The 227273-nt window shown below is 72.2% G+C and carries 198 protein-coding genes, 6 tRNA genes and 1 pseudogene (2 of these 205 only partly in view); 90 read left to right on the forward strand and 115 right to left on the reverse strand.

Translation table 11 applies throughout. The features are described from left to right. From ACFO0B_RS30040 to lepA, 3 genes are all read right to left on the reverse strand, one after another. Positions 1-333, reverse strand: the 5' end (the start) of a protein-coding gene (locus ACFO0B_RS30040) for a dynamin family protein (protein WP_378616793.1). 1473 nt of this gene lie to the left of the window's left edge; only the first 333 of its 1806 coding nucleotides appear in the window; it begins with the start codon at positions 331-333; its stop codon lies off the left edge, out of view. 118 nt (positions 334-451) lie between these two features. Continuing rightward, a complete protein-coding gene (locus ACFO0B_RS30045) occupies positions 452-2680 on the reverse strand; it encodes a hypothetical protein (RefSeq protein WP_378616795.1) in 2229 nt (742 codons plus the stop codon). A gap of 201 nt (positions 2681-2881) precedes the next feature. Next, on the reverse strand, positions 2882-4732 hold the full coding sequence (lepA, locus tag ACFO0B_RS30050) for a translation elongation factor 4 (RefSeq protein ID WP_378616797.1): 1851 nt from the start codon (positions 4730-4732) through the stop codon (positions 2882-2884). A gap of 92 nt (positions 4733-4824) precedes the next feature. Here lepA and ACFO0B_RS30055 point away from each other — a divergent pair, with 92 nt between their 5' ends. After that, positions 4825-5376 (forward strand): type II toxin-antitoxin system PemK/MazF family toxin, encoded by a 552-nt coding sequence (locus tag ACFO0B_RS30055; RefSeq protein WP_378616799.1) that lies wholly within the window; start codon positions 4825-4827, stop codon positions 5374-5376. 10 nt (positions 5377-5386) lie between these two features. Here the strand turns inward: ACFO0B_RS30055 and ACFO0B_RS30060 are convergent, their stop codons facing one another. The 4 genes from ACFO0B_RS30060 to ACFO0B_RS30075 form a co-directional block, all read right to left on the reverse strand. After that, positions 5387-6175 carry an aquaporin gene (locus tag ACFO0B_RS30060; protein WP_378616801.1) on the reverse strand — a complete coding sequence of 263 codons (789 nt, stop codon included), beginning with the start codon at positions 6173-6175 and terminating at the stop codon, positions 5387-5389. 65 nt (positions 6176-6240) lie between these two features. Then, positions 6241-7083, reverse strand: coding sequence for a transglutaminase family protein (locus ACFO0B_RS30065; protein WP_378616803.1), 843 nt, complete (start codon positions 7081-7083; stop codon positions 6241-6243). Next, a complete protein-coding gene (locus tag ACFO0B_RS30070; RefSeq protein WP_378616805.1) occupies positions 7080-8054 on the reverse strand; it encodes an alpha-E domain-containing protein in 975 nt (324 codons plus the stop codon). Before ACFO0B_RS30070 ends, ACFO0B_RS30065 begins: the two co-directional genes overlap by 4 nt. Beyond that, the gene (locus ACFO0B_RS30075; RefSeq protein WP_378616807.1) at positions 8054-9688 is read right to left on the reverse strand and encodes a circularly permuted type 2 ATP-grasp protein; all 1635 of its coding nucleotides are present in this window, start codon (positions 9686-9688) and stop codon (positions 8054-8056) included. Before ACFO0B_RS30075 ends, ACFO0B_RS30070 begins: the two co-directional genes overlap by 1 nt. Positions 9689-9905: 217 nt before the next feature. Between ACFO0B_RS30075 and rpsT the strand changes: the two genes are divergently transcribed. After that, positions 9906-10166: a 30S ribosomal protein S20 gene (gene rpsT, locus ACFO0B_RS30080; RefSeq protein WP_233016540.1), complete on the forward strand. Its 261-nt coding sequence runs from the start codon at positions 9906-9908 to the stop codon at positions 10164-10166. 165 nt (positions 10167-10331) lie between these two features. Next, entirely contained in the window at positions 10332-10580 is a 249-nt protein-coding gene (locus ACFO0B_RS30085) for a hypothetical protein (protein ID WP_233016539.1), read from the forward strand. Positions 10581-10647: 67 nt separating this feature from the next. Here ACFO0B_RS30085 and ACFO0B_RS30090 read toward each other — a convergent pair whose 3' ends face one another. After that, positions 10648-11478: a helix-turn-helix domain-containing protein gene (locus ACFO0B_RS30090; RefSeq protein ID WP_378616810.1), complete on the reverse strand. Its 831-nt coding sequence runs from the start codon at positions 11476-11478 to the stop codon at positions 10648-10650. 118 nt (positions 11479-11596) lie between these two features. Here ACFO0B_RS30090 and ACFO0B_RS30095 point away from each other — a divergent pair, with 118 nt between their 5' ends. Beyond that, positions 11597-12676 (forward strand): aldo/keto reductase, encoded by a 1080-nt coding sequence (locus ACFO0B_RS30095; protein WP_378616812.1) that lies wholly within the window; start codon positions 11597-11599, stop codon positions 12674-12676. Positions 12677-12691: 15 nt separating this feature from the next. On the opposite strand, the gene holA is transcribed toward ACFO0B_RS30095, so the two are convergent. The 3 genes from holA to ACFO0B_RS31585 are packed head-to-tail and all read right to left on the reverse strand — an operon-like array spanning position 12692 to position 16054. After that, complete coding sequence (gene holA / locus ACFO0B_RS30100; RefSeq protein WP_378616814.1) at positions 12692-13660, reverse strand: DNA polymerase III subunit delta; 969 nt, start codon at positions 13658-13660, stop codon at positions 12692-12694. A 34-nt stretch (positions 13661-13694) separates the two neighbouring features. Then, positions 13695-15308, reverse strand: a complete 1614-nt coding sequence (locus tag ACFO0B_RS30105) for a ComEC/Rec2 family competence protein (protein ID WP_378616816.1) — start codon at positions 15306-15308, stop codon at positions 13695-13697. Beyond that, the gene (locus tag ACFO0B_RS31585; RefSeq protein WP_449289811.1) at positions 15305-16054 is read right to left on the reverse strand and encodes a ComEA family DNA-binding protein; all 750 of its coding nucleotides are present in this window, start codon (positions 16052-16054) and stop codon (positions 15305-15307) included. The genes ACFO0B_RS30105 and ACFO0B_RS31585 overlap by 4 nt, the downstream gene beginning before the upstream one ends. A gap of 546 nt (positions 16055-16600) precedes the next feature. Between ACFO0B_RS31585 and ligD (ACFO0B_RS30115) the strand changes: the two genes are divergently transcribed. The 3 genes from ligD (ACFO0B_RS30115) to ACFO0B_RS30125 all read left to right on the forward strand — a co-directional run bounded on the left by ligD (ACFO0B_RS30115) (position 16601) and on the right by ACFO0B_RS30125 (position 19290). Next, positions 16601-17563 carry a non-homologous end-joining DNA ligase gene (gene ligD, locus ACFO0B_RS30115; RefSeq protein WP_378616820.1) on the forward strand — a complete coding sequence of 321 codons (963 nt, stop codon included), beginning with the start codon at positions 16601-16603 and terminating at the stop codon, positions 17561-17563. A 136-nt stretch (positions 17564-17699) separates the two neighbouring features. Next, on the forward strand, positions 17700-18782 hold the full coding sequence (locus ACFO0B_RS30120; protein ID WP_378616822.1) for an alpha/beta fold hydrolase: 1083 nt from the start codon (positions 17700-17702) through the stop codon (positions 18780-18782). Between the two features lie 13 nt (positions 18783-18795). Then, positions 18796-19290 carry a GNAT family N-acetyltransferase gene (locus ACFO0B_RS30125; RefSeq protein WP_378616824.1) on the forward strand — a complete coding sequence of 165 codons (495 nt, stop codon included), beginning with the start codon at positions 18796-18798 and terminating at the stop codon, positions 19288-19290. 117 nt (positions 19291-19407) lie between these two features. Here the strand turns inward: ACFO0B_RS30125 and ACFO0B_RS30130 are convergent, their stop codons facing one another. Next, on the reverse strand, positions 19408-19887 hold the full coding sequence (locus tag ACFO0B_RS30130) for a hypothetical protein (RefSeq protein ID WP_378616826.1): 480 nt from the start codon (positions 19885-19887) through the stop codon (positions 19408-19410). Between the two features lie 163 nt (positions 19888-20050). Between ACFO0B_RS30130 and ACFO0B_RS30135 the strand changes: the two genes are divergently transcribed. Then, complete coding sequence (locus ACFO0B_RS30135; RefSeq protein WP_378616828.1) at positions 20051-20608, forward strand: TetR/AcrR family transcriptional regulator; 558 nt, start codon at positions 20051-20053, stop codon at positions 20606-20608. Between the two features lie 136 nt (positions 20609-20744). Here the strand turns inward: ACFO0B_RS30135 and ACFO0B_RS30140 are convergent, their stop codons facing one another. The 8 genes from ACFO0B_RS30140 to ACFO0B_RS30175 are packed head-to-tail and all read right to left on the reverse strand — an operon-like array spanning position 20745 to position 27660. After that, positions 20745-21587, reverse strand: coding sequence for a DegV family protein (locus ACFO0B_RS30140; RefSeq protein WP_378616830.1), 843 nt, complete (start codon positions 21585-21587; stop codon positions 20745-20747). Positions 21588-21590: 3 nt separating this feature from the next. After that, a complete protein-coding gene (gene octT, locus ACFO0B_RS30145; protein ID WP_378616832.1) occupies positions 21591-22364 on the reverse strand; it encodes a diglucosylglycerate octanoyltransferase in 774 nt (257 codons plus the stop codon). After that, entirely contained in the window at positions 22354-23013 is a 660-nt protein-coding gene (locus ACFO0B_RS30150) for a histidine phosphatase family protein (RefSeq protein ID WP_378616834.1), read from the reverse strand. The genes octT and ACFO0B_RS30150 overlap by 11 nt, the downstream gene beginning before the upstream one ends. Further along, positions 23010-23414 (reverse strand): ribosome silencing factor, encoded by a 405-nt coding sequence (rsfS, locus tag ACFO0B_RS30155; RefSeq protein ID WP_378616836.1) that lies wholly within the window; start codon positions 23412-23414, stop codon positions 23010-23012. The genes ACFO0B_RS30150 and rsfS overlap by 4 nt, the downstream gene beginning before the upstream one ends. After that, complete coding sequence (nadD, locus tag ACFO0B_RS30160) at positions 23411-24055, reverse strand: nicotinate-nucleotide adenylyltransferase (RefSeq protein ID WP_378616838.1); 645 nt, start codon at positions 24053-24055, stop codon at positions 23411-23413. The genes rsfS and nadD overlap by 4 nt, the downstream gene beginning before the upstream one ends. Before the next feature lie 19 nt (positions 24056-24074). Beyond that, positions 24075-25484, reverse strand: a complete 1410-nt coding sequence (locus ACFO0B_RS30165) for a vWA domain-containing protein (RefSeq protein ID WP_378616840.1) — start codon at positions 25482-25484, stop codon at positions 24075-24077. Between the two features lie 2 nt (positions 25485-25486). Next, on the reverse strand, positions 25487-26365 hold the full coding sequence (locus ACFO0B_RS30170; RefSeq protein WP_378616842.1) for an AAA family ATPase: 879 nt from the start codon (positions 26363-26365) through the stop codon (positions 25487-25489). Positions 26366-26388: 23 nt separating this feature from the next. Further along, positions 26389-27660: a glutamate-5-semialdehyde dehydrogenase gene (locus ACFO0B_RS30175; RefSeq protein WP_378616844.1), complete on the reverse strand. Its 1272-nt coding sequence runs from the start codon at positions 27658-27660 to the stop codon at positions 26389-26391. 63 nt (positions 27661-27723) lie between these two features. On the opposite strand from ACFO0B_RS30175, the gene ACFO0B_RS30180 reads away from it, so the two are divergent. The 8 genes from ACFO0B_RS30180 to ACFO0B_RS30215 all read left to right on the forward strand — a co-directional run bounded on the left by ACFO0B_RS30180 (position 27724) and on the right by ACFO0B_RS30215 (position 36753). Beyond that, entirely contained in the window at positions 27724-28614 is an 891-nt protein-coding gene (locus tag ACFO0B_RS30180; protein ID WP_378616846.1) for a ribokinase, read from the forward strand. A 94-nt stretch (positions 28615-28708) separates the two neighbouring features. Continuing rightward, positions 28709-29932 (forward strand): RtcB family protein, encoded by a 1224-nt coding sequence (locus tag ACFO0B_RS30185; RefSeq protein ID WP_378616848.1) that lies wholly within the window; start codon positions 28709-28711, stop codon positions 29930-29932. A gap of 170 nt (positions 29933-30102) precedes the next feature. Then, positions 30103-32241: a RecQ family ATP-dependent DNA helicase gene (locus tag ACFO0B_RS30190; protein ID WP_378616850.1), complete on the forward strand. Its 2139-nt coding sequence runs from the start codon at positions 30103-30105 to the stop codon at positions 32239-32241. 64 nt (positions 32242-32305) lie between these two features. Next, the gene (gene ligD, locus ACFO0B_RS30195; RefSeq protein ID WP_378616852.1) at positions 32306-33274 is read left to right on the forward strand and encodes a non-homologous end-joining DNA ligase; all 969 of its coding nucleotides are present in this window, start codon (positions 32306-32308) and stop codon (positions 33272-33274) included. Positions 33275-33277: 3 nt separating this feature from the next. Then, on the forward strand, positions 33278-34213 hold the full coding sequence (locus tag ACFO0B_RS30200; RefSeq protein WP_378616854.1) for a D-isomer specific 2-hydroxyacid dehydrogenase family protein: 936 nt from the start codon (positions 33278-33280) through the stop codon (positions 34211-34213). Between the two features lie 98 nt (positions 34214-34311). Further along, positions 34312-35013 carry an ESX secretion-associated protein EspG gene (locus ACFO0B_RS30205; protein WP_378616856.1) on the forward strand — a complete coding sequence of 234 codons (702 nt, stop codon included), beginning with the start codon at positions 34312-34314 and terminating at the stop codon, positions 35011-35013. A 67-nt stretch (positions 35014-35080) separates the two neighbouring features. Further along, entirely contained in the window at positions 35081-35455 is a 375-nt protein-coding gene (locus ACFO0B_RS30210; RefSeq protein WP_378616858.1) for a hypothetical protein, read from the forward strand. Continuing rightward, complete coding sequence (locus ACFO0B_RS30215; protein ID WP_378616860.1) at positions 35452-36753, forward strand: hypothetical protein; 1302 nt, start codon at positions 35452-35454, stop codon at positions 36751-36753. The genes ACFO0B_RS30210 and ACFO0B_RS30215 overlap by 4 nt, the downstream gene beginning before the upstream one ends. A gap of 1 nt (position 36754) precedes the next feature. Here ACFO0B_RS30215 and proB read toward each other — a convergent pair whose 3' ends face one another. The 6 genes from proB to ndk all read right to left on the reverse strand — a co-directional run bounded on the left by proB (position 36755) and on the right by ndk (position 45120). Beyond that, complete coding sequence (gene proB / locus ACFO0B_RS30220) at positions 36755-37888, reverse strand: glutamate 5-kinase (protein ID WP_378616862.1); 1134 nt, start codon at positions 37886-37888, stop codon at positions 36755-36757. Next, complete coding sequence (gene obgE / locus ACFO0B_RS30225; RefSeq protein WP_378616864.1) at positions 37888-39342, reverse strand: GTPase ObgE; 1455 nt, start codon at positions 39340-39342, stop codon at positions 37888-37890. The genes proB and obgE overlap by 1 nt, the downstream gene beginning before the upstream one ends. Positions 39343-39459: 117 nt before the next feature. Further along, entirely contained in the window at positions 39460-39726 is a 267-nt protein-coding gene (gene rpmA / locus ACFO0B_RS30230) for a 50S ribosomal protein L27 (RefSeq protein ID WP_378616866.1), read from the reverse strand. A 19-nt stretch (positions 39727-39745) separates the two neighbouring features. Further along, complete coding sequence (gene rplU / locus ACFO0B_RS30235) at positions 39746-40057, reverse strand: 50S ribosomal protein L21 (protein ID WP_067654543.1); 312 nt, start codon at positions 40055-40057, stop codon at positions 39746-39748. 275 nt (positions 40058-40332) lie between these two features. Continuing rightward, positions 40333-44229: a translation initiation factor IF-2 N-terminal domain-containing protein gene (locus ACFO0B_RS30240; protein WP_378616869.1), complete on the reverse strand. Its 3897-nt coding sequence runs from the start codon at positions 44227-44229 to the stop codon at positions 40333-40335. A 474-nt stretch (positions 44230-44703) separates the two neighbouring features. Continuing rightward, positions 44704-45120: a nucleoside-diphosphate kinase gene (gene ndk / locus ACFO0B_RS30245; protein ID WP_378616871.1), complete on the reverse strand. Its 417-nt coding sequence runs from the start codon at positions 45118-45120 to the stop codon at positions 44704-44706. Positions 45121-45225: 105 nt separating this feature from the next. Between ndk and ACFO0B_RS30250 the strand changes: the two genes are divergently transcribed. After that, entirely contained in the window at positions 45226-45690 is a 465-nt protein-coding gene (locus ACFO0B_RS30250; protein WP_378616873.1) for a hypothetical protein, read from the forward strand. Here ACFO0B_RS30250 and ACFO0B_RS30255 read toward each other — a convergent pair. The 3 genes from ACFO0B_RS30255 to ACFO0B_RS30265 all read right to left on the reverse strand — a co-directional run bounded on the left by ACFO0B_RS30255 (position 45679) and on the right by ACFO0B_RS30265 (position 50272). Then, the gene (locus tag ACFO0B_RS30255) at positions 45679-46047 is read right to left on the reverse strand and encodes a DUF4233 domain-containing protein (protein ID WP_378617296.1); all 369 of its coding nucleotides are present in this window, start codon (positions 46045-46047) and stop codon (positions 45679-45681) included. The two genes, ACFO0B_RS30250 and ACFO0B_RS30255, sit on opposite strands and share 12 nt — an antisense overlap. A gap of 89 nt (positions 46048-46136) precedes the next feature. Beyond that, positions 46137-47600 (reverse strand): bifunctional tetrahydrofolate synthase/dihydrofolate synthase, encoded by a 1464-nt coding sequence (gene folC, locus ACFO0B_RS30260; protein WP_378616874.1) that lies wholly within the window; start codon positions 47598-47600, stop codon positions 46137-46139. Further along, positions 47597-50272, reverse strand: coding sequence for a valine--tRNA ligase (locus ACFO0B_RS30265; RefSeq protein WP_378616876.1), 2676 nt, complete (start codon positions 50270-50272; stop codon positions 47597-47599). Before ACFO0B_RS30265 ends, folC begins: the two co-directional genes overlap by 4 nt. 399 nt (positions 50273-50671) lie before the next feature. On the opposite strand from ACFO0B_RS30265, the gene ACFO0B_RS30270 reads away from it, so the two are divergent. Further along, positions 50672-51319 carry an AAA family ATPase gene (locus ACFO0B_RS30270; protein ID WP_378616878.1) on the forward strand — a complete coding sequence of 216 codons (648 nt, stop codon included), beginning with the start codon at positions 50672-50674 and terminating at the stop codon, positions 51317-51319. Between the two features lie 33 nt (positions 51320-51352). Here ACFO0B_RS30270 and ACFO0B_RS30275 read toward each other — a convergent pair whose 3' ends face one another. Next, a complete protein-coding gene (locus ACFO0B_RS30275; RefSeq protein WP_378616880.1) occupies positions 51353-52297 on the reverse strand; it encodes a YegS/Rv2252/BmrU family lipid kinase in 945 nt (314 codons plus the stop codon). Continuing rightward, positions 52294-53928: an FAD-binding oxidoreductase gene (locus ACFO0B_RS30280; protein WP_378616882.1), complete on the reverse strand. Its 1635-nt coding sequence runs from the start codon at positions 53926-53928 to the stop codon at positions 52294-52296. The genes ACFO0B_RS30275 and ACFO0B_RS30280 overlap by 4 nt, the downstream gene beginning before the upstream one ends. A gap of 47 nt (positions 53929-53975) precedes the next feature. On the opposite strand from ACFO0B_RS30280, the gene ACFO0B_RS30285 reads away from it, so the two are divergent. Together ACFO0B_RS30285 and ACFO0B_RS30290 are read left to right on the forward strand one after the other, a co-directional pair. Continuing rightward, positions 53976-54563, forward strand: coding sequence for a TetR/AcrR family transcriptional regulator (locus ACFO0B_RS30285; RefSeq protein WP_378616884.1), 588 nt, complete (start codon positions 53976-53978; stop codon positions 54561-54563). Beyond that, a complete protein-coding gene (locus tag ACFO0B_RS30290; RefSeq protein ID WP_378616886.1) occupies positions 54560-56059 on the forward strand; it encodes a glycerol-3-phosphate dehydrogenase/oxidase in 1500 nt (499 codons plus the stop codon). The genes ACFO0B_RS30285 and ACFO0B_RS30290 overlap by 4 nt, the downstream gene beginning before the upstream one ends. Before the next feature lie 53 nt (positions 56060-56112). On the opposite strand, the gene ACFO0B_RS30295 is transcribed toward ACFO0B_RS30290, so the two are convergent. After that, positions 56113-56634: a GNAT family N-acetyltransferase gene (locus ACFO0B_RS30295; protein ID WP_378616888.1), complete on the reverse strand. Its 522-nt coding sequence runs from the start codon at positions 56632-56634 to the stop codon at positions 56113-56115. 153 nt (positions 56635-56787) lie between these two features. Between ACFO0B_RS30295 and ACFO0B_RS30300 the strand changes: the two genes are divergently transcribed. The 3 genes from ACFO0B_RS30300 to fdhD are packed head-to-tail and all read left to right on the forward strand — an operon-like array spanning position 56788 to position 61555. After that, positions 56788-58350 (forward strand): FHA domain-containing protein, encoded by a 1563-nt coding sequence (locus ACFO0B_RS30300; RefSeq protein WP_378616890.1) that lies wholly within the window; start codon positions 56788-56790, stop codon positions 58348-58350. 32 nt (positions 58351-58382) lie between these two features. Then, positions 58383-60692, forward strand: coding sequence for an FdhF/YdeP family oxidoreductase (locus tag ACFO0B_RS30305; protein WP_378616892.1), 2310 nt, complete (start codon positions 58383-58385; stop codon positions 60690-60692). Next, positions 60689-61555 (forward strand): formate dehydrogenase accessory sulfurtransferase FdhD, encoded by an 867-nt coding sequence (gene fdhD / locus ACFO0B_RS30310; RefSeq protein WP_378616894.1) that lies wholly within the window; start codon positions 60689-60691, stop codon positions 61553-61555. The genes ACFO0B_RS30305 and fdhD overlap by 4 nt, the downstream gene beginning before the upstream one ends. Here the strand turns inward: fdhD and ACFO0B_RS30315 are convergent. Both ACFO0B_RS30315 and mihF read right to left on the reverse strand, forming a co-directional pair. After that, positions 61524-61934, reverse strand: coding sequence for an NUDIX hydrolase (locus tag ACFO0B_RS30315; RefSeq protein WP_378616896.1), 411 nt, complete (start codon positions 61932-61934; stop codon positions 61524-61526). The genes fdhD and ACFO0B_RS30315 overlap by 32 nt on opposite strands. Before the next feature lie 18 nt (positions 61935-61952). Continuing rightward, the gene (gene mihF / locus ACFO0B_RS30320; protein ID WP_067654521.1) at positions 61953-62267 is read right to left on the reverse strand and encodes an integration host factor, actinobacterial type; all 315 of its coding nucleotides are present in this window, start codon (positions 62265-62267) and stop codon (positions 61953-61955) included. Between the two features lie 328 nt (positions 62268-62595). Here mihF and ACFO0B_RS30325 point away from each other — a divergent pair, with 328 nt between their 5' ends. Continuing rightward, positions 62596-62970, forward strand: coding sequence for a nuclear transport factor 2 family protein (locus ACFO0B_RS30325; protein ID WP_378616898.1), 375 nt, complete (start codon positions 62596-62598; stop codon positions 62968-62970). 57 nt (positions 62971-63027) lie between these two features. On the opposite strand, the gene ACFO0B_RS30330 is transcribed toward ACFO0B_RS30325, so the two are convergent. From ACFO0B_RS30330 to ACFO0B_RS30355, 6 genes are all read right to left on the reverse strand, one after another. Beyond that, positions 63028-63453, reverse strand: coding sequence for an STAS domain-containing protein (locus tag ACFO0B_RS30330; protein WP_378616900.1), 426 nt, complete (start codon positions 63451-63453; stop codon positions 63028-63030). Between the two features lie 199 nt (positions 63454-63652). Continuing rightward, a complete protein-coding gene (clpX, locus tag ACFO0B_RS30335) occupies positions 63653-64933 on the reverse strand; it encodes an ATP-dependent Clp protease ATP-binding subunit ClpX (protein WP_357021039.1) in 1281 nt (426 codons plus the stop codon). 387 nt (positions 64934-65320) lie between these two features. Beyond that, positions 65321-65989, reverse strand: coding sequence for an ATP-dependent Clp protease proteolytic subunit (locus tag ACFO0B_RS30340; protein ID WP_378616902.1), 669 nt, complete (start codon positions 65987-65989; stop codon positions 65321-65323). A gap of 68 nt (positions 65990-66057) precedes the next feature. Further along, positions 66058-66645 carry an ATP-dependent Clp protease proteolytic subunit gene (locus ACFO0B_RS30345; RefSeq protein ID WP_233016497.1) on the reverse strand — a complete coding sequence of 196 codons (588 nt, stop codon included), beginning with the start codon at positions 66643-66645 and terminating at the stop codon, positions 66058-66060. 196 nt (positions 66646-66841) lie between these two features. After that, complete coding sequence (gene tig / locus ACFO0B_RS30350) at positions 66842-68245, reverse strand: trigger factor (RefSeq protein WP_378616904.1); 1404 nt, start codon at positions 68243-68245, stop codon at positions 66842-66844. A gap of 223 nt (positions 68246-68468) precedes the next feature. Continuing rightward, positions 68469-69035: an FKBP-type peptidyl-prolyl cis-trans isomerase gene (locus ACFO0B_RS30355; RefSeq protein ID WP_378616906.1), complete on the reverse strand. Its 567-nt coding sequence runs from the start codon at positions 69033-69035 to the stop codon at positions 68469-68471. 198 nt (positions 69036-69233) lie between these two features. On the opposite strand from ACFO0B_RS30355, the gene ACFO0B_RS30360 reads away from it, so the two are divergent. Both ACFO0B_RS30360 and ACFO0B_RS30365 read left to right on the forward strand, forming a co-directional pair. Then, positions 69234-71699: a phosphoketolase family protein gene (locus ACFO0B_RS30360; RefSeq protein ID WP_378616908.1), complete on the forward strand. Its 2466-nt coding sequence runs from the start codon at positions 69234-69236 to the stop codon at positions 71697-71699. A 78-nt stretch (positions 71700-71777) separates the two neighbouring features. Continuing rightward, a complete protein-coding gene (locus tag ACFO0B_RS30365; RefSeq protein ID WP_378616910.1) occupies positions 71778-72776 on the forward strand; it encodes a cyclase family protein in 999 nt (332 codons plus the stop codon). Positions 72777-72842: 66 nt separating this feature from the next. Here the strand turns inward: ACFO0B_RS30365 and ACFO0B_RS30370 are convergent, their stop codons facing one another. From ACFO0B_RS30370 to ACFO0B_RS30380, 3 genes are all read right to left on the reverse strand, one after another. After that, on the reverse strand, positions 72843-74426 hold the full coding sequence (locus ACFO0B_RS30370; protein ID WP_378616912.1) for an FAD-binding oxidoreductase: 1584 nt from the start codon (positions 74424-74426) through the stop codon (positions 72843-72845). A gap of 78 nt (positions 74427-74504) precedes the next feature. Then, positions 74505-75365, reverse strand: coding sequence for an anti-sigma factor domain-containing protein (locus ACFO0B_RS30375; RefSeq protein WP_378616914.1), 861 nt, complete (start codon positions 75363-75365; stop codon positions 74505-74507). A gap of 79 nt (positions 75366-75444) precedes the next feature. Further along, entirely contained in the window at positions 75445-76044 is a 600-nt protein-coding gene (locus ACFO0B_RS30380; RefSeq protein WP_378617298.1) for a fasciclin domain-containing protein, read from the reverse strand. Here ACFO0B_RS30380 and ACFO0B_RS30385 point away from each other — a divergent pair. The 3 genes from ACFO0B_RS30385 (at position 75959) to ACFO0B_RS31590 (ending at position 77836) form a co-directional block, all read left to right on the forward strand. Continuing rightward, positions 75959-76159: a hypothetical protein gene (locus ACFO0B_RS30385; RefSeq protein WP_378617318.1), complete on the forward strand. Its 201-nt coding sequence runs from the start codon at positions 75959-75961 to the stop codon at positions 76157-76159. The two genes, ACFO0B_RS30380 and ACFO0B_RS30385, sit on opposite strands and share 86 nt — an antisense overlap. Before the next feature lie 240 nt (positions 76160-76399). Beyond that, complete coding sequence (locus ACFO0B_RS30390; RefSeq protein ID WP_378616916.1) at positions 76400-77161, forward strand: hypothetical protein; 762 nt, start codon at positions 76400-76402, stop codon at positions 77159-77161. Between the two features lie 150 nt (positions 77162-77311). Next, positions 77312-77836, forward strand: a complete 525-nt coding sequence (locus ACFO0B_RS31590) for a YunG family protein (RefSeq protein ID WP_449289812.1) — start codon at positions 77312-77314, stop codon at positions 77834-77836. 387 nt (positions 77837-78223) lie between these two features. Here the strand turns inward: ACFO0B_RS31590 and ACFO0B_RS30395 are convergent. Further along, positions 78224-78300 (reverse strand) — tRNA-Pro (locus ACFO0B_RS30395). A 31-nt stretch (positions 78301-78331) separates the two neighbouring features. Continuing rightward, a tRNA-Gly gene (locus ACFO0B_RS30400) sits at positions 78332-78405 on the reverse strand. 700 nt (positions 78406-79105) lie between these two features. Here ACFO0B_RS30400 and ACFO0B_RS30405 point away from each other — a divergent pair. Beyond that, positions 79106-80059 carry a diguanylate cyclase domain-containing protein gene (locus ACFO0B_RS30405; protein WP_378616918.1) on the forward strand — a complete coding sequence of 318 codons (954 nt, stop codon included), beginning with the start codon at positions 79106-79108 and terminating at the stop codon, positions 80057-80059. On the opposite strand, the gene ACFO0B_RS30410 is transcribed toward ACFO0B_RS30405, so the two are convergent. Together ACFO0B_RS30410 and ACFO0B_RS30415 are read right to left on the reverse strand one after the other, a co-directional pair. Further along, positions 80056-80856: an Fpg/Nei family DNA glycosylase gene (locus ACFO0B_RS30410; RefSeq protein WP_378616920.1), complete on the reverse strand. Its 801-nt coding sequence runs from the start codon at positions 80854-80856 to the stop codon at positions 80056-80058. The two genes, ACFO0B_RS30405 and ACFO0B_RS30410, sit on opposite strands and share 4 nt — an antisense overlap. Positions 80857-80860: 4 nt before the next feature. Then, positions 80861-81334 (reverse strand): ribose-5-phosphate isomerase, encoded by a 474-nt coding sequence (locus tag ACFO0B_RS30415; protein WP_378616922.1) that lies wholly within the window; start codon positions 81332-81334, stop codon positions 80861-80863. Between the two features lie 75 nt (positions 81335-81409). On the opposite strand from ACFO0B_RS30415, the pseudogene ACFO0B_RS30420 reads away from it, so the two are divergent. Beyond that, positions 81410-82369 (forward strand): annotated as a pseudogene (locus tag ACFO0B_RS30420) (M48 family metallopeptidase); the annotation flags it as partial. Between the two features lie 294 nt (positions 82370-82663). On the opposite strand, the gene ACFO0B_RS30425 reads toward ACFO0B_RS30420, so the two are convergent. Next, entirely contained in the window at positions 82664-83293 is a 630-nt protein-coding gene (locus ACFO0B_RS30425) for a mycothiol-dependent nitroreductase Rv2466c family protein (RefSeq protein WP_378616924.1), read from the reverse strand. A 175-nt stretch (positions 83294-83468) separates the two neighbouring features. Between ACFO0B_RS30425 and ACFO0B_RS30430 the strand changes: the two genes are divergently transcribed. The 4 genes from ACFO0B_RS30430 to ACFO0B_RS30445 all read left to right on the forward strand — a co-directional run bounded on the left by ACFO0B_RS30430 (position 83469) and on the right by ACFO0B_RS30445 (position 86899). Next, entirely contained in the window at positions 83469-84704 is a 1236-nt protein-coding gene (locus ACFO0B_RS30430) for an NAD(P)/FAD-dependent oxidoreductase (RefSeq protein WP_378616926.1), read from the forward strand. A gap of 82 nt (positions 84705-84786) precedes the next feature. Continuing rightward, positions 84787-85179 carry a YciI family protein gene (locus ACFO0B_RS30435; RefSeq protein WP_378616928.1) on the forward strand — a complete coding sequence of 131 codons (393 nt, stop codon included), beginning with the start codon at positions 84787-84789 and terminating at the stop codon, positions 85177-85179. Next, positions 85176-86414: an RNA polymerase sigma factor gene (locus tag ACFO0B_RS30440; RefSeq protein WP_378616930.1), complete on the forward strand. Its 1239-nt coding sequence runs from the start codon at positions 85176-85178 to the stop codon at positions 86412-86414. The genes ACFO0B_RS30435 and ACFO0B_RS30440 overlap by 4 nt, the downstream gene beginning before the upstream one ends. Beyond that, on the forward strand, positions 86411-86899 hold the full coding sequence (locus ACFO0B_RS30445) for an NUDIX domain-containing protein (protein WP_378616932.1): 489 nt from the start codon (positions 86411-86413) through the stop codon (positions 86897-86899). Before ACFO0B_RS30440 ends, ACFO0B_RS30445 begins: the two co-directional genes overlap by 4 nt. Before the next feature lie 69 nt (positions 86900-86968). On the opposite strand, the gene ACFO0B_RS30450 is transcribed toward ACFO0B_RS30445, so the two are convergent. Beyond that, positions 86969-87808: a phosphoribosylaminoimidazolesuccinocarboxamide synthase gene (locus ACFO0B_RS30450; RefSeq protein WP_378616934.1), complete on the reverse strand. Its 840-nt coding sequence runs from the start codon at positions 87806-87808 to the stop codon at positions 86969-86971. 99 nt (positions 87809-87907) lie between these two features. Between ACFO0B_RS30450 and pepN the strand changes: the two genes are divergently transcribed. Further along, positions 87908-90478, forward strand: a complete 2571-nt coding sequence (gene pepN, locus ACFO0B_RS30455; protein WP_378616936.1) for an aminopeptidase N — start codon at positions 87908-87910, stop codon at positions 90476-90478. A 156-nt stretch (positions 90479-90634) separates the two neighbouring features. On the opposite strand, the gene ACFO0B_RS30460 is transcribed toward pepN, so the two are convergent. From ACFO0B_RS30460 to ACFO0B_RS30475, 4 genes are read right to left on the reverse strand one after another with little or no spacing between them, the layout of a single operon-like run. Then, positions 90635-91075: a DUF5130 family protein gene (locus tag ACFO0B_RS30460; protein WP_378616938.1), complete on the reverse strand. Its 441-nt coding sequence runs from the start codon at positions 91073-91075 to the stop codon at positions 90635-90637. 10 nt (positions 91076-91085) lie between these two features. Next, positions 91086-91334, reverse strand: coding sequence for an aa3-type cytochrome oxidase subunit CtaJ (ctaJ, locus tag ACFO0B_RS30465; protein ID WP_378616940.1), 249 nt, complete (start codon positions 91332-91334; stop codon positions 91086-91088). A 49-nt stretch (positions 91335-91383) separates the two neighbouring features. After that, the gene (locus ACFO0B_RS30470) at positions 91384-92967 is read right to left on the reverse strand and encodes a glycoside hydrolase family 13 protein (RefSeq protein ID WP_378616942.1); all 1584 of its coding nucleotides are present in this window, start codon (positions 92965-92967) and stop codon (positions 91384-91386) included. A 54-nt stretch (positions 92968-93021) separates the two neighbouring features. Continuing rightward, positions 93022-93423 (reverse strand): globin, encoded by a 402-nt coding sequence (locus ACFO0B_RS30475; protein ID WP_378616944.1) that lies wholly within the window; start codon positions 93421-93423, stop codon positions 93022-93024. A 242-nt stretch (positions 93424-93665) separates the two neighbouring features. Between ACFO0B_RS30475 and ACFO0B_RS30480 the strand changes: the two genes are divergently transcribed. Next, positions 93666-94370, forward strand: coding sequence for an HNH endonuclease (locus tag ACFO0B_RS30480; protein WP_378617300.1), 705 nt, complete (start codon positions 93666-93668; stop codon positions 94368-94370). Between the two features lies 1 nt (position 94371). On the opposite strand, the gene ACFO0B_RS30485 is transcribed toward ACFO0B_RS30480, so the two are convergent. Continuing rightward, entirely contained in the window at positions 94372-94935 is a 564-nt protein-coding gene (locus ACFO0B_RS30485) for a helix-turn-helix domain-containing protein (protein WP_378616946.1), read from the reverse strand. A 68-nt stretch (positions 94936-95003) separates the two neighbouring features. Here ACFO0B_RS30485 and ACFO0B_RS30490 point away from each other — a divergent pair, with 68 nt between their 5' ends. Together ACFO0B_RS30490 and ACFO0B_RS30495 are read left to right on the forward strand one after the other, a co-directional pair. Continuing rightward, complete coding sequence (locus tag ACFO0B_RS30490) at positions 95004-95708, forward strand: AzlC family ABC transporter permease (protein WP_378616948.1); 705 nt, start codon at positions 95004-95006, stop codon at positions 95706-95708. Between the two features lie 8 nt (positions 95709-95716). After that, complete coding sequence (locus ACFO0B_RS30495; RefSeq protein ID WP_378617302.1) at positions 95717-96007, forward strand: AzlD domain-containing protein; 291 nt, start codon at positions 95717-95719, stop codon at positions 96005-96007. A gap of 3 nt (positions 96008-96010) precedes the next feature. Here ACFO0B_RS30495 and ACFO0B_RS30500 read toward each other — a convergent pair whose 3' ends face one another. The 7 genes from ACFO0B_RS30500 to ACFO0B_RS30530 form a co-directional block, all read right to left on the reverse strand. Next, positions 96011-96679 carry a hypothetical protein gene (locus ACFO0B_RS30500; protein WP_378617304.1) on the reverse strand — a complete coding sequence of 223 codons (669 nt, stop codon included), beginning with the start codon at positions 96677-96679 and terminating at the stop codon, positions 96011-96013. A 4-nt stretch (positions 96680-96683) separates the two neighbouring features. Next, positions 96684-97055, reverse strand: a complete 372-nt coding sequence (locus tag ACFO0B_RS30505) for an acyl-CoA thioesterase (RefSeq protein ID WP_378617306.1) — start codon at positions 97053-97055, stop codon at positions 96684-96686. Positions 97056-97159: 104 nt separating this feature from the next. After that, on the reverse strand, positions 97160-102019 hold the full coding sequence (locus ACFO0B_RS30510; protein WP_378616950.1) for an NAD-glutamate dehydrogenase: 4860 nt from the start codon (positions 102017-102019) through the stop codon (positions 97160-97162). Positions 102020-102377: 358 nt separating this feature from the next. After that, entirely contained in the window at positions 102378-104054 is a 1677-nt protein-coding gene (gene ettA / locus ACFO0B_RS30515) for an energy-dependent translational throttle protein EttA (protein WP_378616952.1), read from the reverse strand. Between the two features lie 75 nt (positions 104055-104129). Then, complete coding sequence (locus ACFO0B_RS30520) at positions 104130-104669, reverse strand: single-stranded DNA-binding protein (protein ID WP_378616954.1); 540 nt, start codon at positions 104667-104669, stop codon at positions 104130-104132. 124 nt (positions 104670-104793) lie between these two features. Continuing rightward, positions 104794-105726, reverse strand: a complete 933-nt coding sequence (locus tag ACFO0B_RS30525) for a serine/threonine dehydratase (RefSeq protein WP_378616956.1) — start codon at positions 105724-105726, stop codon at positions 104794-104796. Continuing rightward, positions 105719-107770: a cytochrome c oxidase assembly protein gene (locus tag ACFO0B_RS30530; RefSeq protein WP_378616958.1), complete on the reverse strand. Its 2052-nt coding sequence runs from the start codon at positions 107768-107770 to the stop codon at positions 105719-105721. Before ACFO0B_RS30530 ends, ACFO0B_RS30525 begins: the two co-directional genes overlap by 8 nt. Before the next feature lie 125 nt (positions 107771-107895). On the opposite strand from ACFO0B_RS30530, the gene ACFO0B_RS30535 reads away from it, so the two are divergent. After that, positions 107896-107969, forward strand: a tRNA-Arg gene (locus ACFO0B_RS30535). 78 nt (positions 107970-108047) lie between these two features. Here the strand turns inward: ACFO0B_RS30535 and ectB are convergent. The 5 genes from ectB to ACFO0B_RS30560 all read right to left on the reverse strand — a co-directional run bounded on the left by ectB (position 108048) and on the right by ACFO0B_RS30560 (position 112361). Further along, complete coding sequence (ectB, locus tag ACFO0B_RS30540) at positions 108048-109295, reverse strand: diaminobutyrate--2-oxoglutarate transaminase (protein WP_378616960.1); 1248 nt, start codon at positions 109293-109295, stop codon at positions 108048-108050. A gap of 107 nt (positions 109296-109402) precedes the next feature. Continuing rightward, positions 109403-109708 (reverse strand): hypothetical protein, encoded by a 306-nt coding sequence (locus ACFO0B_RS30545; protein ID WP_378616962.1) that lies wholly within the window; start codon positions 109706-109708, stop codon positions 109403-109405. 115 nt (positions 109709-109823) lie between these two features. After that, positions 109824-110138 (reverse strand): hypothetical protein, encoded by a 315-nt coding sequence (locus ACFO0B_RS30550; RefSeq protein ID WP_378616964.1) that lies wholly within the window; start codon positions 110136-110138, stop codon positions 109824-109826. Then, a complete protein-coding gene (locus tag ACFO0B_RS30555; RefSeq protein WP_378616966.1) occupies positions 110138-111286 on the reverse strand; it encodes a fatty acid desaturase family protein in 1149 nt (382 codons plus the stop codon). The genes ACFO0B_RS30550 and ACFO0B_RS30555 overlap by 1 nt, the downstream gene beginning before the upstream one ends. A 10-nt stretch (positions 111287-111296) precedes the next feature. Beyond that, positions 111297-112361, reverse strand: coding sequence for a ferredoxin reductase (locus tag ACFO0B_RS30560; protein WP_378616968.1), 1065 nt, complete (start codon positions 112359-112361; stop codon positions 111297-111299). 179 nt (positions 112362-112540) lie between these two features. On the opposite strand from ACFO0B_RS30560, the gene ACFO0B_RS30565 reads away from it, so the two are divergent. Continuing rightward, complete coding sequence (locus ACFO0B_RS30565; RefSeq protein ID WP_332909205.1) at positions 112541-113158, forward strand: TetR family transcriptional regulator; 618 nt, start codon at positions 112541-112543, stop codon at positions 113156-113158. A 4-nt stretch (positions 113159-113162) separates the two neighbouring features. Here the strand turns inward: ACFO0B_RS30565 and ACFO0B_RS30570 are convergent, their stop codons facing one another. Beyond that, on the reverse strand, positions 113163-114518 hold the full coding sequence (locus ACFO0B_RS30570; protein WP_378616970.1) for an MFS transporter: 1356 nt from the start codon (positions 114516-114518) through the stop codon (positions 113163-113165). Positions 114519-114613: 95 nt separating this feature from the next. On the opposite strand from ACFO0B_RS30570, the gene ACFO0B_RS30575 reads away from it, so the two are divergent. The 3 genes from ACFO0B_RS30575 (at position 114614) to cmrA (ending at position 118146) form a co-directional block, all read left to right on the forward strand. Continuing rightward, entirely contained in the window at positions 114614-115165 is a 552-nt protein-coding gene (locus ACFO0B_RS30575) for a PadR family transcriptional regulator (protein WP_378616972.1), read from the forward strand. After that, positions 115162-117189 carry an NADPH-dependent 2,4-dienoyl-CoA reductase gene (locus ACFO0B_RS30580; protein WP_378616974.1) on the forward strand — a complete coding sequence of 676 codons (2028 nt, stop codon included), beginning with the start codon at positions 115162-115164 and terminating at the stop codon, positions 117187-117189. Before ACFO0B_RS30575 ends, ACFO0B_RS30580 begins: the two co-directional genes overlap by 4 nt. A gap of 153 nt (positions 117190-117342) precedes the next feature. Beyond that, positions 117343-118146: a mycolate reductase gene (gene cmrA, locus ACFO0B_RS30585; protein WP_378616976.1), complete on the forward strand. Its 804-nt coding sequence runs from the start codon at positions 117343-117345 to the stop codon at positions 118144-118146. An 11-nt stretch (positions 118147-118157) separates the two neighbouring features. On the opposite strand, the gene ACFO0B_RS30590 is transcribed toward cmrA, so the two are convergent. Beyond that, the gene (locus ACFO0B_RS30590; protein WP_378616978.1) at positions 118158-119867 is read right to left on the reverse strand and encodes a helicase HerA-like domain-containing protein; all 1710 of its coding nucleotides are present in this window, start codon (positions 119865-119867) and stop codon (positions 118158-118160) included. Between the two features lie 120 nt (positions 119868-119987). Here ACFO0B_RS30590 and orn point away from each other — a divergent pair, with 120 nt between their 5' ends. The 3 genes from orn (at position 119988) to ACFO0B_RS30605 (ending at position 121217) form a co-directional block, all read left to right on the forward strand. Beyond that, the gene (gene orn, locus ACFO0B_RS30595; protein ID WP_378616980.1) at positions 119988-120614 is read left to right on the forward strand and encodes an oligoribonuclease; all 627 of its coding nucleotides are present in this window, start codon (positions 119988-119990) and stop codon (positions 120612-120614) included. Positions 120615-120666: 52 nt separating this feature from the next. Next, positions 120667-120739 (forward strand) — tRNA-His (locus tag ACFO0B_RS30600). Between the two features lie 157 nt (positions 120740-120896). Further along, the gene (locus ACFO0B_RS30605) at positions 120897-121217 is read left to right on the forward strand and encodes a hypothetical protein (protein ID WP_378616982.1); all 321 of its coding nucleotides are present in this window, start codon (positions 120897-120899) and stop codon (positions 121215-121217) included. 61 nt (positions 121218-121278) lie between these two features. On the opposite strand, the gene ACFO0B_RS30610 is transcribed toward ACFO0B_RS30605, so the two are convergent. Beyond that, positions 121279-122493 (reverse strand): L,D-transpeptidase, encoded by a 1215-nt coding sequence (locus ACFO0B_RS30610; protein ID WP_378616984.1) that lies wholly within the window; start codon positions 122491-122493, stop codon positions 121279-121281. A 226-nt stretch (positions 122494-122719) separates the two neighbouring features. Here ACFO0B_RS30610 and ACFO0B_RS30615 point away from each other — a divergent pair. Further along, positions 122720-122792: transfer RNA gene (locus ACFO0B_RS30615), tRNA-Lys, on the forward strand. Between the two features lie 476 nt (positions 122793-123268). Here ACFO0B_RS30615 and ACFO0B_RS30620 read toward each other — a convergent pair. Both ACFO0B_RS30620 and ACFO0B_RS30625 read right to left on the reverse strand, forming a co-directional pair. Beyond that, on the reverse strand, positions 123269-123616 hold the full coding sequence (locus tag ACFO0B_RS30620) for a DUF3024 domain-containing protein (RefSeq protein WP_378616986.1): 348 nt from the start codon (positions 123614-123616) through the stop codon (positions 123269-123271). After that, positions 123613-123858, reverse strand: a complete 246-nt coding sequence (locus tag ACFO0B_RS30625; protein WP_378616988.1) for a helix-turn-helix domain-containing protein — start codon at positions 123856-123858, stop codon at positions 123613-123615. The genes ACFO0B_RS30620 and ACFO0B_RS30625 overlap by 4 nt, the downstream gene beginning before the upstream one ends. 144 nt (positions 123859-124002) lie before the next feature. On the opposite strand from ACFO0B_RS30625, the gene ACFO0B_RS30630 reads away from it, so the two are divergent. The 3 genes from ACFO0B_RS30630 to ACFO0B_RS30640 all read left to right on the forward strand — a co-directional run bounded on the left by ACFO0B_RS30630 (position 124003) and on the right by ACFO0B_RS30640 (position 126094). Continuing rightward, positions 124003-124563 (forward strand): TetR/AcrR family transcriptional regulator, encoded by a 561-nt coding sequence (locus tag ACFO0B_RS30630; protein ID WP_378616990.1) that lies wholly within the window; start codon positions 124003-124005, stop codon positions 124561-124563. A 56-nt stretch (positions 124564-124619) separates the two neighbouring features. Then, a complete protein-coding gene (locus tag ACFO0B_RS30635; protein ID WP_378616991.1) occupies positions 124620-125474 on the forward strand; it encodes a metal-dependent hydrolase in 855 nt (284 codons plus the stop codon). 302 nt (positions 125475-125776) lie between these two features. Then, positions 125777-126094: a helix-turn-helix domain-containing protein gene (locus ACFO0B_RS30640; protein WP_378616993.1), complete on the forward strand. Its 318-nt coding sequence runs from the start codon at positions 125777-125779 to the stop codon at positions 126092-126094. Between the two features lie 241 nt (positions 126095-126335). Here the strand turns inward: ACFO0B_RS30640 and ACFO0B_RS30645 are convergent, their stop codons facing one another. The 5 genes from ACFO0B_RS30645 to ACFO0B_RS30665 form a co-directional block, all read right to left on the reverse strand. Next, a complete protein-coding gene (locus ACFO0B_RS30645; RefSeq protein ID WP_378616995.1) occupies positions 126336-126530 on the reverse strand; it encodes a hypothetical protein in 195 nt (64 codons plus the stop codon). Positions 126531-126576: 46 nt separating this feature from the next. Continuing rightward, on the reverse strand, positions 126577-126903 hold the full coding sequence (locus ACFO0B_RS30650) for a hypothetical protein (RefSeq protein ID WP_378616997.1): 327 nt from the start codon (positions 126901-126903) through the stop codon (positions 126577-126579). 114 nt (positions 126904-127017) lie between these two features. Continuing rightward, complete coding sequence (locus ACFO0B_RS30655; protein WP_378616999.1) at positions 127018-127362, reverse strand: hypothetical protein; 345 nt, start codon at positions 127360-127362, stop codon at positions 127018-127020. Between the two features lie 198 nt (positions 127363-127560). Then, entirely contained in the window at positions 127561-127890 is a 330-nt protein-coding gene (locus ACFO0B_RS30660) for a hypothetical protein (RefSeq protein ID WP_378617001.1), read from the reverse strand. An 828-nt stretch (positions 127891-128718) separates the two neighbouring features. Then, a complete protein-coding gene (locus tag ACFO0B_RS30665; RefSeq protein WP_378617003.1) occupies positions 128719-128997 on the reverse strand; it encodes a hypothetical protein in 279 nt (92 codons plus the stop codon). Positions 128998-129485: 488 nt separating this feature from the next. Here ACFO0B_RS30665 and ACFO0B_RS30670 point away from each other — a divergent pair, with 488 nt between their 5' ends. From ACFO0B_RS30670 to ACFO0B_RS30690, 5 genes are all read left to right on the forward strand, one after another. Continuing rightward, positions 129486-129692, forward strand: a complete 207-nt coding sequence (locus ACFO0B_RS30670) for a DUF6011 domain-containing protein (RefSeq protein ID WP_378617005.1) — start codon at positions 129486-129488, stop codon at positions 129690-129692. A gap of 361 nt (positions 129693-130053) precedes the next feature. Next, positions 130054-130671: a metallophosphoesterase gene (locus tag ACFO0B_RS30675; protein ID WP_378617007.1), complete on the forward strand. Its 618-nt coding sequence runs from the start codon at positions 130054-130056 to the stop codon at positions 130669-130671. 74 nt (positions 130672-130745) lie between these two features. Continuing rightward, a complete protein-coding gene (locus ACFO0B_RS30680) occupies positions 130746-131045 on the forward strand; it encodes a hypothetical protein (protein ID WP_378617009.1) in 300 nt (99 codons plus the stop codon). A 408-nt stretch (positions 131046-131453) separates the two neighbouring features. Beyond that, positions 131454-132071: a transglycosylase SLT domain-containing protein gene (locus ACFO0B_RS30685; RefSeq protein WP_378617011.1), complete on the forward strand. Its 618-nt coding sequence runs from the start codon at positions 131454-131456 to the stop codon at positions 132069-132071. Between the two features lie 28 nt (positions 132072-132099). Next, entirely contained in the window at positions 132100-132414 is a 315-nt protein-coding gene (locus tag ACFO0B_RS30690; RefSeq protein WP_378617013.1) for a hypothetical protein, read from the forward strand. A gap of 3 nt (positions 132415-132417) precedes the next feature. On the opposite strand, the gene ACFO0B_RS30695 is transcribed toward ACFO0B_RS30690, so the two are convergent. Next, positions 132418-132873 carry a MarR family winged helix-turn-helix transcriptional regulator gene (locus tag ACFO0B_RS30695; protein WP_378617015.1) on the reverse strand — a complete coding sequence of 152 codons (456 nt, stop codon included), beginning with the start codon at positions 132871-132873 and terminating at the stop codon, positions 132418-132420. Positions 132874-132891: 18 nt separating this feature from the next. Further along, complete coding sequence (locus ACFO0B_RS30700) at positions 132892-134949, reverse strand: acyltransferase family protein (RefSeq protein ID WP_378617017.1); 2058 nt, start codon at positions 134947-134949, stop codon at positions 132892-132894. A 163-nt stretch (positions 134950-135112) separates the two neighbouring features. Here ACFO0B_RS30700 and ACFO0B_RS30705 point away from each other — a divergent pair, with 163 nt between their 5' ends. Continuing rightward, positions 135113-135406 carry an excalibur calcium-binding domain-containing protein gene (locus tag ACFO0B_RS30705; RefSeq protein WP_378617019.1) on the forward strand — a complete coding sequence of 98 codons (294 nt, stop codon included), beginning with the start codon at positions 135113-135115 and terminating at the stop codon, positions 135404-135406. Positions 135407-135467: 61 nt separating this feature from the next. Here the strand turns inward: ACFO0B_RS30705 and ACFO0B_RS30710 are convergent, their stop codons facing one another. After that, positions 135468-135689: a DUF3618 domain-containing protein gene (locus tag ACFO0B_RS30710; RefSeq protein WP_067654418.1), complete on the reverse strand. Its 222-nt coding sequence runs from the start codon at positions 135687-135689 to the stop codon at positions 135468-135470. Between the two features lie 118 nt (positions 135690-135807). Between ACFO0B_RS30710 and bcp the strand changes: the two genes are divergently transcribed. Beyond that, positions 135808-136278: a thioredoxin-dependent thiol peroxidase gene (gene bcp, locus ACFO0B_RS30715; protein ID WP_378617021.1), complete on the forward strand. Its 471-nt coding sequence runs from the start codon at positions 135808-135810 to the stop codon at positions 136276-136278. A 9-nt stretch (positions 136279-136287) separates the two neighbouring features. Here bcp and ACFO0B_RS30720 read toward each other — a convergent pair whose 3' ends face one another. After that, positions 136288-137007: a TetR/AcrR family transcriptional regulator C-terminal domain-containing protein gene (locus ACFO0B_RS30720; protein WP_378617023.1), complete on the reverse strand. Its 720-nt coding sequence runs from the start codon at positions 137005-137007 to the stop codon at positions 136288-136290. 92 nt (positions 137008-137099) lie between these two features. Between ACFO0B_RS30720 and ACFO0B_RS30725 the strand changes: the two genes are divergently transcribed. Together ACFO0B_RS30725 and ACFO0B_RS30730 are read left to right on the forward strand one after the other, a co-directional pair. Then, complete coding sequence (locus ACFO0B_RS30725; RefSeq protein ID WP_378617025.1) at positions 137100-138047, forward strand: ATP-binding cassette domain-containing protein; 948 nt, start codon at positions 137100-137102, stop codon at positions 138045-138047. A 23-nt stretch (positions 138048-138070) separates the two neighbouring features. Continuing rightward, positions 138071-138838 (forward strand): ABC transporter permease, encoded by a 768-nt coding sequence (locus ACFO0B_RS30730; RefSeq protein WP_378617027.1) that lies wholly within the window; start codon positions 138071-138073, stop codon positions 138836-138838. 4 nt (positions 138839-138842) lie between these two features. On the opposite strand, the gene ACFO0B_RS30735 is transcribed toward ACFO0B_RS30730, so the two are convergent. Beyond that, positions 138843-140132: a hypothetical protein gene (locus ACFO0B_RS30735; protein WP_378617029.1), complete on the reverse strand. Its 1290-nt coding sequence runs from the start codon at positions 140130-140132 to the stop codon at positions 138843-138845. Positions 140133-140472: 340 nt separating this feature from the next. Between ACFO0B_RS30735 and ACFO0B_RS30740 the strand changes: the two genes are divergently transcribed. Next, positions 140473-141105: a TetR family transcriptional regulator gene (locus ACFO0B_RS30740; protein WP_378617031.1), complete on the forward strand. Its 633-nt coding sequence runs from the start codon at positions 140473-140475 to the stop codon at positions 141103-141105. Between the two features lie 51 nt (positions 141106-141156). Here the strand turns inward: ACFO0B_RS30740 and acpS are convergent, their stop codons facing one another. Together acpS and ACFO0B_RS30750 are read right to left on the reverse strand one after the other, a co-directional pair. Beyond that, the gene (acpS, locus tag ACFO0B_RS30745; RefSeq protein WP_233016419.1) at positions 141157-141594 is read right to left on the reverse strand and encodes a holo-ACP synthase AcpS; all 438 of its coding nucleotides are present in this window, start codon (positions 141592-141594) and stop codon (positions 141157-141159) included. An 11-nt stretch (positions 141595-141605) separates the two neighbouring features. Further along, the gene (locus ACFO0B_RS30750) at positions 141606-150956 is read right to left on the reverse strand and encodes a fatty acid synthase subunit beta domain-containing protein (protein ID WP_378617033.1); all 9351 of its coding nucleotides are present in this window, start codon (positions 150954-150956) and stop codon (positions 141606-141608) included. Positions 150957-151337: 381 nt separating this feature from the next. Here ACFO0B_RS30750 and ACFO0B_RS30755 point away from each other — a divergent pair. Beyond that, a tRNA-Leu gene (locus ACFO0B_RS30755) sits at positions 151338-151419 on the forward strand. 102 nt (positions 151420-151521) lie between these two features. On the opposite strand, the gene ACFO0B_RS30760 is transcribed toward ACFO0B_RS30755, so the two are convergent. Both ACFO0B_RS30760 and ACFO0B_RS30765 read right to left on the reverse strand, forming a co-directional pair. Further along, entirely contained in the window at positions 151522-155181 is a 3660-nt protein-coding gene (locus ACFO0B_RS30760; RefSeq protein ID WP_378617035.1) for a tetratricopeptide repeat protein, read from the reverse strand. Positions 155182-155201: 20 nt separating this feature from the next. Further along, entirely contained in the window at positions 155202-155534 is a 333-nt protein-coding gene (locus ACFO0B_RS30765; RefSeq protein WP_378617037.1) for a trypco2 family protein, read from the reverse strand. Positions 155535-155969: 435 nt separating this feature from the next. On the opposite strand from ACFO0B_RS30765, the gene ACFO0B_RS30770 reads away from it, so the two are divergent. Beyond that, positions 155970-156287: a DUF222 domain-containing protein gene (locus ACFO0B_RS30770; RefSeq protein ID WP_378617039.1), complete on the forward strand. Its 318-nt coding sequence runs from the start codon at positions 155970-155972 to the stop codon at positions 156285-156287. Between the two features lie 11 nt (positions 156288-156298). Here ACFO0B_RS30770 and ACFO0B_RS30775 read toward each other — a convergent pair whose 3' ends face one another. Then, positions 156299-156634 carry a YnfA family protein gene (locus ACFO0B_RS30775; RefSeq protein WP_378617041.1) on the reverse strand — a complete coding sequence of 112 codons (336 nt, stop codon included), beginning with the start codon at positions 156632-156634 and terminating at the stop codon, positions 156299-156301. Positions 156635-156828: 194 nt separating this feature from the next. Here ACFO0B_RS30775 and ACFO0B_RS30780 point away from each other — a divergent pair, with 194 nt between their 5' ends. Together ACFO0B_RS30780 and ACFO0B_RS30785 are read left to right on the forward strand one after the other, a co-directional pair. After that, the gene (locus ACFO0B_RS30780) at positions 156829-157812 is read left to right on the forward strand and encodes an ABC transporter substrate-binding protein (RefSeq protein WP_378617043.1); all 984 of its coding nucleotides are present in this window, start codon (positions 156829-156831) and stop codon (positions 157810-157812) included. Positions 157813-157822: 10 nt separating this feature from the next. Beyond that, complete coding sequence (locus ACFO0B_RS30785) at positions 157823-159169, forward strand: SagB family peptide dehydrogenase (protein WP_378617045.1); 1347 nt, start codon at positions 157823-157825, stop codon at positions 159167-159169. Between the two features lie 36 nt (positions 159170-159205). On the opposite strand, the gene ACFO0B_RS30790 is transcribed toward ACFO0B_RS30785, so the two are convergent. Genes ACFO0B_RS30790 through ACFO0B_RS30815 form a run of 6 tightly spaced genes read right to left on the reverse strand, consistent with a single transcriptional unit; the run spans position 159206 to position 178655 of the window. Beyond that, on the reverse strand, positions 159206-162643 hold the full coding sequence (locus tag ACFO0B_RS30790) for an amino acid adenylation domain-containing protein (RefSeq protein ID WP_378617047.1): 3438 nt from the start codon (positions 162641-162643) through the stop codon (positions 159206-159208). A gap of 5 nt (positions 162644-162648) precedes the next feature. Continuing rightward, positions 162649-167073 (reverse strand): nocobactin polyketide synthase NbtC, encoded by a 4425-nt coding sequence (gene nbtC, locus ACFO0B_RS30795; RefSeq protein WP_378617049.1) that lies wholly within the window; start codon positions 167071-167073, stop codon positions 162649-162651. After that, a complete protein-coding gene (locus tag ACFO0B_RS30800; protein WP_378617051.1) occupies positions 167066-168373 on the reverse strand; it encodes a beta-ketoacyl [acyl carrier protein] synthase domain-containing protein in 1308 nt (435 codons plus the stop codon). The genes nbtC and ACFO0B_RS30800 overlap by 8 nt, the downstream gene beginning before the upstream one ends. Continuing rightward, positions 168370-169110 carry a thioesterase II family protein gene (locus ACFO0B_RS30805; RefSeq protein ID WP_378617053.1) on the reverse strand — a complete coding sequence of 247 codons (741 nt, stop codon included), beginning with the start codon at positions 169108-169110 and terminating at the stop codon, positions 168370-168372. Before ACFO0B_RS30805 ends, ACFO0B_RS30800 begins: the two co-directional genes overlap by 4 nt. 1 nt (position 169111) lies before the next feature. Next, on the reverse strand, positions 169112-173605 hold the full coding sequence (locus tag ACFO0B_RS30810; protein ID WP_378617055.1) for a non-ribosomal peptide synthetase: 4494 nt from the start codon (positions 173603-173605) through the stop codon (positions 169112-169114). Between the two features lie 25 nt (positions 173606-173630). Then, positions 173631-178655 carry an amino acid adenylation domain-containing protein gene (locus ACFO0B_RS30815; RefSeq protein ID WP_378617057.1) on the reverse strand — a complete coding sequence of 1675 codons (5025 nt, stop codon included), beginning with the start codon at positions 178653-178655 and terminating at the stop codon, positions 173631-173633. 382 nt (positions 178656-179037) lie between these two features. On the opposite strand from ACFO0B_RS30815, the gene ACFO0B_RS30820 reads away from it, so the two are divergent. Then, positions 179038-179367 carry a DUF732 domain-containing protein gene (locus ACFO0B_RS30820; protein WP_378617059.1) on the forward strand — a complete coding sequence of 110 codons (330 nt, stop codon included), beginning with the start codon at positions 179038-179040 and terminating at the stop codon, positions 179365-179367. A 1-nt stretch (position 179368) separates the two neighbouring features. On the opposite strand, the gene ACFO0B_RS30825 is transcribed toward ACFO0B_RS30820, so the two are convergent. Further along, positions 179369-179905: a hypothetical protein gene (locus tag ACFO0B_RS30825; RefSeq protein WP_378617061.1), complete on the reverse strand. Its 537-nt coding sequence runs from the start codon at positions 179903-179905 to the stop codon at positions 179369-179371. Positions 179906-180022: 117 nt separating this feature from the next. Next, positions 180023-181540 carry an MDR family MFS transporter gene (locus tag ACFO0B_RS30830; protein WP_378617063.1) on the reverse strand — a complete coding sequence of 506 codons (1518 nt, stop codon included), beginning with the start codon at positions 181538-181540 and terminating at the stop codon, positions 180023-180025. 301 nt (positions 181541-181841) lie between these two features. Here ACFO0B_RS30830 and ACFO0B_RS30835 point away from each other — a divergent pair, with 301 nt between their 5' ends. Further along, positions 181842-182666, forward strand: coding sequence for a SigB/SigF/SigG family RNA polymerase sigma factor (locus ACFO0B_RS30835; RefSeq protein ID WP_378617065.1), 825 nt, complete (start codon positions 181842-181844; stop codon positions 182664-182666). Between the two features lie 58 nt (positions 182667-182724). Here ACFO0B_RS30835 and ACFO0B_RS30840 read toward each other — a convergent pair whose 3' ends face one another. Beyond that, positions 182725-183882 carry an esterase/lipase family protein gene (locus tag ACFO0B_RS30840; RefSeq protein WP_378617308.1) on the reverse strand — a complete coding sequence of 386 codons (1158 nt, stop codon included), beginning with the start codon at positions 183880-183882 and terminating at the stop codon, positions 182725-182727. Between the two features lie 448 nt (positions 183883-184330). On the opposite strand from ACFO0B_RS30840, the gene ACFO0B_RS30845 reads away from it, so the two are divergent. Further along, positions 184331-185545 carry a PucR family transcriptional regulator gene (locus tag ACFO0B_RS30845; RefSeq protein WP_378617067.1) on the forward strand — a complete coding sequence of 405 codons (1215 nt, stop codon included), beginning with the start codon at positions 184331-184333 and terminating at the stop codon, positions 185543-185545. Between the two features lie 4 nt (positions 185546-185549). Here the strand turns inward: ACFO0B_RS30845 and ACFO0B_RS30850 are convergent, their stop codons facing one another. Beyond that, complete coding sequence (locus ACFO0B_RS30850; RefSeq protein WP_378617069.1) at positions 185550-185939, reverse strand: hypothetical protein; 390 nt, start codon at positions 185937-185939, stop codon at positions 185550-185552. Positions 185940-186142: 203 nt separating this feature from the next. On the opposite strand from ACFO0B_RS30850, the gene ACFO0B_RS30855 reads away from it, so the two are divergent. Both ACFO0B_RS30855 and ACFO0B_RS30860 read left to right on the forward strand, forming a co-directional pair. Beyond that, entirely contained in the window at positions 186143-187291 is a 1149-nt protein-coding gene (locus ACFO0B_RS30855) for an alkane 1-monooxygenase (RefSeq protein WP_378617071.1), read from the forward strand. A 38-nt stretch (positions 187292-187329) separates the two neighbouring features. After that, positions 187330-187905 carry a hypothetical protein gene (locus ACFO0B_RS30860; protein WP_378617073.1) on the forward strand — a complete coding sequence of 192 codons (576 nt, stop codon included), beginning with the start codon at positions 187330-187332 and terminating at the stop codon, positions 187903-187905. A gap of 18 nt (positions 187906-187923) precedes the next feature. Here ACFO0B_RS30860 and ACFO0B_RS30865 read toward each other — a convergent pair whose 3' ends face one another. From ACFO0B_RS30865 to ACFO0B_RS30875, 3 genes are all read right to left on the reverse strand, one after another. Then, positions 187924-189237, reverse strand: coding sequence for a lipase family protein (locus ACFO0B_RS30865; RefSeq protein ID WP_378617074.1), 1314 nt, complete (start codon positions 189235-189237; stop codon positions 187924-187926). A gap of 97 nt (positions 189238-189334) precedes the next feature. Continuing rightward, positions 189335-189733, reverse strand: coding sequence for a DUF3052 family protein (locus tag ACFO0B_RS30870; RefSeq protein WP_378617076.1), 399 nt, complete (start codon positions 189731-189733; stop codon positions 189335-189337). Between the two features lie 95 nt (positions 189734-189828). Beyond that, positions 189829-190362 (reverse strand): hypothetical protein, encoded by a 534-nt coding sequence (locus ACFO0B_RS30875; protein WP_378617078.1) that lies wholly within the window; start codon positions 190360-190362, stop codon positions 189829-189831. 90 nt (positions 190363-190452) lie between these two features. Here ACFO0B_RS30875 and ACFO0B_RS30880 point away from each other — a divergent pair, with 90 nt between their 5' ends. After that, the gene (locus ACFO0B_RS30880) at positions 190453-191511 is read left to right on the forward strand and encodes a threonine aldolase family protein (RefSeq protein ID WP_378617080.1); all 1059 of its coding nucleotides are present in this window, start codon (positions 190453-190455) and stop codon (positions 191509-191511) included. Here ACFO0B_RS30880 and ACFO0B_RS30885 read toward each other — a convergent pair. Further along, the gene (locus ACFO0B_RS30885; protein WP_378617082.1) at positions 191499-192569 is read right to left on the reverse strand and encodes a spore photoproduct lyase family protein; all 1071 of its coding nucleotides are present in this window, start codon (positions 192567-192569) and stop codon (positions 191499-191501) included. The genes ACFO0B_RS30880 and ACFO0B_RS30885 overlap by 13 nt on opposite strands. Positions 192570-192601: 32 nt before the next feature. Next, entirely contained in the window at positions 192602-193261 is a 660-nt protein-coding gene (locus ACFO0B_RS30890; protein ID WP_378617083.1) for a GTP pyrophosphokinase, read from the reverse strand. 340 nt (positions 193262-193601) lie between these two features. Between ACFO0B_RS30890 and ACFO0B_RS30895 the strand changes: the two genes are divergently transcribed. Continuing rightward, a complete protein-coding gene (locus tag ACFO0B_RS30895; RefSeq protein WP_378617085.1) occupies positions 193602-194873 on the forward strand; it encodes a cytochrome P450 in 1272 nt (423 codons plus the stop codon). Between the two features lie 16 nt (positions 194874-194889). Beyond that, a complete protein-coding gene (locus ACFO0B_RS30900; RefSeq protein ID WP_378617087.1) occupies positions 194890-196101 on the forward strand; it encodes a cytochrome P450 family protein in 1212 nt (403 codons plus the stop codon). On the opposite strand, the gene ACFO0B_RS30905 is transcribed toward ACFO0B_RS30900, so the two are convergent. After that, on the reverse strand, positions 196089-197567 hold the full coding sequence (locus ACFO0B_RS30905; protein WP_378617089.1) for an MFS transporter: 1479 nt from the start codon (positions 197565-197567) through the stop codon (positions 196089-196091). The genes ACFO0B_RS30900 and ACFO0B_RS30905 overlap by 13 nt on opposite strands. Before the next feature lie 9 nt (positions 197568-197576). Next, positions 197577-198422, reverse strand: a complete 846-nt coding sequence (locus tag ACFO0B_RS30910) for a helix-turn-helix transcriptional regulator (protein WP_378617091.1) — start codon at positions 198420-198422, stop codon at positions 197577-197579. Between the two features lie 104 nt (positions 198423-198526). Here ACFO0B_RS30910 and ACFO0B_RS30915 point away from each other — a divergent pair, with 104 nt between their 5' ends. The 5 genes from ACFO0B_RS30915 (at position 198527) to ACFO0B_RS30935 (ending at position 204785) form a co-directional block, all read left to right on the forward strand. Next, positions 198527-199405: an SDR family NAD(P)-dependent oxidoreductase gene (locus ACFO0B_RS30915; RefSeq protein ID WP_378617093.1), complete on the forward strand. Its 879-nt coding sequence runs from the start codon at positions 198527-198529 to the stop codon at positions 199403-199405. Between the two features lie 78 nt (positions 199406-199483). Further along, complete coding sequence (locus ACFO0B_RS30920) at positions 199484-200020, forward strand: DUF4365 domain-containing protein (protein WP_378617095.1); 537 nt, start codon at positions 199484-199486, stop codon at positions 200018-200020. A gap of 3 nt (positions 200021-200023) precedes the next feature. Continuing rightward, complete coding sequence (locus ACFO0B_RS30925) at positions 200024-201016, forward strand: hypothetical protein (RefSeq protein WP_378617097.1); 993 nt, start codon at positions 200024-200026, stop codon at positions 201014-201016. Between the two features lie 23 nt (positions 201017-201039). Further along, positions 201040-201645, forward strand: coding sequence for a hypothetical protein (locus ACFO0B_RS30930; RefSeq protein ID WP_378617099.1), 606 nt, complete (start codon positions 201040-201042; stop codon positions 201643-201645). Beyond that, a complete protein-coding gene (locus ACFO0B_RS30935; protein WP_378617101.1) occupies positions 201642-204785 on the forward strand; it encodes an ATP-binding protein in 3144 nt (1047 codons plus the stop codon). The genes ACFO0B_RS30930 and ACFO0B_RS30935 overlap by 4 nt, the downstream gene beginning before the upstream one ends. A 3-nt stretch (positions 204786-204788) precedes the next feature. On the opposite strand, the gene ACFO0B_RS30940 is transcribed toward ACFO0B_RS30935, so the two are convergent. Next, positions 204789-205418: a hypothetical protein gene (locus ACFO0B_RS30940; RefSeq protein ID WP_378617103.1), complete on the reverse strand. Its 630-nt coding sequence runs from the start codon at positions 205416-205418 to the stop codon at positions 204789-204791. A gap of 35 nt (positions 205419-205453) precedes the next feature. Here ACFO0B_RS30940 and ACFO0B_RS30945 point away from each other — a divergent pair, with 35 nt between their 5' ends. Continuing rightward, positions 205454-206611 carry a serpin family protein gene (locus tag ACFO0B_RS30945; protein ID WP_378617104.1) on the forward strand — a complete coding sequence of 386 codons (1158 nt, stop codon included), beginning with the start codon at positions 205454-205456 and terminating at the stop codon, positions 206609-206611. Between the two features lie 47 nt (positions 206612-206658). Beyond that, positions 206659-207528, forward strand: a complete 870-nt coding sequence (locus ACFO0B_RS30950; RefSeq protein ID WP_378617106.1) for an LLM class F420-dependent oxidoreductase — start codon at positions 206659-206661, stop codon at positions 207526-207528. 112 nt (positions 207529-207640) lie between these two features. Here the strand turns inward: ACFO0B_RS30950 and ACFO0B_RS30955 are convergent, their stop codons facing one another. After that, positions 207641-208777, reverse strand: coding sequence for a mechanosensitive ion channel family protein (locus tag ACFO0B_RS30955; protein WP_378617108.1), 1137 nt, complete (start codon positions 208775-208777; stop codon positions 207641-207643). Positions 208778-208891: 114 nt separating this feature from the next. Between ACFO0B_RS30955 and ACFO0B_RS30960 the strand changes: the two genes are divergently transcribed. The 3 genes from ACFO0B_RS30960 to ACFO0B_RS30970 all read left to right on the forward strand — a co-directional run bounded on the left by ACFO0B_RS30960 (position 208892) and on the right by ACFO0B_RS30970 (position 210583). Beyond that, a complete protein-coding gene (locus tag ACFO0B_RS30960) occupies positions 208892-209698 on the forward strand; it encodes an SDR family NAD(P)-dependent oxidoreductase (protein WP_378617110.1) in 807 nt (268 codons plus the stop codon). 131 nt (positions 209699-209829) lie between these two features. Next, positions 209830-210309: a hypothetical protein gene (locus ACFO0B_RS30965; RefSeq protein ID WP_378617112.1), complete on the forward strand. Its 480-nt coding sequence runs from the start codon at positions 209830-209832 to the stop codon at positions 210307-210309. A 58-nt stretch (positions 210310-210367) separates the two neighbouring features. Continuing rightward, positions 210368-210583: a DUF4287 domain-containing protein gene (locus tag ACFO0B_RS30970; RefSeq protein ID WP_378617113.1), complete on the forward strand. Its 216-nt coding sequence runs from the start codon at positions 210368-210370 to the stop codon at positions 210581-210583. A gap of 209 nt (positions 210584-210792) precedes the next feature. Here the strand turns inward: ACFO0B_RS30970 and ACFO0B_RS30975 are convergent, their stop codons facing one another. The 3 genes from ACFO0B_RS30975 to ACFO0B_RS30985 all read right to left on the reverse strand — a co-directional run bounded on the left by ACFO0B_RS30975 (position 210793) and on the right by ACFO0B_RS30985 (position 215885). Next, a complete protein-coding gene (locus tag ACFO0B_RS30975) occupies positions 210793-212001 on the reverse strand; it encodes an alcohol dehydrogenase catalytic domain-containing protein (RefSeq protein WP_378617115.1) in 1209 nt (402 codons plus the stop codon). A 116-nt stretch (positions 212002-212117) separates the two neighbouring features. Continuing rightward, complete coding sequence (locus ACFO0B_RS30980; protein ID WP_378617117.1) at positions 212118-214259, reverse strand: hypothetical protein; 2142 nt, start codon at positions 214257-214259, stop codon at positions 212118-212120. 315 nt (positions 214260-214574) lie between these two features. Beyond that, positions 214575-215885, reverse strand: coding sequence for a LuxR C-terminal-related transcriptional regulator (locus ACFO0B_RS30985; protein ID WP_378617119.1), 1311 nt, complete (start codon positions 215883-215885; stop codon positions 214575-214577). A gap of 147 nt (positions 215886-216032) precedes the next feature. Between ACFO0B_RS30985 and ACFO0B_RS30990 the strand changes: the two genes are divergently transcribed. Further along, positions 216033-217118, forward strand: coding sequence for an S-(hydroxymethyl)mycothiol dehydrogenase (locus ACFO0B_RS30990; protein ID WP_378617121.1), 1086 nt, complete (start codon positions 216033-216035; stop codon positions 217116-217118). Continuing rightward, positions 217115-217747, forward strand: coding sequence for an MBL fold metallo-hydrolase (locus tag ACFO0B_RS30995; RefSeq protein WP_378617123.1), 633 nt, complete (start codon positions 217115-217117; stop codon positions 217745-217747). Before ACFO0B_RS30990 ends, ACFO0B_RS30995 begins: the two co-directional genes overlap by 4 nt. A gap of 59 nt (positions 217748-217806) precedes the next feature. Here the strand turns inward: ACFO0B_RS30995 and ACFO0B_RS31000 are convergent, their stop codons facing one another. From ACFO0B_RS31000 to ACFO0B_RS31010, 3 genes are all read right to left on the reverse strand, one after another. After that, positions 217807-218475 (reverse strand): MspA family porin, encoded by a 669-nt coding sequence (locus ACFO0B_RS31000; protein WP_378617125.1) that lies wholly within the window; start codon positions 218473-218475, stop codon positions 217807-217809. A gap of 62 nt (positions 218476-218537) precedes the next feature. Continuing rightward, the gene (locus ACFO0B_RS31005; RefSeq protein WP_378617310.1) at positions 218538-219230 is read right to left on the reverse strand and encodes an MspA family porin; all 693 of its coding nucleotides are present in this window, start codon (positions 219228-219230) and stop codon (positions 218538-218540) included. A 114-nt stretch (positions 219231-219344) separates the two neighbouring features. Continuing rightward, a complete protein-coding gene (locus ACFO0B_RS31010) occupies positions 219345-219569 on the reverse strand; it encodes a hypothetical protein (RefSeq protein WP_378617127.1) in 225 nt (74 codons plus the stop codon). Between the two features lie 207 nt (positions 219570-219776). Between ACFO0B_RS31010 and ACFO0B_RS31015 the strand changes: the two genes are divergently transcribed. Genes ACFO0B_RS31015 through ACFO0B_RS31025 form a run of 3 tightly spaced genes read left to right on the forward strand, consistent with a single transcriptional unit; the run spans position 219777 to position 222708 of the window. Continuing rightward, positions 219777-220283: a MarR family winged helix-turn-helix transcriptional regulator gene (locus ACFO0B_RS31015; RefSeq protein WP_378617128.1), complete on the forward strand. Its 507-nt coding sequence runs from the start codon at positions 219777-219779 to the stop codon at positions 220281-220283. Beyond that, positions 220280-221839: an MDR family MFS transporter gene (locus ACFO0B_RS31020; protein ID WP_378617130.1), complete on the forward strand. Its 1560-nt coding sequence runs from the start codon at positions 220280-220282 to the stop codon at positions 221837-221839. Before ACFO0B_RS31015 ends, ACFO0B_RS31020 begins: the two co-directional genes overlap by 4 nt. A gap of 44 nt (positions 221840-221883) precedes the next feature. Continuing rightward, on the forward strand, positions 221884-222708 hold the full coding sequence (locus ACFO0B_RS31025) for an NAD-dependent protein deacetylase (protein ID WP_378617312.1): 825 nt from the start codon (positions 221884-221886) through the stop codon (positions 222706-222708). A gap of 1 nt (position 222709) precedes the next feature. Here the strand turns inward: ACFO0B_RS31025 and ACFO0B_RS31030 are convergent, their stop codons facing one another. From ACFO0B_RS31030 to ACFO0B_RS31040, 3 genes are all read right to left on the reverse strand, one after another. Next, entirely contained in the window at positions 222710-223159 is a 450-nt protein-coding gene (locus ACFO0B_RS31030) for a deaminase (RefSeq protein ID WP_378617132.1), read from the reverse strand. Between the two features lie 68 nt (positions 223160-223227). Continuing rightward, the gene (locus tag ACFO0B_RS31035) at positions 223228-224067 is read right to left on the reverse strand and encodes a DUF72 domain-containing protein (RefSeq protein WP_378617134.1); all 840 of its coding nucleotides are present in this window, start codon (positions 224065-224067) and stop codon (positions 223228-223230) included. A gap of 30 nt (positions 224068-224097) precedes the next feature. Further along, positions 224098-224379, reverse strand: a complete 282-nt coding sequence (locus tag ACFO0B_RS31040) for a hypothetical protein (protein ID WP_357020581.1) — start codon at positions 224377-224379, stop codon at positions 224098-224100. 216 nt (positions 224380-224595) lie between these two features. Here ACFO0B_RS31040 and ACFO0B_RS31045 point away from each other — a divergent pair, with 216 nt between their 5' ends. Then, positions 224596-226017 carry a WGR domain-containing protein gene (locus ACFO0B_RS31045; RefSeq protein WP_378617136.1) on the forward strand — a complete coding sequence of 474 codons (1422 nt, stop codon included), beginning with the start codon at positions 224596-224598 and terminating at the stop codon, positions 226015-226017. 111 nt (positions 226018-226128) lie between these two features. Beyond that, positions 226129-226950: an SAM-dependent methyltransferase gene (locus ACFO0B_RS31050; RefSeq protein ID WP_378617139.1), complete on the forward strand. Its 822-nt coding sequence runs from the start codon at positions 226129-226131 to the stop codon at positions 226948-226950. Positions 226951-226953: 3 nt separating this feature from the next. Here ACFO0B_RS31050 and ACFO0B_RS31055 read toward each other — a convergent pair whose 3' ends face one another. After that, positions 226954-227273, reverse strand: the final stretch of a protein-coding gene (locus tag ACFO0B_RS31055; RefSeq protein ID WP_378617141.1) for an SDR family oxidoreductase. The gene runs 484 nt beyond the window's last position; the window shows 320 of its 804 coding nt (coding positions 485-804); its start codon lies off the right edge, out of view — the gene reads right to left on this strand; the stop codon is at positions 226954-226956.

Raw genomic sequence — 227273 nt, forward strand, 5'->3', positions numbered from 1 at the left:
GGTGCGCCCCGGCGCGGTCGACTTGACCAGCACCGCAGCCGATTCCGGCCCGTACTCGACGATCACCGGGACGCCGTTGCCGTCGGTGACGCTCACCGGGGCCCCGATCAGACTGTTCACCACGGTGCTCATCCCGGACCGCGGCCGGCCGACCACGACCAGCCGCACCCGCGGATCGCTGAGCTTGGCCAGCGCCATGCCGATGCGGCCGTTCAGATCCTCGCGCCCGGCGAACCGGGCCGTCTCCCTGAGATCCTCGAGGATCCGGATGAGCGGCGCCATGACCTCCGGATTCTTCGCCGTCGCGGCCTCAAGCCCGGCTACGGCAGACAAGCCGGTCTCCTCACTCTCGATCGTCGCGATGCCGACCGGCGCCGCGATGTTTCCAGCCATAGTGGTGCATCGGACCGCCGTTCGCAGCGGCGCGGTACGAAACCGCTCGGTCCGGCTCCTACAGCAGCGCGCCGTTGTGGTCGTCGGGCAGCGGATGCAGCGGGTCACCGTAGCCGAACCCGGCCGTGGCGCCGAACTCGCTCGCCGCCAGTGTGTGCGGGGCGTGATCGGTCAGCGCGGGCAGCTGCCACCAGTGCGAGTGCGCGTGCCCGTCGTCCGCGATGCCCTGCGCGCTCGGCTTCGGCTGGGTGGCCGGATTCGGCGGCGTCGGGATGGACGGATTGTCCACGGTCGGAAGGGTACCGGGCTGATCCGCGGCCGGCGGCGGCTTGACCCCGGTGGGTGCCGGATCGGTCGGCAGGTCGACCGTGGGCGCCGAACCGGTGCCCGGTCCGCCGGTGTCGCCGCCCGCGGTGGGGCGGCCGGTGCCGGGCGAGCCGGTTTCGCCGCCCGTGCCGGGGCGGCCGGGCTCCGGCTGCTGGTCCGGGGTGCTCGGCCGGGTCGGGGCCTCGGGGCGGGTGGTCGGCGCGGTCGGCGCGGTGCTGCCCGCGCCGCCGCCGGGGGTGGTGGCGTCGGCGCCCGGGGCGGTGCTGCCCTGGCTCGGGCGGGTGGGGTCGCTGTCACCGGTCGGCGGGGTTCGGGTGACGGTGACGTCCGGGAGGGTGGACGGCGCCGGCTTGGTGGTCACGCCGGTCTCGGTGCCCGGCCTGGGGGCCGGGGTGCTCGGCTCGGCCGAGGGCACCTGCACCGTGGTCCGGGTGACCGTGGTCGGCAGCCCGGTACCGGGGGTGGCCGGATCCGTGTGCGGCGCAGTGTGATCGGTGCCGGCGGGCGTGCTCGGCTCGGGGCGCAGCGGCGGCTGCACCACGGCGGGGAAGAGCAGCGGCAGGTCGGCGGCGGGCGCGGTGAGTGGCGACGGCCCCGGCGGCGGCGCCAGCACGTTGGCGATCGGGGTGCTCGCGGCATCCGGCTGGATGGTGGTCTGCAGCGGGGTCGCGGCCACCACCGGCGGCGCGACGACGGCGGGGGCGACGGCGATCGGCACCGCGGCGGGCGCGACCGGTGCGGGCTGCGGTGCGGGCGCGGTGGCGGCCTGGACCGGCGGCGGCACGAAGCCGGGGCTCGCCGGGGCGCCGGCACCGGAGCCGCCGAGCCCGGAGTTCAGCCCGGAGCCGCTCGCACCGGGCAGCGCGCCCTCGGTGCCGGTGCGCCCGGTACCGGGCGTGGAGCCGAGCCACTCGCCGAAGCGGTCGAGCTGGTCACCGATGCCGGTGCCCGCCGCGGTCTGCACCGTGACCCCGGCGGATGCCTCCACCCGCAGATCGGTGTAGAGGTAGGCGCCCTGCGGCCCGAGGCCGAAGTCGACGGTGAAGTGGGTGTCGATCTCCGCCCCCGCCTCGATGCCGACGTAGAGCCCGAACGGGTCGCTGCCGATCCCGTCGAAGAGCCCGCCGCCGAAACCTGTTCCCGGCGTGCCGGAGTCGTGGTGCCCGTGCTGGCCGTCCTCGGTGCGCACCGGGTCGGCATCCGACATCCGGGTCAAGCCGAGCGGATCGGCGCCGGGTGCGGTGAAAGTGATGTCGCCCGTGCCGAATCCGTGCCCGGCCTGGCCGAGGCCGTGCGCCGGGAGGCCGAAGCCGTCGGCCTGGTCGTCGTCATCGGGCCCGCCACCGATCCCCTCCCACCAGCTCGGCATCTCGGGAGCCTGGAAGAGCGGCATCCCGGTGCCCGGCAGCTCGAACTCGTGCCCGGACCAGCCGGGGGTCGGGCCGGCCGCGGCGGAATCCCAGCCGGGGGTCAGCGGGATCTGGCCGGCGCCGGTCGGGTGGCCGAAGTCCAGCGCCGGCGTCGTCGTGCCCTCCCAGCCCGGGCCGGTGGGAACACCGGTGACCATGCTGTCGGTCCCGGGCGGCGTGCCGAAGCGGAGCCCGGGCACGGGCAGCGTGGCCTCGGTGACCGGGAGCGGGGCCGGCGCGTTCGGGCCCGGGTGCGCGACCGGCTGCGGCGCGGTGCCGGCCGGACCCGGGTCCGGAAAGGTCAGTACCGGGCTCGGAACGTCGGGATCGGGATCACTGCTCCTGGCCCAGCCCGCGTTCCAGCTGTCCAGGTGCTGCTCCGACCCCGGCTGGGCCGGAACGCCACCGCCATTGGCGGCGACCAGTGCGCCGCCGGTGACGTAGGCGCCCGCGCGCGCGGTGCGCGCGACGCCGTTGGCCACACGGTATGCGGTGTCCCCGCCCCCGCGCTCGCCCGTCTCGTCGTCGTCGAAGGGCAGATCACGCGTCATTGAAGCTCCAGCTCTCGATTTCCTGCGGCACACCACACCGGGCGCCCGCGGAGTCGGCCCCACCCTATTTCGCGGGCCGGGAGCTGTCATATTCTCCGCCGCTCGCAGCGCTCGGTTGTGGTGAGCACCCCTACCTTGCCAAAGGCGCGAGCCGAACGAAAGCCCCGTTTCGAGCGGGCTTACCGGACCAGTGGTCCGGTGCTACTTCTTGTCCTTCGGTTTGTCGGCGGCGGCGTCCGAGGAGAGCGCCGCGACGAAGGCCTCCTGCGGCACCTCGACCCGGCCGATCGTCTTCATCCGCTTCTTGCCTTCCTTCTGCTTCTCCAGCAGCTTGCGCTTGCGGCTGATGTCACCGCCGTAGCACTTGGCCAGCACGTCCTTGCGGATGGCCCTGATGTTCTCGCGCGCAATGATCTTCGCGCCGATGGCAGCCTGGATCGGCACCTCGAACTGCTGCCGCGGGATGAGCTCGCGCAGCTTGGTCGTCATCTTGTGGCCGTACGCCTGCGCGGCGTCCCGGTGCACGATGGCGCTGAACGCGTCCACCGCCTCGCCCTGCAGCAGGATGTCCACCTTGACCAACTGCGAGACCTGCTCGCCCGACTCCTCGTAGTCGAGGCTGGCGTAGCCGCGGGTGCGCGACTTCAGCGAGTCGAAGAAGTCGAAGATGATCTCCGCCATGGGCAGCGTGTAGCGCAGCTCCACCCTGGTCTCGGAGAGGTAGTCCATTCCGCCCAGCTCGCCGCGGCGGGCCTGGCACAGCTCCATGATCGAGCCGATGAACTCGCTCGGCGAGATGATGGTGCACTTCACCACCGGCTCGTACACCGAGCGCACCTTGCCCTCCGGCCAGAAGGACGGGTTGGTCACCACCTGCTCGGCGCCGTCCTCCATCTCCACCCGGTACACCACGTTCGGCGCGGTGGAGATCAACTCCAGGTCGAACTCGCGCTGCAGCCGCTCGCGGGTGATCTCCATGTGCAGCAGTCCGAGGAAGCCGCAGCGGAAGCCGAACCCGAGCGCCACCGATGTCTCCGGGGCGAAGGTCAGCGCGGCATCGTTGAGCTGCAGCTTCTCCAGCGCGTCGCGCAGGTTGGGGTAGTCCGAGCCGTCCACCGGGTAGAGCCCGGAGTAGACCATCGGGCGCGGCTCGCGGTAGCCGGTGAGCGGCTCGCTGGCGCCGTTGCGGGCCGCGGTCACGGTGTCGCCGACCTTGGATTGCCGCACGTCCTTCACGCCGGTGATCAGATACCCGACCTCGCCGACGCCGAGCCCGGCGGTCGGCTTCGGCTCCGGCGAGACGATGCCGATCTCCAGCAGCTCGTGGGTGGCGCCGGTGGACATCATCTTGATTTTCTCGCGCGGGGTCAGCTTGCCGTCCACCACGCGCACGTAGGTGACGACGCCGCGGTAGGTGTCGTAGACCGAGTCGAAGATCATGGCGCGTGCCGGGGCATCCGCCTGCCCCTGCGGCGCGGGGATCGTCCTGACCACCTCGTCCAGCAGCTCCGACACCCCGGCCCCGGTCTTGCCGGACACCCGCAGCACGTCGTCCGGCTCGCAGCCGATGATGTGCGCGATCTCGGCGGCATAGCGGTCCGGGTCGGCGGCGGGCAGGTCGATCTTGTTCAGCACCGGGATGACCGTGAGGTCCTTGTCCAGCGCCAGGTACAGGTTCGCCAGCGTCTGCGCCTCGATGCCCTGCGCCGCGTCGACCAGCAGCACCGCGCCCTCGCAGGCCTCCAGGGCGCGCGACACCTCGTAGGTGAAGTCGACGTGGCCTGGGGTGTCGATCAGGTGCATGACGTAGTCGGTGCCGTCCAGCTGCCACGGCAGCCGGACGTTCTGCGCCTTGATGGTGATCCCGCGCTCGCGCTCGATGTCCATCCGGTCGAGGTACTGCGCGCGCATCGCCCGCTCCTCGACCACTCCGGTGAGCTGCAGCATCCGATCGGCCAGCGTCGACTTGCCGTGGTCGATGTGGGCGATGATGCAGAAGTTCCGGATCCGGGACGGATCGGTGAATGTGGTGTCGGCGAAGCTGGCGGGCACTCCACTCCTCGGCTGTGGTCGGCGGGGGCAGCGCCCATCGTCCCATGACCACTGTGCGGGCGACCTCGGCGGTTGGCCGTTATCCTTCCGGGATGGCCCGAAGTTGGAACACGATCGGCAAGCAGCTCGGCACCATCGCCAGGCAGCAGGGCCCGAAGATCGTCAGGCAGCAGGGACCGAAAATCGTGGAGCGGCTGCTCGGTTCGCTCTCCGGTGCTCGGCGCAGGAACGTCTCGGTGCGGCCGACCGCCTCGGTGCCGGTGCCGACGGCGGAGCGGGCAAGGCAGGTCGTCTACGCCCCGCAGCTGGACGGCCGCGCCGATCCCGGTGAGATCGTCTGGACCTGGGTGCCGTTCGAGGAGGACCCGAGCAACGGCAAGGACCGCCCGGTGCTCGTGGTCGGCCGGGACCGGCGCACCCTGCTCGGGCTGATGCTCTCCTCGAACGCCGAGCGCGCGCACGATTCGGACTGGATCGGCATCGGCAGCGGGAACTGGGACCACGACGGCAGGCCGAGCTGGGTCCGGCTGGACCGGGTGCTCGACGTCCCGGAGGCCGGGATCAGGCGCGAGGGCGCGGTGCTGGCGCGCAAGACCTTCGACCTGGTCGCGCACCGGCTGGTTGCCGAGTACGGCTGGCACTGAGCCCGTTCGCTCAGGAGATCATGTCCCGCGAGCGGCCGAAGAGCAGCCCGTACAGCAGCGCGCCGAGCACCCCGCCGAGCAGCGGGAACACGATGAACGCCCAGAGCTGCCCCATCGCGCCGTCCTGGTACGGCGCGACCGCGATGCTGCGCGCCGGGTTCACCGAGGTGTTGTCCACCGGGATCGAGATCAGGTGGATCACCGCGAGGGTGAAGCCGATCGAGATGCCTGCCAGGGGCAGGTCGGAGAGCTGGTCGGTGGAGGCCAGCACCACGAAGACCAGCAGCGCGGTGAGCATGACCTCGACGATGATCATCGCGGCCAGGCCGTAGCCGTCCTCGATCACCACCATGCCGAGCGGACCGGTGGTGGCCGAGGGGCTGTGCGCGCCCCAGCCGTTGGCGCCGAGGCCGTCGACGGCGCGGTCGTAGCTCGGCAGGTTCTTCGCCAGCGCGAAGAGCACCAGCCCGGCCAGCAGCCCGCCGATCACCTGGGCGATCCAGTACCCGATCGCGCTGACCACGCCGAGCCGGCCGAGCAGCAGTTGCCCGAGGGTCACCGCAGGGTTCACGTGGCAGCCGGAGATCGGCCCGATCGCATAGACCAGGAAGAGCAGGGTGAGCCCGAAGGCGAGCGCGACCCCCAGCGCGCCGACCCGCTGACCGGCGATGACGGCGGTGCCGACACCGCCGATCACCAGGACGAAGGTGCCGAACGCCTCGGCACCCCACTTCTTCGCATCGGGAATCGGCCGCTGCTCGACGGCTTCTTCGACGATTTCCTGTGCCGTGGGAGACATACCGCCACCTCGCGCTTCCAGAGGAAACTGCATATTTGCTGAGAGGTCGAGCGGTAGTGAAATTACTACGCGAGCCGGGTGATCTCCACCACCACGCGCATATCGGTCGAGCCGCCGCCGGAGAAGATGCCCTTGAGCGGCGGCACATCGGAGTAGTCCCGGCCGACGCCGACCGCGACGTGCTGCTCGTTGATGGCGATGTCGTTGGTCGGGTCGTACCCCCACCACTGCCCGGTCCAGGCCTCGATCCAGGCGTGCGACTGCCCCTCGACGGTCGCCCCGATCTCCGCCGACGGCTGCGGGTGCAGATACCCGGAGACGTACCGGCTCGGGATCCGCATGGCGCGCAGCAGCAGCAGGGTCAGGTGCGCGTAGTCCTGGCAGACGCCGCGGCGCTCGGCGAAGGCCTGCACCGCCGAGGTGTGCACCGAGGTGCTCGCCGGGGTGTAGTCCATCTCCCGGTACACCCACTCCGCCGCGCGCACCACCGCCTCGGCAGGCGAGTCGGTCCGCGCGAGCTGGGCGGCGACCGCGCGCAGGTCGTCGTCGAGCGGGACGTAGGGCGTCGGCGCGAGCAGCTCGTCGAAGCGGTCGGCCACCGCGTCGGTGCGCAACTCGTCCCAGCTCAGCTCCTCGGCCGGGCCGGGGAAGGGGTCGGTCTCCACCACCGAGGAGCCGATCACCTGCAGCTCGGTGTGCGGCGCGTGCAGGTCGAAGGCGGTCACCGCGGTGCCCCAGTAGTCGGTGTACCGGTAGGAGCGGGTGGCGGGCACCGTCTCCACCCGGTTCAGCACCACGTTCTGCCTGTGGTCGCCGCGCGGGGTCAGCCTCGCCTCGTTGAACGACCGGGTGACCGGCGCCTCGTACACGTAGTCGGTGGTGTGCACCACCCTGGTCCGCCAGCTCACAGCTCCCCCTCCGCGCCGACCAGCTGATCGTGGCTGACCTGCAGGTCGGTCCAGGCCACCCAGGGCGCCGCGTGGAAGTACTGCAGCGCCACCGCCTCGCTCACCTCGCGGCAGGTGCGCTGCAGCGAGAGCAGCCGGGCCTGCAGGTTCTCCAGGAGCACCCCCGGCGCCAGGAACTCCAGCTCGCTGCGGGCCCGGCCGAGCAGCCGCTGCGCCTCGTGCCGCGCCCCGACCCGGCTGCTCGGCCGCTGGTCCAGCTCGGCCAGGCAGGCCTCGGCCACCTGCACCGAGTGGAACACCGAGCGCGGGAAGAGCCGGTCCAGCAGGATGAACTCGGCCACCAGGTTGGCGTCCAGCGCGCCGCGGTGCGTGCGCAGGTAGGTGTCGTGCGCGCCCGCCGAGCGCAGCACCGTCACCCAGGCGGGCGAGGAGGTGCGGTCACCGGCGCGGGAGAGCAGCAGCCGCACCGTCATGTCGACCCGCTCGATGGCCCGGCCGAGCAGCAGGAAGCGGTAGCCGTCGTCGCGGCTCAGGGTGGAGTCGGAGAGCCCGGCGAACATGGCCGCGCGGCCCTTCACGAAGTGGAAGAACTCGTGCGGGCCGAGGCCGCGGGCCGCGGACTCGGCGGCGGCCAGCCCGTTGTAGGTGGCGTTCAGGCACTCCCACATCTCCCCCGAGGTCACCTCCCGCGCGCCGCGCGCGTTCTCCCTCGCCTTCGCGACCGAGTCCACGATCGAGCCGCCGTGCGCGTGGCTGAACGCCACCAGCTCGGTCACCGACCAGACGTCGAGCACCCCGGCGGGCGGCTCGATCCCGAGCACCCGGAGCAGCAGCCGCGAGGTGCGGTCCGGGTCGACGGTGGCGTCCTCCAGCAGCTGGTGCACGGCGACGTCGAGGATCCGGGCGGTGTCGTCGGCGCGCTCCACGTAGCGGCCGATCCAGTAGAGCGATTCCGCGTTCCTGGCCAGCATCAGGTGCTCCCTCCGGTCACCGGCCCGCCCGCACGGGCCGCCTGCTGTTGCTGCTGCTGTTGCTGCCCGGCCTGCGCGGGGGTCGGCTGCCGGTCGGACTCGAAGGCGTCGGCCTGCGGTGGCTCGGCGACCAGCTCACCGCCGCCGAGTTCGCGGTCGGCCGGGGCGGACTGCGCGGAGAGCACCCAGGTGTCCTTGCTGCCGCCGCCCTGGCTGGAGTTCACCACCAGCGAGCCCGCGGGCAGCGCCACCCGGGTCAGCCCGCCGGGCAGCACCCAGATCTGCTCGCCGTCGTTGACCGCGAACGGCCGCAGGTCGACGTGGCGCGGCACGAGCGCGTCGTCGACCTTCGTCGGCACCGTCGAGAGCTGCACGACGGGCTGCGCGATCCAGCCGCGCGGGTTCGCCCTGATGTTCTGCCCGACCGCGGCCAGCTCGGCGCGCGAGGCGTCCGGGCCGATCACGATGCCGTACCCGCCGGAGCCCTCGACCGGCTTGACCACCAGCTCGTCCAGCCGGTCGAGCACCTCCGCGCACTCGGAGTCCAGCCAGCAGCGGAAGGTGTCGACATTGCGCAGGACGGGCTCTTCCCGCAGGTAGTACTCGATGATGGTGGGCAGGTAGGCGTAGACGAGCTTGTCGTCGCCGACCCCGTTGCCCACCGCGTTGGCGATCACCACCGTGCCCGCGCGCGCCGCGTTCAGCACCCCGGGGATGCCGAGCACCGAGTCCGGGCGGAAGTGCATCGGGTCCAGGTAGCTGTCGTCGATCCGCCGGTAGATCACGTCCACCTGCCGCTCGCCCGCGGTGGTGCGCATGTAGACCACGTTGTCCCGGCAGAAGAGATCGCGCCCCTCGACCAGCTCCACCCCCATCTGCCTGGCCAGCAGCGAGTGCTCGAAGTAGGCCGCGTTGTGCACGCCGGGCGTCAGCACCACCACCGTCGGGTCGGCCTCGTTCGGCGCGGCCGCTGCCCGCAGCGCGCGCAGCAGGTGCGTCGGGTAGTCGCCGACCGCGCGCACCCGGTGCGAGCCGAAGAGGTCGGGGAAGACCCTGGCCATCGTCTGCCGGTTCTCCATCACGTAGGAGACGCCGGACGGCGAGCGCAGGTTGTCCTCCAGCACCCGGAAGCCGCCCCGCTCGTCCCTGATCACGTCGATCCCCGCCACGTGGATCCGCACGCCGTTCGGCGGCGCCACCCCGACCGCCGCGCGGTGGAAGTGCGCGCAGGAGGTCACCAGCCGCTTCGGGATCACCCCCTCGCGCAGGATCTGCCGCTCGCCGTAGACGTCGGCGAGGAAGAGCTCCAGCGCCCGCACCCGCTGCCTGATCCCGGCCTCCAGCTCCGACCACTCCGCGGCCGCGAGCACCCGGGGCACCAGGTCCAGCGGGAACGGCCGCTCCTGGCCGGAGTGCGAGAAGGTGATGCCCTGGTCGACGAAGGCGCGTCCGAGCGCGTCGAAGCGCGCGGCCAGCTCGTCGGCGTGGATCGGGGCGAGCGCGGCGAACAGCCCCGCGTAGGGTTGCCGCACCGCGCCGTCCGGGGTGAACATCTCGTCGAAGGCCTCGCGGAACCGGCCGGGGCCGTAGCCGTCGAAGACGCCGGTCGTCGTGGTCGGATGCAGCGCGGTCATCTTCCGAGACTGCAATGCCCGTGTCCGGTTCTCGTGAGACGCAGGTTAATTTCGCGCTACGAAGGACGGGGCCGCGATTTCGTCCGCGCGCGGGCTGCTGGTAACCTCGACCTTCGGCGCAGCGTTACCTGCTGGTCCGCACCGCTTCCGGTACGACCACCGCATGCGCAAGAGCTTCCGAAGCACACCTAACCGACAGGAACCAGAGGATACCGGCGTGGCCAATATCAAGTCCCAGCTGAAGCGGATTCGCACCAACGAGGCGGCGCGGCTGCGCAACCAGTCGGTGAAGTCGGCGCTGCGCACCGCGATCCGCAGCTTCCGGGAGGCCGCCGACTCCGGCGAGAAGGATGTGGCGGCCGAGCGTCTGCGCTTCGCCAGCCGCAAGCTGGACAAGGCTGCCTCCAAGGGCGTCATCCACGCCAACCAGGCGGCCAACAAGAAGTCCGCGCTGGCGCTGGCCTTCAACAAGATCTGATCGTCCGGGCGCTGTCGTAGCGCCCGCGGTACGCCGCCGCCGTGGCCTCGATGACCACGGCGGCTTTTGTCGTGTCCACCGGCGGTTCGGCGGCGGTGGTGGTGCCGGTGGATCGCCCGCGCGCGGTTCCGCGCGGTGTCCGTCGCGCTGGCTACGATTCCGCACATGGTGACCGTGTACGCGAATCAGACCGTGGTCCGAGCCGAGGATCTGCCGGAGGTGATCCGGGCCGCCGAGGTGCTCGGTATCGGCATCAAGATCGAGAATGTGATGGTGCCCGACGACGAGGGTGGCTACGCACTGGAGTGGATCGTCACCCGGGACGAGGACGTGCCGTCGTACGAGGAGTGGGACGGGCGCTTCGAGGAGTCGGACGTGGAGGAAGAGGGGTTGGTACTCACGTCCGGGGAGTGAGTTCTTCCTCCGGTGCGGCCGGGCGATCGCCCGGCCGTTCCGGTGTCGGGGAAGCCGGATGCCGCGGCTACGAACCGAGGCGGGCGAGCGCGGCCTCCGAGGCGGCGTCGGCGGCGTGGTAGACGATTATCCGCTGGTCCGGGTCCTGCTGCGAGAGCAGCACTTCGAACTCGACCATCAGATCGCCGACCACCGGGTGGCGCAGCGGCTTCCGCCCGCGTCCACGGACCAGGACGTCGCGCCGGTCCCAGTTGCGGGCGAACTCCGGGCTGGTCGCGGTGAGCTCCGCGATCATCGCCGCCAGCGCGGGGTCGTCCGGGTGCGCGGCCCACGCGGCCCGCAGGTCGGCGATGCCGTCCTGGATGATCCGCTCCCGATCGCCGTAGCGATCCCGCAGCTCCGGGTGCATGAGGCAGAGCCACAGCGCGTTCCGCCGCCGCTCCGGCACCGCGGCGAAGTCGAGCAGCAGCGCGGCCATCTCGGGATTCCAGGCCAGGATGTCGCAGCGGTGATTCACCAGCATGGCGGGCAGCGGCGAGAACACCCGGATGAGCTTGGTCAGCGCGGGAGCGGGCACCTCGTGCTCCGGCTGCGCACTGCTCGGCGGGCGCTGCTGCGCCAGATCGAACAGGTAGATCCGCTCGGAGTCGGTGAGCCGCAGCGCCCGGGCGAGCGCCTCGAGCACCTCGACCGACGGCCGCAGCCCACGTCCCTGCTCCAGCCGCACCACGTAGTCGGTGCTCACCCCGGCGAGCTCGGCGACCTCTTCGCGCCGCAGCCCCGGCGTCCGCCGCTGCTGCTCGCGCACCGGCAGCCCCGCCGCACCGGGCGTGAGGCGCTCGCGCCGGGTGCGCAGGAAAGCGGCGAGTTCCCGCGTGGTGTCCACCGTGCTCGTCATCACCCCGATGGTACGGAGCGTAGGACCGGCCTTCCCAGGAAGAAGTCTCCCTGACCCGCCCGCTCCCGGCTCGGCAGACTCGGTGGCGCAACGACATTCGACCGGCAAGGAGTTCGACATGACCGACCTGCGCGCCCTCGACGACTACCGGCTGCTCGGCCGCTCGGGGCTGCGGGTGTCGCCGCTGTCGCTGGGCACCATGACCTTCGGCTCGGACTGGGGCTGGGGCGCCGACGCCGCCGAGGCCCGCACGATCTTCGACACCTACGTCGACCGCGGCGGCAATTTCATCGATACTGCCAGCGCCTACACCGACGGCACCTCGGAGCGTTTCCTCGGCGAGTTCGCCGCCGACCGGCGGGACAGCCTGGTGATCGCCACCAAGTACACGATGCTGCGCCGCCCCGGCGACCCCAATTCCGGCGGCAACCAGCGCAAGAGCATGGTGACCTCGGTGGAGGCCAGCCTGCGCAACCTGAACACCGACTACCTCGACCTGCTCTACCTGCACGCCTGGGACTACCGCACCCCGGTGGAGGAGATCCTGCGCGGCATGGACGACCTTGTTCGCTCCGGCAAGGTCCTCTACGTCGGCATCTCGGACGCGCCCGCCTGGCAGGTGTCCCGCATGCAGGCCATCGCCGACCTGCGCGGCTGGGCGCCGCTGATCGCACTGCAGATCGAGTACAACCTGGTCGAGCGGACCGTCGAGCGCGAGCTGGTGCCCATGGCGCGCGAACTCGGCCTCGGCGTCATCCCGTGGTCGCCGCTGGCCAGCGGTGTGCTGACCGGCAAGTACAGCCGCGCCGACCTGAATGTCGAGGTCTCCGCGGACGCGGCGGGCACCAGGCGCAATGTGGCCGCGTCGGCGGGCTCGCTCACCGAGCGCGCACTCGGCATCGCCGAGGTGGTGCGTGAGATCGCCCGCGAGGCCGGATACTCGCCGGCCCGAGTGGCGCTGGCCTGGGTGCTGCGCCGGCCCGGGGTGACCTCGCCGATCGTCGGCGCCCGCACACTTGACCAGCTCACCGACAATCTCGGCGCCCTCGAGGTGGAGCTCTCCGCCGAGCAGTGGGCCCGCCTGGAGCGGGCCAGTGCGGTCGAGCTCGGTTTCCCGCACGACTTCCTGCTCCGGCCGATGACGCAGTCGGTGACCTTCGGCGACCTGAAGGTGGAGCAGCGGCTGCCGGTCGGCTGACGACCGGCTGCCGAGTCAGCTACCGCCGTGCAGGTCGCAGATGCGGCCCAGCGCCTGTTCCAGGGCGTAGCCGGAGTCGGCGGCGCCGCCTTTGACATCGGCGTTCAGGGTGGCGACGACCCGCATGGCACTGCCGATCTTCTCCGGACTCCAGCCCCTGGCCTGCGCCTTGGCCTTCTTCACCTTCCAGGGCGGCATGCCGAGCTGCTGCGCGAGCTGCATCGGGTCACCGCGGCCGGCCGAACCGACCCTGGCGATGGTGTGCACCGAGTCGGCGAGCGCGTCGGCGAGCAGCACGTGCGGCACGCCGCGATCGTCGGCCCAGCGCAGCGCCTCCATGGCGGCGGCCCGGTTGCCGACCACGGCGAGCTCGGCCACATCGAAGCCGCTGACCTCGGCACGGCCGGAGTAGTAGCGGCGGACCGCGGCCACATCCACCTTGCCGCCGGTGTCGGCGGCGAGCTGGGAGCAGGCGGCGGCCAGCTCGCGCAGATCGGAGCCGACGGCGTCGAGGAGCTCCTGCACCACCTCGCCGCCCGCCTTGACCCCCGCCGCCCGGAGCTCGCCCCGCACGAAGTCGACCCGCTCGGCCTGCTTGGTGAGCTTGGCGCAGTGGTGCACCCGCGCCCCGCCCTTCTGCAGGGTGGTGGCGAGCGCCTTGGCACGTCCACCGCCGGAGTGCAGGATCACGAGCACCACACCGTCGGGCGGGTCGGCGGCGGCCTCACCGATGAGCGTGACCGCCTCCTTGCCTGCGTCGGCGGCGGATTCCAGGATGATCAGCCGGTCCTCGGCGAACAGCGAGGGGCTCAGCATCTCCGCGAGCTCGGCGGTGGTGGCCTCGCCGGCCCGGCGGCGCTCCACCGGCACCGCCTCCGGATCCGGCGCGGTCGCCCTGACCTCGGTTGTCACCGTCGCCACCGCGCGCTCGATCAACAGCTCCTCGTCGCCGAGCACCAGATGCACCGCTGCCGTCTCGCTCACCCGGTCGATCCTACGGTTCGGCGGTGACCAGGGGTCACGGCCCCGTTTCGGCCCGGATTCTCCGGCGCGCAGCGCGAACACGGAGCCCGAGCGCGGATCCGAGAAGCGCCGCGGCCGCGAGGGTTCCGGTGAGAGCGCCGCCGGGGACGGTGACGGTGGCGCCGGGTAGCCGGGCGGTGTGCTCGGCGACCTCGAGCAGCCACCAGAGTGGGACGGCGGCGGGGCGGAGCAGCAGCTCGGCCGGGAGTGCCCAGGCCCAGGCGATGGTGGCGGCGAGCGCGCCGAGCACGGTGATGGCGGCGATCACCGGCGCTACGAGCACGTTGGCAAGTACCGCGACCAGGCTCAGCTTGCCGGTGACCGCAATGACCAGCGGCGTAGTGACCGCGAAGGCGGCGGCCGAGACGGCAACGATCTCAGCGGGTGCCCGCCGCCAGCCGTGGCCGCGAAGTGCGGCGGCCCAGCCGGGGGCGATGAGGATCAGGGCGGCGGTGGCGAGGACGGAGAGCGCGAAGCCGATGCTGACCGCCAGTGCGGGCCATACCGCCAGCAGCAGGATCACCGCACCGCACAGGGCGGGCAGTGCCTGTCTGCGCCGCCCGGTCAGCAGTGCGAGCACTGTCACCGCGCCCATGGCGGCGGCGCGCAGGACGCTCGGGTCGGGCCGGGCGATCACCACGAAGAGCAGTAGCGCCAGTGCGGCGGTGCCGGCGCAGGCGGTGGGCGGGAGGGTCAGGGTTCGGCAGAGTGCGAGCACCGCGGTCAGCACGATGGTGACGTTGGCGCCGCTCACCACGCACAGGTGTTGCAGCCCGGCGGTGGCGAAATCGTCCCGCACCCCATCGGTGAGCCCGGAGGTGTCGCCGAGCACCAGCGCGGGTAGCACGCCCGCGGCATCGCGGCCGAGCACTCGCCGTGCGGCTTCGGTGAGCGAGCCGCGGACCGGCATCGCCGCGCGCTGCCACCAGGGTGGCTGTTCCAGCTGCACGGGTGGGGCGTTCGCGCGGAGGACCGCGACCGTGAGGTCGCTCGTCTGCGGCAGCATCGGCCGGGCTCGGAAGCGGAGTAGCCCGCCCGGTGTGATCCGAGCCCATTCGTCGCCGCCGGCCAGGATGGTGACGACCCCGCCCGCCCGCACCCGCTTTCCGGCGTGCCGGTACTCGACCAGGTCGGCGCGCACCACCCAGCGCCGCTGATCGCCGAAGGATCTGCCGCGCACCGGTTTCGGGTCGTTCGTCGGCACCGCGTACACCTGCACCGACGCCCGGTCCGGCAGAGCACGCAGCGGATGTGCGGCCACCCGCTGCTCCCGCCAGGCAGCGGCGGTCGCGAAGCCGGTGCCGAGCAGCAGCGCGGCCACCATTCCCCACACCGGGACCCCCCACCGGCCGGAGCGCCGCACACCGCCGCGCAGCAGCCAGATCCAGAGCCCGCAGGCGGTGCCGACGAGCAGTACCGCGAGGACGAGACCGGTGATCCAGCCCGCGGTGATGGCCACGATGGTCGCCAGCCAGCAGAGCACGGCCGCCGGGACCAGGCGGGCGTCCAGTGCGCGCGGCTCCGGCGCGGGCGGTTCCTCCGGGCGGACGATCGGCCAGTAGCCGGAGAGGGTGGTGACCGGGTTCCCCGGCGGCCGCTGCCCGCTCACAGCGTCACCAGGTCGCGGAGTTTGGCCAGGCGCGCCGGGCCGATGCCCTCGACATCGCCGAGTTGCTCGAGATCGCTGAACCTGCCGTTACCGGCCCGCCAGGCCACGATGGCGCGGGCGGTGACCGGGCCGACACCGGGCAGTGCGTCGAGTTCGGCTTCGGTGGCGGTGTTGAGATTCACCTTCCCCCTGGCTGTGGGGCCGGAGCCGGGGGCACCCGCCGCGCTACCGGTGCTCGCGGTGCCGCTGGCACGTGGCGGGGCGGTGGGATCCGCGGCGCCGACCAGGATCTGGTCGCCGTCCGAAACCTTCTGAGCGAGGTTGAGCCCCTGCAGGTCGGCGCCGGGGAGTGCGCCGCCCGCCGCGTCGAGCGCGTCGGCGATCCTGGCGCCGGGTGCGAGCCGCAGCAGGCCGCCGCGGCGCACCAGACCGACGACGCTCACCACCAGCTCGCCCTGGCTCTCGTGGGTGGGGGCGACTTCGTTGCGCGCTGGCTCCGGGCCCTGGCTGCTCGGGGCCGCCGCGGCCATGCGCACGGCCGGTACCGGTGCCGCCTGGCTGATCACCGGGCGGTCGCGCCAGACGGCGTAGCCGGAGATCACGACGGCCACCAGGCCGATCAGGGCGAGTGCCGCCGCCGCGCGGCGGGTGACACCGACGCGCGCCGCGGCGAAGCGGGCGGGCAGCAGGCGTTCGTACCAGCGCAGCGGGGCAGCCTGGCCGTGCAGCCAGTCGGGCTCGCCGATGGCGTCGGAATCGTCGGGGTCGGTGCTGCGAGGGCGGGGCTCACCCCAGCGGAGGCGGGCTTCGCCCTCGCCCGGCCGGGGCTCGCCCGCGCGGGGCCTGGGTTCGTCCCCGCGGGCGCGGCGGCTGCCGCGCGGCTGTTCCGGCTCCTCGTCCTCGGGTTCGGTGTCCCGGTCGGCGGGCCACGGCGCGGTCTCACGCCAGCGGCCGAGCCTGCGCCTGGCGTCGAGTTGCTCGGTCTTGTCGGACCAGCGGGGATCGGCGACAGCGGGCCGCTTCCCCGCCCGATCGAGTGCGTTCATCGGCAGCGGAACCCGGACGGGGCCGTCGGCGGACGCCCCGGCGTCGGGGGCGGTGAGGACGCTGAGGCGTCTGCGGATGCGGTCGTGCTCCTCGTGTCGTGACATGGGGCCGACGCTAGGTCGGGGCGCCGCCTGCCCATCGGCATCGAACTGGGCTTTCTCCTGCCCTGTGGATGGCGGCGGGGTTGGGGACAATTCGGGGAACGAGTCCTCCATCCGGCCGTTTGCCAGAAGTATGCTGAATCCATGGTGGCGAACCCGGCGCCGATGTTGGCCGTCTCCGGACGGCCACCGGACGACGCCGCGCGCTGGGCGGTCGAGATGAAGTGGGACGGGGTCCGCGCCATCGTCCGGATCGAGGCCGGAAATTGCCGGTTCACCAGCAGAAATGCCAGAGATATCTCGCGCTCGTACCCCGAGCTCGGGGAGGCGCTCGCCGCCCTGGCTCCGGACGTTCCGCTGGTGCTGGACGGGGAGATCGTCGCGCCCGATCCGGCGACCGGGGCACCGTCGTTCGGGCGGTTGCAGCATCGGATGCACGTGGTCACGCCGACGCCGGGGCTGCTCGCCGCCTACCCCGTCGAGTTCATCGTCTTCGACGTGCTCGAACTCGACGGGGAATCGCTGCTCGGCAGGCCGTACACCCAGCGCAGGGACGATCTGACCACACTCGGGCTGGCCGGGGAGCTGGTGCCGGTGCCACCGTTCTGGACCGGGGTGCGGCCGGCGGCGCTGCTCGAGGTGGCGGCACAGCACCACCTCGAGGGCATCGTGTGCAAGCGGCTCGACTCGACGTATCAGCCGGGGCGGCGCTCGCCCGCCTGGATCAAGACGCCGCTGCGGCGCAGTACCGAGGCGATCGTCGCCGGATGGTTGCCGGGGAGCGGCCGGTTCACCGGGACCTTCGGTTCCCTGGTGTTGGCGGCGCACGACGACAGTGGGCGGCTGGTGCACATCGGCAATGTGGGAACCGGGTTCACCGCCGCGGTGCGGCGAACCCTGCAGGGGCGGCTCGACGACTTGGCCCGCGATTCGGTCCCGCTCGACCGAATTCCGGCCCCCGCGGCGGTCCCCGGCGTGCACTGGGTCGAGCCCGTCCTCGTGGGCGACATCGAGTTCCGCGAAGCGAGTTCCTCCGGGCTCCGGCACCCGAGCTGGCGGGGGCTCCGTTCGGATAAGGCGGCGAACGAGGTGCAGATCCCCTTCTGATCCAGCTTGATCAGCGCCCGCGCGAGCTCTAGCGTCGAATGCGGGGAGAGGGGTTGTCATGGCGGACTCCATGGAGCAGATGCTCGTCCGGCCCGGCGGGGTGCTGCGCGGAGAGGCGGCCGGAGACGGCCCCACCGTGCTGCTCCTGCACGCCGGCGGCGAACGCAGACAGGTGTGGCGGCCGGTGACAGCGGTACTGACCGATGCCGGGTTCCGATGCGTGGCGTTCGATCAACGCGGGCACGGCGAGAGCGGTGGAACCGCGCGGACACTCGCGGAGTGCGCGGACGATGTCGCCGCCTTGATCGCGACCGAACCCGGATGCGTGGTGGTAGGCGCCTCACTCGGCGGGCTCGCGGCCATCGCCGCACTCGCCGATCCCGCGGTGCGCAAACACGTTTCGGGGCTTGTGCTGGTGGATGTGGTGCCGAATCTCGAGCCGGATCGGATCAGGCGATTTCTCGCGAGCCGTCTCGGACCGCATGCCGAACTCGTCGAGGACATCCTCGCCCATCTCCCCGTACTCGGGAAGATCGACACCCCGATTCTGCTGGTCCGCGGCGGCGACGGCTCGGTGCTCACCGACGCCGATGTCGAAGGTTTGCGCCGGGCCGGGCCGCAGGTGACCGTGCTCCGCGTACCTACGGCCGGGCACCTGATAGCCCGCGACCAGCCGGTGCGCCTGGCCGAGGCGATCGAACCGGCCGTCGATTGGCCCGCGTCGCATCTTCTTCGTGAACTGGGCGCCGACGCGATCGCTCATCCCGGCGGCACCGTGCTCGACCACCTCCGCCGCGTGCACACGCTGGTCAGCGAGTGGGGGGCGAGCCCACGGCTCCGGCTCGCAGCTCTGTGCCACGCCGCCTACGGCACCGACGGCCGGCCACACCGGCTGTTGCCGCCGCACCGGCGGGACCGGCTGCGCCGGGCGATCGGCACGGACGCGGAAAATCTTGTCTACCGATACTGCTCCTGCGAACGCCGGTCGACGTACGCGCGCCTCGGCGCCCGACCGCTGCCGCTCACCGACCGCTTCACCGGCGAGGTCATCGAGCTGGACGGCAGCGATCTCGCCGATTTCGCGATACTCACCATTGCCAACGAATGGGATGTGGCGCGGCACGCCGCCCGCACCGAGGAAGTTCCAGGCGGCATTCACGAGCTGATCGAGGCGTTCGCGGTGTACGCGCCGGAGGCCGCCGCACGGGTGCTGGCGTGAGCAGGGCGCGCACATGTCCGAGCTGATCGCGCCCATCGCCTCCCTGCACGCTGCCTGGCTGGTGGCGCACCGGGAGTGGGGGCCGGGGGTGCACGAGGACGGGTTCGGGTTGCGGGCCGACGACGAGGTCGAGTCGGCGGCCGGGTTCGCGGAGTGGGTGCGGCGGTTGCAGGCGGAGTCCGGGCGGTGCGCGCATCGCTGGATCGTCGAGGACGGGGAGGTGCTCGGGGGGATCGCGCTGCGGTACGGGATGAGCGATGCGGTGCTGCGGGCGGGGCACATCGGTTATGGGGTGCGGCCGTCGGCGCGGCGGCGCGGGGTCGCCGGTTGGGCACTCGCGCACATGCTCGACGTCGCGCGGGAGCGTGGGATGGGGCAGGTGCTGTTGCTCTGCGCGGACGGGAACGTGGCGTCGGCGCGGACCATCGAGAAGGCGGGTGGGGTGCTAGAGTCGGTACGGGACACCGAGCTCGGTCCGGCCCGCCGGTACTGGATAGCGCTCGGTTAGCGCGGTGGGCACCGGACTGACAGGCGCGCTCCCAGCGCGCCCGTGGTCGGCGCGCGTCACCCGGCTGCTGCTGAACTGATGCCGGGCCCCCGCAAGCCCGTTGCAGCAGAGGCCCTGCTACCAGCCTTGCTGCGGCGGAGGGGCAGAAGGCCGGCCTTGCTGAGGCGCGACCTGCTGAGTGGGCGCTGACTGCTGCCAGGCTTGCTGGGACGGAGCCGCCTGCTGCCAGTTCTGCTGCGCCGGTACAGGCTGCTGCCAGTTCTGCTGCGCCGGTGCGGCCTGCGGCCAGCCCTGCTGGGGCGCCATCGGCTGCTGAACGCCGGGCGGCACGGTGTGGATGAGCTGCCCGGGCACGGGCGGCTGATTCGCCTGGGCGACCAGGTTCGGGACGTCGGCGGATGGCACCGGCGACTGCACCCCGCAGACCGGGCACTCCAGGTAGGTGCGGCTGCTGATCGGGAAGAGCGGGACGAAGAACAGGGTGAACTTCGTGACCAGTCTGCGCAGACCGTGCGGGCCCGCATTGCGGCAGGCGCCGCAGAAGGCCGCGAGTACGGCCAGCGTCAGTACCTGGCGTTGCCAGCCCCAGATGAGCACGTGCTTCCTCCCCGCCGATCAACGAACGCCCGCAGCCTACGTGGCGATGGTGACGGCCGACGGCAGGTCTATCGATGTCCGGATCAGGGCATTCACCGAACGGGACGAATCAGACCGGGCCCGCCGACCGGACTGCGCTGTCCGGGCTCGCTAGAGTGAGCGGATGACTTCACCCGGGCGGGTCAACAGGGGCCCGCGCGCCGCCGCGGACAATCGTGCCGCGCTCATCGCCGCGGCCCGGAAAGTGTTCGCCAGCAGTGGATTCGACGCGCCGCTGAGCTCGATCGCGCGGACCGCCGGGGTCGGGCAGGGGGTACTCTACCGGCACTTCCCGAGCCGGGACGCGATCGCGCTCGCGGTCTTCGACGAGAACATCGCGGAGGTGGAGGCGCTGGCGGCCGATCCGGAGACGCGGGTCGACACGGTGCTGGAGGTGATCGTCGAGCAGATCACCGCGTCGGCGGCGTTCGTGGCGATGCTGCGGCCGACCGGGAGTGAGCCGCGGCTGCTGGCGGTGGCGGAGCGCTTCGACGCGTTGATCGCGAAGAAACTGGCTGATCCGGCGCAGCGGGGGGATCTCGACTCGGCGCTGGATGCCGCCGATGTCGTGCTCGCGGTCGCCATGCTGGCGAATGTGCTCTCGGAGTCGGATCCGTCGGCACGGGGCGAGATCGCGCAGCGGGCCTGGCACCTGCTGCGCCACGGGCTCGCTCCGCGCTGACGCGGGTTCCCCTCGGCATGCGGGTCCTGCCGCACGGAGGCCCCCTTCGGCGCGGGAATCCGCGCTGGGCACAGCACGTGCACGGGCCGACGAGCCCCGCGCGGAAACCACCGGCCCTGCGCGGAAGGCGCGTTCCTCAGCCGCCGCAACCACCGGGAAGGACGACGATCCCCACCGCTCCGAGCCCGAGATGCACAGCCAGGGCGGGCCCGAACTCGGCTTGCACGAGTTCGTTCAAGTCCGGCAACCTCTCGCGCAGCTGAGCTGTGACCGTCGCCGCGGCATCGGCCGCACCCAAATGCTGCACCCCGACCGCCGCGGGCTCGTCCCCGACCGCATCGACGGCAGCGGCGACCAGCCGGCTGTACGCCTTGGACTTGGTCCGCACCTTCTCGCGCAGCTCCAACCGCCCCTCGACGATCTGCAGCAGCGGCTTCGTGACCAGCTCACTGCCGAAGAACGAGGCCGCGGTGCTGAGCCGGCCACCCCGGCGCAACTGCTCCGTGCGGTTCACCAGGAAGAAGGTGCGCGACCGGCTCGCGGCGGCGACGGCGGCCCCGTGCACCGCGTCCAGCCCGTCCCCCGCGACGGCCCGGCGGGCGGCGGCCAGCACCGGGAGCCCGGTGGCCAGCCCCGCGCCGAGCGAGTCGACGAGCCGGATGCGCGCCGTTCCGAGCTCGGCGATGGCCTGCCTGCCCGCCTCCCAGGTGGCGGAGAGCTGCTGGGAGAGGTGCACGGCGACCACCCCGGCGCCCGCGCTGCGCTCCAGCGCGCGCTCGTAGACCGCGCGCAGCTCGCCGGGCGAGGCGGCGGAGGTGCTGACGTCGTCGGAGCCGTAGTCGAGGTCGATCGGGTCGATGCCCTCCCTGATGGTGCGGTCACCGGAGAGGACGTGCAGCGGGACGACGACGATCCCGAGTTCGGCGACCAGGTCGGCGGGCAGGGAGGCGGACGAATCGGTGACGACCACGACGGCCACGGTCTACCGGCCCTCCCGCAGGCTCTCCGCGGCGAGCCCGGGCTGCGCCGCCAGCACCTTCAGCATGGATTCCGCGACCGCGGCGTGCCCGGCCCAGCCCCAGTGGATGCCGTCCGGGTTGCCCGCGCCGGAGAACACGTTCTCCCGCACCGCCGCCCCGAGGTCGACCAGTGGGACGTTGCTGCGCGCGGACCACTCGGTGAGCGCGCGCACCATGGGCTCGCGCCCGGTGTGCACCTTGCCGTACGCCTCGCAGACGTGCACCGAGGGCAGCACGCCGATCATCGGCAGCTCGGGGCGCAGCCCGGCGAGCGCCTCCCTTGCCTGCTCCAGGTAGTCCACGCTCACCCGCGGCGGCAGCGCGACCGGTCTGCCCAGCTTGGCGAGGTGCGGCTGGGCCGCGTTGTAGGCGTCGCGCACCCGGCGCCGCAGCGCGGGCGGGCGGACGTAGCGGATGAGTTCGCGCAGCGCGGTCGGCAGCGGCGATGGCAGCGAGTCCATGCCCGCGGTCGCGAAGATCACCGCGCCCGCGCGCGGGACCGCGGCCCAGACCCGGGGGTCGCCGATCAGCGCCCAGTAGGCGTCGCGGCAGGTCCAGCCGATCCGGCCGACCAGCTCGACGTCCCAGCCCAGCTCGGCCGCGACGAGATTCGGCCAGATCCGCGGATGGTCGGCGGAGAGCCCGCCCCTCGGCCCGAAGTACGCCAGCGAATCCGCGATCACCAGCAGCGTCGGCTTGCCCGCGGCGGCAGCCGGACCCCCGGCCTCAGAGGACATCCGGCGCCACCTTCGCCGCCGCGTTCCACACATCCAGCCGCCACCCTGGCCGCTCGAAGCTCGGACCGTGCGCGCTGAGCTGCACCCAGCTGGTGTTGGCCAGCCCGCCCAGGATCGGCCAGTTCTGCGGCGGCAGGTCGAGCAGCGCGGCGGTGAGCGCGGCGATCAGCCCGCCGTGCGCCACCAGGAAGACGGCCCGGCCCGGCCAGTCGTCGCGCTCCCGGTACAGCTCGTGCACCAGCGGCAGCGAGCGGGCGCCGACCTCGAGCTTGCTCTCGCCGCCGGGCGGGGTGTAGGTGGCGTCCATCCGCCAGGCCACCCTGGCGCCCGGGTAGTCCCGGTCGACGTCGATGTGGGTGAGCCCCTCCCAGATGCCGAGGCTGGTCTCGCGCAGCCGCGGGTCCAGCGTGACCGGCAGCCCGGTGCTGTCGCCGAGCGCCTGCGCGGTATCCCTGGCGCGGCGCAGGTCGGAGGAGTGGATGGCGATGGCGTTGCGCGAAGTGAGTTCGCGGGCGGCCTCTTTGGCCTGATGTCTGCCGAGCTCGGTGAGGTCGGTGTCGATCTGGCCCTGCATCCGGTCGACCGCGTTCCACTCGGTCTGGCCGTGCCGCAGCAGGATCAGCGTCCGTACGCCGGCATTCTTGCTCACTCGGCGGCCCCGGCGGCGGTGTCGGCGGGGCGGCCGTCGGCGCCGACACCGGGCACCGGGACGGTCGGGCAGTCCTTCCAGAGCCGCTCCAGGCCGTAGTAGTTCCGCTCGTCGTTGTGCTGGATGTGCACCACGATGTCGATGTAGTCGAGCAGCGCCCAGCGGCCCTCGCGGGTGCCCTCGCGGCGCACCGGCTTGTGCCCGGCGTCGCGCAGCTTCTCCTCGATGTTGTCGACGATGGCGTTGACCTGACGCTCGTTCGGCGCCGACGCGATCACGAAGCAGTCCGTGATCACCAGCTGCTCGGAGACGTCGAGCACCACCACATCGGAGGCCAGCTTCTCGTCCGCCGCGATCGCGGCGACCCGCGCCATCTGCACCGATTCGTCCGATGCGCTCATTCGCTACCTTCCGGTCCGTTCGGCACGTACAGGTGCCGCTTCGATATGTACTGCACGACGCCGTCGGGCACGAGATACCAGACCGGACGGTTCTCCGCGGCGCGGCGCCTGCACTCGCTCGACGAGATGGCGAGCGCGGGCACCTCGATCATGGTCACCGCGTCGGCGGGCATGTCACGCAGGTACTCCGCCAGGTGGTCGGCATTGAGCTCGTACCCGGGACGGCTCACCCCGACGAACTTCGCCAGCTCGAACAGTTCGGCCCAATCCTGCCACGTGAGGATATTGGCCAGTGCGTCCGCACCGGTGATGAAGTACAGGTCGGCGTCGGGGAAGCGATCGCGCATCTCGCGCAGGGTGTCGACGGTGTAGGTCATCTTGCCGCGGTCGATGTCGGCCCGGCTCACCGAGAAGCGCGGGTTGGAGGCGGTCGCGATGACGGTCATGAGGTACCGGTCCTCGGCCGCGCTGACCTTCTTGTCCGCCTTCTGCCACGGCTGCCCGGTCGGGACGAAGACCACTTCGTCCAGGTCGAACCGGTGGGCGACCTCACTCGCCGCGACGAGGTGCCCGTGGTGGATGGGGTCGAAGGTGCCGCCCATCACCCCGAGCCGCCGGGCCGGCCGTCCTGTTTCCCGCATGGCTGCCGAGCTTAACCGGTCACACCGGGAGCAACCGGGACACGACCTCGGTCAGCTGCCTGGCCGAGCGGCACTCGTGCATCTCGATGATCTCGGCGTACTTGCGCGCCGCCGAGTCGCCGGAGCCCCAGTGCGTCGTCGCCTCCGGGTTCAGCCAGTGCGCGTGCTTGGCCGTTTCCACCAGCGATGCGAGCGTGGCCAGCCGGGGGTCGCGGTAGTTGGTGCGGGCGTCGCCGAGGATCAGCAGCGAGCTGCGGCTGGTGACGGCCTCGGGGAAGCGGTCGGCGAAGCCGTTCAGGGCGGCGCCGTAGTCCGAGTGGCCGTCCAGTCCGACCACGTCGGCCTCGGCGAAGATCCGGGTCAGCGACTCGTCGAGCTGGGTGTGCGGGTCGAAGAACCGGGTGACCTCGTCCACCTGGTCCACGAAGGCGAAGATCCGGACCCGGGAGAACTGCTCGCGCAGCGCGCTCACCAGCAGCAGCGTGAAGTTGCTGAACCCGGCCACCGAGCCGGAGACGTCGCAGAGCAGCACCAGGTCCGGCCGGCCGGGCCTGGGCTTGCGGTTCACCAGGTCGATCGGCACGCCGCCGGTGGACATGGACTTGCGCAGCGTGCGGCGCAGATCGATCTCACCGCGCTTGGCGTGCCTGCGCCTGGCCGCGAGCCTGCTGGCCAGAATCCGGGCCAGCCGCTGGGTGCTGCGGCGCAGCTCGGCCAGCTCGCGCTCGGAGGCGCGCAGGAAGTCGACGTCCTCGGCCTGCCTGGCCACGCCGTAGCTCGCGACCCGCTCGCGGCCGATCCGCTCGGCGACCCGGCGCCTTGTCTCCGCCTCGACGCCGGCCCGGAAACCCTCGATCCGCTGCCTGGCCTGCCTGCGCGCCACCTCGGTGTCGAAGTCGCTGGCGTCAGCGGGCAGCCCGAGCGCGGCCAGGATCTTCGCCAGCAGCGTCTGCGGCTGGACGTCGCGCAGCGCCTGGTACGCCGAGAACGACGGCCCGCGCGCGGATTGGTACTGCCCCATCTGCTCGACCAGCTGCCCGATGAGCTGCTGCAGCTCGGGCCCCGGGCTCTCCTGGGCGAGCAGCTCGGCGAGCATGGCGCGCAATTCGGGAATGTCGACCCGGCCGTCCGGGGTGCGCGGGATCTCGATGTCGTCGGCCCAGTTGCCGCGCTCGCCGAGCGCGACCGGGAACCACAGGTCGAAGAGACCGTCGAAGGTGGTCCGGTGCGTGGTGCGGCGCAGCAGGGCGCAGGCCAGCCCTTCGCGCAGCACCTCGCGATCCATCAGGTCGAGCACGGTGAGCACCCGGCCCGCGTCGACGGTCTCCGAAGGGCCGACCGGGATTCCCCTGGTGCGCAGCGCCTCCACGAAGCCGACGAGGTGACCGGGGATGCCGTGCGGCGCGTGCAGGGTGGGCTGCTCGGCCACGGTCAGGCCAGCTTCAGCTCGTTCAGGGCCCGCTCGTGGTCACTGCGGTGCTTGAGCACGACGCCGAGCGTGGAGCGCACGACATTGTCGTCCAGGTCGGTCATGCCGAGCGCGAGCAGGGTGCGGCCCCAGTCGATGGACTCGGCCACCGACGGCAGCTTCTTGAGCTGCATGCCGCGCAGCACGTGCACGACCCGCACCAGCTGCGCCGCGACGGCCGGGGCCAGCTCGGGCACCCGGCTGGCCAGGATGCGCCGCTCCAGCTCCTCGTCCGGGAAGTCGAGGTGCAGGTAGAGGCAGCGTCGCTTGAGCGCCTCGGAGAGCTCGCGGGTGGCGTTCGAGGTCAGCAGGACGAACGGCTTGCGGGCGGCGGTGATGGTGCCGAGCTCCGGCACCGTGACCGCGAAATCGCTGAGCACCTCCAGCAGCAGCCCCTCGATCTCGACGTCGGCCTTGTCGGTCTCGTCGATCAGCAGCACGGTCGGCTCGGTGCGCCGGATGGCGGTGAGCAGCGGCCGGGAGAGCAGGAACTCCTCGGTGAAGACGTCGGCCTTGGTTTCGGCCCAGTCGTTCTCCGAGGAGGCCTGGATGCGCAGGATCTGCTTGGCGTGGTTCCACTCGTAGAGCGCCCGCGCCTCGTCCACGCCCTCGTAGCACTGCAGCCGGACCAGCTCGGCGCCGCTGGTCTGCGCGACCGCGCGCGCCAGCTCGGTCTTACCGACCCCGGCGGGGCCCTCGACCAGCAGTGGCTTGCCCAGCCGATCGGCGAGGAAGACCGAGGTGGCGGTGCCCTTGTCGGCGAGGTAGCCGGTCTCCGCGAGGCGATCGATCACGTCCTCGACCGAGCCGAACACGGGTTCCTGTACGTCGGTGATACCCACCGTGCCGTCCTTTCGATTCGGGGTCAGACCGGCCGGATCTGGCCGTCGCCCCAGACGATCCACTTGGTGGAGGTGAGCTCGGGCAGCGCCATCGGGCCGCGGGCGTGCAGCTTCTGGGTGGAGATGCCGATCTCCGCGCCGAAGCCGAACTGCTCGCCGTCGGTGAAGGCGGTGGAGGCGTTCACCATGACGGCGGCGGCGTCCACCCTGGCGCTGAAGGCGCGGGCGGCTGCCAGGTCGGCGGTCACGATGGCCTCGGTGTGCCCGGTGCCCCAGGTGTTGATGTGCTCGACCGCGGCGTCCAGATCGTCGACGACCTTGAGCGCGATGTCCAGGGTGAGGTACTCCTCGCCCCAGTCGGTGTCGGTGGCCGGGACCAGCCCGGGCAGGTCGCCGTGGATGGTGACGCCCGCGCCGCGCAGCGCCTCGGTGAGCCGGGGCACCGCCGTCTCCGCGACGGCCGCGTCGATCAGCACCGTCTCGGCGGCATTGCACACGCTCGGCCTGCGGGTCTTGGCGTTGATCAGAACGGCCTCGGCCATCTCGAGGTCGGCGGCGGAGTGCACGTAGACGTGGCAGTTGCCGGTGCCGGTCTCGATGGTCGGCACGGTCGCGTCGCGCACGACGGCCGAGATGAGCCCGGCGCCGCCGCGCGGGATCACCACGTCGACCAGGCCGCGGGCCTGGATCAGGTGGGTCACGCTGGAGCGGTCGGCGCTCGGCAGCAGCTGCACCGCGTCGGCCGGGATGCCGAGCCCGGTCAGCGCCGCGCGCAGCACCTCGACCAGCGCGGCGTTCGAGTGCGCCGCCGAGGAGGAGCCGCGCAGCAGCGCCGCGTTCCCGGACTTCAGCGCCAGCCCGAAGGCGTCGACGGTGACGTTCGGGCGGGCCTCGTAGACCATGCCGACCACGCCGAGCGGCACCCGCAGCTGCCGGATCTCCAGGCCGTTCGGCAGCGTCGAGCCGCGCACCACCTCGCCGACCGGATCGGCCAGTCCGGCGACCTGGCGCAGACCGGAGGCGATGCCGTCGATCCTGGACTTGGTGAGCCGGAGCCGGTCGAGCAGGGAATCGGCGGTGCCCGCGGACTGGGCGGCCAGCAGGTCCTCGGCGTTGGCGGCGAGCACGGTGTCGGCGGCGGCGAGCAGCGCGTCGGCGGCGGCGTGCAGCGCCTCGTTCTTCTGCGCCGTGGTGAGCAGCGCCAGCGTGCGCGAGGCGACCCGGGCCCGGCGCGCGGCCGCGTGCACCGCCTCGCGGACGTCTGAGCCCTGCTCGGTCGTCGTTCCTGCCGTCATGGGTACAGCCTACCCAGCGGTATCCCGCGCGCGGGAGGCGCTGTCCGGGCTACTCTCCGGCCGGTGAGTGCCGAACCCGCGCCTGCCGACGTCGTCGTGCTCGGCAGCGTGAACATGGACCTGGTGGCCACGGTCGGGCGGCGGCCCGCGCCCGGGGAGACGGTGCTCGGCACCGGGTTCGCCGCGGTACCCGGCGGCAAGGGCGCGAACCAGGCGGTGGCGGCGCGGCGCAGCGGGGCGCGGGTGCGGTTCCTCGGGGCGGTCGGGGACGACGTGTTCGCGCCCGCGCTGCGGGAATCACTGGTCCGGGCGGGGATCGATGTGCGCGGGTTGCGCGCTGCCGCGGGGCCGAGCGGGACCGCGACGATCGTCGTCGACGGGGGCGGGGAGAACTCGATCGTGGTGGTGCCCGCGGCGAATCACGCTCTCGCCGAACTGGATCCGGACGACCTCGCCGCGATCGCCGCGGCGGACACCCTGCTGTGCCAGCTGGAGATTCCGGTTCCGGTGGTGGCGGCGGGCTTCGCGCACGCGCGGGCGAACGGGACGGTGACGGTGTTGAATCCGTCACCCGTGCAGCGGCTTCCGGCCGAGATGTGGGCGCTCGTCGACATCGCGGTGGTGAACCGGGGTGAGGCGGAGGCGATCGGGGACGTGCTGGACCAGGTGCCGCACCGGGTCACCACGCTCGGCGCCGACGGCGCGCGGTACGACGGGCCGGACGGGTGCTTCACCGTCCCCGCGGTCCCGGTGCGCGCCGTCGACACCACCGGCGCGGGCGACGCCTTCACCGGCGCGCTCGCCGCCCGCTGGGCGCACGGGCCGGAAGCCGCGTTGCGCTGGGCCTGCGCCGCGGGCGCGCTGGCCACTACCGCGCTCGGCGCCACGACAGCCGTTCCCGACGCAGCGACCATCGCGGGGCTGCTCGCCGGGCGGGCGCCACAACCGGGCTGACCCGCCCGCGCCCGCCGGCGGGCCGGCGAAAATCGCTCGCGCGACCTGCGGTCGGATCCCTACCGTTGACGTATCCGAACGGAAGGAAAGACCGATGTTTCCCGTCGAGCTGCACGGCACCCGTGCGCAGACGCTCATGTGGGCCCACGAGCACGAGATCGAGCAGTCCGCCCTGCGGCAGCTGCGCACCCTCGCGCAGCTCGAGTGGGTGCACGGCGTCCGCGTGATGCCGGACGTGCACCTCGGCAAGGGCGCCACCGTCGGCTCGGTCATCGCCATGCGGGACGCGGTCGCGCCCGCCGCGGTCGGGGTGGACATCGGCTGCGGCATGGAGAGCGTGCGCACCGACCTCACCGCCGCCGACCTGCCGGACGACCTGAGGGGGCTGCGCGCCCGGATCGAGGCCGCGGTCCCGGTCGGCTTCCACGCGCACGATTCCCGGGTGAACGTCACCGCGCTCGGTGCCGAGGTCTCGCAGCTCGGCGCGAGCACGGCGACGCTGCGCACCGGCTGGGACCGGTTCTGGCACGGCTTCGACTCGCTCGACCGGAAGGTCAGGCCGCGGGAGTCGAAGGCGCAGAAGCAGATGGGCACGCTCGGCGGCGGCAACCACTTCATCGAGCTCTGCCTGGACCAGGCGGACACGGTGTGGGTGCTGCTGCACTCCGGCAGCAGGAACATCGGCAAGGAGATCGCCGAGCGGCACATGGCGGTGGCCCGCGAGCTGCCGCACAACACCGGTCTGCCCGACCGCGACCTCGCGGTCTTCCTGGCGGGGACCCCGGAGATGGCGGCCTACCGGCGCGACCTGAGCTGGGCGCAGGAGTACGCGGCCAGGAACCGGGCCGTCATGCTCGCCCTGGTCTGCCGGGCCGTCCGGGACGAGTTCGCCGACCGCCCGGTGCGCTTCGAGCAGCCCATCTCCTGCCACCACAACTACGTGGCGGAGGAGGAGATCGACGGCGTCCCCATGCTGGTCACCCGCAAGGGTGCGGTGCGCGCGGGCGCGGGCGACCTGGCGCTGATCCCCGGCTCCATGGGCACCCGCTCCTACGTGGTGCGCGGGAAGGGCAACCCGGCCTCCTACAACTCCGCGTCGCACGGCGCGGGGCGGCGGATGAGCCGGAGCGCGGCCAAGAGACAGTTCACGGTTGCGGACCTGGTCGCGCAGACCGAGGGCGTGGAGTCGCGCAAGGACGCGGGCGTCGTCGACGAGATCCCGGCCGCGTACAAGGACGTCGACGAGGTGATCGCGGCGCAGTCCGACCTGGTCGACGTCGTCGCGACGCTGCGCCAGGTGCTCTGCGTCAAGGGGTAGTCGACCCGGGGACCGGCACTCGTGGCGCCGGTCCTCGGCGGCCCGGCAGCCCGGCCCTGCGGCCACTGTGCCGGGGCCGGGGCGCCGGTACGGGTGCCGCCACCCGCCCGCGAACGCGCCGTCCGCGCAGGTCGGACGCGGGTGTCGGCGTCGTGCGGCACGATGGCGGGATGAGCCCTTCCTCCGACACCGGCGTCGAGCCGGACCGCGCGACCGGATCGGCACAACTCCGCGACGAGGCCGAGGAGTTGCTGCGCGAGCTCGCCGGCCCGGCCGCGCGGCTGCGCGAGGACCAGTGGGTCGCCATCGAGGCGCTGGTCGTGCAGCGCAGGCGCGCGCTGGTGGTGCAGCGCACCGGCTGGGGCAAGTCGGCGGTCTACTTCATCTCGGCCAAGCTGCTGCGCCGGGCCGGGCGCGGCCCGACCGTGATCGTCTCGCCGCTGCTCGCGCTCATGCGCAACCAGGTGGCGGCGGCCGAGCGCGCCGGCGTGGTGGCCGCGACCATCAACTCCGGCAATGTCACCGAGTGGGACGCCATCCACGAGCAGGTCGCCACCGGCACCGTCGACGTGCTGCTGGTCAGCCCGGAGCGGCTGAACAACCCCGACTTCCGCGACCAGGTGCTGCCCCGGCTCGCCGCCGACGCCGGGCTGGTCGTGATCGACGAGGCGCACTGCGTCTCCGACTGGGGCCACGACTTCCGGCCGGACTACCGGCGCATCCGCACCCTGGTCGCCGACCTCGGCGCCGACATCCCGGTGCTCGCCACCACCGCGACCGCCAACGACCGGGTGGTCACCGACGTGGCCGCGCAGATCGGCACCGGCGGCCGGATCGACGCCGACACCCTGGTGCTGCGCGGCACCCTGGACCGGGAGTCGCTGCACCTCGCGGTGGTCCGGATCGAGGACGCGGTGGAGCGCACCGCGTGGCTCGGCGAGCAGCTGCACCGGCTGCCCGGCTCCGGCATCGTCTACGCGCTCACCGTCGCCGCCGCGCAGGATGTCGCGAGCGTGCTGCGCGCCGCCGGGCACGAGGTCGCCGCCTACACCGGCCAGACCGACCCCACCGAGCGCGAGCACCTGGAGCAGGCGCTGCTGCGCAACGAGGTCAAGGCGCTGATCGCCACCTCCGCGCTCGGCATGGGGTTCGACAAGCCGGATCTGGGCTTCGTGGTGCACCTCGGCGCGCCCTCCTCGCCGATCGCCTACTACCAGCAGGTCGGGCGCGCGGGGCGGGCCACCGAGCGGGCCGAGGTGATCCTGCTGCCCGGCCCGGAGGACGCCAGGATCTGGAGCTGGTTCGCCTCGGTCGCCTTCCCGCGCGAATCGGTGGTGCGCGCGGTGCTGGACGCGCTCGACCCGGAGCGCCCGCTCTCCACCGCGGCGCTGGAGCCGCGGGTCGAGCTGAACCGCTCCCGGCTGGAGATGGTGCTCAAGGTGCTCGACGTGGACGGCGCGGTGCGCCGGGTGCGCGGCGGCTGGCTCGGCACCGGGCAGCCGTGGCACTACGACGCCGAGCGCTACGCGCGGCTGGACCGCGCCCGCTCCGCCGAACAGCAGGCCATGCTCGACTACCAGGCCACCGACGGCTGCCGGATGGTCTTCCTGCGCGGCCAGCTCGACGATCCCGGGCTGACGCTCGGCGAGACCTGCGGCCGCTGCGACAACTGCACCGGCACCAGGCTCGACCCGACGCCGGGCGCCGAGACCGTCGCCGCCACCAGGGCGCGGATCGCCCGCCCCGGCATCGACCTCGCCCCGCGCAAGCAGTGGCCGACCGGCATGAAGACGCTGGGCATCCCGCTCTCCGGCAAGATCGGCGCGGGCGCCGAGCCGGGCCGGGTGCTCGGCAGGCTCAGCGACCTGGGCTGGGGCCGCAGGCTGCGCGCGCTGCTCGACGCCCCCGACGGCCCGGTGCCGGACGACATCGTGACCGCCTGCGTCGCGGTGCTCAGGGAATGGGACTGGGCCGAGCGGCCGGTCGCGGTGCTCGCCCTCGACGACGACCGGAATCGCGAGCTGACCCGCAGCCTCGCCGCCCGGCTGGCCGAGGTGGGCAGGCTGCGCGACCTCGGGGTGCTGCACAAGCGGCCGGACCACCCGCCGGTCTCCGCCGCCAACTCGGCGCACCGGGTGGCCGGGCTGTACGACTCGTGGGACGTCCCCGACCTGCACGACGTCGGCGGGCCGGTGCTGCTGGTGAACGCGCAGAGCGAGTCCGGCTGGACCTTCACCGTCGCCGCCTGCGCCCTGCGCGCCGCAGGCGCACCCGCGGTGCTTCCCTTCGCGCTGGCGACGCCGACCTGAGCGGGGCCGCGACATCGGCTCGCGTGCCGCGCACCGCGGCACCCCTGCCGCTAGGGTCGATGGCGTGCCCGGCAAATCGTCGTCTCCCGCGCTCGAGCTCGACGTGGGCGGCCGCGCGGTCCGGATCAGCAACCCCGATCGGGTCTACTTCCCCGAGCTCGGGCTGACCAAGCTCGACCTGGTGCAGTACTACCTGAGCGTCGGCCCCGGCATCGTGAACGCGCTGCGCGAGCGGCCGTGCATGCTGCACCGCTTCCCGAAGGGGCTGGCCGGGGCGAAGGTGCACCAGAAGCGGCTGCCCGCGGGCGCACCGGACTGGGTGCCGACGGTCCGGGTCTTCTTCCCGCGCTACGGCAGGCACGCCGACGAGCTGTGCGTGCGCGAACTGGCCGACGTGATCTGGGCGGTGCAGATGTCCACCGTCGAGTTCCACCCCTGGAATTCGCGCGCCGCCGACACCGAGCGCCCGGACGAGTGGCGGATCGACCTCGACCCCATGCCGGACTGCCCGTGGTCCCGGGTGCAGCGGGTGGCGGGCGTCGTGCACGAGGTGCTGGACGAGTTCGGCGCGGTGGGCTGGCCGAAGACCTCCGGCGGCAAGGGGCTGCACGTCTACGTGCGGATCGCACCGGAGCACGGCTTCATCGAGGTGCGCCGCGCCGCGCTCGCCTTCGCGGAGGAGGTGCGGCGCCGCGCGCCCGCCGACGTGACCACCACCTGGTGGCGCAAGGACCGCGACCCGGCACAGCTCTTCGTCGACTACAACCAGAACGCGCGGGACCACACCATCGCCGCCGCCTACTCGGTGCGCGGCGTCCCCGCGGCCACCGTCTCCGCCCCGGTGCGCTGGGACGAGATCCCCGACATCGACCCGCGAGACTTCACGGTGCGGACCGTGCCCGCGCGCTTCGCCGAGCTCGGCGACCTGCACGCGGGCATCGACGACGCCGTGTTCCGGATCGACCCGCTGCTGGAGCTGGCCGATCGCGACGGCGTCGAGGCCGTCGAGCTGGACAGCGAGAACGAGGAGTAGAGCGTGACGATTCCGGTCGCCGTGGCCCCCGAGGTCCCCGACGAACTGCGCGCGGCGATCGAGGCGGGCGGCGGCGAACTCGCCGCGCTCGCCGATGCCCGCGCCCTGGTCTGGGTCAGCGAGGCCGGCGGCTTCCCCGAGCAGCTGCCCACCGGGATCGAGTGGGTGCAGCTGCCCGCGGCCGGGATCGAGGATTTCGTCGCGGCCGGGGTGCTGGAGCGGCACCCCGGCGTCCGGTTCACCTCCGCGGCGGGCGCGTTCTCCGCGACCGTGGCCGAGCACGCGCTGGCACTGCTGCTCGCCGGGGTCCGCTACCTGCCCGAGCACCTGCGCGCGACCACGTGGCGGCAGCAGGACTTCCTGCCGCACGTCGGCACGCTGCGCGGCAGCACGGTCGCCGTGGTCGGGGCGGGCGGGATCGGCAAGGCGCTCATCCCCTCGCTGCTGACGCTGGGCGCCGAGGTGATCGCGGTGAACCGTTCCGGCCGTCCGGTGACCGGCTCCGGCATCCCGGACGGGATCACCACCGTCCCCGCCGAGCGGCTGGACACCGTGTGGCCGGTGGCCGACCACGTTGTCGTCGCCGCGCCGGCCACGCCCGCGACCGCGCACCTGGTCGGCTCGGCGGAACTGGCTCTGCTGCGGCCGAACTCGTGGGTGATCAATGTCGCGAGGGGCAGCCTGATCGATACCGAGGCGCTGGTGGCGGCGCTGCGCGCGGGCACCATCGGCGGCGCCGGGCTGGACGTCACCGATCCGGAGCCGCTCCCGGACGGGCACCCGCTCTGGGCCTTGCCGAACGTGATCATCACCCCGCACGACTCGAATCCGCCGCAGGTGCGGGTGGCCGCGTTCGCGGCGCACGTGCGGGAGAACGTGCGCCGCTTCGCGGCCGGGGACGACCTGCTCGCCCCGGTCGATCCGAGCACCGGGTACTGATCGATCGAGTCCGCGCGCGCGGCGCGGTCTTTCGCTGCCGCGCGCGACGCGGTTAGGCTCGGGCCGTCTCGGCGGGTGGGTGAGGATGTGATCGGCACATGGGTTGGAGCTTCACCCCGGACGAGTTCGCCCACGTCTGGCGGGAGACGGAGAGCGACCGGGTGCCCTATCCGCTCCGGATCCTGGAGAGCCCGCGCACCGAGGACGCCGCGGAGAAGCTGCGCGTCGAGCTCTCCGCCCGGCTCCCGCACCGCGCCGACCCGGACCTCACCGCCTGCCTGCGGCTGCTCGCCGCGCCGCACACCCGGATCGTGGTGATCGGCGGCGGGCACCGGCCCGGCGCCGAGATCCGGCTGCTGGCCTGCTCGGTCTTCGACCACGCGGTGCTCGTGGTGCAGGAGCCGGGCCGGAAGCCGGAATTCGGTGGCACGGTCCGGCTCTCGATCGGGCACACCGCCAAGCTCGGCGCGCGGATCGCGCAGGCGCTGCCCCCGGCGCGAGCGGGCAGGCTGCCCGCGCGGGCCGCGACGGTGGGCGCGGTGCGGGACGAGGAGACGCACGGCCTTCCGCCCGCCGCCCGGCTGATCCGGAAGGTGCTGCTGCAGCCGCACACCGCCGAGGGGCACATCCGGATCGAGGCGCGGCTGGACCGGCCGGCCCCGCCGCAGGCGCTGCACTACACCTGGATCGACGTCGAGGGCGACGGCCGCTACCTGATCAAGTCCGGTGACACCGTGCACCTGGTGCCCGCGGGCACCGAGCAGCTCGCCGCGCAACTGCAGAAACGGATTCCGGCCTGAGCTTCGGTGTCGGGGATCGGCCTCTCGGGATAGGCTGAACGCGTCCGACGATCTCCGGGGGTGCGTGATGACGATCGAGACCAGCCGAGCCGATATCGCGAGATTCGGCGAGCAGGCGCGGGCGGGCTCCGTCGCCTTCGATCCGGCGGCCGCGCGGCGGTGCGCCGAGATGTACGACCACCAGGCCGACCGGCTGCTCTACCTGCAGCAGCGACTGGAGTCGGTCGGCGAGCTGCACGGGTTCGGCGGCTTCGTCTCGGCGCAGCAGCTGCAGGCCGGGTTCGCGCACAAGGCGCGGGACGCGGCGGCGCTGCTCGACCGGTACATCGAGGCCGCCTACCGGATGAAGGAGGCGTTCCTGCTGAGCGCCGGGCTGTTCGAAGAAGCCGACGCCGCGGCCGCCGCCGCGCTGCGCGCCATCGATGCGAGGCAACCGCGATGACCGGAACCGACCCGACCTACGTCAGCTCGATGGAGCACTTCGAGTCGATGACGCACGAGGAGATCCACGCCCGCACCCAGCAGATCGACGCGGGCGCCATCCTGCGCGCCTCGGTGACCTGGCTGGAGGCGGCGGGCACGCTGGCCACCTCCATGCCGCTGACCAGGGCCAGCGTCGACCGGGTGATGAACTCCCTGGAGTGGGAGGGCGCGACAGCCGACGCCGCCTACGCGAGCGCGCGCAGCTTCGCCGCCTCGGTGGACGAGCTCGCCGCCGTCATGGGGCAGGTCGGGGCCCGGCTCGGGGCGGTCGCGGCCGCCGCGGAGGCGGTGAAGGTGGCGGTGGTGCCGCCGGGGGATTCCGGGCCGGTCGGGGCGATCGCGCGGTTGCTCGAGTCGGCGCGGATCATCGACGCGCAGATGACGCAGGAGCTGCTGCGGCAGGAAGCGTTGCTGGCCATGAACATGGTCTACAAGCCGGCGTATCAGGCGGCGGGGGACGGGGTTCCGGCGCTGCCGGCGCCGCCACCGCTGCCCGGCGGGTCGTCGGCGGCGCCGAACGGGGCTGTACCCGAGTGGGATTCGTACCCGTCGGAGCACGGGAGTCAGCGGCCGGAGGGTTCCGGGGAGGTGCCGGGGGACTCCGAGCCGGAGGGGCAGGTTCCCGGGAACTCGGGGCCGGACGGGCAAGCGCCCGGCGAGACGGGCCCGGAAGGGCAAGCGCCCGATCCCGGCGGACAGACTCCCGGCGACTCCGGCCCCGGCGCGCACGCGCCCGATGGCACCGGGCCGGACGGGCAGGCGCCCGGCGACTCGGGGCCGGGGGCCCAAGCACCTGGAGACCCTGGTCCCGGTGGGCAGGCACCCGGCGAAACCGGACCCGATGGGCAGGTGCCAGGGGGCTCAGGTCCCGATGGACAGGTGCCAGGGGGCAGCGCGCCCGCGGATCCGGCTCCGGAACCGCCACCGAGCAGCGCACCGACGACGCCGGAGCCCGCGCCGGTACCGAGCCCGACGCCCGAGCCCGTGCCGAGCCCGGAGTCTTCCGCACCGGCGAGCCCGGCTCCCGCTCCGGAGTCCGCACCCCCGAGCCCGGAGCCGGCGCCGCCGACCGAGCAGACGACTCCGCCCCTGCCACCGGCACCGGCTCCCCCGCCCCCGCCGAGCGGCTCGGGCGACCCGACCCTGCCGGATCCGGACGGCCAGCCCGGCATCACCGGCCCGGTTCCGGAGGGCGGCGAGACCACGCCGCCGCCGGGTACGACGACCGACCAGCCCGGCGTGATTCCCGGCGCCTGAACTACACGCTGACCAGGTCGTCGGCGTGGATCACCGGGCGCTGCATGGTGTCGGGGAGTTCGCCGGTGGAGCGGCCGAGCACCCCGGTGAGTTCGGTGCTGTCGTACTCGACGATCCCGCGCGCGACGACCCGCTCGTCGGGCGCGACCAGATCGACCACGTCCCCGCCCGAGAACCGCCCGCGTACCCCGACGATCCCGGCAGCGAGCAGCGACCGGCGCCGATGCGCCACCGCCTGCACCGCCCCCTCGTCGAGCAGCAGCGCCCCCCTGCTGTCGGCCGCGTGCCTGACCCAGAACTTGCGCGCGGAAAGCCGCACCGGCCGCGCCGCGAATGCGGTACCGACGGTGCCTGCGGTGAGCGCCACCGCCGCATCGGCCGCGGCCGCGAGCAGCACCGGCATTCCGGCATCGGCCGCGAGCCGCGCCGCGGAGAGCTTGGAGGCCATCCCGCCGGTGCCGAGCACGCCGCCGGTCCCGGCGATCACCCCGTCCAGGTCGGCGCTGCTGCGCACCTCGGGGATGAGCGCGGCGTCACCCTTGCGCGGATCGCCGTCGTAGAGCCCGGCCACATCGGAGAGCAGCACCAGCGCATCCGCGCCGATCAGGTGCGCGACCAGCGCGGCGAGCCGGTCGTTGTCGCCGAACCTGATCTCCTCGGTGGCGACGGTGTCGTTCTCGTTCACCACCGCGACCGCGCCGAGCGAGCGCAGCCGGTCCAGCGTGCGCTGGGCATTGCGGTGGTGCTCGCGGCGGGAGAAGTCGTCGGCGCTGAGTAGCACCTGCCCGACCGTGCGGCGGTATCGGGCGAACGAGGTGCCCCAGGCGTGCGCGAGCGCCAGCTGCCCGACGCTCGCCGCGGCCTGTTTGGTCGCGAGATCGCGGGGCCGCGTGGTCAATCCGAGCGGTGCGATCCCGGCGCCGATCGCGCCGGAGGAGACGACGACGACGTCGGAGCCGGCCCGCATGCGCGCCTCGACGGCGTCGGCGAGCCGATCCAGCCGCACCGTGTCCAGCCCGCCCGCCAGACTGGTGAGCGCGGAGGAGCCGATCTTCACCACCACGCGGCGCGCGCCCGCGATGGCCTGCCTGGCCTCGCTCAGCTCGATCCCGGAGCGTAGGTCAGCGCCCGTCATTACTCGTCTCCGTCCTCGACCAGCCCGCGCCGGACCCGGGAGGCGTGCTTGCGCTCGGCCGCGCCGATCCGGTCGTTGTTCTCCAGCCGGAGATCGGTGCCGCGGCCGGTGGGCACCATGTCGACGCCTGCCGAGATCTGCGGCTCCCAGTCGAAGGTGACCGGGCCGATGGTCACCGAGGCTCCCGGCTTCGCACCGAGCTTGACCAGCTTGTCCTCGACGCCGAGCCGCGCCAGCCGGTCGGCCAGGTAGCCGACGGCCTCGTCGTTGTCGAACTGGGTCTGCCGCACCCAGCGCTCCGGCCGGACGCCGCGCACGACGAAGCCGCCCGGCTCGTTCGGGTCGGGGATGACGGTGAAGCCGGACTCGTCGGTCGCGATGGGCCGGATCACCGGCCGCTTCGGCTCCGCCTTCGGATGCGCCTCGCGGTAACCGCCGACCAGCTCGGCGAGGGCGAAGGTGAGCGGCCGCAGCCCCTCCCGGCTCACCGCCGAGATCTCGAAGACCGGCCAGCCGCGCGCCTCGAACTCGGGGCGCACCATCTCGGCCAGCTCGGCGGCGTCCGGCACGTCGACCTTGTTCAGGATCACCACGCGCGGCCGGTCGGCCAGGTCGCCGAGCCCGATGTCGCCGACCAGCGCGGGGCGGTAGGCGGCGAGCTCGTCCTCGAGCGCGTCCACGTCGGAGACCGGGTCGCGGCCGGGCTCGAGGGTGGCGCAGTCGACCACGTGCGCGAGCACGGCGCAGCGCTCCAGGTGCCGGAGGAAATCGAGCCCGAGGCCGCGGCCGCTGCTCGCGCCGGGGATCAGGCCTGGCACGTCGGCGACGGTGAAGGTGATCTCGCCCGCCAGCACGACACCGAGGTTCGGCACCAGCGTGGTGAACGGGTAGTCGGCGATCTTGGGCTTGGCCGCGGAGAGCACCGACACCAGGGAGGACTTGCCCGCCGATGGGAAGCCGACCAGCCCGACGTCGGCCACCGACTTGAGCTCGAGCACCAGCTCGTTCTCTTCGCCCTCCTCGCCGAGCAGCGCGAAGCCGGGCGCCTTGCGCGCCTTCGAGGCGAGCGAGGCATTGCCGAGGCCGCCGCGGCCGCCGCGGGCCGCGACGAACCGCTGCCCGGCGCCGACCAGGTCGGCGAGCACCTCGCCCTTCGCGTCCAGCACGACGGTGCCGTCCGGCACCTTCAGCACCAGCTCGCCGCCGCGCTTGCCGTCCCGGTTGCTGCCCTCGCCCGGCTTGCCGCTGCCTGCCTTGGCGTGCGGGTGGAAGTGGAAGTCGAGCAGCGTGTGGACATTGGCGTCCACCTCGAGCACGACGTCGCCGCCGTTGCCGCCGTTGCCGCCGTCCGGGCCGCCGAGCGGCTTGAACTTCTCGCGGTGCACCGAGGCGCAGCCGTGTCCCCCGTTGCCCGCGCGGACGTGCACGACGACCCGATCGATGAACTTGGACATAGGTCGATCATCCTCCCTCGAGGGTCGCGGGCCCGTCCGGCCCGAGTCGGAAACGCGAAAGCGGGCCAGGGTGTCTCACCCTGACCCGCTGACTTGGTACGTGGAGTGGCGGCGGCGTCAGGCCTGCGCCGGCTCCGGAACCACGATGTTCACGGTCTTGCGACCCCGCTTGGTGCCGAACGCCACCGCGCCCGCCGCCAGGGCGAACAGGGTGTCGTCGCCACCGCGGCCGACGTTCACGCCGGGGTGGAAGTGGGTGCCGCGCTGACGGACCAGGATCTCGCCCGCGTTCACGGCCTGCCCGCCGAAGCGCTTCACGCCGAGGCGCTGTGCGGCCGAGTCACGACCGTTGCGCGAGCTGGACGCGCCCTTCTTGTGTGCCATGGCTGCTTCTCCTCGCCGATTACTTGATGCCGGTGACCTTCAGGACCGTCAGTGGCTGACGGTGACCCTGACGCTTGTGGTATCCGGTCTTGTTCTTGAACTTGTGGATGCGGATCTTCGGGCCCTTGGTGTGCTCGACGACCTCGGCGGCCACATTGACCTTCGCCAGCTTGTCGGCGTCGGTGGTCAGGTCGGCGCCGTCGACGACGAGGACCGGGGCGAGCTGCACCGCGGTGCCGACCTTGCCCTCGATCTTCTCGACCTTCACCAGGTCACCGACCGCGACCTTGTACTGCTTTCCGCCGGTCTTGACGATCGCGTACGTTGCCATCGGTCGGCTTCCTCCACTCGACTGTTTCTTCGTTCCCTCGCGGCGCGTCGGCGCCACGACTGTCTTCGGTGTCCTGCCCCGGATCGTGCGCAGCCTGGCTGCGCGAGCGATGCTCAGCGGGTTGCCGCACGGTCCCGGTCGCGGCGCTGCGCGAAAGTCCGAAAGGACTTGACAGCAGCGCAAACATCGCCGGACAGCGACTGGGCAAGGTTACCAGAGGGCATCCTCGACCTCCCAATCGCCCCGGGACCACGGGTGATCCCGGGGCGAGCGGGTCATTCGCCGTCGACCGGCGGACCCGCCGGGCGACCGACCGCGCGGCGACGCCGGCGGCCGTGCGGTACCTGGACCGCCTCCTCGCCGACCGGATCGGCAGGGGCGGGCTCGGCGGCGGGGGCCGCGCCGGAGAGCACGAAGACGGCGCCGGTGCTGTCGGTGCTCGGCGCGGCGGCCGATCGGGCCACCCGGCGGCGGCGGGATGCCGGTGCGGACGCCCCGTTCACCTCGTCCGCCACCGCGGCGACGGCCGCCGCCGACGGCGCGTCACCCGGCTCCATCGCCGAGCGTGCCGCATCCGCGGCCTCACCCGCTGCCGCGGCGGGCTCCGGCGCGGCGGCTGCCGCTCCGGCCTCCCGCTGCCGGGCATCCTCGACCGAGGCGTCGGCACCCGACTCCTCGGCGTCCGGCTCGTCGGCGGACTCCGCCGCTTCCCGCGCGGTGGCATCCGCGGCCCGCTGACCGGCGGCCACTTCCGCTGCGACCTCGGCAACATCCGCCGCGGACGGCCCGTCACCCGGCTCGATCGCCGAACTCGTCGCCGGATCGGCTTCGCCCGTCGCCTCACCGGCTGCCAGCGGCTCGCCGACGGTCCGCTCGGTCGCCGCATGCTCGGTCGCCGTACGTTCCGTCGCCGCCTGCCCGCCGGCCGCCTGCCCGCCGGCTGTCTGCTCGCCAGCTGTCTGCTCGGCAGCTGTCTGCTCGGCAGCCGCCTGCTCGGCAGCGACCTGCGCGGTCGTCGCCGACTCCGATGCCACCTGCTCGGTGGCCGTGCGCTCCTCGGCGCCGGCCCGGCCCGCACCGCGGGAGGCCCGGCGGCTGCGGCGACGGCCGCGACCGGTGGGCACGTGCTCGGCGTCGTCGCCCGCGTCGGGCCCGGTGGTCCCTGCCCCGATCACCACCGCGACATCCGGGCCGGACGGCGTGACGGCGGCGTCATCGGCCCCGTCGGCGACATCGCTCGCCAGCACCTCGTCGCCCTGGTGCGCGGCGGCCATGGCCAGCGCCACCGGGTGCGCCCTGCGGGCGGCGAGCTCCTCCTCGGTCTCCGGCTGCGCGGCGCCGTTGCCGGACGTGGCGGGCGCGGGGGCGCCCTTGTCCCGGCCGCGCCGCCGCCGCGACCCGCTCTCGCCGCTGCGGCCACCGCGGCCGCCGCCGCCCTCCTCCGGCGCGCTGCCGCCCTCGACCGGGTAGCTGTGCACCAGGATGCCGCGGCCGTGGCAGTGCTCACAGGTGGTGGAGAAGGCCTCGACCAGCCCGGTACCCAGCTTCTTGCGGGTCATCTGGACCAGCCCGAGCGAGGTCACCTCGGAGACCTGGTGCCTGGTGCGATCCCGGCCCAGCGCCTCGGTGAGCCGGCGCAGCACCAGGTCGCGGTTGGACTCCAGCACCATGTCGATGAAGTCGACGACGATCATGCCGCCGATGTCGCGCAGCCGCATCTGGCGCACGATCTCCTCGGCCGCCTCCAGGTTGTTCCTGGTGACCGTCTCCTCCAGGTTGCTGCCGCCGGAACCGGTGAACTTGCCGGTGTTGACGTCGACCACCGTCATCGCCTCGGTGCGGTCGATGACCAGCGTGCCGCCGGAGGGCAGCCAGACCTTGCGGTCGAGCGCCTTGGCCAGCTGCTCGTCGATCCGGTACGTCTGGAAGGCGTCGACGTTGCCGTTGTCGTGCCGGTGCACCCGGGACAGCATGTCCGGCGCGACCGTGCGGACGTAGTTCTCCACCGTGCTCCAGGCCCGGTCACCCTCGATGACCAGGTTGGAGAAATCCTCGTTGAAGAGGTCGCGGACGACCTTGACCAGCAGGTCGGGCTCCTCGTAGAGCGTCTTGGGCGCGCCGGAGCCGCCCTTCGCCGCCTCCTCGATGGTGCGCCAGGCGGCCTGCAGCCGCTCCACGTCGCGGGCCAGCTCGGCCGCGCTCACGCCCTCGGAGGCGGTGCGGATGATGACGCCCGCATCGTCGGGGACGATGTCGCGCAGGATCTCCTTGAGCCGCTTGCGCTCGGTGTCGGGCAGCTTCCGGCTGATCCCGGCCGACGTGCCGCTCGGCACGTACACCAGGAACCGGCCCGCCAGGCTGATCTGGGTGGTGAGCCGGGCGCCCTTGTGCCCGACCGGGTCCTTGGAGACCTGGACCAGCACCTGGTCGCCGGGGCGCAGCGCCTGCTCGATCTTGCGCTCGCGGCCGCCCAGCTTGGCGGCCTCCCAGTTCACCTCGCCCGCGTAGAGCACGCCGTTGCGGCCGCGGCCGATGTCGACGAAGGCCGCCTCCATGCTCGGCAGCACGTTCTGCACCTTGCCCAGGTACACGTTGCCGACCATCGAGGCCTGGCCGGTACTGGTCACGAAGTGCTCGACCAGGATGTCGTCCTCGAGCACGGCGACCTGGGTGGCGGTGGGATGGTCGGGGAAGGACTTCTCGCGCACCACCATGACCCGGTCGACCGCCTCGCGGCGGGCAAGGAACTCGGACTCGGTGAGGATCGGCGGGCGGCGCCGCCCGGCCTCCCTGCCGTCCCGCCTGCGCTGCCGCTTGGCCTCCAGCCGGGTGGAGCCGGAGATGCCCTGCACCTCGTCGACCGGCTTGCGGCTCTTGGCGCGCGGCTCGCGCTCGTGCACGACGGTGTTCGGCGGGTCGTCCTCGGCGGCGGCGTCGCCGGATTCGGCGTCGCCGCCGACCTTGCGCCTGCGGCGCCTGCGGCGTCGCCTGGTCGCGCCCTCGGGTACGCCGGACTCGTCATCGTCGTCGTCATCGGAGTCGTCGCCGTCGTCCGCCTTGGCGGCGTCGGCGCGATCCCTGTCGTCGCCGGCGCGGCCATCGGGGTCGTCCTCGCGGTCCCCGCGCTGGTCGTCGTCATCGGACTCGGCGCGCTCGTCGTCGTCCGAGTTCTGCTCGCCCCTGCCGCGCCCGCGGCCGCGGCGGCCGCGACGCCTGCGGCGCGGCTGATCGTCGTCGTCGTCGCCGTGCTCGCCGGACTCCCGGTCGTCGTCCTCGTCGTCGTCCGGCACCTGCTCGGCGCGGGCCTGCTCGGCCCTCCGGTCGTCCTCGGCCTGCTCGGCGCGGGCCTGCTGCGCGGCCTCTTCGCGGGCGCGTTCCTCCTCGCGGCTGCGCTTGGCGGCCTCGCGCTCGGCGCGGCGGCGCTTGCGCTCCTCCTCCGCGGCGGCGGCGTCCGGCGCCTGGAAGAGCGGGACGGCGACGGCGGCGGCGTCGTAGGCCGCGACCGGCTCCTCGGGGGTCTCCAGGTGGGTGAAGAGGCTGCCGTGCGCGGAGGCGCCCGTCCGCGGCGCCGGGGCGTCGGGGTCTCCGGCGGCGGTGACTTCAGCGCCGGAATCTCCTCCACGGTTGTCCACGCGGGACTCCCCGGCGGCGGTACCAGCGGGCTGGTTCCCGGTCGTGGTCCCCGCCCCGGAATCCCCGGTCGTGGTCCCCGGCCCGGCGGCCTCGGCAGTGGTTGCCGCGCCGGGCTGACCGGCGGTGGGCTCCGCGGTGGCGGCCCTGGTCGCGCGCCGCCTGCGGGTCGGCCTGCCGCCTGCTCCCGCGAGGGGATCGGCGACAGCGGGCGCACCCGCAGCGGACGCACCGCCCGCGGCCGTCTCGCCCTGCGGCTCCGCGCTCGCGGGCTCCCGGGCGGACGCAGGCTCGGCTACCGCCGGGGCATCCCCCGGCGCCTCCTCGGCGTCCGGCTCGGCGAAGGCCTGGCGCACCGAGTGTGCGACGTCGCGGTCCACATTGGACTGCGCGCTCCGCGCCTCGGACCCCAGCTCGGTCAGTTTGGCCAGGATGCGCTTGCTCGTCGTTCCGAGCAGCTTGGCGAGGGCGTGAACTCGGATTCGCTCCGGCAATTCTTCGGCATCCTGTTTTGTTGTGTGCAGCGGCTCTTTTTCGGCCACGAAGTCTCCTCGGGCCCCCGGGCGCGTCCCTCCCGGTACGGAGTGACGCGGCCGTCGCGGGGGCGTTGTCCCATCCACGCGCCTCATCGGCGTGCGGTCAGTGGTCGCGCCCCGCGTGCCCGGTTATCACCTGGTCTGACATCGGTCGGTCCAACTGGTCACGCGGAGCCTGGCTGTACGGCTGAACTCCGCGGCGTGAGCGCTCATCCAGCGTGCCGGGGTGGCCCGCACCAGATCATGGGCGGGGCCGTGGCAGCGATGATCGGCATCGAACCGCGGTGTCATCCGGCCGAGTGCGCCGACCGCCGTTCGCGTACCTGCGCGAAATCGGCGGCGTCGTCCACGGCCACAGTCAGTATCCCATACCGGACGCCGGGGGTTCGCCATCGGCGCTCGGGAACGGCCGCCGCGCGCGGCCGGGGTGCCGTGCGAAACCACCGCGCACCCCGGTCCGCGGGCAGGCCGCGGGGCCGGTCAGCTCCTGGTTTCCGGGAACCAGAGCGCGATCTCGCGCTTGGCGGATTCGGGCGAGTCGGAGCCGTGCACCAGGTTCTCCTGGGTCTCCAGCGCGAGGTCGCCGCGGATGCTTCCGGTCACCGCCTTCTCGACCGGGTCGGTGCCGCCCGCGAGCTGCCGGAACGCGGCGATGGCGCGCGGCCCCTCCAGCACGGCGGCGACGACGGGGCCGGAGGTGATGAACTCGATCAGGGAACCGTAGAACGGCTTCTCGGCGTGCTCGGCGTAGTGGCTGCCCGCCAGCTCGGCGGAGACGTGCTTCAGCTCCAGTGCCGCGATCTTCAGGCCCTTGCGCTCGATCCGGGCGAGCACCTCGCCGACGAGGCCGCGGCGCACGCCGTCGGGCTTGATCAGTACCAACGTCTGTTCGGTCACGGCGCCGAGCCTAGGACACGAACCGCCCGGACACCCCATCGGCCACCGGGCGGCCCGCGCACCGCTAGGGTGCGGCGAGAACCGGACGGGAGGCAGGCGGGGTCGATGACGGCAGTGATGCGGCTGGTAGCGCTCGCGGCGGTGGCGCTCGCGGTCGGCACGGGCTGCGCCGAGGGGGCCGCGCCCGGGCAGAGCCTGCCGGTGCGGCACGAACCGGAGCCGCTGACCCAGCGCTTCCCCGGCCTCGGCGAGCCGCTGACGACCGAGTGGGTCAGCTGGGACAACAACTCGGAGCGCGGCGCCGCGCCCGGCCCGAGCACGGTGTGGATCGAGGCCGTGGTCGAGCTGCGGCCGGACCGCGCCGGGGAGCTCCGCGCCCTGAGCGTGCTCACCGGCGAGGACCCCGACCTGCGCGACCCGCTGCGGCCGCTGCTGCCCGCGGGCCCGTTCCGCACCGGCCGCGCGCTGGACCGCGCGCTCACCGGCGAGACCGCCTCCGAGTGGTGGCCGCGGGCCTACCTGGAGGAGACCGGGAACCGCCTGGTCCTGCTCGCCGTGCTACCCGCCTGAGCGGCCGCGCAGCCGCTGGCTCGGCAGCAACCCCTGCTCGTAGCGCTTCTTGACGTCGTGCCGCAGGATCAGCAGGAAGGCCCAGACGATCGCGAAGATCAGCCCGATCACGCCGATCGACAGGTGGAACAGCGCGCCGGCGATCACCAGCACCTGCAGCGTCAAGTTGAACGGGATCGCCCAGGAGCGGCCCTGGAGCCCCGCGCCGAGGAACATCACCACGCCGAGCCCGACCAGGTAGGCGCCGGAGACCCAGGTGATCCCGCCGCCGACGGTGGCGACCACCGGCAGCGCCAGCAGCACCACGATCGCCTCCAGCACCAGCGTCCCGGCCATCACCCCGCGGAACCCCTTCATGGGATCGGGGACTTCGGGCGCGGCCGCACCCGTGCCGGTCTCCTGCCCGCCCGACGCCCCTTCGGTGCCGTGCTCCTGGCCTGACTCGCTCACGCGGGGTCCTTTCCGAACAGGGCGCGCGCGGCGCCCGCGGTGACCACCGACCCGGTGACCACCACCCCCGCGCCGGACACCGCCTCCCCCGCGTCGCCGACCTCCTCGGCCAGCGCGATCGCGGTCTCCAGCGCGTCCGGCAGGGTGGGCGCGGTGACCACGCGCTCGTCGCCGAAGCGCTGCACCGCGAGGTCGGCGAGCGCATCCGCGTCGAGCGCGCGCGGCGAGCCGTTCTGGGTGACCACGATCTCGTCGAAGACCGGCTCCAGCGCCTCCAGGATGCCGGGCACGTCCTTGTCGCCGAGCACGCCGACCACCCCGACCAGCTTGCGGAAGTCGAACTCCGCGGTGAGCGTGGCGGCGAGCGCCCGCGCGCCCTCGGGGTTGTGCGCGGCGTCGACGAAGATGGTCGGCGCGTTGCGCATGCGCTCCATCCGGCCCGGGCTGGCCGCGGCGGCGAACCCGGCGCGCACCGCGTCGATATCGAGCTGCCGGTCCGCGCCCGCCCCGAAGAACGCCTCCACCGCGGCCAGCGCGAGCGCCGCGTTGTGCGCCTGGTGCTCGCCGTGCAGCGGAAGGAAGATGTCGTCGTAGACCCCGCCGAGCCCCTGCAGCTCCAGCTGCTGGCCGCCGACCGCGATCCGCCTGCCGATGATCCGGAACTCCGACCCCTCGCGCGCCACCGCCGCGTCGACCTCGACCGCGCGGCGCAGCAGCACCTCCATCGCCTCCGGCTGCTGCTCGGCGATGATCGCGACGGTGTCCCTCGGCACCAGGCTCTCCGGCGCCTTCTTGATGATTCCGGCCTTCTCCCCCGCGATGGCGGTGAGGTCGGGGCCGAGGTAGTCGATGTGGTCGAGCCCGATCGGGGTGATCACCGCGATCTGGCCGTCCACCACGTTGGTGGCGTCCCAGGTGCCGCCCATCCCGGTCTCCACCACGGCGACGTCGACCGGCGCCTCGGCGAAGGCCGCGAAGGCCATTCCGGTGAGCACCTCGAACTTGCTCAGGGCCGGCCCGCCCGCGGCGATCGAGCGGGCGTCGATCAGCTCCAGGTACGGCAGCAGCTCGCGGTACAGCTCGACGTAGCGGCCCGGGGTGATCGGCGCGTTGTCGATCGCGATCCGCTCGGTGGCCAGCTGCAGGTGCGGGCTGGTGATCCGGCCGGTGCGGCGGTGCAGCGCGGTGAGCAGCGCGTCGATCATCCTGGTCACCGAGGTCTTGCCGTTGGTGCCCGCGACGTGGATCGCCGGGTAGCCGTGCTGCGGCGAGCCGAGCAGGTCCATCAGCGTGGAGATCCGGGTCAGCGACGGCTCGATCTTCGTCTCCGGCCAGCGCCTGTCGAGCTCGGCCTCGACCAGCGCCAGCTCCGCCAGCTCCACCGGGGAGGCGCCGGTGCCGAGCCGGGCACCGGCCCCGAGCCGGGTCTCCGGGTCGGGGTTGCCGTCCGGCCCGGTCACCGCGCGCTCAGCTCGGCGAGGCGGGCGCCGATCCGCTCCACCTCGGCCGCGGCGACATCGCGCCTGGTCCGGATCTTGTCCACCACCGGCTCCGGCGCCTTGGCCAGGAAGGCCTCGTTGCCGAGCTTGGCGGTGGTGCCGGAGAGCTCCTTCTCCGCGGCGGCCAGATCCTTCTCCAGCCTGCGGCGCTCGGCCTCCAGATCGACGGTGCCGGAGGTGTCCACCCGGACGGTCACCGTCGTGGTGCTGAGCCGGACCTCGACCTCGGCGGTGGCGGCGAAATCCGCGTCCGCCTCGGTGAGCCGGGCCAGGCTGGCGATGTTCGCGCGGTGCGCATCCAGCCCGGCGGCGCCGAGGCCGTCCAGCACCGCGGCCACCCGCTGCTTGTCGGTGAGCCCCTGGTCGCTGCGGAACCGGCGGATCTCGGTGATCAGCCGCTGCGCGTCGGTGAGCCTGCGGGTCACCTCGGGGTCGGGGGCGACCCCGGTCGAGCGCGGCCACGGCGCGATCACCACCGACTCGCCGCCGGTCAGCGCGCGCCACAGCTCCTCGGTGACGAACGGGATCACCGGGTGCAGCAGCCGCAGCACCGAGTCGAGCACGTGGCCGAGCACCACCCTGGTGTTCTCCGCGCGTGCGTCGCTCTCGGCGAACTGCACCTTCGCCAGCTCCAGGTACCAGTCGCAGAGCTCGTCCCAGGCGAAGTGGTAGAGCGCCTCGCAGGCCTTGCCGAACTCGTAGCTGTCGAAGGCGGCGTCCACCTCGACGATCACCGAGTCCAGCCGGTCGAGGATCCACTGGTCGGCATCGGTGCGGTCGGCGGGCAGGTCGCCGGTGCGGGCCCCGTTGATCAGCGCGAACCTGGTGGCGTTGAAGAGCTTGGTGACGAAGCTGCGGGAGGCGAGCACGTGCGCGGGGCCGACCGAGAGGTCGCCGCCGGGCTGCGCGCCACGGGCCAGGGTGAAGCGCAGCGCGTCGGCGCCGTAGTCGCGGACCCACTCCAGCGGGTCGATGCCGTTGCCCTTCGACTTCGACATCTTGCGGCCGTGCTCGTCGCGGATCAGCCCGTGCAGGAAGACGTCCTGGAACGGCACCTGCTTCTGCCCGGCCGGCTTGCCGTCGGTGAGCGCCGCGTCCTCGGCGACGTACATGCCGAACATCATCATCCGGGCGACCCAGAAGAAGATGATGTCGTAGCCGGTCACCAGCACGCTGGTCGGGTAGAAGCGCTCCAGCTCGGCGGTGTGCTCCGGCCAGCCCATGGTGGAGAAGGGCCACAGCCCGGAGGAGAACCAGGTGTCGAGGACGTCCGGGTCCTGCTCCCAGCCCTCGGGCGCGCTCTCGTCCGGGCCGAGGCAGGCCACCTCGCCGTCCGGGCCGTACCAGATCGGAATGCGGTGGCCCCACCACAGCTGGCGCGAGATGCACCAGTCGTGCATGTTGTCGACCCACTCGAACCAGCGCGGCTCCTGGCTCGCCGGGTGGATCACCACGTCGCCGTCGCGCACGGCGTCGCCCGCGGCCTTGGCCAGCGTCTCCACCCGCACCCACCACTGCATGGAGAGCCGCGGCTCGATCGGCTCGCCGCTGCGCTCGGAGTGCCCGACGCTGTGCAGGTAGGGCCGCTTCTCGGCGACCACCCGGCCCTCGCCGGCCAGCCGCTCGCGCACCGCGACCCGCGCCTCGAAGCGGTCCATGCCGTCGAACTCGGTGCCGGTCCCCGCGATCAGGCCGCGCTCGTCCATGATCGTCGGCATCGGCAGGTCGTGCCGGAGCCCGAGCTCGAAGTCGTTCGGGTCGTGCGCGGGGGTGATCTTCACCGCGCCGGTGCCGAACTCCGGGTCGACGTAGTCGTCGGCCACGATCGGGATCTGCCGCCCGGTGATCGGGTGCTCGATCGTCGTGCCGACCATCGCCCGGTACCGCGGATCCTCCGGGTGCACCGCGACCGCGGTGTCGCCGAGCATGGTCTCCACCCGGGTGGTGGCCACCACCACGTGCGGCTCGGCGTCGTCCAGCGAGCCGTAGCGCAGCGAGACCAGCTCGCCGGGGACGTCCTCGTACTTGACCTCGATGTCGGAGATCGCGGTGCGCAGCGCGGGCGACCAGTTCACCAGCCGCTCGGCGCGGTAGATGAGCCCGGCGTCGTAGAGCCGCTTGAAGATGGTCTGCACCGCGCGGGAGAGGCCGTCGTCCATGGTGAAGCGGTCGCGGCCCCAGTCGACGCCGTCGCCGAGCGCGCGCATCTGCCACTGGATGGCGCCGCCGGACTCGCGCTTCCAGTCCCACACCTTGTCGATGAAGAGCTCGCGGCCGAAGTCTTCCTTGGTCTTGCCGTCCACCGCGAGCTGCTTCTCCACCACGGACTGGGTGGCGATGCCCGCGTGGTCCATGCCGGGCAGCCAGAGCACCTCGTAGCCCTGCATGCGCTTGCGGCGGGTGAGCGTGTCCATGACGGTGTGGTCGAGGGCGTGGCCCATGTGCAGGTTGCCGGTGACGTTGGGCGGCGGGAGGACGATGGAGTACGGCGGCTTGCCGCTCGCCGGATCGGCGGCGAAGTATCCAGCGGCTACCCAGCGCTCGTACATCGGCGACTCCACCTCGCCGGGATTCCAGCTCTTGGGGAGTTCTTCGGCACGATTACGCGAACTGTCGGGGGCTGTGCTGGTCACGCCGTGATTCTACGGACACCGCCCGAGACGATAGATCGGCGGGGCGTCCGATGGATGAGGGACACCGGACGCCCCGCCGACACCCACGAGCTTACCGGCGATCATCCGCCGGACGGCGTATCCACAGGGGATTCTCAGCTTCCGAAAACCGGCCGCCTAGCTGGGAATTCTCCGCTCCGCCCGGCCGATATCCGATACGTCCTTTTTCGAGGTCGGCAGATCCGGTCGATGCCCGTACCGGCGAGTAGCCCGGGCGGTCAGCGGGGGCGCGAGGCCGAAAGCCGGGTGATCCCAGGGTTTTCCCGGTTGCCGAAGCGGCTTTCGATGGGGAGTCTGGAAGGGGTGAACCCCCCGCCGGAGATTGCATCGGTCTCATCGCCCGAGCCCGATTTGCCCGTTGTGCGGGCTTTCGCACTCGCACCGCACACGTTGCACGATCTGCGCCGGGCAGGCGAAACCGGCGGCGCCGTCGGGGAATTGCGGTATCCGGCGCGGGCCGCGCTGGTCGTCGCCGGCATTCCGGGCGCGGGTAAGAGCACGGCGCTGCACACCTTCTTCGGCACCGAGCCGGACGCCGACGCCCCCGCGCGCACCGAGCGCGGCGCCGTCGTCGTCGATTCGCACCAGGCCAGGGTGCGCTGGCGGCGCAGCCTGGCCTGGCTGCCGTACCCGCTGTGGCGGCCGGTGGTGCACGTCGCGCACTACCGCGCGGTGCGCGCGGCGCTGCGCGGCGCCGCCGGGCCGGTGGTGATCCACGACTGCGGGACCTACCGCTGGGCCAGGCGGATGATCGCCCGCTGGACCGCGGAGGCGGGGCGGGAGCTGCACGTCGTCATGCTCGACGTCGCGCCCGAGGTGGCGCGGGCCGGGCAGCGGGCGCGCGGGCGGCGGATCAATCCGGTCACCTTCGCGCTGCACTGCAGGCGCTGGCGCGGGCTGGTCGCCGACGCGGTCCGCGACACCGCCGCGCCGGGGCGGACGACCTCCGCGGTGCTCACCGACCGTGCCGCGCTGAATCGGCTGCAGCGCATCGTCTTCGAGGACTGAATCCCTTTCGAGTAGCGCGGCGTGCCCCTCGTCCTAGCTCGGCACCAGCACGCGCAGGGCGGCCGGGACGGCGCGCACGGTGATCGGCAACTGGCCCGCCGGTTCGCCGTCGGCGGTGGCGGGGGCGCCGGGCGCGGTGAGCGTCACCTCGGCCACCCGCAGCTGGGTGCTGGCCGGGTGGTCGATCCGCCTGCCCGCGGCGAGCGCGGGGAGCAGGCGCAGCATCTCCAGGCGGGAGACCGCGCCGACGACGGTGAGGTCGAGCAGCCCATCGTCCGGTTCGGCGTCGGGGCAGATCAGCATGCCGCCGCCGTAGGTGCGGGTGTTGCCGATGGCCACCATGACGGCCTCGGTCTCCAGCACGGCGCGGCCGTCGGCGGTGGCCGGGTTGTCCAGGGCGCCGGGGGCGAGCCCGGCCAGCTCCAGCCGGTAGGGCACGCCGAGCCCGCTGCCGAGCTCGGCGAGCGCGGCCACGGTGTAGCGCAGCGAACCGCGCGGCCTGCGCATGGCGTTGGCGCGCAGCGTCACCCGTGCGTCGAAGCCGGTGCCGGCGACGGTCACGAACCACTGCTCCCCCGCACCCCCCTCGATCAGCCCGAGATCGAGCGTGCGGGCGTTCCCGGCGAGCAGCAGCTCGACCGCCGCGACCGGGTCGTCCACCGGGATGCCGAGTTCGCGGGCCAGGTCGTTGCCGGTCCCGGCGGGGACGAGCCCGAGCGCGACCCCGGTGTTCGCCAGCGCGGGCAGCAGCACGTTGACCAGCCCGTCGCCGCCGACGCAGACCACCGCGTCCGGCCGCAGCTCCCGGCTCCGCACCGAATCCATGACCAGCCGAACCGATTCCGCCGCCGTCCCGGCCCGCACCTCGGTGATCTCGGCGCCGCGATCGGTGAGCGCGGCGAGCGTGGCGCCCGCGACTCCGTGCCCGCGCCCGGCCCCGGAGTGCGGGTTGGTCACGACGGTGACCCGGCGGATCACGGCAGCAGCTTTCCGGGGTTGAGGATGCCGGCCGGGTCGAGCTCGCGCTTGACCGCGCGCAGCACCCGCACGCCGAGGTCGCCGATCTCCGCGGACATCCAGGCGCGGTGGTCGGTGCCGACGGCGTGGTGGTGGGTGATGGTTCCGCCGTGCCCGGTGATGGCATCGCCCGCCGCGGTTTTCGCGATCGCCCACTGCTCGGCGGGGTCGTCGAGCCGCTTGGCGACCACGGTGAAGTAGAGCGAGGCGCCGGTCGGGTAGGTGTGCGAGACGTGGCACATGACCAGCGGCGGCGTGCCCTGCCCCTGCAGCGCCGCGGTGAGCGCGGCGGTGACGGCGGCCTTGAGCGCGCCGAGGTTCGACCAGGTGGTCGCGGTCTCCAGGGTCTCGCAGAGCACCCCGACGTCGAGCAGGGCATCGCGCAGGTAGGGCGCGCCGAAGCGGCCGTGCTCCCAGTCGCGCGCGGGTTGCGGCCCGAGCGCGGTGCCGCCGGCGGCCGTCAGCAGGGCGTGCGCCTCGGCCGCGCGGGCGGCCACGTGCGCCGCGCTGCCCTCCACGGTGGTCACGGCGAGGCAGCCGGCCACCGCGCCGCCGCCGATGTCACCGGAGCGGGCGAGGTTCACCCCGGTCTCGGCCTCGTCGGAGAGCCGGAGCACGGTCGGTGCCGCACCCGCCTGCACCACCGAACGCAGTGCGGCGGCGCCGGTTTCGAAGTCGGGGAAGGACCAGGCCTGGTACTCGACCGCCGCGGGAATCGGATGCACCCGCAGCGTGACCGCGGTGAGCACACCGAGTGTTCCCTCGGAGCCGAGGAAGAGCGCGCGCAGGTCGGGGCCTGCGGCCGAGGCGGGGGCGCGGCCGAGCGCGAGCGTGCCCGCCGGGGTGGCGACGGTGAGCCGCTCCACCATGTCGTCGAAGCGGCCGTACCCGGCCGATGCCTGCCCGGACGAGCGGGTCGCGGCGAAGCCGCCGATGCTGGCGAACTCGAAGCTCTGCGGGTAGTGGCCGAGCGAGAGGCCGTGCCCGGCCAGCAGCGCCTCGGCCTGCGGGCCGGTGAGCCCGGCGCCGAGGGTCGCGGTGCCCGCGACGGGGTCGACCTCGGTCAGCCCGTCCAGCCTGCGCAGGTCGAGCGCGATGACCGCCGCGCAGTCGCCGCGCAGCGGCTGCACCCCGCCGACCACGCTGGTGCCGCCGCCGAACGGGACGACGGCGATCTTCAGGCCGGCACAGAAGGAGAGGAGCGCGAGCACCTCGTCGTGGCTGCCGGGGAAGACCACCGCGTCCGGTGCCTCCTGCGTGCCGGTCGCGCGGCGGCGCAGCAGGTCGAGGGTGCTCTTGCCACCCGCGTGGCGCAGCCGGTCGCGGTGCTCCGCCGACACGTGCTCGACGCCGACCACCGCGCCGAGCCCGGCGAGCAGCGCCGCGGGCAGGGCGGGCTCCGGTAGTGGCACGCCGCCCTCATCGCGGCGCGCCACCGGCTCCCCCGAAACCCCGAAAACCTGGGTGACCAGGCTCCGGACCTGCTCCGGGAGCGGCTTGTGCCCGGCGGGGACCCCCCAGGCGTCCCACACCATACCCGGTGCGGCCGCCGTCCGGTCGGTCTCGGCCGCGGGGTTCTTCGTCTCCACCATGCGTTACAGTGTGACATGAACTGTCAAGCAGTAAGTCGAGGGGAAACGTGCCGGAATCCGAGACCATCGACCACGCGATCTTCCGCGCCGCCCGCGACTGCGTTGCCGAGTTCGGGGTGCGGCGCACCACGCTCACCGAGGTGGCGCGGCGGGCCGGGGTGAGCAGGCCGACGGTCTACCGGCGCTGGCCGGACACCGGCTCGCTCATCGCCGAGCTGCTGGTCCGCGAGCTGCGCGACATCGTCGCGACGAGCATGCCCACCGACGGCGACGCCAGGCGGAGGCTGGTGACCGGCGTGGTCGGCGGCGCGCGGCTGGTGCGCGCGAACCCGCTGTTCATCAAGATCTTCCGCACCGACACCGACCTCATGCTCACCTACGTCTTCGGCAGACTGGGCCGCAATCAGCGCGCCCTGATCGAGCTCTTCGCCACCGCCATCGCCGACGGCGCGCGGGACGGCTCCATCCGCGCGGGCGAGCCGGAGCGGATGGCGACCATGCTGCTGCTCATCGTGCAGTCCGCGGTGCAGTCGGCGGGTACCGTCGCCGAGCTGCTGGACGGCCCCGCGCTGGACGCCGAGCTCACCCGCGCCGTCGACGGCTACCTGCGGCCCGATCGAGAGGAAATCCCATGACCGGCGACTCCGCCCTCGATGCCGCCCGCCGCGCCCGCGAACTGGCCGCGCTCGGTGCCGACCCCGCGGTCGACGTCCTGGTGATCGGCGGCGGCGTGACCGGTGCGGGGGTCGCGCTGGACGCGGCGAGCCGAGGGCTGCGCACGGTGCTCGCCGAGCGCGCCGACCTGGCCTTCGGCACCAGCCGGTGGAGCTCCAAGCTGGTGCACGGCGGGCTGCGGTACCTGGCCTCCGGGCAGGTCGGGATCGCGCACGAGAGCGCGGTCGAGCGCGGCATCCTGCTGCAGCGGACGGCGCCGCACCTGGTCCGCGCGCTGCCGCAGGTGGTGCCGCTGCTGCCCGGGATCGGCGGCGCGCAGCGCGCCCTCGTCCGGGCCGGGTTCGTCGCGGGCGACGTGCTGCGCCGCGGCGCGGGCACCGGGGCGGCCACGCTGCCCCGCTCGCGCCGGATCGCCGCCGCCGAGACGCTGCGGCTGGCACCGACCGTGCGCCGCGCCGGGCTGCGCGGCGGGCTGCAGGCCTGGGACGGGCAGCTGGTGGACGATGCCAGGCTGGTGGTCGGGCTGGCGCGCACCGCTGCCGCGCACGGTGCCCTCGTGCTCACCCGGGTCGCGGCCGAGCGTGGCGGCGCGGTGCTGCGCGACACCCTCTCCGGCGAGACGCTCGAGCTGCGGCCGCGGGTGGTGGTGAACGCGGCAGGGGTGTGGGCGGACACCGTCGACCCGAGCATCTCGCTGCGGCCGAGCCGGGGCACGCACCTCGTCTTCGACGACGCGGCGTTCGGCGGGCTCGGTGCCGCGCTCACCGTGCCGGTGCCGGGCAGCGTCGGGCGCTTCGTCTTCGCGCTGCCCGCCCCGCACGGCCGGGTCTACCTCGGGCTCACCGACGAGGATGCCCCCGGGCCGGTGCCCGACGTCCCCGAGCCGACCGACGGCGAGGTCGACTTCCTGCTCGGCGTCGTCAACACGGTGCTGCGGGAGCCGCTGTCCCGCGGCGATATCCGCGGCAGTTTCGCCGGGCTGCGCCCGCTGCTGCGCACCGAGGGCGGGGCCACCGCCGACATCTCGCGCAGGCACGCGGTGCTGGTCTCGCCGACCGGCATGGTGACGGTGGTCGGCGGCAAGCTCACCACCTACCGCCGGATGGCGGAGGACGCCGTCGACACCGCGGTGCGGACCGCCGGGTTGACCGCCGGGCCGTGCCGGACGCGCGACCTCCCGCTGGTCGGCGCCGTCGCCGGCGCGGCGCGGGACCGGCTCGTCGCGCCGCAGCGGCTGCTGGAGCGGTACGGCGCCGAGGCGCCGCTCGTGGCCGGGGCAGGCTCCGCCGAGCAGATCGCGCCGGGGAGCGACGTCACGCACGCCGAATTCGCCTTCGGCATCAGCCACGAGGGGGCGCTCTCCCCGGACGACCTGCTCGACCGGCGCAGCCGGGTCGGGCTCGTCGCCGCCGATCGGGAGGCGGCGCTGCCCGCCGCCGAAGCGGCGTTCGGCTGAGCGCCGACGGCCGTGCACCGCGCCTGCCCGGCGGTGCGGCGCCCGGCTGGCTCTCAGCCCGTCAGTGCCCGCCAGTCGGCGAGTTCGGCGCGCATGCAGGCGCGCGGCCAGTGGTCGAGGCCGTGCGCGGCCTCGGCGGCGCGCAGGGCACGCAACCCGGGCGTCTCCTCCTCGGGCGCGAGGAAGCGGAAGCCGAGCCGCCGGTAGTACGGACCGTTCCAGGGCACCTCGACGAAGGTGGTCAGGGTGAGCGCGGTCAAGCCGCGCGACAGTGCCCACGCGGCGGCGTGGTCGAGCAGCCTGCGGCCGATGCGGCTGCCGCGCAGCGCCGGGTCGACCGAGACCTGGTCCACGTGCGCGGCACCGTCGACCAGGTCGAGGACCAGATAACCGGCGGGGCCGTCCGCGTCCCAGACCCAGGCCCGTCCGGCCCGGACGTACTCGCCGAGCAGCTCGAGCGCGGGCGGGTCGTCCTCGGCCACCGCGTGCATGCCGAGCGCCGCGAAGGGCACCCCGGCGGCTCTCTCCAGTTCCTGCAGGGTCGGCAGGTCGGCGGGGACGGCGGGGCGGATCACGGGAGGCACCCTATCCGCGTGGCCTGCTCCGGCGCGGCCCTTTCCGCCCGGCGCGGACAACCGCTGCGGTGCCCTTCGCCACCCGCCGACCGGGCTCGGGACCGGGCGCCCGCCTCTATGCTGGCTGGGGATGTCCCGGGAAGGAGGGCGCGGATGCGCAGTGAAACGTCCACCGTCGGGATCGTTCCCGGCTCGGGGCTCGTCGCCCGGTTCGGCGGGGTCGTCGTCTTCCTCGCGAGCGCGAACGGCGCCACCGACCGGATCCTCGGCGCGGTGCGCGCGGCCGCCGACGGCGAGCGGCCCGGGCCCGCGATCGCGCAGCGGCTCGCCGCCGTCGTCTTCGCCGGGAGCGCGGAGCCGCCGCCGTTCGGCGTGGTCGCGCCGACCCCGGACGGCACCCTGCTGCTGCTCCGCGGGCCGGTGAGCGCGCAGCTGCACGGCGCGGAGGGGGTGCGCACGCTCTCCGGCGAGCGCGCCTTCACCTGGGTGGACGAGATCGTCCGGGAACCGGTGCGCACCGTCTCGGTCGGCCCCGACGAGGCGTTCCCGCTCGCCGTCGCGGCGCACAGCGACCTGCGCGAGGGTGTGGTGCCCGGCGGTGGTTTCGTCCTGCGCGCCGCCCTGCGCCGGGTGGGCGGGCGCAAGGCCGTCACCCGCCGCGCCCCGAAGCCGCCCGCCGCGGCCGCGGAGCCGCCCCCGACCCAAGCCTCCGGCTTCGCCGCCACCCCTGAGCCCACCGGCGCCGAGGCGGCCGTCTCGGCAGGCCCCGCCACCGCCGCCGAGGCCGCCCTCCCCGGGGCAGGTGCCCCCGCCGAGCCCGGCCCGACCGTCCGGGTCGGCAAGGGAAGGCAGAAGGCAGCGGGCAACCGTTCCGCGACCGGCCACGCCGCCGCGGCGTCATCGCCCCCCACCGGCCACGCGGCCGCGGGAAGTCCGTCCGCAACCGGCTACTCCGTCGCCGACGCCGCATCCGCGGGGCCCGCCACCGGCCACGCGGGAGCCGCGTCGAGCCCTGCGACCGGCCACGCGGCCGCGGGCTCCCCCGCCGCGACGGGCCACGCCGCCGCAGCCACCGGCCACTCCCCGGCAGGCACACCCCTGCCCACCGGCCACACCTTCCCGGGCAATGCCGACGCCGACCCCACCGCCAAAGCCCCGCCGCGCCCCGACCCCCCGCGCCCCCTCGCCTGGTCCCAGGTCCCGGAGGGCCCACACACCTTCGCCCCGCACACCGGCAGCGCACCCCCGTCCGCCCGCATGTTCCCCCCGCGCCGGGGCGAGGCCCCGGGCCGGGACGCCAAGGGCCGAGTGGCGCTGCGCAAGGCGACGGGCAGCGGAACCAGGGTCATGCCGGTGGTGACGGCTCCGGAGAGCGGTGCGCTCGGCGCCCTGCTGGTCGACGGCACCGCCTACCCGTTGGACCGCCCGTACGTCATCGGCCGCGGCCCGCAGACCGACGCCGCCGTCAAGGCCGCCGTGGCCGCCCCGCTGGTACTCCCGCGCGACCGGCACGTCTCCCGGGTGCACGCCTACGTCGACATCGACAACGGCAATGTCTTCGTCCGCGACGCCGGGACCGGCGCGGGCACCTTCGTCGCGGCGCCGGGCACCGACGAGTGGGCGCGCATCGGCACCGACCGCACCGAGCTCCCGCCGGGGGCACGGGTGCGGATCAGCGACCGGGTCCTCACCTACCTCCCGGACCAACCGCACTGACACATCCCACGATTTGGCGGATAGTGTCGGGTATGCATCGCAACAGCCCGCGGACCGACATCGACGAAGCCGCGCTCGAGGTCAGCGCGCCGAAGCAGCAGGCGGCCGGGGTCACGGCGGTGGCGGTGGCGTTGAAGCGCTCGGTCGAGGAGATGGGCGTCGTCCGCACCGCCCGCACCCTGACCAGGCTGAACCAGGTGCACGGCTTCGACTGCCCCGGCTGCGCCTGGCCGGAGCCATCCGGCCACCGGCGCCCCGCCGAGTTCTGCGAGAACGGCGCGAAGGCGGTGGCCGAGGAGGCCACGCTGCGCACCGTCGACCCGGCGTTCTTCGCCGAGCACTCGATCGCCGACCTGGCCGCCAAGTCCGGCTACTGGCTCGGCCAACAGGGCCGGATCACGCATCCCATGGTGTTGCGCGCGGGCGACACCCACTACCGCCCGATCGCCTGGGACGACGCCTACCGCCTGATCGCCGATGGCCTGCGCGCCCTGGACTCCCCGGACGAGGCCGTCTTCTACACCTCCGGCCGCACCGCCAACGAGACCGCCTTCCTCTACCAGGCCCTGGTCCGCGCCTACGGCACCAACAATCTGCCGGACTGCAGCAACATGTGCCACGAGTCCTCGGGCACCGCGCTCACCCGCTCGATCGGCATCGGCAAGGGCTCGGTCTCGATCGACGACTTCCCGAAGGCCGACCTGATCATCGTGGCCGGGCAGAACCCGGGCACCAATCACCCGCGCATGCTCAGCGCGCTGAGCGACGCCAAGCAGGCGGGCACGACCGTGCTCGCGGTGAACCCGCTGCCCGAGGCCGGGCTGCTCGCCTTCCGCGACCCACAGACCCCGCGCGGCCTCATCACCGGCGTCGAGATCGCCGACGACTTCCTGCAGATCCGGCTCGGCGGCGACATGGCGCTCTTCCGCGGCCTGGCCCGGCTGCTCTTCGAGGCCGAGGACCGCGCGCCGGGCACCGTGCTCGACCGCGAGTTCGTCGAGCGGCACACCGCGGGCTTCGCCGAGTACGAGCGGCAGGCCCGCGCGGCCGACCTCGCCGAGGTCGAGCAGGCCACCGGGCTGACCCGCGCGCAGCTGGAGCGCACCGCGCACCGGCTGGCCCGGTCGCGGGGCACCATCATCTGCTGGGCCATGGGGCTGACCCAGCAGGCGCACGGCGTCGCCACCATCGAGGAGGCCACCAACCTGCTGCTGCTGCGCGGCATGATCGGCAAGCCGGGCGCCGGCGTCTGCCCGGTGCGCGGCCACTCGAACGTGCAGGGCGATCGCACCATGGGCATCTGGGAGCGGATGCCGGAGCCGTTCCTGGCCGCGCTCGACCGCGAGCTCGGCATCACCAGCCCGCGCGAGCACGGCTTCGACACCGTCGACGCCATCCGGGCCATGCGCGACGGCAGGGCGAAGTTCTTCATGGCGATGGGCGGCAACTTCGCCTCCGCCTCGCCGGACACCGAGGTCACCGAGGCCGCGCTGCGCTCCTGCGGGCTGACCGTGCAGGTCTCCACCAAGCTCAACCGCAGCCACGTGGTACACGGCCGGACCGCGCTGATCCTGCCCACCCTCGGCCGCACCGATGCCGACGTGCAGGCCGGCGAGCGGCAGCAGGTGTCGGTGGAGGACTCCATGTCGATGGTGCACCTGAGCACCGGGCGGCTGCGTCCGGTGAGCCAGGAGCTGCGCAGCGAGGTCGCCATCGTCTGCGAGCTGGCGGCCGAGCTCTTCGGCCCGGAGCACCCGGTGCCGTGGGGCGAGTTCCGCCGCGACTACGACCGGATCAGGGACGCCATCGCTCGGGTCGTCCCCGGCTGCGCCGACTACAACGCCAAGGTGCGCTCGCGCAACGGTTTCCAGCTGCCGCACCCGCCGCGCGACGCGCGTGAGTTCCACACCGGCACCGGTAGGGCGAACTTCGGGGTCAACGACCTGACCTGGCTTCCGGTGCCGCAGGGGCGGCTGATCCTGCAGTCGCTGCGCAGCCACGACCAGTACAACACCACCATCTACGGCCTGGACGACCGCTACCGCGGCGTGCGCAACGCGCGCCGGGTGGTGCTGGTGCACCCGGACGACATCGCCGAGCTGGGCCTGGAGCCGGACCAGCTGGTCGACCTGGTCTCCGAGTTCACCGACGGCGTCGAGCGCCGGGTGATCGCCTTCCGGGTGGTGCCCTACCCGACCCCGCGCGGCAACGCCGCCGCCTACTACCCCGAGACCAACCCGCTGGTCCCGCTCGACCACGTGGCGGCCGGCTCGAACACCCCGGTCTCCAAGGCGGTCGTGATCCGGATCGAGCCGCACGTGCACGTCGGCGCCCCGTCGTGAGCCGGGTGACCGCGCGCCGCCGGATGCGCCGCATCACCCCGGCCGGGGAGATCACCAGGCCGGATTCGCTCGCGGTCGAGGAGCCGCTGGAGATCCGGGTGAACGGGCAGTCGCTCACCGTCACCATGCGCACCCCCGGCAGTGATATCGACCTGGTGCACGGCTTCCTGCTGGCCGAGAACGTCATCGCGAGCGCCGACGAGGTGGTGAGCGCGCGGTACTGCGCGGGCACCGACGACCAGGGCCGCAACACCTACAACGTGCTCGACGTGCAGCTGCGGCACGCGGCGGCGGTTCCCGCCCGCAAGGTGCTCACCACCGGCGCCTGCGGGCTCTGCGGCCGCACCGCGCTCGACCAGGTGCACACCAGCACCGCGTACCCGCTGACCGGCACCGGCCCGGTCGTCCCGCCCGAGGTGCTGGCCGGGCTGCCGGAGACGCTGCGCGCCGAGCAGTCGGTCTTCGACGCCACCGGCGGACTGCACGCCGCCGGCCTCTTCACCCCGGCGGGCGGGATGGTCTGCGTGCGGGAGGACATCGGCAGGCACAACGCGGTGGACAAGGTGGTCGGCTGGGCGCTCCGGGAGCACCGGGTTCCGCTGCACGACCTGCTGCTCGTGGTGAGCGGCCGAGCCTCCTTCGAGCTGGTGCAGAAGGCGGTGCTCGCCGGGATCCCGCTGCTGGCCGCGGTCTCCGCCCCGAGCTCGCTCGCCGTCGACCTGGCCGTGGAGTCCGGCCTCACCCTCGTCGGTTTCCTGCGCGGCGAGACCATGAACATCTACGCGGGCGAGCACCGCGTCCTCGCCACCGACGAACAGCGACGGGAACCCCTCAGAACCCCGACCACGCGCCCCGCGCGGTGATGTGCTCCAGCGCCTCGACCACGGCCGGGGCGCAGCGATGCGCGTCCTCCGGCCCGAACCACGCCAGCTCCGCGATCTCCGCCGCCGGGGCTGGCGTGCCGTGCCCCGGCGCGGTGAAGCAGTGCATCTCGACCAGGGTCCCGGGAAGCCCGTGGGCAGGCGCGGTGATCGTCACCACGGGCGTGATCCCGTGCGGTTCCAGGTCGACGCCGACCTCCTCGCGCACTTCGCGAACCAGTGCGCGGGCCAGGGTCTCCCCCGGCTCCGGCTTGCCGCCCGGCAGGTAGAAGGCGTCCCTGCCTTCGGTCCGGACGGCCAGCAGCCTGCGCTCCCGCAGGCAGAGCCAGGCCACGGAGGTGAGCGTCGATTCCCCGGTCATACCTGGAAATGTAGTGCGTCAGGGAGCGAGCGCGTCGAGCAGCGCGGCCCGCTGCCGCGCACCGAGGCCACCGATCCGGCGGTCCTCGGGGATGTCGGCCTGGTCGAGCAGCTTCGCGGCCTTGACCGGGCCGACCCCGGGCAGTGCCTTGATGACGGCGGCCACCTTGGTCTTCTTGACCAGCTCGTCCGAGTCCGCCTTCTTCAGGAGATCGGCGACGCTCACCTTGCCGGACTTCACCTTGCCGATCAGCTCCGAGCGTGCCTTCCGAACCGCCGCCGCCTTGGCCAGCGCTTCCGAGCGTTGTTCGGCGGTCATCGTGGGCAGTGCCATTTCTCCTCCGCTTTCACTCGTCACATCGAACATCTGAATCAACCGGACCGATTAGACAGCACCGGATCGGCGCCGAACGGCCGACACACCGGAAAAACGCCGTGCGAACGCGATGAATCCCGCCGTCATAGCCCGTCTGCACCACTATGAGGTAACGCACCATCCCGGCAACCCGACATTCGGGTATGGCTTCGGAACACCGGGTTCAACGGCGAACCCGAGGGAATCGACGACGCTTCCCACCCTGTTTCCGGACCGAGCCGACCGCGCACCCTGCTACCCTGCGAACTAGAACACGTTCCACTTTCGCTCGGAAACAGAGGTTGGCATGGCACAGCAGATCCGCGACGTGGTGCTCCGATACGTCGAACTGGTCGGCTCCGGTTCGACCGCGGATATCGTGGCGCTCTACGCCGACGACGCCGTGATCGAGGATCCGGTCGGCACCGAGCCGAAGAAGGGCCACGCCGAGATCGCCGCGTTCTACGACGTCATCACCGGCCTGGAGCGCTCGACCGAGCTCACCGAGGGCACCGTGCGCGCGGTCGAGGGGCACGCCGCCTTCCAGTTCACGCTGACCACGAAGTTCGGTGACCAGAGCTTCGTGGTCTCACCGATCGATGTAATGGAGTTCGACGCCGACGGCCGGATCACGCACATGCGGGCCTACTGGGGCCAGGACGACATGAAGGTCGAGGGGTAGGGCCGGATCCGGCCGCGGCGAACCGCCGGCTCGCCCGAGTGGCGAGCTCGGCGCCGGCTAGCTCGTCCGAGCGGCGAGCGCAGCCGCTGCCGCCAGGTCGCGGACCGTACGCACCGGCGGTTCCACCGCGGCGACCGCCAGCAGCCGGTCCACGCACGGGGTACCGGCCAGCACGCACAGCGAGCGCCCGGCTCCCTCGAGTTCGGCGCGGATGTGGAGCAGCGCGCGCAGCCCGGCGCTGCCGAAGAAGGTGACCTTGGACAGATCCACCGCGACCAGCGGCGCGGGCAGATCCAGTGCGGCTCCGAGCCTGCGGGCGAAGATCTCGGCGGTGTAGCCGTCCACATCACCGGCGACGGCGCAGAGCGTCAGCGCGGCGCCCGGGTGCGTGACCGCGACGCGGAGCCGATCCGCTGGGCTGCCGCGCTTGGCGGCGGGGGCGGGCGGTGCGATGGGCTGACGGGGTGGGGCGAGAACGATCATGAGGACCTCGGTCCTGTGCGTTCGCGTCGACCGGGGTCGGCGGGGCGGAGCGCCCCGGGATCAGAGCCTCGAAAGGAATGCCTCGGAACTGGGCTGGTGTATCTCAACCTTCCCTACCGAGTACCCGCTGTGCGACCTCGCTACACCGAATGTTTCCGCCTGCCCCGGGCGAGCTGCTCGCCCGGGGAGCGGGAGAAAACTACGCCGACTTCTCGCGGCGCTCGGTGCGCTGCTGCTTGCGCGGCACGATGGTCGGCAGCACGTTGTCGTTCACCGTGTCCGCGGTGACGACCACCTTGGCGACATCGTCGCGGCTGGGGATGTCGTACATCGCGGGCTGGAGGACCTCCTCCATGATCGCCCGCAGGCCGCGGGCGCCGGTGCCGCGCAGGATGGCCTGGTCGGCCACCGCCTCCAGCGCGTCGTCGGTGAACTCCAGGTCGACGCCGTCCATCTCGAAGAGCCGGACGTACTGCTTGACCAGCGCGTTCTTCGGCTCGGAGAGGATCTTGACCAGCGATTCCTTGTCCAGGTTGGTCACCGAGGCGACGACCGGGAGCCGGCCGATGAACTCGGGGATGAGCCCGAACTTGATCAGATCCTCCGGCATGACCTCGCCGAAGTGGTCGGCGGTGTCGATCTCGGCCTTGGAGCGCACCTCGGAGCCGAAGCCGATGCCGCGGTGCCCGGTGCGGTCGGAGATGATCTTCTCCAGCCCGGCGAACGCCCCCGCGACGATGAACAGCACGTTGGTGGTGTCGATCTGGATGAACTCCTGGTGCGGGTGCTTGCGCCCGCCCTGCGGCGGCACGCTCGCCTGGGTGCCCTCCAGGATCTTCAGCAGCGCCTGCTGCACGCCCTCGCCGGAGACATCGCGGGTGATCGACGGGTTCTCGCTCTTGCGGGCGATCTTGTCGACCTCGTCGATGTAGATGATGCCGGTCTCGGCGCGCTTGACGTCGTAGTCGGCGGCCTGGATCAGCTTGAGCAGGATGTTCTCGACGTCCTCGCCGACGTAGCCCGCCTCGGTGAGCGCGGTGGCGTCCGCGATCGCGAAGGGCACGTTGAGCATCTTGGCCAGCGTCTGCGCCAGGTAGGTCTTGCCGCAGCCGGTGGGGCCGAGCATCAGGATGTTCGACTTGGCCAGCTCGACCGTCTCACCCCGGCTGTCCCGGCTCTTGTCGCCCGCCTGGATCCGCTTGTAGTGGTTGTACACGGCGACGGCGAGGGTGCGCTTCGCGGTGTCCTGCCCGATCACGTAGTTCTCCAGGAAGTCCCGGATCTCCTGCGGCTTGGGCAGCTCGTCCAGCTTGACCTCGCTCGACTCGGCGAGCTCCTCCTCGATGATCTCGTTGCAGAGATCGATGCACTCGTCGCAGATGTACACCCCTGGTCCCGCAATGAGCTTCTTGACCTGCTTCTGGCTCTTTCCGCAGAACGAGCACTTGAGCAGATCGCCGCCATCACCGATGCGCGCCATCTCGTGGGTCCCTACTTCCTTGTCCGCGTGCAACCGTTGTTCCCGGCTGCCAGCTGTCCGCCGTTCGTCCGCACCGCGGCGACGTCCGTCCGCGCTGCGGCCCCGCCGCCGTCACGACACGCTCGGTGCCGAGGCGAACACTCGTCGTCACGACGGTCGATCCACCGGTGTGGCGGGCGGGGCGGCGTTGTCGACAGCCAGGCTGTCAACCGGGAGCCGAGGTCCCTGTGTCGACCGTAACCGACATCTGCGACGCAGGTCGACAACTCGGGCATGTTTCTCGCCCGGCGTGTGCGTGGTCTCACCGGAAACCGGCACCGCGCACCGCGCCGATACCCATGCGGCCGGACCCGTCACACCGACGGGTCCGGCCGCGTGGGCGGGTCTTCACTTCTGTGCGCTCAGCTTCCGGTAGTCGAAAACCGTGTCGATGATCCCGTAGTCCCTGGCCGCCTCGGCGGTCAGGATCTTGTCGCGATCGGTGTCCTTGCGGATGGTGTCCGCGTCCTTGCCGGTGTGCCTGGCCAGGGTGGTCTCCATCAGCCTGCGCATGCGCTCGATCTCCGCAGCCTGGATCTCCAGGTCGGAGACCTGGCCCTGGATGCCACCCTCCAGCGACGGCTGGTGGATCAGCACGCGGGCGTTCGGCAGGCAGGCGCGCTTGCCGGGGGTGCCCGCGGCGAGCAGCACCGCGGCGGCCGAGGCGGCCTGGCCGAGGCAGACCGTCGCGACGTCGGCGCGCACGTACTGCATGGTGTCGTAGATCGCCATCAGCGAGGTGAAGGAGCCGCCGGGCGAGTTGATGTACATGGTGATGTCACGGTCCGGGTCGAGCGACTCCAGCACCAGCAGCTGCGCCATGATGTCGTTGGCCGAGGCGTCGTCCACCTGCACGCCGAGGAAGATGATGCGCTCCTCGAAGAGCTTGTTGTAGGGGTTCGACTCCTTGACGCCGAAGCTGGAGTGCTCGATAAAGGACGGCAGGATGTAGCGCGACTGCGCACCCTGCGGAGCGACGCCGGAGAGGCCGGCGCGCGGATCGGTCGGGTTGACCATGTTCGTCTCCAAAGTCTGTGCGGCAGCCGGACGTCCGGGTCCGGGCGGGGTCTGTCTCGGCGTGGCGCTCAGGCGCCCGCGCCGTTGGCCTGGTTCGCGTGGCTGACCACGTGGTCGACGAAGCCGTACTCCAGCGCCTCTTTCGCGGTGAACCAGCGGTCGCGATCGGCGTCGGCGGCGACCTGCTCCACCGACTTGCCGGTGTGCTGCGCCTGCAGCTCGTTCAGCTCCCGCTTGGTGTGCGCGAACTGCTCCGCCATGATCGCGATGTCGGCCGCCGAGCCGCCGATGCCCGCCGACGGCTGGTGCATCATGATCCGCGCGTGCGGCAGCGCGTAGCGCTTGCCCTTGGTGCCCGCGGTGAGCAGGAACTGCCCCATCGAGGCGGCCAGCCCCATGCCGACGGTGCGGATGTCGCACTCGGCGAACTGCATGGTGTCGTAGATCGCCATGCCCGCGGTGACCGAGCCGCCGGGGGAGTTGATGTAGAGCGCGATGTCGCGGGTCGGATCCTCCGCCGTGAGCAGCAGGATCTGGGCGCACAGCTTGTTGGCGATATCGTCGTCGACCTGCGTACCGAGGAAGATGATGCGTTCGCGCAGCAGCCGCTCGTACACCGAATCACTGAGGTTGAGTCCTGCAGTTGCGGATGTCATGCGCACCCCCGCCTGATTGTTTTCCACGAATACCTGCCCTCTCTCACCGGCTCGTCGCTGATGCGCCACACAGCCATCGCTTCACTGTCACAAACATTAACGAAGCAGGGCGGCACCGAACTCCCGGTACCGCCCCTCTTCGCTCACAGCGCAATCACACCGCACACCAGGCGGCGCGCTGCTCGCGGCATCGGCGTCACTCCGCCTTCGCGGTGACGGCGGTCTCGGTCTCGTCGGCGTCGGCTGCCTCGACCACGTCGGCCTCGACCTCCTCGGCCTCCGGCTCACCGAAGAGCTCGCCGGTGTCGACCGCGTTGCCATCGGAGTCGGTCACGGTGACCTGGCCGACCACGCCCGCCAGCGCCTTGCCGCGGCGCACGTCGGCGAAGACCGCGCCGAGCTGGCCCGCCTGCTGCACCTGCTGGATGAACTGCTCCGGGGCCATGCCGTAGCGCTGCGCCTGGAAAAGGATCCGCTCGGTGAGCTCGTCCTGGCCGACCTGGGTGTTGTCCTTCTCGGCGATGGCGTCCAGCAGCAGCTGGGTCTTCACCGACTTCTCGGCCGCCGCGCGAGTGTCGGAGTCGAACTCCTCGCGGCTGCTGCCCTGCGCCTCCAGCGACTCGGCGAACTTGGCCTCGTCGTGGTCGAAGCCGTGCACGGCGTCGTGCACCAGCGCGTCGACCTCGGCCTGCACGACGGCGTCCGGCAGCGGCACCTCGACCTGCTCCAGCAGGGCCTCGAGCACCTTGTCCCTGATCTCGCCGGCCTGCTGCACCTTCTTGACCCGCTCGACCCGGGTGCGCAGGTCGTCCTTCAGCTCGTCCAGGGTGTCGAATTCACTGGCCAGCTGGGCGAATTCGTCGTCCGCCTCGGGCAGCTCGCGCTCCTTGACCGACTGCAGCGTGACGGTGACGACGGCCTCCTGCTCGGCGTGCTCGCCCGCCACCAGCTTGGTGGTGAACTCCTTGGACTCGCCCGCCGAGAGGCCGATCAGCGCCTCGTCCAGCCCCTCGATGAGCTGGCCGGAGCCGACCTCGTGCGAGAGCCCGGTGGTGGCCGCCTCCGGCACCTCCGCGCCGTCCACGGTGGCGGAGAGGTCGATGGAGACGAAATCGCCGTCCTGCGCGGCCCGCTCGACGCCGCTCAGGGTGCCGAAGCGCTGGCGCAGCGACTGCAGCTGCTCATCGATGTCGGCATCGTCGATGGTGAAGGCGTCGACGGTGACCGAGAGCGAGCTGTAGTCCGGCAGCACGACCTCGGGGCGGATGTCGACCTCGGCCGAGAAGGCCAGCTCCTGGCCGTCCTCGATCTTGGTGATCTCGATCTCCGGCTGGCCGATGACCTTGACCTCGGCCGTGGTGACGGCCTCGCTGTAGCGCGCGGGCAGCGCGTCGTTGACGACCTGCTCCAGGATGGCGCCGCGGCCGAGCCGCGCCTCGAGCAGCCGGGCGGGCGCCTTGCCCGGGCGGAAGCCGGGGATCCGGACCTGCTTGGCCAGCGCCTTGTAGGCCCGGTCGAAGTCCGGCTTCAGCTCCTCGAAGGGCACCTCGACATTGATCCGGACCCGGGTCGGGCTCAGTTGCTCGACGGTGCTCTTCACGGACATGCTCCTTGTTCGTCGTTCGGTGTCGGCATTCGCGTACCTCACCCGCCGGGCCATGCCGCGCGGGGCAGCCGCTCCCCCGCCGCCGGGCGCGGGCGAATCCCCGGCCGTCGACCGTGGCGATCCCGCGCTCGCCGGACGGCGCTGGTGCGGCGTCAGGCATCCCGACAAGGGTAGTGGACCACTCGCGCGGCCCCGCATCCGGCGGGTGGTCGCGGACTCAGCTGCCGATCTGCACGGCGTCGGTCACGAAGACCAGGGTCTCGTTCGCCGCGATCCCGCGGCCGCCCTGACCGTAGCCGAGATCCGGCGGCACGATCAGCAACCGGCGGGCGCCCTGCTGCACCCCGACCAGCCCGGTGTCCCAGCCCTCGATCACCTGACCGGCGCCGAGGGTGAGCGGGAAGGTCTCGTCGCGGTCGAAGGAGCTGTCCAGCTTCTTCTTGTTCGACCAGGTCACCAGCGAGTAGTTCATGGTGAGCTGCTGGCCGGGCTGCGCGCCGGGGCCGGAGCCAGGCACCAGGTCCTCGGTGATCAGCTGCTTCGGCGGGTCGCAGTCGTCCGGCAGGGTGATGACCGGCGCGGTGCCGAAGCCGCCGTCGACGCCGATGTCGTCGGCGGTGCACTCGCGGCCCTTCGGCGCGGGCGCCGCCGCGGCTGAGCTCGCGGCCCGGGCGGTGGTCGTCGTCGCGGTGGCGGTGCTCGAATCGTCCGAGCCGCACGCGACGAGCCCGCTCGCCGCCACGGCGACGGCGCCGATCCCGATGATCCTGCGGAGAATTCGCATGCGGCGGACCCTATCGTCCGGCGTGCCGCCGCGGGGCCACCGGGCTACGCTCGAAAACGGATTGGCGCCCCCGGCGAGGGGTAGCTCGGCCACGGGACCGACGGCGCGGTCGGCACCCGCCCATGGATTCACACCCGCGAAGCCCGGTGCGGCGCGACGAGCGCCCCCGACCTCGCGCCGCACGGGAGGAGCCCGCGGATGACGCGGCTGGCCAGCGCCGGAGGCGACACCTCGGCGGACAACACCGACAGCGGCGGCGGCGCGACGATCGCGCCGCGCCGCTACGACCTCGGCGCCGCCCCCGGCCCGCTCGACCGCGCCGAACTCACCGCGCTCGACGCCTGGTGGCGCGCGGCCAACTACCTCTCGGTCGGGCAGATCTACCTGATGGCCAACCCGCTGCTGCGCGAGCCGCTCGCGGCCGGGCACATCAAGCCGCGGCTGCTCGGCCACTTCGGCACCGTGCCGGGGCTGAACCTGGTCTGGGCGCACGCCAGCCGGGCCATCCGGCAGCGCGACCTCAGCGCGGTCTTCGTCGCGGGCCCCGGCCACGGCGGCCCCGGCCCGAACGCCTGCGCCTGGCTCGAGGGCACCTACTCCGAGCTGTACGGCCACATCTCGCGGGACAGCGACGGCATGGCGGCCTTCTTCGCCCAGTTCTCCTTCCCCGGCGGGGTGCCGAGCCACTGCGCCCCGGAGACGCCCGGCTCCTTCCACGAGGGCGGCGAACTCGGCTACTCGCTGCTGCACGCCTTCGGCGCCGCGCTGGACAACCCGGACCTGACGGTGTTCTGCGTGGTCGGCGACGGCGAGGCGGAGACCGGGCCGCTGGCCGCGAGCTGGCACTCGGCCAAGTTCATCAATCCGGCCAGGGACGGCGCGGTGCTGCCGATCCTGGCGCTGAACGAGTACAAGATCGCCAACCCGACGCTGCTCGCCCGGATACCCGAGGACGAGCTGCGCGCCCTCTTCCGCGGCTACGGCTACGACCCGGTGATCGTGGCGGGCAGCGACCCGGCCGAGGTGCACCAGGCGCTGGCGGCCGCGGTGGACGGCGCGCTGGACCGGATCGCCGAGATCCAGCGCGCCGCGCGCGACGGCGACACCGCCCGCCCGACCTGGCCGCTCATCGTGCTGCGCACCCCGAAGGGCTGGACCTGCCCGCCGGTGGTCGACGGGGACCGGGTCGAGGGCACCTTCCGCGCGCACCAGGTGCCGCTGCCGAACGCCCGCGGCGACGACGAGCACCGCGCGGTGCTGGAGCAGTGGCTGCGCTCCTACCGGCCGGAGGAGCTGTTCGGCGAGTCCGGGGCGCCCACCCCCGAACTGGACGCGCTGAACCCGTCCGGGGAGCGCCGGATGAGCGCCAACCCGGTCGCCAACGGCGGCGCGCTCGTGCGCGACCTGCGGCTGCCGGACTGGCACGAGTACGGCGTCGAGGTGCCCGCGCCCGGCGCTGGCTCGCACGAGGCCACCCGGGTACTCGGCGGCTGGCTGCGCGACGTCACCGCGGCCAACCCGGACAATTTCCTCACCTTCGCCCCCGACGAGCTGGCCAGCAACCGGCTGCAGGACATCCTGGAGGTGACCGGCCGGGACTGGCAGGCCGAGGTCGGCGAGTTCGACGTGGGGCTCGACCGCCGCGGCCGGGTGATCGAGGTGCTCTCCGAGCACCTGTGCCAGGGGCTGCTCGAGGGGTACCTGCTGACCGGCAGGCACGGCCTCTTCACCTGCTACGAGGCGTTCATCCACATCGTCGACGCCATGTTCAACCAGCACGCCAAGTGGCTGGACGCCAGCGCGGCGGTGCCGTGGCGGCGCCCGGTGCCGAGCCTGAACTACCTGCTCTCCTCGCACGTCTGGCGGCAGGACCACAACGGCTTCACGCACCAGGACCCCGGCTTCCTCGACGTGGTGCTGAACAAGAAGCCGGAGATCGTCCGGGTGTACCTGCCGCCGGACGGCAACACCCTGCTCGCCACCTACGACCACTGCCTGCGCTCCAGGCACCTGGTGAACGTGGTGGTGGCGGGCAAGCAGCCGGGGCCGGACTGGCTCACCGTGGACGAGGCCGCCGCGCACTGCGCGCGCGGCGCGGGCATCTGGGAGTGGGCAGGCACCGGCGACAGCACCGGCAGCAGCCCGGACGTCGTGCTCGCCTGCGCGGGCGACGTGCCGACGCTGGAGACGCTGGCCGCGGCCGCCATCCTGCGCGAGCGGTTACCCGACCTGCGGGTCCGGGTGGTGAACGTGGTCGACCTGATGCGGCTGCTGCCCCGCGAGGAGCACCCGCACGGGCTGCCGGACCGCGAGTTCGACACGCTCTTCACCCGCGACCGCCCGGTCATCTTCGCCTTCCACGGCTATCCGTGGCTGATCCACCGGCTCACCTACCGGCGCGCCAACCACGACGGGCTGCACGTGCGCGGGTACAAGGAGAACGGCACGACCACCACGCCCTTCGACATGGTGATGCTCAACGACCTGGACCGCTACCACCTGGTCACCGACGTCATCGACCGGGTGCCGGAGCTGCGCGAGCGCGCCGCCGGGCTGCGCCAGGAGATGGTGGACGCGCGCTTCCGCGCCCGGGCCTGGACCCGCGAGCACGGCGAGGACATTCCGTGTGTCGCGGAGTGGAGCTGGCCGGAGGTCAGTCTCTGAGCCGAGGTACCGCCGCCGACCGACCGGTCCGCCTAGGGTGTCCGGCATGAGTTCGGTACTGCGGCCGGGACGCCGCTGATGTGCGCGCCCCGGATCGTCCGGTTCGCGCACGACATGGCGCGGGGGAATCGCCGCTCCACGGCGGGGAGCGCTCGCGCGGCGGCGGCCGGTTCGCCCGACAGCGCCGATGCGGGTCCGGAGGCGGGTTCGCCCGCTGGCACCCGCGCGGCTGGGGGAGCCGAGGGCCACAGCACGGCCGCGCCGGATGGCGTTCGCCCCGGCGGGGAGGCGCCGCGCACCGGGGTTCCGCGCAGGCGCGCGTTGCTCGGAGCGGGTCTGGCTGCGTTCGGCGCGGCCACCGTGGCCGCCGCCGCACCGGCCGGGGCCGGATCGGGCGTGGTGCTCGACCTGACCCACCCGCTCGGCCCGAACCTCCCCGTCTGGCCGGGCAACCCGCCGTTCGCGAGCGTCCCGGTGGCGACCTACGAGCGCGGCGGCTTCGCCCAGCACGCCATCGCCTACTGGGAACACACCGGCACGCACGTGGACGCCCCGCTGCACCGCGTCCCCGGCGGCGGCAGCGTCGACCTGATCGCCCCGGCGGACCTGGTGGCCCCGCTGGTGGTGCTCGACATCCGCGCCCGCGTGGCCGGCGACCCCGACGCCGCGGTGACCGTCGCCGACATCGACGCCTGGCGCGCCGCACACGGCGACATCCCCGAGCGCGCCTTCGTCGCCGCGCTCACCGGCTGGGAGTCGCGGCTGGCCGAGCAGGCCACCTTCCTCAACCTCGACGCCACCGGCACCCAGCGCACCCCCGGCTGGACGCCGGAGGCCGCGACCCACCTGGTCACCGAGTGCGGCGTCGTCGGCTTCGGCATCGACACGCTCAGCCTCGACCGCGGGGTGGCGCGGGACAGCCCCGCGCACACCGCGATTCTCGGCAGCGGCCGCTACGGCGTGGAAATGCTCGCCGACCTGGCGGCGGCACCCGCGGCGGGGGCGACGGTGGTGGTCGGCGCACCCAAGCACACCGGGGGTACCGGCGGCCCCTGCCGGGTCCTCGCACTCACCTGACCGGAACCGGCCCGGCCCACCGGGAACACGTCGGGCGGGCCGACGCGCCCCGGCGGGGCCGCGGCATCACGACCAGTCGGGTCGCCCGATCGAGAGCGCGTGCTGGAACGCCCCCGCCGGGTCGTACCGCTGCTTGACCTCGAGCAGCCTGGCGTAGTTGCCGCCGTAGTACAGCGCGTGCCACGGCACGCCCGAGCTGTTCCAGCGCGGATCGGCGAGATCGGGATCGGGGTAGTTGATGTAACTGCCGCCGTGCGCCGCGCCGGGCACCGGCACTCCGCCGGACCCGGCGTAGACGTCGCGGTACATCTCCCGCGCCCAGCCAAGGAACCGCTCGTCGTCCCCGGGCAAGCGCCACGCCGCGTGGATGAGCATCTTCATCATGGTGTCCCGAGCCGGGAAAGCCGTTGCCTCCGGCGCCACGGCATTGATCGCCCCGCCGAACGGAAGGAACTCCAGCTGCGATTCGCCGACCACCCCGGGGTTGGTGACGTGCCGGTAGAGCGCCCGCAACTGCTCGGTGTCGTACGCCTTGCGCAGGTACGCCGCCTTCACCTTGACCCGCGGATAGACGGCACCCTTCGGGTAGTAGACCTTCGAGACGGTGTCCGCGTAGGAGCTGCGCTCGATCGGCTGCACCACCGCCCCCGGCGTCACCCCGGCGGTGATCGCCGCGACGAACTCGTCCACCCTGGCCCGCGCGTCCGGCGCGTCGGCGTCGAAGAAGATCAGCACCTCGGCGCTGGCGACCACGTCGGTGCGGAAGTTGAGCGGCGCGTAGAGCCCGGCGAAGGGGTCGCCGGGGGCGCCGTGCTGCTCGTGGAAGGCGAGGTAGTTGCCGAGGAACCGGACGAACGACTCCTCGGTGGTGACCGGGAGCAGCAGCCTTCCGTGCAGCATGCCGCCGGGCGAGCGGGGCAGCGCGCGGGCCGGGTCGCCGCCGTCGGCGTCCGGCGAGCGGAAGAGGTAGCGGGTGACGATGCCGAAATTGCCGCCGCCACCGCCGGTGTGCGCCCACCAGAGGTCGCTGTGCGGGCCGTCCCTCGTGGCGAGGACGAGGCTCGCGGTGCCGTCCGCGTTCGCGGTGACCACCTCGACGCCGTACAGGTGGTCGGCGACCAGCCCGCGGCTGCGCGAGAGCGGCCCGTACCCGCCGCCGCAGACGTGCCCGCCGATCCCGACGGCGAGGCAGATGCCGGCGGGCAGCGTGACGTTCCACGGGTGCAGCGCCTGATAGACCGCGCTGAGCTCGGCGCCGGGGCCCACCGAGAAGGCGCCGTGCCCGGCGTCCCAGCCGATGCCGGTGAGCTTGCTCAGGTCGATGAGCGAGCGGGTGCGGTCGTTGTCGACGAAGTCGTCGAAGCAGTGCCCGCCGGAGCGGACGCCGAGGGTGAGCCCCTCGCCGAGCGAGCGCTCCACCGCGAGCCGGACCTGCTCCGCGTCACCGGGCAGGAAGATCTTCGACGGCCGCGCCGTGAACCGACGGTTGTAGCCGCGCATGGTCAGCGGCAGGTAGCGGGGGTCGCCCACGCCGAGCACCTCCGGCTCGGCCGCCGCCGCGACCGGCATGCCGACCGTCGTCGCTACTCCCCCGAGCGCCATCGCACCCAGGAACCGCCGACGGGTCACCGCCATCTTCTCCCCTGTCATCGCTGCCTGCCGAGCCACGCGACACGCTAACCCATGGACGGGGCTACGGTCCGGCATCGGCGCACGGAGGGGGACGATTCAGGTCAGCGGAATGCGCACCAGCGTGGTACCGGTCGGCTGCGCGGAGCCGTGTCCCGGTTCGATGGTCACCGCGAGCGCGTCATCGGTCCCGGTACGCAGCACCACGTTCGACCCCGGCGTCGGCGCGTGCTCCATCACCCCCACCGAGCGCGGCGTTCCGTCCCCGGCGAGCAGCCACATCTGGTAGCAGTGCCCGGCGGGCGGCTCCGGCAGCGCCGCGAAGGAGACGGTGGCGGCGCCGAGCCGCGCCGACGAGGTGACCGTGAGGGTGCCGCCCGCGGGTAGTTCGGCGGCCCGGCCCCTGACGTCCGGCTGGCCGAGCACGGTGTCCGCGCGCAGCGCCACCGGCAGGCCGGATTCCCGCTGCTGCAGCAGGATCGCCGCGCCGAGCCCGGCCAGCACCGCGAGGGCGGCGGCCGCGGCGATCGGAAGGAATTTCGAGGTGCCGAGCTGCTGCGCCCGGGTCGGGCGGTGCGGGGTCGCGGCTCCGAGCCACGACCGAGAGTCGGCACGGCAGCGCCGCCTCCCGACTTCACCCGCAGGCGCCGGGCGGAGCTCACTCGCCGACGTGCCTGCGGCGTCGGTCGCGGTGCGTACGGAACCACCCATCGCCGCATCGATGGCGCGCAGCACCGCGTGCTCCAGGTGTGCGGGTGGCCGCCGCGCATCGAGCGCGCTGACCACCGCCATGGCCTCGCGCACCCCGTGCACCAGCGCGGCGAACTCGGCGGCGGTCGCCGAGTCGGCGCCGCGCAGCCGATCATCGATGTGCCTGCGCTCGATCTCGGCGACCGCGTCCAGCGCATACGGGTACGCCAGGTCGAGGAGGTCCGGCCGGGCCGGCTCCGGGTCGCTCATCGAAGCTCCAGTCGTCCAGTGCACGCACGACCGGGAAGCACGGGCCGATCCGACCCGCGCTTCCCGGCGTTCGCCCTGATCAGGCAGGCGGCATGAGCACGGTGTCGATCAGGTAGACCGTGGCGTTCGCGGTCTTGACGCCGCCACAGATCACCCCGGCCTCGTTCACCTTCAGGTTCTCGGGGGTACCGGTGACGGTGACCGTCTGTCCCTCGACCGTGGCGTGCGTGCCGGCGATGGCGTCCGGCGCCACCTGGGTCGGCACCACGTGGTAGGTGAGGATCTTGGTCAGCGTCGCCGAGTCGGTCTTCAGCGACTCGATGGTGGCCGGGTCGATCTTGGCGAAGGCCGAGTCGACCGGCGCGAACACGGTGAACTGCCCGCCGTTCAGCGTGTCCACCAGGTTCACCTGCGGGTTCAGCTGCCCGGAGACCGCCTGCGTCAGCGTCTTGAGCAGCGGGTTGTTCGAGGCGGCGGTGGCGACCGGGTCCTGCGCCATCCCCGACACCGAGCCCGCGCCGCTCGGCACCTGCGCGGCGTACTCCGCGCAGCCCGGCCCGACCGGGTTCGAGCCGGCGTTCATGGCGCCCGAGGTGGTCGTCGCGGCCATGGAGGAGGAGCCTGCGGAGGTCGACGTCGAGGACGCCGAATCCGAGGAATCGTCCGAGCAGGCCGACATCCCCAGCACCGCGGCCGTCAGCATCGAGGCGACCAGTACTGTGCGTTGCTTCGTTCGGATCATCGTCATCCACATCTTCCGGGACGGCCGGCGCACCGAGCCGTACTTTGATTGATGCACGGAGTTCGCGCTACTGCGACGGATGGATGGGTTTTCCTGAAGATTCCCGGAGATTCTTCGTAAATCGATGCACATCCGACGCAGGATCGCGCAGCTCTCCCCCATCGAATTCGGGACCGTGGCGCCCCTGGATCGGCGCTCGCCCGCGATCGAGCGGTATCGGGAGTTCGATGGATACCGGGCGCGCGCCGCGCCGCACACCATGAGGGTTCGGGACCACACCGGGAGGACGTCCATGGGACCAGAGATCGTCGTCGGCCTGCTGATCGCCTGGGCGGCGGGCAGAGACCGGCGGCTGGCCCCGTCCGGGTTCACCGGCGAAGCCGTCGATCTCGCCATGGACCGGGTGCACGCCGTGGTCGTCGCCCGGCTGGGCGGCAGCGAGGCGGTCGAGCGGCTCCTGGTCGAGGCCGGCACCGAGCGCGGCGCCGTCACCGGCCGCACCAGGGCCGACGCCATCCGCGCCATCGCCGACACCATCAGCGCCGACCCCGCCTTCGCGGCCGCCCTGCACGCCGCCGCGGGCAGCCCCGCTCCCGTACCCGACCCGGGACTCCGCACCAGACTCCTGGTTCAGGCCCGCACCCGCCCCGGCATCGCCGCGGCTCTCGTCGCCACCGCGATCGTCCTCGTCGCCGGAATCATCGGCCTGATCAGCGGCAGCGATCTCCCCACCACCGAATCCACCCCGCCGAGCTCCGCCGCCACCGGCCCCGCAGGCACCGGCAAAGCCGGCCCCGACGCCCTCGTCGGCACCTGGACCCCCTCCGACGGCACCGCCCCCAAGATGTTCACCGCCAACGGCGGCACCTGCACCGGCTTCGGCACCGCCGCCTCCTGCACTCTCGCCATCGCCCCCGATCCCGCCGGGCGCTACGCGCTGGTGGTCCGGCAGTCCGCGGACAGTTCGCACTACGGAGTCGAGTTCGTCGCCGCCGATCACCTCGTTGTCTACGACGCGGGCGGATCGCGGTTGTACGAGTTGGACCGCGTCTGATCGCCCTTGTCCGCAGCCCAGCCCGACTCGGGCGACGACATCCCACCGGCACGAGAAGTCACGGCGCTCCAGCGCCACCAGGGCGACCTCCGTCACCGGAATCTCGACGTGCGCACACTGGCCGGCCCGAACGCTTCGCCCTCAGGCCACATGCTCGAAAGTAAGAAACCACCAGTGGTAGATCGATACGGATCGACCCTGGTGGGAGCCCAAGTACCAGCTCTGCACCGGGCCATCCGATCCGCTTGGTCGGTGGAGACGAGTGCCGCTGCCGACTGGAGGGAGGACAACCGCGCCGAGGGCCAGTGCGCCGTGAGCGCCTGCGTGCTTCAGGACTATCGAGGCGGGGGAATCCGCAACACCGCCGCACCCCTGCCCGCGGGAAGAGCCTCTCGCACTATTTCAACCTCGTCGACGGGGGAGATCGTCGATCTGAGTCGAGAAAGGCCTCGGTGGCTGAGTCATCGGGCACCGCTGCGTGCCCGCGCAGCTCGTTCACGATGGCGCCTCCTCATCCGACTCTGCTGCCAGCACAGCGAGCGGCACCTGCAGCGCTTTCGCCACGCGGCGGAGTACGCGCAGCTCGTGGCTCTCGTGTCGCGGCAGATGCGCCTTCTTGTTGCCGCCGTTCTCACCCCGTCGACACGCTATTCCGATTTCGGTACGGCGCGATGAAATCCGCTGTTGCCGAACAGGATCGACGACTACCCGAGCCTACGGTCGAGCCCGGCACTCGGTACCGGGCCGACGCAGGGACACTCATCCAGCGCACCGGCCCGCCATGGCGGCGGGCGGGTGGCGAAAGCCCGCTTCCAGGGGAGCCGGACGTCCGGCTGTCGGTGGTCTTGCGCGGCACGCGGCTGAATTATGTGGCCTGCTCGACGGCGGCACTCACATTCGTCCGGGAGCACCAGCGGCGGCGCTACGTCGAGGCGGTCACCGTGGCGGTCTCAGGGACAGAGAGCCTGCGGCGGCTACCCGACGAGCGGCTGTACCTCGACCGATAAGCCCTACCACGACGGACGCCCAGCCCTCGACCAGGGCAACGCTCCGCCGAGAAACTGGTCGGGGTGACAGGATTTGAACCTGCGACCCTCCGCTCCCAAAGCGGATGCGCTACCAAGCTGCGCCACACCCCGTGACCTCGGGCGGCGCCGAGGGGTCCGTCCGTGGAGCGGGTGACGGGAATCGAACCCGCACCATCAGCTTGGAAGGCTGAGGTTCTACCATTGAACTACACCCGCGGGCATACGACATCAATGGGATCGCCACGATGTCGTGTGCGAGCCGACTGTACCGAACGGCGGACCGCTTGCGCCAATCACGGGGGCGGCGGCGGTGGCGTCAGGGGGGTTGACAGGCGGTCGGGCATCCGGCGAGCTCCGAAAAATAAACAGCAGTATGTTCCCTGAAATCGCGGCGGTTTCGGGCAATGCGAGCAAACATGGAGACACGACCCGATCCGGCGGCGCCGGAGCGGGTCGGCCAGCATCGTCGGAGCGCCGTCGTCAGGGGAAGCATGGGGAGTTCTGCGCACGTCGCCGGGGGCGGAGCCCGGCGCGCGCACCCCGTGCGGCCGATGGCGGTGGCGAGCTCCGCACATCCGGGGGCGGCGGGGCGCGCCCCGCCGGGGAAGGGAGCGCGAACCGCCGGCCGCGATCGAGCAGTGAACAAAAGGCTCTTATGTCACGCGGAGGTCACGGTGGTGTCATACTCTCCCCATCGCCATCGCGTGTGCCGTGAACCCCGACAACCATTGTCAAGTGGCGTTTTTCGGTGCCGAGTGGCTTGCTAGGATCCTTTTTGCCGGACGGGGGTATCTGGAAAGGGGGCGGTGAGCGTGCACCGAACTCGGTGGGCCCGACCGCATAGCAGTGGGCTCTATCCGGGTGACGCAGGTACCTGTGGCACGGGCTTCCACGTCACCCATCGCCGGTGATCTCGATGTCCACCTTCGAGCCACCGGTCACCGTCATGGCCAGGGCATGGGCGCAGGCGATCTGCGCGGAGCCGGGGTCGAGCACGACTGTGCAGCAGGTGGAACCGAAGCTCGCCGAGATCATCCGACGGCTGCTGTACCTGGCCGGGTCGGAGCCGTTCCCGGTCGTCGAGGCCAGGCGGCTCGGCGCCATGCTGGCTCGCGAGCCCTTCGAGCGCACCCGCATGCTCGCGCAGGCCACCCGCTGGCTGCTCGGCTTCCCGTCGGGCACACCGGGTTCGCTGGTCGCGACGCGCTGGCCGCTGGTCGCCAGCCAGGCCATCGACAGCTACGCGGAGACCCTGCAGAATCGCGCGCTGGCCCAGGAGAAGGCGAAGCAGGAGGCCAAGACGTCGCAGCGGGTGCGCGAGATCGCCGCGCTGCAGCACCGGCTGCGGCACGAGGCGACGCACGACGCATTGACCGATCTCGCCAATCGCACCCTGCTATTGGACCGGGTCCGCGCCATCGCGGCCGACCGCAGCAAGGGGATCGGCGTGCTCGTCGTCGACCTGGACCGCTTCAAGCAGATCAATGACGGCTACGGCCACGCGGTGGGCGACGAGGTCCTGGTCGAGCTCTCCCGCAGGCTGCGCGAGGTGAGCACCCCGGAGATGATCATCTGCCGGTACGGCGGCGACGAATTCGTGCTGGCGGGCAGCGTCTCCCCGTCCGCGCTCACCGAGCTCGCGACCGTGATCGTCGGCGCGCTGCGCGAGCCGGTGTGGTCGAGTGTCGGCCCGGTCCCGGTCTCGGCGAGCGTCGGCACCGCCTACAACCTGCCCGGCACCCCGTGCGACTTCACCGAGCTGCTGCGCCGCGCGGACGGCGCCATGTACTCGGCCAAGACGGCGGGCGGGCGGCGCTACGCCCCCGCGGAGTCCGGGGGCAACGACCTCGGCACCGCGGTCGCCGGCTAGCCGGGCTGGCACCCGGGGCACCAGAACAGATTTCGCGCCTCCAGCACGGCGTGGGCGATGGGCGTCGCACAGATCCGGCAGGGCTCGCCCTGCCTGCGGTAGACGTACGTGCGCGGCCGGTTCGGGCCGTACGCGGGGGCACCGTGGTCGTCATCGGGGCGGATGACGACGATCTTGCCGACCCGCACCCCGACCCGCATGAGCGCGACCAGGTCCGCCCACATGGCCGCCCACTCCTCCGCGCCGAGCTCGGCACCGGGGCGGAAGGGCGAGACGCCGTGCCGGAAGAGCAGCTCGGCGCGGTAGATGTTGCCGATCCCGGCGACCACCCGCTGATCCATCAGCAGCGCGCCGATCGGCCTGCGCGAGCGGTGGATCCGCTCCAGCGCGCGGGCCGGGTCGGCGCCGCGGCGCAGCGGGTCGGGGCCGAGCCGGTCGGCGAGCGCGGCGACCTCGGCCCGGTCCAGCACCTCGCAGGCGGTCGGGCCGCGCAGATCGGTGCCGAAACCGGCGGCGCCTGCCATGCGCATCCGCACCTGGCCGGTCGGCTCGCCCATCGGCAGCGGTACCTCGGTGAAGACGCCGTACAGCCCCAGGTGCACGTGCACGGTGAGGCCGGACTCGTAGTGGTGCAGCAGGTGCTTGCCGTACGCCTCGGCGCGGGTCAGCACCTGGCCGTCGACCAGCGCAGCACCGGCGGCGAAGCGGCCCTGCGGGCTCCGGACCCGCACCGGCGCACCGGCATAGCGGGTCCGGTGCAGCTTGGCGAGCCGGTGCAGGGTGTGGCCCTCCGGCACGGGGTCAGGAGGCGGGCAGCGCCGGCGGAACGCCGGTCTTCTCGTACTCGGCCAGGATGTCGATCCGGCGCTGGTGCCGCTCCTCGTCCGACCACGGGGTGCTGACGAAGGCGTCCACGATGGCCAGCGCCTCCTCGGCGGAGTGCATGCGGCCGCCGATGCCGATGAGCTGGGCGTTGTTGTGCTGGCGGGCGAGCTGCGCGGTCTCGACGCTCCAGGCGAGGGCACAGCGCGCGCCGGGCACCTTGTTCGCGGCGATCTGCTCGCCGTTGCCGCTGCCGCCGAAGACCAGGCCGAGGCTGCCCGGATCGGCCACCGTGCGGCGGGCCGCCTCGATGCAGAACGCGGGGTAGTCGTCGAGCGCGTCGTACTCCAGGGCGCCGCAGTCGACGACGTCGTGCCCCGCCTGCTCGAGGTGGGCCTTCACGGTGTTCTTCAGCTCGAAGCCGGCATGGTCGGCACCCAGGTATACGCGCATGGCAGCGATTGTGTCAGGCGCGTTTCCGCGGCCGCACGGGGGCGGGTCGGGCCGTTGCTGCCTAGAGTTCTTCCCATGCAGCCGTACCATCCGCCGCCGTCAGCGCCCGCGCCGCGCGGGCTCTCGCCCTTCGGCTCGCCGGCCAGGCACACCTGGGAGATCCCGCTGCTCGTCGTGGTGATCGTGGTGACCGTCATCGGGTACCTGATCGCGCTGGCGGTGCTGGTGGCGGGCAGCGTCAACCAGTACGTGCTGCTGATCGCCGGGGCGCCGATCGTGGTGTGGTTCGGGCGCGGCGTGAACTACGCGTCGCAGCGGGTCGGGGCGGTCAAGATGTCGCCAACCCAGTTCCCCGAGGGCTACCGGTTGGTGCAGGAGGCCGCGGCGCGGTTCGGCATGAAGCGGGCGCCGGAGGCGTACGTGCTGCTCGGCAACGGGCAGATCAACGCCTTCGCCTCCGGGCACGGGTTCCGGCGGTACGTGGTGGTGTACAGCGATCTGTTCGAGATCGGCGGGGAGGCGCGGGAACCGGACGGGCTCGCGTTCATCATCGGGCACGAGGTCGGGCACATCGCGGCCGGGCACGTCTCCTACTGGCGGCAGCTCGGCATGTTCCTCGCGCCGTTCCTGCCGCTGCTCGGCTCCGCGCTGATCCGCGCGCAGGAGTACACCGCGGACAACCACGGGTACTGCAACCGGCACACCGGGGCGGCGGGCGCGATGGGCACGCTGGGCGCGGGCAAGTACCTGAACTCGTCGGTGCGGTTCGACGAGATGGCGGATCGGGCCGCCACGGAGCGGGCGTTCTTCATCTGGGTGGTGAACGCACTCTCCTCGCACCCGGTGCTGACCTGGCGGATGTGGGCGCTGCGCGATCGGAGCAGGCACGGGAAATTGTTCTGGTGGCCCGCGGCGCCCGTCCAGCCGCCGTACGCGGCCGGGCCGTATCCGCCGCCGTACGGCGCGGTGCCGCTGGGCAAGGGGGGTGCGCCCTACGAGCCGGGAGCCAGGTCGTACAGCATCGGGGCGCCCCCGGCCCAGCAGTACGGCCGGGGGGCGGGGAACCCCGATGGGGGCGCCCCGGGCGCGAGCCCGTACGGACCTCCCTATGCCACGGGTCCGTCGTGGAGTGCCGCGCCGCCGCGGGGCCAGGCCGGCACGCCGCCTTCGAGTGCGGCGCACGGGGATCCCGGCGCGACAGCGCAGTGGGGCCCCGGCGCGCCCGCCGCCCCGGCGCCTCCCTGGCCGGAGACCCCGGGCGATACCGGCTCGGCCGGGTCAGGGGCCACCGGACCCGGCGGACCGAACCCGGCGAACTAGAACCCGCGCTCAGTCGAACTCGGGCCCCTCGTGCCTGCTCCGCTTGAGCTCGAAGAAGTGCGGGTAGGAGGCGAGCGCGACGGCGCCGTCCCAGACCTTGCCCGCGTCCTCGCCGCGCGGAATGCGGGAGAGCACCGGGCCGAAGAAGGCGACGCCGTTGATGTGGATGGTCGGCGTGCCGACGTCGTCGCCGACCTTGTCCATGCCCGCGTGGTGGCTGGCGCGCAGCGCCTCGTCGTACTCGGTGCTCTCGGCCGCGTCGGCGAGCTCGGCGGGCAGCCCCAGCTCGGCGAGCGAGTCCGCGATCACGGCGGCCAGCGTCTCCTCGCGGGTCTCCCGCTCGTACTCGTCCTTGCGGTTGTGGATGCGGGTGCCGAGCGCGGTGTAGAGGTCGGACAGGATCTCGTCGCCGTGTTTCTGCGCTGCGGCGATCGCCACCCGGACCGGCCCCCAGGCGGACTTCATCATCTCGCGGTACTGGTCGGGCAGGTCCTTGCCCTCGTTCAACACCGCGAGGCTCATGACGTGGAAGCGGGCGTCGATATCGCGCACCTGCTCCACCTCGAGGATCCAGCGCGAGGTGATCCAGCACCACGGGCACAGCGGGTCGAACCAGAAGTCGGCAACATCCTTGCTCACGGTCGGAGTCCTTCCACAGCCTCGGTCGCGGTGGCGCGCGCCACCCTCTCCGGGAGCAACCACCCCGGGTGGGGAATCGTTCCCGAACCGCGCCGCGATTCCCCGATCGCGCGCGGCGACCGGCGCTAGGGTGGGCGAGGTCGCCGCCAGGCCCTTCCACCGTGAGGAGTCCGTCATGACCTCGGATCGTCGTTTCATCGTCGTCGGCGCGGGCCTCGGCGGCGCGGGTGTCGCGAAAGCATTGCGGGACAACGATTTCGACGGACTCATCACGGTGATCGGGGCGGAGGAGCACCTGCCCTACGAACGCCCGCCGCTCTCCAAGGAGCACCTGTCGGGCGACAAGCCGTTCGCCGAGTTCACCGTCGCACCGGATGCCTGGTACCGCGACCACCGGGTCGAGCTGCTGCTCGGCACCGAGGTGCGCGCGATCGACCCGGCCGCGCACACCGTCACGCTGCCGGACGATTCCACGCTCTCCTACGACAAACTCGCGCTGGCCACCGGCTCCCGCCCGCGTGCCATCGACCTGCCCGGCGCGGACGCCCCGAACGTCTACACGCTGCGCACCCTGGACGACTCCGACACGCTGCGCGAGCTCTTCGCCGGCGGCACCCGGCGGCTCGCCGTGGTCGGCGCGGGGTGGATCGGGCTGGAGGTGGCAGCGGCGGCGCGCAACGCCGGCGTCGCGGTGACCGTTGTCGAGAACGCGGAGCAGCCGCTGCTCGGCGTGCTCGGCCCGGAGATGGGTGCGGTCTTCGCCGAGTTGCACCGCGAGCACGACGTCGACCTGCGGCTGAACACCGGCGTCGCGGAGATCACCACCCGGGACGCGGGGGCGATCAGCGTGGCGACCGGGCTGCGGCTGGACGACGGCACGGAGCTCGAGGCGGACGCCGTGCTGATCGCGGTCGGCGCCGTCCCGGAGATCGGGCTGGCCGAGGCCGCCGGCCTCGACACCGACAAGGGCGTCTTGGTCGACGAGCACCTGCGCACCAGCGATCCCGATATCGTCGCGGTCGGCGACATCGCCGAGCAGCAGCACCCGGTGCTCGGCGGGCGGATCCGGGTCGAGCACTGGGCGACCGCGCTGAACCAGCCCGAGGTAGCGGCGAAGACCATGCTCGGCCGGGAGGCGAGCTACGACCGGATCCCGTACTTCTTCACCGACCAGTACGACCTCGGCATGGAGTACACCGGCTACGTCGCGCGCGGCGCCGCCGAGCGGGTGGTGGTCCGCGGCGACACCGGGGCACGGGAGTTCGTCGCCTTCTGGCTGGACGGCGAGAACCGGGTGCTGGCCGGGATGAACGTCAATGTCTGGGATGTCACCGACCGGATCCGCGAGCTCGTCGCCGCGGGCGAGCCGGCCGATCCCGACCGGCTGGCCGACACCTCCGCCGAGCTGTGACCCGAACCGTGTCGAGCGGGCCCGATCGGCTCCGACCATGCTGTGAGCGCGCCCGCCGGGCGCCCGCACCGAGGAGCAGGCCGTGAAGTACATGCTGTTGAAGTCGCACTCCCCCGCCGCCTACTGCGGCACCCCGCTGCCCGAGTGGGACCCGGCGGACATCGCCGCGCACATCGACTTCCAGCGCACGCTCGGCGCGCAGCTGGCCGCCGCGGGCGAGCTGGTCGACGCGCAGGGCCTGGCCGGACCGGACCAGGCGGTGGTGGTGCACTCGGACGGGCGCACCGCGCCGGTGGTCACCGACGGGCCGTTCCCGGAGACGAAGGAGTTCCTGGCCGGGTACCTGGTGGTCGACGTGGCGAGCCCGGAGCGCGCGGTGGAGATCGCCGCGCGGATGTCGGCGGCGCCGGGGCCGGGCGGTGCGCCGATCGGTGAGTTCATCGAGGTGCGCGCCGTGATGTCCGCCGGGCAGTGAGGGCGGGGCTCGCACCCGAGCTCGAACTGCTGCTGCGCGAGCTCGCCCCGCAGGTGCTCGGGGTGCTCGCCCGGCGCTCCGGCGATTTCGGCGCCGCCGAGGACGCGGTGCAGGAGGCGCTGATCGCCGCCGCGACCCAGTGGCCCGACGCGGGGCTGCCGGACAATCCGCGCGGCTGGCTGCTCCGGGTGGCGCAGCGACGGCTCGCCGATACGGTGCGCGCCGAGGTCGCGCGGCGCAGGCGCGAGGAGACCGTCTTCGACCGGGAGGTCACCGACGCCGAGGTGCCCGCGCGGGACGACACCCTGGCCATGTACGTGCTCTGCTGCCACCCGGCGCTGCCGGAGGCGGCGGCCGTCGCGCTCACCCTGCGCGCCGTCGGCGGGCTGGAGACCAGGGCGATCGCCGCCGCTTTCCTGGTGCCGGAGGCGACCATGGCGCAGCGCATCTCGCGCGCGAAGAAACGGCTCGCCGGGCTGCCGTTCGTCCGACCGGACCCCGCGGCCAGGCGGGAGCGGCTGGAGCCGGTACTCCGGGTGCTGTACGTGATCTTCACCGAGGGCCACACGGCCAGCGCGGGCGCCGAACTGCGCCGCGCCGACCTCGCCGCCGAGGCGATCCGGCTGACCCGCGCCCTGCACCGGCTGCTGCCGGACGACCCCGAGGTCACCGGGTTGCTCGCGCTACTGCTGCTCACCGATGCCAGGCGGGGTGCGCGCACCGGGCCGCACGGCGAGCTGATCCCGCTGGCCGAGCAGGACCGCGGGCGCTGGGATCGCGCCATGATCGGCGAGGGCGTCCGGCTGGCGACCGCGGCGATCGGCGCCGGACTGGACGGGCCGTACCGGATCCAGGCGGCCGTTGCGGCGCTGCACGCGCAGGCGGTGCGGGTCTCCGAGACCGACTGGGCGGGGATTCTCGCGCTCTACACCGTGCTGGAGCGGGTGGCGCCGAGCCCGGTGGTCACGCTGAACCGCGCGGTCGCGGTGGCCATGGTGCACGGCCCCGCGGCCGGGCTGGCGGCGACGGAGGGGCTGGAGGCGGCCTTCGCCGGCAGCCACCGGCTGGACGCCGTGCGCGGGCACCTGCGCGAGATCGCCGGCGACACCGCCGTGGCCGTCGCGCACTACGACGCGGCCGCGGCGGTGACCACGAGCACGCCCGAGCGGGACTACCTCACGCTGCGCGCCGCCCGGCTGCGGCACGCCGCGAGCGGGCATACTGCTGGACCGTGAGCGAAACGTTCAGCGCGGGCGTGCTGCTGTACCGGGGATCGAATCCGGTGGTCGAGGTGCTGCTCGGGCACATGGGCGGCCCCTTCTGGGCGAAGAAGGACGCGGGCGCCTGGACGCTGCCCAAGGGTGAGTACGACCCGGATGGCGAGGACGCGAAGGGCGCTGCCGCGCGGGAGTTCGCCGAGGAGCTGGGGCTTCCGGTGCCCGCGGGGGAATGGGCCGCGCTCGGCGCGGTGCGCTACCGCAGCGGGCGCAACCACAAGAACCTGGCGGCCTGGGCGGTGCGCGGCGAGCTGGATCCGGCGGCGATCGTGCCGGGCACCTTCGACCTGGAGTGGCCGCCGCGCTCGGGAAAGATCACCGCGTTTCCCGAGCTGGATCGGGTCGAGTGGTTCGACCTGGCGACCGCGCGGGAGAAGCTCGGCTCCGGGCCGCGGCCCTTCCTCGACCGGCTCGCGCGGCACCTGGGCGGCGAGCCGAGCTGATTCCGGCCCGGCGCGACCGAGGCGACCGTCCGAGCGCAGCCGGGGCTCCCGCACGGCGTGCGGGCTCGGTCAGGCGGGAACCCCGGCCCAGGTGCGGCCGGTGACCAGTTCGTACGCCTGCACGTACCTGGCCCGCGTCGCCTCGACGATATCGGCCGGGATTTCCGGCCCCGGCGGCTCCCTGTCCCACCCGGTCGAGGTGGCCCAGTCCCGCACGAACTGCTTGTCGAAGGAGCGCTGCGGGCGCCCCGGCTCCCACTCGGCGGCAGGCCAGAAGCGGGACGAGTCCGAGGTCAGCACCTCGTCGCCGAGGGTGAGAACGTCGCCGTTCCAGCCGAACTCGACCTTGGTGTCGGCCACGATCACCCCGTGCTCGGCGGCGTGCGCGGCGCCACGGGAGTAGATCTCCAGGGTCAGGTCGCGCAGCCGCTCGGCCACCTCGCGCCCCTCCTGGCCGACCACGTCGGCGAAGGTGAGGAACTCGTCGTGCCCGGTGTCGGAGATCTTGGTGGTCGGGGTGAAGATCGGCTCCGGCAGCCGGTCGCCCTCGCGCAGCCCGGCGGGGAGCCTCACCCCGGAGACGGCGCCGTCGCGCTGGTACTCGCGCAACCCCATGCCGACCAGGTAGCCGCGCGCGATGCACTCCACCTGGACCATGCGCAGCGGCTTCACCCGGACGGCACGACCGGCGAACTCGGCGGGCACGTCGGTGGTGGAGAGCACGTGGTTCGGGATGTCACCGAAGAATTCGAACCACCAGTTCGAGAGCTGCGTGAGCAGCGCGCCCTTCTCCGGGATCGGCGTCGGCAGTGACACGTCGTAGACCGAGACCCGATCGGAGGCGACGAGCAGCAGGGTGTCGCCGTCCTCGTACAGGTCCCTGACCTTTCCGGCGTGCACGTGCTTCACTCGGACCTCCGTCGCAGGTTGTGGAGAACACCTTATTTCGTAGGGTGAAAACTACAGACAGTGGCATCGTTGCAGTCACCCGAACCCAGAAGGAGCACTGTGTCCGCACCCAACCTGACACGCGACCAGGCGATCGAGCGCGCCGCGACGGTGCAGGTCGAGAACTACCGCATCGACCTCGACCTGACCGACGGGGCGGGCGAACCGGGCGAGGGAACCTTCTCCTCGCGCACCGTGATCACCTTCGCCGCGACCCCGGGTGCGAGCACCTTCGTCGACATCGTGGCCCGCTCGGTGCGCTCCGCCGTGCTGAACGGCACCGCGCTCGACGTCAGCGGCTACGACGAGTCCGCCGGCATCGCGCTGACCGACCTGGCCGAGCGCAACGAGCTGGTGGTCGAGGCCGACTGCGAGTACTCGCACACCGGCGAGGGGCTGCACCGCTTCGTCGACCCCGCCGACGGCGCCGTCTACCTGTACTCGCAGTTCGAGACGGCCGACGCCAAGCGCATGTTCGCCTGCTTCGACCAGCCGGACCTCAAGGCGACCTTCGACGTCACGGTCACCGCCCCCACCGACTGGCAGGTCATCTCCAACGGTGCGGGCGAGAGCGCCGCGCCCGGCACCCACGTCTTCGCCACCACGCCGCGGCTGAGCACCTACCTGGTCGCGCTGATCGCCGGGCCGTACGCGCGGTGGACCGACGCCTACACCGACGAGCACGGCACCATCCCGCTCGGCATCTACTGCCGCTCCTCGCTCGCCGACTTCATGGACGCCGAGCGCCTCTTCACCGAGACCAAACAGGGTTTCGCCTTCTACCACGGGAACTTCGGCGTCCCCTACGCCTTCGGCAAGTACGACCAGCTCTTCGTGCCCGAGTTCAACGCGGGCGCCATGGAGAACGCGGGCGCCGTCACCTTCCTGGAGGACTACGTCTTCCGCTCCAAGGTGACGAGGGCCTCCTACGAGCGCCGCGCCGAGACGGTGCTGCACGAGATGGCGCACATGTGGTTCGGCGACCTGGTCACCATGAAGTGGTGGGACGACCTGTGGCTGAACGAGTCGTTCGCCACCTTCGCCTCGGTGCTCTGCCAGGCCGAGGCGACCGAGTACACCAGCGCCTGGACCACCTTCGCCAACGTCGAGAAGTCCTGGGCGTACCGGCAGGACCAGCTGCCGTCGACGCACCCGATCGCCGCCGACATCCCCGACCTGGCCGCGGTCGAGGTCAACTTCGACGGCATCACCTACGCCAAGGGCGCCAGCGTGCTCAAGCAGCTGGTCGCCTACGTGGGGCTGGAGCCGTTCCTGGCCGGGCTGCGCGCCTACTTCGCCGACCATGCCTACGGCAACGCCACCTTCGACGACCTGCTCGCCGCGCTGGAGAAGTCGTCCGGGCGCGATCTCTCCGGCTGGGGCGCGCAGTGGCTCAAGACCACCGGGCTGAACACGCTGCGGCCGGAGTTCGAGGTCGGCGCGGACGGCGCCTTCACCTCGTTCGCGGTGGTGCAGGAGGGCGCCGCGCCGGGCGCGGGCGAGCGGCGGGTGCACCGGCTCGCCGTCGGCGTCTACGACGAGCAGGACGGCAAGCTGGTCCGCAGCACCCGGATCGAGCTGGATCTCGAGGCGGCCGAGCGCACCGAGGTGCCGCAGCTGATCGGCGTCCCGCGCGGCAAGTTCGTGCTGGTCAACGATGACGACCTGACCTACTGCTCGGTGCGGCTCGACCCGGATTCGCTGGACGTGCTTGTCAACCGGATCGCCGATATCGCCGAGCCGCTGCCGCGCACGCTGGCCTGGTCGGCGGCCTGGGAGATGACCAGGCAGGCCGAGTTCAAGGCCCGCGATTTCGTCGCGCTCGTGCAGCGCGGGGTCGGCGCGGAGTCCGAGATCGGCGTGGTGCAGCGGCTGCTCATGCAGGCGCACGCGACGCTGGCCTCCTACGCCGAGCCGGAGTGGGCGAGCGGCACCGGCTGGCCGGACTTCGCCAACCGGCTGCTGGAGCTGGCGCGCGAGGCCGAGCCGGGCTCGGATCACCAGCTCGCCTTCGTCAATGCGCTGGCCGCGGCCCGGCTCTCCGCCTGGCACACCGAGGTGCTGCGCGAGCTGCTGGACGGGGATCCGGCCGGGGTCGGGCTGCCCGGGCTGCTGGTCGACACCGATCTGCGCTGGCGGATCGTGACGGCGCTGGCCGCGGCGGGCGAGCTCGACGCCGACGGCACCGAATCGCCGGCCATCGACAAGGAGCTGGCGGGTGACCCGACCGCGGCGGGCAAGCGGCAGGCGGCCGCCGCCGCGACGGCGCGGCCGATCGCCGAGGTCAAGGCGCAGGCGTGGGCGACCGTCATGGAGGACGACGCGGTGCCGAACATCACCGCGCGCGCCATCGTCGGCGGGTTCGCGCCGACCGGGCAGGGCGAGCTGGTCGCGCCGTACCTCGATCGCTACTTCGGCGATATCGCGCGGGTGTGGGAGCGGCGCTCCAGCGAGGTCGCGCAGACCGTCGTGGTGGGGCTGTACCCGTCCTGGGTGATCACCGAGGAGGCGGTCGCCAAGGCGGACGAGTTCCTCGCGGGCGATCACCCGCCCGCTCTGTACCGCCTGGTCAGCGAGGGCAAGGCCGGCGTCGAGCGCGCCCTGCGCGCCCGCGCCTTCGACCGGGGGTAGAGAACGCGTTCGGCGCGGTCCTGAACGGACCGCGCCGGACGCGAGAGAATGCTGCTGCGCAGCGTAACCGAGACCGGCGGCGGACCGCTGGTCGCCGCCAGGGCCGGTTCGGCAGCGCGAAGCCCGGCGTGGTAGCACCGGAAACTCGCCGCCGCGTCAGCGGCCGATGGCGGCCGCCATGACTCGGACGGCGGAGACGAGACCGTCGATCAGCTGCCCCTGGCGGAACGAGCTGGAGGCGGCGGTGACGCCGAGCTGGCAGACCCGGTCGTTGGCCCGGTCCTCGATGGCGTGCCCGGAGCGCACCTCGATGGCGCGGTCGTTGGGCGAGACCGCGATGAGCACGGCCCGCTCCGCGTCCGGGACGGTCGGGAACAGCGCGTCCGCGCCGGCCGCCGGAGCGCCGCCGAGATCACCGATGAAGACGGTGAACCGGACCCCGGTTGCCCTGGTCGCCTCGATGAGCGCATTGTCCAGCGCGACCAGCTCATGGTCGGAGAACGGCGCGCGCCGGAACTCGGTACCCGGCTCGTGCACCCCGGAGACCCGGCCGCTGCTGGTCAGCGCGTACCCGTGCGGCAGGTCGGTCTCGACCACCGCAGGCCACTTAGAACTTGCCACTTGCCCGGCCTCCGATCAGTTCCGCGGCGGCACCGTGCCCACCGTGGTGCCCGTGCCCGATCACCTCGTCGGTGGCACTCCACAGCACCGGCTCACCCGTCCACGGCTGACCGAGTTCGTAGTGCTCCGGCTTCTCGCCGGGCAACGGCTTGCCGAGGTACGACAGGCCGGCGATCGCACCGTAGATCACCAGCGGAACGCCGCCGAAAATCAGCACAGTCTCGAGAATGCTCACGGATCCAAGATATCCGATCCTGTGTAGTAGTTCTTCCTCCGACCCACCGTCAGACCAGCCAGGCGGCGGTATCCGGCGGCAGCGCACCGTCCGCGAGTGGCCCGCTGGCCAGCAGCAGCTCCCCCTCCGGCAGCGCGATCGGGGCGTTCGAGGCGTTCAGTACGCAGGTCAGCCCGCCCGGCCTGCGCACCGTGACGGTGTCGGCGTTGCCGTCGAGCCACTCCAGCCCGTCCGCCGCGAACTCCGGCCTGGTACGGCGCAGCTCGAGCGCGGTGCGGTAGAGCGCGAGCACGGAGCCGGGCTGCGCCAGCTGCGCCTCGACGGTGCGATCGGCCCACTCCGCGGGGATCGGCAGCCAGCTCTGCTCGCCGCCGGTGAAGCCGAACGGCGGCGCGGTGCCGGACCAGGGCAGTGGCACCCGGCACCCGTCGCGGCCGCGCTCGGTGTGCCCGGAGCGCTCCCAGACCGGGTCCTGCAGCACCTCGTCCGGCAGGTCGTCCACATTGGGCAGCCCGAGCTCGGCACCGTTGTAGACGAAGACGACGCCGGGCAGCGCGAGCTCGAGCAGCGCCATCGCCCGCGCCCGCGCGACACCGGGCGCCCCGCCGCCGTACCGGGTGACCTCGCGCTCGATGTCGTGGTTGGAGAGCGTCCAGGTGGGGGTCGCCCCGACCGGGGCAACCGCGGCCAGCGAGTTCTCCACCGCGTCACGGATGTCGGCGGCCTCGAAGGAGGTCTCGGCGAGCCGGAAGTTGAAGGCCAGGTGCAGCTCGTCCGGGCGCACGTACTCGCCGAAGCGAACATTGTCGTCCACCCAGACCTCGCCGATGCTCACCGCGCCGGGGTACTCGTCGATCACCTTGCGGATGCGCCGGTGGATGTCGTGCACGCCGGGGTTGTTGAAGCGCGGGTCGTGGTCGTCGTGGACGAGCATCTTGGTGTCCACCTTGGCCATATCCGGCAGCCCCGGCGGCTTGGCCATGCCGTGCGCGACGTCGATCCGGAAGCCGTCGACGCCGCGGTCCAGCCAGAACCGCAGCGTCTGCTCGAAGTCGGCGACGACGTCGGGGTTCTCCCAGTTCAGGTCGGGCTGCTCGGCGGCGAAGATGTGCAGGTACCACTGCCCCGGCCTGCCGTCCGGCTCCACGATCCTGGTCCAGGCCGGGCCGCGGAAGATGCTCGGCCAGTTGTTCGGCGGCTCGGAGCCGTCGGCGCCCCTGCCGTCGCGGAAGATGTAGCGGGCGCGCTCGGGGCTGCCCGGCCCGGCGGCCAGCGCCGCCCGGAACCAGGCGTGCTCGCTGCTGGTGTGGTTCGGGACCAGGTCCATGGTCACCCGGATGCGGCGCTCGTGCGCCGCCGCGATCAGCTCCTCCATGGCGGCCAGGCCGCCGAAGAGCGGGTCGATGTCGCGCGGGTCGGCCACGTCGTAGCCGCCGTCGGCCATCGGCGAGCGCATGACCGGGCAGATCCACAGTGCGTCCACCCCGAGCTGTTCCAGGTAGCCGAGGCGCTCCCGGATGCCGCCGAGATCACCGACCCCGTCACCGTCGGAGTCGGCGAACGAGCGGGGGTACACCTGGTAGAAGACGGCCGACTTCCACCAGGGCGTGGACTCTGCGGGGGAAACGGTCACACCGTCATACTGCCCGAACAACCGGGCAGCACGCCCGGCGCGGCACCATGCCGCTCACCACGTCGCGTTCATCAGCGAATTCGCCGCCATCTCCAGGTAGTCGAGGAGCTGCGCGCGGTGCGCGTCGTCCAGGACCTCGGGTTCGATCTCCGCGACCGCGGTGCGCATGCAGCGCAGCCAGGCGTCCCGCTCGATCGGGCCGATGCTGTACGGCATGTGCCGCATCCGCAGCCGGGGGTGGCCGCGCTCGTCGGAGTAGGTCCGCGGGCCGCCCCAGTACTGCTCGAGGAACATCCGCAGCCTGCGCTCGGCCGGGCCGAGATCCTCCTCCGGGTAGAGCGGCCGGAGCACCGGGTCGACCGCCACCTCGCGGTAGAAGATCGTCAGGATCCGCCGGAACGTTTCGGCTCCGCCGATCTGTTCGTAGAACGACGTCGCTTGCTCGCCGGAAGTCATGGGTCCTCTCGGGGGCTGGTCCGGATGTGGGTTCCGCGGCTCCATTCTGCCGTCTGCCCGGCGACCATGCCGCGACGGGCCGGAGGCCGGGAGAGCGGGTACCCCGCTCCGTGTGATTCAGCCGCCGTTAACCGGAGATTGCTCGAAATCACCGTGCAATCCAGGGGAAACCGTGGTCAACTGGGGAGCAGTCTCAGCCGAGATAACACATGATCCTGCCAATCATGAAATCGAGGTCCCCGATGAAGCAGCGGCACAGCGCCCGGTCACCCGAGGCGCGTGGGCACCGACAACTCCAGCCCGCCGACGTCCACGGTCGTGGGTCGGGGGCTACTCCGCTGCACATCCTGTCCGACCGATATCCGAGTTCGCATCACCCCACCGGCCACCCGCCGGTCCTGCGATCGGCCCCACCGCCCGAGGCCCCCAGCTGGTTGAAGCGCCGGGTGCTGCTGCTGAACGCCACCTACGAGCCGCTCACCGCGCTCTCTGCCCGGCGCGCCGTCGTCCTGCTCATCTGCGGCAAGGCCGACCCGGTGCACCAGGACCCGGAGAGCCCGGTGGTGCACTCCGCCGAGGCCACCGTCGCCGTGCCGTCGGTGATCCGGCTGCGCACCTTCGTCCGCGTTCCCTACCGCGCGCGGGTGCCGATGACAAGGGCCGCGCTCATGCACCGCGACCGCTACCGCTGCGGCTACTGCGGCAGCAAGGCCGAGACCATCGACCACGTGATCCCGCGCAGCCGCGGCGGCGAGCACTCGTGGGAGAACTGCGTGGCCAGCTGCGCGCCGTGCAACCATCGCAAGGCCGACAAGATGCTCAGCGAGCTGGGCTGGGTGCTGCGCGCCCCGCTGGTCTCGCCCAAGGGGCCGCACTGGCGGCTGCTCTCCACCACCGCCGAGCTGGACCCGCAGTGGCTGCGGTACCTCGGCGAGGGCGCCGCCTGAGTCAGGTGTACTCGACCACCAGCAGCGCCCAGGTCCCCGGTTCCACAGCCTCGAAGACGTGCGGACGGTCGCCCGGGTAGGAGATGTAGTCGCCGGGAGCCAGCTCTACCGGCTCTTCGCTCGGCCCGACGAGCGCCCGGCCCGCGGCGAGCAGGATGTGCTCGACCACGCCGGGGATGTGCGGGTCCGAGTCGCGGGCGCGGCCCGGCTCGCTGGTGATCCGGAAGAGGTCGCGGCGCGAGTTCACCGGCCCCGCCGCCAGCAGCGTCGCCCGGTAGTCGGCCTCGGCCGAGGCGACGACCGGGCCCTCCCCCGCGCGGATCACCTGAACCGTGGGGTGCGGGGGGTCGAGCAGCCGGGAGAACGGCATGTCGAGGGCGACGCAGAGCGCCCACAGGGTTTCCAGGCTGGGGTTGCCCGCTCCGGATTCCAGCTGGGAGAGCGTGGATTTGGCGATTCCGGCGCGGTTCGCGACCTCGCTCAGGGAGAGGCCGGTCCTGGTGCGCTCGCGGCGCAGGGCTGCGGCGATCGCCGCCTGCGGCGGCGCGGGGTCGGGCCTCGTCATGCGCCCAAGGAAACCACGCGAACGAGCCGCGTTGACGAACAGGCCGCGGCACGTTCATTATAAAAGTCATGCGTTCGATATGGCGAACACTCGTCCCCGATGTACTGGACCGGGGCACGCTGCGCGGCATCGTCGCGGTGTGCCTGGCGGTCGGCGTCATCGGCGTCTCCTACGGCGCCACGGCGGTCGCGGCCGGGTTGCCCGCGTGGGTGCCCATCCTGCTCTCGGTGCTGGTGCTGGCCGGTGGGTCCGAGTTCCTGTTCGTCGGGATCGTCGGCGCGGGGGGCAGCGTGCTCGCCGCGGTGCTGGCCGGGCTGCTGGTGAACACCAGGCACCTGCCGTACGGGCTCGCGGTGCCGGACGTGGTCGGGCGCGGGGCGCGGCGGTTGCTCGGCGTGCACGTCATGAACGACGAAGCGGTCGCGCTGGCGGTGGCGGAATCCGTGCCGGAGCGGCGGCGGGCCGCCTACTGGCTCGGCGGGGTCGGGGTGCTGCTCGCCTGGCCCGCCGGGGCCGCGCTCGGCGCGCTCGTCGGCAGTCTGGTTCCGGATACCGCCGCGTTCGGCCTGGACGCGGTGTTCCCCGCGGTTCTGCTCGCCCTCGTCCTCCCCGCGCTGGCGCGCAGGCGGACCAGGCGGGCGGCGCTGACCGGCGCGGTGGCCGCGGTAGCCAGCACTCCGTTCCTGCCCGCCGGGCTACCGGTTCTGGTCGCGCTGGCCGGTCTGCTGGCCGCGTGGCCCGCCGGGGAATCCCGAGAGCCGGCGCCGTGCTGATCGCCGGGATGCTCGCGCTCGCGGCGGGGACCTACGCGCTGCGCGCGGCGGGGCCGGTGCTGCGCGAGCGCGTCCGCTTCCCCGCGCGGGTCACCGAGCTGCTGGAGATCGCCGCGGTGGTGCTGCTCGCCGCCATGATGGCGACGCGGACGTTCCCGCTCGGCGAGCCGATCGGGCTCGCGCTGCCCTGCGGGGTCGCGGTGGCGGGCGTCCTGGCCTGGCGGAGAGCGCCGCTGCTCGTGGTGGTGCTCGCCGCGGCGGGAGTCACCGCCGGGCTCCGGCTGCTCGGCGTCGCCTGACACTCAGTTGGCGATGAGCGGGATGCCGCCACCATGCCTGCGGGCGACCGATCCGTAGCGGGCGTCGATGCGGAACCAGGTGCGGGCGCTGCGCACCCGGACGATTTCGTCTTCGGGGATGCGGCGGGGATCCGCCTTCTCCCCGGAGTGCGGGATGAAGTCCATGGCGGTGAGCGCGAAGACCACCCGCATGGGCACTGCGACCTCGGCGCCCGCACCGGTGACGGTGAGCACCGGCTGGTCGAGCAGCGAGGCGGGCGGTCCGTGCCCGCTCCCGTGCTCCCTGGCCAGCTCGACCCCGCGCTCGGCCAGCTCGACGAGCGTGCGCGCGGGCACGTCGTCCACGTGCGCCCACCCGTCGCCTGGCGGCAGCGCGCCGCGCCAGGCGGAGTCGAGCGAGTAGCCGAGGTCGATCGGCAGCCCGCTGCCGAGCCCGTTCAGCAGCAGGTCGGCGGAGACGGTCACGTCGTCCAGCGCGAGGTCGGCGGAAACCGTCCGTACCGCGAGCGTCTCGAAGCCGGTCGCCGCCCAGGCCGAGACCAGCTGCGGCCCGCGCCTGCGCAGCCGGATCACCGCCGCCGGGTCCAGCCGGACTGCCCGATTGGCGAAGGTCGCCAGGTTCTCCCGCTCCGCCGGGTCGGCGACGTGCAGAACCCGCTGGTCCCCGGTCAGTGGTTCACTCCATCCACTCCGCGAGGTAGCCGCGCTCCGCCTCGGTGAGCCGGCGCAGCCGCTGCGTCCTGATGTCGAAGGCGGCGATCTGCGTCGTCGCCGTCACCGCCGGGGTGGAGTCCGGCGCGGCGCCCGCCGCCCTGACCTCGTACCCGATGGTGAAGTCGACCGCCCGCAGCTGGGTGATGCGCATGGCGATATCGAGCGGGGTGTCCTCGTGCCGCAGCTGCCCGCGGTAGCGAACGTGCAGGTCGGCGAGGACGCAGCCCTCGCGCATGGCCGCCGTCGGCCTGCCGTCCTCGAAGAGCCACGGGATCCGCGCCTCCTCCAGCAGCGTGACCATCCTGGCATGGTTCACGTGCTGGAAGACGTCCATATCGGACCAGCGGATATCCACCTTCGCGTGGAAGCGGAGCGGGAGCGTCCCCGCTCCCCGGACACTGTTGCGTACGTCGACGCTGGTCACCTTGCTACCTCCGGTTACGCACCCACGCCGCTCACCATGCTTCGGACCTGCCGCGCCGCAACCGAGAGGGTGGCGAGATCGTGGGTGCCGGACTCGAACAGTTCGGCCAGTGCCGCCCGGGCGCGCCCGAGGCGGGACTGATTCCTCGACTCCCAGTATGCAATCTTGTCGCCCGGCTCCTCGTCCGGCTCCGAGTCGCTCAGCACGTCCATGGTGAGCGAACGGAGCGAACCGTACATATCGTCGCGCAGCGCGAGCCGTGCCAGCGCGTGCCAGCGATCCCCGCGCTCCAGGCCGCTCACCGCGGCGAGCAGCCAGTCGATCTTGAGGTGCTCGTTCAGTGCGTAGTACAGCGCCCCGACCTCGTCGCCGTCCCGGTTCACGATGTCGGCGACGTCGAGGATGTCGAGCAGCGGATACAGGTTGAGCAGGCCGAACACCTCGGTGGCGAGGTCGGTCGGCGCGCCGCGGGCGATCAGGTCGGAGGCCTGCTCGGTGAGGCTGGCGACGTGCGGCCCGCGCAGCCAGTTCGGCGCCGCCTCGCGCAGCTCCGCCACCCCGGCCGCGTACCTGTTGATCTCCGCGCCCACCGCGATGGGCTGCGGGCGATTGATCAGCAACCAGCGCGAGGCGCGGTCGAGTGTGCGCTTCGTCTCGAGTTCCAGGTGGTCGCGGACCGCGGCGGGGGCATCGCAGTCCCGGATCCGCTGCCACAGGGCGGGCAGATCGAAGATCTGCGCGGCGGCGGCGAAGGCGCGGACGGCGTCGGTGGTGCCCGCGCCGATCTCCTCGCGCAGCCGGTAGGCGTAGGTGATGCCGCCGTAGTCGACCACCTCGTTCACCACCATCGTGGTGATGATCTCGCGGCGCAGCCGGTGCCGCTTGATGGCCGGGGCGAAGCGCTCGCGCAGCGGGGTCGGGAAGTACAGCGGCAGCCGGTTCGAGAAGTGCTGGATGTCCGGCAGGTCGGAATCGAGCAGGTCGGCCTTGAGCGCCAGCTTCACGTGCGCCATCAGGTTGGAGAGCTCGGGCGAGGTGAGGCCGCTGTGGTGCTCGTAGCGGTGCCGCAGCTCGTCGTCGGTCGGCAGCGCCTCCAGCTCCCGATCCAGCCCGCGCCGCCGCTCCAGATCATCGATCAGCCTGCGGTGCACGCTCACCATGTGCGCCGCCTCGGTGCGCGAGACGCCCATCAGCATGTTCTGGGTGACGTTGTCGCGCAGCACCATCTCCGCGACCTCGTCGGTCATGGAGGCGAGCAGCGGGTTGCGGTCGGCCGCGGCCAGCTCGCCGCCGCTGACCACGCCGTCCAGCAGGACCTTGATGTTGACCTCGTGGTCGGAGCAGTCGACACCGGCCGAGTTGTCCAGCGCGTCGGTGTTCATCTTGCCGCCGTCCAGGCAGAACTCGATCCGGCCGAGCGCGGTGACGCCGAGGTTGCCGCCCTCGCCGATCACGTCGACCCGCAGCTCGTTGCCGTTCACCCGGACCGGGTCGTTGGACTTGTCTCCGACGTCGGCGTTCGTTTCGCTGCTCGCCTTGATGTAGGTGCCGATGCCGCCGTTCCAGAGCAGCTGCGCCGGCGCCTTCAGGATCGCGCGCACCAGCTCCGGCGGGGAGAGCGAGGTGACGCCGTCCGCCAGCCCGAGTGCCTGCCTGGCCTGTGCACTGATCGGCACCGCCTTCACGGTGCGCTCCCAGACCCCGCCGCCCGCGCTGATCAGCGAGGTGTCGTAATCCGCCCAGGACGAACGGGGCAGCTCGAACATGCGCTGCCGCTCGGCGTACGAGGTGGCTGCGACCGGGTCCGGATCGAGGAAGATGTGCCGGTGGTCGAAGGCGGCCACCAGCCGGATGTGCTCGGAGAGCAGCATGCCGTTGCCGAAGACGTCGCCGGACATGTCGCCGACGCCGACGACGGTGAAATCCTCGGTCTGGGTGTCGATGCCGAGCTCGCTGAAGTGCCGCTTGACGCTCTCCCACGCGCCGCGCGCGGTGATCCCCATGGCCTTGTGGTCGTACCCGGCCGAGCCGCCGGAGGCGAAGGCGTCGCCGAGCCAGAAGCCGTACTGCCCGGCGACGTCGTTGGCCTCGTCGGAGAAGCGCGCGGTGCCCTTGTCCGCCGCGACCACCAGGTAGGTGTCGTCGCCGTCGCGGCGCACCACCCGGGCGGGCGGGCGCACGGCGCCGGTGCCGAGGTCGACGTTGTCGGTGAGGTCGAGCAGCCCCGCGATGAAGGTGCGATAGCAGGTGACGCCCTCGGTGGCGAGCGCCTGGCGGTCGGCGGGCGGGCGCTTGACCACGAAGCCGCCCTTCGCGCCGACCGGGACGATCACCGCGTTCTTCACCGCCTGCGCCTTGACCAGCCCGAGGATCTCGGTGCGGAAGTCCTCCAGCCGGTCCGACCAGCGCAGCCCGCCGCGCGCCACCGAGCCGAAGCGCAGGTGCACCCCCTCGACCCGCGGCGAGTAGACGAAGATCTCGTACTTCGGCCGCGGCTTGGGCAGCTCGGCGATCTCGGCGGGCTCGACCTTGATCGAGAGGAAGTCGCGCGGTTCGCCGTCGGCGCCGGTGACGTAGTAGTTGGTGCGCAGCGTCGCGCGGATCAGCCCGAGCAGGGCCCGCAGGATGCGGTCCGCGTCCAGGCTGACCACCTCGTCGATCCTGGTGCGCAGCCGCCCCTCCAGCTCGGCGGCCCGCTCCGCGGATTCGGCATCCGGGTCGAACCGGGCCGCGAAGAGGTCGAGCAGCAGCCGGGCGGCCTCCGGGTAGACCAGCAGCACCCTGGCGATATTGACCTGGCTGTAGGGGAACCCGGCCTGCTGCAGGTACTTCGCGTAGCCGCGCAGCACCGAGACGTCGCGCCAGGCGAGCCGGGCGCGCAGCACCAGCTCGTTCAGCCCGTCGGCCTCGGCCCGGCCGAACCAGACCGCCTCGAAGGCCTGCACGAACCGGTCGCGCAGCCCCTCCAGCGGGGCGTGCACCGCGGTGGCGCCGTTGGGCGAGCGCAGCAGCTCGGCGTCCAGGTCCTTGTCCAGCGCGTCGCGCAGCAGCTCGGGGCGGGCCTGCACGCCGAAGTCGTAGATCCACCACTCACCGCGCTCCGCGGTGCCCGCGCGCGGCGTGATCCGGTACGGCCGCTCGTCCACCACCTCGACGCCCAGGCTCTGCAGCACCGGCATGACCTGGCTGAGCGAGACCCCGGAGCCGCCGATGTAGAGGCTGAACCGCCACGAACCGGGGGCGGAATCCGGGGTCCGGTACAGGAACTGGTCGATGGTGTCGGCGCCGAGCCGCTCCAGCCGCACGATGTCGGCCAGCGCGCGGGCCGGGTCGAAGTCCTGCTTGTAGCTCTCCGGGAAGGCGCCGGTGTAGCGGTCGAGCACCTCGCTGGTGACGACGGCGGTGCCGGCGAGCTCCTCGTCCAGCCGGTCCTGCCAGGACTTGCTGGTCTCCACCAGCTGCCGCTGGATCCGCCTGCGGTTCTCGTCGCCGGTGTCGGGCAGGTCGGTGCCGCGCGGCATCCGGATCGTGAAATACACGCTGGCGATTTCGTTTTCACTGACCCGGACCGAGTACTCGATGTCATCGCTGCCGAGTTCGTGGCCGAGGATGCCCTGCATCCGCAGCCGCACCTCGGTGGTGTAGCGATCCCGCGGCATGTAGACCAGGCAGGACACGAAGCGGCCCTGCCGGTCCGCCCGCAGGAACAGCCGCACCTGCCTGCGCTGGCGCACGGTGAGCACGGCGGAGGCGGTGCGCCCGAGGCTGTCCGCGTCCGAGGAGAAGAGCTCGGTGCGCGGCAGCGACTGGATGGTCTCCAGCATGGCCTGGCCGGAGTACGAGGACAGCTCGTGGCCGCTGCGCTCGATGGCCCCCGCCACCCGGCGGGCGATGACCGGGATGTCCAGCACGTTCTCGTGCACCGCCGTGACCGTGAAGACGCCGAGGAAGACGTGCTCGCCGATCACCGCGCCGGATTCGTCGAAGTCGGCGACCCCGACGAAGTACGGGTACGCCGCCCGGTGCACGGTGGCCCGGACCAGCCCCTGGGTCAGCACCAGCAGCGGCCGGTCGGCGCCGGCGAAGGGGACCGCGAAATCGGTGCCGACATCGGGCGCGAGCACGCCGAGGCAGCTCTCCCGCACCGGCTCCGGTACCTCGTCGCCGTCGTGGTAGCGGTAGCGGCCGTAGCCGAGCACGGTGAAGTTGCCCTCGGCGAGCCAGTCCAGCAGTTTCGCGGTGTCCAGCAGGTCATCGGCCGGGAACGGCGCGTCGCCGCGCTCCGCGGCGGCGCGCAGCGCCCCGGCGACCGCCTGCTGCTGCCGGAGGATGTCGCCGGTGTCGGCGACCACCTGGCGCACGTCCTCGATGACCTCGGTGATCGAGCCGCGCACCTTCTCCAGCTGCGCGGAGCTCACCGTCGGCGGCAGCTGCACGAACATCCAGGACTCGGATACCCAGGCATCGCCCCTGTTCCCCGCCTCGTGCGGGGCCACAGCGGTGAGCACCCCGTCCGCGCGCTGCACCTCGAAGATGGGGTGCACCAGCTCGAGCATGCGGACGCCGAGCTTGCCGAGCGTCGCGGAGACCGACTCGACCAGCAGCGGCATGTCGTCGGTGACGATCTGCACCGCGGGGCCGAAGTCCGACGCGTCCGGGTGGAAGACCCGCACCACGGCCTCGCGGGGCCGCCGCACGCGGGCGAGCTCGATGTGCTGGCGGAAGATGCCGGTACCGCCGTGGATGGCGTAGTCGACGTCGCCGGCGTCGACATGCCGGAAGTACGCCTCCTCCAGGTCGGCCAGCGACCCGCGCACCTGCTCCGGCAAACTCTCGGACCACTGCTCTGTGGACACTTCGGACGACACCGTCATGCTCCTGACATCTCCCTCGATACGGATTCGGTCATCAACCGTGCATCGGCCCTGATGCGGGGAGAACCACCTCGACGGAGCACGCCGAAAATTCCAGCGGGTCCGGGAACGCGCACTGCGACGGCGGATTTCACCACTCGGCGATCGAGGGCGAGTGCACGGCGGAGCGAGGGAGGTTCAGACCGAACCTGGAATTGCACGTAACCCACACTATCGACTCCGCGCGAATACGGCGCGACAGTACGGAAGCTACTGGTGGGGCAATAAGTTACGGGCCGGGACGAGCGGCGGAGCGGACCGGCCGGATGGGTCCGACCGGTCGCGATCGAACCCACCCGGAAATTCCGGCCGGAAAAAACTAGTCGCGGGTCAGTTTGCGGTGTGTGAGCCGGTGCGGGCGGGACGCCTCCAGACCGAGACGTTCGATCTTGTTCGCCTCGTACGCCTCGAAGTTGCCCTCGAACCAGAACCACGCGGCCTCGTTCGCCGAGTCGCCCTCCCACGCCAGGATGTGCGTGCAGGTGCGATCGAGGAACCAGCGATCGTGCGAAATCACCACGGCGCAGCCGGGGAACTGCTCGAGCGCGTTCTCCAGCGAACTCAGAGTTTCCACGTCGAGGTCGTTGGTCGGCTCGTCGAGCAGGATCAGGTTGCCGCCCTCCTTGAGGGTGAGCGCCAGGTTCAGCCGGTTGCGCTCACCGCCGGAGAGCACCCCGGCCGGCTTCTGCTGGTCCGGGCCCTTGAAGCCGAACGCCGAGACGTAGGCGCGGGACGGCATCTCCTGCTGGCCGACCTGGATGTAGTCGAGCCCCTCGGAGACCACCTGCCACACCGTCTTGGTCGGGTCGATCCCGCCGCGGCTCTGGTCGACGTAGCTCAGCTTGACCGTCTCGCCGACCCGGACGATGCCGCTGTCCGCCTGCTCCAGCCCGACGATGGTCTTGAACAGCGTGGTCTTGCCGACGCCGTTCGGGCCGATGACGCCGACGATGCCGTTGCGTGGCAGCGTGAACGACAGATCCTTGATCAGCTGGCGGTCGCCGAAGCCCTTGTCCAGGTGCTCCACCTCGACCACCACGCTGCCCAGCCGCGGCCCGGCCGGGATCTGGATCTCCTCGAAGTCGAGCTTCCTGGTCTTCTCCGCCTCGGCGGCCATCTCCTCGTAGCGGTCGAGCCTGGCCTTGTTCTTGGCCTGCCTGGCCTTGGCGCCGGAGCGCACCCAGGCCAGCTCCTCCTTGAGCCGCTTCTGCAGCTTCTGATCCTTCTTGCCCTGCACCGCCAGCCGCTCGGCCTTCTTCTCCAGGTAGGTGGAGTAGTTGCCCTCGTAGCCGATGGCGCGGCCGCGATCCAGCTCCAGGATCCAGCCGGCCACGTTGTCCAGGAAGTACCGGTCGTGGGTGACGGCGAGCACGGCGCCGGCGTACTGCGCCAGGTGCTGCTCCAGCCAGAGCACCGACTCGGCGTCCAGGTGGTTGGTCGGCTCGTCCAGCAGCAGCAGGTCGGGCTTGCTCAGCAGCAGCTTGCAGAGCGCGACCCGGCGGCGCTCGCCACCGGAGAGGTTGGTGACCGGCTCGTCCGGCGGCGGGCAGCGCAGCGCGTCCATGGCCTGCTCCAGCTGGGAGTCGACGTCCCACGCGTCGGCGTGGTCCAGATCCTCCTGCAGCCTGCCCATCTCGTCCATGAGCTCGTCGGAGTAGTCGGTCGCCATGAGCTCGGCGATCTCGTTGAAGCGGTCGAGCTTGACCTTGATCTCGCCGAGCCCCTCCTCGACATTGCCGCGGACGGACTTCTCCTCGTTCAGCTGCGGCTCCTGCTGCAGGATGCCGACCGTCGCGCCGGGCGCGAGGAACGCTTCGCCGTTGTTCGGCTGGTCCAGTCCGGCCATGATCTTCAGCACGCTCGACTTACCCGCGCCGTTCGGACCGACGACACCGATCTTGGCACCGGGAAGGAAGTTCAACGTGACGTCGTCGAGTACGACCTTGTCGCCGTGCCGCTTGCGAACCTTCTTCATTTGGTAGATGAACTCAGCCATGGAGCAAAGCCTATCGGTGGAAGGAAACGGATAACGTGCGGGAGCGGGCCCTGCGGGCACCCGCCGACCGTGCGCTCAGGCGTCGACCGGCTCGGCGATGCGGGTGGGACCCGGGCGGCTCACCGTACCCGATCGGACCCCGCGTTCCGGGAACGGCCCGTCGGCGGCTTCCGGCAGCTCCCGCGGCGCCACCCTGGCCTCCGGCATCGGCTCGGTGGCCGCCTCGGACTCCCCGGGATCCGGTTTCGGCCGCTCGGCCCTACGGGTGATCGCCGCCGTGCACCTGGCCAGATCGGGGCCGATGGCGACGGCCCGCATCTCCAGGTCGCGCCGCTCGACGCCGTCCTTGGCGCGGTACTCGTGCGTCCGCAGCTGGCCGTGCACCAGCACCGGGTCGCCGCGGCGGATCGAGGCGTGCACGCCGGAGACCAGCCGCCGCCAGCAGCTCACCGTGAGGAACAACGTCCCGTTGTCCACCCATTCCCCCGACGCCTGATCGAACCGCCGGGAATTGCTCGCCACCCGGAAGGTGATCACCGGCTCCCCGTTCGCGAGCTCCCGCTTGGCCGGGTGGGTGACCACCGTGCCCGCCACCGTCGCCATCGCCTCGTACATCGTCGCGCCCCCTTCGCATCCACACCGTTTCGTGTCCGGCTTCCAGGGTGCCGCGGCGGGACCGGCGACGGCACTGCAGGCGAGGGTGGCTGTGGACAACTCCGGCCCTGTGGACAACCCGGGCTCAGCGCGCGGCCGGGTCACCGTTCGCGCCGCAGAGCACCACGATGGTCCGGCGCCCCGGCTCCGGGACGAAAGCACCGCTGACCAGGGCGGCGAGCGCCGCCGCGCCGGATGGCTCCACCGCGATCCGGAACTCGCGCCAGAGCAGGTCGCGGGCCGCGTCGACGGCGTCGTCGGTCACGGTGAGCGCGGGGACGTCGGCGCGGCGGGCGATATCGAAGGCAATCGCCCCGACCCGGTCCGGGCCTGCGGAATCGGCGGCGGGCACCCCGACCGGCCGCTCCGCGCCCAGCGCGGCGCGCAGCAGCGCCCTGCGCTCCGGCTCCACCCCGATCACCCGCTGCCGCCTGCCGAGCGCAGCGGCGAGCCCGCCGATCAGCGCGCCGCCGCCCACCGCGGCCAGCACCGGCGGCCTGCCGCGCACCTGCTCCTCCAGCTCCAGCCCGAGCACACCGGCACCGGCGACAACCGCGGGCGTGTCGTGCACGGGCAGGTACAGCGCACCCCGCTCGGCGGCGAGCTCGACGGCGCGCGCGCAGGCCTCGGCGTGCGTGGTGCCGTGCCAGCGCACCTCCGCGCCGTGCGACCACATCGCGGCGACCTTGCTGTGCGGCGCCGTCTCCGGGACGACGACGGTGCAGGCCCGGCCGAGCCGGGCGGCGGCGAGCGCGGCCGCGATCCCGGCATTGCCGCCGGCGGCGAGCACCACCTGCGTCGGCCGCGGGGCCGCGGTGAGCAGGGCGTTCAGGCTGCCGCGGAGCTGGAAGGTGCCGCCGTGCTGCAGGTACTCCAGCTTGAGCGAGACCGGAAGCCCGGCGACGGTGGTGTGGAAGACCGGGGTCTTGCGGAGCTGCCCGGCCAGCCGCTTGCGGGCCGCGCGCACGTCGGAGCGGAAGACTCGCGGCGGCGCGGCGGTGGTGGTGGCGTCAGTCACCGCGCGGCCCACGGTCGCGGCGCGCCAGCTCGGCGTACATGGCGTTGTACGCGGACAGGTCGGCGTCGTGATCGCGGTCGGCGGCCCGGTCGGTGCGCTGAGCCAGCCGTTCGTCGCTGCGCGACCACTGGATGAGCAGTGCCAGCATCACGACCACCAGCGGCACCTCGCCGCTGGCCCAGGCCAGGCTGCCGCCGGTGCGCTGGTCGCCGAGCAGGTCGGAGTTCCAGTCGATACCGAGGTTGCGGTAGAACCAGGCGCCCATGACCGTGGTCGTGCTCATCAGCGCGATGCCGAAGAAGGCGTGGAACGGCAGCGAGCCGAACACCATGGCGAGCCTGGTCAGCGGCTCCACCCGGCGCGGCTTGGGGTCGATCCCGATCACCACCCAGTAGAAGAGGTAGCCGCTGAGCAGGAAGTGCAGGTTCATCAGGACGTGCGCGGCGTGCGAGTCGGCGTAGGCGTCGAAGATGCCGCCCAGGTACAGCGCGTAGAAGCCGCCGACGAAGATCACCGAGGCGACGATCGGATGGGTCAGGAACTTCGAGACCGGGCTGTGCACCGCGGCGAGCAGCCACTCCCGCGGCCCGGGCGGGTTCTCCCGGCCCGCCGGTGGCAGCGCGCGCAGCGCCAGCGTCACCGCGCCGCCGAGCGCGAGCAGGATCGGGGTCAGCATGGAGAGCGCCATGTGCGCGCCCATGTGCACGCTGAACACCGCGGGCGAGTACCGCCCGACCCCGGACGAGGTCGCAACGAGCAGCACCAGGCAGCCGGAGAGCCAGGCGATGGTGCGCCCCACCGGCCAGCGGTCGCCGCGTGCCCGCAGCCGCCGCACGCCGAGCAGGTACAGCACCGCCAGCACCACCGCGGCGGTGCCGAAGAGCAGGTCGAAGCGCCAGTCGAAGGCGAGCCGGGCGAAGGTCGGCGGCCCGGCCAGGTCGTAGCCGAGCTCGACCTCGGTGGGCGAGGGAACGGCGGTCGGGGCGGGCGGCGGGGTCCGGCCGAGCCCGGCGGCCAGCCCGAAGGTCGCCGCGAGCAGCAGCACCTCGACCCCGGCGAAGCGCACCAGCGCCCCGCGGTCGCCGGGATCGGCCGCGAGCGCCGGCAGCGCGGCCCGCCGCTGCAGGTACCCGAAGACCCCGAGCACGATCAGCGCGGCCGCCTTGGCCAGCACCAACCGGCCGTAGGTGGTATCCAGCAGGTCGCCGGGCGGCACCCGGACCCAGGCATTGATCACCCCGCTCACCGCGATCACGGCGAAGGCCACCGCCGCGACGGCGGAGAACCGGCGCGCGGCGAGCGCGGTGTGCGCGCCGTCGCGCAGCGCGTGCGCCAGCACCGCGGCCAGCCCGCCCGCCCAGACGGCGGCCGAGATCAGGTGCAGGATGAGCGAGTTGGTGGCGACGTCGTGCGCCCCGCCGGACGAGGAGTGCCCGGTCAGCGCCAGCGGCATCATGGCGATCACCGCGCCGAGCAGCAGCAGCGGGGTCCAGCCCCAGCGCAGTGCCAGCCGGGCGCCGACCGCGACGATCAGCGCGCAGAGCACCGTGCTGCGCCAGGCCCCGGCCAGCTCGATCTGCCCGACGGCGCGCCACAGCTCGGCGGGCTGCCAGACGTCGCGCACCGGCCGCCCGGTGGTGTCCGAGGCGGTGAGCGGGACGAGCAGCGCGGCGCAGCAGGCCCAGACCAGCGCGGCGTCGGAGGCGCGGCGCACCGCGCGGTACCCGGCCACGTCGAGCAGGCCGTCCCGCTGCGGTGGTACGAGGAAAGCCGCGAAGAGCAGCGAACCGACGGTGAGCGCCGCCGTCAGATCGGCGAGCGCCCGCACCGCGGGCAGGCCGTAGGTGGTCAGCGGCCCCGGATCGGGGATCCCGAGCAGGGTCAGCGCCTCGGCCGCCGAGAGCCCGACGACGAGCGCGGCGACCACCGCGCCGACGGCACCGGCGACGGCGAGCAGGACCGGAAAGGTGAAGGGCCCCGGAACCGGCGCCGGAGCGTCCGCGGGAACATCGCTCACCGGAGCGGATTCGTGCGGGGCGGACATACGACCCAGCGTAGTGGGAACGGGAAACTCCGTGACGGACGGCTGCCGGGTCTCCGGCGCACCGGGTCGCTATACTCGCCGTGCCGGTGCGCGCGGGGTTGCCACCGGCCACCGTGGATGCGACTGCCTCCGTAGCTCAGTTGGATAGAGCAAGGGCCTTCTAATCCCTAGGTCGCAGGTTCGATTCCTGCCGGGGGCGCACACCACTCTCCATCGGCGTCGCGCACGCACGTCTCCGGATGGTTACCCACCGCGTACCGCGGGCAAACCGGCAGCCTCAGCCGCAGACCGCCGCCACCGCGGTGCCGATCAGCCCGAGCCCGTGGTCCAGCTCGTCCGCGCTCAGCGTCAGCGGCGGCATGAGCTTGACGACCTGGTTGGTCGAGCCGGAGGTCTCCACCAGCAACCCCAGCTCGAAGGCGGCCTGCGAGACCTTGCCCGCGTGCGAGGGGTCGGCGAAGACCAGGCCGTGGATCAGGCCGCGGCCGCGGGTGGTCGTCCCCGGGCAGCCGGCGGCGATCTCGGCGAGCCCGGCGGCCAGCCGCTCGCCCTTGGCCAGCACCGCGCGCTCCAGGACGTCGTCGGACCAGTACTGCTCCAGCGCGACCCGCGCGGTGACGAAGGCCGGATTGTTGCCCCGGAAGGTGCCGTTGTGCTCGCCGGGCGCCCACTGGTCGTGCTCGGCCTTGAACAGCACCAGCGCCATGGGCAGGCCGTAGCCGCCGATGGACTTGGACATGGCGACGATGTCGGGGGTGATGCCGGCGATCTCGAAGGAGAAGAACGGGCCGGTGCGGCCGCAGCCCATCTGCACGTCGTCCACGATGAGCAGGATGTCGCGGGCGGCGCAGAGCTCGGCGAGTTCGCGCAGCCACTCGACCCGCGCGAGATTGATGCCGCCCTCCCCCTGCACCGTCTCCACGATCACCGCGGCGGGCCGGTCCAGGCCGGATGAGGTGTCATCGAGCGCGCGGCGCATCCAGCGCAGCTCGTCCTCGCCGCCGAGGAAGCCGTCGTAGGGCATGGGGTTGGTGTACGGCAGCGGGACGCCCGCGGCCGCGCGCTTGGCCGCGTTGCCGGTGACCGAGAGCGCGCCGAGCGACATGCCGTGGAAGGCATTGGTGAAGTTCAGCACGGTCTGCCTGCCGGTGATCTTGCGCGCCAGCTTGAGCGCGGCCTCCACCGCGTTGGCGCCGGTCGGGCCGGGGAACTGCACCTTGTAGTCCAGCCCGCGCGGCACGAAGACCAGGTCGCGCAGGGTCTCCAGCAGGCCGCGCTTGGCGGTGGTCGCCATGTCGAGGCTGTGGATGATGCCGTCGTTCAGGATGTAGTCGACCAGGGCCTGCTTGAAGACCGGGTTGCTGTGGCCGTAGTTGAGCGCGCCCGCGCCCGCGAAGAAGTCCAGGTACTCCCGGCCGGCCTCGTCGCGCAGCCAGCTGCCGCTCGCGGTGGCGAAGACCGTCGGCCAGACCCGGCAGTAGCCGCGGACGTTCGACTCGACGGTGTCGAAAACAGAGGCGGTCATGGGCGGTCCCCGATCGGTGAGCGACGATGCTCCGAGCTTTCTGAAGCGCATGCGTTTCTAACACTGCGCAACGGTGTTCTGCACGGGTTTCGCGCAAAACCGCGTGGTCAGTGCGCCGAATAGAGGCTGACCTCGCCGTTCTCCCCGAGAAAGGCGTTCACCAGCAGGATGCCGTCGGCCCGGAGCCGATCCGGCTCGGGGGCCTTCGTGGTGACGTTGATCTGCGGGATCGCGGCCCAGTTCACCACGAACCGCTCGGGCAGCGCGTCGTCGTCGGAGAGCCTGGCCAGCCGGAAGACCGACACCGTCTTGCCGACCACCAGGTCGCGCACCACGTCGGCGATCCGCTCCGGATCCTCCAGCGCGAACAGGAACCCGAAGGTGAGTTCCGGGGAGGAGACGTAGGCGGGCACGACCCGAAGGTTAGCTGATCGCTCGCCGAAGCGGCGGTCGCGCGATTCGCGGCGAACCCGGACAGGAGAATGCCCCGGCCGGTGTACAGCCGGGGCATTCACGGGGTTCTCGGAATCAGCGGACCCCGTCGCCGGGGTGGTCGACCACCTCGGCATCGAGGATCGAGCTCTCGGGCTTCGGCACGGGCGCGGGCTCCGCGGGCTGCGGCGGCGCGGCGGCCGACTGCTCCGCGCGCTGTGCCTCGGCGTCGCGCTTGGCGGCGGCGGCCGCCTCCCGCATCTCGATGGCGTCGGTCATCCAGTCGCCGATCTCGCGGGTGACCGCGCCGACCGTGCCGGTGATGATCGAGGCGATATTGCCGACCCGCTTCGCCCCCGACACGGTCAGTTCCTGGATGAGATCCTTGTTGCTCTCGAATTTCCCGATCATCACACGCCCGCTTCGGTCGCCTCTCGCTTACGCATGACGATAACACCGGGGGTGGGATCGCCCTTCGTGAAGCTGTCGGGCAGCGCGAGCTTGAAGATCTTGGCCCAGACCGAGCCGATCTGCTTGCTGAACGGCCCGGTGTTGTAGGGCAGCCCGAACTTCTCGCAGAGCGCCTTCACCTCGGGCGCCATCTCCGGGTACCGGCCGGCGGGCAGGTCGGGGAAGAGATGGTGCTCGATCTGGTGCGACAGGTTGCCGGACATGATGTGGAAGAGCTTGCCGCCGTCGATGTTCGCCGAGCCGAGCATCTGCCGGATGTACCACTCGCCGCGGGTCTCGTCCATCGTCTCGTCCTGCGTGAACGTCTGTACGCCGGACGGGAAGTGGCCGCAGAAGATGATCGAGAAGGCCCACACGTTCCGGACCAGGTTCGCGGTGGCGTTGCCCGCCAGCGTGCTGAGGAAGAGCGGGCCGGTGAGCGCCGGGAAGACGACGTAGTCCTTGAGCGTCTGCCGCCCCGCCTTCTTCCACCACCCCTTCATCAGCGGCTTGAGGTCGGACCACTTCCGCTTGCCCTGCACGATGTTCTCCGCCTCGGCGTCGTGCACCATGACGCCCCACTCGAAGAGCACCATGAGCAGGAAGGCATAGAGCGGATTGCCCAGGTAGTACGGGTTCCACTTCTGGCCCTCGTCGATCCGCAGGATGCCGTAGCCGATGTCGCGGTCCATCCCGTGGATGTTGGTGAAGGTGTGGTGCATGTAGTTGTGCGAGTGCTTCCACTGGTCGGCGGGGCAGACGTTGTCCCACTCGAACTCGCGGGAGTTGACGTCCGGCTCGCGCATCCAGTCGTACTGGCCGTGCATGACGTTGTGGCCGATCTCCATGTTGTCGAGGATCTTCGACACGGCGAGCGAGGCCACCGCGGCCAGCCAGAACGGCGGGAGGAAGCCGAGGTACATCAGCCCGCGGCCGGCCACCTCGAAACCGCGCTGGGCCTTGATGACCTTGTAGAGGTACTCGCGGTCACGCTCGCCCAGGTCGGCGGCGACGCGGTCGCGCAGTTCGTCGAGGGCGCGGCCGATCTCCTCGATGTCGGAGGGGCTGAGGACGAGCGGGCCGTCCTTGGTCTCGGTCAGGATGGTCATGGTGACTCCTTCAGATCTCGATGTCGACGTCGCCGACGGCCGCGCTGATGCACAGCTGGATCGGCTGGTCGGGATCACTGTCGGTCTCCCCGGTGCGCAGGTTGCGGGTGCAGCCCGTGCGCTTGACCGCCGTGCAGGAGAAGCAGATCCCCATGCGGCAGCCGAACTCGGGGGTGAGCCCGGCGGCTTCGGCCTGTTCGAGCAGGCTCTCGCCGGTGTTGTCGGAGCGGACGTCGCTGGCCGAGAAGGTGGTGGCGCCGTGCACGTCCTCGGTGCTGACGGGGGCCAGCGAGATCGTGAACTCCTCGCTGTGCACCCGGGTGCCGAGCCCTTCGGCCGCGAAGACCTCGCGCACCCCGTCCATCAGCTTGGCCGGGCCGCAGACGAAGGTCTCCGCCTCGCGGTACCAGGGGGCGAGCCGCGCGAGCTCGGCCCGGTCGAAGTAGCCGGTGCCCGTGCGCCGGTCGGGGTAGCGGAGCTCCACCCGCAGGTTCGGGTGCTCGGCGGCGATGCGGGCCAGCTCGTCCCGGTGCGGGACGAAGACCTCGGCCTTGGCGAAGTGCAGGAAGAGCACGTCGCCGCGGTGATCCTCCTCGGCCAGCGTGCGCAGCATGGAGAGCACCGGGGTGATCCCGCTGCCACCGCTGACCAGCAGCACCCGCTCCGGGCGCGGCTCGGGCAGCGCGAAGCTGCCCGCGGCGGGCTCCAGATCGACCACCAGCCCCGGCGCGGCATGCTGGTACAGGTACTCGGAGACGATGCCGCCGGAGTGCGCCTTGACGGTGATCTCCAGCCTGCGCTCGCGGCCGAGCTCGGCGTTCACCGGCGAGTAGCAGCGGGTGTGCCGCACCCCGTCGACGACGACGCCGAGCGTGACGTACTGGCCGGCGACGTGGCCCCGCCACTGCTTGGTCGGCCGCAGGGTCAGCGTCACCGAGCCGGGGGCGGAGCGGTTCACCCGCTGCACCTCGGCGCGCATGCGCCCGATGGTGAGGGTCGGGCGCACCAGCTCCAGGTACCGGTCGACCGGGTGCGGAGAGGTGAGGGTCTGCACGAGGTTGACGAGATCCACCATGTCGCTGCTCCATACCGTCGAGGACTGTCGCCGACAGGCATGCCCACTTATTTTCAGTGCACGCCTGTACACTCACCAAGTGTGACAAATGAGGGCAGGTGGGTGTCAACCACGCAGGCGTGTGACGGAAGCAACAATGACGCGAGGATGTCATGGTGAACGCATGTATGCTCAGCGATGTGACTGAGCAGGCGGCCACCCGGGGCGAACGCAAGGAGCGCACGCGACAGGCACTGCTCGACGGCACGCTCACGCTCGCCGCCGAGCGGGGTTTCGCCGCGCTCAGCCTGCGCGAGATCGCCCGATCGGCGGGAATCGTACCGACCGCCTTCTACCGCCACTTCCCCTCCCTCGACGATCTGGGCCGAGCCCTGGTCGACGACGGGGTGAAGGCGCTGCGGCTGGCGCTGCGCGAGGTCAGACGGAATTCCGGAACGCAGCTGTCGGAGATCGTCCGCTTCGTCTTCGATCAGGTGCGCGCGAAGCGGGAGCTGTTCGGCTTCTTCGCGCGCGAGCGGCACGGCGGCTCCGCGGTGATCCGCGGCGCGATCGCGCTGGAGATCCAGCTGATCGTGCGCGAGCTGGTCACCGACCTCTCCCGGGTGCCGACGCTGGACACCTGGAGCTCCGACGATCTGGAGATCGCGGCGGAGCTGCTCGTGGCCACCGTCTCGGACGGAATCGCCGCGTTCGTCTCGGTGCCGGAGCGCGAGGAGTCCGCGATCGTGGAGCTGACTGTGCGCAAGGTCACGCTGATCGGCGTCGGCATGGGCTCCTGGAAACCGCCGCGGGGCTGAGCGCTCAGTACTCCTCGGCGTCGGGCGGCTCCGCCACCTCGGCCCGGTCCGGGCTGCGCACCGGGAGCAGGACGAGCAGCCCGGCCGCGAGCACGAGCACCAGCCCGACGATGCCGGCGCGGTCGGCGTCGAAGATCCAGACGAAGAGCCCGAACAGCCCGGGCGCGAGGAACGACACCGCGCGCCCGGTGGTGGTGTAGAGCCCGAACAGCTGCCCCTCCCGGCCGGGCGGGGCGAGCCGGGCCAGGAACGAGCGCGCCGCCGCCTGCGCGGGCCCGACGAACGCGGTGAGCAGCAGCCCGAACACCCAGAACAGCACCGGCCCCGACACCAGCAGCAGCGCGAGCCCGCAGACGACCATGCCCGCCAGCGAGACCACGATCACCGGCTTCGGCCCGATGGTGTCGTCGAAGCGGCCCGCGGCCACCGCGCCGATCGCGGCGATGACGTTCGCGGCGACGCCGAAGAGCAGCACATCGGAGTCGGCGATGCCGTAGACGTTCACCGCGAGCACCGCGCCGAAGGTGAAGACTCCGGCCAGCCCGTCCCGGAAGACCGCGCTGGCCAGCAGGAACTGCACGGTGCGGCGGTCGGCGCGCCAGAGTTCGCGCAGATCGCGCCAGAGCACCCGGTACGAGCCGACCAGCCCGGCGTCGGCGGCGCCCGGGTCGGCGTCGGTGCGCGGCAGTTCGGGGACCGCGAAGAGCACCGGCAGCGCGAAGGCCGCGAACCAGACCGCGGCCAATATCGCCACCAGGCGGATGTTCAGCCCGTCGTCGGTCGGGATGCCGAGCAGCCCGCGGCTGTCACCGTCCCCGGCGATGAAGCCGAAGTAGCAGATCAGCAGCAGGAAGATCCCGCCGAAATACCCCATGGCCCAGCCGAAGCCGGAGACCCGGCCGATGGTCCGCGGCGTCGAGACCTGGCGCAGCATGGCGTTGTAGGGCACATTCGCCAGCTCGAAGAAGGCGGCGCCCAAGGCGAGCAGCACCAGCCCGAGCCAGAGGTCACTGTGATCATCGCGCACGAAGAACATGCCGGTCATGCAGGCGACGGTGAGGCCGGTGAGCACCCCGAGCGCGCGCTTGCGGCCGGCCGCCGCGTCGAAGTACTGCCCGCTGACCGGGGCGGTCAGCGCCACCACCAGCCCGCCCGCGGCGAGCGCCCAGGCCAGCCAGGCGCTGGCCGAGGTGGTACCGGGCAGGTCGTCGCCGACCGTGTCGGTGAGGTACACCGAGAAGACGAAGGTGAGGATGACGGCGTTGAACGCCGACGAGCCCCAGTCCCACAGCCCCCAGGCCACTACCTGTCCGCGCGTGGCCGCGCCACCGACGGTGGCCCGGGCGTTCACCTCCGTCATACCGGGCAGCCTATCCGGGTCGGGGCCGGGAATCGCGGCGAAACGCCCTATGCACTCAATTGCATAGTACCCGGTGTTACGACTACCCTTCCGGCATGGCCCTCGAGCACGCCCTGCTGGTCTCGCTCACCGAGCGGGCCGGTTCCGGGTACGAACTGGCGCGGCGCTTCGACAAGTCCATCGGCTACTTCTGGCGCGCCACGCACCAGCAGATCTACCGGGTACTCAAGCGGATGGCCGAATCCGGGTGGGTGGTCGGCGAATCGGTGCCGCAGGCGGGCAGGCCGGACAAGAAGGTCTACGCCGTCTCCGAGGCGGGCCGGGCCGAGCTGGCCCGCTGGATCGCCGAGCCCACCGACACCGGCATGCCGCGCAACGAACTCGGCGTGAAGATCCGCGGCGCCGCGCACGGCGACGTCGCCGCGCTCTGCGTCGAGGTGGAGCGGCACCGGGAGCAGCACGCCGCCCGGCTCGAGGTCTTCCGGATGCTGGAGAAGCGCGATTTCCCCGCGCCGGAGCAGCTCTCCGGCACCACCCTGCACCAGTACCTGGTCCTGCGCGGCGGCATCCGCGTCGAGGCCGGGTTCGTCGACTGGTGCGACGAAGTACTCCGGGCGCTGCGCCCGGGAAAGGCCGGACCCGCATGACTCGCTTCCCGCACCTGCTCGAGCCGCTCGACCTCGGGCACGTCACGTTGCCCAACCGGGTGGTCATGGGGTCCATGCACACCGGGCTGGAGGATCGGGCCCGGGATATCCCGCGGCTGGCCGCGTACTTCGCCGAACGCGCGCGCGGCGGGGTCGGGCTGATCGTGACCGGCGGCTACGCGCCGAACCGCACCGGCTGGCTGCTCCCGCTCGGCGCCAAGCTGACCAGTACCGCCGAGGCGCTGCGGCATCGCGAGGTCACCGCCGCGGTGCACGAGGCGGGCGGGCTGATCGCGCTGCAGATCCTGCACGCCGGGCGCTACTCGTACTGGCCCGCCAGCGTCTCCGCCTCCGCGATCAAGGCGCCGATCAACCCGTTCCGGCCGCGCGCGCTGTCGGCCCGCGGCATCGAGCGCACCATCGACGACTACGTGCGCTGCGCCCGGCTGGCCCGGCTCGCCGGGTACGACGGGGCCGAGATCATGGGCGGCGAGGGGTATTTCCTCAACCAGTTCCTCGCGCCGCGCACCAATCGGCGCACGGACCGCTGGGGTGGCTCGGCGGCGAACCGGCAGCGCATCGCGGTGCAGATCGTGCGCCGGATCCGCGCCGAGGTGGGCAGCGACTTCCTGCTGCTCTTCCGGCTCTCCATGGCCGAGTTCGTGGAGAAGGGGCAGACGCTCACCGAGATCACCGCGCTGGCACGGGAACTCGAAGCCGCCGGGGTGGACATCCTGAACACCGATATCGGCTGGCACGAGGCCAGGGTGCCGACCATCGTCACCTCGGTGCCGCGCGCGGCGTTCACCGAGTTCACCGCGCGGATCACCCGGGCCGTCTCGATCCCGGTCTGCGCCTCCAACCGGATCAACATGCCCGAGGTGGCCGAGGAGATCCTGACCCGCGGCGACGCCGCGCTGGTCTCCATGGCCAGGCCGCTGCTGGCCGACCCCGACTGGGTGCGCAAGGCCGCGGCCGACCGGGCGGACGAGATCAACACCTGCATCGCCTGCAACCAGGCCTGCCTCGACCACGCCTTCCGGCACAAGACCGTCTCCTGCCTGGTCAACCCGCGCGCCTGCCACGAGACCGAGCTGACGCTGCTGCCGACCCGGCGCGGCAAGCGGGTCGCGGTCGTCGGCGCCGGGCCAGCCGGGCTCGCCGCCGCCGTCGCGCTGGCGCAGCGCGGGCACACCGTCGAGCTCTTCGAGGCCGAGGAGCGGATCGGCGGCCAGTTCGATCTGGCGCGGCGGATTCCGGGCAAGGAGGAGTTCGACGAGTCGATCCGGTACTTCACCCGGATGCTCGAGGTCACCGGCGTCACGGTGCACCTGAGCCGCCGGGTCACGGCCGCCGAGCTGATCGCGGGCGGGTACGACGAGGTGGTACTGGCCACCGGGGTGCGGCCGCGGATCCCGGACATCCCCGGCATCGACCACCCGATGGTGATCTCCTACGCCGAACTGGTGCGCGCGGAGAAGCACCCCGGCGAGCGGGTCGCGGTGATCGGCGCGGGCGGCATCGGTTATGACATCAGCGAATTCCTCACCGTCGATGGTCATCCCACGTTGAAGCTCGACGAGTGGAAGGAGGAGTGGGGGGTGAGTCTCGACGAGGAGCTGCCCGGACAGCTCACCACGCCGCGCCCCGCGCCCGCCGCCCGCGATGTGGTGCTGCTGCAGCGCAAGTCGGGTCCGTTCGGTGCCACGCTCGGCAAGACCAGCGGGTGGGTGCACCGGGCCGCGCTGAAGGCCAAGGGGGTGGAGCGGATCGGCGGGGTGAACTACGAGCGCATCGACGACGCCGGCCTGCACATCAGCTTCGGCCCCAAGCGCGAGCGCCCCCGCCTGATCCCGGTGGACACCGTGGTGATCTGCGCCGGTCAGGAGCCGGTCCGCGAACTCGCCGACCCGCTGCGGGCCGCAGGCGTCACCCTGCACGTGATCGGCGGCGCCGACGTAGCGGCGGAACTCGACGCCAAGCGCGCCATAGACCAGGGCACCCGCCTGGCCGCGCAGCTCTGATCCCGCATCGCCGGACTGGCTCACTGCGGCAACGATCAGTCGAACGGCGCTTGCGCCGAGTGACAGTGCAGAGCCGCCGACCGCAGGCCGCCGACATCGACCGGATCGGCCGGGGGCTCGGGACCAGGCCCCGCATCCCCTAGGCTCACCCGGGTGAGCCTGCCCTCCCCCACCCCCGACAACCGCGCCGTCGTCACCGGCGCCTCCTCCGGCATCGGCACGGCGCTCGCCGCCGAACTCGCCGCCCGCGGCTACTCGCTGATCCTCGTCGCGCGGCGCGAGGAGCTGCTCACCGCGCTCGCCGACGAGCTCACCGCCAAGCACGGCATCACCGCCGAGGTGCGCGCGGTCGACCTCGCCGATCGCGCGGCGCGGGCGCCGCTCACCGAGGAGCTGGCCGGCCGGGACATCGCGGTGCTCTGCAACAACGCGGGCATCGCCACCTTCGGCGCGGTCGCCGAGCTGGACCCGGCCTACGAGCGGGACCAGCTGGAGCTGAACGCCGTCGCGGTGCACGACCTCAGCCTCGCGGTGCTGCCCGGCATGCTGGCCAACCGCGCGGGCGGCATCCTGATCAGCGGCTCGGCGGCCGGCAACATGCCGATCCCGAACAACACCACCTACGCCGCCAGCAAGGCCTTCGCCAACACCTTCTCCGAGTCGCTGCGCGGCGAGCTCAAGGGCACCGGCGTGCACGTCACGCTGCTCGCCCCCGGCCCGGTGCGCACCGAGATCCCGGACCCGGCCGATGCCTCCATCGTGGACCGGCTGGTGCCCGGCTTCATGTGGGTCTCCTCCGAGTACACCGCCAAGGTCTCGCTGGACGCGCTGGCCAAGAACAAGATGCGTGTGGTGCCCGGGCTGATCAGCAAGGGCATGAGCGTCGCCGGGCAGTACGGCCCGCGCGCCGTCACCGCGCCGGTCGCCGGCGCCTTCTACCGCAAGCTCGGGAGCTAAGGCCCGAGCGGTCAGCGGCGCTTGCGGGTCCCGAAGATCGAGCGGCTGATCTCCCGCCCCGCGGCGCTCGCCGCCGACCGCAGGAAGCTCTTGACAGCCGGGTTCTTCAGGATGCGGTCGGCCGCCGACTCGCCCGGCCGCTCGGCGCGGCCGGGCACCGGCTCCGGCTGCGCGGCGGCCAGTTTCGCCGCCATGATCTCGTAGGCCGACTCCCGGTCGACCGTCTGCCCGTACTTCCCGTGCAGCCCGGAGGAGAGCGCGTGGGAGCGGATCGCCTCGGCGCCGATGGTGTCCATGAGCGAGCGCGGCGGGACGATCCTGGTCCAGGCCACCGGGGTCGGCGCGCCGCGCTCGGAGAGCACGGTGACGATCGCCTCGCCGGTGCCGAGCGAGGTCAGCGCGGACTCCAGGTCGTACACCTCGGTCCGCGGGTAGGTGCGCACCGTCCTGGCCAGCGCCTTCTGATCGTCGGGGGTGAAGGCGCGCAGCGCGTGCTGCACCCGCGCGCCGAGCTGGGAGAGCACCGCGTTCGGGATGTCGGCGGGCAGCTGGGTGCAGAAGAAGACGCCGACGCCCTTGGAGCGGATCAGCTTCACCGTCTGCTCCACCTGCTCCAGGAACGCCTTGGAGGCGTCGGCGAAGAGCAGGTGCGCCTCGTCGAAGATGAAGACCAGCTCCGGCCGCTCCACGTCGCCGACCTCGGGCAGGGTCTGGAACAGCTCGGCCAGCACCCACATCAGGAACGTGGAGAAGAGCACCGGCCGCGCCGCCTGCTCGCCCAGCTCGAAGAGCGTGATCACGCCGCGGCCGTCCACCCGGCGCACCAGGTCGGCCGGGTCCAGCTCCGGCTCGCCGAAGAAGGTGTCGCCACCCTCGGCCTCCAGGTTGACCAGGGCGCGCAGGATCACCCCCGCGGTTGCCGTCGAGACGCCGCCGATACCCGCCAGCTCGGCCTTGCCGTCCGGGCTGGTCAAGTGGGTGATCACCGCGCGCAGGTCCTTGAGGTCGAGCAGCGCGAGGCCGTTGCGGTCGGCCCAGTGGAAGATCAGCCCGAGCGTGGACTCCTGGGTCGGGTTGAGCCCGAGCACCTTGCTCAGCAGCACCGGGCCGAAGGAGGTGATGGTGGCCCGGATCGGCACCCCGATGCCCGCGGTGCCGAGCGAGACGAACTCGACCGGGAATTCCTCCGGCGCCCAGTCCCGCGCGCCGGTCTCGGCGGCACGGGCGGTGAGCCGCTCGGTGCGCTCGCCCCTGGCCGCGAGCCCGGAGAGATCGCCCTTCACATCGGCCATGACCACCGGGACGCCCGCGCGCGAGAGCTGTTCGGCCAGCCCCTGCAGCGTCTTGGTCTTGCCGGTTCCGGTCGCGCCCGCGACCAGGCCGTGCCGGTTCACCGTGCGCAGCGGCAGCCGCACCACCGCCTCGGCGGCGACCACGCCGTCCACCAGCACCGTGCCGAGCGTGATCGCCGCGCCGTCGGTCGCGTACCCCGCCGCGATCTCGCGCGCCGCGCCCGGCTCGCCCCCGACGGCGTACCCCGCGTTCGCCGCCTCGACCGCGGCCACCTCGCCCGCCACCGCCGACGCACTGGACACCGCGGGCTGGCCGAGCGCCACCTCGAGTTCCGCCGCCTCCGCCGCGGCGACCGCCTCGGCCGCGACCCGCGCCGCCTCGTCGGCGGCCCGCCTCGCCGCGGCGGCCCTCTGCTGCGGGGTCGTCATCGCGTGTCCTCCTGTACTCGAAACCATGGCAACTCCGGGGCGAACCGGGACACACTCTATCCGCGCCGCTCCGGTCCGTGGCGTCACCGGTGCGTGCGGCGCCCGCGTTATGGTGCTCGGATGTCGGACAAACTTGTGGTGTGGATGGATTGCGAGATGACCGGGCTGCGGCTCGACAGCGACAAGCTGATCGAGGTGGCCGCGCTCGTCACCGACAGCGACCTCAACGTGCTCGGTGAGGGAATCGACATCGTCATCCACGCCGACGACGCCGCGCTCGCCGCCATGCCGCCGGTTGTCACCGAGATGCACGCTCGCTCCGGGCTCACCGATGAGGTCCGCGCCTCCGCCGTCACCCTGGCCGAGGCCGAGGAGCAGGTGCTCGCCTACATCAGGGAGTTCGTGCCCGTCCCGCGCACCGTGCCGCTGGCAGGCAATTCGATAGCCACCGACCGCGGCTTCCTGGCCAGGGACATGCCCGAGCTGGACGCGCACCTGCACTACCGGATGATCGACGTCAGCTCGATCAAGGAGCTCTGCCGCCGCTGGTACCCGCGGGTCTACTTCGGCCAGCCGGAGAAGGGGCTGGCGCACCGCGCGCTCGCCGACATCAAGGAGTCCATCCGCGAGCTGGACTACTACCGGCGCACCGCGTTCGTGGCGCCGCCCGGCCCGTCGAGCGCCGAGATCGCCGCCGTGACTGCCGAGCTCAACGGCCCGCGGACCCCCGGGGGCCAGGGCGATTAGTGGTTCCGGCGCAAGGCACGCTACTATCGAGCGCGCCGGATATCCGGCGATGGTGAGTGTAGTTCAGCTGGTAGAGCACCAGGTTGTGATCCTGGAAGTCGCGGGTTCGAGCCCCGTCACTCACCCGAGAAGGGCCCGGGAGCGTTTCGCTCCCGGGCCCTTTCCCTTTCTGCCAGTACGCGGCAACCATGTGACAGAAACGTTTTTCACTCCGTAGACTCCCCGTTCGGGGCGGCGTCGTCGGAATGTCGCTCCGTTCGACAGAAAGACGATCCGCCTGTGATGCGTTCCGCAGTTTTCGCCGCCGTCGCGGGTGCCACGCTGCTCGCCGGAGTCCCGGCCACCGCGGCCGCGGCCCCTGCCCCGAAGGCCGTCGCCGGCGGTGCCGTGCAGCCCGTTCAGCTGAACGCGGGCACCGGCTCCGCCGCTGCCTTCGACACCGGCTCCTCCGCGGGCGCCACCACCACCGGCTCGTCCGGCACCGGCTCGGCGACCGCGCTGGAGAGCCTGCTCTTCGGCGGGCCGCTGCTCTGCGCCGCGATCGGTAGCGCGATGAACCGCAACCTGACCTGTCCCGGCACCGCCGGGCCGGTCATCCCCTGACACCCTCCGCCCACGCGAAAGGCCCCCGGAATCCGGGGGCCTTTCGCATCGGGGGCGTGGGTCAGACGTCGGCGTTGCCCGCCTTCCACTGCGCCCACGGCATGTTCCAGTCACCGAGGCCGTCCACCGGCGAGAGCGTGCCGCCCACGGTGTTCTTGACGATGGCGATATCGCCCAGCTTGGCGTTCTCGTATACCCAGCGGGCGTTCTCCGGGCTCAGGTTCAGGCAACCGTGGCTGGTGTTCGAGTAACCCTGCTGCCCCACCGACCACGGCGCCGAGTGGAAGAAGATGCCGCTGTAGGACATCCGGGTGGCCCAGTCCACCGGCGTCCGGTAGCCGTCCGACGAGTTCACCGCGACGCCGTAGGTGGAGGAGTCCATGATGATGTGCTCGTGCCGGTCGGCCAGGATGTAGACGCCGTTGTCGGTGGGGGTGCTGCTCTTGCCCATCGAGGTCGGCATGGTCCGGATCACCTCGCCGTTGCGCTCGACCACCACCTGCTTGGTGTTGTCGTCGGCGGTGAAGATCACCGCGTCGCCGATGGTGAAGTGCGTGTTCGCGTCCTCCTGGCCGAAGAGCCCGTCGCCCAGGTCGCGGCCGTACACGTTCACCTTGACCTCGACCTTGGTGCCCGGCGCCCAGAAGTGCTCCGGCCGCCAGCGGACCTCGCGGTTGTTCACCCAGTAGAAGGCGCCCTCGACCGGCGGGGTGGTGGTGACGGTGATGGCGTCCTGCGCGGCCTTGCGGTCCGGGATGTTCTCGTCGAACTGGATCGCGACCGGCTGCCCGATGCCGACCACCGCGTCCTCGGCGACGTTCAGGTACGGCTTGGTCTGGCTGTCCGGCGAGCTGGTGGTGAAGCTCACAGCGGCGGTCTGCGCGCCGCCGAGCCCGATCGCCTTGGCCTGCATCGTGTAGGTGCGGTCGTAGCCGAGCACCTCCGCGGTCTGCCAGGTGCGGCCGTCCGGGGAGAGCGTGCCGTTCACCGGCCTGCCCTGATTGTTCTGCAGGGTGACCTCGGTGAACTTGCCGTCGTTCACCTGGAACGTCATCGGCATGGCCGGCGAGACGCCCTTGTCGCCGTCCTTCACCGGGGACACCAGCTTGGGTTTGATCAACTCGGTGATCGGGTTGCGGTCGATCGGCACCGCGTCCGCCTCGGAGACACCCGACGAGGTCGAGCACGCCGACAGCGCCAACGCCAGCACGGACAGCACCACCACGGGCACGGACGCGCGCTTCCGCATCGGCCGCCGCCCTCGATCACTTCTCATGTCCAACCCCGTTCCCGATGACCTCTTCTGTCATTCTGCCAGCAGAACGGGCCGGCCCGTGCTCGACCGGGCCCCGTTCGCACACGGCACCTCCCTGCGGATCGCGGTCGGCCGCGAAAGCGTTAACAGCAGGTCAGCGTGGGCGCGCGGGGACGCCGGATACCGATTTCACTTTCCACCCCCCGGCCTGTTACTGTCTCTCTCGCACCGAGAACACACGGAGCACGCGCCATTAGCTCAATTGGCAGAGCAGCTGACTCTTAATCAGCGGGTTCGGGGTTCAAGTCCCTGATGGCGCACCGAAATCACCAGGTCGAGCCCAACCTAGCGGTTGGGCTTGTTTCGTTCTACTGGACGATCACAAACATCGCTATTGGCCGTTCATCATCCAACGAAACGTGCACGCCGATCCGACTGCCAGGCTTCACCTGTCCGGAGGCTGCAGGTCCCCGTCGATCATCCGCATCACCCCGATCGTTCGGCGCGGTGGTACGCGACCGAGCGGCGATGTCGAACAGCGGCAGCGCGGCAGGATCGAACAGTGCCAGCCCAGCGCGCTCGTGCACCGGCAACGTCAGGCCGACTCCCTCGGCGACCGAGCTGGCCGATGGCAGCCAGCCAGCACGCGGCGGCAATGGGCCCCGGATCACCCAGCGATCTCGCCCATTGCATCAGTGTGGAAGGCGCCCAGCACGCGATAGCTGACCGTTGCCGGAGTGTTCAATAATCGGTCTTGGTCTCAACCGGTCGGTGCATCGTGAGGGCAGCCGGTGGGTCAGCCCCAGAAGATGGGGTCGGCTCGGCCGTCGAGGTAGTCGAGCAGGTCCTGGACGTGCGGGCTGGGGGCCAGGTGCTGATATCGGTGGAACTTCTGGTGCCGGTCGCGCCAGTACAGCGTCCAGAGCCCGGTGGTTTTGGTGTGGTGCAGGCGGGCGATGGGGAATCTGGTCCACTCCGGGCCGAGGTCATCGCACCAGGGCGGCCGGCATTCGCAGATCGTCAGATGCCGGGGTGCGACGTCGCACTCGACGCGGATCTCACCGCGCAGCTGCTCGGGCACCTGGTTCGCGCACCACCGCTGCACGCGAACAACGTCGAGGTCGGGAAGTCCACGGGCGCTCATGGTCTCCGATCATCGCAAGCCGACCGGGCCACTCCACGCAGCAACGAGTCGGTGGCGAGTTTGCTCGGTTTCGGGCGCCGTGCCCGCTCGAACGCCGCGGAGTCGGCGACCACAGGCCGATGCCCCCCGCCACCGTTGCGGGCGACCTCCCGACACACCGCCGAGGCCGTCCTGCCGATCCGGCGCGCGATCACCCGGGCCGGCCAGCCCGCGGCGATCCCCCGCGAGATCTCCTCCCACATGCTCCAGCCGAACTTACAATAAACATTGACGGTTTCTTGTTTGCGTGTAACGCTTGAGGTGTGCCATCACCTCGTATCAGGCGAACGCAGGCAGAGCGGACAGCAGACACCCGACGCGCTCTGCTCGACGCGACCTTCGATGCCTTGGTCGAGGTCGGGTTCAAAGCCACCACCACGACAGAGGTGGCCCACCGCGCGGGGGTGTCGCTGGGTGCGCTGCTGCACCATTTCCCCACGAAGGCCGATCTTTTGACCGGTGCGGTGGCGCACTCCTTCGGTCGCCGGATCGAGGACTACGGGCTGCTGATGGCTGATCTGGATCCCGGGGCGGACAGGCTCGACGCGGCGATCGATCTGCTGTGGTCGATGTACGCACGCCCCACATTCACCGCATGGCACGAGTTGTGGGTTGCCGCCAGGACCGATCCGGACCTGGCGGCCCCCATGATTGAGCTTGACAGGCAGTTCATGATGGCCAGCGAACGGGTCTACGCCGAACTGTTCCCCACCACCGAGAATGCCCAGGGCAAGCTCGACATGGAGATAGGGCTGCACCTCGTCTACGCGCTGCTCGCCGGCCTGTCGACATCACAATCGATCCCCGGGTACGAGCCCTTGCGCACCAGCGAGATCCTCGACACCTTCAAGGCGATGCTCCGTGTCCACCTCGGCGCGACCACCCGATCACCGAGCGGCGGCCGATGAATGGCCTTTCGTCGCGACAGCTATCGACCATCGGCAACAATCGAGGGGGAACCTCCATGAACACCACCGATCCGACCAGACGGGTCGTGCGTGCCCGTCGTATCAAATTTGCTTATCCCGCAGGAACACTCGATCGTCACTACGTCGACGGCGACCTAGTGATGAGTCACGTCATCGCGAATCTCTCGGCCACGTTCCCCGAGGGGGAGGACTTCTTCGTCCGCTCGGTCCGCCGCTTCGCCGGTGAAATCACCGATTCCGAACTCGAGTCACAGGTTCAAGGATTCATCGGCCAGGAAGTCACCCACGGTCGCGCGCATCGCGCACTGAACGAGCGCCTGCACCAAATGGGCTACCCCACCCGGCGAGGAGAACGCACCACACGCCGCATCCTGACCAGGTACGAGCGCTTCCTCTCTCCATTGACCTGTCTGGCGATCACGGCCGCACTCGAGCACTTCACCGCGGTGTTCGCCGAGACACTGCTCGGCGACGAGCGAGCCCAGGCACTGCTCGGGTCCACCGAGGTGCGGTCGATGCTGCTGTGGCACGCGATCGAGGAATCCGAACACCGGTCCGTCGCCTTCGACGTCTACCGTGCCGTCGGCGGCACCGAACGCCGCCGCATCTGGGCGATGCGCGGCATCTCGATCTCCTTCGCGACTGGAGTCGTCGTCAACACCACGCTGTCGCTGCTCGGCGACCGCGCCGCCTACAACCCGATTCGGCTGGTACGCAGTCTCGCCGCCATTCCGCACTCACCGTTCCTGACGCGCGCCGTCCAGCGGCGGGTCGGGGCATACAGCAAGAACGGCTTCCACCCTGACGACACCGACAACACGGCACTGCTGGAGTACTGGACCGCAGAACTGTTCGGCGAAGAAGGCACGCTCGTTGATCACCTGCGCTGACCATCACCGCAGATCCGCTCACCGACTGGGCAACTGAGACAACGGCTGCTGGCGTCGGCGAGGATGGCAGTTTCGTGCTCCTCCGGCTCGAACCGGAGGCAGGTCCTCGGGAGGCGCACGAGTGCTCGGCCGCCAGCGGGGTGTCGGCAGTTCGAATGACGTTGCGGGGCGGGGTTTCGGCTGAGTCGTGCGGGTCCACCAGGTCGGTGGTGTGGTGTCGGCCTGGTTCGTGAGCGGGAGTGGGGAGGATTTCGCATGATGGAGGCGGTGCCGGCGATCGTCGTGCGGGCGCCGGTAACGCGGTGATCGCGGGGCTGCTGACCTCGTTCGCCGAGTCGGTGGCCGAGGGCGAGGCCCGGCCTGTGCTGCGTATCGGCACCGACGACACCATCGGCAAGCTCACCCCCGGTGTGCACCCCTCGTGTTCGGTCGCCGTGCTGCCCACCGATCACACGCTCGCGGTGCCCGCCACACGGGACTCGCCCCAGCCGGCCATGGCCCGGGCCGCGCTGCGCGAGGGTCAGCCCGTCGACCAGGTTGCCGCCGCGTTCGGGGTCTCGCGGGCGACGCTGTACCGCTACCTCGCCGAAGCCGCGGAAACCCTGCTGCCGAGCCCGTGACCGCCGCTGCAGGGGCAAGAAGGCCGCGCTACCCGTCTACCTCCCTGCCCTCACCCTTGGCGCGACACCGAATGCCCTCGGAACATCGCGAGACCTCGGCCGCGTTGTGCCGATCGCAGCACCGCAGCTGCCGCACGCCCCCGTCCGGCACCCGGCGACCCGGGGTGTCCGATGCAGCGAGCACGAGCACCTCGGGCCTGTGGGAGGGCGGGCCCGAGGCGCACGGGGCGGTGTCCTTCGCCTAAGGGCCGGGGTGCCTGCTGCCGATACCGGAGTCGGCACGGCGGCGGATCAGGCTCGCCCCGAGCACGACGAGTGATCCGAGAACGAGAACCAGCACGAATGGTGAGCCGGAGTTCCGGACGAGTTCGACAGCCGCTACGGTCAGCGCGGCGAACGCGAGCACGCCGCACCAGAAGTACCATCGGTCAGCCATAATGCTCCTGTGCCGTAGCGGATCTCGGCTTCACATCCTGATCGGCTCAAACTACCGTCCCGCCCGGGTGAGCGCGTGCCTCCTCGGGGCACTCGGCCCGCTGCTCGGGGTTGTCGAGCGCGACGCAGGTCGCCCCGGCCGGGATCTCCATCACCTTGCCCCTCGCAGACCCGACTTCGCGGGCGATCTCGCGCAGCGACTCGCCATCGGCGTGGCGGGCCAGGATCGCGCGGCGCTTGCCGGCATCGACCACCCGCGGCCGGCCGTCGCGGGCATTGGGAATGTCGCGGCGCCGGTCCTCCACGAGTGCGAGCGCCAGATCCGGGATGAGGCTGCGCTCGGTGTGCTCGTCGGCGGCGCCGGCGTGCAACACCTTCACAGGGATGCACTGCAGAAACAGGTCGGCGAGTGCGGCCCGCAGGTCGAGGCGGTCGGCGACGGCGAGTCTGCCGAGGACCGGTTCGGGCGCTCTCCCCGATCGGGAGCGCTATCCGGTGGTGCTCAGGCGCCAGATCTTGATGAAGGGGTACCACATCGCGCCCATCAGCGCGATGCCGTAGACAGTCAGCAGGATCTTGACCGAGGTCGGCATGCCCGCCTGCGGGTCTGCGCTGAGTTCATCGAGGATCGGGATCAGCGGGGGCAGGCTGAGGATGGCGGTCAGGGTTCCCCAGGAGGCGAGTACCGAGTGCGCCTTCTGCCGGCCTTCGGGATCGGACTCGCCGGGGACTTCGATGCCGTACCCCAGGTTCTTGCCGCCGGCCAGTTCGGCGTATCCGGCGATCGCCTGCGCGACACCGATGGCGCAGACCGCTCCGTAGAAGAAGAGCATGAGGTAGGTGTACTGCACGATGGAGCGCCCTCCGTCCGCCGACCGGGGCCACCGCAGTCCAGACGTAGTCGGTGCGCTCGCCACGGTTTCCCATATCCTGCAGGACCGAGCCCGTACTCCGCAGCCGGGCTGCATCGCCCGGTGGTCGCGACGTCGGTGCTCCCCGATGTCTCTCCGTCACCAGTACACCCGGGTCGGCTACGCGGGGTTACCGTAGCTCTTGATCTTCTCCAGGGGGTATCCGGCGATCATCGCGACGGCCAGTCCGTAGACCGTCAGCAGGACGAGGACGGATGTCGAGAGCCGCCGATCGGGATCGGCGAGAATATAGGCGAGGTAACCGATCGCGGGCAGGCAGAGCACGGCGGCTGCGCTGGCCCATAGAAAGACCATCTTGTTGATCTTCTTGCGGCAGTTCGGGTCGGTCAGCAGGTGATCGGGCAGGTCTTCCCCGTAGCCCTCGGACCTGCTTGTCGCCAGCCCACGGTAGCCTTTCGACGCCATGTAGCAGCAGGCAAGAAAAATCATCGCGTAAATGAGCGCCAATATCAGTGGACGCACTTCGCCCCCGGTTATACTTCGTTGTTTGAGTCTGCGTCAAAAGACCGGAAGCCTCCCGACGCACCACTGCGGATCTTATATCAGTCGATCGGACGTACTTGACGACCGCCGCGGCGACGAGGGCGATCGCCTGCTTCTTCAGCGGTCCCGGACGTGCCTTCCAGACCATTCCCACTGGCTCCGCCGACGCGGCGGACGGCAGCGTCGACCACATAGTCGGCTGGTTGCCGCCGCTGGCGACGTCTCGCAGAATATCGATGCCGACGCCGACCAGCGCTCCCCGCGGCGGCGGTTGCGATGCATACTGCGGCGATCGGCCAACGGATAAATTCCTTTCTGTGAGTCGTGAACTTCCGACGAGCTGGTGGCACAGCTTTCCGGCGGGTGAAGAGCGCCAGCTATTCATCCGGTTTCCATTTTTCGGGCGCCCTTTCTTTCGACGCGAGTGTCGGCTGCCTCCAGAATCGGAAGTGGCGATTCTCGATGCTGTCGAATTTCATCGACGTGCTGGTCTCAGCCGGTGCGGACTGTCGGGGGTCGATTCCCGAGGGTCCCGCCGACGGTGCGACGGGTCTTCTGTCGGCGTCGAGGCCCGCCGCGGCGAGGTGAGCCGGAGCTGAGATCGCTGCGCCGGTGCCGGGTACAGCACCTGTCGCCTGTGGGGTCCTCGGCTCCTGCGGCCCCTCTCCGGGACCAGCAGAATCGCTGACCTGAGAGTCTGCGGTCGAGGCTTCGTCCTGCTGCAGGGGCCCGGCCGGTCCTTCGGGCAGGCCCGCGTCATCGCTGATGCCGAGGTCAGGGTTCGTTGCGCTGGGCTGGTTCGGTGGCGTCGATGACCGCCTCGGCATCAGCGGGCGTGCCGGTGCCGGTCGGCGCCGCGAGCTCCTCGTCGCCGCTGGCAGGCTCATCGCTGGTGGTGGGTGCTTCGGTGCCGGTCGCCGCCGGTGCCCCGGCGAGGCTGCTGATCTCAGTGCCGAGAGCGAGCAGGGGCCGATCGGACTGCTCGGGTCGTCCTGCTGATCGGCGCCGGGTGGTGGCAGCTGCCGGAGGCCGGCAGAGCCGCTGAGTGGCCACGTTCGGTCGCGCTGGAGACCGCGTTGACCGCGGCGACCTCACGACCGGCTGCCGAGGACAACGGCATGGCTGGTCAGTCGATTGGCAGATCCCCTGGCGCCGCGAACGTCGCTACTCTCGAGACTGCCCATTTGAGTCGAGCAGGAGGAGCCACACATGTTCGGAATCCCGTACTACTGGGGCAATCTGTTCAACCTGCACTGGGGTTGGCCGCTCGGGCCGACGCAGTACGCCTGATTCGCTCACCAGCAGTGCCCCGATCATCGCGGTGATGATCGGGGCGCTGCTCTTCGTCGGTCAGCGGTCGCGGCCGAGGCGAGGACCCCGGCTCCGCCTCCTCGCGGTGCACCCGCGCACCCCTCCACCGCCCGTCGGCCGCGATGCCTCCTGCCGGATCAGTGATCCGCTCGACCGAACCATCACCGGATGATGTCGGTACCGCGTGCGACACTGCGTCCAAGAGCACCCTGAGCAGCAGGAGGGATGTCGTGAACAACGGCGAAGGTCCCGTGGTGAAGCTGGTGGCGCACTGCCGGCGGTGTGGTGGCTGGCTGCTCTCGGCCAGCTCGGTCGCCGAGGGGATCGGCCCGACCTGCGCGGTGCACGAGCGCGCCGAGCACCGCGCGGCCGCCGCTCTGACCCTGTTCGATACGAACGAGCCCATCGAGCTGACGCTGTTCGACACCGCCGCCTGACCTCGGCCCGGCATGGGTGGAGGAGTCCGGTGCGCACCGATCATTCCGAGGGGAACAGATAGACAGCCTCGAACAGCGCTACCGACAGCTCGCGACCGCGGTCAAGGATCTCGGGCACGTGCCCGGCCGGGACGGGCGCTGCAGCGGCTCAGCGCGGCGATCGGCGACTACCTCGCCGCCGGCCGCGAGCGCGACCGCCAGGAGCGCGCGGCTACCGAGGCCCGTATCGACCTCGCGCTGCACGACATCACCCACAGCCCTACCGTAACGAGCCCCAAACGCCGCCCCTTGGCCGACCACCGCGGCGGCGGCTAGCGGCCGCGGGGGTCTGCACATTCCGCCGGTAGAGTAGCCGAGCGGAATGACCCGATGGCACCACGATTCAACTCACGAGGCCGATGTGATCGACTGGTACACCGCCGATCTGCATATCGGCCATCGTCTTCTCTCCGGCCTGCGCGGCTTCCCGGACATCCCCGCGCACGACGACGAAATCGCCCGCCGCTGGGACGCGCTCGTCAGCCCGGACGACCGAATCTGGGTGCTCGGCGACATCTCGGTCGGCGGCAGGCGGCAGGAGACCGCGGCGCTGGACTGGATCGCCCGCCGCCCCGGCGAGAAGCACCTGATCACCGGCAACCACGACGGGTGCCACCCCATGCGCTCCCGTGCTGCCGCCTGGCAGGCGATCTACCTGGCGAGCGGCTTCACCTCGGTGCAGCAGACGGCGGTGCACAAGATCGGCGGGCAGCGGGTGACGCTCTCGCACTTCCCGTTCCGCTTCGACCCGGACGGGGATCACACGCCGGAGAACCGGTTCGAGGAGTGGCGGGTGCCGGATATCGGGCAGTTCCTGCTGCACGGGCACACGCATTCGGAGATCAAGGTGCGCGGGCGCCAGATTCACGTCGGCCTGGACGCGCACGACCTGCGCCCGGTCACCCGGGCCTGGGTCGCCGGGCAGATGAGCGCGGCGTAGAGAGCCCGAACGCAACGCTCGCGGCGCGGCGAGAATCGGGCCATTCGAATCGTGGCGGGATCATCGCGGCCGGGGTGATCGCGAGCGGCCTCGCGACGGGGAGCGCGGAGGCGGCGCCGCTCGCGCCCGACCACGGGCAGCCGGCGAACGGATCCGGGCTCGACCCGGCGCAGAACCGCACCCCGTGCTTCGCGCCGGTCCAGGTGCCGCCGGTGCGGGTCGAGGAGAGCCCGGAGGCCACGGACGGCCGCGCGGTGGTGATCGCGCCGAGCGGGCACTGCGAATTCTGGGTCGCGGAGGCCGCGCCGGTGGTGCCGATCCGGATCGATACGCCCGGCTTCGGGCTCGCCGGCGATCTCGGTCTGCGGGGCTGACACCGGCGAAACACGAATCGCCGCCGTTGTAATTCTGTGACGCTACGCACAAGGCGTTTAGCGCTATCCACCCCGGTCAAGGCGGATTTTCCGGCACGGGTGCTGGAAAAGATCGCGCCTCGGCCCCGCCCGGGCGAGTTCTGTTCACCTTCCGTTAACCTTCCGTGACCATTCTGCAATCTGGCCCGAGTGGCCACGCTCCGTTCGAGTAGGAGTTGGCGCGACATTCACCGGCCGTCGCGTCCGGGACGCAGTTCCCCCACAACAGAACCCGACAAGAGCACATCGTCCGGAGACACCGGAAACCCCGCACCACGATCGCGAAACCGGCCGAGCGGCCGGTCGATCGGTGCTGCCCGGAATCGGGTGCGGGGCTCGTCACCGACCGAAGCAAGGAATCGAATTCGCATGCCCGACTCACGTCTGTCCACCCTGCGGCGCCCCACCCTGCGCGAGAGCATCACCGGTGCGGTCGCGGCCGCCGGGGTGGTCGCCGTTTGCGCGTCCTCCGCCGTCTCGGTGGCCGACAACAGCGTGCCGTCGCGCATCGCCCTGATCGCCGACCAGCAGCCCGTCGCCGAGCAGGCGCAGGCCGCGCAGCCCGCACCCGAGCCCGCCGTCGAGGCGGTGGCCGCCGCGCTACCGGCCCCCGAGGCCGCGCCGCTGGTGGAGCAGGCCGAGATGCGGGCCGCGACCGCGTTCTACCCGGACAACCTGCACGGCTGGATCAGCCAGGCGCTCGACGTCATGCACGCCAACGGCATCCCGGGCAGCTACGAGTCGATCCACCGCAACATCATGCGCGAGTCGACCGGCAACCCGCGGGCGATCAACCTCTACGACTCGAACGCCGCCGCGGGCATCCCGTCGAAGGGGCTGCTCCAGGTGATCGACCCGACCTTCGCCAAGTTCCACGTCCCCGGCACGCCGTTCGACGTCTGGGACCCGGTCGCCAACATCGTGGCCGCCTGCAACTACGCCGCGCACACCTACGGCTCGATGGACAACGTGCACGGCGCGTACTGAGTCGGTGGGGCTCGCCATAATGTCCGCGATGCCCGACTACACGCACACCGATCACGCCGCCCGCAGCCGGGCGGAGAAGGCCCGCGCGCTCGCCGCCTACCTGTGGGACCGCGATATCGCCGCGGCCGAGCTGCGCGCCCTCAGCCCCGCCACGCGGCGCAAGCTGGCGCGGGCGGCGGGCACCAACCCGCCGAGCACCGACGAGACCTGGGACGTGGCCGCCGCGCTGCTGGCCGAGAAGGACGCCTGGGCCGCCAGGCACCCGGATCACCCGGCGGCCGGAAGGCCGCACGCCGACGAGAAGCTCCTGTGGGTCAAACCCCCGGTGCGGCCGTGGGACTGAGCGTCACCGCACCTCGGCCTCCGAGCGGGTCACCACCTTGGCGGCGAGCGAGCGCAGCGAGCGCGCCTCGTCCGCGCTGAGCGCGTCGACGAAGAGCCTGCGCACCAGCTCGACGTGGCTCGGCGCGGCCAGCTCCAGCGTGCTCCTGCCCTGCTCGGTGAGGACGACGAGCACGCCGCGGGCGTCGTCGGCCACCGGCTTGCGCTCGATCAGCCCACGGCCTGCCATCCGGGCCAGGTGCTTGGAGAGCCTGCTCTTCTCCCAGCACACCTCGGCCGCCAGGTCCTTGGCGCGCAGCGCGCCGTCGGGCGCGGCGGAGAGCGCGACCATGAGTTCGTAGTCCGGCGTGGACAATCCGTGCCGGGCCAGCCCCTGCGCGATGGCCGCGTCCAGCCGCTGGTTCAGCCGGATGAAGGCCTGCCAGGTGGTCTGTTCGTCATCGGAGAGCCATCGGACCATCCCCGCATCCTAGAGCGCTCACCACAGCCCGGTCCCGGCGCCGATCTGCCGCTCCAGCTCCGGGGTGAGGGTCCGGACGTAGCTGGCGGTCAGGTGGTGCTCGTCGTGGTAGACGAGCACATTGCCCTCGACCACCCGGCACACCTGCGGCCCGCACACCGCGTCGCTCAGGTCGAGCAGGTGCACGTTCGGGAATTCGGCGGCGGGCTCGAGCGCCGGGTTGACCGGGGCGAGCGCGTCGGCGCGCAGCATGCCGCAGCCCTCCGCGGTGCCGCCCGCGGCCAGGCAGTCGACCGCGCGGTAGCGGCCGTACGCGGTGCGCAGCCAGGGGGTGTCGCGCACCGCGAGCACCCGCAGGTCGCGCTCGGCCAGCGCACCCCACACCTCGACGAACCCCTGCGGCACCTCGTCGCCGCCGACCGGCCAGATCGGGGCGGTGGCGGTGGTGAAGACCCAGTCCGGGCGGTCGACGGTGAGCTGGTCCAGCACCGCGCGGGACCAGTCGCGGCAATCCGAGATCGGCTCGCCGCGGTAGAGCGAGTCCTCGCGCAGGTTCAGCGAACAGCCCATCTTGAGGTAGACCGCGATCCGCACGCCGCGCGCCCGGCCGATGGCGTCCAGCGCGGTGAGCCAGTGCTCGGCGTGCGAGTTGCCGACGACGGCGATGGTGCGCGCGCCGTCCGGGTCGCCGTAGTCGCAGGTGACCACCGCGGTGGTGTGCCAGTCCGAGATGCAGCCGTCGGTGGTCGAGGCGGGAACGTCGCGCGGGGCCTCCAGCATCGACGGCCGGACCGCAGCCGGGGGCGCCGAGACCCCGGCGACGAGCGCGTCCGCGCCCGGGTAGACCACGGGATCCAGTGCGCTGAGCGGCCTTTCGTTGTCGAAGAGCACGGCCTGCCAGAACCACGCCGCACCGAGCACCGTCACCCCGGCCAGGGCGACCATCGCGCCGATGCCGCGCCGCACCAGCACCGGCGCCCCGGCCCGCCGGTCCGAACGCTGCCGCAGCGGCTCCTCGATCCCGTGCCTGGTCAGCACCGCGAGCAGCAGCGCGAGCCCGACCACCACCAACCCGCTGCCGACCCCGGCGCCGCCGGAGCGGGTGTAGATCAGCGCACCGATGAGCAGCGGCCAGTGCCACAGGTAGAGCGCGTAGGCGATGGCGCCGAGTTCCACGAGGGGCCAGCTCGCCAGCAGCCGGGACACCGCGGGCGGCCGCTCCCCCGCACCGGCCACGATCAGCGCCACGGTGGCGAGCACCGGGAAGAGCGCGGCCGGGCCGGGGAACTGCTGCGCCCCGTCGAAGAGCACGCCGCAGGCGAGCACCGCAGCCAGCCCGCCGAGCGCGAGCAGCGCGCGCACGAACCGGGCCACCCGGCCGGTCGGCAGCGACACCGAGGCGAGCAGCACCGCGAGCAACGCGCCTGCCAGCAGTTCCCAGGCCCTGGCCGCGCTGTCGTAGTAGGTCCAGTCCTGCTGCACCGCGGGGCGGGTGGCGGCATACCAGAAGGACGCCGCAGCGCCGAGGGCGACCAGCGCCCCGACCGCGGGGCGGAGCAGCCGCGGCCTGCGCAGCACCCGGCGGCAGACCAGTGCGACGAACGCGATCACCAGCAGCACGGCCAGGTAGAACTGGCCCTGCACCGCCATCGACCACAGGTGCTGCAGCGGGCTCACCGAGGGATCGGCGGCGAGGTAGTCGGCGGCGGCACTGGCCAGCTGCCAATTCTGGTAGTAGAGCGCCGAGGCGAGTACCTGGCGGGACAGCTCGGTCCACTGGGTGTACGGCAGCGTCGCCACCGCCCAGGCCGCGACCGAGGCCAGCACCACCAGCAGCGCGGGCAGCAGCCGCCGCAGGGTGCGCACGACGACCACGGGCACCGAGACCCCGCCGCCGGCGCCGCGGCGCAGCACCATGGCGGTGAAGAAGAAGCCGGAGAGCACCAGGAAAACGTCGACACCACCGGAAACCCGGCCGAACCACACGTGGAAGACCACCACCAACGCGATCGCCACCCCGCGCAGCCCGTCCAGGTCGTGCCGATAACGCGGAGCCGGTGGTCGATCGTCGTGCATGTCGAAGGAGTATCACACCGCGTTGTTCCGACGGAATTCATCGGCGGCGCCTGGGCGGCGCAGCTCGCGGGCCGCTCGGTTGACAACGCGGCGGAGGCTCACGACAGTGGGGGCGGCGTCTGATTCGGACGCCGCTCCACCGCAGCACACCACAGAGGAATACATGAACGTTCGCCGGCTCACCGTCAGCGCTGCCGCCGCGGGGCTTACGCTCCTCGCGGCTCCGGCCGCCCATGCCGTGCCCACCGGTTCCGCCGGAACCGGGTCCTCCGCCATCGATGCCGGGGTCGGGCTCACCGGCTCGGCCGGTCTCACCCAGACCGGTTCCGCGGGCGGCGCCTTCGCCAACTGCGACGATGCCAGGGCGGCCAACCGCGCGCCGCTGTTCCGCGGGGAACCGGGCTACGGCCCGCACCTGGACCCGGACGGCGACGGCTTCGCCTGCCCGACGGTCTGAGCGACCCGAAAACACGACGACACCCGGTGCGCAGGCACCGGGTGTCGTCGTTTCCAGCGGGTCAGCGGAAGAGCTTGACCAGTACCAGGCCGACCACGACGGCGCCCGCGCCGATCAGGCTGTACTTGACCTTGGGCTCGTTCAGCTTGGCCAGCACGAGGTTCTTGGTGTCGCCGGCGATCCGCTGCGGATCGGCCCGCACCGCGAGCTCGTCCAGCGTCCCTGCCAGCCGCGTGCGCGCGGCCTCGATGTCACGCTCGATCCGCTCGGTGTCCCTTGCCACGTTCCACGCCTCCTGTCGGTCGATGTGCCCGCGGGCCTGCGCAGACCGGCCGGCCCCTCGAACTCGCCCGAGTGTATCCGTAGCCATCCTGTCCGCCGGTTCGGTTACCGTGCTGGACGTGACCGACACTCGACTCTCCCCCGGCGACCAGGCCCCCGAATTCAGCCTGCCCGACGCCGACGGCAACACCGTCTCCCTGGCCGACTACCGCGGCCGCAAGGTCGTGGTGTACTTCTACCCGGCCGCGAGCACCCCCGGCTGCACCAAGCAGGCCTGCGACTTCCGGGACAACCTGGCCGAACTGGACGGCGCCGGGATCGCCGTCGTCGGCATCTCGCCGGACAAGCCCGCCAAACTGGCCAAGTTCCGCGACGCCGAGCAGCTCACCTTCCCGCTGCTCTCCGACCCGGACCGCGCGGTGCTGCGGGCGTACGGCGCCTTCGGCGAGAAGACCATGTACGGCAAGACCGTCACCGGCGTCATCCGCTCCACCTTCCTGGTGGACGCGGAGGGGAAGATCGAGGTCGCGCAGTACAACGTGCGCGCCACCGGGCACGTCGCCAAGCTGCGGCGCGACCTCTCGGTCTGACGCTTCGGGTCAGGGCCGCAGGCCGCGGATGAAGTGCTCGTAGCCGTCCAGCGTGCGGTCCAGCCCGAACTCGAAATCGGCGCGGGCCCAGTCGATGTCGTCGTTGTCGAAGGCGCCGTCGGCGACCGCGGTGAGCAGCGCGGGGAAGCGCTGCGGATCCATGGTGGCGAAGACGGTCTCGAAGGTGTCGTCGTCGGCGTCGGCCTGGCCCAGCTCCAGGCTCAGCCGCATCCGGCCGATGACGTAGAGCGTCAGGTTCATCACCAGCCGGAGCCGGGCCCCCGCGGGCAGCCCGGTGCGCTCCAGGATCGCCAGCCCCGCGTTCAGCCAGGCCATGTTGTTCGGCCCGAGCGGCGGGGTCGTCATGGGGATCTCCAGCCACCACGGGTGCCGGACAGCCAGGCCGTACTCGGCCAGTGCCCACTGCCGCAGCCCGTCCCGCCAGCCGAGCGAGGGGTCGAAGGCGGGCGGTAGCCCGAGCACCCGGTCCGACATGAGCTCGATCAGCGTGGTCTTGCTGTCCACGTAGCGGTACAGCGACATGGCGGTGCGGCCGAGCTCCTCCGCCACCCGCTTCATCGAGAGCGCCGCGTACCCCTCGGCGTCGGCCACCGCGATGGCCGCGTCCACGATGCCCTCCAGCGAGAGCCCGCGCTTCGGCCCGCGCGTGCCCGCCGCCTCCATCCCCCACAGCAACCGCAGGGCGCTGCCCGGATCCCGCTTCTCCACTACACCTCCTCGATCGCCGCTCTTGCGCCGAAGAACTGTTTACTCTATAAACTTGGTTTATTCGATACACAGTTTCTCAGTCTGGAGCCACCATGACCTCCGCGCTCTCGATCTCCGCCCTGCACAAGGGTTTCGGCGATCAACCGGTGCTGCGCGGCCTCGATCTCGAGGTCGCCGCGGGCACCGTCTTCTCCCTGCTCGGGCCGAACGGCGCGGGCAAGACCACCCTGATCCGGATCCTCGCGACGCTGGCCGCACCGGATCGCGGCAGCGCCCGCGTCTTCGGCCACGACGTGGTGACCGAGGCCGACGCGGTACGCGCGCTGATCGGCGTCACCGGGCAGTACTCCGCGGTCGACGGCGTGCTCACCGCGCGGGAGAACCTGCGCCTCACCGGCAGGCTGCTGCACCTGCCCGGCCCCGAGCTGGCCCGCCGCTCGGCCGAGCTGCTCGACCGCTTCGACCTGTCCGATGCCGCGGACCGCCGCACCGCGGGCTTCTCCGGCGGCATGCGGCGCCGCCTCGACCTGGCCATGAGCCTGATGGGCGGGCCGCGCATGGTCTTCCTGGACGAGCCGACCACCGGGCTCGACCCGCGCAGCAGGCGGGAGCTGTGGGCGGTGATCCAGGGGCTGGCCGCCGACGGCGCCACCGTCTTCCTCACCACCCAGTACCTGGAGGAGGCCGATCAGCTCGCCGACCGGATCGCGGTGCTCGACAACGGCACCGTGGTCGCCGACGGCACCCCGGAGGAGCTCAAGCAGCGCGCGCCCGGCGGGCACCTGCGGCTGCGCTTCGGCACCGCCGACGAGCTGGCGGCCGCCCGGGCCGCGCTCCCGCTGCCCGACGGGTGGCGCGCCGAGCCGGAGCAGCTGGTGCTGGCGCTGCCCTCGGACGGCAGCGCCGCCGAGGTGCGTGCGCTGCTGAACCGCTGCGCCGAGCTCGGCATCGAGGTGGCACGGCTGACCGTGCACACCCCCGACCTCGACGATGTCTTCTTCGCACTCACCGGGCACCCCGCCCCGGCCGAGGCCGCGTGAACCCGATGACCACAGGAGCCGCCATGACCGCAACCACCGTCCTGCTCGACACCCGCACCATGCTCGACCGCAACCTGCGGCACTCACTGCGCAGCCCGGATGCCCTGATCGTCACCATCGCGGTGCCGGTGATGATCCTGCTCATGTTCGTCTACGTGCTCGGCGGCGCCATCGAGGTGGGCGGCGGCACCTACGTCGACTACGTGGTGCCGGGAATCCTGCTGCTCTGCGCGGGGTTCGGCTCGGCCACCACCGCCGTCGCGGTCTGCTCGGACGTCACCGAGGGCATCGTCGACCGCTTCCGCACCATGGCGGTGGCGCGCTCGGCCTTCCTGAACGCGCACGTCACCGAGAGCCTGCTGCGCAACCTGTTCACCACGGCCCTGGTCACCGTGCTCGCGGTGCTGATCGGGTTCCGGCCGACCGCCGATCCGCTGCGCTGGCTGGCCGCGCTCGGGCTGGTCGCGCTGTTCGTGCTGGCGCTCTCCTGGATCTCGGCCGCGCTCGGGCTGCTCACCCGCAGCGTGGAGGCGGCGAACGGCTCCACCTTCGCGTTCCTCTTCCTGCCCTACGTGAGCAGTGCCTTCGTCCCGGTGGAGTCGATGCCGGGCTGGCTGCGGCCGGTGGCCGAGCACCAGCCGGTGACGCCGGTGATCGAGACCGTGCGGGGGCTGCTCATCGGCACCCCGATCGGGTCGAGCGCGGTGCTCGCGATCGGCTGGTGCGCGCTGTTCACGGTGCTGGGGTACGTGGGCGCGCTGGCCGCGTTCCGGGCGCGCACCAGGGAGTGAGCGCTCAGCCGGGCAGCAGCTGCTGGGTGGCCCAGGCGACGGTGAGCCGGACGTGATTGCTCCACCAGGCAGCCGACTCCGGGGTGAACGGGGCCGGTGCGGGTGCTTCGCCGGGGAAGAGCAGGGCGGCGTCCGGGGCGCCGACCCGGCCGTCCCCGGCCGGAACGCCGGTGCCGGGCACGGTGGTGGGCGCCGAAGCACATGCGGCGGCCCCGGCAGGCGACGCGGGGCCGGCGGTCGCGCCCGCGAGCGGCGGAACGTCGGTGACCGCCCCGGCAGCCGGCGGCGGGCAGGCGGCGTCCTCGGCAGCCGCCTGCGCCGGCCCGGCGGCGATCTCGGCGGGCACCAGCGGAAGCGGACCGCCAGGCACGCGGCTCGGCGCCGCCGGCTGCATCCAGACCGCCTGTCGCTGCACGTCGGCCGCCTGCTCCAGCTCCCCGTCCGCCGAGATGTGCTGCGGCGGCGCCGCGACCCGGGCCGGGGCGGCGGGCGCGAAGACTCCCGCTGCCAGCGGAGCGGGCACCGACCGCGGGGCGCTCATCAGGTACGCCCCGCCCGCGACGGTGAAGCCCGCGGCCAGCGCGGCCGCGCCGAGCAGCGCGGCGGTGCGTACCGAGTGGGAGCGCGACACCGGGGGCTCGGCGATCCCGCCCGGCTCGGCGGAGATCGCGAGCGCGGCGCCGAGCGCGGGCGCGATGGTCGCCACCGTGCAGGGCAGCACCGGGGCGCCGAGCGCCCGCACGGCCTCCGCGACGGCGGGATCGGCGGCGGCGGAGCCGATCAGCACCACCGCGTCCGGCCTGGTCTCGGCGGCGTCCAGCTGGTCGCGGGCGGCGGTGACGGCGGCGCCGAGCGCATCGCTGGTCACCCCGCCGGTCCTGGTGACCCCGGTCAGCACCCGGCCGCGGTCCCGGTCCACCAGGGTCAGCGTGAGGTGCCCCGGCACCACGTCGCAGAGCAGCAGGTCGTCGAACTCGGCCAGCCAGGTCATGGCGCCCGCGACATTCAGGTGCGCGGCCCTGGTGGAGATCAGCGAGGCGGCGTGCCAGCGGCCCGCGGCAAGCCCGGTGCCGAGCGCGCGGCGCTCGGCGGGATCGTGGTAGGCGATCGCGACCCCGGCCGGTTCCCGCCGCAGCTCGGCGGCGAGCCGGTCCAGCGCGGCGATCACGGCGGCAGGCGCCGCGCGCCGATCGCCATCGATCGCGACGGTGCACTGCGCGAGCACCCGCTCCGGCAGCCGCTCCCCCGCACCGCTCAGCGCCACCGCGTGCACCGCGCCGTGCTCGGTACTCACCCCGAACACCACCGGCGCCGCACTCGCGCCGCTCGCTCGTGCCGCCACAGCCACGCCTCCTGCCCGCGGGGGCACCGGCGCCGCAGGGTCTCGTCCGCCGGTCGATCCCGCCCCTTGGTGGATAACGATCATCGCGCGCGCAACGCCGTCAACGGCTCAGGTACGGCTCCGACACGCGGATACAGCGGTGGTTCGGCACGGCGTGCGCGCCGGATGGGCGTGAACTGTCACAGACGAGGGGAAACGCCCGTTCCGGGCAGTGCCGCGGTCACGTTAGCCTGGACAGGTGGAACTACACGCGGAGGCCAGGTCGAGACGCAGACCCGACCCTGCGTTGGAGATGCAGGACGATCCGCAGGAGCTCATGCCGCGGCGCCGCCCGACCCAGGAGCGCAGCAAGCGGAAGTTCGACGCGCTGCTGCAGTCCTCGCGGGAACTGCTGGTCGAGGTGGGTTTCGAATCGTTCACCTGTGAAGAGGTCGCGGCCCGCGCGGAGGTGCCGATCGGCACGCTCTACCAGTTCTTCGCGAACAAGTACGTGATCGTCTGCGAGCTGAATCGGCAGGATCTGGTCGCGGTCTCCCGGGAGCTGGCCGATTTCCACGGCGGCGTCCCCTCGCTGGACTGGCTGCGGCACATGAACCAGTTCGTCGATCACCTGGCGAACCTGTGGATGACCGACCCCTCGCGCCGCGAGGTCTGGCTCGCCATGCAGTCCACCCCCTCCACCAGGGCCACCGGCGCCAAACACGAGAAGGAATTCGCCGAGGTCGTCGCGCAGATGCTGCGCCCGCTCACCCCGCGCACCCCGCGCGAGCGGCGCACCACCATGGCCCAGGTGCTGGTGCACGTGGTGTATTCGATGCTCAACTTCTCGGTGCAGGACCAGCAGAGCCACAGGGAGGCGGTCGCCGAGCTGAAGCGGCTCATGGTGGCGTATCTGCTGGTCGCCGAGAAGGATTCGCGCTCCTAGCAGCGAAAACGACGGGGCCCGAGCCGCGGTGCGGCTCGGGCCCCGTTTCGTTCAGCTCGAGGATTCCCTGCCCTCGATGAGGTCGGCGAGTTCGCCCGGGTCCTCCAGGACGACCATCGCCGCCGCGGTGTCACCGTCGTGGGTGAGCGAGAGGTGCACGCGCACCCGCGGCAGGAACTCCGCGGCGAGGCCGTGCAGGCGAATGCTCGGCCTGCCCCACGCGTCGTTGACCACCTCGATCAGCGGGTACGGGTTGTCCCCGATCTGCGGGCGGCGGGCGAACCGGGAGGAGGCCCATGCCTTGAGCACGGCCTCCTTGGCCGCCCACCGCGCCGCGTAGCTGCGCGTGGGATCCGTCGCCTTGCTCTGGCAGTAGCGCCGCTCGGCGGCGGTGAAGCTCTCCCTGAGCATGGTGGTTCCCACGCGTTCCAGCTGCTCGCCGAACTCCGAAATGGTCACCAGGTCCAGCCCGATACCGATGATTGCCATGGGCCGGGAGCCTACGACCGCTCGGTCTCGGACGCCGGGGCGAACCGGCCCGTCTCGCAACCCCTGCCGTCGGCACGGTACGTGCCGTCGGCACCGAGACGGGCATCCCCGGAGAGCAGCATGTCTGCCTCGAGCTGACGGATTCGCGATGCCGGGGTCCCGTCCGCGCCGAGCCGCCGGTCGGCCGGCCGCTCGTAGAGGTCGGAGCCGCCGCACATCGCCTCGGCGAAGCGCTGCCTGCCGTTGAGCCGGCGCTGCTCGGCGCGGTGCAGGTAGTCGTCCCTGCGCTCGGCCGGGAGCGCCGCGACGAACGCCTGCGGGTGCACCACCGCGAGCAGCCCGGAGACGTGCCCGAAGCCGAGCGAGGTGACCAGCCCGGCCTTGAGCGGGAACCGCTCGCCGAACCGCAGCGCCTCACGCACCCACACCAGGTGCGGGTACTCGCGCATCTTGTCGTCGACGCAGTCCAGGCTGCGGTTCGGCGGCACGACGCCCTGCTCCAGCACCTGGCAGAGCCCGATCAGCTGGAAGGCGGCGGCGCCGCCCTTGGCGTGCCCGGTCAGCGACTTCTGCGAGACCACGAAGAGCGGCGCACCCGCCGACCGGCCGATGGCCGTAGCGAGCCGCTCGTGCAGCTCCGACTCGTTCGGGTCGTTGGCCGCGGTCGAGGTGTCGTGCTTGGAGACCACCGCGACCTCGTCCGGGGTGACGCCGAGCCCGCGCAGCTCGGCCGCGAGCTTGGACTCGCGCCCGCCCCGGCCCGCGCCGAGCGCGCCGAGCCCTGGCGCCGGGATCGAGGTGTGCACGCCGTCCGCGAAGGACTGCGCGAAGGCCACCACGCCGAGGACCGGGAGCCCCATCTCCAGCGCCACGTCGCCGCGGGCCAGCAGCACGGTGCCGCCGCCCTGCGACTCCACGAAACCGCCGCGGCGGCGGTCGTTGGCCCGGGAGAAGTACCGGTCGGCGATGCCCTTGCCCGCCATCACCGCGGAGTCGGCGGTCGCGGACATGTCGCCGAAGCCGACGATGCCCTCGATGCCCAGGTCGTCGAAGCCACCGGCGACGACCACATCGGCCTTGCCGAGCTTGATCTTGTCGACGCCCTCCTCGACCGAGACCGCCGCGGTGGCGCAGGCCGCCACCGGGTGCACCATCGCGCCGTAGCTGCCCACGTAGGACTGCACCACGTGCGCCAGCGCGACGTTCGGCAGCGCCTCCTGCAGGATGTCGTTCGGCCGCGGCTCGCCGAGCAGGTTGTCGACGTAGAGCGAGCGCATCGAGGACATGCCGCCCATGCCGGTGCCCTGGGTGTTGGCGACCAGGCTCGGGTGCACCCAGCTCATCAGCTCGGCCGGGTCGAACCCGGAGCTGACGAAGGCGTCGACGGTGCAGGCGATGTTCCACAGCGCGACCCGGTCGATCGAGGACGCCATGTCCGCCGAGATGCCCCAGACGGTCGGATCCCAGCCGGTCGGGATCTGGCCGCCGACGGTGCGGGACAGCCTGGCCTTGCGCGGCACCCGGATCTCGGTGCCCGCCTTGCGGGTCACCTGCCAGTCGCCGCCGTCGCCGGCCGGGACCACGACGGTGTGCTCCGGCGCCGCCGACTCGAACGCCCGTGCCTCGGCCTCGGAGCCGACCGTGAAGGTCAGATCCTTGTCCAGGAAGACCGAGGTCATCAGCGGGGCGCTGTTGTCGACCATGGCCGCGTCGTCGGCGTAGCGGCGGACGCCGCAGCGCTCGACCACGGCATCGTGGTAGCGCTCGGCCACCTCGTGCTCGGGGACGAAGTCGCCGGATGCCACGTCGTACCAGCCCGGCTTGGGGTCGTTCTCCCAGGTCACGAGCCCGGTGGTCCAGGCGAGCTCCAGCACGCCCGCGGCGGAGAGCTCGTCGGAGACCTCCATCTCGAAGCGGGTGCGCGCCGAGCCGTAGGGGCCGAGCTCGCCGGCGCCGACGATGACCACCATGTCGGCGAGGTCGGTCGTGACCGCGCTCCACTCCGGCACCGGCAGCGCGGAGCTGCGGGTGGGCGGGGCGGGCAGCGCGGCGACCGTCGGGCCGGTCTCTTCCAGTTCCTCGGCCGCCGCGGCCTCCTCGGCCGCCTGCTTGGCGAGCGCGGGCAGGTCGAGCTCGACGCCGGCCAGGCCGCCGGTGAGGTCGATCTGCTGCGGCGCGGTGACGGTGATCGCCCTGGCCTGCGAGGTGCACCACTTGAGCAGCTCGTCGGCCATCTCCGCGGTGGACCAGGTCTGCACGCCTGCCGCCTCGACCGCGGAGACCATGGGGTCGTTCTGCCCCATCAGCCCGGTGCCGCGCACCCAGCCGATCAGCGCGTGCACCAGGGTGACCCGCTGCGCCCAGGACTTCTCCGCGCGCCAGCGGCCGACGACGGCGTCCAGCGCCGCCTTGGACTCGCCGTAGGCGCCGTCGCCGCCGAAGAGGCCGCGGTTCGGCGAGCCCGGGAGCACCACGTGCAGCTTGGCGTCGACGTCGTGGTCGGCGTTGAGCGCCGAGAGCCCGCCGATCAGCCGCTCCACCGACCAGAGCAGCACCCGCATCTCCATCTCCGCGCGGGAGCCCGCGTCGGAGAGGTCACCGGCCACCCGCGGCGCCGCGAACGGCAGCAGCAGGGTCGGCGTCATGGCGTCCTTGATCTTCACCTTGGCGCCGCCCGCCGAGTCGACCTGCTCGCTGCCGACCCAGTCGATCACCGCGTCGATATCGGTGTAGGAGGCCATGTTGGCGGGCACCACCCAGAGCGCGGCGCCGCTGCGCGCGTGCTCCCGGTACAGCTGCTTGTAGAAGCCGAGCCTGCTGTCGTCCAGCCGCGAGGTGGTGACGACGACGGTCGCGCCGCCGGAGAGCAGCCTGCCGGTGACGGCGGCGGCGATCGAGCCCTTGCTGGCGCCGGTGATCACCGCGACGTCGGAGGACCACTCGCCCGGCTCCTCCGCGGTCAGCGCCGCGGTGGCGATCCGCTCGTAGGCGCCCGCGAGCACCGAGCGGGCCTCGTGCTTGGCCCGGTCGCGCCACCAGTTCGCCTGCGTGGCAACGGCTTCGCCCGCGCCGAGGTAGCCGTTGACCGGCAGCTCGGCCGCGTCGGCGTCGGCGCCGAGCCAGAGCCGGGCCAGATCCTCGCGGGCGCTGGCCCAGCGGTCGTCGAGCAGCACGGCCCTGCGGCTGTCGAAGGCCGGGGCGACGAGCCGCGGCCAGTCCGAGCCGAGCTCGGCGGCGACCAGGTCGACCAGGGTGTCCGGGGTGGCGACGGCGGCGCTGGCCTGCTCGGCGAGGCCGAGCTGCTCCAGCACCACGCGGGCGGCACTGGCGAGCACGCCGTCCTTGCCGGTGATCTGCTCGGTGAACTCACCGAGCGCGGCGGCGTCGACGGTCGCGCCGCCCCCGCCGCCCGCGCTGGGCAGCGAGACCGCGATGCCGCGCCGAGCGGCGACCGCCTGCACGGCGGCGTCGATCGCGGCATCCACCGAGGAGCCGTCGCCGAGCGCGCCGGAGACCAGCCCGCCCAGGTCGCCGCCGCGCACGCTGGCGCCCTCGCGGGTGCCGAGCGAGAGCTCGGCGGTGACGTGGCTGGCCCAGCCGTCGCCCAGCTCCCAGACCTTGGCGACCCGGTCGGCGACCGCGGCCGGGCGCTTGCCGGACGGGCCGAAGACCTTGCGCAGATGGTCGTTGATGGCGTCGGAGAGCACCGTGCCGAACGGCTTGTAGGTGCGCGCCAGCCGCTCGACGGTGGCCGAGAGCGCGCCCATGTCGGCGTCGGCGGCGCCGTCGATGGCGCCGAGCGAGAGCTCCGAGCCGAGGTCGACCAGCAGCTGGTTGCGGCGCGAGGAGACGCCGTCGCAGAGCCCCTCGATGGTGTCGACCGGGCCGATCTGGTCCAGCCGCAGCTTGGTCCAGAGCGCGATCAGCACCTTGGTGGCGTCGGCGGCGGTGAAGGCGATGTCGTCCGGGCGCGGGCCGCCGGAGGCTGCCGCCGGGGCGGCGGCCGGGGCCGGGGCGGCAGCGGCCGGAGCCGCGGCGGTGGCCGCGGTCTCCTCGACCGGCTCGTCGACCGGGGCCGGGTCGGTGTCGGTGCCGAAGACCACGCCGGCCTCGCGCTCGATGTTCAGCACCTCGACCGCGGTGTTGCCGAAGGCGGGGAGCTTGAGCGTCTGGCTCGCCAGGTTCGCCACCGTCGGGGTGGCGGCCAGCCCGATCTCCACGAACCGCTCGACCCCGAGGCCGCCGTGCGCGGTATCGGTGAAGAGCACGTCCTGGGTCTCGATCCAGCGCACCGGGCTGGCGAACTGCCAGGCCAGCAGCTCGACCAGGACGACGCGGCAGAGCTCGATCGGGCGCGCGGCCCAGCCGTCGAAGTCGGTCAGCACCTCGGCCAGCGGCTCGGAGGGAACCAGGTCGGCGATCTCCTGGACGAACGAGCGCTCCAGCGAGAACGGCCGCGGCACCAGGTTCGGGATGTACCGCCCGACCAGGATCTCCGGGTGCAGGTCGGCGGGGAGCAGCTGCTCCAGCTTCTGCCTGAACTCCGGCACGCCCTTGCGCAGAACCGTCGAATGGAACGGAACGTCGATGCCGGGCACCAGGATGAAGGCGCGCTTGCCGCCGGTGATCTCGCGGCGCCGGTCGATCTCGGTCTCCAGCGCCTCCAGCCCGGCCAGCGTGCCCGCGATGGCGTACTGCGAGCCGCGCAGGTTGAGGTTGACCACCTCGAGGAAGGCGCCGGTGCGCTCGGCGATCCCGGCGACGAAGCCGATGACCTCCTCGTCCGGCAGGTCGATCTGCGAGGGGCGGATGGCGGCCATCCGGTAGTCGCTGCGGCCCTGCGAATCCCGCGGGACCAGCTGGTGCATGGCGGAGCCGCGCTGGAACACCACCTCCAGCGTGGCCTCCAGCGGCAGCACCCCGGCGACCGCGCAGAGCGCGTTGTACTCGCCGACCGAGTGCCCGGCCAGCACGGCGCCCTCGACGAAGGCGCCTGCCTCGCGCAGCTCGGCCACCTGCACCACGCCGACGACGGCCATGGCGACCTGGGTGAACTGGGTCAGGTGCAGCACGCCGTCCGGGTGCCGGTGCTCGACGCCGCGGGCCTTGAGGTAGGTCGGGTTGTCGCGCACCACCGCGAGGATGGAGAAGCCGAGCGCCTTGCGGGTGTGCTTGTCCGCGCGGTCCCAGATCTCCTTGGCGGCCTTGGAGCGCGTGCGCGCCTCCATGCCCATGCCCTTGCGCTGGATGCCCTGGCCCGGGAGGGCGTAGGCGGTCTTCGGCGCGGCGGTGCGGCCGGTCGCGGCCATCACCAGGTCGCCGTCGGCGCGGCAGGAGACCTCGACGATCTCGTCGCCCGCGTCGATCGCGACCCGCTCCACGCGGACGTCGATCTCCGCGCCGGGGCGGACCATGCCGAGGAACCGGGTGGTCCAGGCGGTCACCCTGCGGGCGGGGATGCCGCTCGCCGGGTCGAGCGCGGCCACCACGTGCTGGGCCGCGGCCGAGAGCCACATGCCGTGCACGATCGGGCTGCCCAGCCCGGCCAGCTTGGCGGCCGAGGAGCTGGTGTGGATGGGGTTGTGGTCGCCGGAGACGGCGGCGAAGGCGTGCATCGCCCGCGGCGCGCGCACGGTGACGTCCCTGCGCCTGCGCCGCGCGGTCTCGCGGGCGTCGTCGGAGACCGAGCCGCCTGCCTGCGGCGGGTCGGTCAGCTCGCCCGCGCCGGTGCGGCCGCGGATGGCGAAGCGCTCGGTGAGCGTGGCCAGGGTGGGCATGGAGAGCCCGGTCTCCGGCCGGTCCAGCATGCCGGTGATCCGCACCTTCACCTCGACCACGCGGCCGAGATCGGTGTCGAGCGTCTCGCCCGCCTCGGCGCGCACGGTGAGCACGCTGGTGGCGTCGGGCAGTGCGGAGAGCAGGTGCACCTGGTGGTCGAGGTGCACCAGGTCGAGCATGCCCTCGATGACGCTGCCGCCCTCGGCGGTGCGGGCCGCGCCGAGCACCGCGAAGACCGCGGGCCAGCAGGCGCCGACCAGCACGTCCGGCACGACCCGGCCGAGCGTGCTCAGCGATTCCGGCAGCCCGCCGCCGGTGACACCGGCGTGGTCGGCGCCGAGATCCGGCGTCCAGGCCACGTTGACGTGCGCGACCGAGCCCCTGACCTCGGGCAGCGACTGCCCGGCTGCCACGGCGAGCAGCGCGCTCATGGCGGTCTCGGCGTCGGCCTCGGTGATGACCGGGGCGCCGCCGTTGTAGACGGTGACCGGGACGGTGATCCGGATGGTGACGGTGTCCCGGCCGAGCAGCGGAACGGTCAGCTCGACGTAGCTGTTCTCGGCGTCCGGGCCGGTGGTCTCGGCCAGGGTGGCCCCGGTGACCGGGTGCACGGCGCCCTTGCCGTCGACCACCCAGCCGTCCAGGTCGCCGAGGCGGTGCACCGGGTTGACCGTGGTGCGGCCGGCCCAGCGCACGTCCGGCGCGGCCAGCACGGCGTCGATCGGGCCCACGGTGACGCCTGCGACCCGCCTGGCATCCACCGCTGCGGGCACGACGCCGTCGCGCACCAGCGAGTACGCGGTGTCCTGCTCGAAGCGGTCGAGCAGCTCGCCGACCGGCTCGTCGACCCGGGTGATCCCGGCGACCGCGACGGTGCCCGGGATGACGCAGACCTGGTCGGCCGAGTAGCGCGGGTCGTGCGCCTGCCACAGCGAGTCCGAGCGCCACCAGCGCCGGACGTCGCCGTCGACGACGGGGACGAAGTTCACCGGCTTGCCCGCGATCTTGCAGAGCGAGACGAAGAACGGGACGTCGGCCGGGTGCAGCAGCGTCTCCGCGGCGGCCGGGTAGCGCTCCCGCAGTGTGCAGATGGCGCCGACCGGGTCCTCGAAGTCCCGATCCGAGCCGAAGAGCGTCGGGATCTCGCCGCGGTCGGCCGGGTGCAGCCGCGCCTCGGCGCGCCGGATCATCTCGGCGAAGCGATCCCGCCAGGTGATGTCGAGCCACTGCGAGCGGGTGGCCTCGCGGATGGCGTCGCCCAGGTCGGAGCCGCAGTCGAAGTCGCGGCGCCGGTCCAGCCCGACGGCGAGCTCGACGTAGCGCTCCAGCCAGTCCAGGTAGGTCATGGTGGCGACGTCGCCGAAGTACGGCTTGGCGGTGGCGTTCAGCGCGGCGATGATCTCGTCCCGGCGCGCGGCGACGGCGTCGGCGTCGCCGGCGACCTCGTCCAGCAGGCGGCCGGTGCGCGAGGCGGCGTTGTCGATCTCGTGGATGTCGGCGCCGAGCTGCGAACGGCCGGAGGCCATTCCGTTGATCGCGGTGCCCGCGCCCACCCAGTCCGGGGTACCGGGGGTGTCGACGAGCAGCTGCTTGACCTCGGGGGCGGTGGTCGCCTCCAGCGTGGCCATCGCGGCGGTGCCGACCAGCACGCCGTCCAGCGGCATGACCGGGTAGCCGTGCCCCGCGGACCAGCGGCCGGTGAGGTACTCGGTGGCGCGCTCCGGCGTGCCGATGCCGCCGCCGACGCAGACCACGACGTTGTCGCGGGTGCGCAGCTCGGCGTAGGTGGCGAGCAGCAGGTCGTCCAGGTCTTCCCAGGAGTGGTGCCCGCCGGCCCGGCCGCCCTCGATGTGCACGATCACCGGGTAGCCGGGGACCTGGTCGGCGATCCGGAGCACCGCGCGGATCTGCGCCACGGTGCCCGGCTTGAAGGCGACGTGGTGGATCCCGGCCTCGGTGAGTTCGGAGATCAGCGCGACGGCCTCCTCCAGCTCGGGGATGCCCGCGGTGACGATGACGCCGTCGATGGGCGCGCCCGCCGCCCGCGCCTTCTGCACCAGCCGCTTCCCGCCCAGCTGCAGCTTCCACAGGTAGGGGTCGAGGAAGAGCGAGTTGAACTGCACCGCGCGGCCCGGCTGCAGCAGCGTCTGCAGCTCCTCGACGCGATCGGCGAAGATCTGCTCGGTCACCTGGCCGCCGCCGGCCAGCTCGGCCCAGTGGCCCGCGTTGGCCGCCGCGGCGACGATCTTGGCGTCCACGGTCGTCGGGGTCATGCCCGCGAGCAGGATCGGGGAGCGCCCGGTCAGCCGGGTGAAGGAGGTCTCGACCACGATCCGGCCGTTCGGCAGCCGCACCGGCTTCGGCGCGAACTCCGACCACGGCGCGGGCACCTGCGGCGCCGCACCCGGGGTGAGCAGGCTGCGCTGGCCCTCGCGGGTGGCGGCGGCGACAACGCCGACGCCGGTGCCCCTGAGCGTGCCCGCGGTGAGCCGGGAGAGCAGATCGCCGGGGCCCAGGTCGAGGATCCACTCGGCGCCCGCCGCGACCACCTCGTCCACCGTGCCGACCCAGTCGATCGGGTCGACCAGGATCTCCTGCGCCAGCGCGCCCGCCAGCTCGGCGTCGAGCCCGCACTGCCGCGCCCAGCCGGACACCAGGTCGACCGTGTCGGCCAGCGCCGGGTGGTGGAAGGCGACGTCGACCGCGAGGTCCTCGAAGACCGGCGCGAATACCGAGCCGCCGCGCGCCTTGGCGTCCCGCTCGGCGCTCTGCTCCTCGTGGATCTCGGTGCAGCGCTGCCGAACCCGCGCGATCTGCGCCGGGGTTCCGGAGAGCACCGCGCGCCTGCGCCCGTTGCGGATCGAGACCACCGCAGCGATCTCGGGATCGACGCCATCGGACACCTCGGCGACAACCGCCCGCAGCTGCTCCGGATCGACATTGGAGACGGCGACCATCGGCGACTGCTCGCCGACCGGCATCAGCCCGCGGCGCCGCCCGACCAGGCTCGCCGCCGCGCCGATCATCTGCCCGAACGCGAGCAGCTCGGCATCCCGGTGCCCGCCGTCGCGCAGCGCGGCAGCGGCGAGCACGCCCTGCGAGTGCCCGACCATCCGGACCGGCGGGTGCTCGACGACATCGAGCCCCTGCAGCTTGAGCGCGCGCAGCGCGGCCAGCTGGGTGAGCAGCACGCCGGGCATCGAGACCGCGGCGGAGCGCAGCACGCGCTCCGACGGCGCGGCCGAGCTCTCGGCGTCGTCCCCCTCGGCGAGTTCGTTCTCCAGGATCCAGCCGATCGGATCGAAGCCGACCGGCCGCACCACGAGCAGCTGGCTGGCGACCGGATCCAGCAGTGCGGCAGCCTCGTTCACCAGGGCGGTGAGCTCCGGCTCCAGCGCGCTGTCCCGTCCGATCTCCTCCAGCTCGCCCAGCCACTTCGCGCCCTGCCCACCGAACGCCAGCGCATAAGCGGTGCCGTTCAGCAGACGATCCAGCAAGGGCGACCGGGACGCCTCCACCTCGGGGGACCGTCCCGCCTTGCGGCGCGATCCGGTCCCGGTCTCAGTGTTCTCGTTGATCGTCAAGACGCTCGACTTCCTACTCTCGCGACGTAGCCCGGGGGGACGCTCCGCTCCGGTGCGCAGGGGTCTCCCCTGTCCAGGGCCTGGTAATGGCGAGGATGCCAGAGAATCATGAGGAAAACCTCACGTTCCTGTCTCGGCGCGGCGGCTACTCCCGAGTTTTCTCGTACTCCTGTACCAGAATGGAAGGGAACATGACCCTCCCTCACATTCGATCCCGCTGGTGAGGTCCATGGACACCCTCCGGAAACATGAGTGCCCCTCACATTGACCGTTACCGCATCGTTATAATCCCAGGTCGGGTTACTCGTGAGTAGAGACACTCCGCGCGGCGCTTCGCTCAAAGGCTTCCGGCCGGTAGAGTTTGGACGGCCGTACCAGCACGCGCGAGTGGCGGAATTGGCAGACGCGCCAGATTTAGGTTCTGGTGTCTTAGGACGTAGGGGTTCAAGTCCCCTCTCGCGCACATATGTTTGACAGCTCTGCTGTTCGGACGACTCGTCGCGTAGCTGGTGTTGCGGCCCGTAGCGGCGGTGACAGCCACTGTCGTTCCCTCGCTCGGCGACGCTCACTCTTCGGCGAGGTGGGCTGCCAATTGTTGAGCTCGCGTCAGCAGGGACTGGTACGTGCGGGGGTCCCGCTCGGCAAGCTTTTCGTAGTGCCGGACAGCTTCTGCCGCAGCGAATCGGCCGTCCTGACGGCGGCCGAGAGCGTCCAGGTCCACGGCGAGGTTTCTCATGCTCGCGGCGAAACTGGGCAGGTAGGTGTCGAGGCTCTTCTTGTCGAGTTTCCAGTAGAGCTTGGCGGCCTTCTCCTCGGTGGTGAGGGCTTCGTTTCGGCGGCCGAGGTTGCGCAGTCGGATCGCGAGGTCGCTCAGGGTGTCTGCCAGCAGCGGCTGGTAAGTGTCGGCGTGTTGTTCGGCCAGCCTCTGGTAGAGCTGTGCGGCTTCCTCGATGGCAGCCACGCCGTCCTCGTGGCGTTCGATGGCGTCGAGGTCTCGGGCGAGGCTCTCCAGGCAGGCCGCGAGGGCAGGCAGGAAGAGGCCGGCGCGTTCGTCGGCCAGCACCCGCTGAACACGGACCGCTTCTTCGGCGGCGGCCAGGGCGTCTTGGCGGCGGTCGAGGAATCTGAAGCGTACGGCGAGGTTGTGCAAGCTCGACGCGAGATCGGGCAGGAAGAGGTGGGGGCGGTGTTCGGCCAGTTTCCGGTAGATCAGGGTGATTTCCTGGCGCGCGGCGAGGCTGTCTTCGTGGCGATCGAGATCGGCCAGCCGATGTATGAGGGTGTCCAGGCTCTTGGCGAGCTCGGACTCGAAGGCATCGGGGTACTGCTCAGCCAGAACTCGGTCGATTCGGATGGCTTCCTCGGCAGCAGCCAAGCCCTCCTCGCGGCGGCCGAGATCGCTCAACCGGTCCGAGAGGAAGAGCAGGGCGGTAGAAAGTTTGGGCAGAAAAGCATCGGGGCGCTGGTCGGCCAGCACTCGATAGAGCCGAACGCCTTCCTCGACCGCAGCCAAGCCCTCCTCGCGGCGGCCGAGATTGCCCAGCCGCCTTCCGAGGTTGCTGGAGCTCATGGCGAAATCCGGCAAGAAGGCGTCGGGGTTTTGTTCAGCCAGCATTCGGTAGTGCCGGTCGGCTTCCTCGGCGGCGGCCAAGGCGTCTCCATGACGTCCCAGGCTGCCGAGCCGATTCGCGAGGTTGTTCAGGCACAATGCGAGCGTAGGTCGCGATGCGTCGGGGCGCCGCTCGGCCACCTTGCGGTAGATCTGGACGGCTTCCTCGGCGGCGGCCAATCCGTCCTCTCGGCGGCCGAGATCGCCCAAGTACATAGCAAGGTTGTTCAGACTCTTGGCGAGGTCGGACAAGAAGGCGTCGGGGCGTTGATCAGCCAGCGCTCGTCGGATGCGGACGGCTTCCTCGGCGACGACCAGGACATCTTCTCGGCGGCCGAGGTCGTCCAGACTGCTCGCGAGGCTGTCCAGACTCGTGGCCAGGGTGGGCAGAAAGGTGCTGGGTCGCTGTTCGGCCAGCGCCCGGCAGAGTTGAACGGTTTCCTGGGCTGCGGCAAGGCTGTCTTCCCGGCGGCCGAGTCTGCCCAGTCGGTACGTGAGATGGCTCAGAGCCCAAGCGAGCGTTGACGTGTCCGCATCGGTGGTCGCGCGCAGCCGGTCTACAAGGGGCTGCAGCAGTGCGATGGCAGTAGGGGCGAGAGCCTGCGTGTGCTGGGGAATGCGACCGTAGAGGTACTGGAGGGTCTTCATGTCGACGACGGGTACCGCGCGTTCGATCGCGGTGAGGAGTGGTTGGGGACTCTCCACGCGGGTGGCGATAGCGACCGCTGCGGGCAGGAGGTTGGCGCGGTTCCGGTCGCACCACCGAATGAGGTGCTCGCCGATCGCGGTGAGCGTGGGGTGGCCGGCCGCGCGGGTGCACACGGTCAGGAAGTACTCGGCCCGGGTGGGATCTCTGATGCTGGTGGCGAAGGCCTCGATAATGCTGGGACGGGCCGGGTCGAGGATGCGCTGGCCGACGAGGTACTCGGCGAGCCGGTCCGGCGCGAGGCCGCCGAAAGCAGTCGCGACCTGACCGGGGTAGAGGCTCATCAACCAAGCGCGCACCTTTCTCCGCGTGATCGCGGGTTGGTCGGCGAGATCCGGTATGCGCGCGATTACGAGATCGAGGTTGCGGTCGGTGGCCGGGCCGAGCACGACGGTGGCAGCAACGGTGTCTTCGAGCACCGGCATACCGAGTTCGGTCAGTCCGGCGGTCCCCATGGTCTTCTTCCAGTAGCGGCGCTCGTGCAGCAGAACGCGATCCTCCGGGCTGTGACCCACGCCGGTGGAGTCGAGGTCGGCCGCGGTGTCGAGCAGGTCGGCCAGGGCCTGCATCTGGACGCCGAGCACAGTGGTCCCCTTCCCGAGATCCCGCCGCGAGGATTCCAGCACCCCGGCGGCGACCCGTTCCCAGTCGTGGGCGTCGGTCTCCGGAAGGAAGGGCAGGGTACCGGCGAAGGCCGTGACCGCCGCCTCGAAGGTGGCTTCGCGTTCCGCGCGCGTCGAATCCAGGGGGGCCAACCTGGTGGTGTGGACCCGTTCGGTGATGTCCTCGGCGCTGACACTCTCCGCGGCGATGCTGGTCCACCAGTCACCGACCGTGCGAGCGAGCAGCAGCATCTTCACCTGCCTGTCCGCAGTCGCGGAGGCGACGGCTTCGAACAGCGCTTCGATCTGGCCGGGGCGGGACTCGGCGTAGTCGAGGATGACCAGGAGCGGGGTCTTCACCTCGCCGAGCACCTGCAACTTCTCGCCGTCCAGCTGAGCGGGGTCGAGCCACAGCACCGACCATCGTTCGGTGGCGAGCCGTTCGCCGAAGTAGTGCGCCAGCCGGGTCTTGCCCTGACCGCCGGGACCGTGCAGCAGCCACACTCCCACCCCGGGCTCGGCCGTCCACGCCTGCAGTTCGGCCAGAAGTTGCTCGCGACCGGACCGGAACGGCACCACCGCACGCCGCGCCTGCAGCAGGCTCGACGGTGACCCTAGCGGAGCCGAATACCGCAGCGGGGACTGCTGATCCATCAACCCGCCCAGCTCGACCGGCTCCCACCGCAACCCCGAGGACCCGGCGTGTTGCTCCACCGCCGCCCGGAACTCGGGCCGGGCCAGCAGCACGTAGGCGGGCACCGCCGACAGCGCCGCGTGCGAACGGTGCGCGGGATCGGCGGCGATAACCCCGGTCAGCAACCTACCGCAGAACACACCGGCCCCGGAGATCCCCTTCCACGGCGAGCCACCCAGGGCGGCGGGCGGGTGATCGTCGAGTTCGACCACGTAGCGGTTGTGCACGGTGCCGCTGCCCGGATTGATCCGCCCGGTGTGCTGTGCGGTCTCCGCCGCGGAACCGTTGCGCTGGGCGAAGTCCGGCAATCCCCACGTCTGGCACTTCGTGCCGGGCCGATCGGTGACGAGCCTGCCCCACGCCACCGGTCGCGTCTGCTCCGGCTTCCAGGCCGGATCGTCCAGCAGGACCAGCGCAGCGTCGTCGCGTCCACCCGGGGTACCCCGCCACACCACCGTGCCGGTGAAACGGCCTGCGATTCCCGGCCGGGATACCGCGGCATTCGTCTCGCTGGCACCGACGACGTGCGCCGAGGTCAGCACCAGCCGTGGCGCGATCAGATATCCCGATCCCGCCACCACCCCGGTGACCCGGAGCACCCGCTCAGCCTGCACGGCCCCGCCCCTTCCGAACTCTACGGGGCGATACGCTGGGACAGATCCCCTTGACCGTCCTCGTCGACGGCGCGGTCGCTGCCGACCAGCACATCCCCGCCGCCGGGCGCCTGCGGAGTCAGGGTCAGCGTGACCCGCTGCTTCCGAGTATGTGCGGCGCCTGCCTCGACATCGCCGGTCACCACCCATGCCTTGAAGCCGGCCTTGGCCTTCGCATCCCGCCGCAACTCGACCTCGAACGACAGCTCGATCGGCCCTACCGCGAACGGCAACCCCGAGCTACTGCCCCTGGCCGCCGCCGCCAGCAACTCGTCTCGCAACACCGCGACCGCATCACTCAGCTCGATCTCCACGATCACCCTCCCGCCACCGAACCCGGCCCACGCATGCACCGGCCCGGCGACCGTAACGGAAACTTCCGTCCCGCAACATCGTTCGAACTACCGACACTCGGCCGTCCGCACCGGCGGAACCAACCTCCGACACCCGCGCCACACCGGACCATCACGGGTTGGAGACCGGCTCTCGCCGGCGATCCCGTTCGCGGGGCCCACCGCAACGCGCCGACCTCGAGCCACCCGAGCCAGAACCCGGACAGCTGGGTGGTGTCCGCGATCAGCGTCGCCGAAGCTTCATCCCGCGGGCGGGCAGCGTCCGCCGCCGGATAGAAGCCCGGTTGCTCGAGGCACGGTTCGTTCATGTACGCGATGCCGCGCAGTGATACCTTCGCCGATTTCGTTGCGAGTCGGTTATCGAACATATGTTCTATTCTGCGGTACGCTCCCCCGGTGACCACTCATTCGACCGCTCCGGCGCACTACGCCCCCGCACCCGGCTGGCCGGACCTGGCCGATGCCGACCTGCTCCGCACCCTCGTCGAGACCGAACGCCGCAGGCGGCGGCTGGACGCCGCTATGCGCGCGGCCGTCGCCGAGGCCGAGCGGCGGGGGCTCGCCGTCGACACCGGGTATCGGGATACCGCCGAGTTGCTGACCGATCTGCTCCGGATCAGCGTGCAGGAGGCGCGCAGGCGGATCGAGTTCGCCATTCCGCAGGGGCGGCCACGGGCGCGGAAGGTGTGGAAGGTGCTGGCGGCGGCCAGCTGAGAAGGCGGGGGTCAGGTGGGGCGGGGGGCGTACATGATGACCGCGACGCCTGCGAGGCAGAGCAGGGCGCCGGTGACGTCGTAGCGGTCGGGGCGGAAGCCGTCCAGGGCCATGGCCCACAGGAGCGAGCCCGCGACGAACACTCCGCCGTACGCGGCCAGGATGCGGCCGAAGTTCGCGTCGGGTTGCAGGGTGGCGACGAAGCCGTAGGCGCCGAGCGCGATCACTCCGGCGCCGATCCAGAGCCGGCCGCGGTGCTCGCGGACGCCCTGCCAGACCAGCCAGGCGCCGCCGATCTCGGCGAGGGCGGCCAGGGCGAACAGCAGGATCGAGCGCAGCACCGTCACGGGAGGCGACGGTATCGCGGTACGGCCCACCGTGGTCTTGCCGGTGCGGATAGACGGGGCCGCGCGGGCGACCGCGGTGACGGAACTCGCGGACTCCCACCCTCGAGCCCTGAGCTAGGTTAGCCTTGGCTCAATTGCGCCGGAGCGACTTTCGGCACCGGACCGAGGGGTTGGCCCCGATGAAGGAGACGACGATGCACGCTGTCCGGACCCCGCGGGCCGCCAGGCGCGCGGTGATCGCCGCCGTGGCGGGCGTGCTCGCGCTCGGCATCGCCGGCTGCGGATCGGACTCCGGTTCCGGCGGCGGCGGTGCCGGCTCGGTCACCGTCACGCACGCCCTCGGCGAGACCACCGTGGACGGGACGCCCGCCAAGGTCGTGGCGCTCGGGAATCAGTGGCTGGACACCACGCTGGCCTTCGACGTGGTGCCGGTCGGGTATGTCGACAATGTGGCGATCGCCTCGCGCACCACGCCGCCGTGGCAGCCGGACAAGCTCGGCTCGGCGAAGTCCATCGCGAGCATGGCGGGGATCGCCGAGCAGGTGGCGGCGCTGGAGCCGGATCTGATCCTGGCCGATCCGTTCATCGCCGACCAGGCGACCTACGACAGCCTGTCCAAGATCGCGCCGACCATTCCGGGGCTGTCGAAGAACTCCGCGGCGGTGTGGCAGGACCAGGTGACGGCGCTCGGCAGGGTGCTGCGCCGGGAGGGTGACGCCGCGGCGATCATCGGCGGGGTGCAGGACAAGATCGACGGCATCGTGGCGGCCAATCCGGGGCTGAAGGGCAAGACCTACGCCAGCACCTGGCTCGGCACCCCCACCCAGCTGATGGTGCTCACCGACGCGTCGGACGGGTCGGGGCAGGTGTTCACGGCGCTCGGCCTCACCATCCCGAAGAACCTGACCGACCAGCCCGCCACCGGCGGCAGGCTGGCGCTCTCCACCGAGCGCGTCGACGAGATCACCGCGGACCTGCTGCTGGCGGGGTACTCCCCCGGCTACGACGAGAAGTTCCGCCAGCTGCCCGGCTACGGCGCGCTGCCCGCGGTGCAGAACAACGCGACGGTCTTCCTGAACACGATGGAGATCACCGCCGTCAACCAGCCGACCGTGCTCTCGGTGCCGTTCATCCTGGACAAGCTGAACCCGGCCCTGGTCGCGGTGGGCAGCCGGTAGGGACGCGCTGATGTCGTCCGGTGAGACGCGGCTCGCACTCCGAGCCGGTGCCACCTGTGTGGTCACGCCCGCGGGGGCGGTGCTGCTGAACCCGCCGCGGAAGCAGAAGCTCAGCGGGTTGCCCCGGGGGCAGCTGCTCGCGCTGAAGACGCTCAATCGCGGGCCGGCCACGGTCGCCGAGCTCGCGACGGCCGCGGGCGAGGACGTCACCCCGCTGCTGGACCGGCTCGCCGGGGCGGGCTGGCTGGCGGTCACGGTGCGCGCGGAGGGGCGCGACCTGTACACGGTGCTGCCGTTCGGCATTCCGCCGCAGGGCGAGCCCGCGCCGCTGCCGCCGGCCGCCGCCCTCTCCAAGTTCGCGGTGCTGCATCGCGACGCGGACGGGTTCGTGCTGGAACACCCGCTGTCCTGGTGCGACATCCGGATCCACGATCCGCGGTTCCTTGCGCTGCTGGAGCCGTCCGGCTCGGGGTTGCCCGCGGCGGACCGCTTCCGGGCCGATCTGCGCCGCGGCGGTTTCCTGGCCGACCCCGCCGCCGAGGCGCAGGAGTTCACCAGCCGCAGCTGGAGCGCGCCGGACCTGTGGTTCCACCGCCGCAGCACGCTCGGCGAACGCGTCGTGACCTGGGAGCACTTCGGCCCGACGAAGTGGGCGAAGGGGCAGTTCCCGCAGCCGCCCGCGCGCAAGCCGGGCTACCCGGCGGAGCCGATCGCGCTGCCGCGCCCCGACCTGGACGCCCTGCGCGCCACCGACCCCACGCTCACCGCCGTGCTGGAGGACCGGGTCTCCACCCGCGCCTTCGACGACGCCGCGCCGATCACGCTCGCGCAACTCGCCGAGCTGCTCTTCCGCACCGCGCGGAGCCGGGGGGTGCGGTCCGAGGTGCCCGGTGAGGAGCTGGTCTCCAAGCCGTATCCGAGCGGGGGCAGCGTGTACGAGCTGGAGCTGTATCCGGTGGTGCGCGATGTGGTGGGGCTGGCGCCGGGCATGTACCACTACGACGCGCACGAGCACGCGCTGCGGCCGGTCGCCGATGCGGCGAGCCCGGCGGTGTCGACGCTGGTGAAGTCCACCTCGGCGACGCTCGCCGACGGCGCGGAGCCGCAGGTGCTGCTGGTCATCGGGGCCCGCACCGGGCGGGTCATGTGGACCTACGAGCAGGTCTCCTACGCGGTGATCCTCAAGCACGTCGGGGTGCTCATGCAGACCGTGTACCTGGCCGCGACGGCCATGGGGCTCGGCGCCTGCGCGCAGGGGTTCGGCGACACCGCCGCGTTCGTCAGCGCAGCGGGCGTTGACGAACTCGAGGAGTGCAGCGTCGGCAGCATCATCGTCGGGACGCCGCTGCCCGGCTGATCCCGGGCGCCGAGCACGCCCGGGATCGCGGCGCGGCTAGCCCGAGGCCATGACCTCCTCGTCGGTCATGGCCGCCACCTCGAGGTAGAGCCGGGCGACCACCGGCAGCCGGCCGGGGGTGCCGCGCTCGGCCTCGCGCGCGGTGAGCCGGGCGGCGAGCGCGGCGACGGTGCGGGTGGCGAAGACGTCGGAGACCAGGGCGTGGTCGGTCTCCAGCCACTCCCTGACCCGGGCGACGAAGGTGGTCGCGAGCACGGAATCGCCGCCGAGACCGAAGAAGTCGTCCTGCACGCCGATGGGGGCGGAGCCGAGGACGCCGCGCGCGATGTCGGCGAGCGCGGCCTCCAGGTCGTCGCGCGGCGCGACGTGCTCGGCCGCGCCCGCCGCGGGTTCGAGCAGTGCGAGTACGGCGCGGCGGTCGAGCTTGCCGTTGTCGGTGAGCGGCATCTGCGCCAGGTGCTCGATCCGGGCCGGGATCATGTAGCCGGGCAGCAGCTCGGCGAGCGCGGCGGTGGGATCGCCGATATCGGCTCCGGAGACGGCGGCCACCAGCTTCGGGCCGATGACGGCGGCGACCGCGTGCCGCACCCCGGGCACGGTGCGCAGCGCGCTCTCCACCTCGCCGAGCTCGACCCGGTAGCCGCGGAGCTGCACCTGGTGGTCGGCGCGGCCGAGGAATTCGATGGTGCCGTCCGGCCAGTACCGAGCCAGGTCGCCGGTGCGGTACCAGCGCAGCCCGTCGTGCTCGACGAAGCGCTCGGCGGTGCGCTCCGGATCGTTGCGGTAGCCGGCCGCCACATTCGCGCCGCCGACCCAGAACTCGCCGGGGACCCAGTCGGGGCAGTCCCGCCCGGCCTGCGAGACCACGCGGCAGCGGACATTGCGCAGCGGCACCCCGAACGGCACCGTCGCCCAGTGCGCGGGCGGTTCGCCGCGCACCTCGCAGATGGTGTTGTGGATCGAGGTCTCGGTCGCGCCGCCGAGACCGGCGAACCGGCAGCCGGGCACCTGCTTCGCGAGCCTGCGGGCCAGGTCGGCGCCGACCCAGTCGCCGCCGAGCGTCACCGCGCGCAGCGCGTCGCCGAGCCGGTCGCCGCCGATCTCCAGGATCATGTCGAGCATGCTCGGCACGCAGTTCAGGATGGTGACCCGGTGCTCGCGCAGCAGCCGCACCCAGGTGGTGGCCTCGGCGCGCTGCTCGGCGTCGACCGCGACGATCGCGCCGCCCGCCGCGAACATGCCGAAGATGTCGTAGACCGAGGCGTCGAACTCCAGCGCCGAGAGCGCGAGCACCCGATCGGCGGGGCCGACGCCGAAGTGCTCGTTCACCGCGTCGATGGTGTTCATGGCGCCGCGGTGCGGCACCTCGACGCCCTTGGGTTTCCCGGTCGAGCCGGAGGTGAAGATGACGTAGGCGATGGCCTCGGGGTCCGGGTACACCGGCTGCGCCAGCGGGTCTGCCCAGCCGCGGGCCTCGTCGACGGCCACGGTCGTGACATCGGGGCCGAGGTCGGCGCCCGGCACGGTGAGCGCGACGGCGACGTCGCCGGTGCGGAGGATCTCGGCGCGCCGGGCAGCGGGCTGGTCGAACCCGATGGGCACGTACGCGGCGCCCGCCGCGAGCACGCCGAGCACGGCGAGGATCTGATCCGGCCCCTTCGGTAGCTGGACCGCGACGGCGTCGCCGGGGCGCACGCCGGCGGCGGTGAGCGCGCCCGCCACGGCCAGCGCGGCCTTCGCGAGCTCGCCGTAGCTCCAGCCCGGCTCGCCGAGCACCGCGGGTGCGGCGGGGGTCGCGGTGGCGTGCTCGAAGAAGCCCTGGTGCAGGCGGCGGCCGCTGACCGGGCCGTCGGTGGCGTTCACGGCGGCCCGCACCGCGGCCTGCGCGGCCGGGAGCGCGGGGGCGGCGCCGGCCACCCAGCCGTCGGCGCCGGCGCCGAGCCGGGCGACGGCGGCGGTGTAGTGCGCGAACATGGCGTCGACCAGGCCGGCCGGGAAGGCGGACTCGCGCACGTCCCAGTTCAGCAGCAGCCCCCCGCGCACCTCGGTGACCTGCGCGTCCAGCAGCACCTGCGGGCCCTGCGAGATGATCCAGACCGGGTCGCCGAAGGTCTCGGTGACCCGCTCCGCGAACAGCTCGCCGAGGTTGAGGGCGCTGGTGTAGACGATCGGGGCCAGCACCGGTTCGCCGCGCTGCCTGCCCAGGTCGCGCAGCACCTCCAGCCCGGACCAACCGGCGTGCGCGCCGCTCTCGTGCACGGCGCGCTGCAGGGCCCGCGCCCGCTCGGTCACCGTCAGCTCCGCGGTGACGTCCACGTCGAGCATGATCGAGGAGGTGAAATCGCCGATCACCCGGTCGATCTCGGGGTGCACCGGCTCGCGGTGGAAGAGCGGCACATTGAGCAGGAAGCGGCTCCGCGCGGACCAGCCGCCGATGGTGTCGGCGAAGACCGCGGCCAGCGCCATGGCCGGGGTGATGCCGCGCTCGTGTGCGGCGGCGAGCAGCCGCTGCTTGGCCTCGGGGGCGAGCCAGTGGTCGTAGCGGACGGTGCGGTGCGGTGCGGTGCGCTCGCCCACCGGGACCGTCGGCAGTTCGGGGGCGCCGGGGAGCTCGGGTAGCCGTCGTTGCCACCACCGGCGGTCGCGCTCCCCTATCGCCTCGTCCGCGCGCTGCTCGGTGCGGTAGCGGCGGTAGGTGTAACCGGGGGCGGTGATGGTGGCGCCGTGGTAGAGCTCGGCGAGTTCGGCGACGAGGACGCGGTAGCTCATGGCGTCGCCCGCGATCATGTCGACGTCGAGGTGCAGCCGGCAGCGGTCGCCGGGGCGCAGGGTGAGGGTGACGTCGAGTACCTGGCCGTCCTCGATGGCGAGGCGCTGGTGGGTCTTGCTGTCGCGCAGCCGGTTCAGCTCGGCTTCGGGCTCCCGGTGGTCGCGGAGGTCGATGACGGTGCAGACCGGGCGGCCGGGGGCGGGCAGCGTCTGCTGGGTGCCGTCGGGGAGCACCCGGGTGCGCAGCATGGGGTGCGCGGCGACCAGGTCGGCCACCGCCCGTTCCAGGCGGGCGGGATCGATCGGGCCGCCGTCGAATTCGACGTAGAGGTGCGCGGCGACGCCGCCCAGCTCCTGCTCGTCGGCGCGGCCGATCCAGTAGGCGTGCTGCATGGTCGCGAGCGGGAAAGGCTCGTCGTCGGCGCCGGGGTCGGGCGGGGTCGGCGCCGGGGGCTCCGGCTCGTGGACGCCGAGCAGCTCCTGCCAGGCCGCCACGGTGGGGGCGGCGGCGAGCTGGGCGAAGTTGATCGCGGCGCCGCGCTTGCGCCAGCTGCCTGCCAGTTTCATGATGCGGATGGAGTCGAGGCCGAGTTCGATCAGATCGGCGTCGGCGTCGATCGCGTCCGGTTCGACGGCGAGGGCGGCCGCGACGGCGGCGGTGATCTCGGTCCGGTCGATGGCCGCGGGGGTTCCGGTGCTGTCCACGGTGCTCACTTCCTGCCCGGTTCGATGTCGCGGATGGCGATGAAGACGCGCTGGTCGAGGGCGGCTATCGGGTGGTCGGGCCGGGGCAGGACCAGGTCGGGGGTGAGGCGGGCGGCGCGGAGTTCGGCACGCCACTCGTCCTCGGTGAGGAAGATACGGTCGGTGCCCGCGCGCACGTCGGTCAGGCCGGCGTGCGGTTGGCCGGGCTGGGGAGACATGAGCAGGTGCACCGAGGTGAGTTGTTCGCAGTGCGCGTGGCAGGTCTCGATCACGACCAGCGCGCCCCCGGGTCGCAGCAGGTCGTGCAGTTGCCGCAGGGTGGCGCCGATGTCGTGCGCGTTGTGCAGGACGTTGGCGGCGATCACGATGTCGGCGGGGGCGAGGGTGCCGAGGTCGCGATTCATGTCGACCAGGGCGTATCGCATCCACGGGTAGCGGGCGAAGCGGTGCTCGGCGGCGGTCAGGAAGAAGTCGGAGACGTCGGTGAAGTGGTATTCGACCGGGAGGCCGTCCAGGGCCGCGGCGACGTCGTCGGTGGTGCCGCCGATGCCTGCGCCGAGTTCGAGGATGCGGGCCGGGGTCTGGCGGCGGGTGCTGCCGGTGACCAGGTCGGCGACCGCGCGGCCCGCGGCGAGGTTCAGGTATCTGCTGCTCAGGTTGTCGCGGTAGGCGGCTTCGGCGGTGGTCATGTCGCCGTTCGGGAAGAGCAGCTCCTGGAGGCGCATGGTGTCCTGGACGAGTTCGGTCAGGTGGTCGTCGGAGGACTGGAGGAACTCGGCCAGCGGCCGGGGGTAGCCGAGGTCGGCGCAGACCTGTACCAGGTCGGGGCGTTGCGGGGGTGCGACCTCGCGGACGTAGCGGTAGCCGGTGGGCTGATCGCCGGTGAGGCAGCCGTCGGTGGTGAGGGCTTGGAGCCATTGGCGGAGTAGCCAGCGGTGCCTCGGGGCGAAGTGGAGGCGGTCGGCGAGTTCGTCGGTGGTGCGGGGCTCGGTGGGCGACAGGTGGGGGCGGAGGGTGGTGAGCATGGCGCGGAGGCCGAACAGGTCCATGTCGCGGCGGGCGGAGTGGAAGGTGTTCTCGTCGAAGTCGGCCGGGATCGCGCGCTGGGCCGCCGCTTTCGCCCGGGTGAGCCGGGCGGCGGGGGTGAGTTCCGCGGTTTCCGGGTCGGCATGAGGGGGCGGCGCTGCCGAGGCCACCGGGGTCGGTGCGTGCGGTGGTGCCGGGGCGTGTGACGGCGTCGGCGAAACCGAGGGGCCGGGCGGTCCTGCTGAGACCGAAGCGTTGGCCCCCGCCGCTGGGACCGGAGCCGGGGTGGCTGCGGGTATGCCGATGAGCCGGACGACGTCGTTCAGCGATGCTCCGCCGATGAGCTCCGACACCGGTATGTCTGCGTTGAACGTGCTCGCGACCTGCCTGCGCAGCGCGAGCGCCTGCAGCGAGTCGAGACCGATGGCGACCAGGGGGCGGGTGCCGTCGATGGCGGCGGCATCATCGGCGCCGATGATGCCGGCCAGCAGCCCGGCGACTTGCGCGGCCACGTCACCCGTAGGCTCGGTTCGCCCGGGCTCGGCACCGGGCACGCGCTCGGCGATTTGCGCGGGGTGCGCGACATGCGCGGGCGAAGTGGCGTGTGCGCGTCGGGTGGACGCGCCGGGGGTCTCCAGGTCGGTGAGCAGTGGCCCGTATCCGTACGCGCCGAGGACATTTCGACCGCGCTCCCAGTCGAAGGCGGCGACCGCGGCGTCGGCGCGCAACCCGCCGAGGCCGAGTGCGAGCGCGTCGGCCGATGCCATCGGCAGGTAGCCGACCTCGGCGAGCCCGGCGAGCTCGGCGGCACCGCTGCCGCGGAACACCGCCCACTGACCCCACTGCACGGCCACGCAGCGCCGCCCGCGCGCGCGGTACCGCTTGGCGAGCGCGTCCACCAGGCGGTTGGCGGCCGCGTACAGCACGGTGCCGCGACCGCCGATGGTGGCGGCGAGCGAGGAGCAGAGCACGATCTCGCACTCCGGCGCCAGCCGCTCCAGCACCACCTCGAGCCCGACCACCCGGCCGCGCATGGCCCGTTCGACCTGGTCAGGGGTGATGTCGGTGAGTCCGCCCGCACCGATCGCCGCATTGTCGGCGGCGGCGTGCAGCAGCAACCCCACCTCCGCGAGCCGACCGCCGAGCGCGGCAACGGCATCGGGGTCGGCGATATCGCAGGCGAGGACCTCGATCTCGGCGGGGCCGAGCGCGCGGAGCCGGCGCAGCCGCGCGGTGACCGCCGGGGTTTCGCCGGAGCGGCTGAGCAGCGTCACGCGGCGCGCGCCGGAGCGCACCGCGTGCTCACAGAACTCGAGGCCGAGGCTGCCGGTGCCGCCGGTCACGAGCACATCGGCGGCGCGGATCGGACCGGCGAGCAGCGCGGCCGGGTCGGCCTCGGTGAGGCGCTTGGCGTAGAGGTTGCCGTCGCGCAGCGCCAGTTCCGGCTCCGCCGCGGTGTGCAGGGCGGTGACGATGGCGGGTGCGGTGTGCTCGGCGCCGAGGTCGAGGTGCCGGAAGGCGATGCCGGGGTACTCCGCGCTCGCGGAGCGGAATCCGGCGCTCGCGGCGGCGTGTACCGGGTGCGGCGGGGGGTCCTCGGGCAGCACCGCCTCGCCGCCGGTGGTGATCAGCCAGTACTCGGTGATCGCTGTGCCGGGTGCGGTCCACCAGCTGCGCTCGCCGAGGAAATCGGCGAGTTCGCGGACTGCCGCCGCGGCGTCCGGTGCCGGGCGCGTGGGGAGCAGCACCACGACGGTGTCGATATCGTCCGCGGGGGTGTCCGGGCCGAGCAGTCGTCCGTCGAGCCCCTGCCTGCTCGCGTACTCGGCCAGCTCGGTGGCGAACGCGCCCTGCTCGCCGGTGTGGTCGACGATGCCGAGCCGCCGCGGCGCGGTGACCGAGCGCTGGTTCAGACGGACCCAGTTCTCCGCCAGCAGCTGCGGTTCCGGCCCCGTGGCCACGGCGGTTCGCGCCCCGCTGGTTCGATCGGCCCGACCACGCCCGACGGCGGGGGAATCGGTGCGATCGACGTGCCCGCGTCCGATGGAGGTGTCGTGCGGCAACCACAGCGTGAGCTCGTTCATGGCGACATTGGGGAAGTCGAGCAGCGGTGGCGCGGGCGGGGTCTCGGCGCCGGTGCGCAGACCGTCCCAGGAGAATCCGAGGTCCGCGACGGCGAGCTCGACCAGGTTGCGCGTGAACTCGCGCAGGTCGGTCGCGGTGCGCAGCGAGGTGCCGAGAGTCCTGGTGGCGGGCAGCTCGGTCAGGTTCTCCTCGATGGCGAGGTGCAGCGTGGGATGCTCGGCGAGTTCGACGAAGGTGTCGATGCCGCCGGCGACGGCGGTGCCGATCGCGCGGTCGAAGCGCACGGGGTTGCGCAGGTTCCAGAACCAGTACTCGTCGACCGGCAGTTCCGGGGTCACGGCGGCGCCGAGCGTCGAGCCGATGCAGGGGATCTCCGAGTCGAGGAAGCGGGTGCTGTCGAGCCGGCTGTGCACCGCGTCGTGGATCAGGTCGCGGAACTCGTTGAGCAGCACCGTGTGCGCCGGATAGCCGACCTGGATGACCCGGGCGAAGCGCCCGCGCTCGGCGAGCGCCTCGACCACCGCCCGCACGGTGTGCCGCTCCCCCGAGACCCCGACCATGCGCGGCGCGTTCCGCACCGAGACCTGGGCCCAGCCTGGCAGCCGGGCGATGACATCCTCGCACTCCTCGCGGTCGGCGGCGACCACCGCCATGGCGTAGCGATCGGAGGCGATCTTGTCCACGGCGTGCGCCCTTGTCCCGACCACGACGACGGCATCGGCCAGGCTCATCGCCCCCGACAGACACGCGGCGGCGATCTCGCCCTGGCTGTGCCCGACGGTGGCGGCGGGCCGCACGCCGAACGACCGCCAGAGCGCGCCGAGCGCCACCATCTGGGTGAAGAGCGCGGGCTGCACGACGGCGGCGGACTCCTCCGCCTCGTCGCCGGTGCCGAGCAGGTAGGGCAGCGGGGACGCGCCGAACTGCTCCTCGAACAGGGCGGCGCAGCGATCGGCCTCGGCCCGGTACGCCTCGACCCCCGCGTAGAAGACCCGGCCCATGCCGCGCCGCTGGGTACCTTGGCCGGGCAGCACGAAGGCGACGGTCCGCTCGGTGGCGGGCTCCACGGCGGGGTGCGACCCGTCCCGCACGGCGGCCAGCGCGGTCACCAGCCCGGCCCGGTCGGTGACGGCGAGCAGCGCCCGATATCTGCGCGCGACCCTGGTGCGCAGCAACTGCTCCGCCACCCGCCCCGGCGCGACGGCCGGGTGCTCGGCGAGGTAGCCGAGCAGGGCAGCGGCCTCGGCCCGCAGCAGCGCGGGGCTGTCCGCGGAGAGCAGCACCGGGATCGACCCGTCGGGCAGGCGATGGCTAGGCATCGTCGTTCTCCTCGTTGACCGGCATCGCGAGGATCGCGTGCGCGTTGGAGCCGCCCGCGCCGAACGAGGAGACCGCGCCGTAGCGCTGGCCGCCCCTCGGCTCCCACGGCTCGACCTTCGTTGCGAGGCGCAGACTCGACCGCTCCCAGTCGACCTTCGTGGTCGGGTTGTCGGCGAACAGGGTCGGCGGGATGCGGCCGTGCTGCCCGGCCAGCAGCAACTTGACCAGGCCGAGCATCCCCGCCGCGGCCTGGGCGTGGCCGGCGTTCGACTTCACCGAGCCGAGCAGCGGGGCGGAGCCGGCCGCGCCGTAGGTGTTCTGCAGCGCGCGCAGCTCGACCGGGTCGCCGGCGCGGGTGGCGGTGCCGTGGCCCTCGATCATGCCGATGTCGGCGGGGTCGATCCCGGCCTTGGCGATGGTGCTGCGGATCAGCCGCTCCTGGGCGTCGGTGCGCGGCACCAGGATCGGCTTGCCCGCGCCGTTGTGGTTGTGGTGTGAGGCGAGCAGCCTGCCGTGGATCCGGTGCCCGAGCTCCCGCGCCCGCGACTCGCGCTCGACGACGACGACCCCGGCTCCCTCGCCCCACAGCGTGCCGGTGGCGTCGTCGGAGTACGAGCGGCAGTGCCCGTCGGCGGAGAGCGCGTTGTGCCTGGCGAACTCGTAGAACGCGATCGGCGAGCCCATCACGCAGACGGCGCCCGCCAGCGCCCACTCGCAGTCACCGTCGCGGACCGCGGCGGCCGCCAGGTGCAGGGCGGTGATCGAGGAGGCGCAGGCGGCGTCCACCGTCATGGACGGCCCGATCAACCCGAGGCAGTGCGAGATCCGCGCGGCGGCGCTGAGCAGCCCGTGGCCGATGATCCGCAGCCCGCTGTACTCGTTGACCTGCGCGCCCGGCGGCCCGTACTCCATCGGCGAGCAGCCGATGAAGCAGCCCGCGTCGGCACCGGCCAGCGCGCCCGGGTTGAGCCCGGTGTTCTCCAGCGCGCGCCACGCCACCCGCAGCGCGAGCCGCTGCTGCGGGTCGGTGGCGATGGCCTCGCGCTGGGCGATCCCGAAGAATGCCGGGTCGAAATCCGCGGCGCCCGTGAGGAAGCCGCCCGCGTCCCGCACGGTGCCCCAGCCGTCCAGCTCGGAGACCGAGAGCAGCTCGTCGAGCGGCCAGCCGCGATCCCGGGGAAAGGCGCCGATCAGCTCGGCCGAGGATTCCAGCGCCGACCAGTAGGCGCGCGGGGTGTCGATGCCGCCGGGCGCCTCGACGGCGAAGCCGGCGATGACGACGGGGTCGGCGGCGGTCATGCCTGCTTCGCCAGCAGCTCGGTGACCGCGGCGAGGTGCTGCTGCAGGTAGAAGTGCCCGCCCTCGAACAGGGTGACCTCGACGTCGTCGCTGTGGCTGCTCCAGCCGTGCAGGTCGGCCATCGAGACGATGGGGTCGCGGTCGCCGCCGATGGCGTGCACCCTGGTCGCCACCCGCACCGTCTCCGGGCAGCGGTAGGCCTCGGAGGCGCGGTGGTCGGCCTTGATCGCGGGCAGCGAGAACCGCATCATCTCCCGGCTGGCGAGCACGTCGGCGTCGATGCCCTCCAGCGAGACCAGGTGGTCGAGCAGCTCCTCGTCGCCCTCGGGGGTCGGCTCGCGGAACTGCGCGCGCGAGGGCGCCACCGCGGCCGAGACGGTGAGCTGCCTGACGTCGACGCCCGCCGCGATGGCCAGCCGCGCGAACTCGAAGGCGACGAAGGCGCCCATGCTGTGCCCGAAGACGACGATCGGGGTGTCCCGGTTGTACGGCGACATCCGGAATTCGCCGTAGGCGCCGACCGCGATGTCCGGCAGCGAGCCGAGCGCGGGCTCCGCGGCGCGGTCCTGGCGGCCCGGGTACTGGAAGACGATGACGTCGTAGTGCGCGGCCAGCGCGGCGGAGAACTCCCGGTAGGCGGAGGCGCCGGCACCGGCGTGCGGGAAGATCAGCAGCGGCAGCCGGTGCGGCGAGTCCGCCTCGTGGAACTTCCTGATCCACCCCTGGTTGTGCTGCATGCTATCGGTCCGCCTTCCTGGAGAGAGCCGCCACGGCGCGGCTCAGAAGTGCTGCGAGATCATCGATCTCGGTGTCGGTGAAGAGTGCGCTGCTCCAGCGCCAGGTGAGCGTCAACTCGGGGCCGGGGCCGACCGCGGCGATCAGCCCGAGCGCGTAGCGCAGCGGCAGCGCGGGCTCCGGCGCGGTGGGCAGCGCGGCGGCGAGCGCGGGGTCGGTGACCATACCCCAGGCCCGCTCGCCGCCGCCGAGCAGGTCGGTGCGGCCCAGGTAGTTGAACTCCAGCTGCGGCCACGGGGCGTCGGCGAGCTCGGGCACCCGCGCCACCGACCGCAGCAGCCCGAAGTCGAGTCCCTGCGCGGGGACCGCCGCCAGCTGCGCGACCACCGAGTCGAGCAGTGCGCGTGCCGCCTCGGGGTCGCGCTCGGCCTCCTCGACCCCGATCGCGGCACCCGCGCCGAGCCGCACCGGGTAGGGCGCGGAGAACCAGCCGACGGTGCCCGAGGTGTCGGCGCCGACCTCCGCGTCGGCGCGGCCGTGGCTCTCCAGCCCGACCAGGGTGCCGCCGTCGGCGGGCTGCCCGCGCTCGCGCCGCCGGGAGACCACGGTCAGCGCCAGCGCCGCGAGCAGCAGTTCGCGCAGGCCGTCGCCGCGGGCGGCGGTGCCGAGCAGCCGCGCGGTGGTGGTGGCGGGCACGGTCGTGGTGGTGAGCCGCAGCGCCGCCCAGGTGTCGCCGGGGGCGAGCGGGCGGCGCCCGAACGTGGGGTCGGGGCCGCGCAGCTGCCCGGCCCAGTACTCGCGCTGGGCCAGCACCCCGGGGGTCTCCGCGCGCTGCCACAGCAGCCGTGACCAGTGCCGGTAGCTGGTCGCCTCGGCGACGGCCTCGGGGACGGCGCCCGCCTCCAGCTGCTCCCAGGCGGCGGCCAGGTCGGCGAGCACGATGCCCCAGGACACCACGTCGATGGCGAGGTGGTGCACGGTGAGCAGCAGCAGGTCGCCGCCGGGTGCGCCGCGCAGCCACACCGCGCGCACCAGCGCGCCCGCCGCCGGGTCGAGTGCCGCCAGCGCGGCTTCGCTCTGCGCGGCCAGCGTGGCGGGGGCGTCGGCGGTGGCGTCGGCCTCGGTGAGGATGTCGGCCGCGGCGACGGTGCCTGGCTCGCGGGTGATCAGGAAAGGTCCGTCGGCAGTCTGGTCGAGGTAACCGCGCAGGGTGTCGTGGCCGTCGAGCACCGCCTGCAGCACCGCAGCCAGATCCGCGCGGGTCAGCCCCGCGGGCAGCCGGGTGAGCAGGCTCTGGGCGAGCCTGCGGGAGACCGGGAGGCCGTGCAGCCACTGGACGATCGGCAGCGGCGGCACCGGGCCGTAGCCGCGCTCCGCGGGGTCGGGTGCGGGTTGCGCCGCTGCCTGGTCGAGCGCGGCGGCCAGATCCCGGATCGACGGCGCCGCCAGGACCGTGCGCACATCGAGCGCGAGGCCGTGCCTGCGCGCCCGGTTCACCAGGGAGATGGCGACGATGCTGTCCATGCCGAAGGCGAAGAAGTCCTCCTCGACGCCGGGGGTGCGGCCGTCGAAGACCTCGGTGAGCATGGTGGCGAGGGTGCGTTCGGTCTCGGTCTCGGGGGCCGCCGCGCCGCTCCCGGCCAGCGCGGCCTCGGCGCGCTCGGCGAGTGCGCGGACGTCGAGTTTGCCGTTGCTCGTCACCGGCAGCTCGGGCAGGGCGAGCAGCCGGGCCGGGATCATGTAGGCGGGCAGCCGCTCGGCCAGCTCGGCGCGGAGCGCGACGGTGTCCGGCTCAGTGTCGGACACCACGAACCCGACAAGGGTGACCGCGTCGCCGCGCCGCACGACGGTCGCGGCCGCCGCGGTGATGCCGGGCGCGGTGCGCAGCGCGGTCTCCACCTCGCCGATCTCGATGCGGTAGCCGCGGATCTTCACCTGGTCGTCGGCCCGTCCCAGGTAGCCGATGGCACCGCCGGGCAGCCCGCGCACCAGGTCGCCGGTGCGGTACATCCGCGCGCCGGTGCCGGTGGGGTCGGCGACGAACCGCTCCGCGGTGGTCCCCGGGCGCCCGGCGTAGCCGCGGGCCAGCTGCGCGCCCGCCAGGTACAGCTCCCCCACTGCGCCCGCCGCGGCCGGGCGCAGCCGCGAATCCAGCACGTGCGCGGTCGTTCCCGCGGTGGGCGCGCCGATGGTCGGCGTAGGGCCGGCGGTGGTGACGTCGGCGACCACCGCCTCCACCGTGGTCTCGGTCGGGCCGTAGCAGTTGTGCACCGCGACCCCGGGGAGCGCGCGCAGCCGGGCCCACAGCTCGGTATCGATGGCCTCGCCGCCGAGCGCGAGCACCGCGGGCGGTTGCTCCAGCAGGCCGGCGGCGGCCAGCTGCCGGAACATGGACGGCGTGGTGTCGATCATGTCGATGGCGTGCTCGCGGAGCTCGGCCACCAGGCGGGTGGCGTCGCGCAGGGTGGCCTCGTCGACGAGGTGCACGGCGTGTCCGTCGAGCAGCCCGGCCAGCGGCTGCCAGGAGGCGTCGAAGCTCATTGACCAGGCGTGGGCGATCCGCAGTCGGCGGCCGAGCCGTCCGGTGGCCGGGCGGAGGACCCGGGCGCGGTGGTCGGTGAAGTACGAGACCACCGCCGCGTGCGTACCCGCCACGCCCTTGGGCTCGCCGGTCGAGCCGGAGGTGAAGATGAGGTAGGCCAGGTTCGCGGGGTGCGGCGCCGCGGCCACCGGGTCGGCCGTGGCGCGACCGGGCAGGTCGACGTGGTCGAGGTCGAGCAGCGAGGCCGGGTCGAGCGGGAGCGCCGGGTCGAGTTCGCCACTCGCGACCACGATCAGCGCCGGATTCGATTGCCGCAGGATGGAGCGCACCCGGGCGGCGGGCAACGCGACGTCGACCGGCACGTAGGCGGCGCCCGCGGCGAGCACCGCGAGCAGCGCCACGATCGCGCGCTCGGAGCGCGGCAGGTACAGCGCGACAACGTCGTCCGGGCCGACGCCGCGCGCCACCAGCTCGGCGGCGAGGCCCCTGGCCCGCGCGGTCAGCTCGCGATAGGTGAGCGCGCCGTCGCCGCTGCTCAGCGCGATCGCCTCCGGGGTGGCGGCGGCCTGCCGCTCGATCAGCGCGAAGAGCGTGGCCTCCGGCTCCAGCTCCGGCAGCGCGGGCGTCGCCGCGGCGCGGGACGTGTGCTCGGCGGCGGTGTCCAGGTCGTCGCAGCGCAGCTCGGCCGCCTCCGGCAGCCTGCGCAGCACCGCGAGCAGCGCGGCGCCGATGTCCGCGGGCGGGAAGGGAATCGCCGCGGCGTCGGCCTCGACCACGACCGCGAGTTCGTCGCCATCCAGGTAGGCGACGAGGGTGAGCGGGTAGTGCGTGAGGTTCTTGGCCATCTGCGGCCGGAACCCGACCCCGCCGGCCGCGCCGCCGCCGAGCACCTCGGTCATCGGCGCGTTCTGGAACACGAAGAGCGTGTCGAAGAGCGCGCTGTGCCCGGCCGCGCGCTGTACCGCCGACAGGCTCAGGAACCCGGCATCGCGCATGGCCGCCGACTCCCGCTGCAGGCGCAGGCACTCCGCCCCTGCCGTGGCAGCCGGGTCCAGCTCGAAGGCCACCGGGATGGTGTTCAGGAACAGCCCGACCATGCGTTCCACCCCGGCGATGCTCTCCGGCCGCCCGGTCACGATGGTGCCGTAGACGACGTCGCGGCGGTCGGTCAGCCGGGACAGCAGCAGCGTCCAGGCGAACTGCACCGCCGAGTTCACGGTCAGCCCGTGCCCGCGGGACCAGCCGCGCAGCCGCTCGGTGTCGCCCGCGCCGAGCCCGAAGCGGGTGACCTCGGCGATACCGCCCGCGGCGGTACCGTCGGCGACCATCAGCGGCCCGCTCAGCAGTTCCAGCTTCGCGCGCCACCACCGCTGCGCCTCGGACATGTCCTTGGCGGCCAGCCAGCCGATGTAGTCGCGGTAGGGCCGGGCGGCGGGCAGCGCGTCCGTAGCGCCCCCGGCCGCGTACAGCGCGCGCAGTTCGCCGAAGAGCACGCCGAGCGACCAGCCGTCCAGCAGGATGTGGTGCACGGCGAGGATCAGCCGCGCCCGGGGCGTGCCGTCCCGGCCCGGCGGCAGCGTCACCAGGGTGGCGCGCAGCGACGGCCCGCTGCCCAGGTCGAACGGGCGCGCGACCTCGTCGGCCTCGATCCGGGCCAGCTCCTCGTCGCGGGCGGCGCGCTCGGTCCAGGGCAGCGCCACCGCGCGCGGGACGATCTGCACCGGCCGGGGCAGATCGCGGTCCCAGAACACCGCGCGCAGGTTGGGGTGCCGCCGCAGCAGCGCCACCAGGCAGCGCCGCAGCAGCGCCGCGTCCAGCGGGCCGTCGAGGTCGACGACGAACGGGATCGTGTAGACGTCGGGGCCGTCGCCCGCCAGCCGGGCCAGCGAGAAGAGCCCCTCCTGCAGCGGGCTCAGCGCCAGCACGTCCTCGATCTCGGCCGGGGCCTCGGTCATCCGGTTCTCCTCCTCAACGCCTGGATCAGCGCTGCGACCAGGCACTCTGCAGCGCGGCGAGCGCCTCGGCGTCCAGCCCGGACACCGACATCGGGGCGTGCTGCCGCTCCTCGGCCGCGTTCGGCTGCCGCTCGGGCGGGTCGGCGAGCGCCGCGTCCACCGCGCTGCCGAGCTCGGCGATGGAGAAGTGCTCGAAGACCATCTGCGGGCTCAGCGGCAGCCCCTCCTCGGCGGCGCGGGCAGCCCACTTGACGGCGATCACGCTGTCCCCGCCCAGCCCGAAGAACCCGTGCTCGCGGCCGATCTTCGGCACCCCGAGCAGCTCCCCGAGCAGCGCGGCGAGCGCCCGCTCGGTCTCGGTCTCGGGCTCCACGTAGACCGTCGCGGGGGCGGCCCGGCCGCGCCGGACCACCGAGCGGGTGGTGTCCCAGCCCGCCGGGCGGATGCCGAGCTCGGCCAGCGGGCGGTCCGGCTCCTCCGCGAAGGCGCGCAGCACGCCGGTCAGCACGTCGGCGAAGATCTCGCCGGTGGCGGGGTCGTAGAGGTCGGGGTTGACCACCACCCGCGCCACCAGTTCGCCGGTGGTGTCCACCGAGTAGTCCAGGTGGAAGTCCATGAACGAGACGTCGTAGTAGCCGGCGATGCCCGCCATCGTGGTCGCCCCGTCGGCGCTGAACGGCACCGGCACCGGGCGGTGCCGGAAATGCATCATCACCTGGAACAGCGGGTTCCTGGAGAGCGAGCGCGGCGGGTTGATCGACTCGACCAGCCGCTCGAACGGCACCCCCTGGTGGGTGATGGCGTCCAGTGCGGCGGCGCGCGTCCGCTGCAGCAGGGTGCGCGCGGTCGGCGCGCCCGCGACGTTGTGCCGCATGACGACCACGTTCGCGAAGAGCCCGACGAGCTCGTCGGTGGTCTGCCCGATCCGGTTGGCGACCGCGGCGCCGATCGCCACGTCCTCGATATCGCTGAGCACGTTCACCACCGCGGCGCTGACCGCCTGGCACAGCATGAACTCGGTGGCGCCGACGGCGTCGGCGGTGGCGCGCAGCGCGTTCCAGGTCGCGGCGGGCAGCACCCTGGTCGCGCTGGTGCCGTTGCGGCCGAGCACGGCGGGGCGCGGGTGGTCGTGCGCGACCGCGATCTCGTCCGGCAGCCCGGCCAGGGTGGCGCGCCAGTAGTCCAGCTCGGCCTGGCCGTACGGGCTGACCGCGCGGTCGGCGCCGCGGTCGAAGATCTCGCGCTGCCAGATCGCGAAATCGGCGAACTGCAGCGGCAGCTCGGCCCAGCCGGGCGCGGCGCCGGTGACCCGGGCGCGGTAGGCGGTGGTCAGGTCGGCCAGGAAGATCTGGCACGAGCGCATGTCGGCGATGATGTGGTGCATGAGGATCGAGAGCACCGCGCGGTCCGGGCCGAGCCGCAGGATCCGGAACCGCGCCATGGGCTCGGCCGCGAGGTCGAAGACGTAGTCCCAGTCCGCGGCGAGCTCGGCGTCGACCTCCGCCTCGGTGATCTCCACGACCGGCACCGGGACCGGCGCGGGGGGCGCCACCAGCTGGTAGGGCGTCCCGTCGTGCTCGGGGAAGGTGGTGCGCAGCGATTCGTGCCGCGCCACCACGTCGTCGATGGCGGCGCGCAGCGCGGGGATGTCGAGCTCGCCGTCGAAGCGCACCGGGTAGCTGACGTTCTCGCCGTCGATCGCCCCCTCCAGCCGCCGCTGCAGCCAGTACACCCGCTGCGAGTAGGAGAGCGGGACGTGCGCGGGGCGCTCGCGGCGCACCAGCGCGGGCTTGCCGGGCGCGGCGTGCGGCAGCGGGACCGGCTCCAGCTCGTCGGCGTCGTCGAGCAGGTCGATCTCGTCCAGATCGATGTCGAACTCGGCGCGGAAGGTCTCGACCAGGTGCCCGGCCAGCGCGGTCACCGTCGGCTTGTCGAACGGCACCCGCATGTCGATCTCGATCCCGAACTCCGCGCGGATCAGCGTGATCAGCCGCGCCGCGAGCAGCGAGTGCCCGCCCAGCTCGAAGAAGGAGTCGTCGGCGCCGATCCGGTCCCGGTCGAAGAGCGTCGCGAACAGCTCGGCCACCCGGGTCTCGGTCGGCGTCGCGGGCTCGCGGTAGGTCCCGGCCTCGGCGAAGACCGGGGCGGGGAGGGCGCGGCGGTCCAGCTTGCCGTGCGCGGTCAGCGGGACCGCGTCGAGCACGGTGACGGCCGCGGGCACCATGTACTCCGGCAGCACCGCGGCCACCCGCTCGCGCAGCGCGCCCGGATCGGGTTCGGCACCGGCGGCGGGCACCACGTAGGCGGCCAGCGCCGGGCCGAGGGTGGCGTGCTCCACCACGACGACCACGCAGTGCGCCACCTCCGGCGCCGCGGCCACCGCCGCCTCGACCTCGCCGAGCTCGATCCGGTGCCCGCGCACCTTGACCTGCTCGTCGGCGCGGCCGAGGAACTCGATCAGCCCGGCCTCGTTCCTCCGGGCCAGGTCGCCGGTGCGGTAGAGCCGCCCGCCCGCGGTGAACGGATCGGCGACGAATCGCTCGGCGGTGAGCCCGTACCGGTTCAGGTAGCCGCGGGCAAGCTGGTTGCCGCCCAGGTAGATCTCGCCCGTGGCGCCCTCCGGCACCGGCTGCAGCGCCGCGTCGAGCAGGTAGAGGTGCACATTGCGGTTGGGACGACCGATCGGCACCACCCCGGTGCCCTGCGCCCCCGCGACCACGGTGTGCGCCGAGCAGACGACGGCCTCGGTGGGCCCGTAGTGGTTGCGCAGCTCGGCGTCGAACCGGGCGGCGAAGCGATCCGCGACCTCGCCGGGCAGCGCCTCGCCGCCGACCGGCAGGTGCCGCAGCGTGCTCCAGTCGCCCGCCTCCGGCAGGACCAGGAAGGTGGCGAGCATGGACGGCACCATGTGCAGCACGGTGACGCCGTGCCGCCGCACCAGCTCCGCCACGTACGGGACGTCCCGGTACGCGTGCGGCTTCGGGACGACCACGCAGGCGCCCGCGGTGAGGGTGACGAAGATGTCGAGCAGCGAGGCGTCGAAGCTGACCGAGGTGGACTGCAGCACCCGGTCGTCGGGGGTCAGGCTCCACTCGGCGGTGAACCCGGCGAGGTGCTCGGCGATCGCGGCGTGCGGGACCGGGACACCCTTCGGCTGCCCGGTCGAGCCCGAGGTGTAGATGACGTAGGCGATGTTCGACGGGTGCAGCGCCGCCGAACGATCGGCGTCGGTGGGGTCGTGCGCGGGCAGCCCGGCGGCCTCCCGCTCGGCCGCCGCCAGCACCTCCGGGTCGATGACCAGCGCGGGTGCGGCGTCGGCGAGCAGGTAGGCGGTGCGCTCGGCCGGGTAGGCGGGGTCGAGCGGCAGGTAGGCGGCGCCCGCCTTCTGCACCGCGAGCGCGGTGACGACGAACTCCACCGAGGTGGCCATGCGCAGCGCGACCAGCCGCTCCGGACCCGCCCCCGCGCGAATGAGCCAGTGCGCCAGCCGGTTCGCGCGCTCGTTCAGCGCCAGGTAGGTGAGCTCCACGTCGTCGGAGCGGAGCGCGGTGCGCTCCGGGCCCGCGGCGACCCGCCGCTGCACCATGTCGATCATGGTGTCCGGCCGCTCGGCGACGAGCGCTCCGCGGGATCGGGCGAGCACCCGCTCCCGCTCCACCGGGCCGAGCAGGTCCAGTGCGCGCAGCGGCGCGGCCGGATCGCGCAGGGCGCTCTCCAGCAGCCGGACGTAGTGCCCGAGCAGCCGTTCGACCAGCGGCCGGGCCAGCGCGCCCGGTCGGAAGGTGGCCTCGACCCTGGCCCCCGCGCGGTCATGGACGACCATGAGCCCCAACGGTTCCTGCGCCGCGACCGGCGGAATCGCCAGCTCGGTGCTGCGCACCCCCTGCAGTTCGAGGCCGTCGGCGGCGCTGCGCACGCTGAAGCTCACCCGCACCAGCTGGTGCAGCGCATCCCCGCCGCCGGTCCGCTGCGGAGCGACCGCGGCGATCACCCGGTCCACGCCGACGCCCTGGTTGGCGAAGGCGCCGGCGACGGTGGCGCGGGTGCGGTCCAGCAGCGCGGCGAACGGCTCGGCACCGCCCGGTCGCGCCCGCACCAGCAGCGCATTGCCGAAGTAGCCGATCAGCGGCTCCGCGCGGGGGTCGCGGCGCTCGGTGACCGGCACGGTGATCAGGAAGTCGTCGGCGGCGGTGTACCGCTGCAGCACCGCCTGGAAACCGGCGAGCAGCACCATGAACGGCGTTGCCGACCGCTCCCGCGCGGCTGCGGCGACCTTCGCCACGAGCTCGGCGGGGAGTTCTCGCACCACCCGGTCCGCGCCGCCGCCCGTGCCGCCGCCGGGCAGCTCCAGCGGCTCGGGCAGCGGGGTCAGCGTGGTGCGCCAGTACTCCAGCCCGGCCTCGTCGTCGGCGCGGTCTCCCAGCTCGACGTCGACGTACTGCACCGGAAGCGCGGGCAGCTCGGCGCCGCGGTAGGCGGCGGCGAGTTCGGTGAAGAACACCGGCCAGGAATCGTCGTCCCAGGCGATGTGGTGCACCACGAGCACGAGCGCCCAGGCGTGCTCACCGAGCGCGATGAGCGTCGCGCGCAGTGGTGGGTCCGTCGCGAGGTCGAACGGCCGGGCGAGCTGCTCCCTCGCGACGGAAAGGGCGCGGCCGAGCCGCTCCGACTCCGGAAGATGGCCGAGATCGTGGTGCTGCCAGTCGATGTCGGGATCAGGGTGCGAGATTTGGTACGGCTCGCCCTCGTCACCGACGTGGTAGGTGGTGCGTAGCACCTCGTGCCTGTCCACCACGGTCGCGACGGCGGCGCGGAACCGCTCCGGATCGAGATCGCCCGCCAGCCGGTACGCCACTCCGATGTTCAGCGCGGTGTCGGCGGGATCGAGCCGCTGCACGAACCACAGCCGCCGCTGCGCCGCGGAGAGCGCGACCGGATCCCCCGGATTGCGTTCCGGAACAACCGCTTCCCGCGATGACGGATCGACACCGTGCTCCCGCAGTCGGCGCTGGAGCAGCTGCTTGCGGCGCTCGAGAATGTCCTCTGCCATCTTCATCCTTCGACTGTCTCGGTTCGAACGGGCAAGGGGATACCGGCGAGTTCCACTGGGGGCGGGCGGGGCCCGTCATCTCCGCTCCGGCGCGACGCTCAGGCCGCCGCCGGCAGCCCGCGCACGTCATGACCCGACCCCCCTCCTAGCGAATGCAAGGTTAGCCTAGCCTATTTCAGGTGAGCGAGAGAAGTCCGAACGTGGGATGAATCCACCACAGACACAGAAGATTACGGCCCGCGGGTGAGCTACGAAGCCAAGCCTTACTTTACAGGACGGGAGGGGTTGCCCGTTCCAGCCCTTGGGTGGGTTCTTCGCCGAGCTCCGCGGCGGAATCATTGACATCACACCGCCGGAACCACTCGAACCCGAGGACCACACCATGAGCACCACCCGCAACCACCTCCGCACCCTCACCGTCGCCGCCGCCATCGCCTTCGCCGCGCTCGGCGGCACCGTCGCCACCGCGGCGGCCGACATCGGGGGCGCCGAGGTCGCGTTCCTGGAGGAGATCGGCATCAACAACGCCACGCTGCCGGGGAAGTCGGTGGACGAGATGGTGGTGGCCGGGTACCAGACCTGCGGCCACCTGCGGGCCGGCGGATCGATCCTGGACGAGATCGCCGCGGTCGAGCAGACCTACCGCTTCGACCAGGGCACGCTCTTCGTCAGCGCCGCCACGACGAACCTCTGCCCCGACTTCGCGGGCTGACTCACCGGTGCCGCAGGTGGCTCAGCCCCATGAGCAGCATCGCGGCGGTCATCGCGAGGTGCGCGACGGTGCCGGTAACGGACCGGGCCGGTTCGCGCACCCCGCGCCCGGCCCGCCACACGTGCAGCCGGACCCAGGCCCACGCGACCAGCGCCACGACCGGGAGCGAGAGCCACTCCGGCCCCGCTCCCCCGCCGTGCCGGTGCGCCGCGCCCGCCGCGGCCACCGCACCCTCCGCACCCGGAACGGCCAGCAGTAGCACCGCCATGACCAGCACATCCGCGATCACCGGCAGCCGGAGGGCGAGCGGAACCGGGGTGTCGGCCAGCCACAGCCCTACCCCGCCGAGCAGCAGCGCCCACGGCAGCGGTCCCAGCGGGTCGTGGGCGGGGACCAGCATGGCCGCCATCGCCGCGCAGAGCACACCGTGCGCGATCCGCCCGCGGCCCGCGCAGGGGTGCGGACAGGCGAGGGCCAGCGCCGAGACCGCGACCAGGGCCGCCGTCACCGGCACGATCCACTGCTGCGGCTCCCCCATCGCCCCCCCGCACGTCCGGTAGCGCCGCGGCCGCGACGACATCGCCGTCGTCGACGGTAGCCGGGCGCGGACGCAGCGCGCACCGATTCGAATCGATCGGGAAGCGTTGAGCTTTCGCTAGACGGCCGACGCGACCGCGGTCTCCTTCGGTGCCCCGGAGCGGTGCCGGGGCAGGAACAGGGCGGGCAGGATGATCACCGCGGTCAGCGCGAAGGCGACCCAGAAGGCGAAGCCGAAGGCGTTCGCCAGCAGCGGGCCGACGATCGGCAGCGCCTCCGGCGGCACCGTGCTGATCTGGTCGGCGCCGCCACCCGCCGCACCGATGCCCTCGGCGTCCAACTGCTCGGTGAGACGCTGGGTCAGGGCCGTCACCAGCAGCACGCTGCCGAGCGATGCACCGACCTGCTGGATGGCCGAGAGCGTCGGTGCGGCCCTGGAGACGATGTCGCGGTCCAGGCCGGAGTAGGCGGCGGCCATGGTCGGCATCATGACCGAGCCGAGCCCCATGCCGCGCACGAACAGCGCGACGCTCAGCCAGACGTACGAGGTGTCGGTGCCGACCTGGGTGAACGGGAAGGTGCCGATGAGGGCGAGCAGCACGCCGACCGGCACCACGTAGCCCGCGCCGATCCGGTCGACCAGCCTGCCACCGATCACCATGGCCACGATCGCGCCGAGCCCCTGCGGGGCGAGCAGCAGCCCGGCGCCGAGCGCGCCCTCGCCGCGCACGGTCTGGTAGTAGAGCGGCAGCAGCAGCATGCCGCCGAAGAGCCCGATGGCCACCAGGAACACCGCGAAGGTCGCGCCGGCGAAGAGCCGGTCGCCGAGCAGCCGGACGTCGATGATCGAGGCGGAGCCGCGGTTCAGGCTGTGCCAGGTGTAGACGGCGAGACCGGCGGCACCGGCGAGCAGCCAGCCGAGCACGCCCCACTCGCCGAACCCGCCGTGCGAGGCCGCCTCGGAGAGGCCGTAGAGCAGGCAGACCAGGCTGCCGGAGAGCAGCACCAGCCCGCGCAGGTCCAGCTTGCCCGGGTCGGGCAGCGCGTCGCCGGCAGGCAGCTTCCATACCGCGAGCGCGATGGCGACGGCGCCGACCGGCACGTTGACCAGGAAGATCCAGTGCCAGCCGGTGTATTCGACGAGCAGCCCGCCGAGCACGGGGCCGAGCACCGGGCCGAGCAGCATGGGTACGCCGATGATGCTCATGGCCCGGCCGAGCCGGTTCGGCCCGGCCGCCCTGGTGATGATGGCCTGCCCGGCCGGGAGCAGCATGCCGCCGCCGAGCCCCTGCAGTACTCGGAAGAAGACCAGGCTCTCGACCGACCAGGCGGTCGCGCAGAGCGCGGAGCCGAGCACGAAAAGGGTCACGGCGGTGAGCCAGGTCGGCTTGGAGCCGAAGCGGTCCATGGCCCAGCCGGTCAGCGGGATGACGAGGGCGACGGCGAGCAGGTAGCCGGTGACCACCCACTGGGTGGTGGAGAGCGGGGCGCCGAGTTCGGTGCTCAGCGCGTCGAGTGCCACGTTCACGATCGTGGTGTCGAGCACCACCATGATCATCCCGGCCACGATGACGAGGCCGGTGACGATCACACCGCGGTCGAGTTCGTCGGAGGATGCGGCGGAGGCGGTGTCCATGCCTGCTCCAATCGGGCTTCGGGTGTCCCGAGTATGCCGGGCGCTCCGTTCGGCGGTATGGGCAGGCCGACCGGTGTCCGATTTGCCGCTTGCCTGGTCAGCGGGGCTTTTGCCCGGTTCATCCCGGTCGGGCCGGACCGTCGGGATGCCGGACCGTGCGACGGCCCGGCGCGGGGCGACCCGGTGCTCCGCGGCCGGATCGGACCGGCAGAGCGGAAATTTCCCGGAAGTGTTTGCGGTCAACTACTCCGGGTACCAGCTAGGACGTGCGTTCGCCCTGCCCGGCCGAAAGAGGTACCCGATGAACTCGACGACGATGACCGCCTACCGCGATGTCGCCCGCCGCACCAGCAAAGGCGGCTACGAGAACCTCGAGCCCCGTTTCACCGAACTCGCCACGCTGGACCAGGCCGATCCGGCCCGCGCCCGGCTACGCGAGGACATCATCACCGCGGCGCTGCCGCTGGCCGAGCACATCGCGATGAAGTTCGCCGGGCGCGGGGAGAACGCGGACGACCTGGTGCAGGTCGCCATGGTCGGGCTGGTCCAGGCCGTCGACCGCTTCGACGTCACGGTGGGCGCCTCGTTCGTCGGATTCGCCGTGCCGACCATCATGGGTGAGGTGCGCAGGCACTTCCGGGACCGCACCTGGGCGGTCCGGGTACCGCGCGCCACCAAGGAGCTGCAGCAGCGGCTCGCCCCCGCCATCGAGGTGCTGTCGCACAGGCTGCACCGGATGCCGACCGCACGCGAGATCGCCGCGCACCTCGACGTCGATCTGGTCGAGGTCACCCAGGCGCTGATCGCCCGCAACGGCTACGCCGCCGAGCCCATCGAGCAGCCGCGCGGCGGCGACGAGGACTCCGGCACCACCTCGGCGCTCGACTCCTTCGCCGCCCCCGACCCCGGCTACAACCTGCTGGAGGACGCGATCACCGTCGGGCCGCTGCTCGCGGCGCTGCCCGAGCGCGACCGGCAGGTGCTGATGTGGCGGTTCGGCGACAACCTCACCCAGTCCGAGATCGCCAAGCGGCTCGGCATCTCGCAGATGCAGGTGTCCCGGATTCTCACCAGGGTGCTGACCACGCTGCGCGAGCAGGCGCTGTCCGAGCCGGCCGTGGCCTGACGAACGGCGAACGGGGAGCCCGGGGCGAATGCCCCGGGCTCCCCGTCGTTTCCGGTGGTCAGAGCTTGCCGCCGCCGCCGATCACCCAGGGGTTGAACGTGCATACCAGGCTCGGGGTGGCCTGGGGATCGAGCGCGTTCAGCGTGATCGACAGGGCCCGCGGCGAGTACATGACGGTCAGGTGATCGGAGACGTCCTGCTCGCAGCCGTCCTGCAGCGTGATGTTGCGGACCGAAGCACCCGGGCCGGCCTGCAGGAACGTCAGGTCGTACGGGTTGGTGATCTCGTCGTAGCGAGTCCCGACCACCGTGTAGTCCACGCCGGCGACGGTGTCACCGTCGGCGTTGAGCCGGTTCACGAAGTCCGAGCCGATCGTCTGCTGGATCCCGGCGTGGCCGACGAAGATCTCGACGAAGCCGAGGATGTCGATCCCGAGATTGTTGATCGCCCGCCCCAGCGCGCCGATCCCGATCAGGCTGGTCCCGTGGTGGGTCGCCCCGAAGGTGACCAGCTTGTCGACCTTGGCCGCGCCGCCCTCGAACTTGGTGTACCAGTTCGCCATCGACCCGCCCTGGGAGTGGGCGACCAGGTCGACCTCGTTCGCCCCGGTCGCGACCAGCACCCGATCCACGAAGGTCGCCAGCTGCTTTGCCGAGTCCTGGATGTAGCCGGTGCCCATCACGCCGGGCAGGACCGCGCCGAGGCCGCCGCCCTCGAGCAGGTTCGACCGCCCGTAGTTGAAGGTGAAGGTGCAGAAACCCGCGTCGGTGATCGGCTTGGACATGTAGGCGAACCCGTTGTAGGCGTTCATCCACGTCCCGTGCACCAGCACCACCGGCCTGGGATGCGCCGCCGTCGGCTTGCAGTTCCAGTCGTTCGTCCCGGGGGGCGCCACATCGGGATTGCCGAGGCCGTACCCGAACGCCGCCACCCACGACGACTGCTCCGGGCCGAAACCCACGGTGTCACTGGCGTATCCGCCGGAGGAGCCCGAGCTCGATCCCGACCCGCCGTAGCAGTCACCCGAGCCGTTGCCCGACCCCGCGCCGCTACCCGAGTCACACGCCGACCCCGACGCGCTCCCCGAATCCGCCACCGGCGCACCCGTGCGACCCGCCGCGATGTAATCGGCCAGCACCTGCTCATCCGCCGACGCCACCGGCTGCGCCTGCGCCACCCCGGTGAACCCCACCGCGAGCACCGAGACCACCATCATCACCGCCGAGCCAACCACCCGACCACACCTACGACGATTCATTCCGAGCCTCTCTGCGAGAACGGCACCGTTCTCCCGATGACGTCGCCGACCGCGACTGCGGGCAGACGCTACGGCGGAAACGGATCCGGATACCCGGGTCAGCGGCGGTTACTGGAATGCTCACGAAGTTCGCTCGGAAAGGTCGGTGGCCCACCACAGACGCTCCGAATCCACTCCGGGAGCGGACTTTCCGGACACCAGAAAATGAGCACCACCGGCGAAATGCGGCACCCACCCTCTCGCGCGATCCGACCCGACGCGGCGTTCACGCAGCTCAGGGCCGTCGGCCGGAACAGCGGAGAACGGAGTGGAAAGCGAGCGACAGCGCCTATTAACGTTCGATAACGGCGTATTCGTCGAGGACAGGCGGCGACGCGGCGTTGTCGACGCGAGGAGGTCACCCGTGATGGCCGAGAGCACCGTCCGGCCCGAATCCGGACCGGGACATTCCCCGATATCACCCGCCCGGCAGGAGATCCACCGACTATCGCGCGACCTGACCGCGCAACTGGCGCGCTCCGGCATCGCCTGCGCGGGCGCACCGAACGCGCCCGCGGGCGCCGACCTCACCGCGGTCGTGCGCTCCTGCCTCGGCTGGCTCGTGCAGCGGCTGGAGCAGGGGCGGGCGCCGGAGGGGCGGATCGAGCGGCTGGAGCCCGCCGCGGCCGAGTGGGCGCGCGACGGCGTTCCCATCGATACCGTGCTGCGGGGCGTGCACCGCGGCGTCCGGGCGGGGCTGGACGCGCTCTTCCCCGGCCCGGCGACGGGGTTCGACATCAGCACCGGCACCACGGCGGTCGTGGAGCTGCTCGATCTGATCAGCTGCACCGTCAGCAAGACCTACATCCGCGAGTTGCGCGGGGCCGCCGACGGGCACCAGACCGCCGTGCACACGCTGACCTCGGCACTGCTCGGCGGGCACGGCGGCTCGGCCATGGCGCGGGAGTCCGGGATTCCGCTGGCACCGGGGTATTTCGTGCTCGCACTCGCGATTCCGGCACACCCGGACGAGCACCGGACCGGGCTGGACCGGGCCGTCGTGGCCAGGCGCAAACTGCGCAGGCTGCAGTCCGCGCTGGCCGGGCGGTTCGGCGAGCACGCGCTCTCGCTGCTCTCGGTGGACGGCGGGACGATCCTCGTCCCCGAGGACCACTGCTCCGAGACCGAGATCGACGGGCTGGTGCGGGAGCTGGCCGCGGCGGCGCGGGTTCCGCTGACCGCCACCGTGTTCAGCGCGAGGGCGGAGACCGTCGCCGCCGCCGCCAGGCAGGCACACGAGCTGCTGGACACCGTCGAACAGCTCGGGCTCGACCCCGGCGTGCACCGCTTCGACGAGCTCGCGCTGGAGTACCAGCTCACCCGGCCCGGCATCGGCCGCGACCTGCTGCGCACCCACCTCGCCCCGCTGACCGAGCACCCCGAGCTGCTGCACACCCTGCGCGTCTACATCGGGGCGAACCGGCACCGCCGGCTCGCGGCGCAGCGGCTGCACGTGCACCCCAACACCCTCGACTACCGGCTGCGCCGGGTCGGCGAGCTCACCGGGCTGAACACCAGCGAGCCGAGGGACTGGTGGTACCTGCACGCCGCCGTGATCGCGAACGCGCGCCCGGATTCCTGACGGTTCAGAGCGCCGCGCACACCGCGGCGACCAGGTCGTGCGCGCGGGTGTCGCGGGCGACGCCGGTGCGGCGCAGGTTCGGGACGAAGCCGAAGCCGACCCCGTGCCCGGCGTCGGCGAGCCCGAGCGAGCCGCCGGAGCCCGGGTGCCCGAAGGCCGTCGCCCCGGCCGCGGCGGGCAGCACCATGCTCTGCGCGGGCATCTCGCGGCGGGCGCGCTGCTGCCCGGGTCGGCGCAGGCGCGGCGCGCAAAGCGGCAGGCCCGGCCGCCATCGCCGCGGGGTCGGCGGCCTCGGCCACCAGGTGCGCACGGGCGCGTCGACCTCGATGCCGGTCTGCGCGCTCACCCGCGGCGCCGCGGTCGCGGTGAGCCCCTTGGTGCGGGAGAAGGTCACGCAGGGGTGCCGCGCTCCCGGGGGCGGCCGGTCCCGCGGTCGGCCACCCCGACCCACAGGTCGAACCTGACTCGGATCAGAACTTTCCCCGATCCGTCGGCGTGTCGTTGCCGAAACATTGCTGACGGTTCGGGCGATGTACCAGGAACAACAGGTTTGCAAGGCGTCCGGACTGGGCAGATGCGGGCGAGGAGGTGCGGACGATGTGGGCGCGCGAACGGGGTTACGACCCGAAACGGCACCTGTGGATGCTCGGGCTGATCGCCCCCGCCTCCGCGCTGCTCCCCTCGCAGCTGGTGTACCGCACCGGGCTCCCGATCTTCTGGTGGATCGGCCCGGTGATCGTGCTCGCCGCCATCCCGCTGCTCGACCTGCTGATCGGCGTGGACGGCTCGAATCCGCGCGACGAGGACTACGAGCTGCTCAGCGAAGACCGGTACTACCGCTGGTGCACCTACCTGTTCCTGCCCGTCCAGCTGGTCGGGCTGCTGCTCGCCTGTGCCATGTGGGGCGGCACGGAGCTGGGGATCTGGGACAAGGTCGGGTTGGCGACCACGCTGGGGCTGGTCTCCGGGATCGGCATCAACGCCGCGCACGAGCTCGGGCACCGGGCCGAGCACCTGGAGCGCTGGCTGGCCAAGATCGCGCTCGCCCAGTCCGGGTACGGGCACTTCTTCGTCGAGCACAACCGCGGGCACCACGTGCGGGTGGCCACCCCGGCCGATCCGGCCAGCGCCAGGCTCGGCGAATCGCTGTACGCCTTCCTGCCGCGCACGGTGGCCGGCGGGTTCCGCTCGGCGCTGCGGCTGGAGCGGGAGCGGCTGGCCCGCACCGGTTCCGGGTGGTGGAGCCCGCGCAACCACATCCTGCAGGCCTGGGCCATGACGCTGGTGCTCTTCGGCGGGCTGATCGCCGGTTTCGGCTGGGAGATAACGCCGTGGTTGCTGCTGCAGGCGGCGATCGGCGCCGGGCTGCTGGAGACGGTGAACTACGTCGAGCACTACGGCCTGCTGCGCGAGCGCCGCCCGGACGGCCGCTGGGCCCGATGCTCTCCGCGCGACAGCTGGAACAGCGACCACCTGGTCACCAATATCTTCCTGTTCCACCTGCAGCGGCACAGCGACCACCACGCCAACCCCGGGCGCCGCTACCAGACCCTGCGCAGCACCGAGATCGCCCCGCAGCTCCCGGTCGGCTACGCGGGCATGATCGTGCTCGCCGCGCTCCCCCCGCTCTGGCGGCGGGTGATGGACCACCGGGTGCTCGCGCACTACGGCGGCGATGCCTGGCGCGCCAATATCCAGCCGGGCAAGCGGGAGCACTACCTGGCCGCGGTGCCGTCCGGGCGCTGATCGGCGTCCGTGTCACCGCTGCCCGCTACCCTTCCCCGATGGTCAAACCCGATTCGGCGCTGCGCCGCCTGTGGCGGACAACCGGAAAGTTGCTGGAGCCGTACGGGTTCGCGGGGTCGGAGCCGAGCTGGGCGCGGCGGGAGCAGGCGGGGACGGCCGTGGTCGAGCGCACCCGGGTGACCCGGACCTGGACGAACGGGCAGCAGGTCATCCGGTTCGGGCTGCACGCACGCGCCGTGCCCGATGCCTGGCGCGACTACGTCACGTGGCGGGGCGCCGCGGTCGAGATCGCCCGGCTCGCCGACCCGCACCCACCCTGGACGCTGTGCCTCGACCCGGAGCAGCCTGGCCACGCGCTGGAGAGCGATCTCGAGCTCATCCGCGCCGAGCTCCCCCGCCGGGTGCATGCCTGCGCCCGCCGCGCCATCCAGCTGACCGAGCCGCAGTTCTACCTCGAGGAGTTGCGCGCGCTCCCCGAGCCGGAGGCCGCCGCCAGGGAGGCGATCGTGGTGCTGCTCGCGGCGGCGGGGCCGAGCGCCGAGCTGGACGCCGAGCTCCGGCACGGCGGCACACCGGAGGCCGCAGGATACGCCCGCGCGACGATCACCTGCTGACCACGCCTTTCGGAGCGCTCAGAGCTCGGGGGCGAGCGAGTTCCCCGGGGCGATCGATGCGCAGTTGTTCGGCGCGGGCTTGCCCGCGAACCGGTCGAGCAGCCAGGTGGTCGCCTCCACCGACCAGACCGTCAGCGCCGGGATGTGGCTGAGCGCGTCGTACTGGTGGTAGGTGATGGTGGTGTTGCCGGTGTCGCAGTACTGCCTGGCCAGCGCCCGCACGTCGCCCGCGATCATCACGCCGTCGCCGGGGCCGACGCCGGGCTTGGTGCCCTCGGTGCCCTCCAGGATGCCGTTGGCGCCCTGGCCGATGAACATCGGCACGGTCGGAGTCGGCGCGAGGCCGAGGTCGATCTTGGCGACCGTCTCCACGAAGGGCGGCACGCTGTTCGGGTTCGCGAACTCCGGCTTGGTCAGCTGCGCCCAGGTCAGCCCCGGGTACTGGAACAGCACGTTGGCGATCGACGCCGAGGAGAGCTGCGCGGCGATCCGCGCGCCGAAATCGTTGAGGTACGGCGTGAAGTCGATGTCGTAGGAGCGGGCGATCCCGATGATCGCCATGGCCGCCACCCCGGCCCAGCCGAGGCTGCCGTCGATGTAGCGCAGGTTGCGCGCCGGGTTCGCCAGCACGCCGCCCTCGGCGACGCCGACCAGGTTGGCGTTCACCTCCGGCGCGTACTCCGGCGCCAGCGCGGCCGCCCAGTTGGTGGCGATCGCGCCGCCGGAGTAGCCGAAGAGCCCCACCCGCGACGCCGGATTCAGCCCGGTGGCGGCGGTAGTGGTGGCGGCGCGGATGGCGTCCAGGGTGTTCATGCCGTACTCCGGCCCCGCGGCGAAGTTCGCCGACTGCCCCTCGGTGTCGGGGACGATCACCGTGAAGCCCTGGGCGAGGAAGAGCCCCATCACGGCGCCCTCGGAGTCGGCGATGGCGCCGCCGAAGCTGACATTGCCCGCGATCGAGCGGGACGGGCCGTGCTCCGGGTTCAGCGAGTCGTACGCCGACCCGTACGTGACGACCCGGGACGGGTCGACGCCGCCGGGCGGCAGCAGCACCGAGGTGACGTTGGCGCTCGGCCTGCCCTGCGCGTCGGTCGTGCGGTAGCGGATCTGCACCGCGGTGAGCGGCGTCGCGATGCCGCGCAGGTGGTAGGGCAGCACCCGGCTGGCCAGCACCGTTCCCGGCGCGTACGAGCCGAGCGGCGCCTGCTCGCCGGAGAAGAAGAAGCTGTTGTCCGGCGCCGCGTTCGCGACCGGCGGCACGGTGCCGCCCGCCAGCATCGTCACGGCGGCGGCGGCCGCCGCCACCGCGAGGGTTACCCGCCCAGTTCCCACGTTGCCATCCTCATCGTCGAGGCGCGCCGAGCGGCGCTCCAACCGGACGAGACCGCCCGATTACTGGTGAGTAGTGTTGCCGCTCACACCCGGTGCGTCAAGATCCCGGCTCCGCGCGGCGGCGGCGCACGCAGGTCGCGGTCCAGCCGCCGGTGATCGCGGTGTGGTCGGTGAGCACAACGGCGGCCCGGTCGGCGAGCTCGCCGAGCGCGGCCGCCGGAATGTGACCGGGATGCCCGGGTTTCGGGGTGAGCACCCAGATCGGCGCGTACGGCGGCAATGCGGCGGCTACCCGAGCCAGGTCGACCGGCTCCGCGTCCTCCGCGCGCAGCCAGACCAGCGCGGCCTCCGGTATCGCAGCGGCGAGCCCGGCCCCGAGCTGCGCGGCGAGCTCCGCTCTGAGCTGCTCGTCCACGACTCCGGCGGCGCCGTACTCCCGGACCGGCATATCCGCGCGCAAGTCCAGCCGATGTGCCCGTGCCCCTGCGGCGTGCATGTTCTACCCCCTCGCGATCCCCTGCCGAGTGTCGGCTGCCACCCAACCAGGGCGGTCCGCCGTCCGCTCGCAGCCGCCGGTCGGCGGGCGTGTCCTCAGCGCACCACCCGCAATCGGGTGCGCGGCGCGCTCGCGTGGGTGTCCAGCCAGGTGAGCCCGGCGTCCCAGCCGTGCGTCCGCGATACCTCGAGCACCAGCCGCAGCGCGGTCAGGGTGAAGCGCTGCCCGCCGGGACCGAGGCTGAGCAGCGCGCAGGCGCGGCGCTGCCACGGGTGCTCGGCGAGTTCGGGGCAGCCGATGTCGCGCTCCGCGCGGTCGGCGACCACCGCCTCGTGCAGGCCGCAGCGCTCCGGCGCCTCGTCCAGCCAGAGCAGCGCCGTCACCGCCCGGCCGTGGCTGCTCGGGCGGTGTTCGTAGCTCAGCGTTCCCGGCCGCAGCAGCTCGTCCTCGCGCAGCTCGGCGACGAGCTCGGCCATCTGCCCGACGGTCGGGCCGTCGACCCAGCGCACCCTCCGCTCGGCGTCCGGCTCGCCCGCGTCCACCTCGACCGGAACGCCGGTGCGCCGGGTGAGCAGGGCGGCGAGCCGCGCGTTCGCGCCCGCGGGCCGGTCGAAATGTCCCGAATTCATGCGGCCAGCTCCTGCTCCCTCGGCTGAGCGCCGGATGTCCTGATGCGCGAGGATCAAACCTGCAACCGCACAGCGTCCCGAAAGGCTCCGATGACCGGCTCCGAGCAGCTCCTGCGTGGCTACCTCAGCGACAATGCCGCCGGAGCGGCGCCGGAGGTGCTCGCCGCGGTGGCGGCGGCCGCGGCCGGGCCCGCCGCGCCGTACGGCACCGACCCGCTCTCGCAGGCGGTGTACCGGCGCTTCGAGGAGCTGTTCGAGCGGCCGGTCGCGGTCTTCCCGGTCAGCACCGGCTCCGCCGCGAACGGCATCGCGCTGGCCGCGCTCACCCCGCCCTGGGGCAGCGTGCTCGCGCACCCGGACGCGCACATCGACAACGACGAGGCGGGCGCGCCGGAGTTCTTCACCAACGGCGCGAAGATTGTTCCGGTCGGCGGGGCGCATTCGAAGATCGACCCGGAGGCGCTGCGCGCGGCGGCGGGCCGCAAGCGCGGCGACGTGCACAGCGTGCAGCCGTCGGTACTCAGCATCACCCAGGCCACCGAGACCGGCAGCGTCTACAGCGTGGCCGAGCTCGAGACCCTGACCGGCATCGCCGGGGAGGCCGGGCTGCGCGTGCACATGGACGGCGCGCGCTTCGCCAACGCGCTCGCCGCGCTCGGCGCCACCCCCGCCGAGCTGAGCTGGCGCAGCGGCGTCGACGTGCTCTCCTTCGGCGCCACCAAGAACGGCACCATGACCGCCGACGCCATCGTCTGCTTCGACCCCGCGCTCGCCACCGAGCTCGCCTTCCGGCACAAGCGCGGCGGGCAGCTCACCGCCAAGATGCGGTTCCAGACCGCGCAGCTCGGCGCCTACCTCACCGACGACCTCTGGCTGCGCAGCGCCGCGCACGCCAATGCCATGGCCGAGCGGCTGCGCGCCGGGCTGGCGGCGGCGCCCGGCGTGCGGGTGGCGGGCGAGCTCGGCGCCAACATCCTGTTCTGCCACTTCCCGGCCGCGCTCACCGCCGGGCTGCGCGAACGCGGCTACGCCTTCTACGCCGACCGCTGGGAGCCGGGGGTGGTCCGGCTGGTCACCTCGTTCGCGCACCGGCCCGCCGATATCGACGACCTGCTCGCCGCGGTGCGCGCGCTGACTCAGAACGCGTAGCGCACGGTGAGCCAGGGCGTGCGCGCGGCGATCAGCTCGGTCAGCGTGGCGACCCCGGCGGCCTTGCGATCGTTGCGGTAGCGCACATTCCACATGCCGCCGTTCGAGCGCTTCGCCTGCTGCTCGGCGGGGCGCCACAGCAGCTCCTCGGCCTTCGGGTGCCAGCCAAGGTTCACCTCGTGCAGCTGCTCGTTGTGCGTGAGCATGATGATCTCGGCGGCGGCCTGCGCCCGGAACGCGGGCCCGGTGCCGTCGGCGAGCTGCTCCAGCAGCTCGGCCCAGTCCCGCTCCCAGCCCGCGCGCAGCACCACCGGCGAGAAGTTCACGTGCACCTCGTACCCGGCGGCCACGAAGTCGTCGATGGCGGCGATGCGCTCGCGGATCGGACTGGTACGCAGGTCGAGCAGCCTGGCGTCGGCCTCGGGCATGAGCGAGAAGCGGATGCGGGTGCGGCCGCGCGGGTCGAGCGCGAGCAGGTCGCGGTTGACGTGCTTGGTGGCGAACGAGGCCTTCGCCGTCGGCCAGCCGCGGAAGGCGCCGACCAGGTCGGCGACATTGTCGCTGACCAGGGCGTCCACCGAGCAGTCGCTGTTCTCGCCGAGGTCGTAGACCCAGGCGTGCGGGTCGCACTGGTTCGGCTCCGGCTTCGGCCCCTGCCTGCGCACGTGCCGCTCCAGGTAGCCGATGATCCGATCGATATTGGTGAACACCGTGATCGGGTTGGCATAGCCCTTGCGGCGCGGGACGTAGCAGTAGGCGCAGGCCATGGCGCAGCCGTTCGAGGTGGACGGCGCGATCCAGTCCGCGGAGCGGCCGTTGGGCCGCGCGGTCAGCGACTTCTTCTCGCCGAGCACCAGGTCCTCGGTCTTCACCCGGATCCACCGTTCGACATTGCCCGCGTTGCCGTGCAGCTCGGCGATCCGCCAGTGCGAGTCGACCGGGATGATCTCGGCCTCCGGGAACCGCGCCCGCACCTGCTGCCCGCGCGGGCTGGCCAGCGCCGCGGGCTCGGCCCAGAGCCGGCGAACGTCCAGCAGGCGGGTGCTCGTCGTGGTCATGGCTTCCTACCTACACGACGGCACCGACACCGCTACTCCGCAGCTTCGGGGGCGGTGTCCTCGGTGCCGTGCACCTCGGCGTGCAGCTCCTCCATCCGCCGGTCCAGCTCGTCGGCCACCCGCGCCGCCTCGGCCAGGTCGTCGATGATCCGGGGCGGGACATCGCCGTCGTACTTGTAGAAGATCTTGTGCTCTAGCGTGGCCCAGAAGTCCATCGCGACCGTGCGGATCTGCAGCTCGACCTTCATGTGCTTGGGGCCGGTGGAGAGGAAGACCGGGATCTCCACGATGGCGTGCAGGCTCTTGTAGCCGTTCGGCTTGGGCCTGACGATGTAGTCCTTGATCTCCAGTACCCGGACGTCGCTCTGCGCGGTCAGCGTCTCCAGCACCAGGTAGGTGTCGGCGATGAAGCTGCAGGTGATCCGGATGCCCGCGATGTCGGTGAGCTGCTCGCGGATGCTGTCGAGGTCGGCGGGCACGCCCTTGCGCAGTGCCTTCTGCAGCATGCTCGCCGGCGTCTTGACCCGCGAGGTGACGTGCTCGATCGGGTTGTAGTGCCGCAGGTGCATGAACTCCCGGCGCAGGATGGTCACCTTGGTCAGCAGCTCGTCGACGGCGAACTGGTGCTCCAGCAGGAATCGCTCGAGCTCGTTGCGCTCGCGGGCGATGAACGTGACCAGTTCCGAATCCACCGTTCCCAGGGTACGGAGTGCGCGGACCTCAGCTATCCGGCAGCACGCACGGTGTCTGGCCGGAAAGCGGGTGGCGCGCATCCTCGAGTCCGGGAATACCGACCAGTGCGCTCATGCGGAGCCGCTGTTACCGTAGGCGGGTCCATTGTGACGAAGCCCGCTTTTCGCGGCCACGTCACCGGATTCACGCCCGGGGTTTCCCGGGTAGGCGGTGCCAGCAGGCTGGGGGAAGCGTGGGGTCGATCGGTCGCGAGTGCGCACCGGCGGCTCCGCGGGCGCGGCCGGATTCCGCACCGACCGCCCCTGGCGTCGTCCCGTTCCCCTGCTTGGAGCCGCGTCTGTGAACACCCCCCGATCCGCCCCGTCCACGCTGTCCGACGCGCCGACCGGGGGCTGCCCGGTTGCGCACGGTTCGCCCGTCGAGACCGACGACCCCCGGATCCCGCTGTACACCGCGGAATTCGCGGCCGACCCGCACGGCGCCTACCGGGCCATGCGCGCGAAGTACGGGTCGATGGCGCCGATCGAGCTGGCGCCCGGCGTCCCCGCGACGCTGGTGCTCGGCTACCAGGCCGCGGTGCGGATCCTGAACGACCCGGAGCACTTCCCGGCCGACCCACGCGCCTGGCAGGAGAGCATCCCGCCGGATTCCCCGGTCAAGCCGATGATGGAGTGGTACCCGAACGCGCTGCGCAACAGCGGCCAGGCGCACCTGCGCTACCGGCAGGCCTACGTCGCCGCCATCGACGGGATCGACCTGCACGCGCTGCACGCCACCGTGGAGACGATCGCGATCCCGCTGATCAACCAGTTCTGCACCACCGGCTCGGCGGATCTCATCGGGCAGTACGCCTTTCCGCTGGTCTTCGAGGTGCTGAACCGGATGGTCGGCTGCTCGGCCGAGCTCGGCGCGCGGGTCGCGCAGGGCATGGCCATGCTCTTCGACACCGTCGAGGCGGCGCGCGGCATGGAGATGCTGAGCACCGCGCTGCTGGAGCTGATCGCGCTGCGCCGCAGGGAGCCAGGCGACGACGTGACCTCCCGGCTCGCGCACCACCCGGCCGGGCTGGACGACACCGAGATGCTGAGCAACCTGATCAGCTTCTACGGCGCGGGCATCGAGCCGCAGCAGAACCTGATCGTGAACACGCTGCTGCTCATGGTCACCGACGACCGGTTCGGCGGGAACATGCTCGGCGGCGCGCTCTCCACCAGGGACGCCCTGGACGAGGTGCTCTTCGACGACCCGCCGATGGCCAACTTCTGCACCTCCTACCCGCGCCAGCCGATCCTGATCGACAACACCTGGCTGCCCGCGCACCAGCCGGTGGTGATCAGCCTCTCCGGCTCGAACAACGACCCGCAGATCCGCGCCGCCGACCACACCGGCAACCGCTCGCACCTGGCCTGGGGCGCGGGCCCGCACGCCTGCCCGGCCAAGTCGGTCGCCTACCTGGTCGTGCAGGAGGCTATCGACCAGCTGCTCGACGCGCTGCCGGATATCGAGCTCGCGGTGCCGGAGGCGGAGCTGCAACGCCGCCCCGGCCCGTTCCACCGCGCGCTCGCCGCGCTCCCGGTCACCTTCCCACCGTCCCCGCCGATGCACATCTGACAAGGAGTTCCCGACCATGAACGCGATCGCGCTCGACCTGACCGGCGCGGATATCCAGGGCGAGTCCGAGCGGATCCGAGCGGGCGGCGCGGTCGCGCCGGTGCTGCTGCCCGGCGGCGTGCCCGCCTGGTCGGTCACCGACGCGGCGGCGCTGAAGAGCCTGCTCGCCGACCCTCGGGTCTCCAAGGACCCGAGGCAGCACTGGACGGCGTTCCGCGCGGGCGAGATCGACGAGTCCTGGCCGCTGCACCCGTGGGTGGCCGCGGAGAACATGTTCACCGCCTACGGCAGCGAGCACCGGCGGCTGCGCACGCTGGTCTCGCCCGCGTTCACGCACCGGCGCAGCGCCGGCATGCGCGAGCGCATCGTCGAGATCACCACCGAGCTGCTGGATCGGCTGGCGGCCACCCCGGCAGGCGAGATCGCCGACCTGCGAACGAGTTTCGCGTACCCGGTGCCGATAACGGTGATCACCGAGATCCTCGGCGTGCCCGCCGAGCTGGGCGGGCCGCTGCACAAGTGCGTCGACGGATTCTTCGACACCTCGCTCGGCCCCGAGGCCGCGCAGGCCAACTACATCGAGATGTACGGCCTGGTCGCCCAGCTCGTCGCGCACCGGACCGAGCACCCCGGCGACGACGTGACCAGCGTGCTCATCGGCACGCGGGACTCCGACGGCTCCCGGCTCTCCGAGAAGGAGCTCGTCGACACCCTCATGCTGGTGATCAACGCCGGCCACGAGACCACGGTGAACCTGCTCGACCAGGCGATCACCGCGCTGCTCACGCATCCGGAGCAGAAGGCCGACGTCCTGGCCGGGCGGGTGCCGTGGTCGGAGGTGGTGGAGGAGGCGCTGCGCTGGCAGGCCCCGGTCGCGCACCTGCCGCTGCGCTACGCGGTCGCGGAGATCGAGGTCGAGGGCACCACGATCCGGCAGGGCGACGCGATACTCGCCTCCTACGCGGGCGCGGGCCGGGATCCGAAGCTGCACGGCGCCACCGCGGCCCGCTTCGACGTGCACCGGGCGAACAAGGAGCACCTCTCCTTCGGGCACGGCGCGCACCACTGCATCGGCGCGCCGCTGGCCAGGCTGGAGGCGTCGATCGCGCTGCCCGCGCTGTTCGAGCGCTTTCCCGAGCTGCGCTTCGCGGTCGATCCGGCGGAGCTGGTTCCGATGGGCAGTTTCGTCTCCAACGGGCACCAGCGGCTCCCGGTCTACCTGGGCTGATCGTCGGGCGGCTGATCGGCGCCGCTCCGGGCCGGTGCCAGCGCCGGTCCGGTGGCGGCGGCGCACTGCGGCTTGCAGTCGACGCCGTCCAGGTTCGGGGTGTGCCGGGGCCGGAGCAGGACGGCGGCCAGCAGCGAGCCGGTGACCAGCAGCCCGGCGCAGATCGCCATGGCCCGGCCGAAACCCTGGTCGAAGGCGACCGGGTCGTCCAGCGCGTTCGAGAGCCCGGCCAGCCCCGGCAGCGCCGCCACCGCGAGCAGCTGCGCGGTGCGGGCCACCGCGTTGTTCACCCCGGAGGCGATCCCCGCCTCGCCCGCGGGCACCGCGCCGAGCACCGCCCCGGTGAGCGGCGCGACCAGCGCGGCCAGCCCGAGCCCGAAGATCAGCACGCCGGGCAGCACGTCGCGCACATACGGGCTGTCCGGGCCGATCCGCATGAGCAGCAGCAGCCCGGCGGCAGCGAGCAGCGGGCCCGCGGTCATCGGCAGCCGCGCGCCGTTGCGCTGCGCCCAGCGCCCGGCCGGTGCGGAGAGCGCCAGCATGATCAGGGTGATCGGCGCCGTCGCCGCGCCGGAGAGCAGGGGCGAGTACCCGGCGACCAGCTGCAGCTGTAGCACCAGCAGGAAGAAGACGCCGCCGAGCGCGGCGTAGACCGCGAGCGTCACCAGGTTGGCCGCGGTGAACACCCGGGAGGCGAAGAGCCGCGGCGGCACCAGCGGATGGTCGCTGCGCAGCTCGATCACCACGAACGCCGCGAGCAGCGCGACCCCCGCGACCAGCAGCAGCGGCTGGGTCTCGATCAGCCCGAAGGTCAGCGCACCGAGCGCGAGCGCGATCACGAAGGCGCCGGGGATGTCCAGCCGGGCGGGGGCGTCCGGATCGCGGCTCTCCGGCACGTGTTTGCGCGCGACCAGCACTACGACCAGGGTCAGCGGCACGTTCAGGAAGAAGAGCGAGCGCCAGCCCGCGAGGTCGATGAGCCAGCCGCCGAGGAACGGCCCGAGCGCCCCCGCGACCCCGCCGAACCCGGACCACAGCCCGATCGCCGCACCCTGATCCCGCCGGTCCAGCGAGGCCGAGATCAGCGCCAGGCTGCCCGGAGTCAGCATGGCGCCCGCGACGCCCTGCAGGATCCGCGCCGCGACCAGCATCTCGATACTGGTCGCGGCGCCGCAGAGCACCGAGGTGATGCCGAAGGCGATCGCGCCCCAGACGAAGACCCGGCGCCTGCCGAGCCGGTCGCCGAGCGAACCGCCGAGCAGGATGAACGAGGCCAGCGTCAGGGTGTAGCCGTTCAGCGTCCACTGCAGCCCGGCGACATCGGTGTGCAGCGATTCGCCGATCCGCGGCAGCGCGATATTGACGACCGTCGCGTCCAGCGAGGCGACCGACGAGCCGAGCACGGTCGCGAGCACGATCCAGCGGCCCGGGGTCGAGGCCAGCCGGGGAAGCTCGGGAGTTGCCACCCGCCCAACCTAACCCCGGCGCCGGGTGCCCGTATGCCCTCCGATGACACGGAGCAGTTCGAGCTTCCCCGCGTCCGGTGAGCCCGCCGCCGCGGTGTAGGTGACCAGTCGCAGGTCGGCGCCGGGCACCAGCAGCACATCGCAGTCCATGGTGATCTCACCGACCTCGGGGTGTGTGATGGTCTTGCGCTCGCTGGCGTGTGGCTGCGGCGGGGTCGGGGCGGTCCAGAGCCGGGCGAACTCGGCCGATTCGGCGCGCAGGTCGCGGACCAGGTCGGCGAGGTGCGGATCGGCCGGGTACCGGGCGGCGGCGTCCTCGAGGTCGGCGACGATCGATGCGGCGAAGGCGTCCGTTCCGCGCTCGGAGCGCACGGGGTGCAGGGCCGCCGCGTACGGGCCGAAGAGGAGCCGGGCCAGGTTGCGTTCAGCGGGCGGCAGCTGGGCGGGGTCGCCGTGCAAGGCGGACCAGTGCGGGTTCCAGGAGACGAGGCCCCACGCGGCGGTGAAGACGCCGATCGGCACGTCGCCCAACCGGGCGACCAGCCGCTGCACCCCCGCCGGGACGTGGCTGCCGACAGTGCCGTCGCGCGGCGGGAGCAGCCCGGCCGCGCGGAAGAGTTCGTCGCGCTCGGCGCGGGAGAGTTGCAGTGCGCGGGCCAGCGCCCCGACCACCTGCGCCGACGGACTGGTCGCGCGGCCCTGCTCCAGCCGCAGCACGTAGTCGACCGAGATCCCCGCCAGCTGAGCGAGTTCCTCGCGCCTGAGCCCGGGTGCGCGGCGTCTACCGGTGGGCAAACCGGCGTCGGCGGGGTCGAGCCGGTCGCGCCAGGCGTGCAGCAGCGGGCCGAAGGACATGGCACCATTCTGGCCCGCTCTCGGGCGATCAGCCTGGGTACCGCCGGTCCGTACGCTGCGCCGGGCCCTGGTTGCGCGCCGGGCCCGCGCCGAAGGTCGACCCCATGCACACCTTCGTCATGACCGGAGCGACCGGCGGCATCGGCCGGATCGCCGCCGAACACCTGCTCACCCAGCCCGACCTGCACCTGGTGATCCTCGCCCGCGACCCCGCCACCGTCGACCCGCGCGCCACCGCGATCCACGCCGACCTGCGTTCGCTCACGAGCATCCGCACCGCCGCCGAGCGGATCACCGCCCTGCTCGACAGCGGCGACCTGCCTCCGCTGCAGGGTTTCGCGGGCAACGCGGGCATCCAGCTCACCAACGCGACCACCACCGGCGAGGACGGCTACGAGGCCACCTTCACCGTGAACGTGCTCGCCGATCACCTGCTGCTCCGGCTCCTGGAGAAGCGATTCACCGCCCCGGCACGCATCGTGCTCACCGGTAGCGACACCCACTTCGGCGACCTCGGTCACAACCTCGGCCTGATCCCGGCCCCGGTCTGGCAGGACCCGGCGATCCTGGCCCGCCCCGCCGCCTTCCGCCGACCGGCGAGCACCGCCGCCGGCCGCACCGCCTACTCCACCAGCAAACTCGCCGTGCAGTACCTCGTGCACGAGTGGGCCCGCCGGTTGCCGGCCGGCGTCGACATCGTCTCCTACAACCCGGGTTTCGTGCCGGGCACCGGGCTGGCCCGCAATGCCGGAGCATTCGAACGCCTCGTCGCCCGGCGCGCGCTCCCCGCCCTCGCCCGCACCCCGCTCGCCACCGACATGACCACGGCCGGAGCACAGCTGGCGGCGGTGCTGCTGGGCCGGGTCACCGCCCCGACCGGCGGGTACATCGATCGCGACCGGGAGGCGACGTCGTCCCCCGAGTCCTACGACGAGCAACGCGAGCGGCAGCTGTTCGCGGCACTGGAGGAATTCCTCGCGTAGCTGTCCCCTTTTCGACCGACACCGCGGCGAGCCCGGCATCGCTACCGTCTCTCGACGGACCGTCGGGAGGGGATGCCGGTGCTCGCCACCAGCCGCGCACAGGGGATCGACCAGAACAACCAGCAGGGCAAGTTCGGCGCGGACTACGTGCGGGTGCTCGCCTCGGCGGCGGGGTTGCTGTGGACCCAGGACGATGTGGACCTGGACGGGGTCGACCTGTGCCTGAAACTGCCGGGGCGCACACCGCGCGGGTTCTCGCCGCGGATCGATGTGCAGGTCAAAACGGTGCGCAGGCCGCTGATCCAGAACGGGGTGCTCGCCTTCGACGGGCTCAGCGCACCGCAGTACAACCGGCTGGCCGGGGTCGGGTCGATCGTGCCGCGCTACCTGTTCGTCGTGCACGTGCCGACGAAGACCGGCGAGTACGCCGCCGTGCTGAGCGCCGGGCTGCTGCTCCGCAATATCGGCTACTACCTGCCGCTGAGCGACCAGCCGCCGCTCGCCGCCGGCGACAAGCGGCAGAGCATCCGGGTCCGCATCCCGCTCGGCAACGTGCTGACCGCGGAGAGCCTGCGCGGCCTCGTCGCCGGTAGCGCCGTGGTCCCGGCGGTGTAGCCGGTGCAGCCACCGCCGATCGGCGACATCACCGGCTACCTGCGCGCCACCGGCTGGACCAGCACCGGGCACTGGCGGGGCGCCGAGGTCTGGAGCCGGGACGAGTTCGACGTGCTGGTGCCGCCCGCGGCCGAGCTGCCCGACAGCGCCGCCCGGCTCAGGGAGCTCACCCGCTGTGTCGCCGACGCCGAGCGGCGGGCCCCCGCCGCGGTCTGGCGCGACCTCGGCCGGGTCCGCTTCGACGTGATCGGCTACCGCGGCGCGGAGCCCACCGAATCGGTGCCCGCGGGGCTGCGCGCGATCCAGGCCATGCGCGACCTGCTCGCGCTTTCGGCGCGCGAGGCGCTCGGCGCCGACGGCTCCGCCGACGCCCTCCTCGACCGCGCCCGGATCGCCGTCGGCGACGAGCTCTTCGGCGTCGACCTGATCCTCCCCGCCGATGACGGCCGCCGCACCGTGCTCCGGCTGCTGCACAACTGCACCGCGGCGCGGCGGGCGGCCGACACCGGCGCCGCCCCCGACGGCGTTCCCGAGCCGGTCTGCCTCGCCGTCGCCGACCTGGCCGGAACCGGGCGCGCCTGCCCCTTCGAGCTGGCCTTCCGATGGTCGCCGCTGAATCCGCGCCCGCACGAGGTGGTCACCTTCCCGGCCGGCGCGGGCGTGCGCATCCACGCGGCCGCCGTCGCCGAATCCGCGACCGTCACCACCGCCGAATCCGCGACCGCCGTCGTCGCCGGGCCGGTCACCGGACTCTTCGACGACGCGGAGGGCGAGCGCAGGCTGATCCGGGTGCGCGGCGTGCTCGAACTCGACGGCACCCCGACCGGACGCCGCCGCACCGTCCCGGTCCGGCTCCGCACCGAGACCGACTACGAACGCGCCCTCGCCGCACACCGGGACGGCCGGTCCGTGCGCGCCGAGGGCGCCGTCACCGACGGCCGCACCCGCGGCATCGCCGCCGCACCCGGCGGTTTCACCGTCCTCGACCACACCTGACCCCGACAGAAACGGAAGCCCGCATGTCCGACCGGTTGACCCTCACCCAGCGCTGCGTCCTGCTCGTCCTGCTGGCCGAGGCGAGGGAGCTCACCAATGCCGAGCTGTACGGGCTCGCCGGGTTGCGCCTGGAGCGGCCGCAGCGGGAGCAGTTGAACGAGCGGGGGTTGATCGCCAGCACCAAGGTGGGCCGCACGTACGCGCACGAGCTCACCGATCGCGGAGCGGTGTGGTGCGCCGACGAGATGAGCGCCCAGCGCCCCGCCCGCTCCGGCCCCGCGGGTGGGGCTCTGTACTCGGTGCTCGCCGGTTTGCGCAGGCATCTGAACGGGACCGGACAGGTGGTTGCCGAGATCTTCCGGCCGGACGTGCCGAGCCGCGTGGTGGCGGCGTATGCGGCGGTTACCAAGGGCGGAGATCAACCGATCCGGCTCGCCGTACTGCGCGAGCGGTTGACCGACGTGTCGCGGAGTGAATTCGACGTGGCCATCGAGCAATTGGCGCGCCGGGAGGGAATACACGTCCGGTCCGAGGCCGACCAGAAGACGCTGACCGACCGGGACCACGATGCCGCGGTGGAGCTCGGCGGCACGTCCCGGCATCTGCTCACCATCGAGGCCGCCCGGTGAACGAGGAGCAGTACCACGCCCTCGCCTCGATCCAGTTCAGCAGCGCGCTCACCCCGGACGAGATCTGGAGTCCGCTGAGCCACCATGTGGACGGCCTGCATCCGAAGGCTGCCGCAGAGATCGAACGGGCGGTGCGACGGGCAGCCGATCACCCGCGGCGATCACCGACCGGGCTGGTACTTCACGGCGACCGCGGCGTCGGCAAGACCCACATGCTCGGCTGGATGCGCGAGCTGGTCGAACAGGCGGGCGGCGCCTTCTTCATGCCCAAGCTGATCGACGGCTCCTCCTTCTGGGCCGGCGCGGTGCACGGCATCGTCTCGCGGCTGCTCGCCGAGGGCGGGCGGCTGGGCTGGCTCCTCGGCGAGCTGGCCGAGCGCACCGGCTGCGACAAAGAGCTCACCATGCGGCTGCGCGGCAACCTCGAGGTGCAGCCACCACATCTGAAGGACTTCGTCGCACGCATCGAGGATCTCGACATCCAGGTGGCCACCGAGTGCGCCGACACCCTCCGCGCGCTGGTGCTCTACCGGGCACGTGGGCCGCTGCGCGAAATCGGTCTCGCTTACCTCACCCTGGACGACGGCATCGAGGAATCGGCTCGGCAGGAGTGGGGATTCCGGCAGCGCGGCAAGCCGTCGCAGCTGCTCTTCCACGACCTGTGCCGGATCTTCGCGCTCGCCGGGCCGGTGGTGCTCGCCATCGACCAGCTCGACACCGTCATCGCCCAGTCCGACCAGAACGACGAGGACGGACTGGCCAACCGGCTCGCCGACGGGCTGATGCGGATGCGCGAGGAGACCACGCGCACCGTGATCGTCGCGGCCTGCATTCCGAAGTCCTGGGAGTTGATCAGCAAGCGCGCGGTGAATTCGGCCGCCGACCGCTTCACCAAGCTGGAGCTCTCCACCACCATGCCCGGTGTCGATGTCGCCAGGGCGATCGTGGAGCGGCACCTGGGCGGACTGTACGGCGAGATCGGCTTCGATCCGCCGTACCCCACCTGGCCGGTGCTTGCCGCCGCGTTCGAGCGCCTCCCGGTGGTGCACTTCACCCCCCGCAAGCTGCTCCAGCAGCTGGAGAAGCACGTGGCCCACTGCCTCGCCCGCGACACCGTCGTCGAGCTGGACGATTTCGGCGCCGTAGCCGAACCGGCAGGGACTCCCGTGCCGGACCGGATCGACTTGAGCGCGCTCGACACCCGCTACTCCGCGCTCCATGAGTCCGCCGACGTCATCAGGCCCTTGGACCCCCGGTTCGAGGACGAGCGCATGGTCGCGCTGCTCAACGCGGCCCTGCAATGCTACGTACTGGAGCAGAACCGGGGCAGCCAGGAACTCACCATCGACCCGGACCGCACCGTCTCCCCCGCCCTGCACGCCCGACTCCGCCGCACCCTGGACGAGGCCAGCGAGGACGAGGAACACTGGAGCTTCCGGGCCATCGCACACAGCCACCACCGGGCCGTGCTGGCCCGGCTGCGCTCGGCCTCGCTGGAGTCGGGGATCCAGCCGAACGCGGCCAAGCGGCACCTGGTGGTGCTGCGCAACTCCACCTTCTCCACCGGGCCGGTCACCACGACCACGCTCGCCGATTTCGAGGCGGCGCGGGGGGTGGCGGTGCCGATCTCGGCCGCCGACCTCAGGACCTTCACCGCGCTGGAGACACTGCTCGCCGAGCGCGCGCCCGGGTTGGCGGGTTGGTTGGCGGCGCGGCGCCCGGCCAGCCATAGCGAGCTGTTCCTGCGGGTCTTCGGCGAGCCGGGAAACGGTCACCATCCACCGGACGCAGGCGGCCGGACGCCCGAGCTGCCGGACCGCAAGGAACTGACACCCGTCCAACAGGGCGTCGACGCGCCGGTGACCGAGCCGTCGAGCACCGGGAACCCGGTCGAGGCGGACAACCCGGACGAGCCCACCGTGCTCCTCGGCCGCAGGACTCGAACAGGCAAGGACCTCCGCACCCCACTCGTCCTCCTGCGCAAACACACCGCCGTCTTCGCCGGCAGCGGCTCCGGCAAGACCGTCCTCCTCCGCCGCCTGGTGGAAGAGGCCGCACTGCACGGCGTCTCCTCGATCTTGATCGACACCAACAACGACCTGGCCCGCCTCGGCGACGCCTGGCCCGCCCCACCGGCGAGCTGGATCGAGGGTGACGCCGCCCGCGCCGAGCGCTACCTGGACGACACCGACGTGGTGATCTGGACACCCCGCCGCGAGACCGGCAACCCGATCGCGCTGAACCCGCTGCCCGACTTCGCCGGCGTCCTGGACGACCCGGACGAGTTCCGCATCGCCATCGACGCCTCGGTGGAGGGCCTGCTCCCCCGTACCGGGCTGACCGGACGCCGCACCGCGACCGGAAAGGCGGTGCTGATCCAGGCCCTGACGAAGTTCGCCGGGGACGGCGGCTGCGACCTCGGCGAGTTCGTCGACCTCCTCGGCGACCTGCCCGACGGGGTCAGCACCATCCGGGACGCGGCCAAGCTGGCCGCGGGCATCGCCGACGAACTCGCCGCCGCCACCATCAACGACCCGGTCTTCGGCGGCGCGGGCACCCGGCTCGATCCCGGCATGCTGCTCACCCCGCGCCCGGGCAAGCGGGCCAGGATCTCGGTGATCAGCTGCATCGGGCTGCCGGTGGACGAGCAGCGGCAGACCTTCGTGAACCAGCTCCAGCTCGCGCTCTTCGCCTGGATCAAGCGGAATCCGGCGGGGGATCGCCCGCTCGGCGGGCTGCTGGTGCTGGACGAGGCGCAGACCTTCGTCCCGCAGGGCAGGACCGTGGTCTCCAGCCAGAGCACGTTGCAGCTGGCGGCGCAGGCACGCAAGTACGGCCTCGGCATGGTGTACGCGACGCAGGCGCCGAAGGGGCTGGACAACCGGGTCACCGGCAATGCGGCCATCCAGTTCTTCGGCAGGCTGAACGCCCCGGTCCAGATCCAGGCGGCCATGGAGCTGGCCAGGGCCAAGGGCGGCCAGGTGGACGACCTCGCCCGACTCGGCGCGGGCAATTTCTACGGCACCTCCGAGGGCACCGGCTTCGCCCGGTTGGCGGTGCCCATGTGCCTGAGCCACCACCCCGCCAGCGCCCTCACCGAAGACGAGGTCCTGGCCAGAGCCCGCACCACCCGCCCCTGACCCTCAGAACGGAAACTGCACCTCCAGCTCCCCGCCGAACCACCGCGCCCCGTGCTCCCGCATCCGCCTGCTGTAGACCGGATGCCCGACCAGCGCGGTGTACTCCGGGAACTCGAACTCCAGCACCCCGGCGGTGTCCCCGAGGTAGACGTCGAAGCCGGGGTACATGAGCCCCAGGTAGGGCAGGTCGTCGAAGTCGAGCGCGAGCACGGGGTACTCGCCGGTGCCGTCGACCGGGCCGACAGCGAGCAGCCGCCGGGAGTCCGAGCCGCCGGGGAGCAGGAGGCACTCGTCGAACCGCTCGGCGAGACCGGCGAATTCGGGCGCCCAGGCGGCGCCCATCTCGTCGGCGACGAAGCGGTCGAGCGGGCGCGGGGCGAAGGTGCCGTCGGCGGCGAACCAGCCGTGCCGCGCCAGCAGCCCGGTGTCGTAGCCGAGCCAGGCGCGCAGGCTGGGGCTCACCGGCCGGCCGGAGGGGAAGACGGCGTCGGCGAGTTCGTCGGCGGGCATGGGGCGGGGTGCGCCGGTCACCCACGGCACGGGCTGGTGGTCGAGCAGGGAGGCGGCGGGATCGCGGCGCACCACCTCGAGCACCCGCTCGACGAGCGGGACGCCGTGCGTGGGGTCGGGCATGCGGGGAGGATAGCCGTGCTTCGTATCCTGGTGCCGTGCGCACCAACTCACCGGAGTCGACCGCCGCCAACGCGCTGACCGCGCGCTGGGCCGCTGCGGCCGGCTCGAGCGATTTCGTGCTCTCCGGCGCGGGGGTATGGCCGTTGCTCGCGCTGCTCACCGGTGCTGCCGAGGGGCAGGCGCGCACCGAACTGGAGACCGCGCTCGGCATTCCGGCGACGGCGGCGCACGAGGGCGGGCTGCGGTTGCTCGAGCTGCTGGCGGGCTCGCTCGACCTCTCCGCCGCGCTCGGCTTCTGGGTGCGCGACGGGCTGCCACTGCGCCCGGAGTGGCGCGCCTCGGTGCCCGCCGGGACGATCGCGCCGCTCACCGGGCAGCAGGCACTGGACGACTGGGCCCGCCGCTACACGAAGGGGCTGATCGACCGCTTCCCGCTCACCGTCGACCGGGGCACGCTGCTGGTGCTGGCCACCGCGCTCGCCGCTGATCTGCGGTGGCGCACCGAGTTCCAGAAAACCACGCTCACCCCGGAGGACGGGCCGTGGCGCGGGCAGCGGACGGCGGGGCTCACCCGCACGGTCCCGTGGGTCACCGACATCGCGGTGCTCGACGCGGAGACGCCGGTGACCCGGCTGGTGGTCGACGGCATCGGCGATGCCGATGTGCACCTGCTGCTCGGCCCCGAGCAACCCGGCGCGGTACTCGGCGCGGGCATCGCCGCGCTCGCGGACGCGGTCCCGGTGCGCACCGGGCTGGATGCCGAGGGCCCCGGGCTCACCAGGGAGGAGGTGTACGGCCACCAGCAGCAGGATTCGCTGCGGGTCGAGCTGCCGAGTTTCCTGGTCCGCTCGCAGCACGACCTGCTCGAGCATCCGGAGCTGTTCGGGCTGCGCGCGGCGCTGGACCCGGCCCGCGGGCACTTCCCCGGCCTCTCGCCGGAGCCGCTCGCGGTGCAGCAGGGGGCACAGGGCGTGCTGGCCGAGTTCGGCGCGACCGGCTTCACGGCGGCCGCGGTGAGCGCGTTCGGCATGCGGGCCGGGTCGGCCAGGCCCGCGCTGCCGCCGAAGCGCACGACGACCGCGCTGCGGGTGCGCTTCGACCGCCCGTTCGGATTCCTGCTCGTGCACCGGGCCGGCGGGCTCGCGGTGGTGGCCGGCTGGGTGTCGGCTTGCCCTGGAGTGCACTCCAGGTAATAGCGTCGGTACCGAGTTCGTCACCGACACCCAGGAGGGTTCACGTCATGCAGCTCGGCATCCACGTTCCCATCTTCGACATCGACGGCGGGCCCGCGGCCATCGCCGGTGAGCTGGCCGCGGTCGGCCGGGCCGCGGAGGAGTCCGGCGCGACCTGGCTCTCCTTCATGGACCACTTCTTCCAGATCGAGCCGACCGGGCTGCCCGCCGAGGCGAACATGCTGGAGGGGTACACCACCCTCGGCTACCTCGCCGCGCACACCAGCACCATCGACCTCGGGCTGCTGGTCACCGGCGTCACCTACCGGCACCCGGGGCTGCTCGCCAAGATCGTCAGCACGCTGGACGTGCTCTCCGGCGGGCGGGCGGTGCTCGGCATCGGCGCGGCCTGGTTCGAGCGCGAGCACCTCGGCCTCGGCGTGCCGTACCCGCCGATCGCGGAGCGGTTCGAGCGGTTGGAGGAGGCGCTGCGGATCGTCAAGCAGATGTGGGACCCGGCGAACAACGGGCCGTTCGAGGGCAAGCACTACCAGCTGGCGGAGACGCTGAACTCGCCGCAGCCGCTGCGCACCCCGCCGGTGCTGATCGGCGGCGGCGGCGAGAAGAAGACGCTGCGGCTGGTGGCGCAGTACGCCGACCGCTGCAACCTGTTCGGCACCTCGGCCGCCGACGTCGAGCACAAACTCGACGTGCTGCGCGGGCACTGCGACACCGTCGGCCGGGATTTCGCCGAGATCCGGGTGACGGTGATGGCCGGTTCGCCGAACCCGGACGATCACGACGGCTTCGTCCGCGGGCTGGCCGACTACGCGAAGATCGGTGTGCACCAGGCGATCGTCATGCCGCCCGCGGGCAAGCCCGCGGCGTGGATCGACAGCCTGGCACCGGTGGTCCCGCAACTCGCCGAGCTGGGCTGACCCCGATCGGCGAGCCGGGGTGCCTGGGCCCGGCGACCGCGGACCTGCGGGCGAGCCGGACCCCGGCTCGCCCGCACGGCCGGACGGAATCCGGGGTCGGCCGCGAGCCGATCTACCGCCCGGCCCCGACCCCGTCGAGCACCCGCTTCTCCGCCGACGGCATCTCGAATTCACCGGCCCCGATCACCGCGGTGGCGACCTTCGGCAGCGCCCGCGGGTGATGCTCCCCGAGCCAGCCGATGAGCTCCTCGCGCACCGCGCAGCGCAGCGTCCAGACATCGTCGGCGTCGGCCGCCGACATCGAGGCGCGCACCACGATATTGGTCGGTGTGCTGTCGGTGACCAGCAGATTCCAGGTGCGACCGTCCCAGTCCTCCCGCTGCTTCAGGAAGTCGCGCAGGTGGTCGCGGAGCGCGTCGATCGGCGTGCAGTGATCGAGATGCAGGAACACCGTCCCGGTGATCTGCGAACCCCCGCGCGACCAGTTCTCGTACGGCATGTTGTTGAAGTACGAGACCGGCATGGTCAGCCTGCGGTCGTCCCAGATCCGCACGGTGAGGAAGGCGAGGGTGATCTCCTCGACCGTGCCCATCTCCCCTTCGACCACGACGGTGTCGCCGATCTTGACCGAGTCGCCGAAGGCGATCTGCAGCCCGGCCACCAGATTGCTCAGCGTCGACTGGGCCGCCACACCGGCGATGATGCCGATCACGCCTGCCGAGGCCAGCAGCGAGGTGCCGAGCGTGCGCATGGTCGGGAAGAGCAGCAGGATCGCCACCGCGGCGGTGGTGACCACCAGGATCGAGGTGATGATCCGGCGCACCAGCCCGAGCTGGGTGCGCAGCTGCCGCACCCTGGCGATGTCCTGGGTGCGGTGCGAGTAGGCCGAGAGGGTGTTCTCCGCCACCGCGTCGGCGAAGCGGATGACGGTCCAGGCCAGGGCCATGACGGCCATCGTGGCGAGGATGTTGCGAATCATCGCGTCCTGCTTCAGATGCAGTTCCGCGAGGGGGTACGTGAGGTGCAGGGCCACCGTTCCGAGCAGCACCTGCACCGGTAACTGCAGGCGCCGCAGCAGGAGCGGCAATCGGTTGTCCGGGCGTTTCCGCGCGCTGTACTGCAGCAGGCGGTCCAAGACCAGCCCGGCGAGCACGGTGATCGCGACGGTGACGCCGAAGACGATGAGCGGCCGGATGACGTCCTCCAAGGCGTAGAACTCCCTGTCGTGTAGTCGTTCGGTGCGGTCCACCCGACAGGCTACCCACGCTGTGCAGGCTCACTCGGGGGTGCGATCCGCGCCACCCGCCAGCGCGAGGGCCGGAAGCCGCCAGCACCGGAGTGCCGCGCGGGCGAGGCTGAACGCATGGATCTTCTGTTGCAGGACAAGGTCGCGGTGGTCACCGGGGCATCGAAGGGCATCGGGCTCGCCACCGCGCGCACGCTGCGCGCCGAGGGCGCGCTGGTGGTCGCGGTCTCCCGCCGCCCGACCCCCGAGCTGACCGAACTCGCCGGCGATCGGCTGGTGCACGTCGCCGCCGACCTGGCGACCCCGGCGGGCCCCGCCCGCGCGATCGAGCGCGCGGCCGAGCTCTTCGGCGGGGTCGACGTGCTGGTCAACAATGCCGGTGGCCCGCCGCCGGGCGCGGTGCTCCCGCGCTTCTCCTTCACCGCGCTGGACGATGCCGATTGGCTCGCCATGTTCGACTTCAACGTGATGGCGACGGTGCGGGCGGTGCGCGCGGCGGTGCCGCTCATGCTGGCCCGCGGCGGCGGCGCGATCGTCAACATCTCCTCGACGCACGCGCACGTGCCGAGCGCGATCAATGTCGACTACGGGGTGGCCAAGGCCGGGATCAACAACCTCACCAAGGCGCTCTCCGAGGAGTACGGGCCGCGGGGCATCCGGGTGAACACGGTCTCGCCGGGGCCGGTGGTGACGCCGTGGTGGACCGACCCGGGCGGGGCGGCGGAGGTGATCGCCGCGGCCACCGGTTCGGATCGGGACGCCGTGCTCGGCGGCGGCGCGGCCGCCATGATGGCGCTCACGACCGGACGGCTGATCGATCCGCAGGAGATCGCGGACGCCGTCGTGCTGCTCTGCTCGCCGCGCTCGGCCAGCACCACCGGATCCGACCTCCTGGTCGACGCGGGGTTGCGCAAAGCGGTCTGAACCGCCGGATCATGTGAATCGCCGTTCCACATATGGCCAGGTGGCGGGTCAGCTGGACCGGGAGTATGTTACGTCCGATTCCTTCCTGGGCGGCTGTTCAGGAAGGCCGGGCGGAACGGAAGGCGGGGCGGATGACCGCAGCGACCAGCATCGGAGTCCGAGCAGCCGCGACCTCGATCGCCGCCGCTCGCGCCGAGTTCGACGCGGATCGCGATCCGCGGATGATCCGGCTCCGGCTGCGCGGTATCGAAGCCGCGGTATCGACGGTTCGCGCCAACCTCGTCGCGCCGGATTCGGCTCGGCTCGCGGCGGCGCTCGGCGAGGTGGCGCAGCGCTGCCACGGCGCCGCCGCGCTGGCGGGCACGCACTCCGGCACCGCGGTCCCCGCCGAACTGCTCGCCGTCCTCGACATCGCCGACCACTGCGCCCGCCTCGTCGTCCTCGGTCTCGGGCCCGACCGCCTCCCCCTGCTGCACCTCGCCACCGAGGCCGAGCAGACCCTCACCCGCTGGTCGCTCGAGCTCCCCGCGCACGACGACGACCGCGCCCTCGGCCGCGAACTCCTCCGCACCGTGCACGCCTTCCTCGCCCTCGCCTACCCGCCGCGATGAATTCCGCCCCGCCGCCCCGTCACCGTTGACGACGCGATCCGCGAGAAGGAGATTCGACATGACGGACAAGCCGAAGGGCCCGGCCTCCTACTTCCCCGCCATCGAGGCGAAGTACGGCCGCACCATCCCCGAGTGGCTGGAGACCATCACCGCCTCCGGCCACGACAAGCAGAAGCCGCTGGTCGAGTGGCTGAAGAGCGAGCACGGGCTGGGCCACGGCCACGCCACCGCGCTCGCGGCGTACCACCTGAACCCGGAGAAGTGGGCGAGCTGACGGCGCCGAAACCGATGCCGCGACGGTATCTTCCGTAGCAGAATCGCGAGAGCTCAGCCACTTCGGTGCCGCCGCCCGGCTCGCCGCCGTCGCCGAGGGTGGCCTGGAGACCGAGGTCGCCGAAGCGCAGGAGAACACCGCGGTCCGCGCCGGGAATCCGCCAACCGCGCTGCGCGCCCGCCGGCCCGGCCGGGCGCGCAGCGTTCTTTCTAGACGTTCACCACGGTTTTCAGCCAGCCGTCGTGGCGCAGGTCGAACTCCCGGTAGGCATCGATCGCGGCGACCGTCTCGATGCGCTGGGTGATGAAGCGGGTGGGGTCGATGTCGCCGCGCGCGACCCGGCCGAGCAGGCCGGGGATGTAGCGGCGGTGGTTGCAGTTGCCGCCCTGGACCGTGAGATTCTTGTTCACCGTCGCGCCGACCGGGAAGGCGTCGAAGTCCGGCGGGTACACCCCGATGATGCCGATGCTGCCGGCCTTGGCGACGGCGTCGGCGGCCCAGCGCAGCACCAGGCTCGGGCCGTCACCCGCCAGCCACTGGCCGTCGCCGGTATTGCCCTCGGGCGCCGCCTTCGCGCGCTCTGCCTCGAAGGTGCCGGCGTCCACCGGCAGGTTCGCCGCCGCGGGGCCCGACTTCGGGCGCTGAGCGTCGACGCCGACCGCGTCGATCACCCGGTCCACGCCGATACCGCCGGTCAGCTCGCGCACCGCGGCCACCGGGTCCTCGGCATCGAAGTCGATCGGCTCGGCGTTCTGCGAGCGGGCGACCTCGAGCCGGTCGGCGAGGCCGTCCACCACCAGCACCCGGGACGCCCCCTGCCGCTTCGCCGAGGCGATCGCGCACTGCCCGACCACGCCCGCGCCGAACACCAGCACCGTGTCACCCGGCGTGACTTGCGCCAGCTTCGCGCCGAACCAGCCGGTCGGCAGCACGTCGGAGACCATGATGGCCTGCTCGTCGGTGACCGCGTCCGGAACCGCGACCAGGGTGGTCGCGGCGTACGGGATGCGCGCGTACTCGGCCTGCAGGCCGTCCACCGGGCCGGTGCCCTCCGGGCCGCCGAAGAAGCTGGTGCCGGCCTGCGGGCCGTTCGGATTGGCGACATCGCACTGCGCGTAGTAGCCCGCCCGGCAGTAGCCGCAGTAACCGCAGGCGATGGTGGAGCACACCACCACCCGGTCTCCCCGCGCGAAGCCGCGCACCGCGGAGCCGGTCTCCTCGACCACCCCGACCGCTTCGTGCCCGAGCACGGTGCCGGGCAGCAACCCGGGCATGGTGCCGCGCACCAGGTGCAGGTCGGTGCCGCAGATGGCGGAGGTGGTGATCCGCACTATCGCGTCGGTCGGCTCCTGGATCTTCGGGTCGCTCACCTCGTCGAGGCGGATGTCACCGACGTCGTGCCAGACGACTGCTTTCACGTCGTTCTCCTCTTCTCGGTAGGTCGGGGCGCGGCTACCCGGGGTCCGGAGACGAAAACAGGGCCCCGGCCCCCGCGCGGGGGTCAGGGCCCTGTGGCTTCGGTGTGGCGGCCGGTTCAGTAGTCCCGGCTCGAGGAGGAGCGGCTGCTGCGACCGGCGGCGCGCGCCTGGCGCCGCTTCTCGCGGAGCTCGGCGAGCTCCTGCTCCAGCATGTCGGCGACCCGGAGCGCGCCGGTGTCGTAGACGTCCGAGGTGGCCGGGATCGGCGCGGGCTCGGGCTCGGGTGCCTTCTTCTTCCTGCCGACGGCGGCCAGCGGACCGGTGCGCGGGCCGGAGGAGCGCGGGCGGGACGGGGTCGGCTCGATCGGCATCATGATCGGGTCGCGATCCGCGGCGGGCCGGGCGGCGGCCTTGCTGGCGAAGCTGATCACCGGGGCGGCCGGGCGATCCGGCTCCGGAACCTCGACCGGCGCGGCCGCGCGGGCGGTGGCCTGCCTGGACACCGGCTGCGCCGCGGCGGCCGCCCTGCCCTGGCCCGCGGCACGGGCGGCGGGCTGGGCGGCACGGGCAGGCTGCGCGGACCGAGCCGCTGCCGCCGGCTGCGCCGACCGAGCCGCTGCCGCCGGCTGAGCCGACCGTGCCGCCGCCGCGGGCTGAGCGGACCGTGCTGCCGCCGGCTGCGCGGCCCGCGCGGCGGCGGGCTGCGCCGCGGGCGCGGCGATCGGCTCGGCCACCCGGGCGGCGGCGGGCCGGACGACGGGCTCGGTGGCGGCCGGTGCCGGAGTGGGCTCCGGGACAGCGGTCGGCTTCGACCGCACCGCGGCGGGCTTGGCCACGGGCTGCGCAGCGGCCGGCTCGGCGATCTTCGCGGCCGGCTTCGGCGCGGACTGCTCCTCGACGGCGGGCGCGGCCTCCTCGACCGGTGCCTGCTTCACGGCGACGGTCTTGGCGGCCGTCTTCGCCGCGGGCCGCGCCGCCTTGGCTGCGGTCTTGCGCGCGGGCTTGGCGGGCTGCGGCTCGACGGGGGCGTCGGCCTCGGCGTCGACGGCCGGGATCACTCCGGTCGGGGCGTCGTCCGCGGCCACCTCCTCCGATGCGCGCTGCGGCTTCGCCGCCACCGGCTTGGTGGCCTTGACGACGGCCTTGGCGCGCTTGACCGGGGCGGGCTTCGGCTCCTCGACCGCCTCCTCCTCGACCTCGGCCAGCTCGGCGGTCACCGGCTGCCGCGCGGGCTGATTCGGCGAGCGGAAGGCGCTCGCCTCCTCGGCGCCGCCGGTGAGTTCGGTGCGCTCGTCCTCGTCCGGCTGCTCGGCGGCGTCCGGATCGTTGTCCGGATCCTCCGGCGGCAGCTCGTCCTCTTCGACGACCTCGTACTCGCCCTCGGCCATCGGGGGCAGCGCGGCGGGCTCGTCGATCGGCGGCCTGCCGAGTTCGGTGATGGCGCTGCCGCGGTAGGCGCCCGGCATCCGCAGCCGGATCTGGTCGGTGGCGTCCGGGAGGTCGCGCACCTGGGCCGTCGCCCTGGCGATCGCCAGGCCGTAGCGGGCGCTCACCGCGTCGTGGATGAGCAGCGCGACGCCGATCATCACCGGCGCCACCGCGTGCACCGCGGCGTCGTACCAGTTGCCCAGCCGGACATACGGATAGGTGTTCAGCGAGACGGTCAGCAGCAGCAGCGCGGCCTCGGCGGCGAGCACCTGGCGCCGGTTGTCGATGACGCCCCACTCGGCCACCTTGTTGGTGCCGATCATGATGATGATCAGACACGCGCTGATCATCGCCTCGAGCAGGTAGCTGAACCAGAAGAGCGGGTCGGTCGGGCCGCCGGGCGCGATGTTCTGCTGGACGTTGACCGCCGACCACAGCATGCCCGCCGTGACGACGCCGGCGAGGGCGCGCAGCGACCAGGCCCGATGCCGGTAGAGCGAGGCGAGTTTGGCGTGCGGGCTCGACTCGCGCCGCTGCGCGGCGATCGCTCTACGGGCGAGCAGGAGATCTCGCATGTCGGCCTTCTCGATGGCTTCGGTGGTCTGCCTGGCGCGGTCCGAGGCCGCGGCGGCGGCCTGCACCTCTTTCCACCGTTGCCCGCGCTCCTCGACGCGGATGCGCTCGGCGAGCTCGCGCTCGGCGCGTAGTTCGTCCTCCGAGAGCGCCTGGGTCAGCGCCGGATCGAACTGGTACGCGAGACGGCCCCTCGCCCGCTCGACCCGCCTCGCCAGCGCGGTGACATCGTCTTCGTTGTTCTGGTCGATGGTCACTGCGACTCCCTGCCGGGAAGATACGATGGCAGACAAGTGATCACGCGTGGGTACGGTACCCGGCTTCGCCGTTCGTCGCACCGTCGTGGCCGAATTGCTTTCATGCCCTTTCGCTATCGCTCATTCCGCGGACTCCGCGGGTCCGAACGGTCCCGCCCGGAGCGCGGGCGCGATCGACTTCGGCGCAGAGCGTATCGCCACCTCGGCGCAGCATCGGAGACGGTGGCGAAATATGTCAATAGCGACCGGGGTTGCGCGGCATCGGTTCTCCCCCGAGACGCACCGAAAGCGGTTCCGGCAGCACCGGATCGGCACTCAGGGCGAGCCCGGCAGCAGCCCGGCGCGCACGCCGAGCGCGGCGGCCTCGCCGCGGGTGGAGACCGCCAGTTTCTTCAGCACACCGGTGACGTGGAACTTGACCGTGCTCTCCGCGACCCCGAGCTCGGCGGCGATGGCACGGTTGCGCCTGCCCGCGGCGAGCAGGCCGAGCACCTCGCGCTCGCGCCGGTTCAGCCGGTCCAGCGCGCCGCGCTCCCTGCGCACCGTCGGCGCGGCCAGCGGGAGCCGCAGGACCACCCGGCAGCCCCACCCGGGCAGCGCCTCGATCTCCAGCGCGGCGCGCAGCGTGCGGACCCGGCCCTCGAGGGCGCGGCGCAGCGCGTCGGCGTCGATGACACCGGACGCCTGGTCGCGCACATCGATGCAGAGCGCGGCGTCGGCGTGCTCCCAGCCGACCCGGAGCCGGCGCAGCCCGGGCCGGCCGACGAAGGCGAGCACGACGGCGGTGGTCATGGCCCTGGCGCCGACGGCGATCTCGCCGGGCAGCGGGGCGCCCGCGCCGGGGGCGGCGAAGAGCACCTCGGTGTCCCTGAGTACCGGGGCGAGCTCGGCGCGCAGCCGGTCGAAGGCCGCGGCGGGTGGCTCCTCGGCCAGCGCGCGCTCGGTGGCGCGGCCCGCGCGGGCGGCGAGCAGTGCGGCGGAGGCGGTTTCGACGGCGGCCGCCCGCGCCTGCCGGTCGTCCAGCCCGGTGGCACGCAGGGTGGCGAGGACCGCGGTGAGCGTGGCCTCGTGCGCGGCGGTGAGTTCGGCGACCGCGCGGGCCCGCTCCGCGGAGGCGGCGCGCGCCTCGGTGAGGTACTCCGGGCTGGCCTGGGCCACCTGCTGCCGGATCGAGGTGGCGACGACGCCGAAGCGGGCGGCCAGCTCGGCCGCGCCGGGCAGCGCGCAGCGCTCGTCGGCCGCACACGGCGCGGCCGTCTCCGGGTCGATGGCATCCCGCCCGGCCCTCGCCGGCTTCCGCGGTACGAGGATCAGCAGGATCCCGGAGCGGTCGAGCACCGCCCACAGGCGGCGCGGCGCCTCGCCGAGCCGGGCCGTGAGCTCGGCGTGCTCCCCCGGAGCAAGCGCGGAGCGCACCGCCTCCAGCTCGCCGATGCCGACCCGATCGACCACCTCGGCGGCGCCCGCCACCTTGCGCGGCCGGCCGGTGCACTCCCTGGTGAAGATCACCAGCGCGTCGTGTGGCCACCGCTCGGCCAGGTACCGGGAGAAGCGGCGGGCGATCTCGGCCAGCGGGCCGTCGATCACCGCGCGCAGGGCGGGCAGGTCAGCGGAGGTCTCGGCCATCGCGGCCGAGTCTAGGCGACCTGGCCGAAAGGCGAGGTTTTCCTGTCCGTCCGGCCAGGACACCCCTGGCCCCCGCACCGATACGGTCGAGGTAGCCATGCGGGTACACGCATGCGTCCTTACCGTCGTCGAAAAGGATGAACAGCCATGCCACAGCAGGTTCGCGGGGTGGTCGCGCGGAGTAAGGGGGCTCCGGTCGAGCTCACCGACATCGTGATTCCCGACCCGGGCCCGGGCGAGGTGGTGGTCAAGGTCGCCGCGTGCGGCGTCTGCCACACCGACCTGCACTATCGCGAGGGCGGGATCAACGACGAGTTCCCGTTCCTGCTCGGCCACGAGGCCGCGGGCACGGTGGAGAGCATCGGCGCGGGCGTCGACACCGTCGAGGTCGGCGACTTCGTCATCCTGAACTGGCGCGCGGTCTGCGGCCGCTGCCGGGCCTGCAAGCGCGGCCGCCCGCAGTACTGTTTCGACACCTTCAACGCCACCAGGAAGATGACCCTGACCGACGGCACCGAGCTCACCCCGGCGCTCGGCATCGGCGCCTTCGTGGAGAAGACGCTGGTGCACGCGGGCCAGTGCACCAAGGTCGACCCGGAGGCCGACCCGGCCGTGGTCGGGCTGCTCGGCTGCGGCGTGATGGCGGGCATCGGCGCCGCGGTGAACACCGGCGGCGTGAGCCGGGGCGATTCGGTCGCGGTGATCGGCTGCGGCGGCGTCGGCGACGCGGCCATCGCGGGCGCGAAGCTGGTCGGTGCGACGCCGATCATCGCCGTCGACCGGGACGACACCAAGCTGGAGTGGGCGCGAGAGCTCGGCGCCACGCATACGGTGAACGCCGCCGAGACCGATCCGGTCGCCGCCATCCAGGAGCTCACCGGCGGCTTCGGCGCCGACGTGGTGATCGAGGCGGTCGGCCGCCCGGAAACCTACGAGCAGGCCTTCTACGCCCGCGACCTGGCAGGCACCGTGGTGCTGGTCGGCGTGCCGACCCCGGACATGCGGCTGGAGATGCCGCTGATCGACTTCTTCTCGCGCGGCGGCGCGCTCAAGTCGTCCTGGTACGGCGACTGCCTGCCGGAGCGCGACTTCCCCATGCTGGTGGAGCTGTACCGGCAGGGCAGGTTGCCGCTGGAGAAATTCGTGACCGAGCGGATCGGGCTGGACCAGGTCGAGCAGGCCTTCCACACCATGCACGGCGGCAAGGTGCTGCGCTCGGTGGTGGTGCTGTGAGCGGCGAGCTGCGGATCGATCAGGTGGTGACCTCCGGGGTCTTCACCCTGGACGGCGGCAGCTGGGACGTCGACAACAATGTCTGGCTGGTCGGCGACGACGACGAGGTGCTGATCGTCGACGCCGCGCACGACGCTGGCCGGATCGCCGAGGCCGTCGGTAACCGTCGGGTCCTCGCCGTGGTCTGCACACACGGCCACAACGACCACGTCACCGCCGCCCCCGAGCTCGCCGAGCGGCTGGACGCCCCGATCCTGCTGCACCCCGGCGACGAGCCGCTGTGGCGGATGACGCACCCGGACGCCGCCTACCGGCCGCTCGCCGACGACCAGCGCATCCCGGTGGCGGGCACCGACCTCCAGGTGATCAGCACCCCGGGCCACTCCCCCGGCTCGGTCGTCCTGTACCTGCCCGAGGCCGGGGTGCTCTTCTCCGGCGACACCCTGTTCAGCGGCGGCCCCGGCGCCACCGGCCGCTCCTTCTCCGACTTCCCGACCATCATCGGGTCGATCCGGGAGCGGATCCTCACGCTCCCTGCGGAGACCAGGGTGCACACCGGCCACGGCGACGGCACCACCGTCGGCGCCGAGGCGCCGCACCTCGAGGAGTGGATCGCCCGCGGCCACTGAGCCCGACGTGACGAGGGGCCCGGCGCCTGCGCGCCGGGCCCCTCGCTACGAGCGGTGGATCAGCCGATGCTGAACGGCTGGCCCCACAGGGTGACGACCGACTGCACGCGATCGGTCTCCACCTTGACCCGCACGAAGGCGCGGGCCTGGGCGTAGCCGCCGCAGCCGGTCAGCCCGATGGTGGAGTCGGCCCAGGTCACCGAGCCGTTGTTGCCCTGGAACGAGTTGTTGGTCGCGTGGTCCTCGCTGCCGTAGTCGTCCGGCTTCTCGATGTCGAGGATGTAGAACGAGGTCGCTTGGCCGGGGCCGAGCGACAGGTTGCCACCGGACTCGGCACCGAGCACGGACTCCTCGTCTCCTACGTCGAAGCCGCCCGCGAGAGCGCCCTCGACTCCACCGCCGGAGATGTTCACCTGGCAGCCCACGACGTAGCCGGGGTAGATCTTGCCGCCTATATCCTCCCCGCCCTCCACGTCGACCTGCGCCGAACCCGAGACCCACGCATTGCGGTGCGCCGGGGTCGAGCCCAGCGACGGATTGATATTGGCCGACTCACCGACCAGGCGCACCGTTACCACGGTGCCGTCGGAGAGAACCTTGGTGATAGTGCCGCCCGGCAGGGCGACGAAGGTGTCGGCATCGGCGGCGCCGGTGGAGAACAGGCCGACGGCGACCGTGGCGGCGGCGCCGATACCCGCCACCCGCGCCAGTTTCTTGCTGTTGAGCATGAGTAACCCCTCTTGGATTGAAACCGCTTCAGCGAGTGTGTGATTCGACCGAACGGACCGGATCAGCCGATGCTGAACGGCAGGCCGTAGAGGGACGTCTTCGAGTAGTCGTCGCCGATGATCTCCACCACGGTGTAGGCGCGGGCCTGCGCGTAGCCGGCGCAGCCCTGGATCTCGATCTCCACGTCCTGGTACTCCACCGAGTAGACACCGGGCTCGGTGATGTCCTTGATCTCGATCTGCACGAACTTCACCTCGCCGGGGCCCAGGTCGAGGCCGATGGAGCCCTCGAAGGCGCCGTCGCCGAGGGCTTCGCTACCGTCGAAGGGAAAGGTCAGGCCGAGGCCGCCACCGAGCCCGGCCGAGATGGCCTCGTCGCTGATCGACACCTGGCACCCGACGATGTAGCCGGTATTCAGCTGCGAGGCACCGTGGGTGGACGAGTTGTTGCTCCCCGGCTCGTCGGCGGGGCCGTTGAACGGCCCGATCTCACCCTCGGGGGTGGCGGTGACATCGGCAATGGCGTTGCCGGAGACCCACACGACCCGGCCCGCGCCGTTGGCCGCGAGCGACGGCGAGACGATCGCGTGTTCCCCGAGGCGGGTGACGGTGACGCCGGGGCCGAGCTTCTGGCCGTCCGGCAGCGGTACGAAGGTGTCGGCATTGGCGGCGCCGGTCGAGAAGAGACCGAGGGCTACGGCGGCCGCGGCGCCGATACCGGCGGCGCGCACACCGGTGGTGCGGTGGTTGATCATTTTTCCCCTCATCACAGAATTCTTCGCAGAGTTCAGGCCAGGAAAACTTGATGTGAACGCTCGAGTACGGTGAGGCAACCAGCTTGGTGCGGTCGTGCGACAGAACTTCGCGATCTAGTGCCGATCCGTCCCGACTACCTCGGGAAAGCGGGTCGCGAGATTCGCGAGACAACGCCGGATTTCCTGCAGATCACGCGTCAGCCGCCGGGACTCGGTGGTCGATCTGGGCGTGCCGCGGCGGGTGAGATCCGCTTCCAGCACCCTGGCGAGTTCGTCGGCTTCGCGCCGGAGCAGAGTGTACAGCAACCGAGCCTGCTCGCGATCGGATTCGTCGGGCATCGGCGGTGCTCAGCGGCGACAGCAAGCGAAAACGGCCATACCCCATAGTTGGCCACGCGCACCACCGCGTCAACGTGAACACTCCTCGCGCGAACGGCCGGGGTATCGGACAAACCTCCCGAATCGGCATGTCCGAGAATCCCGTTTCCACTTTTATGGGCGCCGCCCTATAGTTGGCGCAAGCAACTAGTTGAGGTGGTCAAGTACATGTCTCCTGCCGACTCCGGCGCGCCGAGCGATGCCGAACTCGCGGCGGCCGACCGGCTCGGCAGGCAGCTGGTGCGGTTCGCCCGCGCGCTGAACCGGGTGCGGCACCGCTCCGCCGCCGACGACGCCAGGCACCTGGACAAGCTCGCCTACGCCATGCTCTTCCGGCTGGTCGAGCACGGCCCGCAGCGCACCGGACGCCTCGCCGACCTGCTCTATGCGGAGATCTCGCTGGTCAGCAGACAGACCAGGACGCTGGTACAGCTCGGGTTGATCGAGCGGCGGGCGGACCCGGACGACGGGCGGGTCAGCGTGCTCGCCGCCACCGAGGACGGGGTGCGGGTCTTCGAGCAGGCCAGGCAGCGGCGCAGCGAGTGGCTGGCCGGGCTGGTGGAGGGGTGGTCGGCCGCCGAGGTCGGGCAGCTCACCGTGCTGCTGGACCGGCTGAACGACGGGATCGAGGCAGACCCGAGGGATTCCGAGCCCGGCGGGGCGGCGCGCGGGTGACCGGCACCACCGAGCAGGCGCCCGGGCAACTCGGGCACCGGCAGATCCTCACCGTGCTCTCCGGGCTGCTGCTCGGGCTCTTCCTCGCCGCGCTGGACCAGAACATCGTCAGCGTGGCGATCGTGCCCATCGCGAACAGCCTGAACGGCTTCGACCAGCAGGCCTGGGCCACCACCGCCTACCTGATCACCGCGACCATCAGCACCCCGCTGTACGGCAAGCTCGCCGACATCTACGGCCGCAGGCCGCTCTACCTGCTCGCCATCGGGATCTTCGTGCTCGGCTCGGCGGCCTGCGCCTGCGCCGCCACCATGCACCAGCTGGCCGCCTTCCGCGCCTTCCAGGGGCTCGGCGCGGGCGGGCTGATGTCGCTGGCCTTCACGATCATCGCCGACCTGGTTCCCGCTCGGGAGCGGGTGCGCTACCAGGGCTACAACACCACGGTCTTCGGCATCGCCACCGTGCTCGGCCCGGTGCTCGGCGGCTTCTTCGCCACGCACGACACGCTGCTCGGGCTCACCGGCTGGCGCTGGGTCTTCCTCGTGAACGTCCCGATCGGCATCGTGGCGCTCGTCGTCGTCTCCAAGGTGCTCACCACCCCGCACCGGCCGCAGCGGCACCGGATCGACTGGTTCGGCGCGGTCGCGCTGGCCTTCGCGGTGGTGCCGCTGCTGCTCGTCGCCGAGCAGGGAAGGAGCTGGGGCTGGAGTTCGCCGCGGGCGCTGCTCTGCTACGTCGTCGGGGCCGCGGGCACCGCGCTGTTCATCCTGGTCGAGCGGCGGATGCGGGATGCGGCGCTGATCCCGCTGCGGCTGTTCCGGAACCGCACCTTCAGTGCGGGGATCGCGGGCGGGCTGCTGATCGGGATCGCGATGTTCGGCGGGCTCGCCATGCTGCCGCAGTACCTCCAGGTGGTGCAGGGCCTCTCGCCGACGATGGCGGGGCTGATGATGCTGCCGATGGTCATCGGGATCACGCTCGGCTCGCAGGTGGCCGGGCGGGTCACCCGGATGACCGGGCGCTACAAGGTCTTCCCGGTCGTCGGCAGCGTGCTGGTCGGGATCGGCGGGCTCTGCTTCGCCCAGCTGGCGCACGACAGCCCGCTGTGGCTGCCGCTCGGTATCGGCGGGCTGGTCGGGATCGGGCTCGGCACCAGCCTGCAGACGCTCATCATCGCCATCCAGAACGCCGCGCCGCGCGCGGACATGGGCGCCTCCACCGCGGCGGCCACCTTCTTCCGGCAGATCGGCGGCACGCTCGGCGTCGCGGTCTTCCTCACCGTGCTGTTCAGCCTGCTCCCCGCCCGGATCCTCGCGGCGGCGGGCGGGGCGCTGCCCGCCGGCGCCGACCCGGCGCTGCTCGACGTGCTGCGCAGCGACACCAGCGGCATCGCCGCGCTGCCGGAGGCGGTGCGCACCCCGGTGCTGATCGGCTTCACCGAGGCCATGCACCCGGTCTTCTACACCGCCGCCGCCGTCGCCTTCCTCGCCGCGCTGATACTGCTGCTCCTCGACGAGATCCCGCTGCGCGAGCCGGAGCCGGTCGAACCGCTCTGACCCGCGACGAAACAGGTCGTACGCTGGACTTCGTGTCCGATGTCATGGAGCGAACAGCCGTCGATCCCGTTGCCGCACTGCTCGCCGGGCGCAGGCTGGCCGTGCTCACCGGCGCCGGCATCTCCACCGACAGCGGCATCCCCGACTACCGCGGCCCCGGCTCCCCGCCCCGCAACCCCATGACCTACCAGCAGTTCGTCGGCGACCCGGTGTTCCGGCAGCGCTACTGGGCGCGCAACCACGTCGGCTGGCGCACCATGGACGGTTCCCGGCCGAACCCGGGCCACCGCGCGCTGGCCCGGCTGGAGCGCGCGGGCGTCGTCACCGGGCTGATCACGCAGAACGTCGACCTGCTGCACACCAAGGCCGGGCACCGCGGGGTGATCGACCTGCACGGCACCTACGCCAGGGTGCGCTGCCTCGGCTGCGAGCGGCTGATCTCTCGGATGACGCTGGCCGACCGGCTGGAGGCGGCCAACCCCGGCTTCGCGGCCGCCGCCGCGGCCGACGGGCTGGAGGTAGCGCCGGACGCGGACGCCGTGATCGCGCGCACCGACACCTTCCGGATGGTCGACTGCGCGCACTGCGGCGGGATGCTCAAGCCGGACATCGTCTACTTCGGCGAGAACGTCCCCAAGCCCCGGGTCGCCGCGGCCTTCGCGCTGGTGGAGGCCGCGGACGCGGTGCTGGTGGCGGGCTCCTCGCTGACCGTCATGTCCGGGCTGCGCTTCGTCCGGCACGCTGCCAAGCAGGGTAAACCGGTGGTGATCGTGAACCGCGGCAGCACCAGGGGCGACGAGTGCGCCACCCACACCGTCGACGCCGGCTGCTCCCCCGTCCTCACCGCGCTCGCCGAGCGGCTCGGCTGAGTCAGGACAGATCGAGGTGGCGATTCATCGACATCGCGGCATCGGCCAGCTCGGGAAGTTCGACGACCTGCACCCCGGACTGCTGGAGCTTCTCGACCCCGACGCAGTCCGCGACGAACGTCGGCGGCTCGCGCCAGGCGATCACCACGCGCGGGATGCCCGCGGCGAGTACGCGGTCCGTGCACGGCGGCCGGGTCTCGGTGGCGCGCTCCGAGCACGGTTCCAGCGTGCTGTAGATGGTGGCGCGCCGCAGGCGGGGGTCGTCGGCGGCGAGCTTGTCGAGCGCGGCCTCCTCGGCGTGCACCTTCGGGTCGGTCTCGCGCGAGTAGCCTGCGGCGATCTCCTGACCGTCGGCCACGATCACCGCGCCGACCGAGAACGCGCCCTCGACCACGGGGCACTGCCTGGCGAGCTCGATCGCCCGTTCCATCCAGCGGCGGTCTTCACTCATCGGGTCTCCTTCCTTCGGCGAGGGTATCGACGGTCGACGGCCGACGCCGCGACCGTGATCGCTGTTGCTCAGAACAGCGTCGGGGCGTGCGCCGGTTCCGGCTCGGGCAGCGGCTCCAGTTCGGGGACCAGCGCACGCACCTCGGCGTGGAAGCGCCTGGCCAGGCCGAGCGCGTCCCCGTTGTCCGGGGTGTGCACGAAGACCGTCGGCGAGCGCCCCTCGTGCAACCAGCCTGCCACCGTCTCCAGCCAGGGCGCCCAGCCCGCGATCGTCGCCTCGGCGTCGTCGCGGCCGTGGTAGCGGACCACCGGGTGCGGGCCGAGCGCGGGCGTGCGGCGCGGCAGCCGCGGCTTCTTGCCCCACGCCTCGTGCTCGGCCGGGGTGCGCGGCGGCGCGGCGTAGAGCGTGGTGGTGTCGAAGGTGACCCACTCCGCGCCCGCCGCGCTGAGGACCCGCACCAACCGCCGCGCCTGCTCGACATCCTCGAAGAAGGCCGGGTGCCGCACCTCCACCGCGATCCCCGGCCCCGCGGGCAGCGCGGGCAGGAAGGCGGCGAGCGCGCCCAGGTCGTTCGGGCCGAAGGTCGGCGGCAGCTGCACCCAGAGCGCATGCAGGCTCGGGCCGAGCGGCTCCATGGCGTCCAGGAACGCGGCGAGCTCGGCTGCGCCGCCGCCGAGCCGGTGCTCGTGGGTGACCGGGCGCGGCAGCTTGGCGTAGAAGCGGAAGTCCGGGCTCAGCTGGGCCGCCCAGGATTCCGCGGTCCGCCGGGCCGGGGTGGCGTAGAAGGTGGTGTTGCCCTCGACGGCGGTGCAGTGCTCGGCATAGCGGCGCAGCCGCTCGGCGGCGGGCGGCTGCCGCTCGAACCAGGACCCGTGCGACCACATCGCACACCCCACGTGGAGTCGCATCCCGCCACGCTAGCGCAGCGGGGTGCGCGCTCAGGAGATGAGCGTGTTCATGATGGTGCCCGCGCTGGTGGCCACCACCCCGCCGATCATGCCGCCCGCGATCATCTTCGGCGAGGTGAAGCTGCTGCCGTGCCACTTCTCCCAGGCGAACTTGCCGCCGGCCACCGTGATCCCGGCGACCCCGGAGAGGATCGAGAACCAGGTCACGTACCTGACCATCTGCAGGATCTCCCCGGAGAGCGGCGGCGCCTCCGGAGTCGGGTTGCCCACCTGAGCGAGCAGGAACATGTCGTGCGCCGTGCTGAAGACCATGTGGGGCTCCCCTGAGGATTCCGCAACCGTTGCGCAAACAGTGATCTCCTCGGATTATGCGCGGTCAAGCAGCACCTAGTCAACGACCAGCATCCGCGTGGCAAACCGAACGGTTTGCGCTATCCGACCGGCACTTCCGCCGCCGCACCCGGCTTGTCGGTTCGCATTGCTACCTTCTCGCTCGAGATCGACCGAACGACGAAGCGGGGCAAGACGATGACGACCGGTGCCTGCACCTACCTGGAACTGTCCGAGGACGACGGTTCGGCGCACAAGTTCTACGAGGTCGGTGTGGCAGGAACCCAGGTGACCATCCGCTACGGCCGAATCGGGGACCAGGGCCAGGTCAAGGTCAGCAGCTTTCCCAGCGAGGAGAAGGCGCGCGCCGCGGCAGCCAAGAAGATCGGCGAGAAGGTCCGCAAGGGGTACGCGGCCGCGGTGCCAGGTCAGCGCGCCAAGCGCCAGAGCACGCGGCGCACCATCACCAGCACCCGCTCCACGGCCAAGGCGGCCCCGGTGCTGTGGAGCTTCGACTCCGGCGCCTCCGCCTTCGGCATCTTCGTCGACGACGAGCACTGCTGGGTCGGCAACGAGCACGGCGACGTCTTCACGCTCACCGCGGACGGCACCGTCACCGGGCGGTACCGCCTCCCGGACGCCGTCAAGTGCATTGTCGCGGACGACTTCTGGATCTACGCCGGGTGCGACGACGGCCGGGTCTACGACCTGTCCGGCAAGGTGCCGCGCGCCGCCTACGAGATCGCCGCCGACGTCGACATCTACTGGCTCGACATCCACGACGGCATCCTCGGCGTCTCCGATCGCGAGGGCGGCATCACCGTGATCGACCACGAGGAGGAATCGCTGTGGTCGCACCGCAGCCGCGGCGACTCCGCGTGGATGGTGCGGATCGATGACACCGGGGTCTACCACGGGCACTCGCGCGGCGTCACCAAGTACGGCCTGGAGCGCGGGCAGCAGCTCTGGCAGGTGCCGACCGGCTCCGTGCTCTTCGGCTGGCAGGAATCCGGCGCGGTCTACGCCGGCACCGGCAGCAACGAGGTGCGGATGATCGGCAAGGACGGCACCGACGCCATCACCTACCGCTGTGACGCCGCCGTCTTCTCCTGCGCCACCTCGCCGGACGGCCGCTACGTCTTCGCCGGCGACAATCACTCCTCGGTGTACTGCTTCGACGCGAGCGGGCAGCGGCTCTGGAAACTCGGCACCGGCTGCGGCTCCGCGTACTCCATGCAGTACCACGCGGACCGGCTCTACCTCGTCACCACCAGCGGCGCACTGGCCTGCCTGGACGTCACCGAGAGCGCGATCCGCGGCGCCGAGGAGGGCGTGCTGCCGCGCACCGTCTCGATCAAGGCGCCGGAGATCTCCGCGGTGGCGCCGAGCTCCACCGTCGAGGTGATCACCGAGGCGGGCGACGGCATCGTGGTGGAGTGCGTCGAGCAGAGCGGCGGGCTGCGGGTGCGGGTGCTCTCGCCTGGCTACCGGGACGGCTGGAACGTGCAGTTCCCCAGGGACATCCGGGAGGCGGGCGCGCGCTACGTGGTCGACGCCATCACCGAGTCCGGCCGCGGCGGCTTCTACCGGGTGCGCGGGGACATCCGCAGGTTGCGCTGAACCCCAATTATGGTACCGCGCGGTATCTTTCGAGCTACCACGCGGTCATCGCGGCCCGCGGCGACCTAGGATAGGGGCGATTACGGTCCATCGAACGTGAGGTTCCCGCCTGTGTCCGACAATTCCCCCTCGGTCGAGATCGACCAGAGCAAGCCAAGCATTGCCCGCGTCTACGACTACGTGCTCGGCGGGAAGGACAACTACCCGGTCGATCAGGCGATCGGCGATCATTTCATCCACAACCTGCCCGGCTCGGTCGCCATCGCCAAGACCAACCGGGATGTGCTGGTCCGCGCCGTCCGCGAGCTCGCCGCCGACGGCATCCGGCAGTTCATCGACCTCGGCAGCGGGCTGCCGACCTCGGACAACGTGCACCAGGTCGCGGCCAGGCACGCCGCGGGCTCGAAGGTGGTCTACGTGGACAACGACCCGATCGTGCTCGCGCACGGAAGGGCCATCCTCGCCACCGACGACAACACCGTGGTGATCCAGGCCGACGCGGTCGACCCGGAAGGCATCCGCAACCACCCGGAGTTGCGGCGGCTCATCGATTTCGACCAGCCGGTCGCGGTGATCTTCAGCGCGATCCTGCACCACCTGGAGGACCGGGAGAACCCGCTCGGCATCGTGCGCTTCTGGCGCGACCAGCTGCCGCCGGGCAGCGCGCTGTTCATCTCGCACTTCCGCTCCGGCGACAACGACGAGACCAAGGCCGCCGAGGGCAAGCTGCAGGAGACCTTCGGCCGCGGCCGCTGGCGCACCGACTCCGAGATCGCCGCCTTCTTCGAAGGCCTCGACCTCGCCGAGCCCGGCATCGTGCCCGCCGTGCAGTGGCGCCCGGACCGCACCGGTGCGGATGCCATCGGCAGCGCCGAGCGCGAGCTCACCGTCTGGGAGCAGCTGATCGTGGCCGGGCTGGGCTACAAGCGCTGACGCTCAGCGCTTCAGGCCGTGTGCCCGCGCGGTGATCCGATGGATCGCCGCCGCGGGCAGCAGCCTGCGCAGCGCGAAGACCAGCGGGGCCCGGCTTCCGGTGGCGTACAGCGGCTTCGGCCTGCGGGCCCGGGCCGCCTTGACGATCAGCGCGGCCACCTGCTCGGCCGCGATGCCGTTCTGCTCGTTGTGGTCCAGCTTGCCGATCATGGTCCGGTAGTCGGCCAGGTGCGCGGAGTCGGCGGCGATGTAGGCGGTGCGCCGCTCGCCGATCCCGGTGGCGATCGAGCCCGGCTCCACCGTGCTGATCGCCACCCCGAACG

This window comes from Nocardia jiangsuensis, from assembly GCF_042650385.1.
Taxonomy (GTDB): Bacteria; Actinomycetota; Actinomycetes; order Mycobacteriales; family Mycobacteriaceae; genus Nocardia; species Nocardia jiangsuensis.

Bases quoted from the DNA above. Each gene is read 5' to 3' on its own strand.
- ACFO0B_RS30045 (WP_378616795.1), bottom strand. From the start codon at position 2,680: ATGACGCGTGATCTGCCCTTCGACGACGACGAGACGGGCGAGCGCGGG.
- ACFO0B_RS30055 (WP_378616799.1), top strand. From the start codon at position 4,825: ATGGCCCGAAGTTGGAACACGATCGGCAAGCAGCTCGGCACCATCGCC.
- ACFO0B_RS30060 (WP_378616801.1), bottom strand. From the start codon at position 6,175: ATGTCTCCCACGGCACAGGAAATCGTCGAAGAAGCCGTCGAGCAGCGG.
- ACFO0B_RS30070 (WP_378616805.1), bottom strand. From the start codon at position 8,054: ATGCTGGCCAGGAACGCGGAATCGCTCTACTGGATCGGCCGCTACGTG.
- ACFO0B_RS30075 (WP_378616807.1), bottom strand. From the start codon at position 9,688: ATGACCGCGCTGCATCCGACCACGACGACCGGCGTCTTCGACGGCTAC.
- ACFO0B_RS30085 (WP_233016539.1), top strand. From the start codon at position 10,332: ATGGTGACCGTGTACGCGAATCAGACCGTGGTCCGAGCCGAGGATCTG.
- ACFO0B_RS30090 (WP_378616810.1), bottom strand. From the start codon at position 11,478: ATGACGAGCACGGTGGACACCACGCGGGAACTCGCCGCTTTCCTGCGC.
- ACFO0B_RS30095 (WP_378616812.1), top strand. From the start codon at position 11,597: ATGACCGACCTGCGCGCCCTCGACGACTACCGGCTGCTCGGCCGCTCG.
- ligD (WP_378616820.1), top strand. From the start codon at position 16,601: ATGGTGGCGAACCCGGCGCCGATGTTGGCCGTCTCCGGACGGCCACCG.
- ACFO0B_RS30125 (WP_378616824.1), top strand. From the start codon at position 18,796: ATGTCCGAGCTGATCGCGCCCATCGCCTCCCTGCACGCTGCCTGGCTG.
- ACFO0B_RS30135 (WP_378616828.1), top strand. From the start codon at position 20,051: ATGACTTCACCCGGGCGGGTCAACAGGGGCCCGCGCGCCGCCGCGGAC.
- octT (WP_378616832.1), bottom strand. From the start codon at position 22,364: ATGTCCTCTGAGGCCGGGGGTCCGGCTGCCGCCGCGGGCAAGCCGACG.
- rsfS (WP_378616836.1), bottom strand. From the start codon at position 23,414: ATGAGCGCATCGGACGAATCGGTGCAGATGGCGCGGGTCGCCGCGATC.
- nadD (WP_378616838.1), bottom strand. From the start codon at position 24,055: ATGCGGGAAACAGGACGGCCGGCCCGGCGGCTCGGGGTGATGGGCGGC.
- ACFO0B_RS30175 (WP_378616844.1), bottom strand. From the start codon at position 27,660: ATGACGGCAGGAACGACGACCGAGCAGGGCTCAGACGTCCGCGAGGCG.
- ACFO0B_RS30185 (WP_378616848.1), top strand. From the start codon at position 28,709: ATGTTTCCCGTCGAGCTGCACGGCACCCGTGCGCAGACGCTCATGTGG.
- ACFO0B_RS30190 (WP_378616850.1), top strand. From the start codon at position 30,103: ATGAGCCCTTCCTCCGACACCGGCGTCGAGCCGGACCGCGCGACCGGA.
- ACFO0B_RS30205 (WP_378616856.1), top strand. From the start codon at position 34,312: ATGGGTTGGAGCTTCACCCCGGACGAGTTCGCCCACGTCTGGCGGGAG.
- ACFO0B_RS30210 (WP_378616858.1), top strand. From the start codon at position 35,081: ATGACGATCGAGACCAGCCGAGCCGATATCGCGAGATTCGGCGAGCAG.
- ACFO0B_RS30215 (WP_378616860.1), top strand. From the start codon at position 35,452: ATGACCGGAACCGACCCGACCTACGTCAGCTCGATGGAGCACTTCGAG.
- proB (WP_378616862.1), bottom strand. From the start codon at position 37,888: ATGACGGGCGCTGACCTACGCTCCGGGATCGAGCTGAGCGAGGCCAGG.
- obgE (WP_378616864.1), bottom strand. From the start codon at position 39,342: ATGTCCAAGTTCATCGATCGGGTCGTCGTGCACGTCCGCGCGGGCAAC.
- rpmA (WP_378616866.1), bottom strand. From the start codon at position 39,726: ATGGCACACAAGAAGGGCGCGTCCAGCTCGCGCAACGGTCGTGACTCG.
- rplU (WP_067654543.1), bottom strand. From the start codon at position 40,057: ATGGCAACGTACGCGATCGTCAAGACCGGCGGAAAGCAGTACAAGGTC.
- ACFO0B_RS30250 (WP_378616873.1), top strand. From the start codon at position 45,226: ATGACGGCAGTGATGCGGCTGGTAGCGCTCGCGGCGGTGGCGCTCGCG.
- ACFO0B_RS30255 (WP_378617296.1), bottom strand. From the start codon at position 46,047: ATGAAGGGGTTCCGCGGGGTGATGGCCGGGACGCTGGTGCTGGAGGCG.
- ACFO0B_RS30280 (WP_378616882.1), bottom strand. From the start codon at position 53,928: ATGGTGGAGACGAAGAACCCCGCGGCCGAGACCGACCGGACGGCGGCC.
- ACFO0B_RS30290 (WP_378616886.1), top strand. From the start codon at position 54,560: ATGACCGGCGACTCCGCCCTCGATGCCGCCCGCCGCGCCCGCGAACTG.
- ACFO0B_RS30300 (WP_378616890.1), top strand. From the start codon at position 56,788: ATGCGCAGTGAAACGTCCACCGTCGGGATCGTTCCCGGCTCGGGGCTC.
- ACFO0B_RS30305 (WP_378616892.1), top strand. From the start codon at position 58,383: ATGCATCGCAACAGCCCGCGGACCGACATCGACGAAGCCGCGCTCGAG.
- ACFO0B_RS30315 (WP_378616896.1), bottom strand. From the start codon at position 61,934: ATGACCGGGGAATCGACGCTCACCTCCGTGGCCTGGCTCTGCCTGCGG.
- mihF (WP_067654521.1), bottom strand. From the start codon at position 62,267: ATGGCACTGCCCACGATGACCGCCGAACAACGCTCGGAAGCGCTGGCC.
- ACFO0B_RS30325 (WP_378616898.1), top strand. From the start codon at position 62,596: ATGGCACAGCAGATCCGCGACGTGGTGCTCCGATACGTCGAACTGGTC.
- ACFO0B_RS30330 (WP_378616900.1), bottom strand. From the start codon at position 63,453: ATGATCGTTCTCGCCCCACCCCGTCAGCCCATCGCACCGCCCGCCCCC.
- clpX (WP_357021039.1), bottom strand. From the start codon at position 64,933: ATGGCGCGCATCGGTGATGGCGGCGATCTGCTCAAGTGCTCGTTCTGC.
- ACFO0B_RS30340 (WP_378616902.1), bottom strand. From the start codon at position 65,989: ATGGTCAACCCGACCGATCCGCGCGCCGGCCTCTCCGGCGTCGCTCCG.
- ACFO0B_RS30345 (WP_233016497.1), bottom strand. From the start codon at position 66,645: ATGACATCCGCAACTGCAGGACTCAACCTCAGTGATTCGGTGTACGAG.
- ACFO0B_RS30355 (WP_378616906.1), bottom strand. From the start codon at position 69,035: ATGCGAATTCTCCGCAGGATCATCGGGATCGGCGCCGTCGCCGTGGCG.
- ACFO0B_RS30360 (WP_378616908.1), top strand. From the start codon at position 69,234: ATGACGCGGCTGGCCAGCGCCGGAGGCGACACCTCGGCGGACAACACC.
- ACFO0B_RS30365 (WP_378616910.1), top strand. From the start codon at position 71,778: ATGTGCGCGCCCCGGATCGTCCGGTTCGCGCACGACATGGCGCGGGGG.
- ACFO0B_RS30370 (WP_378616912.1), bottom strand. From the start codon at position 74,426: ATGACAGGGGAGAAGATGGCGGTGACCCGTCGGCGGTTCCTGGGTGCG.
- ACFO0B_RS30375 (WP_378616914.1), bottom strand. From the start codon at position 75,365: ATGAGCGACCCGGAGCCGGCCCGGCCGGACCTCCTCGACCTGGCGTAC.
- ACFO0B_RS30380 (WP_378617298.1), bottom strand. From the start codon at position 76,044: ATGTCGGCCTGCTCGGACGATTCCTCGGATTCGGCGTCCTCGACGTCG.
- ACFO0B_RS30390 (WP_378616916.1), top strand. From the start codon at position 76,400: ATGGGACCAGAGATCGTCGTCGGCCTGCTGATCGCCTGGGCGGCGGGC.
- ACFO0B_RS31590 (WP_449289812.1), top strand. From the start codon at position 77,312: ATGCTCGAAAGTAAGAAACCACCAGTGGTAGATCGATACGGATCGACC.
- ACFO0B_RS30405 (WP_378616918.1), top strand. From the start codon at position 79,106: ATGTCCACCTTCGAGCCACCGGTCACCGTCATGGCCAGGGCATGGGCG.
- ACFO0B_RS30415 (WP_378616922.1), bottom strand. From the start codon at position 81,334: ATGCGCGTATACCTGGGTGCCGACCATGCCGGCTTCGAGCTGAAGAAC.
- ACFO0B_RS30430 (WP_378616926.1), top strand. From the start codon at position 83,469: ATGACCTCGGATCGTCGTTTCATCGTCGTCGGCGCGGGCCTCGGCGGC.
- ACFO0B_RS30475 (WP_378616944.1), bottom strand. From the start codon at position 93,423: ATGACTTCCGGCGAGCAAGCGACGTCGTTCTACGAACAGATCGGCGGA.
- ACFO0B_RS30480 (WP_378617300.1), top strand. From the start codon at position 93,666: ATGAAGCAGCGGCACAGCGCCCGGTCACCCGAGGCGCGTGGGCACCGA.
- ACFO0B_RS30485 (WP_378616946.1), bottom strand. From the start codon at position 94,935: ATGACGAGGCCCGACCCCGCGCCGCCGCAGGCGGCGATCGCCGCAGCC.
- ACFO0B_RS30490 (WP_378616948.1), top strand. From the start codon at position 95,004: ATGCGTTCGATATGGCGAACACTCGTCCCCGATGTACTGGACCGGGGC.
- ACFO0B_RS30495 (WP_378617302.1), top strand. From the start codon at position 95,717: ATGCTCGCGCTCGCGGCGGGGACCTACGCGCTGCGCGCGGCGGGGCCG.
- ACFO0B_RS30505 (WP_378617306.1), bottom strand. From the start codon at position 97,055: ATGGACGTCTTCCAGCACGTGAACCATGCCAGGATGGTCACGCTGCTG.
- ACFO0B_RS30510 (WP_378616950.1), bottom strand. From the start codon at position 102,019: ATGACGGTGTCGTCCGAAGTGTCCACAGAGCAGTGGTCCGAGAGTTTG.
- ettA (WP_378616952.1), bottom strand. From the start codon at position 104,054: ATGGCTGAGTTCATCTACCAAATGAAGAAGGTTCGCAAGCGGCACGGC.
- ACFO0B_RS30520 (WP_378616954.1), bottom strand. From the start codon at position 104,669: ATGTACGAGGCGATGGCGACGGTGGCGGGCACGGTGGTCACCCACCCG.
- ACFO0B_RS30530 (WP_378616958.1), bottom strand. From the start codon at position 107,770: ATGTCCGCCCCGCACGAATCCGCTCCGGTGAGCGATGTTCCCGCGGAC.
- ectB (WP_378616960.1), bottom strand. From the start codon at position 109,295: ATGACCGCCTCTGTTTTCGACACCGTCGAGTCGAACGTCCGCGGCTAC.
- ACFO0B_RS30550 (WP_378616964.1), bottom strand. From the start codon at position 110,138: ATGATCGGGAAATTCGAGAGCAACAAGGATCTCATCCAGGAACTGACC.
- ACFO0B_RS30555 (WP_378616966.1), bottom strand. From the start codon at position 111,286: ATGACCATCCTGACCGAGACCAAGGACGGCCCGCTCGTCCTCAGCCCC.
- ACFO0B_RS30560 (WP_378616968.1), bottom strand. From the start codon at position 112,361: ATGGTGGATCTCGTCAACCTCGTGCAGACCCTCACCTCTCCGCACCCG.
- ACFO0B_RS30570 (WP_378616970.1), bottom strand. From the start codon at position 114,518: ATGACGGAGGTGAACGCCCGGGCCACCGTCGGTGGCGCGGCCACGCGC.
- ACFO0B_RS30575 (WP_378616972.1), top strand. From the start codon at position 114,614: ATGGCCCTCGAGCACGCCCTGCTGGTCTCGCTCACCGAGCGGGCCGGT.
- ACFO0B_RS30580 (WP_378616974.1), top strand. From the start codon at position 115,162: ATGACTCGCTTCCCGCACCTGCTCGAGCCGCTCGACCTCGGGCACGTC.
- ACFO0B_RS30590 (WP_378616978.1), bottom strand. From the start codon at position 119,867: ATGACGACCCCGCAGCAGAGGGCCGCCGCGGCGAGGCGGGCCGCCGAC.
- orn (WP_378616980.1), top strand. From the start codon at position 119,988: ATGTCGGACAAACTTGTGGTGTGGATGGATTGCGAGATGACCGGGCTG.
- ACFO0B_RS30605 (WP_378616982.1), top strand. From the start codon at position 120,897: ATGCGTTCCGCAGTTTTCGCCGCCGTCGCGGGTGCCACGCTGCTCGCC.
- ACFO0B_RS30610 (WP_378616984.1), bottom strand. From the start codon at position 122,493: ATGAGAAGTGATCGAGGGCGGCGGCCGATGCGGAAGCGCGCGTCCGTG.
- ACFO0B_RS30620 (WP_378616986.1), bottom strand. From the start codon at position 123,616: ATGAGCGCCCGTGGACTTCCCGACCTCGACGTTGTTCGCGTGCAGCGG.
- ACFO0B_RS30625 (WP_378616988.1), bottom strand. From the start codon at position 123,858: ATGTGGGAGGAGATCTCGCGGGGGATCGCCGCGGGCTGGCCGGCCCGG.
- ACFO0B_RS30635 (WP_378616991.1), top strand. From the start codon at position 124,620: ATGAACACCACCGATCCGACCAGACGGGTCGTGCGTGCCCGTCGTATC.
- ACFO0B_RS30645 (WP_378616995.1), bottom strand. From the start codon at position 126,530: ATGGCTGACCGATGGTACTTCTGGTGCGGCGTGCTCGCGTTCGCCGCG.
- ACFO0B_RS30655 (WP_378616999.1), bottom strand. From the start codon at position 127,362: ATGCTCTTCTTCTACGGAGCGGTCTGCGCCATCGGTGTCGCGCAGGCG.
- ACFO0B_RS30660 (WP_378617001.1), bottom strand. From the start codon at position 127,890: ATGATTTTTCTTGCCTGCTGCTACATGGCGTCGAAAGGCTACCGTGGG.
- ACFO0B_RS30675 (WP_378617007.1), top strand. From the start codon at position 130,054: ATGACCCGATGGCACCACGATTCAACTCACGAGGCCGATGTGATCGAC.
- ACFO0B_RS30685 (WP_378617011.1), top strand. From the start codon at position 131,454: ATGCCCGACTCACGTCTGTCCACCCTGCGGCGCCCCACCCTGCGCGAG.
- ACFO0B_RS30690 (WP_378617013.1), top strand. From the start codon at position 132,100: ATGCCCGACTACACGCACACCGATCACGCCGCCCGCAGCCGGGCGGAG.
- ACFO0B_RS30695 (WP_378617015.1), bottom strand. From the start codon at position 132,873: ATGGTCCGATGGCTCTCCGATGACGAACAGACCACCTGGCAGGCCTTC.
- ACFO0B_RS30700 (WP_378617017.1), bottom strand. From the start codon at position 134,949: ATGCACGACGATCGACCACCGGCTCCGCGTTATCGGCACGACCTGGAC.
- ACFO0B_RS30705 (WP_378617019.1), top strand. From the start codon at position 135,113: ATGAACGTTCGCCGGCTCACCGTCAGCGCTGCCGCCGCGGGGCTTACG.
- ACFO0B_RS30725 (WP_378617025.1), top strand. From the start codon at position 137,100: ATGACCTCCGCGCTCTCGATCTCCGCCCTGCACAAGGGTTTCGGCGAT.
- ACFO0B_RS30730 (WP_378617027.1), top strand. From the start codon at position 138,071: ATGACCGCAACCACCGTCCTGCTCGACACCCGCACCATGCTCGACCGC.
- ACFO0B_RS30740 (WP_378617031.1), top strand. From the start codon at position 140,473: ATGCAGGACGATCCGCAGGAGCTCATGCCGCGGCGCCGCCCGACCCAG.
- acpS (WP_233016419.1), bottom strand. From the start codon at position 141,594: ATGGCAATCATCGGTATCGGGCTGGACCTGGTGACCATTTCGGAGTTC.
- ACFO0B_RS30780 (WP_378617043.1), top strand. From the start codon at position 156,829: ATGCACGCTGTCCGGACCCCGCGGGCCGCCAGGCGCGCGGTGATCGCC.
- ACFO0B_RS30785 (WP_378617045.1), top strand. From the start codon at position 157,823: ATGTCGTCCGGTGAGACGCGGCTCGCACTCCGAGCCGGTGCCACCTGT.
- nbtC (WP_378617049.1), bottom strand. From the start codon at position 167,073: ATGCCTAGCCATCGCCTGCCCGACGGGTCGATCCCGGTGCTGCTCTCC.
- ACFO0B_RS30800 (WP_378617051.1), bottom strand. From the start codon at position 168,373: ATGACCGCCGCCGACCCCGTCGTCATCGCCGGCTTCGCCGTCGAGGCG.
- ACFO0B_RS30805 (WP_378617053.1), bottom strand. From the start codon at position 169,110: ATGCAGCACAACCAGGGGTGGATCAGGAAGTTCCACGAGGCGGACTCG.
- ACFO0B_RS30810 (WP_378617055.1), bottom strand. From the start codon at position 173,605: ATGACCGAGGCCCCGGCCGAGATCGAGGACGTGCTGGCGCTGAGCCCG.
- ACFO0B_RS30815 (WP_378617057.1), bottom strand. From the start codon at position 178,655: ATGGCAGAGGACATTCTCGAGCGCCGCAAGCAGCTGCTCCAGCGCCGA.
- ACFO0B_RS30820 (WP_378617059.1), top strand. From the start codon at position 179,038: ATGAGCACCACCCGCAACCACCTCCGCACCCTCACCGTCGCCGCCGCC.
- ACFO0B_RS30825 (WP_378617061.1), bottom strand. From the start codon at position 179,905: ATGGGGGAGCCGCAGCAGTGGATCGTGCCGGTGACGGCGGCCCTGGTC.
- ACFO0B_RS30830 (WP_378617063.1), bottom strand. From the start codon at position 181,540: ATGGACACCGCCTCCGCCGCATCCTCCGACGAACTCGACCGCGGTGTG.
- ACFO0B_RS30835 (WP_378617065.1), top strand. From the start codon at position 181,842: ATGAACTCGACGACGATGACCGCCTACCGCGATGTCGCCCGCCGCACC.
- ACFO0B_RS30840 (WP_378617308.1), bottom strand. From the start codon at position 183,882: ATGATGGTGGTCTCGGTGCTCGCGGTGGGGTTCACCGGGGTGGCGCAG.
- ACFO0B_RS30845 (WP_378617067.1), top strand. From the start codon at position 184,331: ATGGCCGAGAGCACCGTCCGGCCCGAATCCGGACCGGGACATTCCCCG.
- ACFO0B_RS30855 (WP_378617071.1), top strand. From the start codon at position 186,143: ATGTGGGCGCGCGAACGGGGTTACGACCCGAAACGGCACCTGTGGATG.
- ACFO0B_RS30860 (WP_378617073.1), top strand. From the start codon at position 187,330: ATGGTCAAACCCGATTCGGCGCTGCGCCGCCTGTGGCGGACAACCGGA.
- ACFO0B_RS30870 (WP_378617076.1), bottom strand. From the start codon at position 189,733: ATGCACGCCGCAGGGGCACGGGCACATCGGCTGGACTTGCGCGCGGAT.
- ACFO0B_RS30875 (WP_378617078.1), bottom strand. From the start codon at position 190,362: ATGAATTCGGGACATTTCGACCGGCCCGCGGGCGCGAACGCGCGGCTC.
- ACFO0B_RS30880 (WP_378617080.1), top strand. From the start codon at position 190,453: ATGACCGGCTCCGAGCAGCTCCTGCGTGGCTACCTCAGCGACAATGCC.
- ACFO0B_RS30885 (WP_378617082.1), bottom strand. From the start codon at position 192,569: ATGACCACGACGAGCACCCGCCTGCTGGACGTTCGCCGGCTCTGGGCC.
- ACFO0B_RS30900 (WP_378617087.1), top strand. From the start codon at position 194,890: ATGAACGCGATCGCGCTCGACCTGACCGGCGCGGATATCCAGGGCGAG.
- ACFO0B_RS30910 (WP_378617091.1), bottom strand. From the start codon at position 198,422: ATGTCCTTCGGCCCGCTGCTGCACGCCTGGCGCGACCGGCTCGACCCC.
- ACFO0B_RS30915 (WP_378617093.1), top strand. From the start codon at position 198,527: ATGCACACCTTCGTCATGACCGGAGCGACCGGCGGCATCGGCCGGATC.
- ACFO0B_RS30930 (WP_378617099.1), top strand. From the start codon at position 201,040: ATGTCCGACCGGTTGACCCTCACCCAGCGCTGCGTCCTGCTCGTCCTG.
- ACFO0B_RS30940 (WP_378617103.1), bottom strand. From the start codon at position 205,418: ATGCCCGACCCCACGCACGGCGTCCCGCTCGTCGAGCGGGTGCTCGAG.
- ACFO0B_RS30950 (WP_378617106.1), top strand. From the start codon at position 206,659: ATGCAGCTCGGCATCCACGTTCCCATCTTCGACATCGACGGCGGGCCC.
- ACFO0B_RS30960 (WP_378617110.1), top strand. From the start codon at position 208,892: ATGGATCTTCTGTTGCAGGACAAGGTCGCGGTGGTCACCGGGGCATCG.
- ACFO0B_RS30965 (WP_378617112.1), top strand. From the start codon at position 209,830: ATGACCGCAGCGACCAGCATCGGAGTCCGAGCAGCCGCGACCTCGATC.
- ACFO0B_RS30970 (WP_378617113.1), top strand. From the start codon at position 210,368: ATGACGGACAAGCCGAAGGGCCCGGCCTCCTACTTCCCCGCCATCGAG.
- ACFO0B_RS30985 (WP_378617119.1), bottom strand. From the start codon at position 215,885: ATGGCCGAGACCTCCGCTGACCTGCCCGCCCTGCGCGCGGTGATCGAC.
- ACFO0B_RS30990 (WP_378617121.1), top strand. From the start codon at position 216,033: ATGCCACAGCAGGTTCGCGGGGTGGTCGCGCGGAGTAAGGGGGCTCCG.
- ACFO0B_RS31000 (WP_378617125.1), bottom strand. From the start codon at position 218,475: ATGCTCAACAGCAAGAAACTGGCGCGGGTGGCGGGTATCGGCGCCGCC.
- ACFO0B_RS31005 (WP_378617310.1), bottom strand. From the start codon at position 219,230: ATGATCAACCACCGCACCACCGGTGTGCGCGCCGCCGGTATCGGCGCC.
- ACFO0B_RS31010 (WP_378617127.1), bottom strand. From the start codon at position 219,569: ATGCCCGACGAATCCGATCGCGAGCAGGCTCGGTTGCTGTACACTCTG.
- ACFO0B_RS31015 (WP_378617128.1), top strand. From the start codon at position 219,777: ATGTCTCCTGCCGACTCCGGCGCGCCGAGCGATGCCGAACTCGCGGCG.
- ACFO0B_RS31025 (WP_378617312.1), top strand. From the start codon at position 221,884: ATGGAGCGAACAGCCGTCGATCCCGTTGCCGCACTGCTCGCCGGGCGC.
- ACFO0B_RS31030 (WP_378617132.1), bottom strand. From the start codon at position 223,159: ATGAGTGAAGACCGCCGCTGGATGGAACGGGCGATCGAGCTCGCCAGG.
- ACFO0B_RS31035 (WP_378617134.1), bottom strand. From the start codon at position 224,067: ATGCGACTCCACGTGGGGTGTGCGATGTGGTCGCACGGGTCCTGGTTC.
- ACFO0B_RS31040 (WP_357020581.1), bottom strand. From the start codon at position 224,379: ATGGTCTTCAGCACGGCGCACGACATGTTCCTGCTCGCTCAGGTGGGC.
- ACFO0B_RS31045 (WP_378617136.1), top strand. From the start codon at position 224,596: ATGACGACCGGTGCCTGCACCTACCTGGAACTGTCCGAGGACGACGGT.